The 230,686-nt window shown below is 33.5% G+C and carries 206 protein-coding genes, 1 tRNA gene and 2 pseudogenes (2 of these 209 only partly in view); 85 read left to right on the top strand and 124 right to left on the bottom strand.

The window, feature by feature from the left end; all coding sequences use genetic code 11:
- Positions 1-255: the 5' portion of a helix-turn-helix domain-containing protein gene (locus tag M0M57_RS01300; protein ID WP_248434656.1), read on the bottom strand. 147 nt of this gene lie to the left of the window's left edge; only the first 255 of its 402 coding nucleotides appear in the window; it begins with the start codon at positions 253-255; its stop codon lies off the left edge, out of view.
- Between the two features lie 283 nt (positions 256-538).
- Between M0M57_RS01300 and M0M57_RS01295 the strand changes: the two genes are divergently transcribed.
- The 4 genes from M0M57_RS01295 (at position 539) to M0M57_RS01280 (ending at position 5,466) form a co-directional block, all read left to right on the top strand.
- Positions 539-1,693, top strand: coding sequence for a M14 family metallopeptidase (locus M0M57_RS01295; protein WP_248434654.1), 1,155 nt, complete (start codon positions 539-541; stop codon positions 1,691-1,693).
- Positions 1,694-1,767: 74 nt separating this feature from the next.
- Positions 1,768-2,247, top strand: a complete 480-nt coding sequence (locus M0M57_RS01290; protein ID WP_091140893.1) for an Lrp/AsnC family transcriptional regulator — start codon at positions 1,768-1,770, stop codon at positions 2,245-2,247.
- Positions 2,248-2,364: 117 nt separating this feature from the next.
- The gene (locus M0M57_RS01285; protein ID WP_248434652.1) at positions 2,365-4,938 is read left to right on the top strand and encodes a phosphoenolpyruvate carboxylase; all 2,574 of its coding nucleotides are present in this window, start codon (positions 2,365-2,367) and stop codon (positions 4,936-4,938) included.
- Positions 4,939-4,950: 12 nt separating this feature from the next.
- Entirely contained in the window at positions 4,951-5,466 is a 516-nt protein-coding gene (locus M0M57_RS01280) for a DinB family protein (RefSeq protein WP_248434650.1), read from the top strand.
- A 3-nt stretch (positions 5,467-5,469) separates the two neighbouring features.
- Here M0M57_RS01280 and M0M57_RS01275 read toward each other — a convergent pair whose 3' ends face one another.
- Together M0M57_RS01275 and M0M57_RS01270 are read right to left on the bottom strand one after the other, a co-directional pair.
- The gene (locus M0M57_RS01275; RefSeq protein ID WP_248434648.1) at positions 5,470-5,907 is read right to left on the bottom strand and encodes a DUF1456 family protein; all 438 of its coding nucleotides are present in this window, start codon (positions 5,905-5,907) and stop codon (positions 5,470-5,472) included.
- A gap of 188 nt (positions 5,908-6,095) precedes the next feature.
- Positions 6,096-6,890 (bottom strand): alpha/beta hydrolase, encoded by a 795-nt coding sequence (locus M0M57_RS01270; RefSeq protein ID WP_248434646.1) that lies wholly within the window; start codon positions 6,888-6,890, stop codon positions 6,096-6,098.
- Positions 6,891-6,939: 49 nt separating this feature from the next.
- Between M0M57_RS01270 and M0M57_RS01265 the strand changes: the two genes are divergently transcribed.
- The gene (locus tag M0M57_RS01265; RefSeq protein ID WP_248434644.1) at positions 6,940-7,341 is read left to right on the top strand and encodes a TerB family tellurite resistance protein; all 402 of its coding nucleotides are present in this window, start codon (positions 6,940-6,942) and stop codon (positions 7,339-7,341) included.
- A 230-nt stretch (positions 7,342-7,571) separates the two neighbouring features.
- Here M0M57_RS01265 and M0M57_RS01260 read toward each other — a convergent pair whose 3' ends face one another.
- The 3 genes from M0M57_RS01260 to M0M57_RS01250 all read right to left on the bottom strand — a co-directional run bounded on the left by M0M57_RS01260 (position 7,572) and on the right by M0M57_RS01250 (position 9,961).
- Entirely contained in the window at positions 7,572-8,903 is a 1,332-nt protein-coding gene (locus M0M57_RS01260; protein ID WP_248434642.1) for an alpha-amylase family glycosyl hydrolase, read from the bottom strand.
- 75 nt (positions 8,904-8,978) lie between these two features.
- Complete coding sequence (locus M0M57_RS01255; protein WP_248434640.1) at positions 8,979-9,554, bottom strand: DUF417 family protein; 576 nt, start codon at positions 9,552-9,554, stop codon at positions 8,979-8,981.
- Positions 9,555-9,598: 44 nt separating this feature from the next.
- Positions 9,599-9,961 (bottom strand): DUF983 domain-containing protein, encoded by a 363-nt coding sequence (locus M0M57_RS01250; RefSeq protein WP_248434638.1) that lies wholly within the window; start codon positions 9,959-9,961, stop codon positions 9,599-9,601.
- A gap of 87 nt (positions 9,962-10,048) precedes the next feature.
- Between M0M57_RS01250 and M0M57_RS01245 the strand changes: the two genes are divergently transcribed.
- On the top strand, positions 10,049-10,918 hold the full coding sequence (locus M0M57_RS01245; protein ID WP_248434636.1) for an AraC family transcriptional regulator: 870 nt from the start codon (positions 10,049-10,051) through the stop codon (positions 10,916-10,918).
- Between the two features lie 122 nt (positions 10,919-11,040).
- On the opposite strand, the gene M0M57_RS01240 is transcribed toward M0M57_RS01245, so the two are convergent.
- The 8 genes from M0M57_RS01240 to M0M57_RS01205 all read right to left on the bottom strand — a co-directional run bounded on the left by M0M57_RS01240 (position 11,041) and on the right by M0M57_RS01205 (position 18,314).
- The gene (locus tag M0M57_RS01240; protein ID WP_248434634.1) at positions 11,041-11,922 is read right to left on the bottom strand and encodes an alpha/beta hydrolase family protein; all 882 of its coding nucleotides are present in this window, start codon (positions 11,920-11,922) and stop codon (positions 11,041-11,043) included.
- A gap of 87 nt (positions 11,923-12,009) precedes the next feature.
- On the bottom strand, positions 12,010-12,903 hold the full coding sequence (locus M0M57_RS01235; protein ID WP_248434632.1) for a toxin-antitoxin system YwqK family antitoxin: 894 nt from the start codon (positions 12,901-12,903) through the stop codon (positions 12,010-12,012).
- Positions 12,904-13,054: 151 nt separating this feature from the next.
- Positions 13,055-13,645 carry a hypothetical protein gene (locus M0M57_RS01230; protein WP_248434630.1) on the bottom strand — a complete coding sequence of 197 codons (591 nt, stop codon included), beginning with the start codon at positions 13,643-13,645 and terminating at the stop codon, positions 13,055-13,057.
- A gap of 168 nt (positions 13,646-13,813) precedes the next feature.
- A complete protein-coding gene (locus M0M57_RS01225; RefSeq protein ID WP_248434629.1) occupies positions 13,814-14,392 on the bottom strand; it encodes a YdeI/OmpD-associated family protein in 579 nt (192 codons plus the stop codon).
- A 31-nt stretch (positions 14,393-14,423) separates the two neighbouring features.
- Complete coding sequence (locus M0M57_RS01220) at positions 14,424-15,563, bottom strand: FAD-dependent monooxygenase (RefSeq protein ID WP_248434627.1); 1,140 nt, start codon at positions 15,561-15,563, stop codon at positions 14,424-14,426.
- Positions 15,564-15,677: 114 nt separating this feature from the next.
- Positions 15,678-16,295, bottom strand: a complete 618-nt coding sequence (locus M0M57_RS01215; protein ID WP_248434624.1) for a hypothetical protein — start codon at positions 16,293-16,295, stop codon at positions 15,678-15,680.
- A gap of 139 nt (positions 16,296-16,434) precedes the next feature.
- Positions 16,435-17,529 (bottom strand): hypothetical protein, encoded by a 1,095-nt coding sequence (locus tag M0M57_RS01210; protein ID WP_248434623.1) that lies wholly within the window; start codon positions 17,527-17,529, stop codon positions 16,435-16,437.
- Positions 17,530-17,597: 68 nt separating this feature from the next.
- Positions 17,598-18,314 carry a CPBP family intramembrane glutamic endopeptidase gene (locus M0M57_RS01205; RefSeq protein WP_248434621.1) on the bottom strand — a complete coding sequence of 239 codons (717 nt, stop codon included), beginning with the start codon at positions 18,312-18,314 and terminating at the stop codon, positions 17,598-17,600.
- Positions 18,315-18,797: 483 nt separating this feature from the next.
- On the opposite strand from M0M57_RS01205, the gene M0M57_RS01200 reads away from it, so the two are divergent.
- Entirely contained in the window at positions 18,798-19,232 is a 435-nt protein-coding gene (locus M0M57_RS01200) for an Hsp20/alpha crystallin family protein (RefSeq protein WP_248434619.1), read from the top strand.
- 68 nt (positions 19,233-19,300) lie between these two features.
- Here the strand turns inward: M0M57_RS01200 and M0M57_RS01195 are convergent, their stop codons facing one another.
- The 11 genes from M0M57_RS01195 to M0M57_RS01145 form a co-directional block, all read right to left on the bottom strand.
- Positions 19,301-19,795, bottom strand: a complete 495-nt coding sequence (locus tag M0M57_RS01195; RefSeq protein WP_248434617.1) for a hypothetical protein — start codon at positions 19,793-19,795, stop codon at positions 19,301-19,303.
- A gap of 27 nt (positions 19,796-19,822) precedes the next feature.
- Positions 19,823-21,649 (bottom strand): hypothetical protein, encoded by a 1,827-nt coding sequence (locus M0M57_RS01190; protein ID WP_248434615.1) that lies wholly within the window; start codon positions 21,647-21,649, stop codon positions 19,823-19,825.
- A 168-nt stretch (positions 21,650-21,817) separates the two neighbouring features.
- A complete protein-coding gene (locus M0M57_RS01185; RefSeq protein ID WP_248434613.1) occupies positions 21,818-22,327 on the bottom strand; it encodes a hypothetical protein in 510 nt (169 codons plus the stop codon).
- 2 nt (positions 22,328-22,329) lie between these two features.
- A complete protein-coding gene (locus M0M57_RS01180) occupies positions 22,330-23,103 on the bottom strand; it encodes a hypothetical protein (protein WP_248434611.1) in 774 nt (257 codons plus the stop codon).
- A 17-nt stretch (positions 23,104-23,120) separates the two neighbouring features.
- Positions 23,121-23,615, bottom strand: a complete 495-nt coding sequence (locus M0M57_RS01175; protein WP_248434609.1) for a hypothetical protein — start codon at positions 23,613-23,615, stop codon at positions 23,121-23,123.
- Positions 23,616-23,626: 11 nt separating this feature from the next.
- Positions 23,627-24,421, bottom strand: coding sequence for a hypothetical protein (locus M0M57_RS01170; RefSeq protein WP_248434608.1), 795 nt, complete (start codon positions 24,419-24,421; stop codon positions 23,627-23,629).
- A gap of 19 nt (positions 24,422-24,440) precedes the next feature.
- Positions 24,441-25,358 carry a hypothetical protein gene (locus M0M57_RS01165; protein ID WP_248434606.1) on the bottom strand — a complete coding sequence of 306 codons (918 nt, stop codon included), beginning with the start codon at positions 25,356-25,358 and terminating at the stop codon, positions 24,441-24,443.
- Between the two features lie 141 nt (positions 25,359-25,499).
- Entirely contained in the window at positions 25,500-28,385 is a 2,886-nt protein-coding gene (locus M0M57_RS01160) for a hybrid sensor histidine kinase/response regulator transcription factor (protein ID WP_248434604.1), read from the bottom strand.
- A 168-nt stretch (positions 28,386-28,553) separates the two neighbouring features.
- Positions 28,554-29,030 carry a DUF1572 domain-containing protein gene (locus M0M57_RS01155; RefSeq protein WP_248434602.1) on the bottom strand — a complete coding sequence of 159 codons (477 nt, stop codon included), beginning with the start codon at positions 29,028-29,030 and terminating at the stop codon, positions 28,554-28,556.
- A gap of 690 nt (positions 29,031-29,720) precedes the next feature.
- Complete coding sequence (locus M0M57_RS01150) at positions 29,721-30,482, bottom strand: hypothetical protein (protein ID WP_248434599.1); 762 nt, start codon at positions 30,480-30,482, stop codon at positions 29,721-29,723.
- 170 nt (positions 30,483-30,652) lie between these two features.
- Positions 30,653-31,294, bottom strand: a complete 642-nt coding sequence (locus M0M57_RS01145) for a hypothetical protein (RefSeq protein ID WP_248434597.1) — start codon at positions 31,292-31,294, stop codon at positions 30,653-30,655.
- 708 nt (positions 31,295-32,002) lie between these two features.
- On the opposite strand from M0M57_RS01145, the gene ltrA (M0M57_RS01140) reads away from it, so the two are divergent.
- Positions 32,003-33,298 carry a group II intron reverse transcriptase/maturase gene (gene ltrA / locus M0M57_RS01140; RefSeq protein ID WP_248433711.1) on the top strand — a complete coding sequence of 432 codons (1,296 nt, stop codon included), beginning with the start codon at positions 32,003-32,005 and terminating at the stop codon, positions 33,296-33,298.
- A 73-nt stretch (positions 33,299-33,371) separates the two neighbouring features.
- On the opposite strand, the gene M0M57_RS01135 is transcribed toward ltrA (M0M57_RS01140), so the two are convergent.
- The 3 genes from M0M57_RS01135 to rlmF all read right to left on the bottom strand — a co-directional run bounded on the left by M0M57_RS01135 (position 33,372) and on the right by rlmF (position 37,378).
- Positions 33,372-33,989: a hypothetical protein gene (locus M0M57_RS01135; protein WP_248434595.1), complete on the bottom strand. Its 618-nt coding sequence runs from the start codon at positions 33,987-33,989 to the stop codon at positions 33,372-33,374.
- A gap of 346 nt (positions 33,990-34,335) precedes the next feature.
- On the bottom strand, positions 34,336-36,324 hold the full coding sequence (uvrB, locus tag M0M57_RS01130; protein WP_248434593.1) for an excinuclease ABC subunit UvrB: 1,989 nt from the start codon (positions 36,322-36,324) through the stop codon (positions 34,336-34,338).
- Positions 36,325-36,427: 103 nt separating this feature from the next.
- On the bottom strand, positions 36,428-37,378 hold the full coding sequence (gene rlmF / locus M0M57_RS01125) for a 23S rRNA (adenine(1618)-N(6))-methyltransferase RlmF (RefSeq protein WP_248434591.1): 951 nt from the start codon (positions 37,376-37,378) through the stop codon (positions 36,428-36,430).
- Positions 37,379-37,574: 196 nt separating this feature from the next.
- Between rlmF and M0M57_RS01120 the strand changes: the two genes are divergently transcribed.
- Complete coding sequence (locus M0M57_RS01120) at positions 37,575-39,020, top strand: hypothetical protein (protein ID WP_248434589.1); 1,446 nt, start codon at positions 37,575-37,577, stop codon at positions 39,018-39,020.
- A 52-nt stretch (positions 39,021-39,072) separates the two neighbouring features.
- Here the strand turns inward: M0M57_RS01120 and M0M57_RS01115 are convergent, their stop codons facing one another.
- The 15 genes from M0M57_RS01115 to M0M57_RS01045 all read right to left on the bottom strand — a co-directional run bounded on the left by M0M57_RS01115 (position 39,073) and on the right by M0M57_RS01045 (position 54,769).
- Entirely contained in the window at positions 39,073-39,735 is a 663-nt protein-coding gene (locus M0M57_RS01115; RefSeq protein ID WP_248434587.1) for a thiamine diphosphokinase, read from the bottom strand.
- Between the two features lie 54 nt (positions 39,736-39,789).
- A complete protein-coding gene (locus M0M57_RS01110; RefSeq protein ID WP_248434585.1) occupies positions 39,790-40,167 on the bottom strand; it encodes a GxxExxY protein in 378 nt (125 codons plus the stop codon).
- A 156-nt stretch (positions 40,168-40,323) separates the two neighbouring features.
- Entirely contained in the window at positions 40,324-41,142 is an 819-nt protein-coding gene (locus M0M57_RS01105; protein ID WP_248434584.1) for a DUF4249 domain-containing protein, read from the bottom strand.
- Positions 41,143-41,145: 3 nt separating this feature from the next.
- Positions 41,146-43,524, bottom strand: coding sequence for a TonB-dependent receptor (locus M0M57_RS01100; protein WP_248434582.1), 2,379 nt, complete (start codon positions 43,522-43,524; stop codon positions 41,146-41,148).
- 126 nt (positions 43,525-43,650) lie between these two features.
- A complete protein-coding gene (locus M0M57_RS01095) occupies positions 43,651-46,401 on the bottom strand; it encodes a YfbK domain-containing protein (protein ID WP_326930592.1) in 2,751 nt (916 codons plus the stop codon).
- A gap of 2 nt (positions 46,402-46,403) precedes the next feature.
- Positions 46,404-46,904, bottom strand: coding sequence for an RNA polymerase sigma factor (locus M0M57_RS01090; protein ID WP_248436780.1), 501 nt, complete (start codon positions 46,902-46,904; stop codon positions 46,404-46,406).
- Positions 46,905-47,260: 356 nt separating this feature from the next.
- Positions 47,261-49,483: an NADP-dependent isocitrate dehydrogenase gene (locus tag M0M57_RS01085; RefSeq protein WP_248436779.1), complete on the bottom strand. Its 2,223-nt coding sequence runs from the start codon at positions 49,481-49,483 to the stop codon at positions 47,261-47,263.
- Between the two features lie 251 nt (positions 49,484-49,734).
- A complete protein-coding gene (gene rplS, locus M0M57_RS01080; RefSeq protein ID WP_188362613.1) occupies positions 49,735-50,085 on the bottom strand; it encodes a 50S ribosomal protein L19 in 351 nt (116 codons plus the stop codon).
- A 237-nt stretch (positions 50,086-50,322) separates the two neighbouring features.
- Positions 50,323-50,637, bottom strand: coding sequence for a hypothetical protein (locus M0M57_RS01075; RefSeq protein ID WP_248434580.1), 315 nt, complete (start codon positions 50,635-50,637; stop codon positions 50,323-50,325).
- The gene (locus tag M0M57_RS01070) at positions 50,612-51,139 is read right to left on the bottom strand and encodes an O-acetyl-ADP-ribose deacetylase (RefSeq protein WP_248434578.1); all 528 of its coding nucleotides are present in this window, start codon (positions 51,137-51,139) and stop codon (positions 50,612-50,614) included. The genes M0M57_RS01075 and M0M57_RS01070 overlap by 26 nt, the downstream gene beginning before the upstream one ends.
- A 17-nt stretch (positions 51,140-51,156) precedes the next feature.
- On the bottom strand, positions 51,157-52,176 hold the full coding sequence (locus tag M0M57_RS01065) for a Gfo/Idh/MocA family oxidoreductase (protein WP_248434576.1): 1,020 nt from the start codon (positions 52,174-52,176) through the stop codon (positions 51,157-51,159).
- 37 nt (positions 52,177-52,213) lie between these two features.
- Positions 52,214-52,612, bottom strand: coding sequence for a DUF3037 domain-containing protein (locus M0M57_RS01060; protein ID WP_248434574.1), 399 nt, complete (start codon positions 52,610-52,612; stop codon positions 52,214-52,216).
- Complete coding sequence (locus tag M0M57_RS01055; protein WP_248434572.1) at positions 52,575-53,378, bottom strand: HipA family kinase; 804 nt, start codon at positions 53,376-53,378, stop codon at positions 52,575-52,577. The genes M0M57_RS01060 and M0M57_RS01055 overlap by 38 nt, the downstream gene beginning before the upstream one ends.
- A 76-nt stretch (positions 53,379-53,454) precedes the next feature.
- The gene (gene trmD / locus M0M57_RS01050) at positions 53,455-54,132 is read right to left on the bottom strand and encodes a tRNA (guanosine(37)-N1)-methyltransferase TrmD (RefSeq protein WP_248434571.1); all 678 of its coding nucleotides are present in this window, start codon (positions 54,130-54,132) and stop codon (positions 53,455-53,457) included.
- A gap of 187 nt (positions 54,133-54,319) precedes the next feature.
- On the bottom strand, positions 54,320-54,769 hold the full coding sequence (locus tag M0M57_RS01045; protein WP_248434569.1) for a DUF1569 domain-containing protein: 450 nt from the start codon (positions 54,767-54,769) through the stop codon (positions 54,320-54,322).
- Between the two features lie 93 nt (positions 54,770-54,862).
- On the opposite strand from M0M57_RS01045, the gene M0M57_RS01040 reads away from it, so the two are divergent.
- Together M0M57_RS01040 and M0M57_RS01035 are read left to right on the top strand one after the other, a co-directional pair.
- Positions 54,863-55,795 carry a peptidylprolyl isomerase gene (locus M0M57_RS01040; protein WP_248434567.1) on the top strand — a complete coding sequence of 311 codons (933 nt, stop codon included), beginning with the start codon at positions 54,863-54,865 and terminating at the stop codon, positions 55,793-55,795.
- Positions 55,796-56,121: 326 nt separating this feature from the next.
- Positions 56,122-56,676 carry a hypothetical protein gene (locus tag M0M57_RS01035; protein WP_248434565.1) on the top strand — a complete coding sequence of 185 codons (555 nt, stop codon included), beginning with the start codon at positions 56,122-56,124 and terminating at the stop codon, positions 56,674-56,676.
- A 54-nt stretch (positions 56,677-56,730) separates the two neighbouring features.
- On the opposite strand, the gene M0M57_RS01030 is transcribed toward M0M57_RS01035, so the two are convergent.
- The 7 genes from M0M57_RS01030 to rsfS form a co-directional block, all read right to left on the bottom strand.
- A complete protein-coding gene (locus tag M0M57_RS01030) occupies positions 56,731-57,504 on the bottom strand; it encodes a superoxide dismutase (RefSeq protein WP_407647450.1) in 774 nt (257 codons plus the stop codon).
- Positions 57,505-57,508: 4 nt separating this feature from the next.
- Positions 57,509-57,781 carry an acyl-CoA-binding protein gene (locus M0M57_RS01025; RefSeq protein ID WP_248434563.1) on the bottom strand — a complete coding sequence of 91 codons (273 nt, stop codon included), beginning with the start codon at positions 57,779-57,781 and terminating at the stop codon, positions 57,509-57,511.
- Between the two features lies 1 nt (position 57,782).
- Positions 57,783-58,433 (bottom strand): phosphatidylserine decarboxylase family protein, encoded by a 651-nt coding sequence (locus M0M57_RS01020; protein WP_248434562.1) that lies wholly within the window; start codon positions 58,431-58,433, stop codon positions 57,783-57,785.
- On the bottom strand, positions 58,423-59,229 hold the full coding sequence (locus M0M57_RS01015) for a phosphatidate cytidylyltransferase (protein ID WP_248434561.1): 807 nt from the start codon (positions 59,227-59,229) through the stop codon (positions 58,423-58,425). The genes M0M57_RS01020 and M0M57_RS01015 overlap by 11 nt, the downstream gene beginning before the upstream one ends.
- Before the next feature lies 1 nt (position 59,230).
- A complete protein-coding gene (locus tag M0M57_RS01010; protein WP_248434560.1) occupies positions 59,231-59,833 on the bottom strand; it encodes an LUD domain-containing protein in 603 nt (200 codons plus the stop codon).
- Between the two features lie 115 nt (positions 59,834-59,948).
- Entirely contained in the window at positions 59,949-61,904 is a 1,956-nt protein-coding gene (ftsH, locus tag M0M57_RS01005) for an ATP-dependent zinc metalloprotease FtsH (protein WP_248434559.1), read from the bottom strand.
- Between the two features lie 25 nt (positions 61,905-61,929).
- The gene (rsfS, locus tag M0M57_RS01000; RefSeq protein ID WP_248434558.1) at positions 61,930-62,301 is read right to left on the bottom strand and encodes a ribosome silencing factor; all 372 of its coding nucleotides are present in this window, start codon (positions 62,299-62,301) and stop codon (positions 61,930-61,932) included.
- A gap of 94 nt (positions 62,302-62,395) precedes the next feature.
- Here rsfS and M0M57_RS00995 point away from each other — a divergent pair, with 94 nt between their 5' ends.
- Positions 62,396-63,124, top strand: a complete 729-nt coding sequence (locus tag M0M57_RS00995; protein ID WP_248434557.1) for a biotin--[acetyl-CoA-carboxylase] ligase — start codon at positions 62,396-62,398, stop codon at positions 63,122-63,124.
- A gap of 31 nt (positions 63,125-63,155) precedes the next feature.
- On the opposite strand, the gene M0M57_RS00990 is transcribed toward M0M57_RS00995, so the two are convergent.
- The 4 genes from M0M57_RS00990 to aroB form a co-directional block, all read right to left on the bottom strand.
- The gene (locus M0M57_RS00990) at positions 63,156-63,599 is read right to left on the bottom strand and encodes a DNA primase (protein ID WP_248434556.1); all 444 of its coding nucleotides are present in this window, start codon (positions 63,597-63,599) and stop codon (positions 63,156-63,158) included.
- 11 nt (positions 63,600-63,610) lie between these two features.
- The gene (locus tag M0M57_RS00985) at positions 63,611-64,585 is read right to left on the bottom strand and encodes a deoxyhypusine synthase family protein (RefSeq protein WP_112084501.1); all 975 of its coding nucleotides are present in this window, start codon (positions 64,583-64,585) and stop codon (positions 63,611-63,613) included.
- An 89-nt stretch (positions 64,586-64,674) separates the two neighbouring features.
- Positions 64,675-66,075 (bottom strand): arginine decarboxylase, encoded by a 1,401-nt coding sequence (locus M0M57_RS00980; protein ID WP_248434555.1) that lies wholly within the window; start codon positions 66,073-66,075, stop codon positions 64,675-64,677.
- A gap of 291 nt (positions 66,076-66,366) precedes the next feature.
- Positions 66,367-67,434, bottom strand: coding sequence for a 3-dehydroquinate synthase (gene aroB, locus M0M57_RS00975; RefSeq protein ID WP_248434554.1), 1,068 nt, complete (start codon positions 67,432-67,434; stop codon positions 66,367-66,369).
- A gap of 105 nt (positions 67,435-67,539) precedes the next feature.
- Between aroB and M0M57_RS00970 the strand changes: the two genes are divergently transcribed.
- Positions 67,540-68,706 (top strand): proline dehydrogenase family protein, encoded by a 1,167-nt coding sequence (locus M0M57_RS00970; RefSeq protein WP_248434553.1) that lies wholly within the window; start codon positions 67,540-67,542, stop codon positions 68,704-68,706.
- A 36-nt stretch (positions 68,707-68,742) separates the two neighbouring features.
- Here M0M57_RS00970 and M0M57_RS00965 read toward each other — a convergent pair whose 3' ends face one another.
- The 3 genes from M0M57_RS00965 to lysA all read right to left on the bottom strand — a co-directional run bounded on the left by M0M57_RS00965 (position 68,743) and on the right by lysA (position 72,766).
- Positions 68,743-69,849, bottom strand: a complete 1,107-nt coding sequence (locus M0M57_RS00965; protein WP_248434552.1) for an erythromycin esterase family protein — start codon at positions 69,847-69,849, stop codon at positions 68,743-68,745.
- Positions 69,850-69,932: 83 nt separating this feature from the next.
- Complete coding sequence (locus M0M57_RS00960; protein ID WP_248434550.1) at positions 69,933-71,351, bottom strand: alkaline phosphatase; 1,419 nt, start codon at positions 71,349-71,351, stop codon at positions 69,933-69,935.
- A gap of 209 nt (positions 71,352-71,560) precedes the next feature.
- Positions 71,561-72,766: a diaminopimelate decarboxylase gene (gene lysA, locus M0M57_RS00955; RefSeq protein WP_248434548.1), complete on the bottom strand. Its 1,206-nt coding sequence runs from the start codon at positions 72,764-72,766 to the stop codon at positions 71,561-71,563.
- 209 nt (positions 72,767-72,975) lie between these two features.
- Here lysA and M0M57_RS00950 point away from each other — a divergent pair, with 209 nt between their 5' ends.
- On the top strand, positions 72,976-73,332 hold the full coding sequence (locus tag M0M57_RS00950; protein WP_248434547.1) for a helix-turn-helix domain-containing protein: 357 nt from the start codon (positions 72,976-72,978) through the stop codon (positions 73,330-73,332).
- A 1-nt stretch (position 73,333) separates the two neighbouring features.
- Here the strand turns inward: M0M57_RS00950 and M0M57_RS00945 are convergent, their stop codons facing one another.
- From M0M57_RS00945 to M0M57_RS00930, 4 genes are all read right to left on the bottom strand, one after another.
- On the bottom strand, positions 73,334-73,978 hold the full coding sequence (locus tag M0M57_RS00945) for a DNA alkylation repair protein (RefSeq protein WP_248434545.1): 645 nt from the start codon (positions 73,976-73,978) through the stop codon (positions 73,334-73,336).
- A gap of 345 nt (positions 73,979-74,323) precedes the next feature.
- The gene (locus tag M0M57_RS00940; RefSeq protein WP_248434543.1) at positions 74,324-74,716 is read right to left on the bottom strand and encodes a hypothetical protein; all 393 of its coding nucleotides are present in this window, start codon (positions 74,714-74,716) and stop codon (positions 74,324-74,326) included.
- Between the two features lie 390 nt (positions 74,717-75,106).
- A complete protein-coding gene (locus M0M57_RS00935) occupies positions 75,107-75,907 on the bottom strand; it encodes a hypothetical protein (RefSeq protein ID WP_248434541.1) in 801 nt (266 codons plus the stop codon).
- Positions 75,908-76,071: 164 nt separating this feature from the next.
- The gene (locus tag M0M57_RS00930; protein ID WP_248434539.1) at positions 76,072-76,434 is read right to left on the bottom strand and encodes a hypothetical protein; all 363 of its coding nucleotides are present in this window, start codon (positions 76,432-76,434) and stop codon (positions 76,072-76,074) included.
- 379 nt (positions 76,435-76,813) lie between these two features.
- Here M0M57_RS00930 and sucC point away from each other — a divergent pair, with 379 nt between their 5' ends.
- A complete protein-coding gene (gene sucC / locus M0M57_RS00925; RefSeq protein ID WP_248434538.1) occupies positions 76,814-78,010 on the top strand; it encodes an ADP-forming succinate--CoA ligase subunit beta in 1,197 nt (398 codons plus the stop codon).
- A 313-nt stretch (positions 78,011-78,323) separates the two neighbouring features.
- Here the strand turns inward: sucC and M0M57_RS00920 are convergent, their stop codons facing one another.
- The 7 genes from M0M57_RS00920 to panB all read right to left on the bottom strand — a co-directional run bounded on the left by M0M57_RS00920 (position 78,324) and on the right by panB (position 84,565).
- Complete coding sequence (locus M0M57_RS00920; RefSeq protein ID WP_248434536.1) at positions 78,324-78,941, bottom strand: hypothetical protein; 618 nt, start codon at positions 78,939-78,941, stop codon at positions 78,324-78,326.
- Between the two features lie 42 nt (positions 78,942-78,983).
- Positions 78,984-79,337, bottom strand: a complete 354-nt coding sequence (locus M0M57_RS00915; RefSeq protein ID WP_248434534.1) for a hypothetical protein — start codon at positions 79,335-79,337, stop codon at positions 78,984-78,986.
- A 14-nt stretch (positions 79,338-79,351) separates the two neighbouring features.
- Positions 79,352-80,140 carry a DUF2189 domain-containing protein gene (locus M0M57_RS00910; protein ID WP_248434533.1) on the bottom strand — a complete coding sequence of 263 codons (789 nt, stop codon included), beginning with the start codon at positions 80,138-80,140 and terminating at the stop codon, positions 79,352-79,354.
- An 11-nt stretch (positions 80,141-80,151) separates the two neighbouring features.
- Complete coding sequence (locus M0M57_RS00905; RefSeq protein ID WP_248434531.1) at positions 80,152-81,480, bottom strand: aldehyde dehydrogenase; 1,329 nt, start codon at positions 81,478-81,480, stop codon at positions 80,152-80,154.
- Between the two features lie 42 nt (positions 81,481-81,522).
- Positions 81,523-82,869 (bottom strand): hypothetical protein, encoded by a 1,347-nt coding sequence (locus M0M57_RS00900; RefSeq protein ID WP_248434529.1) that lies wholly within the window; start codon positions 82,867-82,869, stop codon positions 81,523-81,525.
- Between the two features lie 128 nt (positions 82,870-82,997).
- The gene (locus M0M57_RS00895) at positions 82,998-83,699 is read right to left on the bottom strand and encodes an RluA family pseudouridine synthase (RefSeq protein WP_248434527.1); all 702 of its coding nucleotides are present in this window, start codon (positions 83,697-83,699) and stop codon (positions 82,998-83,000) included.
- A 47-nt stretch (positions 83,700-83,746) separates the two neighbouring features.
- Positions 83,747-84,565, bottom strand: coding sequence for a 3-methyl-2-oxobutanoate hydroxymethyltransferase (gene panB, locus M0M57_RS00890; RefSeq protein ID WP_248434525.1), 819 nt, complete (start codon positions 84,563-84,565; stop codon positions 83,747-83,749).
- A gap of 130 nt (positions 84,566-84,695) precedes the next feature.
- Here panB and nhaD point away from each other — a divergent pair, with 130 nt between their 5' ends.
- Complete coding sequence (gene nhaD / locus M0M57_RS00885; protein WP_248434523.1) at positions 84,696-85,982, top strand: sodium:proton antiporter NhaD; 1,287 nt, start codon at positions 84,696-84,698, stop codon at positions 85,980-85,982.
- 11 nt (positions 85,983-85,993) lie between these two features.
- Positions 85,994-86,431, top strand: a complete 438-nt coding sequence (locus M0M57_RS00880) for a nuclear transport factor 2 family protein (protein ID WP_248434521.1) — start codon at positions 85,994-85,996, stop codon at positions 86,429-86,431.
- Here the strand turns inward: M0M57_RS00880 and M0M57_RS00875 are convergent.
- Positions 86,428-87,852: an L-serine ammonia-lyase gene (locus tag M0M57_RS00875; RefSeq protein WP_248434519.1), complete on the bottom strand. Its 1,425-nt coding sequence runs from the start codon at positions 87,850-87,852 to the stop codon at positions 86,428-86,430. The genes M0M57_RS00880 and M0M57_RS00875 overlap by 4 nt on opposite strands.
- Before the next feature lie 169 nt (positions 87,853-88,021).
- Here M0M57_RS00875 and M0M57_RS00870 point away from each other — a divergent pair, with 169 nt between their 5' ends.
- Positions 88,022-90,520, top strand: coding sequence for a M14 family zinc carboxypeptidase (locus M0M57_RS00870; protein ID WP_248434517.1), 2,499 nt, complete (start codon positions 88,022-88,024; stop codon positions 90,518-90,520).
- 8 nt (positions 90,521-90,528) lie between these two features.
- Here M0M57_RS00870 and M0M57_RS00865 read toward each other — a convergent pair whose 3' ends face one another.
- Positions 90,529-90,930, bottom strand: coding sequence for a cupin domain-containing protein (locus M0M57_RS00865; protein WP_248434515.1), 402 nt, complete (start codon positions 90,928-90,930; stop codon positions 90,529-90,531).
- Positions 90,931-91,208: 278 nt separating this feature from the next.
- Between M0M57_RS00865 and dnaK the strand changes: the two genes are divergently transcribed.
- The 6 genes from dnaK to M0M57_RS00835 all read left to right on the top strand — a co-directional run bounded on the left by dnaK (position 91,209) and on the right by M0M57_RS00835 (position 99,659).
- Entirely contained in the window at positions 91,209-93,095 is a 1,887-nt protein-coding gene (dnaK, locus tag M0M57_RS00860) for a molecular chaperone DnaK (protein ID WP_248434513.1), read from the top strand.
- A 131-nt stretch (positions 93,096-93,226) separates the two neighbouring features.
- Positions 93,227-93,766 carry an NADPH-dependent FMN reductase gene (locus M0M57_RS00855; RefSeq protein ID WP_248434511.1) on the top strand — a complete coding sequence of 180 codons (540 nt, stop codon included), beginning with the start codon at positions 93,227-93,229 and terminating at the stop codon, positions 93,764-93,766.
- A gap of 13 nt (positions 93,767-93,779) precedes the next feature.
- The gene (locus M0M57_RS00850) at positions 93,780-95,069 is read left to right on the top strand and encodes an anthranilate synthase component I family protein (RefSeq protein WP_248434509.1); all 1,290 of its coding nucleotides are present in this window, start codon (positions 93,780-93,782) and stop codon (positions 95,067-95,069) included.
- 138 nt (positions 95,070-95,207) lie between these two features.
- Complete coding sequence (locus M0M57_RS00845) at positions 95,208-96,362, top strand: ATP-binding protein (RefSeq protein ID WP_248434507.1); 1,155 nt, start codon at positions 95,208-95,210, stop codon at positions 96,360-96,362.
- A 13-nt stretch (positions 96,363-96,375) separates the two neighbouring features.
- Positions 96,376-97,680, top strand: coding sequence for a tRNA lysidine(34) synthetase TilS (tilS, locus tag M0M57_RS00840; protein ID WP_248434505.1), 1,305 nt, complete (start codon positions 96,376-96,378; stop codon positions 97,678-97,680).
- On the top strand, positions 97,680-99,659 hold the full coding sequence (locus M0M57_RS00835) for a protein-disulfide reductase DsbD family protein (RefSeq protein ID WP_248434503.1): 1,980 nt from the start codon (positions 97,680-97,682) through the stop codon (positions 99,657-99,659). The genes tilS and M0M57_RS00835 overlap by 1 nt, the downstream gene beginning before the upstream one ends.
- A 28-nt stretch (positions 99,660-99,687) precedes the next feature.
- Here M0M57_RS00835 and M0M57_RS00830 read toward each other — a convergent pair whose 3' ends face one another.
- The 6 genes from M0M57_RS00830 to M0M57_RS00805 all read right to left on the bottom strand — a co-directional run bounded on the left by M0M57_RS00830 (position 99,688) and on the right by M0M57_RS00805 (position 105,800).
- Positions 99,688-100,761: an alanine/ornithine racemase family PLP-dependent enzyme gene (locus tag M0M57_RS00830; protein WP_248434501.1), complete on the bottom strand. Its 1,074-nt coding sequence runs from the start codon at positions 100,759-100,761 to the stop codon at positions 99,688-99,690.
- Positions 100,761-101,912: an alanine racemase gene (alr, locus tag M0M57_RS00825; RefSeq protein WP_248434499.1), complete on the bottom strand. Its 1,152-nt coding sequence runs from the start codon at positions 101,910-101,912 to the stop codon at positions 100,761-100,763. The genes M0M57_RS00830 and alr overlap by 1 nt, the downstream gene beginning before the upstream one ends.
- On the bottom strand, positions 101,902-103,056 hold the full coding sequence (locus M0M57_RS00820) for an amidohydrolase (protein WP_248434497.1): 1,155 nt from the start codon (positions 103,054-103,056) through the stop codon (positions 101,902-101,904). Before M0M57_RS00820 ends, alr begins: the two co-directional genes overlap by 11 nt.
- Positions 103,057-103,061: 5 nt before the next feature.
- Complete coding sequence (locus tag M0M57_RS00815; RefSeq protein WP_248434495.1) at positions 103,062-103,496, bottom strand: GNAT family N-acetyltransferase; 435 nt, start codon at positions 103,494-103,496, stop codon at positions 103,062-103,064.
- Positions 103,497-103,795: 299 nt separating this feature from the next.
- The gene (locus tag M0M57_RS00810) at positions 103,796-105,001 is read right to left on the bottom strand and encodes a sensor histidine kinase (RefSeq protein ID WP_248434493.1); all 1,206 of its coding nucleotides are present in this window, start codon (positions 104,999-105,001) and stop codon (positions 103,796-103,798) included.
- Between the two features lie 70 nt (positions 105,002-105,071).
- The gene (locus M0M57_RS00805; protein ID WP_248434491.1) at positions 105,072-105,800 is read right to left on the bottom strand and encodes a DUF2490 domain-containing protein; all 729 of its coding nucleotides are present in this window, start codon (positions 105,798-105,800) and stop codon (positions 105,072-105,074) included.
- An 81-nt stretch (positions 105,801-105,881) separates the two neighbouring features.
- Between M0M57_RS00805 and M0M57_RS00800 the strand changes: the two genes are divergently transcribed.
- A complete protein-coding gene (locus M0M57_RS00800; RefSeq protein ID WP_248434489.1) occupies positions 105,882-107,417 on the top strand; it encodes a YifB family Mg chelatase-like AAA ATPase in 1,536 nt (511 codons plus the stop codon).
- 120 nt (positions 107,418-107,537) lie between these two features.
- Entirely contained in the window at positions 107,538-107,996 is a 459-nt protein-coding gene (gene tnpA / locus M0M57_RS00795) for an IS200/IS605 family transposase (RefSeq protein WP_248434487.1), read from the top strand.
- Positions 107,997-108,078: 82 nt separating this feature from the next.
- Here the strand turns inward: tnpA and M0M57_RS00790 are convergent, their stop codons facing one another.
- From M0M57_RS00790 to M0M57_RS00780, 3 genes are all read right to left on the bottom strand, one after another.
- The gene (locus tag M0M57_RS00790) at positions 108,079-109,434 is read right to left on the bottom strand and encodes a hydroxymethylglutaryl-CoA synthase family protein (RefSeq protein ID WP_248434485.1); all 1,356 of its coding nucleotides are present in this window, start codon (positions 109,432-109,434) and stop codon (positions 108,079-108,081) included.
- 155 nt (positions 109,435-109,589) lie between these two features.
- Entirely contained in the window at positions 109,590-110,441 is an 852-nt protein-coding gene (ypfJ, locus tag M0M57_RS00785; protein WP_248434483.1) for a KPN_02809 family neutral zinc metallopeptidase, read from the bottom strand.
- 50 nt (positions 110,442-110,491) lie between these two features.
- Entirely contained in the window at positions 110,492-114,544 is a 4,053-nt protein-coding gene (locus M0M57_RS00780; protein ID WP_248434482.1) for a PAS domain S-box protein, read from the bottom strand.
- Between the two features lie 144 nt (positions 114,545-114,688).
- Here M0M57_RS00780 and M0M57_RS00775 point away from each other — a divergent pair, with 144 nt between their 5' ends.
- The 8 genes from M0M57_RS00775 (at position 114,689) to M0M57_RS00740 (ending at position 121,998) form a co-directional block, all read left to right on the top strand.
- Positions 114,689-115,936 carry a voltage-gated chloride channel family protein gene (locus tag M0M57_RS00775; protein ID WP_248434480.1) on the top strand — a complete coding sequence of 416 codons (1,248 nt, stop codon included), beginning with the start codon at positions 114,689-114,691 and terminating at the stop codon, positions 115,934-115,936.
- A 50-nt stretch (positions 115,937-115,986) separates the two neighbouring features.
- Entirely contained in the window at positions 115,987-117,000 is a 1,014-nt protein-coding gene (locus tag M0M57_RS00770) for a DHH family phosphoesterase (protein ID WP_248434478.1), read from the top strand.
- Positions 117,000-117,590 (top strand): gliding motility-associated peptidyl-prolyl isomerase GldI, encoded by a 591-nt coding sequence (gene gldI / locus M0M57_RS00765; protein ID WP_248434476.1) that lies wholly within the window; start codon positions 117,000-117,002, stop codon positions 117,588-117,590. Before M0M57_RS00770 ends, gldI begins: the two co-directional genes overlap by 1 nt.
- 17 nt (positions 117,591-117,607) lie before the next feature.
- Positions 117,608-118,738 (top strand): peptidylprolyl isomerase, encoded by a 1,131-nt coding sequence (locus M0M57_RS00760; protein ID WP_248434474.1) that lies wholly within the window; start codon positions 117,608-117,610, stop codon positions 118,736-118,738.
- A 9-nt stretch (positions 118,739-118,747) separates the two neighbouring features.
- Positions 118,748-119,758, top strand: coding sequence for a peptidylprolyl isomerase (locus M0M57_RS00755; protein ID WP_248434472.1), 1,011 nt, complete (start codon positions 118,748-118,750; stop codon positions 119,756-119,758).
- Positions 119,759-119,894: 136 nt separating this feature from the next.
- Positions 119,895-120,557: a lysoplasmalogenase family protein gene (locus M0M57_RS00750; RefSeq protein ID WP_248434470.1), complete on the top strand. Its 663-nt coding sequence runs from the start codon at positions 119,895-119,897 to the stop codon at positions 120,555-120,557.
- A 29-nt stretch (positions 120,558-120,586) separates the two neighbouring features.
- Entirely contained in the window at positions 120,587-121,270 is a 684-nt protein-coding gene (locus tag M0M57_RS00745) for a hypothetical protein (protein ID WP_248434468.1), read from the top strand.
- 11 nt (positions 121,271-121,281) lie between these two features.
- The gene (locus tag M0M57_RS00740) at positions 121,282-121,998 is read left to right on the top strand and encodes a hypothetical protein (protein ID WP_248434466.1); all 717 of its coding nucleotides are present in this window, start codon (positions 121,282-121,284) and stop codon (positions 121,996-121,998) included.
- Here M0M57_RS00740 and M0M57_RS00735 read toward each other — a convergent pair.
- Positions 121,944-122,858 carry a bifunctional metallophosphatase/5'-nucleotidase gene (locus M0M57_RS00735; protein ID WP_248434464.1) on the bottom strand — a complete coding sequence of 305 codons (915 nt, stop codon included), beginning with the start codon at positions 122,856-122,858 and terminating at the stop codon, positions 121,944-121,946. The genes M0M57_RS00740 and M0M57_RS00735 overlap by 55 nt on opposite strands.
- A 4-nt stretch (positions 122,859-122,862) precedes the next feature.
- Complete coding sequence (locus M0M57_RS00730; RefSeq protein ID WP_248434463.1) at positions 122,863-123,648, bottom strand: 5'-nucleotidase C-terminal domain-containing protein; 786 nt, start codon at positions 123,646-123,648, stop codon at positions 122,863-122,865.
- A 48-nt stretch (positions 123,649-123,696) separates the two neighbouring features.
- Here M0M57_RS00730 and M0M57_RS00725 point away from each other — a divergent pair, with 48 nt between their 5' ends.
- The 14 genes and pseudogenes from M0M57_RS00725 (at position 123,697) to M0M57_RS00660 (ending at position 138,063) form a co-directional block, all read left to right on the top strand.
- Entirely contained in the window at positions 123,697-124,215 is a 519-nt protein-coding gene (locus M0M57_RS00725; protein WP_248434462.1) for a DUF6913 domain-containing protein, read from the top strand.
- Positions 124,216-124,218: 3 nt separating this feature from the next.
- Complete coding sequence (dapA, locus tag M0M57_RS00720) at positions 124,219-125,100, top strand: 4-hydroxy-tetrahydrodipicolinate synthase (protein WP_248434461.1); 882 nt, start codon at positions 124,219-124,221, stop codon at positions 125,098-125,100.
- Positions 125,101-125,126: 26 nt separating this feature from the next.
- The gene (locus M0M57_RS00715; protein WP_248434460.1) at positions 125,127-125,636 is read left to right on the top strand and encodes a ferritin; all 510 of its coding nucleotides are present in this window, start codon (positions 125,127-125,129) and stop codon (positions 125,634-125,636) included.
- A gap of 171 nt (positions 125,637-125,807) precedes the next feature.
- Positions 125,808-126,614, top strand: a complete 807-nt coding sequence (locus tag M0M57_RS00710) for an outer membrane protein assembly factor BamD (RefSeq protein WP_248434459.1) — start codon at positions 125,808-125,810, stop codon at positions 126,612-126,614.
- A gap of 8 nt (positions 126,615-126,622) precedes the next feature.
- Entirely contained in the window at positions 126,623-126,940 is a 318-nt protein-coding gene (locus M0M57_RS00705) for a DNA-directed RNA polymerase subunit omega (protein WP_248434458.1), read from the top strand.
- A gap of 7 nt (positions 126,941-126,947) precedes the next feature.
- Positions 126,948-128,159 (top strand): bifunctional phosphopantothenoylcysteine decarboxylase/phosphopantothenate--cysteine ligase CoaBC, encoded by a 1,212-nt coding sequence (gene coaBC, locus M0M57_RS00700; RefSeq protein WP_248434457.1) that lies wholly within the window; start codon positions 126,948-126,950, stop codon positions 128,157-128,159.
- Positions 128,152-129,036 carry a type IX secretion system protein PorD gene (gene porD / locus M0M57_RS00695; RefSeq protein ID WP_248434456.1) on the top strand — a complete coding sequence of 295 codons (885 nt, stop codon included), beginning with the start codon at positions 128,152-128,154 and terminating at the stop codon, positions 129,034-129,036. The genes coaBC and porD overlap by 8 nt, the downstream gene beginning before the upstream one ends.
- Positions 129,037-129,125: 89 nt before the next feature.
- A complete protein-coding gene (gene recN, locus M0M57_RS00690; RefSeq protein ID WP_248434455.1) occupies positions 129,126-130,778 on the top strand; it encodes a DNA repair protein RecN in 1,653 nt (550 codons plus the stop codon).
- Positions 130,779-130,826: 48 nt separating this feature from the next.
- Positions 130,827-131,639, top strand: coding sequence for an enoyl-ACP reductase FabI (locus M0M57_RS00685; RefSeq protein ID WP_248434453.1), 813 nt, complete (start codon positions 130,827-130,829; stop codon positions 131,637-131,639).
- 98 nt (positions 131,640-131,737) lie between these two features.
- Positions 131,738-133,996 carry a T9SS-dependent choice-of-anchor J family protein gene (locus M0M57_RS00680; RefSeq protein WP_248434451.1) on the top strand — a complete coding sequence of 753 codons (2,259 nt, stop codon included), beginning with the start codon at positions 131,738-131,740 and terminating at the stop codon, positions 133,994-133,996.
- An 84-nt stretch (positions 133,997-134,080) separates the two neighbouring features.
- Positions 134,081-135,093 (top strand): annotated as a pseudogene (locus tag M0M57_RS00675) (glycosyltransferase).
- On the top strand, positions 135,086-135,670 hold the full coding sequence (gene coaE / locus M0M57_RS00670; RefSeq protein ID WP_248434449.1) for a dephospho-CoA kinase: 585 nt from the start codon (positions 135,086-135,088) through the stop codon (positions 135,668-135,670). The pseudogene M0M57_RS00675 and the gene coaE overlap by 8 nt, the downstream one beginning before the upstream one ends.
- Before the next feature lie 71 nt (positions 135,671-135,741).
- Positions 135,742-137,322 (top strand): sensor histidine kinase, encoded by a 1,581-nt coding sequence (locus tag M0M57_RS00665; protein ID WP_248434447.1) that lies wholly within the window; start codon positions 135,742-135,744, stop codon positions 137,320-137,322.
- 24 nt (positions 137,323-137,346) lie between these two features.
- The gene (locus M0M57_RS00660; protein ID WP_248434445.1) at positions 137,347-138,063 is read left to right on the top strand and encodes a response regulator transcription factor; all 717 of its coding nucleotides are present in this window, start codon (positions 137,347-137,349) and stop codon (positions 138,061-138,063) included.
- Positions 138,064-138,265: 202 nt separating this feature from the next.
- Here the strand turns inward: M0M57_RS00660 and M0M57_RS00655 are convergent, their stop codons facing one another.
- From M0M57_RS00655 to M0M57_RS00600, 12 genes are all read right to left on the bottom strand, one after another.
- Entirely contained in the window at positions 138,266-139,009 is a 744-nt protein-coding gene (locus tag M0M57_RS00655; protein WP_248434443.1) for an acyl-[acyl-carrier-protein] thioesterase, read from the bottom strand.
- Between the two features lie 10 nt (positions 139,010-139,019).
- Positions 139,020-139,616: a hypothetical protein gene (locus M0M57_RS00650; RefSeq protein WP_248434441.1), complete on the bottom strand. Its 597-nt coding sequence runs from the start codon at positions 139,614-139,616 to the stop codon at positions 139,020-139,022.
- 1 nt (position 139,617) lies between these two features.
- Positions 139,618-140,268, bottom strand: coding sequence for a hypothetical protein (locus M0M57_RS00645; RefSeq protein ID WP_248434439.1), 651 nt, complete (start codon positions 140,266-140,268; stop codon positions 139,618-139,620).
- Positions 140,269-140,298: 30 nt separating this feature from the next.
- Complete coding sequence (gene miaA, locus M0M57_RS00640) at positions 140,299-141,237, bottom strand: tRNA (adenosine(37)-N6)-dimethylallyltransferase MiaA (RefSeq protein WP_248434437.1); 939 nt, start codon at positions 141,235-141,237, stop codon at positions 140,299-140,301.
- Between the two features lie 10 nt (positions 141,238-141,247).
- A complete protein-coding gene (locus tag M0M57_RS00635; RefSeq protein WP_248434435.1) occupies positions 141,248-142,090 on the bottom strand; it encodes an ion transporter in 843 nt (280 codons plus the stop codon).
- A 31-nt stretch (positions 142,091-142,121) separates the two neighbouring features.
- Positions 142,122-143,483 (bottom strand): exonuclease domain-containing protein, encoded by a 1,362-nt coding sequence (locus tag M0M57_RS00630; protein WP_248434433.1) that lies wholly within the window; start codon positions 143,481-143,483, stop codon positions 142,122-142,124.
- 60 nt (positions 143,484-143,543) lie between these two features.
- Positions 143,544-144,203 (bottom strand): YggS family pyridoxal phosphate-dependent enzyme, encoded by a 660-nt coding sequence (locus M0M57_RS00625; protein WP_248434431.1) that lies wholly within the window; start codon positions 144,201-144,203, stop codon positions 143,544-143,546.
- A gap of 31 nt (positions 144,204-144,234) precedes the next feature.
- Entirely contained in the window at positions 144,235-145,461 is a 1,227-nt protein-coding gene (locus M0M57_RS00620; RefSeq protein WP_248434429.1) for a DUF1015 domain-containing protein, read from the bottom strand.
- Positions 145,462-145,522: 61 nt separating this feature from the next.
- The gene (locus M0M57_RS00615) at positions 145,523-146,410 is read right to left on the bottom strand and encodes a 3-hydroxyacyl-CoA dehydrogenase family protein (RefSeq protein ID WP_248434427.1); all 888 of its coding nucleotides are present in this window, start codon (positions 146,408-146,410) and stop codon (positions 145,523-145,525) included.
- A gap of 37 nt (positions 146,411-146,447) precedes the next feature.
- Positions 146,448-147,452 (bottom strand): PDDEXK nuclease domain-containing protein, encoded by a 1,005-nt coding sequence (locus tag M0M57_RS00610; protein WP_248434425.1) that lies wholly within the window; start codon positions 147,450-147,452, stop codon positions 146,448-146,450.
- 84 nt (positions 147,453-147,536) lie between these two features.
- The gene (locus M0M57_RS00605; protein WP_248434423.1) at positions 147,537-148,505 is read right to left on the bottom strand and encodes a Gfo/Idh/MocA family protein; all 969 of its coding nucleotides are present in this window, start codon (positions 148,503-148,505) and stop codon (positions 147,537-147,539) included.
- Positions 148,506-148,533: 28 nt separating this feature from the next.
- Positions 148,534-148,842, bottom strand: coding sequence for a hypothetical protein (locus M0M57_RS00600; protein ID WP_248434421.1), 309 nt, complete (start codon positions 148,840-148,842; stop codon positions 148,534-148,536).
- A 62-nt stretch (positions 148,843-148,904) separates the two neighbouring features.
- Between M0M57_RS00600 and M0M57_RS00595 the strand changes: the two genes are divergently transcribed.
- A complete protein-coding gene (locus M0M57_RS00595; RefSeq protein WP_248434419.1) occupies positions 148,905-149,546 on the top strand; it encodes a protein-L-isoaspartate(D-aspartate) O-methyltransferase in 642 nt (213 codons plus the stop codon).
- A gap of 27 nt (positions 149,547-149,573) precedes the next feature.
- On the opposite strand, the gene M0M57_RS00590 is transcribed toward M0M57_RS00595, so the two are convergent.
- Positions 149,574-150,626: a Fic family protein gene (locus M0M57_RS00590; protein WP_248434417.1), complete on the bottom strand. Its 1,053-nt coding sequence runs from the start codon at positions 150,624-150,626 to the stop codon at positions 149,574-149,576.
- Positions 150,627-150,883: 257 nt separating this feature from the next.
- On the opposite strand from M0M57_RS00590, the gene M0M57_RS00585 reads away from it, so the two are divergent.
- The 3 genes from M0M57_RS00585 to M0M57_RS00575 all read left to right on the top strand — a co-directional run bounded on the left by M0M57_RS00585 (position 150,884) and on the right by M0M57_RS00575 (position 151,885).
- The gene (locus tag M0M57_RS00585; protein WP_248434415.1) at positions 150,884-151,030 is read left to right on the top strand and encodes a hypothetical protein; all 147 of its coding nucleotides are present in this window, start codon (positions 150,884-150,886) and stop codon (positions 151,028-151,030) included.
- Positions 151,031-151,051: 21 nt separating this feature from the next.
- Positions 151,052-151,336: a hypothetical protein gene (locus M0M57_RS00580; protein ID WP_248434413.1), complete on the top strand. Its 285-nt coding sequence runs from the start codon at positions 151,052-151,054 to the stop codon at positions 151,334-151,336.
- A gap of 90 nt (positions 151,337-151,426) precedes the next feature.
- The gene (locus M0M57_RS00575) at positions 151,427-151,885 is read left to right on the top strand and encodes a hypothetical protein (RefSeq protein ID WP_248434411.1); all 459 of its coding nucleotides are present in this window, start codon (positions 151,427-151,429) and stop codon (positions 151,883-151,885) included.
- A 25-nt stretch (positions 151,886-151,910) separates the two neighbouring features.
- On the opposite strand, the gene M0M57_RS00570 is transcribed toward M0M57_RS00575, so the two are convergent.
- Complete coding sequence (locus M0M57_RS00570) at positions 151,911-152,885, bottom strand: IS110 family RNA-guided transposase (RefSeq protein ID WP_248434336.1); 975 nt, start codon at positions 152,883-152,885, stop codon at positions 151,911-151,913.
- A 275-nt stretch (positions 152,886-153,160) separates the two neighbouring features.
- A complete protein-coding gene (gene smpB, locus M0M57_RS00565) occupies positions 153,161-153,613 on the bottom strand; it encodes an SsrA-binding protein SmpB (RefSeq protein ID WP_248434409.1) in 453 nt (150 codons plus the stop codon).
- 139 nt (positions 153,614-153,752) lie between these two features.
- Here smpB and M0M57_RS00560 point away from each other — a divergent pair, with 139 nt between their 5' ends.
- Entirely contained in the window at positions 153,753-154,436 is a 684-nt protein-coding gene (locus tag M0M57_RS00560; RefSeq protein WP_248434407.1) for an OmpW/AlkL family protein, read from the top strand.
- Positions 154,437-154,573: 137 nt separating this feature from the next.
- On the top strand, positions 154,574-156,088 hold the full coding sequence (locus M0M57_RS00555) for a S8 family peptidase (RefSeq protein WP_248434405.1): 1,515 nt from the start codon (positions 154,574-154,576) through the stop codon (positions 156,086-156,088).
- A 106-nt stretch (positions 156,089-156,194) separates the two neighbouring features.
- Here M0M57_RS00555 and M0M57_RS00550 read toward each other — a convergent pair whose 3' ends face one another.
- The 3 genes from M0M57_RS00550 to M0M57_RS00540 are packed head-to-tail and all read right to left on the bottom strand — an operon-like array spanning position 156,195 to position 159,413.
- Complete coding sequence (locus M0M57_RS00550; protein ID WP_248434403.1) at positions 156,195-156,677, bottom strand: phosphoglycerate mutase family protein; 483 nt, start codon at positions 156,675-156,677, stop codon at positions 156,195-156,197.
- Between the two features lie 13 nt (positions 156,678-156,690).
- Positions 156,691-158,247, bottom strand: coding sequence for a hypothetical protein (locus tag M0M57_RS00545; protein WP_248434402.1), 1,557 nt, complete (start codon positions 158,245-158,247; stop codon positions 156,691-156,693).
- An 11-nt stretch (positions 158,248-158,258) separates the two neighbouring features.
- Positions 158,259-159,413 (bottom strand): ABC transporter ATP-binding protein, encoded by a 1,155-nt coding sequence (locus tag M0M57_RS00540; RefSeq protein ID WP_248434400.1) that lies wholly within the window; start codon positions 159,411-159,413, stop codon positions 158,259-158,261.
- 115 nt (positions 159,414-159,528) lie between these two features.
- Here M0M57_RS00540 and M0M57_RS00535 point away from each other — a divergent pair.
- Positions 159,529-159,602, top strand: a tRNA-Pro gene (locus M0M57_RS00535).
- A gap of 35 nt (positions 159,603-159,637) precedes the next feature.
- On the opposite strand, the gene M0M57_RS00530 is transcribed toward M0M57_RS00535, so the two are convergent.
- The 7 genes from M0M57_RS00530 to M0M57_RS00500 form a co-directional block, all read right to left on the bottom strand.
- Entirely contained in the window at positions 159,638-159,991 is a 354-nt protein-coding gene (locus tag M0M57_RS00530; RefSeq protein ID WP_248434398.1) for a hypothetical protein, read from the bottom strand.
- Positions 159,963-160,490, bottom strand: coding sequence for a hypothetical protein (locus M0M57_RS00525; protein WP_248434396.1), 528 nt, complete (start codon positions 160,488-160,490; stop codon positions 159,963-159,965). The genes M0M57_RS00530 and M0M57_RS00525 overlap by 29 nt, the downstream gene beginning before the upstream one ends.
- A gap of 199 nt (positions 160,491-160,689) precedes the next feature.
- Positions 160,690-161,151, bottom strand: coding sequence for a hypothetical protein (locus M0M57_RS00520; protein WP_248434394.1), 462 nt, complete (start codon positions 161,149-161,151; stop codon positions 160,690-160,692).
- A 21-nt stretch (positions 161,152-161,172) separates the two neighbouring features.
- On the bottom strand, positions 161,173-162,228 hold the full coding sequence (locus M0M57_RS00515; RefSeq protein WP_248434392.1) for a DUF4240 domain-containing protein: 1,056 nt from the start codon (positions 162,226-162,228) through the stop codon (positions 161,173-161,175).
- Positions 162,229-162,405: 177 nt separating this feature from the next.
- On the bottom strand, positions 162,406-162,933 hold the full coding sequence (locus tag M0M57_RS00510; protein ID WP_248434390.1) for a hypothetical protein: 528 nt from the start codon (positions 162,931-162,933) through the stop codon (positions 162,406-162,408).
- Positions 162,934-163,104: 171 nt separating this feature from the next.
- On the bottom strand, positions 163,105-163,257 hold the full coding sequence (locus M0M57_RS00505; protein ID WP_248434388.1) for a hypothetical protein: 153 nt from the start codon (positions 163,255-163,257) through the stop codon (positions 163,105-163,107).
- Between the two features lie 216 nt (positions 163,258-163,473).
- Entirely contained in the window at positions 163,474-164,286 is an 813-nt protein-coding gene (locus M0M57_RS00500) for a hypothetical protein (RefSeq protein WP_248434386.1), read from the bottom strand.
- Positions 164,287-165,061: 775 nt separating this feature from the next.
- Here M0M57_RS00500 and ltrA (M0M57_RS00495) point away from each other — a divergent pair.
- Complete coding sequence (gene ltrA, locus M0M57_RS00495) at positions 165,062-166,357, top strand: group II intron reverse transcriptase/maturase (protein WP_248433711.1); 1,296 nt, start codon at positions 165,062-165,064, stop codon at positions 166,355-166,357.
- An 84-nt stretch (positions 166,358-166,441) separates the two neighbouring features.
- Here ltrA (M0M57_RS00495) and M0M57_RS00490 read toward each other — a convergent pair whose 3' ends face one another.
- From M0M57_RS00490 to M0M57_RS00440, 11 genes are all read right to left on the bottom strand, one after another.
- Positions 166,442-166,732 carry a hypothetical protein gene (locus tag M0M57_RS00490; RefSeq protein ID WP_248434384.1) on the bottom strand — a complete coding sequence of 97 codons (291 nt, stop codon included), beginning with the start codon at positions 166,730-166,732 and terminating at the stop codon, positions 166,442-166,444.
- A 28-nt stretch (positions 166,733-166,760) separates the two neighbouring features.
- Positions 166,761-167,309, bottom strand: coding sequence for a hypothetical protein (locus M0M57_RS00485; RefSeq protein WP_248434382.1), 549 nt, complete (start codon positions 167,307-167,309; stop codon positions 166,761-166,763).
- Positions 167,310-167,325: 16 nt separating this feature from the next.
- Positions 167,326-168,621, bottom strand: coding sequence for a hypothetical protein (locus M0M57_RS00480; protein ID WP_248434380.1), 1,296 nt, complete (start codon positions 168,619-168,621; stop codon positions 167,326-167,328).
- 3 nt (positions 168,622-168,624) lie between these two features.
- Positions 168,625-170,349: an FtsK/SpoIIIE domain-containing protein gene (locus M0M57_RS00475; RefSeq protein WP_248434378.1), complete on the bottom strand. Its 1,725-nt coding sequence runs from the start codon at positions 170,347-170,349 to the stop codon at positions 168,625-168,627.
- 436 nt (positions 170,350-170,785) lie between these two features.
- Complete coding sequence (gene cphA, locus M0M57_RS00470) at positions 170,786-173,422, bottom strand: cyanophycin synthetase (protein ID WP_248434376.1); 2,637 nt, start codon at positions 173,420-173,422, stop codon at positions 170,786-170,788.
- 242 nt (positions 173,423-173,664) lie between these two features.
- Positions 173,665-174,108 (bottom strand): hypothetical protein, encoded by a 444-nt coding sequence (locus M0M57_RS00465; protein WP_248434374.1) that lies wholly within the window; start codon positions 174,106-174,108, stop codon positions 173,665-173,667.
- A gap of 170 nt (positions 174,109-174,278) precedes the next feature.
- On the bottom strand, positions 174,279-175,295 hold the full coding sequence (locus tag M0M57_RS00460) for a hypothetical protein (protein ID WP_248434372.1): 1,017 nt from the start codon (positions 175,293-175,295) through the stop codon (positions 174,279-174,281).
- Positions 175,296-175,327: 32 nt separating this feature from the next.
- The gene (locus M0M57_RS00455; RefSeq protein ID WP_248434370.1) at positions 175,328-175,789 is read right to left on the bottom strand and encodes a hypothetical protein; all 462 of its coding nucleotides are present in this window, start codon (positions 175,787-175,789) and stop codon (positions 175,328-175,330) included.
- A gap of 84 nt (positions 175,790-175,873) precedes the next feature.
- On the bottom strand, positions 175,874-176,656 hold the full coding sequence (locus M0M57_RS00450; protein ID WP_248434368.1) for an FRG domain-containing protein: 783 nt from the start codon (positions 176,654-176,656) through the stop codon (positions 175,874-175,876).
- A 247-nt stretch (positions 176,657-176,903) separates the two neighbouring features.
- Complete coding sequence (locus M0M57_RS00445; RefSeq protein ID WP_248434366.1) at positions 176,904-177,755, bottom strand: hypothetical protein; 852 nt, start codon at positions 177,753-177,755, stop codon at positions 176,904-176,906.
- A 126-nt stretch (positions 177,756-177,881) separates the two neighbouring features.
- Positions 177,882-178,394, bottom strand: a complete 513-nt coding sequence (locus M0M57_RS00440) for a hypothetical protein (RefSeq protein WP_248434364.1) — start codon at positions 178,392-178,394, stop codon at positions 177,882-177,884.
- Positions 178,395-178,706: 312 nt separating this feature from the next.
- Between M0M57_RS00440 and M0M57_RS00435 the strand changes: the two genes are divergently transcribed.
- From M0M57_RS00435 to M0M57_RS00410, 6 genes and pseudogenes are all read left to right on the top strand, one after another.
- Positions 178,707-179,630 (top strand): ABC transporter ATP-binding protein, encoded by a 924-nt coding sequence (locus M0M57_RS00435; RefSeq protein WP_248436777.1) that lies wholly within the window; start codon positions 178,707-178,709, stop codon positions 179,628-179,630.
- The gene (locus M0M57_RS00430) at positions 179,630-180,937 is read left to right on the top strand and encodes an ABC transporter permease (RefSeq protein ID WP_248434362.1); all 1,308 of its coding nucleotides are present in this window, start codon (positions 179,630-179,632) and stop codon (positions 180,935-180,937) included. Before M0M57_RS00435 ends, M0M57_RS00430 begins: the two co-directional genes overlap by 1 nt.
- A gap of 24 nt (positions 180,938-180,961) precedes the next feature.
- Positions 180,962-182,428, top strand: a pseudogene (locus M0M57_RS00425) (potassium/proton antiporter); the annotation flags it as partial.
- 871 nt (positions 182,429-183,299) lie between these two features.
- Positions 183,300-184,463, top strand: coding sequence for a sigma-54-dependent transcriptional regulator (locus tag M0M57_RS00420; protein ID WP_248434360.1), 1,164 nt, complete (start codon positions 183,300-183,302; stop codon positions 184,461-184,463).
- A 20-nt stretch (positions 184,464-184,483) separates the two neighbouring features.
- Entirely contained in the window at positions 184,484-185,095 is a 612-nt protein-coding gene (locus tag M0M57_RS00415) for a DEAD/DEAH box helicase (RefSeq protein ID WP_248434358.1), read from the top strand.
- 92 nt (positions 185,096-185,187) lie between these two features.
- Positions 185,188-185,406 (top strand): putative signal transducing protein, encoded by a 219-nt coding sequence (locus M0M57_RS00410; RefSeq protein ID WP_112086990.1) that lies wholly within the window; start codon positions 185,188-185,190, stop codon positions 185,404-185,406.
- A gap of 29 nt (positions 185,407-185,435) precedes the next feature.
- On the opposite strand, the gene M0M57_RS00405 is transcribed toward M0M57_RS00410, so the two are convergent.
- A complete protein-coding gene (locus M0M57_RS00405) occupies positions 185,436-186,659 on the bottom strand; it encodes an MFS transporter (protein WP_248434356.1) in 1,224 nt (407 codons plus the stop codon).
- A gap of 255 nt (positions 186,660-186,914) precedes the next feature.
- Between M0M57_RS00405 and M0M57_RS00400 the strand changes: the two genes are divergently transcribed.
- A complete protein-coding gene (locus tag M0M57_RS00400; RefSeq protein ID WP_248434354.1) occupies positions 186,915-188,549 on the top strand; it encodes an ABC-F family ATP-binding cassette domain-containing protein in 1,635 nt (544 codons plus the stop codon).
- A 283-nt stretch (positions 188,550-188,832) separates the two neighbouring features.
- Positions 188,833-189,105 (top strand): hypothetical protein, encoded by a 273-nt coding sequence (locus tag M0M57_RS00395; protein ID WP_248434352.1) that lies wholly within the window; start codon positions 188,833-188,835, stop codon positions 189,103-189,105.
- 86 nt (positions 189,106-189,191) lie between these two features.
- On the opposite strand, the gene M0M57_RS00390 is transcribed toward M0M57_RS00395, so the two are convergent.
- From M0M57_RS00390 to M0M57_RS00375, 4 genes are read right to left on the bottom strand one after another with little or no spacing between them, the layout of a single operon-like run.
- The gene (locus M0M57_RS00390; protein WP_248434350.1) at positions 189,192-191,132 is read right to left on the bottom strand and encodes an OmpA family protein; all 1,941 of its coding nucleotides are present in this window, start codon (positions 191,130-191,132) and stop codon (positions 189,192-189,194) included.
- A gap of 13 nt (positions 191,133-191,145) precedes the next feature.
- Positions 191,146-192,057, bottom strand: a complete 912-nt coding sequence (locus M0M57_RS00385; protein WP_248434348.1) for a PorP/SprF family type IX secretion system membrane protein — start codon at positions 192,055-192,057, stop codon at positions 191,146-191,148.
- Between the two features lie 52 nt (positions 192,058-192,109).
- A complete protein-coding gene (locus M0M57_RS00380; protein ID WP_248434346.1) occupies positions 192,110-202,930 on the bottom strand; it encodes a gliding motility-associated C-terminal domain-containing protein in 10,821 nt (3,606 codons plus the stop codon).
- Between the two features lie 49 nt (positions 202,931-202,979).
- The gene (locus tag M0M57_RS00375) at positions 202,980-203,525 is read right to left on the bottom strand and encodes a hypothetical protein (protein ID WP_248434344.1); all 546 of its coding nucleotides are present in this window, start codon (positions 203,523-203,525) and stop codon (positions 202,980-202,982) included.
- 612 nt (positions 203,526-204,137) lie between these two features.
- Between M0M57_RS00375 and M0M57_RS00370 the strand changes: the two genes are divergently transcribed.
- The 4 genes from M0M57_RS00370 to M0M57_RS00355 all read left to right on the top strand — a co-directional run bounded on the left by M0M57_RS00370 (position 204,138) and on the right by M0M57_RS00355 (position 208,982).
- A complete protein-coding gene (locus M0M57_RS00370; RefSeq protein WP_248434342.1) occupies positions 204,138-204,629 on the top strand; it encodes a SixA phosphatase family protein in 492 nt (163 codons plus the stop codon).
- Positions 204,622-206,745, top strand: a complete 2,124-nt coding sequence (gene ppk1, locus M0M57_RS00365; RefSeq protein WP_248434340.1) for a polyphosphate kinase 1 — start codon at positions 204,622-204,624, stop codon at positions 206,743-206,745. Before M0M57_RS00370 ends, ppk1 begins: the two co-directional genes overlap by 8 nt.
- A gap of 19 nt (positions 206,746-206,764) precedes the next feature.
- Positions 206,765-207,655 (top strand): Ppx/GppA phosphatase family protein, encoded by an 891-nt coding sequence (locus M0M57_RS00360; protein ID WP_248434338.1) that lies wholly within the window; start codon positions 206,765-206,767, stop codon positions 207,653-207,655.
- Between the two features lie 352 nt (positions 207,656-208,007).
- Positions 208,008-208,982, top strand: coding sequence for an IS110 family RNA-guided transposase (locus M0M57_RS00355; RefSeq protein ID WP_248434336.1), 975 nt, complete (start codon positions 208,008-208,010; stop codon positions 208,980-208,982).
- A gap of 194 nt (positions 208,983-209,176) precedes the next feature.
- Here M0M57_RS00355 and M0M57_RS00350 read toward each other — a convergent pair whose 3' ends face one another.
- Complete coding sequence (locus M0M57_RS00350) at positions 209,177-209,758, bottom strand: DNA polymerase III subunit gamma/tau (RefSeq protein WP_248434334.1); 582 nt, start codon at positions 209,756-209,758, stop codon at positions 209,177-209,179.
- Positions 209,759-209,814: 56 nt separating this feature from the next.
- Positions 209,815-210,900, bottom strand: coding sequence for a DNA polymerase III subunit gamma/tau (gene dnaX / locus M0M57_RS00345; RefSeq protein WP_248434332.1), 1,086 nt, complete (start codon positions 210,898-210,900; stop codon positions 209,815-209,817).
- Positions 210,901-211,506: 606 nt separating this feature from the next.
- Here dnaX and M0M57_RS00340 point away from each other — a divergent pair.
- The 17 genes from M0M57_RS00340 to M0M57_RS00260 form a co-directional block, all read left to right on the top strand.
- Positions 211,507-211,884 carry a GreA/GreB family elongation factor gene (locus tag M0M57_RS00340; protein ID WP_248434330.1) on the top strand — a complete coding sequence of 126 codons (378 nt, stop codon included), beginning with the start codon at positions 211,507-211,509 and terminating at the stop codon, positions 211,882-211,884.
- A 420-nt stretch (positions 211,885-212,304) separates the two neighbouring features.
- A complete protein-coding gene (gene typA / locus M0M57_RS00335; protein WP_248434328.1) occupies positions 212,305-214,101 on the top strand; it encodes a translational GTPase TypA in 1,797 nt (598 codons plus the stop codon).
- Positions 214,102-214,298: 197 nt separating this feature from the next.
- Complete coding sequence (gene recR, locus M0M57_RS00330) at positions 214,299-214,919, top strand: recombination mediator RecR (RefSeq protein ID WP_248434326.1); 621 nt, start codon at positions 214,299-214,301, stop codon at positions 214,917-214,919.
- 64 nt (positions 214,920-214,983) lie between these two features.
- A complete protein-coding gene (locus M0M57_RS00325) occupies positions 214,984-215,775 on the top strand; it encodes a polysaccharide biosynthesis/export family protein (RefSeq protein ID WP_248434324.1) in 792 nt (263 codons plus the stop codon).
- 10 nt (positions 215,776-215,785) lie between these two features.
- Positions 215,786-218,254, top strand: coding sequence for an exopolysaccharide transport family protein (locus M0M57_RS00320; protein WP_248434322.1), 2,469 nt, complete (start codon positions 215,786-215,788; stop codon positions 218,252-218,254).
- Complete coding sequence (locus tag M0M57_RS00315) at positions 218,254-219,240, top strand: SDR family oxidoreductase (RefSeq protein ID WP_248434320.1); 987 nt, start codon at positions 218,254-218,256, stop codon at positions 219,238-219,240. Before M0M57_RS00320 ends, M0M57_RS00315 begins: the two co-directional genes overlap by 1 nt.
- A 24-nt stretch (positions 219,241-219,264) precedes the next feature.
- A complete protein-coding gene (locus M0M57_RS00310) occupies positions 219,265-220,656 on the top strand; it encodes a UDP-glucose 6-dehydrogenase (protein ID WP_248434318.1) in 1,392 nt (463 codons plus the stop codon).
- A 13-nt stretch (positions 220,657-220,669) separates the two neighbouring features.
- Positions 220,670-221,947, top strand: a complete 1,278-nt coding sequence (locus M0M57_RS00305; protein ID WP_248434316.1) for a nucleotide sugar dehydrogenase — start codon at positions 220,670-220,672, stop codon at positions 221,945-221,947.
- Positions 221,948-221,950: 3 nt separating this feature from the next.
- On the top strand, positions 221,951-222,997 hold the full coding sequence (rfbB, locus tag M0M57_RS00300) for a dTDP-glucose 4,6-dehydratase (protein ID WP_248434314.1): 1,047 nt from the start codon (positions 221,951-221,953) through the stop codon (positions 222,995-222,997).
- A gap of 14 nt (positions 222,998-223,011) precedes the next feature.
- Positions 223,012-224,028, top strand: coding sequence for an NAD-dependent epimerase (locus M0M57_RS00295; RefSeq protein ID WP_248434312.1), 1,017 nt, complete (start codon positions 223,012-223,014; stop codon positions 224,026-224,028).
- A 139-nt stretch (positions 224,029-224,167) separates the two neighbouring features.
- The gene (locus M0M57_RS00290; RefSeq protein WP_248434310.1) at positions 224,168-225,592 is read left to right on the top strand and encodes a lipopolysaccharide biosynthesis protein; all 1,425 of its coding nucleotides are present in this window, start codon (positions 224,168-224,170) and stop codon (positions 225,590-225,592) included.
- Positions 225,593-226,366, top strand: a complete 774-nt coding sequence (locus M0M57_RS00285; protein WP_248434308.1) for a glycosyltransferase family protein — start codon at positions 225,593-225,595, stop codon at positions 226,364-226,366.
- A 175-nt stretch (positions 226,367-226,541) separates the two neighbouring features.
- Complete coding sequence (locus M0M57_RS00280) at positions 226,542-227,597, top strand: N-acetylneuraminate synthase family protein (RefSeq protein ID WP_248434306.1); 1,056 nt, start codon at positions 226,542-226,544, stop codon at positions 227,595-227,597.
- A gap of 1 nt (position 227,598) precedes the next feature.
- Complete coding sequence (locus M0M57_RS00275; protein WP_248434304.1) at positions 227,599-228,201, top strand: serine O-acetyltransferase; 603 nt, start codon at positions 227,599-227,601, stop codon at positions 228,199-228,201.
- Complete coding sequence (locus tag M0M57_RS00270) at positions 228,202-228,723, top strand: KdsC family phosphatase (RefSeq protein WP_248434302.1); 522 nt, start codon at positions 228,202-228,204, stop codon at positions 228,721-228,723. It abuts the gene before it with no gap.
- A 24-nt stretch (positions 228,724-228,747) separates the two neighbouring features.
- A complete protein-coding gene (locus tag M0M57_RS00265; RefSeq protein WP_248434300.1) occupies positions 228,748-230,112 on the top strand; it encodes a surface carbohydrate biosynthesis protein in 1,365 nt (454 codons plus the stop codon).
- Positions 230,105-230,686, top strand: partial view of a glycosyltransferase family 2 protein gene (locus M0M57_RS00260; RefSeq protein WP_248434298.1) — the 5' portion only. 324 nt of this gene lie beyond the right edge of the window; the window shows 582 of its 906 coding nt (coding positions 1-582); it begins with the start codon at positions 230,105-230,107; the stop codon falls past the right edge of the window. The genes M0M57_RS00265 and M0M57_RS00260 overlap by 8 nt, the downstream gene beginning before the upstream one ends.

Genomic DNA, 230,686 nt, shown 5'->3' with positions numbered 1-230,686 from the left:
AGAAACAAAATGGTTTTCCGTCGAATTTGATTTAGGAAAAGTTCCTTTATTAAACAAAAACCAATACAAATCTACTTCCGGAAAAGCTTCTGTAATTTTAATCACAAATTCTAAACTCGGTTTATTTCTGCCTGAGAGTAGGTGAGAAAGACTCGATCGTTGCACTCCAATTTTATCCGCAAAAGCAGAAGCACTGAGTTGAAAATAGTCTAGAATTTTTTCCAATTTTTGAACAAAATCCTTTGTGTCTTGCATGATGTAAAATGATTGAAGTTTTGATGTTACAAATGTAATCAATTTGATGTGATATGTAAATGTTACAAATGTAATTTAACTTTTCATGACTTACTATGATTAAATCATAAGTTTATTTAATGATATTTATAGTATTGATTATTAATGTTTTAAATTGTAAACATTCAGTATTATTGATTTTGACTGTTTTGATGTTTACAAAGTTAAATTATTACATCCTTTTTAACTGTTTACAAATGTTATCATAAAGATGTTTACCTTTGTATAGCTAAATTTTACCCCAATGGACTATCATTCTATCTACGAAAAAAATAAAGAAAACGAACTGTCGGGTCGATACATAACATTAAAAAATATCGAACCAATTTTAGGAAAACATTTCGCCAAAAATGAAATTCAAGTAATAGGAAATTCGGTGTTAGAAAAGTCAATTTACAGTTATCGAGTTGGTACCGGAAATTTTAAAATTCTACTTTGGTCACAAATGCACGGAAATGAAAGTACAACCACTAAAGCACTTTTTGATGTTTTTAATTTTCTGGATTCGGATGTTGAAGAGGTAAAAAAATGGAAAGAAAAATTTAGTTTCTATTTTATTCCAATGCTCAATCCGGATGGAGCAGAACTTTATACGAGAGAAAACGCCAATGAGGTTGATTTAAACCGCGATTTTATTAATTTGTCACAACCCGAAAGTCGATTATTAATGAGTGTTTTTAATGAGTTTAAACCTGATTTTTGTTTTAATCTACACGATCAACGCACTATTTTTGGTGTGGCAAAAACGGGTAAGCCGGCAACATTGTCATTTTTGTCGCCTTCGTATAATGAAGAAAGAGAAATCAACGACAATAGATTGCAAGCAATTAATCTAATTTCTTGTATTAATGAAGAGCTTCAAAAACATATTCCGGGGCAAATTGGTCGTTTTGATGATAGCTTCAATAGAAATTGCGTTGGTGATACTTTTCAGCAAATGGGTGTGCCAACCGTTCTTTTTGAAGCAGGTCATTTCTCTAATGATTATCAAAGAGAAGAAACTCGAAAATTTATATTTATTGCTCTGCTAAGAAGTTTTCAAGCACTTTACGAAAACGATATAGTTAATAACAAAATTGAAGATTATTTGAAAATTCCGCAAAATAATCCTTGTTTTTTCGATATTGTTTACAGAAATGTCAAAATAAATTATGATAATTCAATATTTATTACGAATTTTGCAGTGCAATTTAAGGAAGAAATTATCGAAAATCTACTCGTTTTTAATGCTTATATTTCAAGTGTTGGCGATTTAGAGGATTTTCTTGGTCATTTAGAATATGATGTACAAGGAGATTTATACGAAGACGAAAAAGGTAATTTTCCGAAAATCAGCGAAAAAGCTAATTTTACAATAGGAAAACATATCAAATTTGTTAATGGTTTGCTAAAAAATTAATGAATTCGTTTTTTTATTGAATAAATTGTATTTCATTTGCAGTAAAATAAACAAAATAAATAGACAAAAAACAGATGAGTAAGTTTCGTTTAGATGAAGTAGACCACCAAATTCTTGATATGTTAATCGATAACACAAGAGTTCCTTTTACGGATATTGCTAAAAAATTATTAATCTCAGCAGGTACCGTTCACGTTAGAGTAAAAAAGATGGAAGATGCCGGAATTATCATGGGATCATCCTTAACCTTAGACTATGAAAAATTAGGTTATTCATTTATCGCTTATGTTGGCGTTTTCTTGAATAATACTTCGCAAACTAAATTCGTTTTAGAGCGTATCAACGAAATTCCTTTCGTAACAGTTGCTCACGTTACCACTGGAAAATTTAATATTTTCTGTAAAATTAGAGCCAAAGATACTAAACATGCCAAAGATGTTATCTTTATGATTGATGATATTGAAGGTGTTTACCGTACGGAAACTATGATTTCGTTAGAGGAAAGTATCAACGACAAAAAACGTTTGATGCACACGATTTTCAAAAACATGTAAGATTTGAATATTCAAGTATACAAACCCTCTCCACTACCATCGAGAGGGTTTTTTTATGATAAATTTCAAGAATCTTTTTTAAAATAATTCACTAAATTAGTGAGCAAAATTCAAAGTATGTACACGCTCCCCAAAATTGAACGATTTCATCAAAACGTTTTATCTAAATATCAAATTTACAACAGTGTTTTTATCACGCTTCCTTTTGATGCGATCGATAACACGGGTGTTTTGTTGCCACTTTTTACAGAAGTTTGTGAAAGCGGATTCAAAAATCAACAAAATCCGGAGGAAATTTTTAATTCGTTTACTTCCAAATATTTAGATAACCCAACTGAAGAGCAGAAAGTAGAACTGATGTTTCGCTTCATTCAATACATTGAACGACAAATTGTTTTGTTTGATGCCATTGAAGATGCTGCTTTTCCGGTGGTAAACAATATGGAAGGAAGAGGTTCTCTTCGTGATATGAAAGAAAAAGCGGATCAACGTTCTAAACGAAAAGAATTGAAAAATTTTCTTGAAAACTTTCAAGTTCGCACGGTTTTAACGGCTCATCCAACACAATTTTACCCGGGTGCTGTATTGGGAATTATAACCGATTTAACCGAAGCTGTTCGAGTGAATAACTTTGTTCAGATAAAAGAATTACTCGCTCAATTAGGGAAGACACCTTTCATCAAAAAAGAAAAACCAACTCCGTTTGATGAAGCAGTAAGTTTGATTTGGTATTTGGAAAATGTGTTTTATCCAACTGCCGGAGAAATGATTCAATACCTTCAAAAGAATATTTTTGATGGCGAAGAAATACAAAATTCTATTTTTAATTTGGGATTTTGGCCCGGTGGAGATCGGGATGGAAATCCGTTTGTGACCACTGAAATTACTTTAAAAGTAGCCGAAAGACTTCGAACTTCTATCCTAAAATCATATTACACAGACATTCGAAAACTGAAAAGAAAACTCACATTCAAAGGAGTTGATACTTTGATTGCTGACGTGGAAAGCAAATTATACCGTTCTGTTTTTTATTCAAGAGGAGAAATTTATATTACGCATGATGAATTCAAATCGGTTTTACTCAACATCAAAAATATCATTATAGATGAACATCAATCGCTTTATTTAGATGAAATAAATTTATTGTTGAATAAACTAAATTTGTTTGGATTTCACTTTGCTACACTAGACATTCGTCAAAATAGCCGCATTCACAAAGAGGTTTTTCAGGAGATTGTTGATAAAGAAAAATCACTGTTTCCTGTTAATTACACTCAATTAAGTGAAAAAGAAAAAATTGAAATTTTATCCAAAGTAGCCAGTTCATTATCCGAAGCCGATTTTGAAAACGAAATCACCAAATCTACCGTAAGTTCCATTCATGCCATGAAAACCATTCAGGAAAAGAATGGCGAATTGGGTTGTAATCGGTACATCATCAGCAACAACGAAAGTGCATTAAATGTGATGGAAACGTTTGCTATGTTTAGCCTTTGCGGATGGAAAAATCCTTCGGTAGATATCATTCCTCTTTTTGAATCGGTCGATGATTTGCAGGCTGCTGATAAAATTATGGAGCAGTTGTACACCAATTCAGCATACAAAAAACATCTTAATAACAGAAACAATATTCAAACGGTTATGCTCGGTTTTTCAGACGGCACCAAAGACGGAGGCTATTTAATGGCGAACTGGAGCATCTATAAAGCAAAGCAAACACTAACAGCTATTTCTCGAAAATATGGCGTAAAAGTGCTCTTTTTTGACGGTAGAGGTGGTCCGCCGGCAAGAGGTGGAGGCAAAACCCATAAATTTTATGCTTCGATGGGGTCAACAATCGAAAATCAGCAGATTCAAGTGACGGTGCAAGGGCAAACCATTAGTTCTAATTTTGGGACATTAGATTCCTGTCGTTATAATTTAGAGAATTTATTGAGTGCAGGAGCAACCAATCAGCTTTTTAACAAAGATGAAAATGTGCTTTCTGAAGAAAATAATCAAATTTTTGATGAATTGTCTAAACTGAGTTACGACAAATATTTGAAGTTTAAGCAGCATCCGAAATTCATACCTTATTTGGAAAAAATGAGTACGTTGAATTATTATGCCAAAACCAATATTGGTAGTCGTCCGTCTAAACGAAATAAAGGCGATCAATTGAATTTCAACGATTTGAGAGCAATTCCGTTTGTGGGGTCATGGAGTCAATTAAAGCAAAATGTACCTGGTTTTTTCGGTGTAGGAACGGCTTTAAAACAATTTGAAGAAACCAATCAATGGGAAAAAGTAACACAATTATATCAAAATTCCTTGTTCTTTAAAACATTGATTGAGAACAGTATGATGTCGTTGTCAAAATCATTTTTTCCGTTAACGGCTTATATGCAGAAGGATGAAGAATTTGGCGAGTTTTGGCAGATTATTTATGATGAATATTTAGAAACCAAACGATTATTACTCAAGTTATCCGGTTTCACTGAATTGATGGAGAATTATCCAGACGGAAAAGCCTCCATTGAAATTCGTGAACAAATTGTATTGCCTTTGTTGACAATTCAGCAATATGCTTTGTTGAAAATAAGTGAATTAAAGAAACAGAAAAATCCGGACGAAAAGCAGATTGCCGTGTACGAAAAAATTGTTACCCGTTCGTTGTTTGGAAATATTAATGCGAGTAGAAATTCGGCTTAAAACATTAAAATAATGAACTCATACACTTTACAACCAACCGAATACGCACCGTATTATTCACCTTATATCATCGCCTTAGGCAATGTAAACTTGATAGAAGAATTAGAAAAATCAATGCAAAATTTTGAAGAATTTCTAACTCAAATTCCATCCGAAAAACATGAATTTCGTTATGCGGAAGGAAAATGGACCATCAAAGATATTGTGCAGCATTTGATTGATGCCGAACGTATTTTTGCTTATCGCTCTTTGCGGTTTGCCCGAAAAGATCAAACACCACTTTCCGGTTTTGATGAGAATGAGTATGTTGATGCTACAGATGCTAACAAAAGAACGTTATCCGATTTACTTCAAGAATACAAAGTAGTGCGATTATCAACGATGTATTTGTTTAAATCGTTTACTGATGAAGAATTGATGCACATGGGAATCGCTTTGAATAATTCTTTCACGGTTCGAGCGATTGGTTTTATCGCATTAGGACATCAAAAACATCACCAACACATTATTGAAGAAAGGTATTTGTAGAAATTATTTTTTCTTACCGTTGTTAAACTTTACTTTCTCTACGATTTCAGGTTTTGCATCCGGTTTCTTTTTAAAACCAGGCTTTCCTGTTGGTTTTCCTGCAGGTCTTTGAGCTGATTTTTGCACCGGTTTTTTATCACCAAAGGTTTTAGCTTTTGGTTTTTCTGTGGCTGGAGTAGTTGGTTTGTGACTTTTAATCACCTCCAACGGATTTTTCGGATTTTCCTTTGTTCCTCTTAAATGAATCACCAATCCGTTCAAAAAATTGCGGAGCACTTGATCACCACATTCCATATAATTAGGATGGTCAGCATTTCTAAAAAAAGCTCCTAATTCCGCTTTCGAAATACGAAAATTAACCAATTCCATGATTTCTACAATTTGATCATCACGAAGTTGAAGGGCTACACGGAGTTTTTTGAAGATATCGTTGTTGTTCATGTTTTTTTGAGTTGCTAAGGTTCTGAGTTACAGAGTTACAGAGTTACTGAGTTACAGAGTTACTGAGTTACTGAGTTACTGAGTTACTGAGTTACTGAGTTACTGAGTTTTTTTTATTTTAAGATGCAAAGATAAGAGTTAAACTAATGAAATGAATTTTTATTTTTTCACTAACAGACAACCGATAACTATTCAAACATCCAACTAACCGCATCACCAAAACTCTCCCGCCACAACTTTTCATTGTGTTTTCCATCTTTGATGATGACTTGTTTGAGGTTCGATTTTTTACAAATTCGTTTTTCAACCAATGTGGTCATTTTTGTAAAATCACTCACCATATCTTCACTTTCGCTGTCTCCGCAAAGAAAATAGAGTTTTGCGTTGATTTTTTCTGTCTTTTCTGTCAATGTGTAAATGTCCTCCGTGTACCAAAAAGAAGGTGAGAAGACACCTGCTTTTCCAAAGACTTCAGGATATTTTAATACTGCATAATATGAAACCAATCCTCCTAACGAACTCCCAAAAATAGTGGTATGTTTGGCTTTTGTTTTGGTTCGGTAGGCTTTATCAATGTGGGGTTTCAGCGAGTTTACAATAAAATCTAAATACGCGTCCGCATTTCCGCCGCCGTGTTTTTCGTGTTTATAGGGTGTTAATTCCTCCAACCGTTTTTCATTTCCGTGTTCGATGCCGATAACAATTACGTTCATTTTCAAGCTGTCTAAAGTTTCATCTACATTCCATTCGCCGGCATAGGAAGTTTTAGCATCAAATAGATTTTGTGCATCATGCATGTAAATCACAGGATAATTCCGAGTTTGCTTAGCGTAATCTTTTGGTAAATAAACCCATATTTTTTTGGTAGTTTTTAATTGTGGAGCTTCTATCTCAAAAGTAGAATAACGTTTTTGACTCCAAACGTTCTGACTAATGAAAACGAGTATACCGAAAAGAATAAGTAAAGAGAAAATTAACTTCATTTTTTGATAAATTAAATGGAAAAACTAAATTAGCCAAAAATATGGTTTTATGATCACGTATAAAGAAAAATTAAGTTTGTTGGGCGATATGATTGAACTTTCTAAAGTAGATGGTCAATTGCACGACCGCGAATATGAATTTATCAAAATGGTTGCAGAAGAATTAAACGTTCGCACAGCCGATTTCGAGGAATTATTTTCATTACCCAACGAACTCTTAGTTTTTAAATCGGAATTTAAACGTATTGAGCATTTTTACCGCTTGGCATTACTTTCGCATTGTGATAACCATCACCACGATCGTGAACATGAATTTATGTATCAGTTGGGATTAAAATTAGGTTTAAATCCTTTTTCCATAAAACGTGTACTAAAGGAAATGGATAATTCTCCTACTAGAATGATTGAAGCCGATTTGTTGTTAGGAATTTTTAAGGAGCAACATAATTGATTTGGGCAATAGGTGAATGGTAATTGGTAAAAGGTAATTTTGACATAATCTCCCACAATCTCGTCATGTCGACCAAAGGAGACATCTCAATCATTATGAACAAAGTTCAAAATAACTAAAATTTAGCACGAATAAATCCTCTTTTATCTATTGTCGCTTAGTGAACCAATTAAATCAGTGGAAATCTAATTAATCCTTTTAATCCGTGTGCTATTAATAATAAACCATTATTACTTCCTCAAAATCAAATATCCATGAGCGTTAAGTTGTAAACTTCCGTTTAAAGTTAAAGGCTCATTCAACAATGCATTTTCCCAATTTCCTTGTAAGCTGGCGGGCACGGTCAATGTTTTTTCCGAAGAACGACTATTAATAATTATAAGCAACTTATCATTCCCAAGTTTTTTTTCAAAAACAATAAAATCAGAGGTATTGAAATGGGCTAACGTTCCATTTTTTGCCACTTCAGAATTTTTATAAAACTGTAACATTTTGGTGTATGCCGAAAGCATATCCGAATTTGAACTCCAATTAATGGCTAAACCCGATGTATAAACAGATGGATTACTCACACCTACTTCCTGACCGGAATAAATCAAGGGTGTTCCGTTCATGAAGATAGTAGCAACGGAAGCTGCTAAAGCCGCATTTTTATTGCCAAATACACCAATTGGCGTGAGTTCGTTGGACAAATCGTGATTGGTGGTAAATCGAAGTTTCTTTTTTCCTGCGGGAACAACTTGATATTCATTTGTATTTGTTGTAGAAAGTTGCGAAGGATTTCCATTTGAAGTAAAAACATTTTTCACGGCGTTGTAATAATCCCAACTGAAATTCATTTGAAATCCGGCTGCAAAATGATCGTTTCGTGTGCCTTCTGCTAAAAAGATGAGGTCTCGTTCTGTGTTTGTTTCTAGGGTTGAAATCGCCTCTTGCCAAAAATCAAACGGAACCAAATCGGCGGCATCGTATCGAAACCCGTCGATACCTGCTTCGGTAATCCAGAATTCCATGGCGGCGATCATTTCTAAACGCATTTCGGTATTACTAAAGTTCAAATCGGCCACATCCATCCAATTGGTTCCTTGTGGATGAACGATGTTTCCTGAGCCGTCTTGTGTGTACCAATCCGGATGCTCTGTAATCCAAGCATGATCCCAAGCGGTGTGATTGGCGACCCAGTCTAAAATGACGGCAATTCCTCTTTCATGGGCTTCGTCAACTAGATATTTTAAATTTTCAAAACTACCAATTTCGGGATTTACTCCTCGATAATCTTTGATGCAATATGGAGAACCAAACGAATTGACAGAACCAATTGGATGAATTGGCATCAACCAAATAGTATTAATTCCCAATGCCTTGATATTATCTAATCGATTGGTAATACCGTTTAAATTTCCCACTTGACTAAACGATCCGATATTGATTTCATACATCACAATGTCTTTGGTTTCCGGAACGGTAAATGCTTCCGGTTCAGGTATATTTGGTGATGAATCATCGTTTTTACTGCAATTGAGAAATAGTAGTAGGAAAAGGAGGAAAAATAATTTATTCATGGTGGGGATTAAACGTTGTGGTTTAATTGTAAAGATACCATTTTAAAATTATATCCTAAAAAGTTCTTCAACTGCCTAATTAATTTTTCCTAAATACCGCTTTGCACAATCCGAAGCACAAATGAGTCCGGCAGACATCATAATTACATCTTTAATTACAAGTCGTCCTGCACCTGATAAATAAGGGAATCCAAAATGTGGAGTTGGAAAATCGCCACCTAAATTGGGGACATAAACTTCGGGCGTAGTTATTAAAAATGTTAAAGTAACTAATGACATTCCAAATGTTAGCAGTCCACCAATTAGACCAATTTTATGAAACCAAATTCCTAATAGTGTTAAGATTCCGATGATTACAATTACTAATCCTAAACCGTAGGCAAAAATATAGGTTCCGTTTTCGGTATGCCAATCAATGTTTTTTTGAACCGTTTTTCCCTCTGGGTTTTTGTATTGATTGTATTCAGGTGCGTCTTTGGCATATAAAAACGACATTAACGGACTATTGGCAACAAACGGAACAATGCCGTCTGCTTCATATTGAAAGGCTTTGAGTCCGCCAATCCAAACCATTACAATACAGATTGATATTCTTACCAGATTGATAAACTGTCTCTGGCTGTTTGCTAAAATTATAATTAGTTTGTTCATGGTGTATTTTTTTAGTGAATGGAAGCAAAGTAAGCTTATTCTTTTTAAACAGAATATCTTCTGAACATATAAATCCAAATCATTCTGGATAATCGAATGTTGAAAAAACAAAGCAATACTATAACACAACAAATGATCGGAATCATTCGTAAATCGATTGGTTTTTCAAAAAAATTAAGTAAAAACAGATAGGTTATGATTCCTTCTCCAACGGTTAGTGCATAGTTGACGAACATTGCTCCAAAAAAATAACCCGGTTCTTTTTCAAATTTATAATGACAAGAGCTGCAGTGTTCATTCATCTTAGGAAAACCAACACTAAAGAAAAAACTTTTGTCTTTAAATACTTTTCCGTTGTTACAATTCGGACATTCATTTTTCAGAATTTTACTTACTATGTTAGCCATTGTGTTCTTTTTGTTGCAAAATTACATCATTATTTTGCTGTGGATTATTCGTATATTCGCTAAAAATAGTAGTATAAAGACATTTATATGGAAAAGCTTCCGATTTATAAAATTAATAAATTCAATTGTGAGTCGAGTGAGAATGATTTGTATATCAACGATTTCAAAACTCATCTCATTAAAAATTTATTTATTGAAAAATTACACAGTCATAACTTTTACTTATTAGTTTTTTTTACAAAAGGAAGCGGACTACATTCTATAGATTTTAATCAGTATGAAATTAAACCCGGCAGTGTCTACTTGCTAAATCCGGGGCAAATTCACAGTTGGCAACTTTCTGAAGACATTGATGGATATATCGTTTTTTATTCGCAAGAAGTGTATAATTTATATTTTGGAAAAAAGAAAATTGAAGATTATCCCTTTTTTAGTTCACTCAGAAATTCTCCTGAAATTGTGCTCAACAATCAACAAATGAGTGAAATAATTCCCTATTTTGAACTTTTGATAAACGAAAATAACCAAAAAGATTTCAAAAAAACAGATAAATTACTCAATCTAATTGACATTATTCACATTGAATTAGCTAGAATTTATAGTTTCTCAGCAAATCATGATATTCATTCCTATCATCTAAAAATAAAAGAATTAGAAGAGTTGGTTGCCCAACATTATAAGCACCATAAATCACCATCTTTCTATGCAGATAAAATGAATATTACTCTAAAACACTTGAACAGAATTTGTAAAAATATATTGAACACAACAGTCACTGATTTTATTTACGGAAAAATAATTTTAGAAAGCAAACGTTTATTGGCAACTCAAAAACAAACAATTAGCGAAGTAGCCGATGTAATGGGTTTTGAAAATCATTCCTATTTTACAATTGTTTTTAAAAAATATACAGGTGTTACACCGCAACAATTTAAAAAAGGAATAAGTGTTTACTAGCTTGAAGTTCCTACTAATGATTTCAATACAAATTAATCTTACTAACAATACAATTCGGCAGGTAATTCCCCAATTGGAATAATCGTAGGCAAAAGCATTAAAATAGTTTGATTATCAAAATATCACTTCTTCTTTTTCCGAATGGTTTTTATCCATTCTATCGCTTTTTCAAACGTTTCAGGCAATTCTGAGGATGACGTATTGTGACCCAAAGCAGGAAACAAGCTGTACTCATATCTTTTTCCGGTAGCATTTAGCTTATCTAAATTCTCCATAGATAGTGCAACCGGTACCTGAATATCTTTTCCGCCAAAAATCCAAAGTCCGGGTATGGAGAGTTTACTAAGTGGCTCTTGCGGATTTGTTTCTACAAACTGATACTTGTCCGGGTCATTGTTAATATGTTCACGAGCATCTGATTCTGTATGACTATTCCAAAAATTTTCATCACCATTGGTGTAAAACTGAAACCGCAACTGTTCAAGCGTAGTGATAACCGGACCACTAAATATAACCATAAAATTTACCTCTTTATTTTTTTCTGCAGCCAACGGAATTATCCAACCAGCCTGACTAAAGCCAATTAATCCGATAGGTGTTTTTTTAGTTTTTATATACTTACGAAGAGTATGAATTGCTGCACTTGCATCGTGCGACAATAGATGGAGATTAGTAGAGTCAATATTATTAGTGCCAACCGAAGGGCCAACATATACACCGCCCGAATCTCCAACTCCTCGTTTATCATAGGTTAAAACAGCTATGCCTTTTTGGGCAAGACGTTTAGCGAAATCCATTTCTCTTTTTACAGGATCCGACCCATGCACTATTACAACTGCTGCAAATGGTTTTTTAGGTGTTAAAATGGAGCCGGCAAGCGTTTCGCCTTGACTTTTGAATTTTATATTGTGAATGGTGAAATCCAACGACTGAGAAAATAGTATATTCGGTAATAGTGCTAATAGTAAGCAAAGAAATAGGTTATAAAAAAACTTTAAGGACATGTTAGTTTGTTTTGAATAGTTAATCAAGCCTTTAAGAGCGTGACGCTCGCACAAGCGAGGTAAAAGCTGTTAGCAGTAGCATTAATTTTAGAAGTTTTCTTCTTTTACTTTTAAACCATTTTCAAATGTTATAACTAAATAGATTTTGCCTTGTTCTGTGTAATGAATTACGGTACCATTTCCATTTTTTAAAGTACCTTTATCTCTTAAGTTTCCATCTTTTGAGTAACTTCCTTTAACATTTAAAAGTAATCCGTTTTCAAATGTTTTTTCAATCCATAATTGTCCATTTTCATAGAAATATTGATAAACACCATCTTCTTTTCCCATTTTATAAGTAAATTTTTCTTGAATATTACCATTAGAATAGTTTAATTGGTAGGGGCCATCTTTTATTCCATTAATAAAATTGTGAACTAATTCAGTTTTGCCATTTGAATAGATATAAATGTGTTTACCATCCTTTAGTCCATTTTTATAAAATCTTGTTCCATATATTTTTCCATTTGGATGAAAGCTTTTTATTATTCCCTCAAGTTCATTGTTTTTATATTGACCTGTCATGGCAAGTTTTTCATTTGGAAAGAAATATTTAAATTCTCCTTCAAGAATTCCTTTATTGTAGTTTACTTCTTTTTGAAGAATCTTTTTAAAAGTTAAATCTTCAATTGTATAAAGCACCCACTTTCCATTTCTTTTTCCGTCTATATAATTTCCTTCTCCATATAACAGGAAGTTTCCAAAAACCTGTTTTGGTTTTAATCCGTCATTAATACAAGTAAAATCTTTTATTACTTCATAATCTTTCCAGATTCCTTGCCTTTGTTTTTGACTATCTGTCTCACCTTTTGGAATAAAATTTTTTGTAGAATAACCAGATTCCATATAGTTATTCATAATCTCATCTTTTATAAATCTCATCTCTTGTCCAAAAGAACTCATTGAAATAAAAAGAAATATGATTTTAATAGTTGTTTTCATAATGTTACTGCTAACAGTTTGGGACTTTGCGAGGTTGCTGACTAAATAAGCCCTAAATTTAGGTTAAACACTAAACTCAAAGATACAAAACCAACTTTAAATTAAGCCCAAAACCCGCAATCTTGCAAAACCTGTCTTACCAGTAGTTTTTTTATTCAGTTATATATTTTTCAAATTCGGTTTTAGATATTCTCATTTCTATTGTCGGTTTTTCATATTTCAAATTCCCTTTTTCTGTGACTGAATATATTTTATTATTCGGTTTTTCCAAAAAGTATTCAAATGTATTATTTTCAAAGTTGAAAACTGACCAAGCAAAAGTTCCAACTTGCCTTTTGTTTTGATAAAAGTCAGTTTCGGTTTTCGCTTTTAAAATTCCATATTCAATTACTTTTTTAAAGTGTCCATTTCTTGGTTCAGTTTTCCACCAATAGGTTTTAAATTGTCTGGATTCAGTTTTGCCTATTTTCCAATTTTCACCAATTTTAGGTATTCCAAGTTTTTCTCTTGTCGAATTAAATTCAATTCCGTTGTTTTTATTTAATGGAATCGTATGTTCGTAAATTTTAATTAAACTGAAATATATTATTAAAAACAATAAAGCTTTTAATGAACGTTTATTCAATAAAGATTTTAATGATAATTTGAATTCTTTTGGGTCGTTTTTGTAGTCAACATAATAACCAATTAATATCGGAAGTAATATTAAGAAACCTAAACTATAAAATATTAAATTGTCCATTTCAGGATTTTTCGGTTAAAATTACTGGTAACTTATTTATAACCGCAACTAAGTAGCGTATTATATTTTTCACTAAAATACAAAAAACTTCTACACCTCGATAAATTCTTCAAAAAGTAAATATGAAATAGTTTAAAGTTCTAAACTTATTCAAGCAATGTCTATCTTTTACAAATGTTTGGGTTTTAATTTTTGTTTGGCACGTTCAATGATTTCGGTGATGCGGTTTTGTCTTGTTTCTGATCTTTTGGCAAGTACGAGCCATTGGAGGATGCCTTTTTTAACAGATTTACTCAAACTATTAAAGAATTCTTTAGCTGCCGGATGAATAGCAAATTCAGCTTGTAAATCGCTGGGAACAATTAATTCTTCTACTTCGTCTAAGATTGTCCAAGAACCATTTTGTTTTGCAGTAGCGATGCTTTTATGTCCTTCTTCTGTCATGAGTCCGCTGGCAATGAGTTTTTCTACTTTTTGTTTATTTATTTTTGACCAAGTGCTCTTGGCTTTTCGTTTGCTAAAAAATTGATGCGAGGTTTCATCATCAATTTTAATCTTTTTGCTGTCTATCCAACCAAAGCACAAAGCTACATCAACCGCTTCACTCCATGTGATTGAATTTTTCTTTGAACTTTTTCTGTAAAATACAACCCATACGGCTTGTTTACTTTGGTGGTTTTTCTCTAACCACTCTCGCCACATGGAAAGCGTGCAAGGATAAAATATTTCGGTTTCGCTTTGGTTCATTTAACTATATGTTATTGAAAACTATCTATGTTTATATATTAAGTTTTGTTACTCTATACGAAAAGTATTTATCAATCATTTTCATGGCTACGTTTGAGGGCATAATTTTAAAAGCAAAATTCCGTAATCCAATTAGTACGGGGTTAGTGAGTTGCCCCATTTTGCCTAGTTTTAAACTTTCGTTGACTATATTTTCTGAGCGTGGAAATTGCAGTGTTTCATACCTTTCAAATGCAGTAGATGTGATGCCATATTTTTGAATTGATTTGGCTAGAATATATGCCCCTTCCATGGCCATACAACCGCCTTGTCCTAAGTTGGGCGTGGTAGGGTGGGCAGCATCCCCCAATAAGGTGGCATGACCACTAGTCCAACCTTTTTTTGGTTTTCTATCTACCAAACTGTTTTTCAGGATGTGTTCGGTATTGTTTATGAGATCAGGAACGGGATAATGCCAATCGCCAAACAAGCGGTTTAGTTTCTGTTTTGTACCTTCCGGACTGTCGTCTTGCATAAAGGCTTCGTTGTTGGTTGCCCACCAACCGTAGACTCCGTTTTTGATAGGAACAATTCCCACTCGTTGTCCTTTTCCGAAAGTTTCACTGGCATAGCCGATGTCAAAATCTGTTTTTACCACGCCACGCCAAATGCTATAACCTCTAAAAATTGGTTTGCCATCCTTGATAATGTGTTGTCTCACGACAGAATGAATGCCGTCTGCACCAATTACAGCATCAAAAAGGAGGGTTTCTTTGTTTTCAAATTCAAGTTCAATTTGACCGTTGTTTTGATGGGTAAGTTTATGTAGCGAATAATTGGTATAAAGTTTTGCGTCAATTTTAGATAAAAGAATCCGGTGTAAATCTGCTCTGTGAATGCAAATTACCGGATAATCGCTTTTGGGTTCTGTCTTGCTGAGAATTTTTCCTTTGTTGGTTTTGAGGTAAACTGTTTTAAATTGTCCACTATTGGCAAGGATTTCCGGAAGCAAACCAATGTCATCCATGACGCAAAGAGCATTTGGGAAAACACTTATTGCGGCTCCAATTTCTCCAAAATCTTCTTTTTTTTCAAAAATATGAATGTCATAGTCAGCTGTGGTCAAGCAACGAGCAAAGGTTAGTCCTGCTATGCCACCGCCAATTATGGCTATTTTTTTTCGGGTGCTCATTATGTTTTTTTGTTGGTTGGTTAGTATAGAATGAATTCCTGAGGTTTAGTGGAGTTAGTTTGGAAAATGACTTTACAAAAGAAAAATTCTAGATAGATGAAAAGACGATTTATTCTAATTTTTTTTAGCCAATGTGGTTTGTTGTTTAAAATTAGTTAAAACTGCTTTGTTTTCATCACTTGGATCGATTCTATATTGGTATTCTGCGATGATATAAATTAAAGGAATGTCTTGGTCTGAATACAATTTTTTGTCTAGAATTTCTTTCCAATTCTCACTGGTGTTAATTTGATTTTTTAATGCAATTGTAAATTTATTTCTAAGAAGTAATGCGGCACTCATACTCATATAGCTTGGGAGAGCATTAATTCCGACAACTTTTCCAAAAAACAATCGCTTCTCTTTTTCATCCTGATCCATTCTGTCAAAATTGAAAATTAATCCTAATGTCAAAGATAAAGATGTCACAATGATCAGCGTTTTTATGGAAATACTCCAGTGAAGAAATTCAGGTAAAATCATTAAAACAATGATGATAAAAGTTAAAATACCGGAATATATTTTGACTAAATGCTTCCAATTAATTCCAATTTCAAAACTTCTTTCCACTAAGTCGTCAATTATAAAATAACTGTTGATGGGGATTAGAGGAAATACTACGATTAAAAATTGAGTTCCAATAAATTGATGGTCAACTTGTTTATATGGTTTTACTGTTTTGATTCCTATCATTTTTTTATTAGTTAGTTTAGGTTTGTCTTTAGGCTTTTGTTCTAAATGCTACATTTTAAAAAGCAATCTTGATCGTGAACTTTACTAACATAAAAATAATAAAATTTTATTATAGAAAATCTATGATAGTCTAAGCTTTTTATTTTAATCGATTGATTTCTGTTGCATCGTGAATGGCATCAATAGCTTCAAAAACTTCATTTTGATTTTGTTCATCACTCCAACCTTTTAAAGATAATTCTTTTCTAACTTCGTCTTCGGTTTTGTCTTTAAAAAAATGATAATAAGCGAAGTCAACAACTTCAACCGGCACTCTTTCTAATTGATAAAAAGTTAGTATTGTAAATAATTTAGTAATAGCGACATAATATGTTAACACATATTGTATTATCCAACTAATTATTAATCCGATCCAACCAGTGTTTAATCCTTTTAATGTTAATCCTTGTTTTAATCTAAGTTTGATAAATTCAATAAAACCAATTCTATCATAATTATTCTCTCTTAAAATTATTTCATACTGCAAATATTGATTTAAAACATAAATTAAAATTATCATTCCAATTAACAAGTACTGTAGTTTTTTGAATTCAGAAAAATTTGAAAATTTAATTAGGAATTTTAATGAGAAGGCAATAGCTACTCCAACTAAAAATTCAAATAAAAAGATTATATAAATTCCATTAACGGATAATTTAGCAAGTGTAAAACTCAACAATATTGAAATAAGAATTCCTCCTGTTATCGGGATAGCAAAATTAGGTTTCTTCCATGTTAGAGGTTTTGGTAGATTTTCCGGAATTATATAATCATCCCAATTATTTTTTTTGTCAACTTCTACTTCTAATTGTTCAAGTGAATGTTTATCAAAACTTATTTCAGTTTCTTTAAAAGAATGTATGAATAATTTAACTCTTTTTGAGTTTCTTCCATTATCCCAAAACTCACCACCTAATGACTCGCTTTTAACTAAAATTTTACCATGATTAAAGGATATTGATATTATTTCAGTCCATTTTTCAAATCCAAAACCTGATTCTTTTCTTTTAGCTTCAATATTTTTTTCGTCTTTGTAAACAATATCCCAGCCCAATTTTTCGATTGCTTTTTCCGCTATTGGAACAAAAGTTTTTTCGCTTAAGTTTGTTCTAAATTCTTCATCAAATTTTGGTGTCCAGCCAAAACTATGTTTTTTTTGAATAGTTTTTTCGTAAGTTTTAAAACTTTCTTCCATTTAAATATTAGTGTAAATTATTATTATATAAATGCCACACGAAGGGATTCGGTAGTGTGTGGGGATTATTAACTACTGATATATTTATAATTTTTGTTGATTATTATTAGTGAAAAAATATAACAAAATATACTCGCTATCACAATCGATAAAATCGTTTTAATTTCCATTTGTAGCATTTTAATGATAAAATAGTCGCTATTAAATGCAACCAATAAGTTATGGAATAAGTGTAAAACTATTACTAAAATAAAACTACCAGTTTTTAAATAAAGCATCGAAAATATTATACCACCGAGAAATGTATAAAACAGCCCTGAATCTGTAAAAAAATGTAGTAAACTGAATACTAATGACGATACAAAAATTCCCATTATAAACGAGTATTTTTGGGAAACAGTTTGAGCAATAATTCTCCTCGTATATAATTCTTCAAGAGAGCTCCATAATAGTAAAGTTAATACAAAATGGAATTCAATAGTACCTTTAGATTGAATTTCTAAATCAAATAATTCGCTTTTAAGTGTTACAAATGATTGACCAAATACATAAAGCGACGCAATAGTAAAAAATCCAAGAAAAATAATTTTTAAATTAATATTTTTCTTAGGTTTTTCTGGTATTTTTTTTATTTGAAAATCGATTATAATACCAAGACCAATTATGAAGACAGCAACATATAAAACTCTCTCGATCCAATAAGTATATTCTTGTTCAATAATAAATTTATTTCCTAAAAGGATTAATATAAGACTAATAAATATTCTAAAATATAATCCTTTCATAGAGTTTTTTTGCAGGCAGCTAACTAGTTGGTATCAATCAATTATAATAATTAACACAAGTATGTGTAAATACTAGATAATATGAGCTTTTGTTCAAAAATAGGAAAATAATGTACATTATCAAAAGACTTTCAATCTGTTTGAATTTATTACTATTAAAATTCATATTTGCAAAAACCCCTAGCCCCGATTGTAGCGAAAAGCCTTTTGTGAAGAAAACCAATTTTTTCGTGGTTTGGCAGAGCGACCTTGGAAGCTCCTGCCGGACCTTAGAAAAAAAGGTTTTTGAGCAAAAGCTTGTAGCGGAAAGCGGGAATAGCTACTGAAAAAATGTCTGTTAAAACATTGTTAATCAGTATAAATAACTGAAATTTTGACGGTTTTTGGTGTGAAAAAATGTCAATTTGACTTAACGATTCAATTGGTATAAACTTTGTTTTTTGTGAGTCAAAATAAAATGTTTAACCATAAAAAAATAACGTTATGACACTAGTAAAAACAAACAACCGATTTCCTTTTCCAGCCGTTTTTGATGAATTTTTTAAACCCGACTGGATGGGTGGCATGGAACGAATGAACAACACAGTTCCGGCTGTGAACATTAAAGAAACTGAAACTACTTTTGTGGTAGAATTAGCCGCTCCGGGCAAAAGTAAAGCCGATTTTAACATCGAATTGGATGACAATGTGTTAACTATTTCTTCTGAATCGAAACACGAAAAAGAAGAAAAAGACAATGATGGAAAATATACTCGCAAAGAGTTTAGCTATTCTTCTTTTAAGCGTGCGTTTACTCTTCCTGAAATTGTGAACGAAGCAGATATTAATGCTACTTATGAAAATGGTGTGTTGCACATTACGCTTCCAAAACGCGAAGAAGCATTGCCAAAACCAAAACGAATGATTGAAATTGGTTAATCATAAAGTTAAATGACAAAAAGCACCTTTCGGGGTGCTTTTTTTTGTGAACTAATGAGTACTTAAAATTATGGAAGAATTGGGACTGAATTAAAATAGCCATTTACAGAAGTAACGCCTGTAAATCCAATTCCGTTACCTGTAATTTTAAAATTCCCTGAAATTAGATATGAATCATTCTGTGTTATTTTGACAGAACCTTGTATTCCATTCCAATTATTTATATTAGTAGGCAACATGTAGGTAAAATAATTACTACCAATATTGATGTGATAAGAACCGACAGCTAAAGAACTTAGCGGAATTTTTATGACATTAAACGACCCGTCCATTGCGTAAATGGCAGAAGAAGAGGAGCTTGCAAATGCATCTGGAACACTAGTATAGGGTGTTACACCATTATGGCGGTAATAAAATTCCGGTAATCCCGGTGGTGCTGGTTTTAAATGATTTGTATTATTACTATTTTCTTCATTATCAATAACAGAATCGCTACTGCAAGAAAATAGGCCAATATTCATAAATAGTACTATTGCAACTGATTTTAAAATTTTTGTTTTCATTGTTTTTGATTTAAAGATTATGATTTATTAATTTAATCGATAGGCAATAATGTTGTCTTCTGCCCAGTAAGTACTACCAAAACCGGTGATGTTTTGGTTGGTGTTGTACGTAACTACGTTGCCGGCTATATAATAATAGGTTTTGTTAGCTCCGGTTGCGTTGTTGATGATTACTGCTCCGGAAAGCATAGAATAGTAACTAGATCCGGGATGATTTCCACTGATTAAATCAGAGCCTACTATGTCGGGTGATGGCATTGGATTTATTCCTGCAGAATCTGAGAACGATGATCTTACCCAAAAAAAGGAATTATCAAATGAACGAGATAAAGAACTCCTTGCCATCAGCATATTTACATTTACAGCAAAGCGGCCGGGAGGAAGGGTGATATAGGAACCCGTTTGTAAATATTGAGCAGTAGTATAATTAATGGTAGTTCCTGAAGGACTAATATAGCCCACGATATTGTTAATTCCGATGGGTTGCCATGTTGCCACACCCGTTGCATTGGAAGTTAATACCCGTCCATTTGCTTGTGTTCCATCTACAATTCGAACCGCTCCCGAGGTAGCACTGTTTACATGTAATAAATTGCTTGGTGTTGGAGCACCAATCCCAACATTTCCGTTTCCGGCAATTGTCATTCGCACCGGAACTGAGGCAATTGCTGTTCCGGAAGCAGGATTCGCCACACTTGTAGTTTGAAAAACTAATCCGCCTACAGACTGATCTGTGTTGATTATAGAAGTGAATCCAGTTCCCGCCATCGAACGAATTGCACCATTGTAGTACGAATTAAAATAAACTCCCGGCCAATCGGCAACCATTGAAATACCTTGACTTGTGGCTGAACCTCTAAAGATGGCAGAGGTATTTCCTACCAAACCATCTACTTGAAGTCGAGCAAGGTTTGGAGTGATTGTTCCAATTCCAACATTTCCTCCACCGTTGGGCACGATGATTCCGTAGTTATTTAATGCTCCAGAAGCAGTAAAATAACCACCTATTCGTGTTCCACCAGTTGCGTTTGTTCCGGTAGCTTGTGCGAATAAACCATGAATTGTTCCTACACTTGCTTCGCCATTGCCATTGGCAAAAATAGCTTGGTTTGTAAATGGTAAAGAAGGTGTTGTAGTTCCTAAATGACCATAAACTCCGGTGGCGTAGTAGCTATTTGTTCTATCGGCAATTCCCATAACACCATTTGCAAAACCATAATTGGAAACACCATTCGCATATCCTTTTACACCAATATTTTGAAAATCTGCTACTGTTGATAATTGACTTGCAACGCCAAAAATTGTACTCTTGTTTGCATCAGAGTTTTGGAATACATGTAGTTTTTCTGTTGGTGTAGCAATGCCAATACCTACATTTCCGGTTGTGCTTTTCACCCGCATTCTTTCGATGTTATTGGTTCCAATAGTGAAATCATTGTTGTCGGTTGTTCCAACAAAATTTTCGGTGGCTCCAATTAGAGATGTTCCGTACGTTACCGGATTTGCAGGCGTTGTAATGGTAGCGTTTCCGTCTAATTCCCAACCGGCCGATGCCGCAATCGCAATCCATCTTGAGGTGGTGTTATTCCAATAATAAAAACCAGCCACCACATTGTTCGGAGCAGTGCCCGCTGCAGCTATATTGTAAACCAACGTTGAGGTTTCTAGCGGACCCAAATTTGGGTTTGTGATAGTTGTATTGTCTAAAATAGAAGTCAATTGAACTCTCGGAATCAATACTCCATTGTTAGTTGATTCTACATCCAAAGCTGCTTTTGGCGTTGTTGTGTTTACTCCAACTTGTGCGACAGCCAAGAATGGAAGTAGTAATAATAGGGTTAGAATTTTTTTCACGATTATTTTTTTTGAATGTTGTTTTTTTGATCAATTTATTCTGATTGATGATGTTGATTTCATAATCACCCTTTTCCATGTTATTTACATTGATATAAATTTTATTAGAAGGGAATTGATCAATTTTAGATTCATAATTATATTTTTTTTGAGCCATGATAATAGAAATTACATGCGGCTATAATACGTTGTTTGTTTGTTTTTAATAAAACAAGTTTTACTGCCTATTTTCATTTGAATTGTTGCTTTAATTTGAGCTTCATCGTCTGGTTCTATCGTATTGCTTTTGGTGTCAAAATCAAATTCATAAAGTGAGTATGAATTATCGGAGGCTGTTTCTACATTTTGATTTCGCATAGATGTCATCGGAACCAATTGATGACCAATAAAGTTTAAGCTAATAAATTTGATGTCGCATTTGTTTTTATTTCCAAAATCAATTAGTTGCAATCTGTATGTTCTTACATTTTTTACTTCGCTGAGTTTGATAATTCTTATTTTAAAATCAATTTTATCACAGTCGCAATTTGTTGTAGTTACTTTTGGAGCAACAGCAGCCCCTTTGTTTATAGTTGCTTTTTGGTTGTTTTTTTGCGAAAATGTAATTTGTGTTGCCATTAAAAATAACATGCAAAGAACCATTTTTAGTGCCGATTGTTGTTGATATATTGTTTTCATTGTTATTGTTTTTTAAGGTTTTTCATCATTTCTTCCACAGCTTTGTCCATGCCTTCCATTTCTTCTTTTTTGAATTCAGAAGCGTTAAGGGTGATGGTAACTTTTTCAATTTTAGACATGCTGATTATTGTTCCATTGTTTTCTAAAGACATGCTTAGTACTGTTTTTCCATCTACAAGAAAAAAGCCTAAACCAGCAAAACTCAATTGCTTGTTTTGTTGTGGTTTTGTTGAAACTGTTTTTTCGTTTAAATAAACAATCACTTTATCTTTTGCCGTGTTTTTAGAATTATTGTATGGATAACCAACTAAGTTAGAACTGGTAAATTTTTTGGAAGGAATATTTTCTTTTTTCAAGGAAACTTTTTCCATTTTAAAATTGTTTTGCGGATTTATAGGAATAGACATCACTGTTTTATTTCCTTTCCTATCATTAGAAAACACATAATTTTTTAATGAGTGTGAATAGACCATAAAGTTGAAGTTTTTGTCATCCGTATTAAATTTCTGTGTATCACTTTTTGAATTTAATATTCCAAAATAGCCATGTTTTGTATTAAAATAGGCACTCATTTCGGTGGTTTTTCCATTTTTTTCTTTCATTACGTAAGTCATTTTTAAATTGAAAGAAAGTTTTTGAGAAGTTGAAATTTCTTTGGGTTTAAACTTGCTAAAAAGTCCGTTTGCACCCAATAAAGTATCTAGTTTAACAGATTGGCTATAGGTTAAATTAGAAGTTAAACCAATGAACAATAGTATTTTTATTATTTTTTTCATGATTTATTTTTAAATGATTAATCAATTCCTTCGTTGATGCAACGAATTCCTTTGGTTGTAATTTTTTCAAAGCGAATGTCTTTTAACACAAATGCTTCTTTAATGATTTTTACTTGTCTTTTTGCACCTGAAAAAACCACAGCTATAATTTTTTCATCTAAACTGCCATTCTTTCTAGTGCAATCGGTAATTCTAACCTCATGATTTTTTGGATTAGAATTAATTTTTAACACATCAATTATTCTATACTTGTCCGAGTTTTTGTCTTTTTTTTTGCATACTAAAACAACAAATGAGTTTCCTTTTCTGTAAACTTCTAGAGTTGAAAAAAAAGTGCCGTTAACCGGTTCGCCCAAAACAATTCCTTGTTCATATCTAAATGTTTTTAATCCATCAATTCCTTTTTCTTGCGAGTAGGTTAGACCAATTAGCTTTTTAAATTCTCCCGATAAATTGCCCTGAGCGAATAGTGTTGTCTGGCAAAAAAGTAGTAATAGAACTATTTTTTTCATTTTTTATGTGCTTATTTGAATTCAACCGTTAGAGGAAAGAATTCAATTTTTTCGATTCTTGTATCATCATTACAATTGTCATCATTGCTAATATCATCGCCGCCGGTATCACCAACAATGTGAAAGAATTTTACCAATGCACCATCAAGTGAAGGAACTTTGTAAACCGTGTTTCCTTTAAAATAGGAGCTAACCAAATTATTTATTACTTCGCCTGTTAGTTTTAGTGGAGCACCATGAGCATCAATAACTTCTTTAGGAACTACACCATGAGCTTTCAAAACTTCAAAAGGGATGGCGTGACCTTCAAAGAACTTGTTCATTCCTGCTTGAACATCTGCACCCGGAACTAAAAATTGAAATCCGGCTGCTTGGCTAATAAATTCTGTTCGTGAGCCAGTGTTTGAAACGATTTTATTAATTGTTTTTCCGTAAGGAGCATCATAAACTTTTCTGGTCCATGTACCTTCTGTCGTACTCCAATCGTGAACTGTTTCTTGTGCCCACAATTTAATGTCTGCCCAAATTTCTCTTTGGTTAGAAGATAAGCGGATATTTACTTCGCATTTTACTCTTGGTCCATTTCCATCATACTCTCTGTCGCCACGTAATAATTCTTTTGGACACAACCACTCATTTATGTCTTCTAGTTTTATGTTTTCTTGTTTAGATGGAGGAGTTATTTTCACGACATTCGGCTTTATTTTTCTAGCCGAGTTAGAGCTCGATTTTATTACTTGTGCCGAAGTTGTAATGCTAAAAATTGCTACTAAAATTGTTGCTGTTGATTTTAAAATTGTTTTCATGATAATTAATATTAGGTTGTTAAAATTCTATTTTGATGTCGTTATTTTTTACTCTCAAGTACAAAAAGCCATCTAATCCAATGTAATAAAGTTGGCTTCCAAACACAGCAATAGCTTTTGCTTTGGCATTCATTGGAGTAGGAGTTGGTTCTTCGGTTGATAATTGATACACTAGGTTGTCAATTCCAACGTACCAGAGAGGAGTGCTTAAACCGGCATCGGTAGTAAGGTGTTTTGCTTTGATTGCACCCATTTTTTTCCATTCTTCAAAACCTGGTTTCCACATTAATAAGTTGTCGTCCATATCAATCATAAAAAATCTTCGGTTGTATGCCGTAAACATTTTGGCTGCATTTTCGGGAGGAATATTGGTAGATAGAGTGCTGTTCTTTGCCGATTTGATATATTTTTTCTCATTTAAATACCAGTATCTATCTGTACTTTCTGTATCACAATAAATATAGGTTGTGTTTGGCATAGGAAAATCTGGGAGTCCACCCACTTGAATTCTTCTCACGTGTTCCGGGTCTGCGTTGCCACCACGCATCATACCTAAACCATCTTTACTGTGAACCAAAACTGCACCGGCATCAACAGTAAGGTTTTCAACTTTACTATTGTTGGTTATGGTTGCTGTTCCTAAACTTTGGTAATGAAAATGTGTTCCTCTCAATCTATCATTTTCATCAATTATCCAAACGCCACCATTTCTTGTATTTATGGCAACTGACTTAAAACCTTTAGATGATGAATTTGGTAATTTTGGATTGTAGTTAATATTACCCGATTTAATAGCAGGTGTAACTACATTCGGACTCGATTGTGTGGGAGTAATGGGACGCAATCCATCCACTTTACTACTTTGGTTTACGGGAACTTGTCCGTGACTAACGAATTGTGTTGCTACTAAGAATAGCAGTAAGGTTACTTTTTTCATATTACTGATAAATGTTATGTTGAACAAAGCAAATGTCCAATTTAACTTTCATCAGTAATATGAATAATGTAACAACAATTATGACTATTGTAACAACGTGTTAAAAGTCAATAAAATCAACACTTTACAGAAGGTATTTATCTATTTTTCCATGTATTCAGTTGGAGTGCAATGATACATTTCTTTGAAGCATTTTGAAAAATAGGATACATCATTAAACCCGACAGAATAAGCAATTTCGGATATATTTGCTTTACCTTTTTTGAGTAATTCTGTGCTGGCTTTTAAGCGTTCATTTCGTAAAAATTCGGAAGTCGAAACACCTAAAAGTGATTTCAATTTACGATGTAACTGCATTCTACTCATTCCGATGGAAGCAGCAAAGTCGTCTGAACTAAATTCTGAGTTAGCTAATTCTTTGTTTAAAATGAGTTGCAATTTTTCAATAAATTTTTCTTCTACCGAATTTATGACAATATCCACCGGGCGTAAAACCAATTCTTGACTATAACGTATGTGTAGTTTTTTGCGTTCTTCGATTAATTGTAAGACAGTTGCTTTTACGATTTCGTTGTTAAATGGTTTGGTTAAAAATGCATCGGCAGTACTTTTTAATCCCTCCAAATGAGCTTCGTCTGATGTTTTTGCGGTTAACAGAATAACCGGAATGAACGAAGTTAATTCGTTGGTTTTAATTTGTTTGGTAAATTCAAATCCGTCCATTTTTGGCATCATAACATCGGAAATAATGCAATCCGGAATTTCTTTTTTGGCGATTTTTAAAGCTTGTTCGCCATCTGCCGCTTCTATAATTTGATAGTTTTCTTTGAAAATATCTTTTAAAATGGTTCTTACATCTTGATTGTCATCTACAAGTAAAAGAATAGGTAATTCTGATTCGTTGGTGTTTTGATCATTTAGTGAATGTGTAGTTTCTTTTGTAACAACAATAGCATTTTGATTAGATTTTTCTAATGGTAGTAGAACTGTAAAACTCAAGATGCCATTTTCAACATTTGTTTCAATTTTTCCTTTGTATAATTCTACTAATTCTTTCACTAACGCCAAGCCGATTCCTACACCTTGATGGTTTTCTTTTTTCTGATAAAATCGTTCAAAAAGTTTATTGATTTCTTCTTTTTTAATTTTAGAACCTGAATTAGAAACAACTAATTGCAATTGATTATTTTCTATTTTAGATTGAAAGCTAACTTTTTCATTTTCAGATGTATATTTAATAGCGTTGGAAAGTAAATTAGTTACTATTTTTTCAATCACATCTTTATCAAAATGATGATTTTCTGAATTTTTTTCGATAGTGGAAGTAAATGAAAGTTTATTTTCTTTGGCTTGAAAAGAAAAAGATTCTACTATCGAATTTAAAAACAAACCAATATTTCCTTCTTTTAAAATGAGTTGTAATTTACCACTATCGAGCTTTGAAAGTTCTAAAAGTTGATCGACTAAATCTAACATTCTATTGGAATTTTTGTCAATCAAATCCAATTTACTTTTTTGACTTTCATTTGAAATTTCAGCTTGTAAACTTTGCACTGGACTTTTAATCAATGTCAACGGTGTTCTAAATTCGTGCGAAATATTGGCAAAAAAACGAGATTTTAATTCGTTTAATTCATTGAGTTTTTGAGCAGTTTTTATTTTATTTCGATAGCCGTAGAATAAACTTGTTCCCAAAATGACTAACAAACCGAGTAATCCGATGTAAATGTATTTTTGTTTTTCTGCTAATTCATTTTGAGTAGATAGAAGTTTGATTTGTTGTTCTTTTTTTTCTGTTTCGTAAATGGTTTGTAATTCATTAAGATTAGTTAAGTCTGTTTTATTTTTCAAAATTGTATTTAATGAATCTCTACTATTTATAGATGTAATTGCTTCTTTCAAATTATTAGATTTCACTAAATAGTCAATTTCTGTAGTTAGAATTTCGATATAATTCCGAGACTGTTTGTTCTTCATTAAAGATTTAGACAATTCAATATCTTCTTTAGCTTCATCAAGCTTATTAAATTTTAAATCTATTCTCGCTCTATTGTTTAATGCTCTTGCATAATCGATGTTATTTTGCGAATTTTCATAGATTTTTATTGCTTCATTAGAATATTCAAGCGATTTGGTGTAGTTTTTTAATTCATAATAACATCTTCCTAAAAAATATGCTCCCATTCCTTTTAGGTTGATATTATTTGTTTCACTATGATATTCGTATGCTTCCAATAAGTATGGTAATGCAGCAGTATAATTTTTTGCTGTCGATTCAATAAAACCACGATTTCGAATAACATTCATTTTTATTGACATATCATTTAGCTTTTCGGCTATTTTGATAGCTTTGTTGTTGTATTCTCTTGCTTTATTATGATTTTCAATGTTAGAATAAATTACACCAATCATATTGATAATGTCGATTTGTGTTCTTAAATCTTCTGGTTTTGTTTTCAATAACGTTTTTTCTGCGAGAATATAATTTTCTAAGCCTAACTTGTAGTATGATCTATCAGCATTTAAAGTTCCTTTTAAATAATATAGAAAATAAAGGTTATCTTTTAAGTTGTGTTTTTTACTGAAATTTATAACATTATTCAAAACTAACTCTGCTTTTTCATGATTATGAAGTGCTATATAGTCTTGTGCAATTTGCATTTGAGCTAATTCATAATTTTGATAGTCGTTTATTTTTAAACAATTTTGAGAACATCTTTCAAAATATTGAATAGATTTTTCGTTTTCTGCGAGCATGTCATGATAGTAGCCATTGTTTAAATCAGCTATAATTTCACATTCAATACAATTGCTGTTTTTGTTTAAATCGTATAAACTTTGAATGTGTTTTTTTGCAATTTTTAAGTCAATGTCTAAATAGAGTTGAATTAAGACATCATATGCTTTTGATTTTTCTAAGTTATCTTTTTTTGATGAAATAATTTTAGTCAACGAATCAATTTCTTTCTCATATTGTCCATAAGAAAAACTGCAAATAAAAAACAGAAGTAGATAGGCTTTTTTCATAAAATGATGAATTATTAAGTAAATTTATACAATTTTACTTAATAAAAATCATTCTATATCGTAAATATGTAACATTTTTTTGTTACAAAAATCACAGGTGCTTTTTGCTTAGTTGCTCACCTACAACGCTTTATTTTACCTAACTGTTTTGTAGATTTTATAATAGATTTATTTTTTATTCGCTGAAATGAGCTTTTTGATTAACACAATTTGTCCCAAATGATAATAACTGTGTTCAATCATACCGTCTATATTTCGGTAGTAAGTGCCGTATTTTTCATCGGTAAAATAGTGTTGAAGTTGTTCTTCGGAAAGTTGTTCAACGTAGTTAGCAAAGATTTCTGAATCATTCCAAAAAGTGTCAAGAAAATTTTCCCATTGTTCTTGTGAGGTGATTGGCGGAAAATCGAAACTGTATTTGTCTTTAATGGCTAATGGTCCACCTTTGAATACTTGATTTATTCCGTTGATGTAATAACGAATATGTTGTGCTAACACCGCAATAGTGTTGAGGTCGCTTAATGCTGTGGTAACCGTTTTATAATCGGTGCCGGAAAGTTGTGCTTTAAAGTTGGTGTTGGCCACCCAAGTGCCGTTTAAAATGACTTCACGAAAACGGGAGGCGAGTTGGTGAGGGGTTTTCATATCTTTTTGTAAATAGCTCGCTATAAATTTACTAAATTTTTTTTCTCGCAAAGACGCAGAGACGCAAAGGGAAGATTTTAAAATTTGCGGCTTTGCGACTTTGCGAGATTATTTTCGAATTCTTTTCTTTTTGTAAATAGCTCGCAATAAATTTAAATAATTTTTTTTTTCTCGCAAAGACGCGGAGACGCAAAGGGAGAGGTTTAAAATTTGCGGCTTTGCGACTTTGCGAGATTATTTTTGAATTCTTTTCTTTTTGTAAATAGCTCGCTATAAATTTACTAAATTTTTTCTCGCAAAGACGCAGAGACGCAAAGGGAAGATTTTAAAATTTGCGGCTTTGCGACTTTGCGAGATTATTTTTGAATTCTTTTCTTTTTGTAAATAGCTCGCAATAAATTTAAATAAATTTTTTTTTCTCGCAAAGACGCGGAGACGCAAAGGGAGAGGTTTAAAATTTGCGGCTTTGCGACTTTGCGAGATTATTTTTGAATTCTTTTCTTTTTGTAAATAGCTCGCTATAAATTTACTAAATTTTTTCTCGCAAAGACGCAGAGACGCAAAGGGAAGATTTTAAAATTTGCGACTTTGCGACTTTGCGAGATTATTTTTTAAATTCTTTGCTTGATGATGTTGAATTTATAAATGAATTTGTGACGTTAATGAAGATTTTAAAGAGCTTGACCACCATTATTCTTTCAACTTTTCACTAACTTGATTTTTTACCCGAGTCAGTAAATCCATTAAAACGGAATGGTCAGTTTCGGGTAAATTATTAAAATCTTGTAGGCGGTGTTGTAATTCTTTGTTTGGATAAATATCAACAATCGTTTTTCTAATTCGTTGCATAATGGCACTTCTGTGATTGTATGCTCCTTCTACTTCCACAGATGCAGAATATAAAGCACAAAAAAGGCTGTAGATTTTATTTTCAATATCATCTTTACATCTTCTATCGTCATTTCTGTTCCAATGCTTTTCATCTTGAAGTAAAGTGATTGTTTTATTGATAACCATTAAATCAGTTGTTGTGATAGGAGGATCAGGGTCATTATCCATTTCAAAGGTAATACGATCTCTATAGATTTTAAGATTATCCATTGCAAACCATCCATCGCTTGTTTTGATAAGAATTTGAGGAAATCCTGCCCGAGTCGTTACATCATACTCTGCCTTGAGTTTGTAATCCACATTTTCCTTCGAATTGGGTACATAGGTAACATTAGCAATGCCACTTAACGGAAGCTGTTTAAACAAACTAACGCTATCCAATTCTTGATTCGTCAAATTAATCTCGAAGGCGGTAAAAAAACTTTTTTCACAGGTTCCAATCAGTTTTCCGTCTTTTAAAAATAGGGTGCAATAAGCGGTTCTGTTATCCAAAACAAATTGCTCTTGAGCAAAAAGCGTTGTGGAGAGGAATAGAAGGAATAATGTGATGTAGAGTTTCATTTTTTTTTGTTTTGTAATCAACTCATTCATATATGAAACAAACTTCGAATATATATCAATATTTAGCTAGATATACCAAAGCTTGTTTAAAATGATTACTCCAAATATAGTGATTTATTTAAGATGCCAGACGAAGGAATTCGTGCTGCAGCGGGGTAAATAATAAAAAATTATTTATCTTGAGATTCATTTAAAACTTTCAAGCTCCATTTAGTTCCGTATATTAAATATCTAACTATAAATAAGATAAAAAACGAAATCAACAAAACGAATAGTGAAATTCTAAATTGCTCGTTTATTTCAATGAAATTATTTTGTTTTTCAAGTTGTTCTGATTTTAAAAATTTTATTTCTTTTTTATTTTTTTCTATTAATTCTAAATCTGACGAATTAATAACATTGGATTTTATAAATTTTGTAAATTCTTCTGGAGATTTATAACCCATTTTTATATTAAAGTTGACAAGTGTTTTTTCCCATTTGTTTTTCCATTTATATTTTACGCTATCAGCTTTAACTATTCTTTCTAAAATATTCCATAGTTCTGTATTTGTTTCGCTGTCAGGAACTCCATCAAATTCTTTTACATAGCTGTTGGTAAAATGCTTTTGTATTTCAGTTTTTTTAATGTTGATATTTTGTAAGCTATCAATAAATGTATTTTTTTTATTTATTTCTTCAATGAGATTAGCTGATTGATTTTGCGTAATGTAATTGTAAGGAAAAATAAATAGAAAAGATAATATGAATATTACTAAACAAATAATAAAGAAAACGAATTCCCGTGCTAGTATTTTTTTGTTTATTTTCATTTTGCGTCATTTTTTTTTACGGTTTCCGCTAACGTATTGCGGCTTGTGATAGTGGCGTTATTTAATCACTTGCTATTCCAAATTTAGCTAAAATTTCAATAAGCGAATACATTTCTGATAAAGACAAAACCAGCCATTATCACAAACTGCTGTGTGTGCCCTGCATCCGCAGGACACACCCCGAAAGCTTTTCAAATAGTTCAAAAATACAAATTTGGATTACAAAAACTAATTCTCGGGGTGTTATTTTTCCAGAGGGTGTGAGTCCCTTAACCGCGAGAGTAACGTTTCGAAGGTATAGTAAGCTGCAAGGTGGTTTATCGTGAGGTATGCACTGAAGGAAGCAGGACTACAAAATCCGGTACTGACAAACAGAAACGTCATAAGAGGCAAGTTAAAGCGGATAAGCGTCCACAGCAACGCAACGTCCAAAGGTTACCAAAACTTTAATTTGTAGATGACGCAGGCATTGGAGGAAGGAAAAAGCGGTTACCAGGGGAGGTCTCTTAGATTACGAGTTAGTCACAAAGAGAAGTCAGCAGAGGTCATAGTACTTGAAAGCAACGAGGTGCGAATAGACACCGCATAGGACTCACAAACAAGGAAGGACTGAACGTAGAGAGGTTTTCAATGATTAAAGGAACACATAGTAGCCTTATTCAACGAAAACAGGTTAATCCCGAATTATTCGGGACAGATTAAACTAAAATGATTGAAAAAGTAGTACATCCTTACAATCTCCAAAAAGCGTTGGAACACGTCATTGCCAACAAAGGTAGTGCAGGTGTTGATGGTATTTCCACAAAAGAACTCCGCAAGGTATTCGCAGAAAAGAAAGACCAGCTAATAACGGAAATCAAACAAGGAAGCTATCAAATTCAACCCATTCTAGGAATCGAAATTCCAAAGGGAAACGGAAAAACCCGTTTACTGGGCGTTCCCACAACAAGCGAACGAGTACTGCAACAAGCGGTATCACAAAGCATCGCACCTTTATTTGAACCCGAATTCAAACCTAACAGTTTTGGATTTAGACCCAACAAAAATGCCCGACAAGCCGTTGGACAAGCACGGGACTACATTCATTCAGGATTGAACCACATTGTGGATATTGACCTGAAAAACTTCTTTGATGAAGTTGACCATTGTTTAGTATTGAATTTGGTATTTCAAAAAGTGAAATGCAAAACCATGATGCAACTCATTCGCAAATGGCTTCGAGCACCGATTAAAATCAATGGAAAGCTACGAAAACGTAGAAAAGGTGTACCACAAGGCTCTCCTTTAAGTCCGCTACTGTCGAACATTTTACTCCATCAATTGGATAAAGAAATGACCCGACGAGGACATAAATTCGTTCGATACGCTGATGATTTTAGTATCTACTGCAAGAGCCACAATCAAGCGAAAGCTACCAGAGTAGTGATTGAAAAGTTCCTCAAGAACAAGCTCAAACTAACCATTAACAAAGAAAAGAGTGGCATTAGAAAACCCTCTCACTTTACGTTACTTGGCTTTGGGTTTGTGCCCGTTTACAATAAAGGAAGTAAGAATCAATACCAACTCGTAGTAGCCGAAAAGGCATGGATAAACCTAAAGATACGACTCAAAAGCATCACCCGCAAAACTACCCCAGCCAAACTAGAAGAACGTATCACCAAGATAAAGGAAATCCAACGAGGATGGTTAAACTATTTTCGAGGAACCAATATCATGGGAAAAGTACGAGACATTGACGGTTGGCTACGCAACCGACTGCGGTATTGCATCTGGCACGATTGGAAGAAACCCGAAAGGAAAAGGAAAAACCTGATTCGATTGGGGGTTGACCAAGACCATGCCTACATGTGGAGCAGAACTCGAAAAGGTGGTTGGGCGATTGCTCAAAGTCCGATTTTAGGAACAACTATTACTTTGAAACGCTTGAAACAAAAGGGATACGAATCCTTAACGGAAGTCTACATTCAACTCAACCCATCTCTTTGCGAACCGCCGAGTACGTGACCCGTATGCTCGGTGGTGTGAGAGGCTCTCCCTGCTAGTTTCTAGTGGGGCAGTCTACTCGATTATGCAAAGGCTATTTCTTCAATTCAACACCGAGTAAACTTCTAAATTCAGTTTCTAATTCTTTTTCTATAATCATAACTCGGTCAATTAATTGGAGACTTTCTCTTTTCAGTTCTAAAAATCTTGAGTCATTATTATTTATAGCATCGATTTGTTCTGAAGCAAATTTAAATGCTGAAAGAAACGATCGAGTTCCTTCATTTATTTTATTCATTTCTTTATCAATCGTATTCATTAACTCAACTTGGGATAATGAAAAAAATATTTTATTCTTATGAAAAGTTGCATTGAAATCAACAGAATATTTAGTCCATTGGTCTAATTTATATTTTAAATGCTCTTGAGGCTTTTCTACATTAAGTTTACCGTCAAAAAAATCCATAATCGCAAGTTTATATTCGTGAAGATTATTGTATAAACTTTTTATTACTTCGGCTCTTTCGACGTGAAGAGAAGAAAATTGAATCTGATAAGAAATATTTAATCTTTCTAATTCGCTTTTATGTGTTTCAATTCTTTTTTGTAAATAGTTTTCAAATATGCTTTCTGAAAAATATTTTATTATTAAGTACGCGGTTGTAGATGAAACTACAGTTATTCCTAAATATTTATATATTTCATCAAACATATTTTCTTTGTTTTAGTTTTTCGTTCACAGCTAGTGCATAACTTGTATATAAGTCTAACAAAACCAGACTTGTATACCCGCAATTGGGTGTATATGTCTGACTGTCGTCAGATTTATTTCTCAAATTTAATAAATAAATCGTACAAATCATCAGAACTGTTTTTTTACTAATTTTTGTTATGAAGTACAATCTCACAGCCCCGATTGCAGCGGAAAGCCTTTTGTGAAGAAAACCTATTTTTTCTTGGTTTGGCAGAGCGACCAACGGAAGCTCCTGCCGGACCTTAGAAAAAAAGGTTTTTGAGCAAAAGCTTGTAGCGGAAAGCGGGAATAGCTTCTAAAAAAATTACATCTTCTCCTGCAAACTTTTTATTTCATCACGCAATTTGGCTGCATCGATAAAGTTGAGTTCTTTGGCGGCTTTTTCCATCATTTTTCGGAGGTCGCGGATTTTCTTTTCGATTTCGGGTTTGGTGAGGTACAAACTTTCGGGTTCGGCGGCTTTGAGGAGTTTGTCTTCGTAGTATTGCGTAGAAACGGAATTGTTGCTCAACGCATTGCCCAGACTTTTGTTCAGGGCTTTGGGCGACAATCCGTGAAGCGTGTTGTAGGCAATTTGTTTTTCGCGACGGTAATTGGTTTCGTCGATGGTTTTTTGCATCGAAGCCGTGATTTTATCGGCATACATAATGGCTTTTCCGTTCACGTTTCGAGCGGCTCGACCTACTGTTTGCGTAAGCGAACGATGACTGCGGAGGAAACCTTCTTTGTCGGCATCGAGAATGGCTACGAGCGAAACTTCGGGTAAATCCAGCCCTTCACGGAGTAAGTTTACACCGATTAACACATCAAACAAACCTTTTCGTAAATCTTGCATAATTTCCACTCGTTCGAGGGTATCGACATCGGAGTGAATATAGCGACAACGGATGGAGACTTTGGTTAAATATTTTGTCAGTTCTTCTGCCATTCGTTTGGTTAACGTGGTGACTAAAACGCGTTCGTCGGCTTCGCAACGGAGTTGAATTTCTTCGATTAAATCGTCGATTTGGTTTAAACTCGGACGGATTTCGATGATTGGATCTAATAATCCGGTGGGACGAATGACTTGTTCGACAAAGATTCCTTCGCTTTTTTGTAATTCGTAATCAGCCGGTGTGGCAGAAACGTAGATGACTTGGTTTTGCAAGGCTTCAAATTCTTCAAACTTTAACGGACGGTTGTCCATTGCAGCGGGAAGTCGGAACCCGAATTCAACGAGATTTTCTTTTCGACTTCGGTCGCCACCGTACATTGCGTGAACTTGCGAAATGGTGACGTGACTTTCATCGACAACCATTAAAAAATCTTGCGGAAAATAATCTAACAAACAAAACGGACGTGTGCCGGGCAAACGACCATCTAAGTAACGAGAATAATTTTCGATTCCGGAACAGTAGCCTAATTCGCGAATCATTTCTAAATCAAAGTTGGTTCGTTCTTCCAAACGCTTGGCTTCTAAATGTTTGCCTATTTCTTTGAAATAATCGACTTGTTTGACCAAATCTTGCTGGATTTCCCAAATCGCACCTTGCAACACATCGGGAGAAGTGACGAACATATTGGCGGGATAAATATTCAGTTTGGTGTAACGTTCGATTACTTTGGTTGTTTTGGTGTCAAAGGCTTCGATTTCTTCGATTTCATCGCCAAAGAAATGGACACGAAACGGATCATCGGCATAACTTGGGAAAATTTCCACGGTATCGCCTTTGATTCGGAAGGTTCCTGGAGTAAAATCGGCTTCGGTTCTCGAATATAAACTTTGCACTAAACGGTGCAATAATTTGGTTCGGGAAATGATTTCGCCACGGTCAATTGAAATGACATTTTTTTGAAATTCGACCGGATTCCCGATACCATACAAACACGAAACAGAAGCAACGACCAACACATCTCTTCGGCCGGAAAGTAGGGCAGAAGTGGTGCTGAGACGAAGTTTTTCCAATTCTTCGTTGATGGATAAATCTTTTTCTATGTATGTTCCCGTAACCGGAATATAGGCTTCGGGTTGATAATAATCGTAATACGAAACAAAATATTGTACTGAATTATTCGGGAAAAATTGCTTGAATTCAGAGTATAATTGAGCGGCAAGTGTTTTGTTGTGAGCAAGAACTAGGGTTGGTTTTTCAACTTTTTCAATCACGTTGGCAACAGTAAATGTCTTCCCGGAACCAGTGACACCTAATAATGTTTGGTATTTTTCGCCATTCAGGATTCCGTTGGCTAATTTGTCAATGGCTTGCGGTTGATCGCCGGTTGGTATGTAATCTGAGATGACTTGGAATTTCATTGGGGAGTTGCTGAGTTTCTGAGGGGCTGAGTTGCTGAGGTTTTAAAAGAGAGAGTTTAATTCAATGCTTTTTACAAAGTTACGAAAAAAACGTTTGGTTTTATTAGGATGTAAACTTCCAATCTTTCTGTTGATTTTCGCTTAAAAACGTCCAAGCAACTAAACGACTGATTTTTTGACCTTGGTTCATTTCGATGGTTTTGATGGTAGCAGCTTCCACTTTGTTGAGTGTTTTATAAATACTTTTCAGATGGTCTTTTTTAGATACTAAAGTGGTAAACCAGAAACATTGTTTAGGATATTTTACACTTTCAAAAATCATTTGGGTGATAAAAGCGAGTTCGCCTCCTTCACACCAAAGTTCGTTGTTTTGTCCACCAAAATTTAGTATCGGATTGACTGTTTTTTGATTGGTTAAATTAGAAACTTTTCGAGCGGCACTTTTGGCTGCTTCTTCTTTAGAATCGTGAAAAGGTGGATTGCAAATGGTAAACGCAAATTTATCTTCGGGTTGAATAATATCTTTAAAAATATAACGCGAATTGACTTGTTGTTGTAAACTGATTACTTCGTTTAAATGCGGATTTTTTTCAATAATGGAAACACAATTTTCAAGAGCATTGGCATCAATATCGGTAGCAACAAAACTCCAGTCATATTCAGCATTTCCTAAAATAGGGTAGATGCAATTGGCTCCCACACCAATATCCAGCCCCATAATGTTATTTCCGGTTGGGATGATGTTCTGATTTACTTCGGCCAGCAAATCAGCAATATGATGAATGTAATCGGCTCTTCCGGGAATGGGCGGACAAAGATAATCGCTTGGCAAATCCCAATCTAATATTCCGTAATACGTTTTGAGTAGGGCTTTGTTTAATGTTTTAACCGCTAACGGATTACTGAAATCGATGGTTTCAATTCCGTGTTCGCTAGTATAAATAAAAGGTTTTAATTCTGGAGTTTTAGTTAATAAAACTTCAAAATCATAACGCGAACGGTGTTTATTTCGAGGATGTAACGATGATTTTACTGGGGTGGTATTATTTTTCAAGGTAAATGGTTTCGATGATTCAATTTACACAAATTTACTTTTTTAAAATGATATTGTTGCATTTCTATCAGTTTTTGATAATTGAAAGATTAAATGCAATTATTTTATGAATAACTGACTGAAAATAAGGCGAAAATGATTTGTTTTCAAAGTAATTCTGTTTTAGAATTGTATATTTGCACTCTAAAAAAACAATATGAAAACAATTTTTTACTTATTTCTACTCATCCCAATTTTTTCTTTTGCTCAAAAGATTAAAACAAAAAAAGACAGAATTTTATTTGACGAAAAAGAAGTCGCCATCTTCAATGATAAAGTACGTGACCAATGTATCTTTCTTGATTTGAATAATGTAAAACAATTTACTACGGAATACAAAACATTAATGGAAGGTCAAACCATCATCAATCAATGGTTAGTGGTTACCAATGCAGATGGAACGAAGAAAACTGAAATTCCGTATGAAGTTTTGATTACTTCGTTTAATTCTTCGCGAATCATAATGCATTTACTGTCGGCAAAATATGAATTGTTTGATGCTAATGGTTTTAATCAAGCCAAAATTGATGCTTTTTTTGCTACCGAAAGAGAAAGTATTGGCGATAAATCATTGCAAACAAAAATTGATGTGATTGCTTCTAAAAAAGAAAAAGAAACAAAAATTGCAAGATATCGTCCATTCGTAAAAACAGACGGAACAGTTATGTTTGGCGGAACTGCCGGAACCAATATTGTTGGAAAGGTAATTGGAAGTCCGTACACAGCTTTTGGAAATAATAATTTTGCCGATGTGTATGATTTGGATAATATCAAAGTAGCTTCTGCAAAAATCACCGGAAACATGAACAATGAGGTGGAAGTAACGTTGTTTAACGACAGTAAGTTTACTTATCCTGCACAAAAAAGATACAGTGGACCGGATAATACCAGTTTTTTTGTTGAATTAATGGGAGAATTGGTTTATCGTGACATCACATTAGGTCGTCAAGCGAAACAATACAAGCAAGATTTATTGAACGAAAAAGTAAAATTAGCTAAAGAAAGAAGTGTAAATGTGTACAATGTTCGTGGTTATGCCATTGATGAAAATGGTGTTAAATATGATGGAACTTTAACTGCTCAATTTGAAAAATTAGATGTTCATCAAACCGGCAATACCGAAGTGGTTGATGCGATCGATAATTATGGTAAAAATGTAAGTATAAAATATTTGAATGAAAAAGGGAAAGAACGTTTTATTACACTTTCTGCAAAAGACAACGTTAGTTTTTTTGTAATAAACAGCGATGGTACTCAAACGGGTTACAAAGGAATGAAAGTGAAAGGCGATGCAGCTAAAAAATTATCAAATGCAATGTCTTTAGGCTTTAACAATGCTTATTTTTATAAAGAAGTGTTTACCGAAAAAGAAAATTCGGTTTATATTGATCCTGTAGATGAGGAAGTTTTTGTTATCAAATTAAAAAGTCAAACAGTTGGTCAAATGATTGATAAGCGAAACAATAAAAACCTTTCTAAAGAATTAGCAGAATATTTGAGTGCTTGTAAAGTTTTATCTGATGAGATTATAAGCGGAGCTTTTGATTTAAAAATTCAAGAAAATTTAATCAATATTGTGAAAGAATTTAATGAGTGTAAATAATTGATAGATAATTAGATATACTAAAAATGCTCGTTGTTTAACGGGCATTTTTTTAATCCCAACATTCCATTAAAATTAAATCGCCTTCTTCGTGTTCGATGGTCACTATGCCATCTTCGGCAACATGATTACTGCTTCCGGTTCTGTAGCCGATTGTTAATGAATCATTTTCTAACGGATAAAATAAATTTCGAGAATGAATGCCATGAACAGCTCCAATTGGAATCAACGAAATGACAGTGTTTTTAGGATACCATTTTTCATATTTTTTGGGAATAAGAAATATTTTAGAATGATCGTCAAATAAAACAATTTTCAATTTATTTCTGAACTTTACAATGGAAGTGATATTGGTTATAGTATGATCGGCTCTTTTACCGGTTGCCCAAACGACATTTACAGCAGGAAAATTTCGTTCAACCAAATAATCAAACGCTTTTTCTAAATCGGTTTTGTTTTGGTCGGGTGTGTGAACGATTTCAAGCGGATATTGAATTTCTTTGTAATAATCGGCATCAAAATCTCTGTCAAAATCACCTAGTAATACATCTACTTTAATACCTAATTCAATCACACGACTGATCGCAGAATCTAGGACAATTACAATAGGTGACCATTCTAACAACTGTCCTAGCAATTCTTCGCTACAAGCGGCACCATTAGCAATAATTAGTGCTGGTTCTTGATCGTCTCGAACTATGTGATGTGATGACATTTTTTTTCTCACAGAAAACACAGAAAACACAGAAAATTTTGTGTAATTCGTTTTCTAATTAATAATTCTAATTATACTTTCTTTATCTTTCAGATAATCAGCGTTAAAATTTACTAGAAGCCCCAGTTTCTTATTTGTTAATTTCAAATAGGTTAACAATTGTTTTTTATGAACATTTTTTACTTCTTCAACTGATTTTATTTCAATGATAATGCTATCATTTACTAATATATCTAATCGATATCCTAAACCTAAATCTTTACTTTTATAAATTACCGGCAAGTTAAGTTGACATTTAATGTCAAATCCTCTTTCTTCCAATTCATAACACAATGCGGCTTCGTAAACACTTTCTAACAGACCTGGCCCCAGTTCTTTAAATACTTCAAATATAGCACTTCTTATTTCATAAGTTAATTCATTATTTTCCATTCATCTTATATTTTATAATTTCAAAAATATAAAAATGTATGAATTAATCTTATTAAATTCAACATGGGCTAAAATATATTTTTAATAAACAATCAAAAGTCACAGAATCTATTTCAGTGTTTTCTGTGCTTTCTGTGAGAAATTTTTAGAAAGAAATCACTCAATAATATACTCATTAATTTCTGTTTGACTCAATCTAAAATAACCCAACGCAAAATTATCAAAATTTGTTTGATTAACTATGTTACCTCGAACGGTGGAAGTTGGTGTGCTAAAGGGACCTGCATTACTTCCCGTTTGAGCCAAAAGTATGTTGAGGTAATTGAAATAATTTTGCGAAACGCCATTCATTGTAAATGTCAATGTATCACCTGCTACTAAATCTTCGCTAAAATATAATCCGAACATTTCATTGTCTTCAAAAAAGCGATCTTCCAAAACACCGTATTCCGGTATAACTTTATAAGGATCAAAAATTCCTAAAAAGTAAAAATTAGTCTCATTCGGAATGTCATTAAAGAAGAATTTTACTTCCACATCCTCGCCTAAAACACCGCCATCATTACGTTGTTCAACACGAATAACTTCTGGAGTGGCCAATAATCTTTCGGTTGAAGTATAGGTTTCACCATCATAAACAACAACTAATGTATACGTTTCATTTACAACCGGAACAAAATCAGCACAAATATATAAACCGGGTTCATCTAATTGTGTGAAAGTAAAAATCGTACCTTCACTATTGGTAATGGTTACAATTGCATCTGTAACCGGCGGAACTTCATCTGCAAAATAATTTGTTGTGGTTGATAGTTTTACAGCCTGAATATTTCCAGGCGTATTTCTTACCCAATTAATGGAAGCTTCGATTACTAATTTTGGCGGAGCTGTATTCAAATCAACATCCACAACTTCTTCGCATCCAAATGTTAAGAGACTGATTAATAGTAGTAAACTATATTTGAAATGTTTCATTACTTAAAATTTAAAATTATACGTTACACTCGGAACAATTCCGAAAATAGATAATCGAACTGCCTCATTTTTAGCTGTTTCATCATTTTGACGAAAAGTTATCGAAGCCGCATTTTGACGATTGTAAATATTATAAAAACCAAAAACCCATTCGGCTTGCCATTTTCTATCTTTGTTTTTGCGAGGTGTTAATGTCGCAGAAACATCCAAACGATGATAGGTTGGCAAACGATCTTCATTTCGAAGACCATAATTCGGAACAGTGATACCTAAATATTCATATTGACCATTTGGGAAAGTGACAGGTTGACCTGTTTGAAGGGAAAAATTAGCTCCAAAACGCCATTTTTCATTCAATTTATAATTTCCAACAATTGAAATGTCGTTTAATTTGTCGAAGCCTGTTTTGTACCAATTTCCGTTGTTAATTCCGGTTTCTTCAGGTGTTCTTCCCAACACTTGTTGTTCGGTTCTGGCTAAAGTGTACGATAACCAACCGTTGAATCGACCTGCATTTTTTCTAAATAAAACTTCTAATCCGTAGGCTCTTCCGCGGCCGTTTAAAACGACTCTTTCAATGGCTTCGTTGGCAATTAAATTAGCACCATCAATATAATCTACGCGATCTTTGATGTCTTTGTAATACGTTTCCACTTCAACAGAATAAGCATCATCTTTAAAATTTTGAAAATAACCAATAGCATATTGATCTAATAATTGCGGTTTCAAAAAGTTGTCACTTGGAGCCCAAACATCCAATGGAGTAGGCGATTGTGTATTTGAAATCAAATGCAAATACTGACTCATTCGGTTATAACTTGCTTTTACAGATTGATTGTCATTTAACGCATACGAAACAGAAAAACGAGGCTCTAAATTGTTGAAACTGGCAATCGTTTCATTTTTTCCATAGGAAACTGTTCCAATCGGAGTGGCACTTTCATAAATTTGAAAATCTGAATTAAAATTGACTGCTTGATTGTTTTCATACACATTCAACGTTTGCTCGCCTAAACGTAAAAAGTTACTGTATCGAAATCCATAGGAAACCGTTAGTTTTTCGGTTAATTGATGTTCGGCATCTACATAAACAGCCGATTCTAATGCATATTTTCTATCTAATTGGTCTTCATTAATGCCTGAATCCGGACGGCTAGGTTCAATTTTACCGGGATTAAAATCATAATAAATCGTATTTAAACCATAGGTTAATTTCAATTTATCGCTTAAATAATGTTTGAAATCGTATTTGAAGTTGTAATTTTTGATACCACTATTCCATTCGAAACCAACAAAATCCAATTCTAAGCCATAATAATAATCCGAATAAATGAACGACATATTGCTGAATAATTTATCCGAAAACAAATGATTCCATCGTAAATTCAATACCGCATTTCCATACGTATTCACAAAAGCATTATTCAAACTAAAGACGTCACGACCAAAATAACCCGAAAAATACACGTTGTTGTTGTCATTTATTTTGTAACTCAATTTTGTATTCAAATCATAAAAATAAGCGGAATTGTCATTATCAGTTAGTTTTAAAAATAGATGAGCATACGAACCTCTTCCTGCAACCAAAAATGAGCCACGGTCTTTTACAATTGGACCTTCCGCCATTAATCGACTGGAAATGATACCAATTCCGCCATTCACATGATATTCTTTACTGTTTCCTTCTTTTTGATAAATATCTAAAACGGATGATAATCTTCCACCATAACGAGCTGGAATTCCACCTTTATACAATTTCAAATCTTTGATTGCATCGGGATTAAAAACCGAAAACAATCCAAATAAATGAGAGGAATTATAAATGGTAGCTTCGTCCAATAAAATCAAATTTTGATCGGCTCCACCACCACGCACGTTAAATCCGGATTGACCTTCGCCGGCACTTGTGACACCAGGCAACGTGAGCAACGATTTCACAATATCAACTTCTCCTAACAAAACCGGCATTTCTTTGATTTCTTGGATGGAAAGTTTGTTCACACTCATTTCTGGTTTACGAATTTCTGCTTTGGCTTTTCGTTCGGTTAAAACGACTTCGCTTAATTGCTGACTCGATTCGAATAATGAAAAGTTTTTTCGAATGTTTTTATCTAAAACAATTGTTTCTTCAATGGTTTGAAAACCAACATAACTAATTTGAATTAAATAAGTTCCTTTGGATAAGGAAATGGAGTAAAAACCATATTCGTTGGTCGTTGCTCCCGATTTTGTGTCGGTTACAATGATGTTAACTCCGTAGAGTGATTCATTGCTTTTTTGATCGGAAATAGTTCCGCTAATCGTGAATTTTTCTTGTGCTTGTAACATCGTAATCGACGATAGAAGAAAGAGGAATGTCAGACTAATTCTTTTGAAAAACATAGACTACTTTTTTTAACAAATTTGATGAAATTTTTTCAGAAATTTTATACATCAGTTGTTAAAGTACGGTTAATAAAAAACCTGACAATTTGAGTTAATTGTCAGGTTTTAAGAGTAACCAATTTTTTATTTTACGGTTTCAACCAATCGGATAAACTCGGATTTGTAACCATCTTCATCAATTGAAATTCCTTTTTTTGCCAAGGTTTTGATGGCTTCACTGTCTTTATTATGAACTAATTTTGAATCTCTTAATTTCAATCCAAACCAAGCAACAGCGGACGAAAATTTAAAATCTTCGGATGAATTTTCAATCGGAATTGATTTATTCTCAATAACCTGAACCATTTCAATACTTTTTTCGCCATCCGGTTTTTTGTATCTAAATTTGATAGTAGCCAATTCATTACCAAAAACGGTTGAAGAATTTTCTGTTTTAGAATATTTTAAGTCAATTGGTTCTTTGAAAAAGTCGCTTTTTACGTTGGTCGGAATAATTTCATACAATGCCGTAACGGTGTGACCGCTTCCTAATTCGCCGGCATCAATGGTATCATTCACAAAATCTTCGTCTTTCAGTTTTCGGTTTTCATACCCAATCAATCGATAGGCTTGCACGTGTTGCGGATTGAATTCGATTTGAATTTTCACATCTTTGGCGATGGCAAACATCGACCCTTTGAATTCTTTTCCTAAAAAGCGATTGGCTTCTTGAATATTGTCGATATAAGCATAATTTCCGTTTCCTTTGTTGGCAATGGTTTCCATTTTGCTGTCTTTGTAATTGCCCATTCCGTAGCCTAAACAAGTTAGGAAAACACCACTTTTTCTTTTTTCTTCAATTAACGTTTGCATGTCTGTATTAGATGAAGCTCCCACATTAAAGTCGCCGTCAGTAGCTAAAATCACTCGGTTGTTTCCGTTTTTGACAAAGTTTTCCTGAGCAATTTTATAGGCTAATTCAATTCCTGCACCACCAGCTGTGCTTCCGCCTGCTTGTAATTTTTCTAACGCATCGATAATGGTCTTTTTATCGTCGCCCGAAGTTGGTGGTAAGACCATTCCGGCAGCTCCGGCATACACCACAATCGAAACTTTATCTTTTTTACGAAGCTGCTCTACCAAAATTTTCATCGATTGTTTGAGCAATGGTAATTTATTTTGTTCGTTCATCGAACCCGAAACATCAACCAGAAAAACTAAATTGGAAGCCGGTAAATTATCTGTTGGAATATTTTTTCCTTGCAAACCAACTTTCAACACTTTGTGATTGCTGTTCCAAGCACAATCGCTGTATTCGGTGTGAATGGAAAACGGATGTTCATTGGTTGGTTCAGTATAATTGTATTTAAAGAAGTTAATCATTTCTTCCACACGAACCGCATCTTTTGGCACGGTTTGCCCGTTGTTGATAAAACGACGAATGTTGGTGTAAGAGGCATTGTCAACATCAATCGAAAACGTAGAAAGCGGTGCGGTACTCGGACTCTCGAAGGCATTTTCTTCAAATGATTCATACGATTCATTTTGGATTGGATCATTAACAGGCCATTGATTTGGTGCTTGTTTTTGAGCTTCTTCTAATTCTTTTAGTTTCTTTTTGAGTTGTCTTTTGGAGAGTTTTTCAACTTTTCCGCTTTTGGAGGTGATGACGATTACGCCACTTCTTCCGGTACTTCCATATAAAGATGTGGCTGATGCATCTTTTAAAACCGTAATATCTTTGATATCATTTGGATTAAGCACTTGCATCTCTTTTTGGGAAATTGGACGTCCGTCTAAAATGATTAGTGGTTCATTTTTCGAGTTTATTGAATTAGTTCCTCTTAAAGTTATATTATTATTTCCCTTAAATTTTTTATTAGCATCATTAATATAGACTCCTGCAACTTTTCCTTGTAAAGATTGACTATTTGATTGCAGAGCTTCAGCTTTGACTTGAAATTCACCTTTATCAGATTTAGAGTTCCAAACTAAAGCCTTTTCTGAATTATTTCTTTTTCTATCTTTTTTTATTTCGCTTGAACTAATTTTAGTTGCAGTGCCGGTATAGGCTTCTTTGGTAGTTGTTCCATAACCTACAACGACGACTTCTTCTAATGTACTATCATCTGCTAACGCAATATTCAAATTAGTAGAACTATCAATTTTAGCTGTTTGCGTTTGCATTCCAACATAGCTAAACTCCAACGTTTCTCCTTTTTTGGCTTTGATAGAAAATTTACCGTCAAAGTCAGTATTAGTTCCTTTCGAAGTTCCTTTGATGAGAACTGTTGCACCTGGAAGAGGAACATTATAATTATCCATTACAACTCCGGTAATCATTCGTTCTCCAGTTAATTTATTTATTTCTTCGCTGGAAATTTTTACAGTTGGAATTTCTTTGGAAACTAATTTACTTTTTTCTTCATCTAAAGCAATTAAATCATTCAATTTCATCAAACTGTCATTAAAAACCGAAACCACTTGTTGTTCTTTTTTAATAGAATTTTTTAGGATTGATTCTTGAGAAATTGTTTCAGCATTTGAATTCTTTTCAAATTCAACTTCAGCAGAAACAACCACTTTTTCTTCCGGTTTCTCAATTTTTAAAGGAGAAACATTTTGAATTGTATCTTTATTTTCAATCACAACTGGATTTTCAATTGTAATAATTTCTTTATCCGATTTTAAAAAATGATAACCAATGGATACAAACAATAGGAGAGAAGCGGCAATAGCCCATTTTTTCCAAAGAACGATTACTTTTTTATCTTCTTTTTTATCTAATTTTTCTTCCACACGTGCCCAGACTTTTTCCATTCCGGGAAATGAATTAGATTCGGCATTTTTTGCCGCTTGTTGAATTTTATCGTATAATTTATCTTGATTTTCCATAACTATTTTGCCTTTTGATAATAAAAATTGTTCACTAACTCTTTCAATTTGGTTTTTGAAGCGTTCAATTGTGATTTTGAAGTACCTTCTGAAATACCTAATTGCAGTGCAATTTCTTTGTGTGAATAGCCTTCAATTACAAACAAATTAAAGATGGCTTTGCATCCGTCGGGAATCAGTTGAAGCAGGTTGAGTAAATCTTCCTCTTCCAAATCAGTAATTTCGTCCGTTGTGGGTTGCGAGGATAATTTGACATCTTCTAAATACAAATTAAAATTCACATTTTTTCGCAACGTGAGTAAACACTGATTGACTGTGATTTTTCGAGCCCAAGCTTCAAACGCGTGGTCTTCTTTTAATTGATCAATTTTGGTGAAAATAGTAAAGAATGCATCGGCCAAAGCTTCTTCTATTTCTTCCTCTTTTTTGAGATACCGTTTGCATAACTGATACAATTTGGGTCCCATGTGCTCATACACCTTCCGCTGGGCGTCTCGGTGCATTTTTCTGCAGGCTTGAATGATATTTTTTTCCATCACAATTGGTTTGCTTTCTTATAAAGAGCACAATAGTTGGCAAAAGGTTGGGAAGAACCTAAAACTTTTTTCGATTTTATAAATTTAGGGTTTAAAATGAAACAAAAAAAGACAACCGGTTAAGATTGTCTTTTTTTGTATAAAAATTATTTGAAATTATCGTCCCTTAAATATTACTATGTTAGATTGTGTCATTTCGACCAGCGGGGAAATCACATATCGTCAAGCAAATATGATGCTATCTACTTTATGTGATTTGCTTCGCCTGTTCGCTATTGCTCGGGTCTCCTTCGTCGAAATGACAAAGCAGTACATTTGTGTTTTTAGTTCAACTTCGCCAAAACAGCATTTAATGTTGAACTCGGACGCATCGCTTTTTCTAACAATTTAAAATCAGGTTTATAATAACCACCGATTTCTTGTTTTTTGCCTTGCGAACCAATCAATTCATCATTGATTTTAGCTTCATTTTCAGTTAATTCTTTGGCAATAGGAGTGAAGAGGTTTTTTAATTCTTCATCTTTATTTTGTTCTGCTAAAGCCTGAGCCCAATAGAATGCCAAGTAAAAATGTGAACCTCTGTTGTCAATCTGACCTACTTTTCGGGCGGGAGATTTATCTGTTTCTAAGAATTTTTCTGTGGCCAAATCTAACGTTTCTGAAAGAACCAACGCTTTTGCATTATTCAACGACTGGCCTAAATGTTCTAACGAAACACCTAGAGCTAAGAATTCGCCTAATGAATCCCAACGTAAATAACCTTCCTCGATAAATTGTTCCACGTGTTTTGGAGCAGAACCACCGGCACCGGTTTCAAATAATCCACCGCCATTCATTAACGGAACGATGGATAACATTTTAGCCGAAGTTCCAACTTCTAAAATCGGAAATAAATCGGTTAAGTAGTCACGTAAAACGTTTCCGGTTACTGAAATAGTGTCTAATCCTTTGATTATTCTTTCTAATGTAAAAGTAGTTGCATCAATTGGATTTAATATTTGAATATCTAATCCGCTTGTATCGTGATTTTTTAAATATAAATTTACTCTTTCAATAATTTGTCTGTCGTGAGCTCTATTGTCATCCAACCAAAAAACAGCAGGCGTGTTGGATAATCTTGCACGGTTTACGGCTAATTTTACCCAATCTTGAATAGGAGCGTCTTTCACTTGACACATTCTGAAGATATCGCCTTTTTCAACTGCTTGTTGCATCAGCACAGCACCTTCACCATTAATCACTTTCACTGTTCCATACTCAGCCATTTGAAAGGTTTTGTCGTGCGAACCATATTCTTCCGCAGCTTGAGCCATCAAACCAACGTTAGGAACACTTCCCATTGTTTTTGGGTCAAAAGCCCCGTGTTTTTTACAAAAATTAATTGTAGCGGTATAAATTCCGGCATAACATCTGTCCGGAATAATCGCTTTAGTATCTTGAGGTTTTCCTTCCTTGTTCCACATTTGACCGGAAGTTCTAATCATCGCCGGCATCGAAGCATCTACAATTACATCTGAAGGAACGTGAAGATTAGTAATTCCTTTATCCGAATTCACCATCGCAATCGCTGGGCCTTTTGCCATTGCTTCCGTTAAAGCAGCTTCAACTTCCGTTTGTTTTGGATGTCCGGAAATTTTATCATACACATCACCTAAACCATTTTTAGTATTTACACCTAATTCTTTAAACAGCTCGGCATATTTTTCAAAAACATCTGCAAAGAAAACATCTACAATCGCTCCGAAAATAATTGGGTCGGAAACCTTCATCATTGTTGCTTTTAAATGGACTGAAAACAAAACATTCTTCGCCTTTGCATCTTCAATTTCATTGGCAATAAATTGTTTTAATGATTTCAAGTTCATTACAGAACTATCAATAATTTCACCTGCTTTTAAAGGCGTAGTATCTTTTAATATTTTAGTTGTTCCATCTTTTGCTTCAAAAACAATTTTGAAAGTAGTTGCTTCGGGTATCGAAACCGATTGCTCACTACCATAAAAATCGCCACCGGTCATATGAGCAACGTGCGTTTTAGAATCGGCACTCCAAGCACCCATACTGTGCGGATGTTTACGAGCGTAATTTTTAACTGCTTTCGGAGCACGACGATCTGAATTTCCTTCACGTAGAACCGGATTCACTGCAGAACCTAATACTTTAGCATATTTAGCTTTGATGGTTTTCTCCTCTTCGGTTTGTGGATTTTCAACAAAATCAGGAATGGCATACCCTAATTTTTGTACTTCTGCAATCGCTTCTTTTAATTGAGGAACAGAAGCGGATATGTTTGGGAGTTTGATAATATTAGCTTCAGGAGTTGTTGCTAGTTGACCTAATTCGGCTAAATCGTTGTTGATTCGTTGGTCTTCTTTCAGATATTCAGCAAAATTAGCAATAATTCTTCCGGCTAACGAAATATCTCGGGTTTCAACGGATATGGCTGCAGGAGCTGTGAAGGCTTTTACAATAGGTAAAAAAGAATGAGTAGCAAGCATAGGAGCTTCATCCGTAATTGTATAAATAATTTTGGATTTTGACATGATGGTATTATTTGTTTGTGTTTGTTTGTAACATTTCCTGAAAAATCAGGATTACAAAGATAAGAAAAAGGAAGTGGAATTCAGGTAGATTCTACAAACGAAAACGATTGAATTATGGATATGATAATCTGAACTTTAAAAATTAGTAATTTGACAAAAAATGAATTAAAAATTGAGTGAGTTGTTAAATTTGACGGAAATAAAAAATCCCGTTCTGAATATCAAAACGGGACTTTTTATGATTAGAAAGTTGATTATCTTCTTCTTTCTTTGATTTTTGCTTTTTTACCTGTAAGGTCTCTGAAGTAGAAAATACGAGCTCTTCTAACTTTACCTCTTTGGTTAACTTCTACTTTTTGAAGTGCAGGCATATTAACCGGGAAAATTCTTTCCACACCAACAGCTCCTGACATTTTACGGATAGTGAACGTTTCTGTTGCACCTGATCCTCTTCTTTGAATTACAACTCCTTTAAAGAACTGGGTTCTTGTTTTTTCACCCTCTTTAATTTCATAATAAACAGTGATAGTATCACCTGCTCCGAATTCCGGAAAGTCTTTTTTTGTAACAAACTCGTCTTGAACGAATTTCATTAAATCTGCCATAACAATTAAGTTAAAATAGTGATTATCAGAGCAACATACACGATTATCGTCAGAGGTTGATCCAAATGTGGGTGCAAATTTACAATTTATTTTGAAATTACAATTAAATTGGTTGATTTTTATTTGATAAGCGTTTTGGTTTCTAATAAAAATAAGTAATTTTTTGTTTTAAAACGATTAAGGAATTAAGAGACATTAAGGTTTGATGTTCTTGAAAGCTTTACCATTTAAAACAAATTACTTTCCAATATAAATCCCTTTCTCGTTAGTTGTTAAGTCTTTTATATGTAGAAATTTATCTCTTGTAAAAATTCTATTTTCAATTTTAATTAGTATTGCAACAGGCTTCTCGCTTTTATAAATGGTGTCATTTTGAATTTGGCAATTTCCGGTATCAAAATTTATTGCGTCTCCAATTCTAAAACCATCATAGTGTTTCCAAAATCCAACTTCATAAAGTTCATTCTTTTGATTATTACACGATGAAAATATTAGTAGAGTCAAAAATAATAAAAGTGATTTTGAATTAGTTTTCAATGCTTTCCAATTCATTTTTTAGAATATTAAAATTTTCATCATCAAAACTTACAAGGATTATTTTTTCAATAGTATTTTCAGTTTCTAAAAAGTCTTTTATTGTTTTAATTGCAATTTTTGCAGCTTTATCTTTTGGGAATTTATAAATTCCTGTACTAATACTGGGAAAAGCTATTGTTTTGCAATTATTTTCAATCGCTAATTTTAGAGAATTAAGGTAACAGTTTTCGAGTTTTTCATTTTCTTTTTTGTTTCCTCCGTTCCAAACCGGTCCCACAGTGTGAATTACAAATTTTGAAGGAAGTTTTCCGGCTGTTGTAATAACCGCTTCGCCAACTTTGCAACCTCCTTGTTTAGCTATAATTTTTCGACAATCTTCTAAAATATTACTTCCACCTGCTCTATGAATTGCACCATCAACACCACCGCCACCTAATAATGAAGTATTTGCTGCATTCACAATAGCATCAACTTCAATTTTAGTGATATCTCCTTTTTCTACAATAATTCTATTCATTTCAATTATGGATTCTTTTACAATTGTCTATCATTCAATATTCTAATCTGCTCCAAAATCTCCTCATTCCTAACAGAAAACGGTTTTCCATTCCGAATACAATCAAACACTTCATCAAATAAACCATTAAAATTTCCTTTTTGAGATGGAATTCGTTCTACAATTGTATTATTATTTTCATCAACATAAGTCAATTTTCCCACTTTGTTTTCCAATTCCAATCCAAAATCAGGATGATTCGGAGCCATTCCTGCCATCAATTGATTTTCTTGCTCGTCACAAAAATCTTTAATGAAACTTCCTTTTGTGCCGTGAATCACAATTCCTGGAAGAACATCAAGTACGTGCAAACTCACAGTTATAAAAGCATTCACCTGATTCTCAAACAAAAGATGCACAAACGCATAATCATCCACTATAGTGCCATTTCGATACATTCCTTTTTGTATATAATGCTTTTTCGGTTTGCCAAAAATTGAAATCGCTTGATCAATTAAATGCGAACCTAAATCATATAAAATTCCGCTTCCGGGCAATTCATTTTCTTTAAATCCTTTCGCACTAATAGTCGGGCGAAAACGATCAAAACGCAAATGAACTTCAACAATATTTCCTAATTTACCTGATTTTATAATTTCTTTTGCAGTACAAATATCACTGCTCCAACGTCGATTTTGATAAATTAAAAGTTGTTTGTTAATCGATTTTGAAATCGTCATCAATTCCAAAAATTCTTCAGGTGTTGCCGTTGCTGGTTTTTCTAATAGTACGTGCTTTTTTGCTTGCAAACATTGCTTAGCCAATTCAAAATGCGTGTTGTTGGGCGTATTCACAACTACCAATTCAATTGAATTATCAGCCAAAAGTTCTTCTAACGAAGCATAACTTTTCACATCCGGAAAATCATTTTTTGCTTTTTGGTTATTTCGTTCTAAAACGGCATACAATTCAAAACCTTTATTCGTTGCTAAAAAAGGAGCGTGAAAAATTTTGCCGGAAAGTCCGTAGGCTAGAAGGGCAGTTTTGATGGGGGTCATTATATTTTTAATTTTTTAAATTTGATTTAGAGAATTTTCATAACACCAACTCCGCATACAATCGTTCAAAAGTTTCATCCAAATCAAAACTCAAACCCGTATGAGGTCTTGATGTTTGAATACTCGAACTCTTCACTGCGGTTAACCATCTAAATCGTTCTGCCATATCAAAAGAGGCAATAGGACCACCGTCTTTTTTGCCGGAGCAGATTTTTGAAAAAGCTTCCAAATTTATTTTCAGTTGAGATAAATCAAATTCAGCATCCAAAAAACGAACTTTTTCATCCGGAATTTCATATTGAATCCGCAAATATTTTTGATGTTTGCAAAAAAGCATCAACCCAATATTAATGAATTCCTCACGTTCCACCCTCGGTACAACGCGAATTACGGTGTACTCATATAAGTGTGGTGCGGATAAGTGTGGTGCGGACATCTTGTGCTTGTTTTAAAAATACGGAGGCATTGGCCAATCGAATGGACAAAAATTGAAAATAAACTTCTTTTATTTCAGTCGGAGTTATACCTTCATCTTCCCAAAGTAACCAATCTTCAGGAATTTGATTTACAATTTCACGTAAAATAGTATCGTTTAATTTTGATGTAAATTCGTTGTTTACATCCTCTAAACGAGTCGCTTTCGGTAATAAAACGTGGTCTTTAATCAATGGAAAAGGAGTCAACGCATTGGCTTTCCAATTATCCCACGAATGATGAAAATAAAAAGCAGCACCGTGGTCAATCAACCAAAGTTCTTTTTTCCAAATCAACAAATTGGTGTTCTTAAAAGTGCGGTCAACATTCGTAATATACGCGTCTAGCCAAACAATTTTGGAAGCCAAAAGTGCATCACAATCATTCACCGCCGTATCATAAGTCAAAGCTCCCGAAAGAAAATGCAAACCTAAATTCAGACCTTGACTACCTTGCAATAAATCTTGAATTTCCTCATCGCCTTCGGTTCTTCCAAAAGCTTCATCAAGCGTAGCAAAAACTAATTCTGGAACAGGCAAACCCAAAAATCGTGCAATTTGACCACCCAAAAATTCAGCAATCAACGCTTTTACACCGTGACCGGCACCACGAAATTTTAAAACATACTTAAAATCATCATCGGCTTCGGCCAAAGCAGGCAAAGAACCACCTTCTCGCAAAGGACTAATATAGCGGGTAACATTTACCGTTCGTAAATTGGTGTGCATAAAATTGGAATTTCAATAACAAAGATAGTGAAAACAAAACCGCCTCAACGGATAACAGACAACTGACAACGGAAAACTATTCCTCCAACAAATCCGGCCTTCTATTCTTCGTATGTTCATACGCTTGATTTTCACGCCATTTATCAATTTCGGCAAAATTTCCACTCAATAAAACATCAGGCACTTTCCATCCTTTGTATTCTGCCGGACGCGTATAAATTGGTCCCGACAGTAAATTATCCTGAAAACTATCCGTTAAAGCCGACGTTTCATTACTCAAAACACCCGGAATTAACCGAATAATCGCATCACTCAAAACAGCCGCACCCAATTCGCCGCCTGAAAGCACATAATCACCAATCGAGATTTCTTTCGTAATAAAATGATCCCGAACCCGTTGGTCAACGCCTTTATAATGTCCACAAAGAATTATAATATTATGCAACATCGACATTGAATTCGCCATTTTCTGATTCAGCGTTTCACCATCTGGCGACATATAAATCACCTCGTCATAGTCACGTTCGCTCTTCAATTTCGCAATACAATCGTCAATCGGCTGAATCGACATTACCATTCCGGCACCACCGCCAAACTGATAATCGTCCACACTTTTCTGCTTGTTGGTCGTATAATCACGCAAATTATGCACGTGCACTTCCACCAAACCCTTATCAATAGCACGTTTCAAAATCGATGCCTCAAACGGACTTCGTAAAAGCTCAGGCAAAACCGTGATAATATCAATTCGCATATAACTAATTTTTGGCAAAAATACTTATTTTTCAGAAGCTATTCCGGCTTTTCACTACAAGTTTTTTTTCAAAACAAAAGTTTTGTAAGCCTCGGCAAGAGCTCCCAAGGTCGCTTTGCCAAGCCAACAAAACTAATTTGTTTTTTCAAAAAAAGCTTTCCGTTTCATTCCGGGCTAGGGGATTGTGCTAAACACCAAATTGTTTCAAATGATGATTTAAGTGCTTCCATTGCAAATTATCCCACTCTTCAAATGACATTTTTCCAAAAAAAGGATGCTTTTCAATTTTAATACAAGCCGTTCCTTCGTCAGCAAAACGTTTCACTTTTGTGATTAATTCCGCTTTGGTTTCCTCAAAATCATATTCACCGGTTCTAATAAAACTGGGTTCGGTCATCGAATTTTTCTTAAACATCGGTGCGGCTAATATTTTCTTTTTTAAAATTCGTCCCAACACTAAAAAAATAATATTCGATTTTAATTTCGCATCACCAAAAGCCACATCAATTGGAGCTTGGCAATGTGAAAGCATTTGACCCACATTCATTTTTCCCCACAAAGGTTGCGTTTCGGGAGTTAAAGCATTAATTCTGCTAATGAGTACAGCATTATCATTTTTATCAAAGATGGAAGCCATTTTTTTAAGTTTTTGAGTTATTCAAAAGTACAATTTTAAGGTTAATCAACAATAATATCTTAAATTTGCACCTCAATTAAAATAAAACATACGATGGAAAACGGAATATACGCTAAATTCAATACCACAAAAGGTACTATTTTAGTAAAACTTACACACGATAAAACACCTGGTACAGTTGGAAACTTTGTTGGCTTAGCCGAAGGACAATTAGAAAACGACGCCAAACCAATGGGAAAACCGTATTATGATGGATTAAAATTCCACAGAGTGATTTCCGATTTTATGATCCAAGGTGGATGCCCACAAGGACAAGGAACCGGCGGACCGGGTTATCAATTTGACGATGAATTTCACCCTGATTTACGTCACGATGCACCAGGCGTTTTGTCGATGGCAAATTCCGGACCGGGTTCAAACGGTTCACAATTTTTCATCACACACGTGGCAACACCGTGGTTAGATAAAAAACATTCTGTTTTTGGAAATGTTGTGGAAGGCCAAGATGTTGTTGATGCAATTGCTCAAGGTGATGTGTTAGAAACCCTTGAAATCGTTAGAGTAGGCGAGGAAGCTCAAAAATGGAATGCCATCGAAGCATTCAGAACATTTGAAGGCTCACGTGAAAAAAGAATTGCAGAAGAAAAACAAAAAGCAGAACAAGCATTAGAAAAATTAGCCGCCGGTTTCGAAAAAACAGAAAGTGGTTTACGTTATAAAATCATCCAAAAAGGAAATGGAAAACAAGCTGAAAAAGGAAAAACTGTTTCGGTTCATTATTCAGGCTCTTTAGAAAACGGAGTAGTTTTCGATTCATCATACAAAAGAAAACAACCAATCGATTTCCCACTCGGAAAAGGTCACGTAATCGAAGGCTGGGACGAAGGAATTCAATTATTACAAGTGGGAGATAAAGCTCGTTTTGTCATTCCTTCGTATTTAGGTTATGGTTCTCGTGGAGCCGGTGGCGTAATTCCACCTGATGCTACGTTGATTTTTGATGTGGAGTTGATGGAGGTGAAGTAGGGATGTTGCGGGTTAAGAGTTACGGGTTTTAAAGTTGGAGGCCTTTTCTTCAAAGAAATTTTCACCAAATTAATTCCTTCAAATCCATTATAGCAAAGCTATCAAAATTTGCGAAAATCCATTAAATCTTTAAAATCCGTGTTCAATTAAAATTATAGAAGCATTCTGAAAAGAGTGCTTCTTTTTTTGCACTGATTTTGTCATTTCGCAAGATGACGAAGTCGAAATAGAAATCTCCTGCAACGCAGGTAGCAAATGATTTAGTTTTTTAAATTGATTTTGGAATAACTTTTGCTTTCGTATCTTTACAACATCATTAAATTATTATGAGAATTCTATTTTTATTTTTTCTACTCCTTAACTTTTCTGCAAAAGCACAAGTCATCAACGCACAACATTGCGGGTATGATTTTACTTCGTACTTAGTTATTAATGTTCACGAAAAAGGAAAAACAGAAACCATAAAAGGATTGCGAATTACCATTGCTGATAGTTTAGGTAGAGAAGTCATCAACGTTAATAATTTATTGAGTTGGACAAACAGAAATGAACCGTTAGTTTTTAAACTGAATCATAAAATAGACAATAACGGTAATAAAGTATCAAACGACGCTGCGGATTCTAAATGGTTTTTTCCGTTTGCGAAAGAAAATTATTTACTTTCAGTTGCTACTACTTTTAAAGCAGAAAACTATTTTATAAAAATACAAGACATTGACGGGGAAGAAAACGGAGGTTCATTTGAAACACAACTCATTCAGCTTTATCCTTTTAATATGTACATTTTATGTTCCTCTGAAAATGAACGTCAAGCTCAGCAATTCGGACCTCGAACGAATCGTCCGGTAGAAGTGATTTTGGAAAGAAAAACGAATAAATAAAAAAGGTTTGCCGAATTTTACTTCAACAAACCTTTTCAATTTCGATTAAAAATATTATTTCACAGCAGTTGCTGCCGTATATTTTTCAGTTACTTTATCCCAGTTAATTACGTTGAAGAAACCTTCTAAGTAATCTTTTCTTTTGTTTTGGTGTTTTAGATAATAAGCATGTTCCCAAACATCAACAGCTAAAATTGGCGTTCCGGTATTTCCTAATTTTGTCATTAACGGATTGTCTTGATTCGCAGTTGTTGTAATAGCTAACTTACCTGTTTTATCAACAATTAACCAAGCCCAACCTGAACCGAATTGTTTCATAGCTGCATCAACAAATTGCGTTTTAAAATCAGCAAAACTTCCAAAATCTTTTGTGATAGCTTCGGCAACAGCACCGGTTGGCTCTCCACCTTTGTTGGATGCCATTATTTCCCAAAAGAAATTGTGGTTATAATATCCACCACCGTTATTTCTAACCGCTTTGTTTTCTAGGTCTAATTTTTTAAAGATATCTTCAATAGACATATTAGCCATTTCTGTTCCGGCAATGGCTTTGTTCAAATTGTTAGCATAAGCCAAATGATGCTTTGAAAAATGAATTTCCATGGTTTTTGCATCAATATGTGGCTCCAAAGCATTGTATGCATAAGGTAAAGCAATCATTTCAAACGCTCCACCTTCATCCACTTTTACATCGGCAGGGTTGCCCATTTCTGTTACTACTTCTTCTGTTTCCGGTAGTGGAACTTCAACTACTTCTTCTAATTTTTTGCTGTTGTTACAACTTAATAAGGTTGAGACAATTAAAGCAGATAAAATTAATTTTTTCATAATATTATTTTTTTTTATTTAGTAATGAATTTATTGTTTCGATGTACAGTTCTTTGGCTTCATCGGGTGTTATATGACTGATTTGCATCCAAGCATTCGTTTTAAAAGCATTTCTCAGATCGTTATTGCTCAATTGTTTATAGCCAACTGTGTCATGAGTTGCCTGTTTGTAATAAGCATAAATACGCAACATTACATCCTGAGGTAATTGCTCAGTCATGTTTGATGCTTTTTCAAAAGCTTCCTGAAAGCGTGTATCTAAATCTTTCTCAGCCATTTTATTTTTCGGCTACAACGGTTTCTCCGCCTTTTACGGTTTGGTTTAAACTAACGTTTATTTTAGTACCTAAAGGTAAGAATAAATCTACTCTTGAACCAAATTTTATAAAACCGGCATCAGTTCCTTGTTTTACCATCGTTCCTTCTTTGGCATAGTTTACGATTCTTCGAGCCAAAGCACCTGCAATTTGACGGTAAAGTATTTCACCAAAATTTTGGTTTTCAATCACAACTGTAGTTCGTTCGTTTTCTGTGCTTGCTTTTGGATGCCAAGCAACGAGGTATTTTCCAGGATGATATTTGCTGAAATTTATTTTTCCATTCACTGCATAACGCGTTACGTGAACGTTGATGGGCGACATGAAAATTGAAACTTGAAGTCGTTTATCATTAAAATACTCCGGTTCAAAAACTTCTTCAATCACAACTACTTTTCCATCAACCGGAGCAATTACGTGATTGTCATCATTCGGTGTAACTCTTTTTGGATTTCTGAAAAATTGCAAGATTAGAATTAAAAAAATCAAACCAATAATCTGAATTGTCATTCGTAACCAAGTTAATGCTATGAAATGATCTGCTACTAAAATCAAAGCCGCCACAAAAATGGTTGCTATTAAAATGATTTTTGCTCCTTCTTTATGAAACATAATTTAAAATTTGGTAAAACAAAAAAATGAATGGTGCCACGTAAATAATACTGTCTAATCGATCTAATATTCCTCCGTGACCGGGCATGATTTTTCCACTGTCTTTCACTCCGGCTAACCTTTTGAACTTAGACTGAATTAAATCACCCAGTGTTGCAAATATACTAACTAAAATCGCTATTCCAATCCAAATCCAGATATTGGACGTTCCGATAAAGAATTTTGCTATCACAATACTGCCTAAAACACTGAAGGTTAATCCTCCAAAAAATCCCTCAATTGTTTTTTTGGGAGAAATGCGTTCAAAAAGTTTGTGTTTGCCAATTGACTTTCCTACCACATAAGCAAACGTGTCATTTGTCCAAATCAAAATAAAAATTCCAATTAATATTCTGGGATTATATCCATTAACACCAATTGGAATTTTTGTTAAAATAATAAAAGGTAGTATGATATAGCCAATTAGATATAACCACTTTTCATGCTTTTTGAATGCTTTTTCTTTTTTGGAAAAAAGAAAAAATGCCAATTGTATTGAAACTAGTATACTAATAATAGTTATAGTTCCATCATATACTTGATTAAAAGGAGTATTATAAAAAATAACATAACTAAATATTGCTATAATTAGCGGAACAACATAATTTAGTCTGACTAATTTACAAAATTCAAGTACAGCTAGAGCCAAAAAGAGACCAAACAAAATGTAGAAAGTAATGTTTGAATAAAGTATGCAGCTTAAAAGTAAAAGAATATAAACTGCACCCGATAAAGCTCTTATAAGCGTTTCATTCATCTTATAGATCTTCTAAAAGCAAGAGGTACAGGTTTTTGGCTGCACTTCCATAATGAAGAAAATCTTCTTCTTTTGCTTTTTCAAAATATTTTATAGTGGTGATATTAGTTGGATAATCTTTGTCGTAGCGTTTTTTAATTTCTCTTAAACCGTCGCTTTTGCTTTCTAAAATCTGACTTGTCGTTGCAAAAACAACAATGTTTGCCGGTAATTCGTGGGGTTTATTTTGTTTAATCTGGTTGGATGTTAATAAAACCGAGCCTTCATCTGCAATTAAATTTTCGCAACTGGCTAAAAGGAATTTTGGACTGGCTGTGTTTTTGTAAGTCAATCTATTATCATCTAAAAAGTGATACAGTTTTGGCTCATAGCAAACTGCTTCGCATTCAAACCAATCATTTTCTTCAAGGATGTTAAGAAACTGTTCGTTTACTTCTTCTAAATTTTCACAATACAAAAATTTACCTCCATTTTTTTTAAAATTGAAAGTAAACATCTCGTCCACAGGAATTTTGGATTCGGGATTAAACGGACTCGCATCTTTCTCCTTATTTTCATCAGAAGAATCGTTTCCGGCACCAAATAATTTTTTAAAAAGACTCATACTTTTTTAAACAATTCTGCAATTCGTAATTGAAATCGTTCAAAGATAAAAAAAACTCAATTCAAAAGTGATATTGAATTGAGTTTTTTATGTTTTTTGATGAAAATAAAGAAATTTATTCCACTCCAACAGAAACGTGGCTATCATCACCATAAGGTCTTTTGCCGAAAATTGCTTCTAAATCGTCTTTAAAAATCACTTCTTTTTCAATTAAAATGTCGGCTAATTGAATTAATTTATCTTTGTTTTCCTCTAATAATTTGATTGCTCTTTGGTATTGGCTTTCAATTAATCCTGAAATTTCTTTGTCTATCGTAACTGCAGTTTCTTCAGAATAAGGTTTTGAGAAATTATATTCACTTTGACCTGATGAATCATAGTACGTAATATTTCCTAATTTATCATTCAAACCATAAATTGTAACCATCGCACGAGCTTGTTTAGTTACTTTTTCCAAATCGCTTAATGCTCCGGTAGAAATAGTATCAAAAATTACTTTTTCTGCGGCTCTTCCGCCCATGGTTGCACACATTTCGTCCAGCATTTGATCCGGGCGAACGATTAGTCGTTCTTCCGGTAAATACCAAGCCGCACCTAAACTTTGCCCTCTAGGAACAATGGTTACTTTTACTAAAGGAGCAGCATGTTCCAGCATCCAACTCACGGTTGCATGACCTGCTTCGTGGGTTGCAATAGCTCTCTTTTCTGCCGGTGTAACAATTTTATTTTTCTTTTCTAATCCGCCAACAATTCTGTCAACAGCATCCAAGAAGTCTTGTTTGTCCACTGCAGTTTTGTTGTTTCTGGCAGCAATCAAAGCGGCTTCATTACAAACATTCGCAATATCAGCACCGGAAAAACCAGGTGTTTGTTTCGCTAAAAATTCGGTATCTAAACCTTCAACTTTTTTCAACGGAGCTAAGTGAACTTCAAAAATTTCTTTACGCTCACGAATATCCGGTAAATCAACATAGATCTGACGGTCAAAACGACCTGCTCTCATTAATGCTTTATCTAATACATCGGCACGGTTGGTTGCTGCTAACACAATCACATTTGTGTTGGTTCCAAAACCATCCATTTCGGTAAGTAATTGATTTAATGTGTTTTCTCTTTCATCATTAGAACCAGACATGTTGTTTTTTCCACGAGCACGACCCACGGCATCAATTTCATCAATAAAAATGATTGCTGGCGACTTGTCTTTTGCTTGTTTGAATAAATCTCTTACTCTGGAAGCACCAACACCCACAAACATTTCTACGAAATCTGAACCGGATAACGAGAAAAATGGCACTTTTGCTTCACCGGCAACCGCCTTGGCTAACAAGGTTTTTCCTGTTCCTGGAGGTCCAACAAGTAAAGCTCCTTTTGGTATTTTTCCTCCTAAATTGGTATATTTTTCTGGGTTTTTAAGGAACTCTACAATTTCTTGCACTTCTTCTTTCGCTCCTTCTAATCCGGCAACGTCTTTGAAAGTAACCTTTACATCGGTTTTTTCGTCAAACAATTTTGCTCTCGATTTTCCAATGTTGAAGATTTGTCCACCACCTCCTCCGGCACCACCACCAGACATTCTTCGCATGATGATAATCCAAATGACAATGATTAAAATGATTGGTAAGAAATTAATTAATATTCCAGACCAATTGCTTTTTACCAAATAATTATAATCGGCTAATTTGTTTTCTTTTTTAGCTAATTCAAGTTTGTCTTGAAACAATTTTACATCACCAATATTTGGTAAAAGATAGTGTGCTCCTTTGTTTTCGCGACCTAAAACGTCATTTACAATGTCTTTGTGTTTTTTGTCTTTAAGAGCTTCTTTGGTAATATAAATTTCGGCTTCGCTCAGATTTTCACCTTTGCTGTAAACCAAAACTTTTTCAATTTCACCTTTTTCAAGGTATTCATTGAATTTAGAAATGGTTAATTTTCCTGGTTCTTGAAATGAACTTCCACCGGAAATAATACTGATAAAAATAAAAATACCGGCAACGATAAAATAAACCAGCCAAGGATTAAATTTAAATTTATTCGGGTTTGGTGTAGAATTATTTTCTTTTGACATTATGAGTTTTCTTCTTTAGCAATTTTTAAACTTTGTTTGGAATCGTGGTGATTTTAGCATCGCCCCACAATCCTTCGATATTATAAAATTCACGCACGTGCTTTTGAAAAACATGAACAACTATGTCCACATAATCCATCAAAACCCATTCGGCATTGTCTGAACCTTCCACATGCCAAGGTTTATCTTTTAATTCCTTAGAAACTGTTTTTTGAACTGAGTTAACGATAGCATTAACTTGTGTATTGGAGTTACCGTTGCAAATGATAAAGTAATCGCAAACAGTATTTTCGATTTCTCGTAAATCTAAAATGTCGATGTCATTTCCCTTAACTTCTTCTATTCCTTTGATGATGTTTATTAACAATTCATCTTTACTAACTTTCTTGTTCGCCATTTACTAATTTAATATTTTCGCAAAGTTATCAAAAATTGTGTTTATTTTTGAAGCTTAACACAACTTTAGAACGATTTTTATATAATTTATTTCTATGGATATCATCAAACTGAGTGCCATTAATTCTACAAACGACTATTTAAAGGAGTTGATAGCCAAACAAGTGGTGACAAATTTTACGGTTGTGATGTCAAAAAGTCAAACCAACGGAAAAGGTCAAATGGGTTCGGTTTGGGTTTCGGAATCGGGTAAGAACTTGACATTTAGTGTTTTAATACGTGATTTAATTGTAGATGTTAAACAACTTTATACGTTAAATATTGTTGTTTCTTTGGCAATTATTTCTGTTTTGGAAAAATATAAAATTCCTTCAGTCACAATCAAATGGCCAAACGACATTATGTCAGGTAATCACAAAATTGGAGGTATTTTGATTGAAAACAGTTTTAAATCAGACGGAGAAGTTTTTTCTATTGTTGGAATTGGGTTAAATATAAATCAAATGATGTTTGAAAATGTTCCAAATGCTTCCTCTTTAAAACTGAAAACAGGATTTGATTATGATTTAGATGAATTATTGCAAGAACTTTGTCAATCCATCAAACAATTTGTTTTAAAAATTACGACGCAGACCGATTTTATTTGGAATTTATATCATCAAAAATTATTCAAAATTGGAGTTCCAATAGCTTTTGAAAATACAAAAGAGGAGAAGTTTATGGGTATTATTCAAAATGTTTCCCATGAAGGTTTATTGAATGTTTTGTTGGAAGATGATTCAATCGTTTCCTTTGGAATTAAAGAAATTAAGATGTTGTATTAATAAAAAAGAGCCCCAAATGGAGCTCAAATTTTTAGTATTCTTCTTCTTCGTCGTCTTCATCAGAAGGTTCGTCTTCAAAATCATCGTCGTCATCGTCGTCGTCAGAACCACCGGAATCTTTTAAAGGATCAATTTCTACATCATCATCAGAAGGGGCGTCGTCATCTTCTTCGTCCACATCTACTTCATCAATGTCATCATCTAAATCAAGACCTTTAACCGGTGCGATAGTTTCAACTTCTACATCCAAATCTTCATCTTCTTCAAAATTCTCAATACGGGTGGCAAGTTTTTTACTGACTTTCACCAAATAGATGGTGTCTTCTGTACGAACTTCAACCGCTTCAATTAGTTCGTTTTGGGCATTTCTAAAGCGAATAATGTCGTTATCCTCGTAGCCATCAGGAAATTTTTCCACAAGCATCGAAAGAATATCATTCGTTAGTTTAGCATAGTCAACAATAATTCTTCTCATAAAAAAATCTGTTATAAATCAAGTAAGTAAGCAAATATTAATGGGGCAACAATGGTTGCATCGGATTCTATAATAAATTTGGGTGTGGCAATATCTAATTTTCCCCACGTAATTTTTTCATTCGGAACTGCTCCTGAATACGATCCGTAACTGGTGGTTGAATCAGAAATTTGGCAAAAATAACTCCAAAACGGAACATCATGCATTTCCATATCTTGGTATAACATTGGAACCACACAAATCGGGAAATCACCTGCAATTCCTCCACCAATTTGGAAGAAACCAACTCCTTTTCCGGTTGAATTTTTTGGATACCAATCGGCCAACCACATCATATATTCAATTCCACTTTTCATCGTGGTCGGTTTAAAAGTTCCTTTGATGCAATAGGAAGCGAAAATATTTCCCATCGTGCTGTCTTCCCATCCTGGAACGACAATTGGTAAATTTTTCTCCGCCGCAGCAACCATCCAAGAATCTTTTGGATCAATTTCGTAATATTGTTTTAAAACACCAGAATTAATCATTTGATACATAAATTCATGTGGAAAATAACGTTCTCCTTTTGAATCAGCATTGTTCCAAATGTCAAATAAATGCGATTGTAATCTACGGAACGCTTCTTCTTCAGGAATACACGTATCGGTAACTCTATTGTAGTGATTTTCAAGTAAATCCCATTCATCTTCAGGACTCAAATCACGGTAATTCGGAACTCTTTTGTATGAATTATGAGCGACCAAATTCATGATATCTTCTTCCAAATTTGCACCCGTACACGAAATGATATGCACTTTGTCTTGACGGATCATTTCAGCTAATGATTTTCCCAACTCAGCCGTACTCATTGCTCCGGCAAGTGTAATCATCATTTTTCCGTTTTCTAGCAAATGTTGTTCATATCCTTTGGCAGCATCAACAAGAGCAGCAGCATTGAAATGAAGGTAATTTTTTTCAATAAATTGACTGATAGGTCCTTTACTCATTTTATAATTCTTAAATTGTATTCGTAATATGATGGTTCAAAGAAAAACCTTTTTTTTGAAAAGAAAAACTCTTTTTAGAACAAAAAATGTTATTTTTTCTCGTAGCCCAAAATTGATAGTACTTGCTCTGCACTTTGTTGTTCAGAAAATACTTCGGTTGCCAGAATTCCGTTTTCATCACGGTCAATCAAAATGTGCTTTGGCTGCGGAATCAAACAGTGGTGTAAACCGCCAAAACCTCCAATGGTTTCTTGATAAGCTCCGGTATTGAAAAATCCAATGTACAATGGTTTTTCTTTGTTGTATTTAGGTAAATAAACGGCGTTCATATTTTGTTCGGAGTTGTAATAATCGTCGCTATCACAAGTTAATCCACCTAATAAAACCCGTTCGTAAGTGTCATTCCAACGGTTGATAGCCAACATCACAAAACGTTTGTTGATGGCCCACGTATCCGGTAAAGTGGTGATGAAAGACGAATCAATCATATTCCATTTTTCACGATCATTTTGTTGTTTTTGGTATAAAACTTGGTAAATCGCTCCTCCGCTTTCACCAACAGTAAACGAACCAAATTCAGTAAAAATGTTAGGAACATCCACTTCCGCTTCTTCACACGAAATTTTAATTTGATTGATAATTTCGTCAATCATATATTGGTAATCGTATTCAAATGCTAATGAATTTTTGATAGGAAAACCACCACCAATATTCAAACTATCTAATGTTGGACATTCTTTTTTTAATGCCACATACACTTTCATACACTTTAATAACTCATTCCAATAATAGGCTGTGTCGCGAATACCGGTATTAATAAAAAAGTGAAGCATTTTTAATTCCACATTTTTATTTTCCTCAATCTGTTTTCTGTAAAAAGGAACGATGTTTTTGTAACCAATTCCCAAACGAGAGGTATAAAACTCAAATTTTGGTTCTTCTTCGGCTGCAATTCTGATTCCGATTTTGAATTTACCATCAATTTTTTCCTGAAGTAAATCCAACTCTTCATAATTATCAATAACAGGAATTGTTTTGTTGTGGCCGTTGTTGATTAGGCGGGCAATGTTTTCAATGTATTGTTCGCGTTTAAAACCGTTGCAAACTACGTAGGTATTTTTGTTGATTTTTCCTTCCGCCATCAAATTTTCTACAATATCAATATCAAAAGCCGAAGACGTTTCAATGTGAATGTTGTTTTTAAACGCTTCATTCATAATAAAACTAAAGTGCGAACTTTTTGTACAATAACAATAATAGTATTTTGCATCGTACTTATTTTTCTCCATCGCTTTTCTAAACCAACCTTTTGCACGGTTGATGTTGTTAGAAATTTGCGGCAAATACGTAAACTTTAATGGTGTTCCGTATTGTTCCACAATTTTCATCAAATCGATTTGGTGAAATTGAAGATTATCTTTATTAAGTGTAAACTCTTCTTGTGGAAAGTAAAACGTTTGATTGATTAAGTCGAAATATTTAGTATTCATTTAGATTTCAGTAATTTAGATTAAAAGTAAAGTAAAAAATAATTAATCTAAATTTCAAACCCGAATATTTGCAAAAATTATTTGCAGTTTTTCATGAAACATTTTGGAATTTTCTGAATTGTCAAAATTTAAAGTATTTTTTGAACTTACGCTATTTTTAATAAAACATTGAAAAGACCAATGATTATTGAACGTCGTCAAATTTTCCCACTTTTTGTTTTGATTGTTTTTCATTGAGGCAAATGTAAAAAATAATCTAACCTAAATGCAAGCTCTATGTTAAAAAAAATGTTATGTTTTATAATCATCAAAAGCCGCAGTAATTAGTTTGTTATCAGCTTGTTGATTTAATTTAATTTTGCCAATTCCGTCTAAAAGAGCAAATTGAATGGTTCCGTATTCATTTTTTTTGTCGTGAATCAATAAATCGATGATGGGATCAAGGTCATTTTCATCAAAAACAACCCTTTCAAAAATGGAATTAATCGTGGTTTTGATTTCCAGATATTCATCCAAAGTAATTAACTCTTTTTTCATCGAAATAAAACTTTCCAAAATCATTCCAACTGCAATGGCTTCTCCATGCAAAAGAGTTGTTTTTAAAGGGTTTTCAAGAAAATAACTTTCAATTGCGTGGCCTAATGTATGTCCGAAATTCAATGCTTTTCGAATGCCGTTTTCTGTTGGATCTTGCATCACAATAGCATTTTTTATTTCAACGGATTGATAAATCAAATCATCCAAATCATCCGAAGATAAATTGCCCAAATCGTTGAATTTAGTCCAATATTCTTTGTCAAAAATGAGTCCGTGTTTCAACATTTCGGCTAAACCGGAACGCATTTCGTTTTGTGGTAAAGTTTCTAAATAAATGGTATCAATTAAAACCGCTTTTGGTGAATTAATCACACCAATTTGATTTTTCAAATTTCCTAAATCAACGCCGTTTTTTCCGCCAATTGACGCATCAACCATTCCTAATAATGTGGTTGGGACATTAATAAAATCGATTCCTCTTTTGAAAGTGGAAGCAACAAAACCCCCAATATCAGTGATAACTCCACCGCCAACATTGATAATCAAACTTTTTCGGTCGCCACCTAATTCGGTAAGTGATTCCCATAATTGAATGCAACTTTCGATGTTTTTGTGTGCTTCGCCCGATTCAATTTCGATGATTTCAATGACGATTTCGGTGGCAACTAAAGAAAGAAAATGAGGCAGACAATTTTCGTTTGTATTCGAATCAACCAAAATAAAAAGTTTGGAATAATTATTTTCTTCTAAAAAAGAATCCAAAAAAGTATAACAATCTTGATTGAAATAAACAGAATAATTAGTTGCTTGAATGGGTTGCATGAAAAAGGTTGATTTTATTTTTAATAATTCAGATACAAATTAAATCAAAAATTTGATAACATTCTCAAACACTCCTTATCTTTGCTACATTATTTTCAACAAAACATGGATAAAATCTTCGATAATACGCAAGTTGCTTTTTCTTTAAAAAGTGATACTGAATTAGATAGAGCTTATTTTTTATTTAAAATGATTGATAGCGAGCCACTTGTTCGCATCGGGACTGCCGTGACAAATTTTGCTCTCAAAGCACATTTGCCGGTGGAAGGATTAATCAGAGCTTCTGTTTTTGATCATTTTTGTGGCGGAATTAGTGAAGAAGACTGTTTGCCCGTGATGGAAAAAATGTTTACCAAAGGCGTTTGTTCTGTGTTGGATTATTCTGTGGAAGGTAAAGAAGAAGAAATTGAGTTTGATGCAGCGATGAAAAAAACGCTCAAAATCATTGAATTTGCTAAAGAGAAAGATGCCATTCCGTTTGCTGTTTTTAAGCCAACCGGTTTTGGACGTTTTGATTTATACACCAAAGTAGGCGAAAAACAAGCTCTTAATTTTGAAGAACATGCCGAATGGGATCGAGTAGTGGCTCGTTATGAAGCTGTTTGTAAGTTAGCTCAAGAACGAAATGTCCCGTTGCTTATTGATGCCGAAGAAAGTTGGATGCAAGATGCTGCCGATGAATTGGTCACGCAAATGATGCGGAAACATAACAAAGAAAAAGCCATTGTTTTTAATACATTGCAAATGTACCGTTGGGATCGTTTGGATTACCTGAAGAAATTGCACGAACAAGCCAAATCAGAAGGTTTTTATATTGGTATGAAACTCGTTCGCGGTGCCTACATGGAAAAAGAAAACAAACGAGCTGAAGAAAATGGATATAAAACACCTATTTGTGCCACCAAAGCCGCTTCCGATGAAAATTATGATGCTGCCGTAGCCTACATGGTTGAACACATTGACAAAATGGCCATTTTTGCAGGAACGCACAACGAATTGAGTTCGTATAAATTAATGGAGTTGATGAAATCGAAAGGATTGTCTTCCAATGATCAACGCATTTGGTTCGGACAATTGTATGGTATGAGCGACAACATCAGTTATAATTTAGCCGCCAATGGTTACAACGTTGCAAAATACTTGCCTTTTGGACCGGTTCGTGATGTGATGCCATACTTAATTCGCAGAGCAGAAGAAAATACTTCCGTGGCCGGACAAACGAGTCGGGAATTGATGTTGATTAAGAAGGAGAGGGAGAGGAGGAAGGTTTAGGGTTTTTTTGAATAATTTGAATTTTATGTGAATTTTTTAGTGAGCAAGAATACTTTTTTCTCCCTCAGCAATAAAAACTAAAGCATCAAAATGTTTAAAGTAATTAGTTTTCTTAATTCTCATTCCGAACATACCCTCATATAAAATATTGAGTTGATTTATGTCTTCTTCAATAATTTGTTTAGAATCTATAAAATAATTCTCAGTGGTATTGGGTAGGAAATACAACATGTTGAATTTATCTTTATGTTGCTTTTCTATATAACTCATTTTTCTGTAAGGCATTTTTATTGGACTAAAGGCAATATGATACGTATTTCGATTAGTTATTTTTAAATATTCATACCCCATTATTTTATAATTCATTTCAGGAATATTGATTTTTGAACTATGTACATTTGCAGCCCAAACAATAACTTTTTTGTTTTTAAGACTTGTTGTTAAAAAGTTTAAATTATCAGCCATTTGAAAGTCTCTAATTTTGTAGGCATCACTTTTACGGCTAACTGATTCTTGTTTAACCAAACTTTTAAAACTTTTCAACGCTTGAGTCCAAAATGTATTTTCTCCTTCCAATTGCAAAATGATATTTTCAATTTCTTGTAATAATTCATCTTTACTTTTTTTAGATTGTGAAGTCATAAAAACATTAATCAATACTTCGAAGTTATTGGTATAATTAATTTTTTTTGAATCCAAAAAATTAATTAGCAATGGAGTAAAATTTTGAAAAGAATAAGCAGAACTAAATTGATTGTCAAAGCCCCAAATGGTTACCTTGTGTTTATTTAAAAAGTCAAATAAATCCTGACATTGAATCGATTTTGACCAATGTGGGAAAATATTATTTTTAGAATTTGTTTGGTGTAAAGCAAAAAAATCAGCTTCAAAAGCAATTTCAGTAAAATTGTGTTCTAAGACTAAATATTTGACAAATTCAGTTTTTGCAATAAATTCAGAGCCCATATGATGTTCAGATTCACCTAAAAATATAACATCTTTATTTTTTATTTCTTCATTGAGTCTAGTTTTCAACTCGTTGGTTAATAAATTATCTAAATTATTTAACTTATAAATTCCTATCCTATTTTGAGCATCAACAAAGTGGATTGAAAAGAATAAGAAGATTAAAATGATTTTCATTGTTTGTTTATTGTAATACACCAAAATAATAATTAAATAAAAAAACACAGCGATGAACTGTGTTTTTTATGAATTAATTAACCTTAAAATTTATTTTCCACTTCTGCTGCTTCTAGCATAAAATAATGTAAATCGGTGTTTTTAATGAATGGTTTTAGTTTTTCACTTCCGGGTCCAAACATCGCCAATTCGGTGAAATCTGCCGAGTGATCCATACTAATCCATCCTACGGAAGTTCTGCTTTTTTGCATTTCAGCAAAGGTTTTGAAAGGTAGGTTTTTGTAGTTGTATAATCCGTCATCTTGTTTTTCTAAATTGGAATAATAACTCAAAATCGTTTTGGCTTCGTCATCGGTTAATGCAAAACCATTGGCAAATTCAATACGTTCCTTAATTTGAGCTAATGTTGATTCCGGTGTAAAACCATTTAAAATCCATTCATTTGTATGTTTATGATGTTGAACACTGTCAAAATGATCGTTGACGTTCTTTCCATAAATTAATCCCGGATTTGCGTTTCCGTGATCGGTGGTGATAATGACTAACGTTTCTTTGTCTTTTTCAGCAAAATCCATAGCAACTTTCACCGCTTCATCAAAAGCAACTTGGTCATACAGCAAACCGGCAATGTCATTGGCGTGAGCAGCCCAATCTACCTTTCCGGCTTCCACTTGTAATACAAAACCTTTTTTGTGGTCTTTCATTCGGTCAATGGCTTTTTGCGTCATTTCTGCCAAAGTCGGAATTGTGTTGCCTAAATCTTTGATGTTTTCACGGTCAATAGAGTAGGGAAGACCATCTTCAAAAAATAGTCCTAAAATAGGTTTGTCGTTGGAAGTGGAATGCATTTCACTTCGTGTTTTCGCCACTTGATATCCTTTGGATTGAAAAGCGGCATATAAATCTTTTTTATCTTTTCTGGAGTTGGCATCAAAATATTGTTGTCCGCCACCCATCATCACATCAAAATTCAAATTCAAGTAACTTTCGGCAATATCGGCTTGACTGTTTCTGCTTTTGCTGTTTACACAAAATCCGGCCGGAGTTGCGTGTGTAATCGGAACTGTGGTGACACAACCCGCCATTTTTCCTGCTTTTTTGAACTTTTGCCAAATTGGTAGATATTCTTCGCCGTTTGTTCCGACGTTTAACGCTCCGTTTTTTACGCGAAAACCACTTCCCCAAGAAGAACTTGCTGCAGCCGAATCAGTCACAACGGATGATGCCGAAGCCATATCCATCAAAGCACGTGTTACCTTGTTTTCTCGGTATAAATTCAACCAATTTGAACCATTTCCGTTTTTTCTATTTAGATGAATATCAGCCATGTTTAACGTTCCGGAACTCATTCCGTCACTAACTAATACAATGATGTTTTTAGCTTTTTTTCCTTTGAATTCAATGGAATTGTCTAAACTGTTTGCACTACTTTCAAACGGATTTATGATGGCGGTTCCCAACGTAAAAAGGGTTCCGTTTCTGAAAAATTTTCTTCTATTCATTGGGATTTTAAATTTTTCAAATATAAAAAATACTAATGAGGTTACCGTTAAATAAACATTAATTCCCATTCATAAAAAAAGCCGGAAAATGATTTCCGACTCTTTTTGGTTGTGTTTGTTTGATTAGGTAGTGATTTATGGCAATAAGGGTTATTTATTTTATTACACCTGACAGGTTTTTGAAACCTGTCAGGTGTTAAACCTTGAAATTAAAATGCGATTTCAATCTGATTTCGTAGAATATCTTCAAATGTTTCTCTTTCGCGAATTAAGTGACCTTTGCCTTCATACCAAAGTACTTCTGCTGGACGGAAGCGTGAATTATAGTTAGATGCCATCGAAAAACAATAAGCTCCGGCATTTCTGAAACATAAAATATCACCTTCTTTGATTTCGGAAATTCTTCGGTTGTTGGCGAAAGTATCGGTTTCGCAGATGTAACCTACCACCGAATAAAAACGTTCTTTTCCTTTTGGGTTGGAAATGTTTTCAATGTGATGATATGAACCATATAACATCGGACGAATTAAGTGATTAAATCCGCTATCAATTCCGGCAAAAACGGTGGATGTAGTTTGTTTTACTACATTTACTTTCGCTAAAAAATATCCTGATTCGCTTACTAAAAATTTACCGGGTTCGAATGCTAATGTCAACGGACGACCGTATTCAGTTTGAAATTGATTGAATCGTTTGGATAATTTTTTACCTAATTCTTCCACATTGGTTTCGATATCGTCTTTTTTGTATGGAACTTTGAATCCACTACCAAAGTCAATAAAATCTAGAGTTTTGAAGTTTTTTGCAGTTTCAAATAGAATTTCGGCAGCATACAAAAACACTTCGATATCCAAAATGTCGGAACCGGTGTGCATGTGAATTCCGTTGATGTGCATGTGCGTATTTTCGATGATTCTCAACAAATGTGGCAATTGATGAATGGAAATTCCGAATTTACTATCGATATGACCCACCGAAATATTTGTGTTTCCACCCGCCATCACGTGCGGATTGATTCGGATGCAAACCGGAACGGTAGGGTGTTTGGTTCCGAATTGTTCTAAAATTGAAAGATTATCAATGTTGATTTGAACGCCCAAAGTCGCCACTTCTTCAATTTCATCGATGGAAACTCCATTAGGAGTAAAAATGATGCGATTCGGTTCAAAACCGGCAGCTAAACCTAATTGTACTTCTTGAAGTGAAACCGTGTCTAAACCCGAACCTAATTTGTGAAAATATTTTAAAACAGAAATGTTAGATAATGCTTTGACAGCATAATTAATCTGCAATCGTTCCACTTTTGAAAAAGCGTTGACTAAACGATTGTATTGCGATTCAATTTTTTCGGCATTGTAAACATAAAGCGGTCCTCCGAATTGGTCTGCTAATTGTAGTAAATCTGATGAGTTCATTCGTGAATTTTCAACAAATGTAAGTCCACAAAGCGTTACTTTAAATTTTTTGTGTAGAAATAACAAAAAATCACAAATTGTTATATTTGTAACTTTATAAATTTTTTTAACTTTGAAGTTAGTAGGCTTAAAACTTTTAGTATATTTATTTTTAAAAATGTTTAATTATTTATTTGCAAAACAATTTTAACAAACAAAAAGAATTAATTATGAAATGGAAAGTATTGAAAACTGAGCAGGATTACAATAAAGCATCGATACGAATGATGGAGATATTTAATGCTGAACCAAACACTCCTGAAAGTGATGAATTAGAATTACTTATCGTTTTGGTAAAAGATTATGATGACAAACATTATCATTTGCCGGAATTAGATGCTTTAGAAGTAATTAAATATAAAATGCAGGAAATGGGAATAAAGGCCAAAGATTTAGAACCCATTATTGGAAGTAAAGGACACGTTTCTGCCATATTATCCGGTAAACGTGAAATAACTTTAAAGATGGCACAGAAACTAAAAGATTATTTTAGTATTCCGGCAGAAGTGTTTTTGCATAGTGCTTGAATCACTTTTTCAACTTCGAAACCTGCATAGAAATAAATTCCGGTAAATAGTTTGGTGTACAGCCTTTGTGTACAAATTCATCTTTGTATAAGCCGGTTCGTTCTCCAAGAGCGATGCATCTTTGGCGAAATTCAGGTTGAAAAATGCCGATTTGAGCAGCAGTAAAATTCATAGCCCATTGCACTTCCGGTTGTTCTTTTTCAATATTTTTTTCGATGGTGGAAAGAAGGTATTCGCTGTTTGGAGGAGGTGTTTGTCCGACCCATCGCAAGCGAGCTTGGTAATACCAAAAAATTCTACGTTGAAGTGGTGATTTGCTATTTTCCCAAGATTCGATGAGGGAAATGGTTTTTTTGTCTTTGGAAAGTTGGTTAGCCATTAACCAATCGATTAATTGAGTTCTTTCTTCTTCGGGATGTTGGCTGATGTCGTTATCCAGTTGATTGATGAGTTCTTGCGTGAGCAGTTTTTTATCCATAATCAGGATGGCTAACTGTCGGTGATGAAAACCGCCGATTGACCAAAGTTCCATTCCTAGTTCGTGATCTTTTTTGATTTCTTTGGCAATGACTCGCAAATCGCCTAATTTGGTTGTTTTTGGGTTAATTTGGGAGGAGATGGTTTGGGCTTTTTGGGAGAGGTTCATAGTATTACTATTATAAAATATTTCAAGAGATGATTCTTTATGCAGCGTGGGGCTGCAGCTCGTGACTATCAAAAATAATAAAACCACTTTAAAAGTAGCTTAATAATGCTTTTGAATATATGCGTGAAAATCTTTTTTATTAAAACAAAGATGTTTTAAAATTTGAGAAACTATAAACTCTGGAACAGGTGAAATGTGAGTTTGAATAGTAATAGGTCTTCTTAAGTCACTCCTTGTATATTTTGCGTGTCCTCCTTCGGTTTTGATATGCTTTAAGCCTTGATGCTCTAGAAACCATATCATTGTTGCTAATGGTATATTGCTTAACTTATAGCTATTCATTTATTACATTGGAATTGCGACTTCTCTTTGGATTGTTGTCACATTATGACTATTTAACAAGTCTTCTAAAGAAGTATTTTTCTTTAACAAATCACTCCAAGATGGAGCATTAACTTTTTTAGGGGATTTAGTAGTCCCTTTTTTAAGTTGCCATCCTAAATGAATTAATTCATTATGAAGTGTTTGTTTATTTACTGTGTAATCAAGAAAAACTGTCAAACAATGATTGAATGATTCCATAGCATCCTTTTCTGTTTTTCCATACCCAGACACATCTAAATGCGGAGAATATATGATAAAGTTATCATCTTCCTTAAAAGAAAAAAGTATAATTTTAGCTTTTACGCTTCCGCCTGAATTAGAAAAATCCACATCTAATAAGTGGTTCTTATTCATATGTTAAAGTATTATTAGTGATAAATATGAAACAAATATATACAAATATTAGTATAAAACAATTTTCTTTAACACCGCTTAAACATACGTATTAAGCTTAAAAAATGTTATGTTTTTTTTAAAATTTTCCTCAAGCCAACGTATGAAATCTTTTTAATGTTTTAAATTTTAAACTGCCACACGAAGGATTCGTGCGGCAGCGGGGGTAGTTTTGTTTAAATTTAATTATTTGAATTGCCGTGCTGCAGCATTGGGCTTTCTAAATTAACTTTTACAACAATTCTCCCAAGTTCATTGCATAAATTTTCTGGAGTACTTTGAATACTCACTTTCCTATTTCCTAGAGTATAAGAAACCTTTGTTTCAAAGGTTTGAACATCGTCAATTTTCTTATTGTTTTAAAAGAATAATTTCAGGGTCTTTCACAAAGATTTTGAAATCCAAAAAAGCTAAATCATTTAGGAAATCTTTTAAGTTTCCATTTAATCGATTGAAGAAATATCTAATAGATTCAATTTTTTTAACTGATTTTATATCTGTAATAACATTTGTGATATCTTGAGAATAGTTATTTGTCAATTCTAAAGTTACTATTTTGTATAAGCCTTTATTAATAATATCTTGATTATTTTCAGTATCGTAATTTAAGAATATTTGACCATCTTGCGGATTTCGGTGAATTAGCTTTTTCAATACATTTTTTTCAAATTCAACTAAATATTCGCTTTGCGAGTCTTTATATATCCAACTTCCAATAAAATTTCCGTTTGGATCCAGATTTCCTTTCAATTTGGGTAAAGATATTTCTTTAACTAACGTGTCATTTTTAAAATTGTATACTGTTGCAAATTCTTTTTTGTTTTTCCCTTCGGTTATTGTTTCATCAAATTTCCAAATTCCATTTTTTAAATTTGAAGAGTAGTTACCAATCATTTTTACATAACGACCTTGCCAGTTATAAATGTAAGTCCATTTCCCAACTTTGTTATTTTTTTCGTATGTTCCAAGAATTTCAGAATATCCATTTTTAAAATAGAAACTCCCATCAAGTATTCTTTCCAGTTTTTCATCTTCATAATAAGTGTAATCAGCAATGCCACTTTTATATTTGCCTTTATACTTTTTTATATTTTGAGAATAAAATGGATTACAGCAACAAACTACAATTATAAAAATTAGAATTTTTTCCATTTAATATCGTTTTTTTTACAATTTTAGACAACGTTCCGTCGTTTCGCATTAGTTGAGAACTTCGGAACCGATTATTTTCCGCTAAGATAATATTTCTTGTGAAACGTGAATATGAATTTACTACAAAATTCTCAATTGTGCGAAAGGGCTGTTATACAACGTTCTTAATTTAAAATTTGATTAATTGATTTTAAAACAGATATTACATCAGTTCCATCTTCCAGCATTGTACGAGCAAGTTGCGTCGCATAAATTTCTATTCCTAATACTTTTTCTTTACCATCAATAAATTTATGCATTTCGGTTTTATCAAAATGAAAACCAGTTAGCATTATTTGACTAAGTAGTCTTGCAGATATTAATTCTTTAGATTCTCCACCAGCAAAACCTGCAATAATTTCAAAAAGGAATGTATCGGCAAGTTCAATGTCTATTTCTTCAAAAGAACTTTCAAAGTCTTTATAATCAAATTTTCTTTTTGCACTATTTGTAATATTGTCCCAAATTAAGTCTTCTTTATGTTGCATAATTTTTTAATATATATTATTCGTTCGTTTCGCATTAATACTTTCAAATATAGTAATTTTTATTACAAATCATTGAATAGACTTTTCATTTATTAATTACTATTTTTCTGAATATATTACTTCTGAAAATCACTATAAGCACAATTTCCTAGCCCCGATTGCAGCGGAAAGCCTTTGGTGAAAAAAACCTATTTTTTCTTGGTTTGGCAGAGCGACCAACGGAAGCTCCTGCCGGACCTTAGAAAAAAAGGTTTTTGAGCAAAAGCTTGTAGCGGAAAGCGGGAATAGCTTCTGGAAAATAAAAAGGAAAATAGTTTCAGAAATTGGTTTGAATTTGCTATTTTTGTGGCACTTTTTAACAGACAAACGTTATACTACTATGAACATACACGAATATCAAGGTAAAGAAATTTTGGCCAGTTATGGCGTTAGAATTCAACGTGGAATTGTGGCTAACAATCCGGTTGAGGCCGTGGCTGCCGCTAAACAATTAACTGCTGAAACCGGTACGGGATGGCACGTTATTAAAGCTCAGGTTCACGCTGGTGGAAGAGGAAAAGGTGGCGGAGTGAAGTTGGCTAAAAACTTGCAACAAGTAGAGGAAATTGCAGAGCAAATTATTGGAATGCAATTGATTACGCCGCAAACTTCGGCTGAGGGAAAAAAAGTGCACAAGGTGTTGATTGCCGAGGATGTTTATTATCCGGGTGAGAGTGAAACATCGGAGTTTTATATGTCGGTTTTGTTGAATCGTGCGACGGGAAGAAACATGATTATGTATTCTACCGAAGGCGGAATGGATATTGAAGAAGTGGCGGAGCACACTCCACACTTAATTTTTACAGAAGAAATTGATCCGGCTGTTGGTTTACAGGGTTTTCAAGCGAGAAGAATTGCCTTTAATTTAGGTCTTTCTGGAAATGCGTTTAAGGAAATGGTGAAATTTGTAGATAGTTTATATAACGCGTACATTGGTTGTGATGCGTCGATGTTTGAAATCAATCCGGTTTTGAAAACGTCTGACAACAAAATTATGGCGGTGGATGCGAAAGTGAATATTGATGATAATGCGTTGTACAGACAAGCCAAAATTGCTGATATGCGTGACATTCGTGAAGAGAATCCGATTGAAGTTGAAGCAAAAGAAGTTGGTTTGAACTATGTTGACCTTGATGGAACCGTAGGTTGTATGGTGAACGGAGCCGGATTAGCAATGGCCACAATGGATTTGATTAAGTATGCCGGTTTTGAACCTGCTAACTTTTTGGACGTGGGTGGAACTGCGGATGCAAAACGTGTGGAAACTGCGTTTAGAATCATTTTGAAAGATCCGAATGTGGAAGCGATTTTGATTAATATCTTTGGTGGTATTGTTCGTTGTGACCGTGTGGCTCAAGGTGTTGTGGATGCTTATAAAAATATGGGTGACGCTATTAAAGTGCCAATCATCGTACGTTTACAAGGTACAAACGCTGAGATTGCAAAAGAATTGATTGATAATTCAGGTATGCCAATTTTATCGGCTGTACAGTTTCAAGAAGCAGCGGATCAAGTGAAAGCGGCTTTGACGAAATAATAAATTTTAGATATAATAGTGTGAAAAAGCTGCCGAGAGGTGGCTTTTTTTTGTTTGATAGTAAGTGAATTTATTTGATGTGAAGTTGGGAGAATACGTATAGTGAGATATGAGGTTTTTTGTGTCATTTCGAGGCACGAGAAATCACATTACGCTAAGCATTTTTGTTAGTTACTTTATGTGATTTCTCGTGCCTCGAAATGACACAACTTGAGGATGTGCAGTTAGGATTAGGATTTTAATTTAAAAGCTGCTAAGTTGAGAGAATACACAGAGCATCGTGATAACTAAGAAGATATAGGCTGTACTATTATCATAATCCAAAAGTATATTTTCTGTCCAAAAAATCATTCTTATTTTCATTCCTAAAAACCTCGAAGGTTGCTTTCATAAACTTTACGATTACCGGATTACTATTTTCGTCGGGCGAACTTAATTTAAAAAAGTCTTGATAATTTTTTGTTTTCATTATAAAAGTAATGAAGTGACCATTTAACACAATTCTACCTCTATTTTCTTTGTCTAAAATAGAAGTCGGAGTATTAAATATTTCATTAAATTCATTATAATATTCAGGAAATTTTTCTTTTTCTAAGACTATAAAATCAGATTTATGGTAAGTATGTTTGTCATAGATTTCTTCAATTTTTATTAAAATAGGTTTTACTAATTCCATATTAATTTTTTCACCACTTGCCGCTTTATTAAACTTTTTATTAAGTTTTTTATATTCTTTATCATTTTTTAAATTTTGTGAAATACTATCCATTAAAATTGCTTCAATAATTAATTTATCGTCAATTTCTCTAATTTTAATATGATAGCCTTTGGATTCAGCAAGAGAATATCTTTTAAGTGATATTTCATTATTTTGTGAATGTAGATTGACAAAAAATAAAAGAAATATTGTTAATAGTAAATGCTTTTTCATTTGTGTTTTGCGATAAATTAGGCAATTTTTGTTCTTTATAATCTATTTCCTCCACAATAAAAAATCTCTATTGTCAGTACAAGTCATTGATTCTATCACTTTTTCAAAGTCAAAATTTTCATATTTAGAAACAATTTCATAAACTTCATCATACCCTTTTGCTCCTTGAGGAATCACACAGCCAGAATTTTTTCCGATAAGTGTTAGCCAAATATCCGGAGCCCATGGTCCTTTATCAGTATTAATTAATTTTATGACTTCAATTTCAGACCAAGCAATTTGTTCTGTTTTTATTTTAGGATGCTCAACCCGAACAAATTCATCTGTTATAGTTACATTATAATAATCTTCCGGATGTTTTAATTTGGGTTTAAATAGGTTTGAAAAGAATTTCATAAAAATTTTGATTTTTACTCCTCCAATCTCCCAATCTCCTCAATCTCACTTGCATTTTCAATCGGGAAAATGGAGTTGTAGGTTGTGTAAAGAAAGGAATACCAAAACGGAAATGTAAACAGAATTCCGATACAAAATCCAATGATACCCAGACAAACAATAATGAAACTTACTATTGCTAGCCCTAATAAAATAAGCGGTTGTTTTAAAACTAATTTGATACTGATGGAAATGGCATCTACCCCCGTTTGATTATCAAAAATGATTAACGGAACGGTTAGCATGGTAAAAAAAGCAACAACATAAGATAGCATATTGCCCACAATTGGATAATCAATAAATTCAAAACCTGTAACAAAAGCAAAATTAATGATGGCAAGTAATGACGCGGCAATAAATAATTCTTTAAAGTGAACTGTTTTATAATAGTCAAAAATAACTCCCACAGAAAAAGGTTTGTTGGTTTCAGCCAAATGAGCCATTTTGAAAAATCCTGCTCCAATGGGAGCGGTTAATCCGGCAAAAACAATCATAACTAAAAAATAAATAAGTATGCCGACTACCGAAAAATCCATTGGATTAAATTCGGTTAGTGTACCCATCATGTCTGCTGTGCCAAAAGCAACGACTGCGATAGAACCAAAAAGGGCAAAAGAGGCAATTACTATAATTAAAAAACCTAAACCTCCTGTTAGGGCAATTTTTTTGTAATTTTCAAATGCTTTTTCAATTACTGTTCCAAAGTCAAGATAATAGCCTTGTTGAGTGGCTTGGTTGATTTTTTTTGTAGTGTTGTTTTCCATAATTTGTTAGTTTAAAGCCAAGATAGTAATTTTTTTATGTATTTCAATTTGTTTTTATACGGTGCATAGCGAACAGGATTATCGCCCCAAGTTGGTTTTTTTACAATTGATTTTTTATGTGAAAACGAATCGAAACCAAATTTTCCGTGATAAGCACCCAAGCCACTATGACCAACGCCGCCAAAAGGTAATCTTTTGTTGGAAAAATGAATGATAATATCGTTCACGCATCCACCACCGAAGGAGTACTTTGTAATTATTTTTTCGGCAAAATCTTTGTTTTCTGTGAAAACATACAATGACAAAGGTTTTTCATATTTCATAATGATTCGTTCTAAATCTTTTTCATCATGATAGGAAATGATGGGTAGAATAGGTCCAAAGATTTCATCTTTCATTACTTCGCTATTCAAATCGGGTTCATCAAGTAGGGTAGGACTAATGTATCGACTTTCTTCGTTTGTAATTCCGCCAAAAATAACTTTTTTAGGATCAATCATGTGATGTAATCGTTGCCAGTTTTTGGTATTGATGATACGTGCAAAATCGGTTGATTCTTCTGGATTTTCTCCGTACGCTCGGGTAATTTCTTGTTTGAGTAATTCAACGAAATTGTATTTTTCTTTTGCCTGAACCAAAATATAATCAGGAGCAATGCAGGTTTGTCCAGCGTTTATGAATTTCCCCCACACAATTCGTTTTACGGCAATTTCTAAATCGGCACCTTCGTCAATAATACACGGATTTTTTCCACCTAATTCTAAAGTAACCGGTGTGAGATGCTTTGCAGCGGCTTGAGCCACAATTTTTCCCACAGAAACACTTCCTGTAAAAAAGATAAAATCCCAACGTTTTTCCAGTAATGATTGAGTGAATTCTGCTCCGCCATGAACGACTACGGCTTCTTTTACATCAAATACTTCTTCTACTATTTTTGTGATGATTTGGGAGGTGTTGAACGTTAATTCCGATGGTTTTAAAACAACAGTGTTTCCTGCAGCAATGGCAGCAACAAGCGGACAAATCGCTAATTGAAACGGATAATTCCAAGGAGAAATAATTAGAACTCGACCATACGGTTCAGAATAAATAAAATCGGAGGATGGCAAATTTAAAATCGATGGCCAAACGCGTTTCGGTTTTGACCATCGATTTATGTTGGATATTGTATTTTTTAAATCGGAAATAACATAATTAATTTCAGTTAAATACGATTCAAATTCAGGTTTTTTAAAATCTTTGTGTAATGCTTCAATAATTTCTGATTCGTGCTTTTTGATAGCAATCAGTAGTTTTTTGAGCAAACTTTTTCGTTTGGCAACAGTTGAAATCGAACTCATTTCAAATTGGTTTGGGAATGAATTCAAATATAATGAGAAAAATTAACTTTTGCCAAATCCAAATCTAAATCCGAAATAAAAATCAGCTTGTTTGCTATCGTTAATCAAAGCGGTAAAGGCAGAACCTGATCCGATAAAGAATCCATAAGCTCTAAAACCAATTCCGGCATTAAAACCTGCGATTTCTGTTTGAGATAATGGTGCAAAAACTTCGAAATTTTTTAATGAAAAACGCGGCGTTAACGTTACCACATTTTGAGCTGTAATTTGGTCATTTTTAGCATCATCGGTTAATTTTTGTTGTAAAAATACCGAAACATATAAGGTTGGAATTACTTGTAAATCGGCATAAGCGTTTAAAACACTTGGCAATTTCACTCTAAAATCTTCTGAGGAAGAAGTTGAAGTTAGAAATCCGCTATCGATCAAAATTTGTTCCACTTCTTGCAAACTGTCCACACCATCAAATTGAGATAAATTTAAACTTTCGGTACCTTCAATCAGCAAATTATAATTGGTTGAGGAATTATTTTCATCTTTAAAAGTCATCCCACCAATATTTCTAATTGAAATTCCGGAATTGAATTTATACCCGTCATTGTCATCTTTAATCGTAAACGTTCCACCAAAATCAACAGCAAAACCATTTAAACTTCCAAAAACCGAATCAGAATAACTGTCAAAATCAGAAAAGCTACTGCCTAAACTTCCGGAATAAGCCACGTTGATTGATGCATTGGCATTGGTTAAAAAAGAATTTCCGCCAATGTAATTAACTGTTCCTTCAAATTGATCGGCACCAAAATTGGCATATGAACCTGGAAACAATAATTTGAAAGTAGCACCTCCGTTTAATTTGTATTTATCGGTTTCCCATAAATTTCTGGCAGCAGAAAGTCCGATTTCTCCGTAGGTTGTTCCCACTAAACGTTGATTGTAATTTCCGTTTAACGTAGTGAAATTTACCAAAGAATTCAATCCGTTGTTGGCAATAGCGTCACCAATATTGGCATCAATATCTACTAAATTTAATTTTCCATACGCTTTGGATGTGATGGCAAATCCCCATTTTTCATATCGAAAAGCAAATCCCGGACCGGCGACTTCCACATCAAACCTCAAATTAACAGGTTCATTTCCTTGAAAAATTAAATCTTCAAAATCTTCATCACCGGTAATATCACTCACACCTATTTTGTTGTTGGAAATATTTACGCTGGTGGCAAAAACATTCACCTCCATTTTGGAACTAAGATTAGCTAATTCTGCCGGATTAAAATTGGCGTTGAGTATGCCAATTCGCTTGGAAGTTCCAATCCCGGAAAAATGTTCTTGGGCAAATGAACAAATACTGAAAAGCATAAAAACTGAAACAATTAATTTTTTCATTTTGTTTATATTTAGTTGATTTCAAAGGTGGTACTTCTTTTTTGAATAGTAACTACCCATAAATAGGTATTTTTACTCCATACGAAACAATTGAAAAAGGATCATCCCTACTTTATAAACGAAAAAAATTATACTTTAGTTTCAATTGATTTCCAAATTACATCATGAGGAACAGGAGCGATAATAGTAATTTGTTCTTTAGAAACAGGATGAATAAAAGATAATTTTCGAGCATGAAGATGAATGCCACCATCCGGATTACTACGATCAAAACCATATTTCAAATCACCTTTGATCGAACATCCAATCGCTTGCAGTTGAGCACGAATTTGATGATGCCTTCCGGTATGCAATTCGATTTCTAAAGCAAAATAATTATCTAATTCGGCTATGATTTTGTAATGTAAACTCGCTTTTTTGCTATCCGGAACTTCTTTTGAATGAGCTTTGGAAGTATTATTTTGTTGATTTCTTTTGATAAAATGAACTAGCGTATCTTCTTCTTTTGGAGGTATGTTTTTTACAACTGCCCAATACGTTTTTTGCGTTTCCCGAGAACTAAACAAATCGTTCATTCGTGTCAATGCTTTACTGGTTTTGGCAAAAACAACGATTCCGGTTGTAGGCCGGTCAAGCCGATGAACCACGCCTAAAAAAACATCGCCGGGTTTATTGTATTTTTCTTTGAGGTATTCTTTTACGATGTCGGGTAGGGGTTTGTCGCCTGAATTGTCGCCTTGAGCGATATCGCCGACACGTTTATTCACAACTATCAAATGGTTGTCTTCGTGAAGAATTTGTAAATTATCTTTTGTAGTAACTATTTTCATCCGCAAATTAACTCATTGACTAATTGGCACATTGCCCAATTGCCACATTAATACTGTTCATTCGCATTCGGAAAATCCAACGATTTCACATCGGTAACATATTGTCCGATGGCTTTGGTCATATCTTCATATAAATTCATATATCTTCTAAGGAATCGTGGACTAAATTCGTGTGTCATTCCAATCATATCGTGGAGAACTAAAACTTGACCATCAACTCCATTTCCGGCACCAATTCCAATCACCGGAATCGAAATGCTTTCGGCTACTTTTTGAGCTAATTTGGCAGGAATTTTTTCTAAAACTAAGGCAAAACAACCAATTCGTTCTAACAATTTGGCATCTTCCACCAGTTTCTCAGCTTCGGCTTCTTCTTTGGCACGAACGGTGTAAGTTCCAAATTTATAGATAGATTGAGGCGTTAAACCCAAATGTCCCATGACAGGAATTCCGGCATTTAATATTTTTTTGATGGATTCTTTGATTTCGCTTCCACCTTCTAATTTAACAGCATGTCCACCACTTTCTTTCATAATTCGGATGGAAGAACGCAATGCTTCTTTTGGGTCTGATTGATACGTTCCAAACGGTAAATCAACTACAACCAAAGCTCTTTCACACGCACGAACCACGCTACTCGCATGATAAATCATTTGATCTAACGTGATTGGTAAAGTAGTTTCGTGTCCGGCCATTACGTTACTGGCAGAATCTCCCACTAAAATTACATCAATTCCTGCAGCATCTACAATTTTTGCCATTGTAAAATCGTAAGCAGTAAGCATTGATATTTTTTCGCCATTGGCTTTCATATCAAAAAGTGATTTGGTCGTGATGCGTTTGTAATCTTTTTTTGCTGTTGACATTTTTATAAATTTATTGGAACGAAATACAAATGTAAGCAATGTTTATTTGTGACTTAAAATATTTTGGATAAAGATGTTTTCGGTTACAAAAACTTACTACTTTAGCTAAGGATTTTTTAATCTTATAAAAATGACTTCAATCCTTCTGGCGATAGCAATTTTGGGCTATTTATCGATCATTTTCGAATCTTCATTACGTATAAACAAAACAATTACATCCATTCTAACGGGTTCTTTGTGTTGGATTGTATATGCTTTATTGTATAATGGAGACAAGCATGAAGTTTCAGACAAATTAATTCTTCATTTTGGTGAAATTTCAGGATTGTTGATTTTCCTTTTGGGAGCGATGACTATTGTGGAATTGATTGATATTCACAAAGGTTTTTCAGTTATTACGAATCGTATTCGAACAAAATCGGTTTTAAAATTGTTGTGGATTGTAGGCGGAATTACCTTTTTTATGTCGGCTTTATTAGACAATTTAGCCACAGCAATTATAATGATTACGCTCTTGCGAAAATTGATGCCCAAAAGTGAAACTCGAATGATTTTAGCCGGAATTGTTGTCATTTCTGCCAATGCCGGTGGAGCTTTTAGTCCCATTGGAGATATTACCACCACTTTACTTTGGATTGGCGGACAAGTCAGTGCTTTTGGAATTGTGAAAGTGCTTTTTCTTCCTTCTTTGATGTGTCTTTTAGTTCCATTAATAATTGCCAGTTATCGAATGAAAGGTTTTACGATGCTAAGAGTTCAACTTTCTATGGCGGAAGTGATTAAAGAAGAAAAAATGCAAGGTAGTTTAAGTGTATTTTTAGCAGGCGTTTTTGGATTGGTAATGGTTCCGGTCATTAAATCGATTACAGGATTGCCTCCTTTTATTGGGGTTTTAATGGCTCTAGCATTTGTTTCATTGGTTTCGATCATCTATCATCGCAATAAACCGCAAGAAGTGAAAGAAAAATATTCGGTTGCGTATGCGTTATCAAAAGTGGATGTGAGTTCTATTCTTTATTTTATGGGAATTTTGCTTTTGGTTTACGTTTTACAAGAAGTTCAAATTTTGAGTCAGTTATCTGTCTTTTTACAAGAAACGTTACCCAATAATAATGTGATGGTCATTGCGATTGGTGTTCTATCGTCCATTGTTGATAATGGAAGTTTAGTGGCAGCCACGCAAGGAATGTTTTCATTAACCGAATATCCGATGGATGATGCATTATGGGAATTCGTCGCTCTTTGTGCAGGAACAGGAGGAAGTATGTTGATAATTGGTTCAGCAGCCGGAATCGCCATTATGGAAAAAGAAAAAATGACCTTTTTGTGGTATTTGAAAAAAATCACACCGTTAGCCATTGCAGGATATGTTGCCGGAATTGTAACGTATTTGATTTTAAACCTACTAACTCATTAAACTATTGACTTATGAAAAAAATTCCAATTCTCATCTTATTATTGTTTTTTCAATTTTCTTTCGCTCAAGAAAGTGAAATTCAAATTACGATTGGAAAATTTTTTAATGCTTTTCACCAACGAGATTCAATCGCTTTAAAGAAAGTGTGTTCCGAAAATTTGGTTTTACATTCTATTTCTGAATCGGAAAAAGGATCTAAATTTTCAATTCAGAAAGCGTCGGATTTTTACAAATCCATTGCAACGATTCCATTATCAATGAAATTTGAAGAGAAAATTTTAAGTTTTAAAGTTCAAATTGATGGTTCAATGGCTCACGTTTGGACTCCATACGAATTTTATGTGAATGATAAATTGAGCCATTCCGGAGTGAATTCTTTTCAACTGTATAAAGAAAATGAAGTTTGGAAAGTGGTTTATATTTTGGATACGAGGCGGAAAAACAACTAACAATCTGCCAAATTCACTCCAACTGCCAAACCACCTTCACTGGTTTCTTTGTATTTGGAGTTCATATCTTTAGCGGTTTCCCACATCGTATTGATTACTTTATCTAACGGAACTTTCGCGTTGTTTGCATCGGTTTCAAGAGCTAATTCAGCCGCATTAATCGCTTTTATCGCACCCATCGTATTGCGTTCGATACACGGAATTTGAACCAATCCGCCAATCGGATCACAGGTCATTCCTAAATGATGTTCCATTGCAATTTCGGCGGCCATCGTCACTTGAGCAGGCGTTCCACCCATCAATTCACATAATGCTGCTGCTGCCATTGCACTTGATACGCCAATTTCAGCTTGACATCCGCCCATTGCGGCAGAAATTGTAGCTCCTTTTTTGAAAATACTGCCAATTTCTCCGGCAACGAGTAAAAATTGTTTGATTTCTTTTTCTCCGGCTTGATGATTTTCAATTACTAAATAATACATCAAAACAGACGGAATTACACCCGCACTTCCGTTGGTTGGTGCGGTTACAACACGACCTAATGCTGCATTCACTTCATTAACGGCCAATGCAAAGCAGCTTACCCACTTTAAAATTTGACGAAACTTAACTTCTGTTTTTCTGATGGTTTCCAGCCATTCTTGTGGATTTGAATACGGGATAGTTCCTTTCAAACCTTCGTGCATATCAAAAGCTCTTCGGCGAACGTTTAATCCGCCGGGCAAAATTCCTTCGGAGTGACAACCGATGTAAATGCATTCTAACATCGTGTCCCAAATTCGCATTAACTCGTGGTTAATTTCTTCTTCGGAACGCATCGATTTTTCATTTTCGTAGACAATTTCAGAAATCGATTTATTTTCTTTTTTACAAAATTCTAATAATTCATCTGCTTTTTGAATAGGATAGGGGAAAGCACATTTTATCTCTAATTTCTTTTTGGCATTGGTTCGTTCTTCTTTCACCACAAATCCGCCACCAATAGAATAATAGGTTTCACTAAATTCTTTATCATTAGTAAATAAAGTAAAAGTCAAACCATTGGCGTGAAAAGGAAGAAAATTTCGGTTGAAAACAATGTCTTTTTCTACTTCAAAGTCAACTTGGATTTCATTTCCTAAATTAATTTTTTTAGAAGTTTTTACCGATTGAACAATCCCATCAATGTCAGCAATCGGGATAGTTTCCGGATCTTGTCCGCTTAATCCCAAGATGACTGCTAAGTCGGTGGCATGCCCTTTTCCCGTTAAGGAAAGCGAACCATATAGATCGACTTTGACTCTAATGGCTTGATTCAGAATGCTTTCTTCTCTGCATTCGGCTAAAAAACGTTCGGCAGCTCTCCACGGTCCGAGCGTGTGTGAACTCGAGGGTCCAACACCAATTTTAAGCATATCAAAAACAGAAATACATTCTTCCATAACGCAAACGATTTAGTAAAGGCAAATATAGTGTTTTGTTTATTGCTTATTCAAACGAGTTTCTTAAAAATAGAATTGAAAAATTAACTTTTCTTTATTAGTTTGTGAATTCGCTTTTCAGTTCAACCGTTCAAAAAATAACCTATATTTGACTTCTAATTTTTTTAAAATGAATCGATTTTTCAACCTACTTCTGTTTTTTGTCTGTTTAATTGGCTTTTCTCAACCCAAATCACCTTCAGAATTTTTGCCTAATTATGGAAAGCAAGTAACCTATTATCATCAAGTGGAAGCTTATTTTGATCAATTAGTTAAAAATTCAGATTGGATTCAGCATCAGAAATATGGTGAAACAACGCAGGAAAGAAATTTGAATGCTTATTATATTTCAACCCCTGAAAATTTAAAAAATTTAGAAGAAATCCGAAAAAATCACTTGTATGAAATCGGGCTTTTTCCAACCAAAAATAATTCAAAATCAAAAACGATTGTTTGGTTGAGTTTTAATGTACACGGCAATGAAATTGGAGCGATAGAAAGTGCATTATCAGTCGCTTACGAACTGATAAACCCAAATAATAAAGAAACAAAAAAGTGGTTGGAAGACATAATTGTCATCTTAGATCCTTGTTTAAATCCGGATGGTTTTTCGCGTTATGCGAATTGGCTTCGCGATGTTTCCGGCAAGAAAACGCACCCTGGAGTTTCAGACCGAGAGCATATGGAACCTTGGCCGGGCGGAAGACAAAATCATTATGTGTATGATTTAAACCGCGATTGGGCTTGGCAAACACAATTGGAAACGCAGTTGCGAATGGATTTGTATCATCAATGGATGCCGATGGTACACGCCGATGTGCACGAAATGGGTTATAATGAACCGTACTTTTTCCCACCTGCTGCCGAACCGTATCACGAACAAATTGCTCCTTTTCAACGGGATTTTCATAAAAAAATAGGGGAGATTACTTCAAAAAAATTCGATAAAGAAGGTTGGATGTATTATTCCGGCGAACGATTTGATTTGTTCTATCCGAGTTATGGCGACACTTATCCTTGCTATAATGGAGCAGTTGGAATGACGTATGAGCAAGGCGGAATTGGAGCTGGAAGAGCCGTTTTATTAAAAAATGGAGAAGTATTGACTTTGCAAGACAGAATAAACCATCATACCAAAGCAATTCTAACTGTGGTTGAACTTTCTAACGTTCAAAAAGATGTTTTAACCAAAGAATTTAGAGCTTATTTTAAAGATAATCGAACCAAACCAAAAGGAAAATACCAAACGTACATCGTAAAAAATAGTCCGAAAAATTTAGAACTTTCTGTCTTACTTAATCGAAATAGAATTGAAACTGCGTTTGCCGATGAAACGAAAAAACTTTCAGGTTATCATTATCAATCCAACAAAGAGAAATCATTTACGATTGAACCGAATGATTTGATTATTAAAGTAGATCAACCCAGAGCGGTTTTAACGCAAGTTTTATTTGAACCACATCACAAATTAACTGATAGTTTGTCGTATGACATTACAGCTTGGTCGTTGCCACTGGCGTATGGTGTAGAAAGTTTTGCACTGAAAGGAAATTTACCCGTTAAAACAAAAACAAGGTTAGATGTCAGTCCACCAGCGAAAGTTGCGAATGCTTATGCGTATTATATTCCTTGGGATAGTAGAAGTTCAGCTCGTGTGTTGAGTTTGTTGCATCAAGGAAATATCAAAGTTCGTTCGGCGAGAAAAGAAGTTTATTTTGGAGATTTAAAAATCGAAAGAGGTGGCTTGATTGTTACTAAAGGCGATAATTCAAAAGTGCAGAATTTTGAAGAAACAATACAAAATTTGATAAAAGAGAAATATGATTATGTCGCGTTAGAAAGTGGTTTTGCAAGCAAAGGTGGTGATTTAGGAGGAGAAAGTTATCCGTTATTAAAAGCACCAAAAGTATTGGTTTTAGGTGGAAGCGGAGTGAACAATATTGATTTTGGACAAGTTTGGTTTTTTATGGATCAAGTGATTGAATATCCGATGAGTACAGTTGAAATGCAACATTTTAATCGCGTGAATTTAGCTGAATACAATACGTTAATTTTACCCGAAGGTTGGTATGGTTTTTCAGATACTCAAAAAAGTTCGATTGATAATTTTATTTCCAAAGGCGGAAAAGTCATTGCAATTGGTGGTGCTGTAGGTCAGTTTGAAGATCGTCCAGGCTATCATCTGACAAAATTTGCGACCGAAGATGAAAAAGCAGAAGCTCAGAAATTTATTGAAGAACAAGAATTATTAGATCGCTTTTTAGATTTTGAAGGAAGTGAAAGACGTTCGATTTCAGGATATATTCCAGGAGCGATTATTGAAAACAATATTGATAGTTCGCATCCGTTAACATTCGGATTAGGTGAAAAATACTTTAGTTTAAAAACAACCGATTCCAATTTTAAATTATTAAAAGGAGCTCAAAATGTCATTTACGTTCCTAAAAATTACCAAAGTTTTGGATTCATTGGCAACAAATTAAAAAAATCAATTCAAGAAACTGTTTCGTTCGCTGTTGATTATCACGGAAACGGAAAAGTGATTTATATGATTGATAATCCGCTTTTTAGAGGTTTTTGGGAGAATGGAAATTTATTGTTTAGTAATGCTTTATTTTTAGTTGAATAAGCATTACTTTACCATTTTTCCACATTCATTTCTTCATAACCACTTTTTATAATGGTAGAAATCATTTTAAACTTTTCATTGGCATTAAAACAATGATGCGAATGTGCCGGAATTACAATTCCGTAGCCAAGCTTTAAATTATGTTCTTTTTTATCAATGGTCACGCTTGCAACACCGTGAATTATTTGAACATAAGTGTCAAACGGAATCGTTTTTTCACATAATTCTTCTCCTTCATCAAAAGATTTGGCGGTTACATTTCCTGTTGACTTCTTGATGATTGTTTTACTCACAATAGAATGAGGAACATATTCAATTATTTCTACTATAATATGTGGGTCGCCTTTTTCTAATTCAGTACCTAATTTTTTATCAAATGAGCTTTTATCGATAACTTTATTTTCTTCCATAACATTTATTATTTCTTATTATGGTAAAGTTGGTGCTTTAATATGACAGATTGTTGCTTAATTCTTAGTATGAATTGTATATTTCACACATTTTTTATCTTACTATAACTCTTGATATTTCAAATAGATATAAAATAAATGTCATAATGTCATATTTTTTCTGAATCTTCAATCGATTTATGACATTTTTTTTTGATTTCCCTACTTGGCATAATCCTTGTCATTTGCAAAGCAAGTTTAAAAAACGAATTAAAAACAAGACATACAAATTAAAAATTATGAGTAAAATAATTGGAATCGATTTAGGAACTACCAACTCTTGTGTATCCGTAATGGAAGGTGGAGAGCCGGTAGTAATTGCAAATGCTGAAGGTAAAAGAACTACGCCATCTGTTATTGCATTTGTTGACGGTGGTGAAATCAAAGTAGGTGACCCTGCCAAGAGACAAGCAGTAACTAATCCAACCAAAACCATTGCGTCTATCAAACGTTTTATGGGTAATAAATATACTGAAAGTGCAAAAGAGGCTGGAAATGTAGCGTATAAAGTGGTAAAAGGTGACAACGATACGCCACGTGTGGATATCGACGGTCGTTTATATACACCACAAGAATTGTCAGCAATGACACTTCAAAAAATGAAAAAAACGGCTGAGGATTATTTAGGTCAAACAGTAACCGAAGCGGTTATCACTGTTCCTGCTTATTTTAACGATGCTCAACGTCAAGCAACAAAAGAAGCGGGTGAAATTGCAGGTTTAAAAGTAATGAGAATCATCAACGAACCAACTGCTGCTGCGTTAGCCTATGGTTTAGATAAAGCCGGAAAAGATCAAAAAATTGCCGTTTACGATTTAGGTGGAGGTACATTTGATATTTCTGTACTTGAATTAGGTGATGGTGTTTTTGAAGTTTTATCAACAAACGGAGATACTCATTTAGGTGGAGACGATTTTGACCAAGTAATCATCGATTGGTTGGCAAATGAATTCAACAGCGAAGAAGGTATCGATTTACGTAAAGACCCAATGGCTTTGCAACGTTTGAAAGAAGCAGCTGAAAAAGCGAAGATTGAATTATCATCTTCTACACAAACAGAAATCAACTTACCTTACGTTACGGCTACAGCTAGTGGTCCAAAACACTTGGTAAAATCATTAACGAGAGCTAAATTTGAGCAATTGGCAGAAAGTTTAGTAAAACGTTCAATGGAACCGGTTGTAAAAGCATTAAAAGACGCAGGTTTATCAACATCAGATATTGACGAAGTAATCTTAGTTGGAGGTTCAACAAGAATGCCAATCATTCAAGAACAAGTTGAAAAATATTTTGGTAAAAAACCATCAAAAGGTGTAAACCCTGATGAGGTTGTGGCAATTGGTGCTGCTATTCAAGGTGGTGTTTTAAGTGGTGATGTAAAAGATGTATTGTTATTAGACGTTACGCCTTTATCATTAGGAATTGAAACTATGGGAAGTGTTATGACAAAATTAATTGAGTCAAACACAACTATTCCAACCAAAAAATCACAAGTTTTCTCTACTGCTGCTGATAACCAACCATCGGTTGAAATTCACGTATTGCAAGGAGAAAGACCAATGGCAAATGACAACAAAACAATTGGTCGTTTCCATTTAGACGGAATTCCGCCAGCTCCAAGAGGGGTTCCACAAATTGAAGTAACGTTTGACATTGATGCCAATGGTATCATCAAAGTTTCTGCAACTGATAAAGGAACCGGAAAATCGCACGATATTCGTATCGAAGCTTCTTCAGGATTAACTCCGGAAGAAATCGAAAGAATGAAAAAAGAAGCGGAAATCAATGCTGAAGCTGATAAAATCGCAAAAGAAAAAGTTGATAAATTGAACGAAGCAGACGGAATGATTTTCCAAACTGAAAGTCAATTAAAAGAATACGGCGATAAATTGTCAGATGCGAACAAGCAACCTATTGAAGCTGCGTTAAACGAGTTGAAAGCGGCGTATGAAACAAAAGATATCGCAACAATTCAACCTGCTTTAGACAAAATCAATGAAGCGTGGAAAAATGCTTCAGAAGAAATGTATAAATCACAAGACAACCAAGGTGCTCAACAAGCTCAGCCGCAAGCCGATGCAAGTGGAGATCAAACACAAGATGTTGATTTTGAAGAAGTGAAGTAATTCATATTCAAATTTATATAGAAACCGAGTTAGCAATAGCTCGGTTTTTTTATTTTTTTACTCAAAATTATTATAGAAACTTTAATTTGAATGGAATTTATTTCTTTCTTACCTTTACAAAAACTAATATTATGTCAACCATTTTAGCCTTTGCAGGAAGTAATTCTTCCACTTCAATAAATCATCAATTAGTAACCTACTTAACCACTCAATTACAAGAAACTTCATTTGAATTGTTCAAATTATCCGATATGGATTTGATTGTTTACAGCGAAGATGAACAACGCGATAATGGTTTTCCATCTTCAATTAATCAAATTTATAAGCATATTCAGGCTTCTGAAGGTTTGTTGATTTCAGTGAATGAACACAACGGAAATCCATCCGCTTTTTTTAAAAACGTGATTGATTGGCTTTCGCGTTTAGATAGAAAATTTTTAGAAGGAAAGAAAATCTTTTTATTAAGTACTTCAAACGGTGCTCGCGGTGGAATTGGTTCATTAGAAGTAACGAAAAATATGCTTCCTCGTTTTGGTGCAGAAATAGTTGATACGTATTCTTTTCCATCATTCAAAGAAAATTTTTCTATTGAAGAAACAAAAATCATCAACGATAAAATTAAAAATGAAATTTTAGAGAAACTTCATCAATTTGAAATAGCATTAAAATAATTTTCATTAAAAAATGCTCAGAGCTACAAAAGTCTTTTCTATTGAAAATCCTGAAATCTTCAAACAAAAATTGTTGATTTGGGGTAATCAGTTTAGAGAGGTTGTTTTTTTGGACACCAATAATTATCATCAAAAGTATTCCAATTATGATTCGGTTTTGGCCGTGGATGCTTTTACTTCCATCAAAACCGACTATTTTAATGCTTTTGAGGATTTACATCAGTATCAAAACCATACCAAAGATTGGTTGTTTGGTTATTTGTCGTATGATTTAAAAAATGATACAGAAGCTTTAAAATCTAAAAATTTTGACGGATTAGAATTTCCGGATTTGTTTTTCTTTCAACCCAAAAAGTTATTTTTTTTGAAAGAGAATCACGTTGAAATGCAGTATTTGAATTTATGTGATGATGAAATGGATGATGATTTTTCAGAAATTTTGAAGGAGGGAAGAGGGAAGATGGGAGATGGAAGTGAAATCAAAATCCAACAACGAATTTCAAAAGAAGCCTATCTTCAAAAAGTTTCCAAAATGCTTGAAAAAATTCATCACGGCGACATTTATGAAGCCAATTTTTGTATGGAATTTTTTGCGAAAGATGCAACAATTAATCCGATTGAAATTTATCAAAAACTTAATGCTATTTCGCAACCACCTTTTGCTGTTTACTTCAAAAATAATCATCAGTTTTTACTTTCCGCTTCACCTGAAAGATATTTGAAAAAAGAAAGAACTAAAATTATTTCGCAACCTATAAAAGGAACAGCCCGACGTGTTTTTGATATTGAATTAGACGAACAATCCAAAGCTGAATTAGCACTTAATCCGAAGGAACGTGCCGAAAACATTATGATTGTCGATTTGGTTCGAAATGATTTATCTAAAACTGCTATAAAAGGTTCGGTTGAAGTAGAAGAATTATGCCAAATTTATACGTTTAAACAAGTTCATCAACTGATTTCTACGGTAGTTTCTCAAGTGGAAAATACAACTTCTCCCGTTGAAATTATCAAAACTACTTTCCCGATGGGAAGTATGACCGGTGCTCCCAAAATTTCTGCAATGAAAATCATCGAAGACTTAGAAGAAACCAAACGGGGTTTATACAGCGGAGCAATCGGCTATTTTTCTCCCGAAGGTGATTTCGATTTTAATGTAGTGATTCGAAGTATTTTATACAATTCCAAAAATCAATATTTGTCTTTTTCCGTGGGAAGTGCCATTACTTCCGAAGCAACTCCCGAAGGTGAATATGAAGAATGTTTGTTGAAAGCGAAAGCAATGTTTGAGGTGTTGAATTAGTTATGTAATTTCAAATTAAATTTTATGTATTTTCAAAATAAAATCTATGTAATTTAAAAATAATATTTATGTATATTCAAAATAAAATACTTGTATATTCAAAATAAGTTTATATATTTGTTTTATAATTAGAGTTTTATGCCTGTAAATAGAAAAATAATTGAACAATTAAAAATATATAAAACGAAGTATCCGATTCTAGCTTTAACCGGGCCTAGACAATCAGGAAAAACAACTTTATTGAAGGAACTTTTTCACGATTATACCTATTTAAGCTTAGAAAATCCGGATTTGAGAGCTTTTGCTGAAAATGATCCAAATGGTTTTTTTGAAAAGTATAGTCAATTTTGCATTTTTGATGAGGTACAACGAGTGCCACAATTATTTTCTTATTTACAAACGATTGTTGACGAGAAAAAAATTATGGGTCAATTCATTTTGTCGGGTTCGCAAAATTTTCATTTGATGAAGAATATAACACAAAGTTTAGCGGGTCGAGTTGCTCTTTTTAAGTTGTTACCTTTTGATTTTGGCGAACTCCATTCAGCGAATTTAATGGAAGATGATTACACCAAAGCGATGTTAAAAGGATTTTATCCTGCAATTTATGACCGTTCAATTCCGTCGCAAGTGTTTTATTCAAATTATATTCAAACCTATGTAGAACGAGATATTACTGAGTTAGTAAACATTCGTGATATGCGAACTTTTCGTGTTTTTTTGAGTTTGTGTGCTTCGCGTGCCGGCCAATTATTGAACTTAAGTTCATTGGCAAACGAATGTGGTATTACACAGCCTACAGCAAAGGCTTGGATTTCCTTATTAGAAAGTAGTTACATCATTTTTTTGTTGCAACCCTATTATAAAAATTTTGATAAACGCGTCATAAAAAGTCCGAAGATTTATTTTTATGATACCGGTTTACTCTGCCATTTGTTGAAAATAAAAGATACCAATCAAATAAAATTTAATTCATACAAAGGAAATTTATTTGAAAATATGATTGTTGGCGAATATGTTAAACAAAATTTTCATCAAAATAAAATGGAAGAACTGTGGTTTTGGAGAGATTCCAATGGTCACGAAGTAGATTTGATTCGTCAAGATGATGATTTGTTGAATGTAATTGAAATAAAATCAACCAAAACAGTTACAACCGATTTATTTAAGGAAATTAATTATTTTGAGAACTTAGCCAAAGATGAAATTAAGTCAAAAAGTTTGATTTATGCCGGGGATGACAATCAAAAACGAACAAATGTTAACGTACTTTCGTGGAATCAAATGAAATAAGTACTTTTGAAAAATGCTAACCAAATTCCAAAAAAACATCAACACTAATTTTCCTTTTCTTCAAAAGGCGAAAATTCTCATCGCGGTCAGTGGTGGTTTGGATAGTATGGTTTTGTTAGATTTAATTTCAAAAACGAAAATAGAATTTGCTGTTGCTCATTGCAATTTTCAACTTCGTAATGACGAAAGTGATGAAGATGAAGATTTTGTGAAATCCTTTTGCAAAGAAAATTCTATTAAAGGTTTTTTTCAAAAATTTGATACGAAGCAATTTGCCGAAGACGAAAAATTATCAATTCAAGTTGCCGCACGAAAGTTGCGATACGAATGGTTTTATGAATTGTTAGCAACTGAAAATTTCGATTTTGTTCTTACCGCTCATCATTTAGACGATCAATTGGAAACATTTTTAATCAATTTTTCTCGTGGAACAGGTTTGGATGGATTACTCGGAATTCCATCCCAAAATGATAAAATTATTCGACCATTATTGTTTTTTTCCAGAGCAGAAATTGAAACTTTTGCGAACGAAAATCAGTTGAAATGGAGAGAAGATTCCAGCAATACTTCTGATAAATATGTTCGAAATAAAATTCGTCATCACGTTGTTCCGATTTTAAAAGAATTGAATCCGAGTTTTTTAGAATCGTTTGAAAATACCATTCAAAACCTCAATCAAGCTCAATCGTTGGTAGATGATGCTTCGCGAATTGTGTATCGAAAAGTAGTTGAAGATGTTGATAAACAAAAAATAATTAATCTAAATGAATTGTTGCAACTTTCAAATTATCAAGCGTATTTGTATCAATGGTTGATGCCTTTCGGATTTTCAGCTTGGCAAGATATTTATGATTTGGTGGAAGCTCAATCCGGAAAACAAATTTTTTCGGAACATTTCAGATTAGTGAAAGATAGAGAAACACTGATTATTGAACCAAAATCTGACAAAATTTCTGATGAATATTTTATTAATAATAACCAATCGGAACTTAATTTTCCCTTAAAGTTGACGTTTTGTAACGTAAGTAACATAACTATATCCGATTCAAAAACTATCTTTGTTGATTCTGATGCGTTAAAGTTTCCTTTAAAACTTCGAAAATGGCAAGAAGGTGATTATTTTTACCCTTTTGGAATGAACGGAAAAAAGAAGTTGAGTAAATTTTTTAAAGATGAAAAATTTTCGATAATTGATAAAGAAAATGCCTGGCTTTTATGCTCTGAAAATCAAATTGTTTGGCTAATCGGAAAACGCTTAGACGATCGATTTAAAGTAACCGAAAACACACAAACTATCATAAAAATTCAATTAGTATAATGAAGAATTTATTTTTTACGCTACTTTCCTTTTTTGTAATTACCATTACGCAAGCACAAATTTTAGATCCGGTAAAATGGAAAACATCCATCGAACAAAAATCGGACACGGAATTTCTATTAAAATTTGACGCAACAATTGAAAAGGATTGGCACATTTTTTCGCAGTTCACGCCAGATGGTGGTTCATTACCTTCGGTTTTTATTTATGAAGATGTAAAAAATAATTATCAACTTATCGGAAAAACAACCGAAAGTAAATATAAAAAAGTTTACAGCGATGTTTTTGAAGTAGATGAATATATGTTTGAAAATTCAGCTCAATTTCAGCAATTGGTAAAAGTCATAAATCCAGCTTTAAAATCAATTAAAGTAGAAGTGGAATACCAAGCGTGTTTGGAACAATGTATTCAACAATTTAAAAATTTTGAATTTCAGTTACCTGTAAAAGAAGGTGTTGTTTCCGTAGTTGAAACAGTAGATTCAACTAAAATTAATGAAAAATTAGTCACAAAAGAATTAAAAGCAGAAAATAAAAAAGCAGAGAAAAAAGAAGAAAAGAAAGGTCTTTGGACAATATTCATCATCGCTTTCTTTTCCGGATTTGCGGCATTATTGACTCCTTGTGTGTTTCCAATGATTCCTATGACAGTGAGTTATTTTACTAAGCAAAGTAAAGACAGGTCGAAAGGTATTAAGAATGCAATATTCTACGGACTTTCCATTATCGTAATTTATGTAACGTTGGGTTCAGCCATAACAGCAATTTTTGGAGCTGATTCTTTGAATGAATTATCAACTAGCGTAGCTTTTAACGTCATTTTCTTTGCATTATTAGTATTTTTTGCTGCCTCATTTTTAGGTGCATTTGAAATCGTTTTACCAAATTCTTGGGCAAATAAAGTGGATCGTCAAGCGGATAGAGGAGGAATTATCGGTATCTTTTTTATGGCATTAGCGTTAGCAATCGTTTCATTTTCTTGTACTGGACCCATTGTGGGAACGTTGATTGTGGAAGCCGCTTCCAAAGGCGGAATTGCTCCAATTGTCGGAATGTTAGGCTTTTCATCAGCCATTGCTTTACCGTTTATGTTGTTCGCATTATTTCCTGGTTGGATGAATTCCTTGCCAAAATCAGGCGGATGGTTAAACACCGTAAAAGTTTCGTTAGGATTTTTAGAATTGGCTTTTGCGTTTAAATTTTTATCAAATGCCGATTTGGTTTTGCAATTACATTGGTTTGAAAGAGAAACCTTTTTAGCGATTTGGATTGCCGTTTTTGGAGCTTGGGCATTGTATTTATTTGGTAAATTAACGTTACCGCACGATAGTCCACTCACTCATATTTCCGTAGGAAGATTATTTATGGGATTGTTTGTGTTGAGTTTTACGATTTATATGATTCCCGGACTTTGGGGAGCACCATTAAAGATAATTTCCGGTTTTCCACCACCGTTGCATTACAGCGAAAGTCCGAATGGAGTTGGTGGAAGTGGAATTTCATCAGAATTAGGAGCTTTGCCAAAAGGAGCACATTCCGGACCGCACGGAATCATAGCTTTTCACGATTATGAAGATGGATTGGCGTATGCCAAACAAATAAACAAACCCATTTTACTTGACTTTACAGGATATGCTTGTGTGAATTGCCGTAAAATGGAAGATTATGTTTGGTCTGACACAAAGATTCTTTCAATTCTAAAAAATGAAGTGGTTTTAATTTCTTTATATGTAGATGATAAAAAAGAACTAGCCGAAAACGAAAAATATGTTTCCAAAGAAACTGGTAAAAAAATCAAAACCATTGGTAATAAATGGAGTGACTTTCAAATCACAAAATACAAAGCCAATGCTCAGCCGTATTATTTGATTTTGGATATCGATGGAAATACTATTTCAGATGAACCCGCAAGTTATGATCCGAACATCGATTTATATGAAAAATGGTTACGAAACGGAATTGACAAGTTTGTAAAATAACAATAAGGAGCCTAAAAAGCTCCTTTTTTTATTCAACTATTTTTTCAATATAATCAGAATTCAACAAATGCAAAGCTCCCATATATTTTAGTTTAAATGAAATTAAATCACCAATGTTGTAGTTGTTTTCAGAATTTGTAATATCAACCACCAACATATCTGAACTGGCATCAACAATAGTAATGTTTTCATCTTCAATCTCTAAATACTGCGGTTGCATATCCAACAAACCAATGTCTAAAATAGCCCGAAGTGATGTTCCACTTAAATCGTCAATATTTGCAATTGAAAATGAATTTCCTGCTACATTTTCACCTAATTCACCATCAGGAACATTCGGTTTTTGAGTGATTTCGATGATTTCGGCATATAATTTAAAAACATCGTTGTGCATATTTTCAATGGTATCTCCCGTAAATAAATCTTTACCAAAAAATAGAGCTTCACCAATTCTAAAATGATTCACGGCCATCGGTCTTGCATTCTTTAGTATCAAAGGAATCGCCACTGAAGTCCCGCCCGAAACCCACGGAATAGAAACGTTGAATTTGGCTTCAATCAATTGTTTGTATAAACTCAGCTGAATCAATTTGTCTTGCGTTGGCATCACACCACTCAAACAATTTAAATTCGTACCAATTCCGCGAACTTCTATGTTTGGCATTTGTAAAACTTCGCCATAAAATGCAATTAATTCTTCGCCCATCACACCTTCACGTAGATCGCCCATTTCAATCATAATGATAATTTTATGGATTTTATTTTGTCTAATCGCTTCTTCTGAAAGTAGTTTGATGGTAAAAATCTCAGTGTTAAAACTCACATCTGCAAATTCTACAATTCGTTTGATACTCAACTTTGCCGGCGGTTTGATGTAAACAGTTTGAATGGCCGGATTTAGTTTTTTTACTTTTTTTAAATTGCTGATTCTGGAATCGTGAATTTCAGTCGCACCAAGAGCAATTAACTCTTTCAAATAGATTACATTTCCGCATAATAATTTAGAAACAACACCCCATTCGATATTTCTGGATTTGAATAAATCGTCCAGAAAACTATAATTTTCTTGAAGTTTTGATCGATATAATTTGATAAATGCCATTAGATTAAAATTTTTCTGGGAATTGATTTTGAAATTCTCGTGAGTAATTCATAATTTAATTGATTACTGTTTTCGCTAAACGAAGCTACCGAAACATCAATTTTTTCTTGGCTTCCGATGAGAATTACTTCATCGCCAATTTGAATGGAAGGAATATCCGAAACATCCACCAACATCATATTCATATTCACCGTTCCCACCACCATACATCGCTGTTGATTGATAATCACTCGACCTTTGTTGCTCAGCGAACGACTGTAACCGTGAGCATAACCAATTGGAATAGTTGCAATTTTCATTTTTTCTTTCGCCATAAAACTCGTTCCGTAGCCAATGAATTCGCACGCATCAATTTTTTTGATACTCATCACTTGACTTTTCCACGAGATTACCCTTTTTAACGGATCAATTTTCTTCTTTTTGGAGGATATATAACTGGCAAAAACTTCAGGACTTGGCCATAATCCATATTGCATAATTCCGATGCGAACCATATCCATTCTGGTTTCCGGAAACATAATTGAAGCGGCTGAACAAGCGGAATGTTTTATCTTCGGGATTAAATTTTTCACACAGAAATAAGCATATATTTTTTCAAATCGCTCAATTTGTTGTTTGACTCTAAAGTAATTTGACATACTTTCTGCTCCTGCAAAATGAGTGCATAATCCTTTAAATACGATATGATTTTCTTCTTTTTTTAGTAAAGAAATTAGGCTGTTTAATTCATTTTGAACAAAACCGGTACGATTCATTCCGGTCTCCACTTCAATGTGAACGATGGCTTTTTTGTTTAACTTTTTACTGATTTTAATGGCTAATTCTAACCTTTTTTTATCAAATACAAAAAATTCAATGTCATTTTGAATAACCCATTCCATCAGTTCATCTGAAACAAATCCCATAATCAAAATGGTAACTTTTTTAGGAAGTTGTTTTTTAACGAGTTGAGCTTCGGCAACATCAAAAACAGAAAAATGTGAAACACCACTTTTATGAGCCATTGTGACAAATTCTTCAATGCCGTGACCATACGCATTTCCTTTTACAACAGAAGAAAGAATGACGTTTTTGCCATACATTTTCTTTAGAAAAAGTAGGTTATTTTGATATGAATCGGGATTAAGTTCGATAACCGAGTTAGTGTGCATTATTGATTTCTTTACTGATTTGATGAAACAATTTTACGCCAGTTGAGATAATTTCATCCGGAAAATCATAATCTGAATGATGCAAAGCCGGAGAATCTTTTCCAGCTCCAAGTCCAAACATTGCTCCATTGTAAAGTTGTGTGAACAATCCAAAATCTTCGCCCCAACTAAAAGGAGTATCTTTTTCAAATACATCCAATCCTAAAATCTTTGAGGTATTTTTGATGAAATTGTTCGCATCAGCATTGTTTTCATTGGCTTGGAAAGATTCTGTCCATTTAATTTTATATTCTAATTGATGATTTTTTGCAATTTTTTCGATCAAATTTTCCAATTCGTTTGAAAGTTTTTCCATTTCTTTATTAGTTTGACAACGAATGGTGAAATGAACTTCGCCTTTGCCAGCTGAAACTCCATACGCTTTTTCACCTAACGAAATGTAAATAGGAGTAAGGATTGAAAAGTTAGGTTTCGTTTTATCAACTTGATTTTTCTCATCAAATTTTTGAATGATTGATGCAATTGCCAAGGCTGGATTAATGGCATTTTCAGGTTCGGCAGCGTGAGCAATTTTTCCTTTTAATCGTATAATCATACTTTTTACAGCACACGAAAAAGTACCGTCTTTCACAACAATTTGATTTTTATCAAATCCGGGTAAGTTGTGCAAAGCAAAAACATAATCGGGTTTGTAGTTTTTAAAATTATCATCATTGGCTACTTTTTCTGCACCGGAACCATTTTCTTCGGCAGGTTGAAATAATAAAATTACGTTTCCTTTTTCCGGTCGTTGATGATGTAATTCGCTGGCCAATCCGCACAAAATAGCCGTATGACCATCATGTCCACATTTGTGTGAAACATTATTTTTTATTGATCTGTGTTCAAATGAATTTGTTTCTTTGATAGGTAAAGCATCCAATTCAGATCGAAATAAAATTGATTTTCCTTCTTCAACACCTTTGTAAACGGCAATAATTCCGGTTCCACCCACATTGGTTTGCATTTCATCCGGTGGATATTGTTCTAAAAAGGAAACAATTCTTTTTGCAGTTTCTATCTCTTTTCCTGACAATTCAGGGTTTTTATGCAATTCTTTTCGAAAACGAATGAGCGATTCCAGTCGTTGGTTTAAATTTTCCATAACGATTATTTGGTTAACCTCATTTCTAAATATTTGTTGGTAAAACCCAATTTTTTATACAAATGAAAAGCCGGATTATCGGGTTCAACGTGCAGTGCAATGGATCCTGTTGTAGAATCAATTGCTTTTTGCATTAGATTTTTTCCGTATCCTTTTCCGCGTTGCGAATTATCAACAGCGATGTAAACCAAAATATTTTCAGGAATATAATCTTTCATACCGGTGTTGTTCAAAATAACGACACCAACAATTCTATTTTCATCCAAACCAACAACGATAGTGCCGCCTTTGGACGGATTCATCACATAGTCTATGCATTTCAAAATATCTTCGGTTTTATCGCCATATTGTTCCAAATGAGTAAATAAAAATTCAGCAATAACTTTTGGAGAATAAGTTGGATGATTTCCTGTTTGAGCGGTAATGAGTATAAATTCCATAATTCATTTCTATTAAAAATTCAAAGACAAATTGCCTTTTTTATTTTTTTTAAATTTGATTATTTATGCCGTAATTGGGATTTTCCCAAGGCAGATGAACAGTTAAAACTGTTGCTTGATTTTAAGAAGATTTCCTTCGTTGGAAATCAAAAATTTGGATTAGTAGAATGAATGAAAATAGCAATACGTTAATCCAAACAAATCAATTTGACGGTTGCAAAGGTACGAAATAAAAAATAAAAGCCTTTTGCGAAAGATGGCAGAAGGCTTTTAAAACTAACTTTAACTAACTCACTAACTTATTTTTTGAAATATAATTTAAAGGTTGAACCTCTTCCAATTTCTGATTCTAATTCAATTCGACCATCTAATTTGTGAACCATTTTCTGAACGGTAGATAATCCGATTCCGGTTCCAATATTGTCAAAGCGGTCTTTTTTTCCTAAAGTTGTAAAGAATGAAAAGACTTTTTCAAAATCAGATTCAGCAATTCCGATACCATTATCTTTAATCGAAAGTAAAATTTCTGATGGTAATTCGGTCAACTCAATTTCAATTTTAACCTTTTCTTTATCATTGTATTTAATACTGTTGCTGATTAAATTTGAAATAATCTGTTCCATTGCCATTTTATTCGAATACAATTCAATTGAATTATGTGAAGGCAAAGTGATTTCGTATTCATTTTTAGAATCGAGCATCGAAATAATTTTGTTGAATAAACTATTCCAATCAATTTCTTCTTTTTCGGTTGTATTGATCGTATCACTTTTGTAATAAATCAAAATGGCATCCACAAAATTTTTCAGTTCCAAAGATGATTTTGAAATGTATTCCAAATATTCATTTCCGGCTTCATCAATCACATTTCCATATTCGTCCTGAAACAGATTAGTTAGGGAAATAATATTGTTTAAGGGCGATTTTATATCGTGCGAAACAACTCTGGCAAATTGTTCCAATTCATTGTATTTTGATAGTAAGCTAGCATTGTTCTCTTCCAATAAAGCATTCTTTTTTCGGAGTTCCAAAAGTTTTATGACTTGGTGTGCTAACTTTTGAAGAGCATTTAATTGAAAATCACTTAATCTTTTTGGTTCAAGGTCATACACACAAAGGCTTCCCAATGTATGACCATCCGGATCGATCAAAAGTACACCAGCATAAAAGGCAATATTTGGTTCTCCAATTACGTGTGGATTTGTTTGAAAATAAGGATGAATTTTCATATTTTCCACCTCAATTTCTTTCATATTGTTCATCATTAAGAAGGAACAAAATGAATTTTCTATCGAAACTTCAGTGTAATCAAATCCTACTTTGGATTTAAACCATTGTCTGTCTTTGTCCATCAACGTAATAGATGAAATAGGAACTTGGCAAATCTGCGAAGCTAATTCTGCAATATCATCAAAATCTTTTTCTGGCTTTGTATCTAATATATTGTAACTTTTCAAGGCGGCTAATCGCTCATTTTCTTGATTTATTTGGGTTAAATCATTCATGAATTCGTGTTTTAGTGTTTATTGGTATATAATTTACGTTAAAATACGACTATTGGATTTACGAAAGTTCTTATTTAACTGTTTTTTTTGTTAAATTAAAATTGTGAAAAATAAGCAGTTGAATATTGTGGTTCATTCTAAACGAATAATCATTGTTAGATTCAATTAGTTGATTCATATAAGCCAATTGAAAAGTCATAGTTTTGGTTTGATAACCCAACCCGAGCGAAATTCTATTTTGATCCAATCGAAAAGCATTTTTAATTTCGTGACCGGCGTTAAATAAAATTTCATCCGAAGCCATTACAAAAAACTGATTTTTTTGCGGATTTTTAAAATAATATCGTGTTTGAAAAAGGTAGCGGAATCGATAATTAAAATTGAATTCATTTTGAAGAAAATCATCAGTAATTACTCCTCTAAATCTAGCTTCATACCGAATCCGATGAAAAAATCGAAAACTTTCTTTTTGATGACTAAAAGTAGTTTGTCCCCAAACCCGATGTTCCGGTCTAAAGGTCTTATTTTGATTTGTCGGATAAAACCAAGCGTGAGCATAACCAACGGTTGAAGTTGTTTTTAGCGGATTTGAAAAATGATAAGTCAATCCTGTTCTCGCAATCACAAAACTTTCCGGAACCCAATGAAAATCATTCCAAATTGAAAAAGAATCAGAGAATTTTGATTGCGTAATGTATCCCACCCAAATCTGTCTCTTTTCATCTGTAATTTGTTGGGAATTAGACAGATTTGAAAAAAAAGAAAGAAGGAGTAAAACAGAAATCTTTAAAAATTTCATATTAGCAGAATAATTTTCATCAAAATTACTTCATTTTTGAGAATGAATTTGTGATATTTGTCATTCATAAATTTATACGCCATGTTAGTTAAAGTATTCGGAAGTGCCGTTTTCGGTGTAGAAGCCACCACAATTACAGTAGAAGTAAACATCGATAAAGGCGTGGGCTACCACTTGGTTGGATTGCCCGATAATGCCATCAAAGAAAGCAGTTACCGCATTGCTGCCGCTTTAAAAAATAACGGGTATTCTTTACCGGTTAAAAAAATTACCATCAACATGGCTCCGGCCGATTTGCGAAAAGAAGGTTCGGCGTATGATTTAACGCTAGCCATCGGAATTTTAGTGGCTACAAGTCAAATTAAAGCAGAAGAGTTAAGTCAATATGTCATTATGGGCGAGCTTTCACTTGATGGCGGTCTGCAGCCCATAAAAGGAGCTCTATCGATTGCTATTAAAGCGAAAGAAGAAGGTTTTAAAGGATTTATTCTTCCCATTCAAAATGTAAAAGAAGCCGCAATTGTAGAAGGCTTAGATGTGTATGGAGTTGAAAATGTACTTCAAGTCATCGATTTTTTTGAAGGAAGAGGTGATTTGCAACCCACTTTAATTGATACTCAAACCGAATTTTCTCGAACATTAGAATTTCCTGAATTTGATTTTTCAGATGTAAAAGGTCAGGAAGGAATCAAACGTTGTATGGAAATTGCCGCCGCCGGCGGTCATAATATCATTTTAATCGGTCCGCCAGGTTCAGGAAAAACGATGTTAGCCAAACGAATGCCTAGCATTTTACCACCAATGACGATGAAAGAAGCATTGGAAACCACTAAAATTCATTCGGTTGCTGGCAAAACGAAAGAAGCCGGATTAATGAGTCAGCGACCGTTTCGGAGTCCGCATCACACGGCTTCTTCGGTTTCGCTCGTTGGCGGCGGAAGTTATCCACAACCGGGCGAAATTTCATTAGCTCACAATGGTGTTTTATTTTTGGATGAATTGCCTGAATTCAAACGTGAAGTGTTGGAAGTGATGCGTCAACCGTTGGAAGATAGAGAAGTGACGATTTCGAGGGCAAAGTTTACAATTACTTATCCTTCGTCGTTTATGTTGGTTGCGAGTATGAACCCAAGTCCTGGAGGCTATTTTAATGATCCAAATGCTCCGGTAAGTTCTTCTCCGGCGGAAATGCAACGGTATTTGAGCAAAATTTCGGGACCGCTTTTGGATAGAATTGATATACACATTGAAGTAAATCCCGTTCCGTTTGAAAAACTAACTGAAACCCGAAAAGCAGAAAGTAGTGTGGAAATTAGAAAACGAGTGACTTCTGCCAGAGAAATTCAGTCTAATCGATTTGAAAATTTTGATTCGATTCATTACAATGCTCAAATGGGTAGTAAACATATCCGTGAATATTGTGTGTTGGATGAAGCTTCATTGAGTTTACTCAAAACTGCGATGGAACGTTTAAATTTATCCGCCCGAGCGTATGACCGAATTTTAAAAGTTGCCAGAACCATTGCTGATTTAGAGGCTGCAGAAAATATTAAACCTAATCATATTGCTGAGGCAATTCAATATCGAAGTTTGGATCGAGAGGGTTGGCTGGGGTAAACAATATCAAAAATCAAAAGCAAAAATCAATATCAATAGCACAATAAATATTCCCTGTGCTTCAGCACTAACTTGCCTCCGACTTCAGTCGGAGGATTAAAAAATCAAAATCATAATTATATGCCATATCTAAAAATATACATCCATTTTGTCTGGTGCACAAAAAACAGATATCCATTTTTAAACACAATTGAATCGAGACAGTTGGTTTGGAACCATATCAAAGAAAATGCAAAACAAAAAGGAATTCATGTTGATTTTGTTAATGGATATGAAGATCATTGTCATTGTTTGATTTCATTGGGAATCAATCAAAGTGTTGAAAAAGTAATGCAATTAATTAAAGGTGAATCTTCGTATTGGATTAATCAAAATCCTGATTTATTTCCGAATTTGAAAGGGAAAAGATTTGAATGGCAAAGTGAATTTTTTGCATTGTCAGTTTCTGAATCAATTTTGAAGCGAGTTCGTAATTATATCAAAAATCAAGAAAGTCATCATTCTAAAAAACCATTTTGTGAAGAATATGATAAGATTAAAAAGGTTTTTGAGAAAAAAGGAGATGCATCATCCGACTGAAGTCGGACGAAAGTGCTGTCGCACAGAGGTGAATCATCCGACTGAAGTCGGATGTAATTTAGTGCTGTCGCACTAGGATGATTTATATCACAAACTCATAATACCTCGCACCAACCAACACCGGATTTTCCTTTTCAATCGATGCCAAAATAAACTCATTTTTAGGTTCTAAAACCGAATTTTGTAATTCTTTTTTATGTAGTTTTTCGTATGTTTCAAAATCAATCGGATGATTATTTTCTAATGTTTCGAAGAGATGAATTTGAGAAATGACTGATTTCCAATTTTCACAAACAGTTGCTTCAAAAACTTTTGATTTGGAACCGCTTCCATACGCAATAAAACCAACTTTTTTGTTTTCTAAAGTTGTATTTTGCTTAGCGTGATAGCATAAAGTGGAAAGTAAACCAAGAAAAATAGAACCGGTATAAATGTTTCCAACTTGCCCGGAAGCAATTTCGGAGGGATAAATTTTTTGATTAATGAGTTCCAAATATTCTGAACTTTTGGTCAATGCTTTCAATTTGTCTTTTTCAGTTTCGCCGATTTGATTGTTGAGTAATTCCGGATTTTCATTGGCAAAGATTTCAATAAATGTTCTTCTTCCTTGAAAACAGTAAGGTAGGTGCATCATAATGGAAGTCCAATTTTCATAGACTTTTCCGGATTGCTGACTTTCTTTTTTAAAATGAGTGTAGGCTTCCGTAATTCGATTGATGTAGCATTGATTGGAATAGTGACCGTCAAAAACAGGTTGTTCTTTGTAGATGAAAATTTCATTTTCTAAAACACCAAACCATTCCGGATTATCCGATGAATTTGTTATGTCTGATTTGGAAAAAGTTTGTCTGGGTTTAAAAAAGTCAAAAACACCTTCTGTGGAAACGCCAACTTCATTAGAAAAACTAAGAATTCTTGGATTTGAAGTAATCAACATCGCAATTGCACCCGCACCTTGTGTATATTCTCCACTTGATTCCAAATCATATTTGGCATTATCGGAAGCAATGACCATCGCTTTTTTGGTCGGATTTAATCTAATATAATCTAAACAATTTTGCAACGCATCCACACCGCCAATACAGGCAAAAGTTAAATCAACCACATCACAATTTCGCAAAGAACCTTCACCTAATTTACTTTCCAACAAAGCTAAAACATAGGATGCGATGGGTTTTGAACTGTCCACACCACTTTCTGAACCAATGTAAATTCGAGCAATTTCGAATGGATTGATATTTTCCTGCTGAAATAATTTCAAACCCGCATTCGCAGCAAAAGTCACTACATCCTGATGCTTGTCAGGAAAACTCATTTTGTGTAAACCTAAACCTTTTATCAGTTTATCAGGTTCAATATTTCTCTTATTCGCAAGGGTTGAAATGGGTAAGTGTATTTTAGGAATATCAAAGGAAATGCTATCGATGCCAACGTTCATTTTATGAAGATTTATGAACAACAAATTTATAAAAGTGGCATTCAAAATGAATTGAACATTTCATAAAAATTCCCTTTTTTAAAACGAATTATGAATGTTTTAAAAAAGGGAACCACTATTTTAATTATTAAAGATTTTTGATTGTAAAACTGAATTTAATTCAATTCTGCGAATGTGTCACCTTGTTTTACATCTCCGGTTTTGAAACCTTTTCCGAACCATTTTACACGTTGCTCGGAAGTTCCGTGCGTAAATGAATCGGGAACAACGTGACCTTGCATTTTCTTTTGAATGGCATCATCACCAACTGCTTGAGCTGCACTCAATGCTTCCTCGATATCACCTTCTTCTAAATATTTGCTGTTGTAATGAGTCCAAAGTCCCGCATAAAAATCAGCTTGTAGTTCTAACGAAACCGATAATTTATTAGCTTCAGTTTTACTCATATTTTGTTGCAATTGTCGCACTTTTCCTGAAGTTCCAAGTAATGTTTGCACGTGATGACCCACTTCGTGAGCAATAACATAGGCAATAGCATAATCGCCACCTTTTGCACCAAATCGCGTTTGAAGTTCATCAAAAAAATCTAAATCCATATAAATTTTATGATCTCCGGGACAATAAAAAGGTCCGGATGCAGAAGTTGCTCCACCGCAAGCCGATTGCACAGAACCACGAAACAAAACCATTCCGGGTTCTTTATAAGTCAGTCCGTTATCTTTAAAAATTTTATGCCAAACATCTTCGGTATCTGCTAAAACGGTTGAAACAAATTGTCCCATTTTTTCATCCTCCGCACTAAGTGGTTGAGCAGGAGCTTCGGTAGATTGTTGCTGTTGGAATTGTTCTAGAATTGGAGCTAAGTTTTGGGCACCTTCGCCACCAAAAACGCTAATGAGAAGAATGACGATTCCGATTAAGCCACCGCCGGCAACTACTTTTCCGCCGGTTCCCATCCCTCTACGGTCTTCTACATTTTTACTTTGTCTTCTGCCTTCCCATTTCATATAAAAAAATTGTTTATTGGTTTATAGTATTATAAAAGTATAAAATATTTTTACTTTTTTAACCATTTCGAAACAATTTCTTCTAAACTTCCTTTTATGATTGGTTTGGAGATGTAATCGTTCATTCCGATTTCGAGGCACTTTTCTTTTTCGCCCACAACAGTTCCAGCAGTCAAAGCGATAATTGGCATTTTTTTGCCATGCTCTAATTTACGAATTTCGGTTGTGGCTTCATAGCCATTCATTACTGGCATTTGAATATCCATAAAAATGATGTCGACGGTTGTTTCCTGAACTTTTTCTAATGCTTCTAAACCATTTGAAACCGTTATTATTTTTGCATTTGGAAGAATCTTTTTTAATAATGTTTTGGCTAACAGCGAATTGATATTGTTGTCTTCTACCACTAAAACTGTTGCATTAGCTGGATTTTCATAAACAAATTCACCATTTACAACAATGTTTTTCGGGAATTCGATTGATTCTTTACTGGAAGTTTGCAAATCGATATCAAAATAGAATGTACTGCCTTTTTCAGGAATACTTTCTAATTCCAATTTGCTGTTCATTAATCCTAACAGTTTATTAGAAATACTCAAACCTAATCCTGTTCCGCCATATTGTCTGGTTGTTGAACTATCTTCTTGTGAAAAAGCTTCAAAAATTTTGGATTGATTTTCACGTCTAATTCCAATTCCGGTATCAATTACCGAAAATCGAATTCGTGTTTGATGCGTGGCGATTTTGTCAACTACAGCAATTTTTAATTTTACTTTTCCTTTGGAAGTAAATTTAACTGCATTACCCAATAAATTGATTAAAATTTGTTTCAGTCTGATTGGATCTAGCCAAACGGTGACAGGAACGTCGTTGTTAATATGTAAATCAATATCTAATTTTTTCTGAATGGCATCAAATTTTATGGTGTCGATAACTTCAGAAGCAATATCGACTATTTTTGTTTCTTCAATCGTTAACTCTAAATTACCTGATTCAATTTTAGAAAAATCTAAAATATCATTAATTACGCCCATCAGTGATTTTGCCGATTGATTGACGGTTTTCATATATTTTGCCTGAGCTTTTTCTAAGTTAGAATTCATTAACAAATCGGTAAAACCAATTATTCCGTTAAGTGGAGTTCTAATTTCGTGACTCATATTGGCCAAAAATTCTGACTTGGCTTTGTTAGCAGCAACAGCCATTTCCTTTTCTTTAATGGCGGCTTCTTGTAATTTTCTTTCGGTTATATCGATAAAAATTCCTTCAATAAATTCAATTTGACTGTCTTTTATAATGACATCGCCAAATTCTTCAACCCAAACAACTTGACCTTTTTTATGAATGATTCGATAAATAAAATGAATTTTTTGCTTGTTTTCTAACGCATATTTTTGATCGTTTATAACTCTTTGCTTGTCTTCAGGATGGAGAATGTCTGAATAATAAATTTCATTCGATAGAAATGCTTCTTTTGGGTAACCGGTTAATTTTTCAATTTCGTTATTGAGGTATATTTTTGTAAATTTTGAATCGTATTTTGAAAGATAAATTGTTCCTGGAATATTATCTGCTAAAAGTCTGAAACGTTCTTCACTATCATTAATAATACTTTCATTGACATTTCTTTCTAATGAGGAAGAAACATTATTGACTAACGTTTGAAGAATATTGATTTCATCTTCTGTCCAAATTCTTTCTGTTTTGCAATCATCAAATCCTAATGCACCAACCAATTTATTTTTTACAAAAATCGGAAAAATAAGTATTGAAAGTATATTTTGAGACTTCATGAGTTCTTTGTAATCACTCTCAAATATATTTTTGACTAATTTATTGTAAATTTTATTCGATTTTAAAGGGATAACAATATCCAGAAACATTTCATAAGGAGCATTTTGTAAGTCTGGATTGTTGATTTGAGGTTGAATATTTTCATTTACCCATTCAAACTTTTGCGAAATAAGACGGTCTTCTTCATTGGCTTCAAAAAAATAAATCCGATCAACTTTTGTTACGATTCCTACAGTTTTTAAAATATCATTAAAGATGGTGTAGATGTCTTTGTTAGAAAGAATTTTTTCTGAAATTTTACTGATTGCGGTAAGAATTTCGCTTTTATATTTAATGTTATCTTCAATGGTTCTTCGCTTTAATGTTTCGATCACCAGCGAAATAATTTCGGAAACAGACCGCGTAAAATTAATATCTTCATTATCCCAGTAACGAATGGAATCAGTGGCTTCAAAGCTTATAATTCCGTAAAGTTTTCCGTCTATAAAAACAGGATAATCGAGTAAGGATTTAACATTATTTTCTGCTAAATAATTGGTCACAAATTCTGAGGTTTCTCGATGCCTTGTAATGTCTGATGCTACAATTATTTGTTCTTTTTCTATTGATTCAAAATAAATAGGAAAATTTTTCTTTAGTAGAATGATCCCATTTGAATGTTGATGGTTTATCAGTTCATATAAATTTTTACATTCAATTCTATCATGAAAATAATTCCAAAAGCTTATTAGTTGAATTCCAGATGCTTTTGATACATTTTCAAAAATTACTTTTAAAATTGGCGTAAGATTTTCAAAATTTGCAAAACTTGTGGTAGATAACTTTGTTAATGCATTGTTGTATTTTTTAATTTTATCTTGACGTTGATTTCTTTCAATTTCAAGATTTCTTATTAAGGTAATATCTCTCGCAATTCCTGAATAACCGATGATTTCGTCTATATCATTCTTTTTAACGGTTACTTTTTGAGAAATCCAGATTTCTTCTCCATTTTTTTTCAAAATAGGAAATTCTAAAAGCCTTGGAATTCCGGTTTGTTTTAATTCTTCAGAATAATAAATCACCATTTCTTGTCGATAATCTTCTCGAATTAATTGACCAAAATTTAATTCCATTAATTCATTCAAATCATATTCCAATAGTTGGCAAGAAAATGAATTGATGTATGTGAATTTTCCATTATCATCTGTTTCAAAAATTAAATCGGTTGCCGACTCGACTAAGCTTTTATATCGATTTTCGATGTTAATTTGCTCTGTTACATCAATTCCGATTCCAACAAACAAATCTTCGCCAAATTCTTTATCAACCCATTGAATATATTTGTATTGACCGTCTTTACATTTGAGTTTTCTTTTGTAAACGCGATCGAGTTGATAATCTTCATGATAATCTTCGCCTACAAATTCTGAGTCTTCGGTTAATTTCCAGAAACCCATTCCTAAAACTTCATCCACAGTATAACCTAAAAACGTTGTTATATTTTCACTGCAATAAGTTAATTCGCCATTCTTTTTTGTGGCAATTACAAGTGAATTTCCTTTGTTTACTATTTCATTGGCAAACAAAAATTTATCTCTAGTATTTAGAATTGAGTTGTGACGAACATAGTTTAAAATTACTAATAATAGAAAGCTGATGATGCAAATGACACCAACTTCAAAAACAAGTTTGCCTGTGATAATTAAGGTTAGAAAGATTATAAAAATTGTACTTACAAAAATCCAATAATGTTTAATTTTTTTAAAAACGTTGTATGAAAAAAATAATAAAATTAACAATGCGGCAAAAGTGATTAGTTCCATTGGTTCGTAGACAACCAAGTTTTTAATTACAATTGACAAATAAATTAGATAGAAAAAAATGAAAATTTGTGGAAGATAATTCAACAATAAACTACTTTTTTTACTCAAAAAATAAATACCCAAAAAAATCAAACCAAATACAAAATTTGATTTTACCATGGGTTGATTACGTAAGTTAAAAGTTGAAAGCAGAATTTCGATGAAAGGAATAATAATAGAAAGTGCCAAAAAATATTTTTGATATTCTATCTTAGAAAATTCTGTTTCCGAAAAATCTTTGACAAAACTTTTGTTGTAGGCAGCATTTCTTCTAAAAACTAAATAGGATATGGTTAGTAAAAAAAGAACAAATACAATCACAAAAAACCAATCTCTATTTAAAGATGGAGAGGTAAAGTTTTGAAAATAAGGAACTTTTATAGTAAATCTGAAAGTTGCACTATCTATTAAAAACAATATGTAATTTAAAAATGGCAAAAACCATAATTTAATTAGTTGGGGCATTGTGTGGTATTTGGATAGGTTTTGAATTATTGGATAAAAATAACAATATTATTTAATTTTCAATACAAATTAAATTTTTTAATCATTTAATGTTTCAATAAGAATTGTTTTGAAAATGATTATTTTTGAAAATTATTAATATCGATGCATCTAAAGTCAGTTGTAAAATATCTTTTTAAGTGGATAACCATTGCCCTAGTTGTTGGAATTCTCTCCGGATTAGCATCAGGTTTGTTTTTGTTTAGTTTAGAATTTGTGACCAATTTCAGAGAATTAAACAAATGGATTATTTGGCTGTTGCCTTTTGGTGGATTTTTAATTGGTTATGGTTATTATATTTATGGAAAAGAGGTTGTTAAAGGAAATAATTTAATTTTAGAAGAATATTCTAAACCTCAAAAAACCATTCCTTTTAAAATGATGCCTTTGGTTTTAGTTGGAACGTTGATTACACATCTTTTTGGTGGTTCTGCCGGACGTGAAGGAACGGCGGTTCAAATGGGTGCAACTATTGCCGATCAGTTTACCAAATGGTTTTCTTTGGATAATGAAGACCGAAAAGTAATTTTAATTTGCGGAATCAGTGCCGGTTTTGCTTCTGTGTTTGGAACACCGTTAGCCGGAGCAATTTTTGCTATTGAAGTGCTTTTTTTTAGCAGAATTAATTACAAAAGCATTTTTCCATCTTTTTTGGTGGCTTATGTTGCCTATTTTACTGTGGAATTCTTACCTATTCATCACACACATTATTCAATTCCATTTGTTCCCAGCATAACGTTGGAAACATTTTTTTGGGCTCTTTTGGTTGGAATTCCTTTTGGATTAGCCGCGATGTTATTTTCAAGAAGTACGCATTGGTGGGGAAAAATATTTTCAAAATATATAAATTATCCACCGCTTCGCCCTTTTGTGGGAGGAATTATAATTACAGTAGCCGTTTTTTTGATGGGAACTACCAAATTCATCGGATTGGGAATTCCAACTATTGTAAATTCGTTTGAAACAGAACAATTGGCTTATGTTTTTTTATTGAAAATTTTATTTACTGGATTCACGTTAGGTGCCGGTTTTAAAGGCGGCGAAGTGACACCTCTGTTTTTTATCGGAGCAACCTTAGGCAGTTTTCTTTCACTTTATGTTCCATTACCAACAGCTCTTTTGGCCGGAATGGGATTTGTAGCCGTTTTTTCAGGTGCTACACACACGCCGATTGCTTGCACAGTGATGGGAATGGAATTATTTGGAATCGAGTGCGGATTGTTCATCGGCATTGCCTGTTTGGTTTCTTACCTTTTTTCTGGGATGACCGGAATTTATACAACCCAAATTATTGGAGGTGTAAAAGGAAATCTCTATAAAAAATTCAAAAAATCTACATTTGAAAACTTATAATTTTCTGCTATTTTTTCGTTATTAAAAGAAAAAAAGTAACTTCGCATCCTATGGAAGAAAATCAAATTATCGAAGCCAAAAAACTGCTTCAAGGATCTAAAAAAATTACCATTATTCCACATCGAAATCCGGATGGTGATGCCATGGGTTCAACGTTGGCTTTATATCATTTCTTAAAGAAATTGAATCATCAACCGGTTGTTATTTCACCCAATGAATTTCCGGATTTTTTAGCTTGGTTGCCCGGTTCTGCCGATGTTTTGATTTATGAAAGAGATAGAAACGCAACAAAAAATAGTCTTGAACAAGCAGAATTAATTTTTACATTAGATTTTAATGCTTTGCATCGAACCGGCGAAATGGAAAATGTGTTGAACACGTTACAAGCTCCTTTTGTAATGATTGACCACCACCAAGCACCTGATTCGTATGCTAAAGTAACATTTTCCAATACGAACTATGGTTCAACCTGCGAAATGGTGTATGATTTTATTGAAGCTGTAAGTGATGTGAATTTAATTGATAAAACAATTGCAACGTGCATTTACACTGGTATTGTAACGGATTCAGGTTCATTTAAATTCCCTAAAACAACAGGAAAAACCCATAGAATAGTGGCTAATTTAATCGATTTGGGTATAGAAAACACTGAAATCCACAATCTTCTGTTTAGTAATACTACGTATGAAAGTTTGCAATTGCTTGGAAAAGCTCTTCAAAACATGCGAGTTATTAAAGAGCACAAAACATCTTATATTACGTTAACGCAAGAAGAATTAGATCGTTTTCATTACAAAAAAGGTGATACTGAAGGAATTGTGAATTACGGATTATCCATCAAAGATGTTATCTTTACAGCCATTTTTATTGAAAATAAAGACGAAGGAATCATCAAAATTTCATTGCGTTCGTTGGGCGATTTTGATGTGAATCAATTGTCGAGAGATTATTTTAACGGCGGTGGACACAACAATGCTGCCGGAGGAAAATCGATGTTGTCAATGTCGGAAACAATCAAACAATTTGAAAATGTTGTAAAAAATCACCCCAATTTGAAATTCTAATGAAATTAAAATTTTTTAACATATTACTTTTTTTTGGCATGTTATTCGCTATCGGATGTCAAGATCCGGAAGCTAGAAGACCAAAACAACATTCTTCGGGTAGTTTTATGAAGGAATCGGTTGTTCGCAATAAAAAACTCATTGCCAGCGAAGAAAAACTAATCGATTCGATCATCAAAAGTAATCCTAACAAAGAGTATTTAGCTTCTCAAAAAGGATATTGGTACACGTATGAAATTAAAAATGAAATCGATACACTGAGACCAAAAAGGGGAGATGTTGCCTTTTTTGAGTATGAAATTAATGATTTGAAAGGAAATGTAATTTATACCGCTCTTGAACTTCGTCCGCAAGATTATTTAGTTGATAAAGAAGAGATTATGATTGGATTGAGAGACGGTATCAAATTGATGCGTAAAAATGAAAAAGTAACTTTTTTATTTCCATCGCATATTGCTTATGGTTATTTGGGTGATAAAAACAGAATAGGACCGAATGTTCCAATTATGTGCACCGTAACTTTAACCGATTTTGAAAAAGAAAGTGATTTAAAAAAGATTAAAAAAGAAAATAATTTAAACAATCAATAAACAAGTAAAATAAGAAAATGAAAAAATTAAAATTTCTGTTTTTAAGTATAACAACGTCATTACTTTTAGTATCATGCGGAAGTGATTACGATCATTTGGGTGATGGAATTTTTGCAGTGATTAAAACACCAAAAGGTGAAATTATTACACAATTAGAATATGATAAAACCCCGATTACGGTTGCTAATTTTATTTCGTTGGCGGAAGGAACTAACGAGCATGTTACTGATGAAGCCAAAAAAGGCAAACCATTTTATGATGGCTTAACGTTTCACAGAGTGGAAGCAAACTTCATGATTCAAGGTGGCGATCCTGCCGGAAATGGTAGTGGTGGACCAGGTTATAATTTTATGGATGAAATTACCGATTTATCTCATGATGGTCCTGGAATTTTATCAATGGCAAATGCCGGCCCCGGAACAAATGGTTCACAATTTTTTATCACGCATGTGGAAACCAAATTTTTAGATGGAAGACACACCGTTTTTGGAAAAGTGAAAGAAGGGCAAGAAGTAGTAAATGCAATCGTGGCTTCAGATTTAATTGAGTCAATCAAAATTGTTAGAAATGGTGAAGCTGCTAAAAAGTTTGATGCTGTAAAAGTTTTTAACGATAGATTGAGAGTAGAAGCTGAAAATAGAAAAAAAGCTGAAGAAAAAGCAGCAGCAGAAAAAGCTGAATTTTTAGCTCAATTTAAAGAAGTGATTGATACCAAATTAGCCTTTTTTGAAACACAGAAAAAAGCAGCACAAAAAACTTCAACAGGTTTAGAATATACCATTTATCAAAAAGGAAGCGGAAAGAAACCAACTGCTGGTTCAACGGTTTATGTTCATTATGCAGGATTTTTTGAAAGTGGCGAGTTATTCGATTCAAGCTACGAAGATGTTTCAAAAGCATTCGGAAAGTTTAACCAACAAAAAGCAGATGCTCAAGCCTATGTTCCTTTTCCTTTTCAATACGGAAATAAAACAGGTTTAATTCCCGGGTTTTTAGAAGGGTTGGAAAAAATGAATATTGGCGACAAAGCAGTCATTTTTATTCCTTCTCATTTAGGTTATGGAGAAGCAGGTGCAGGTGGTGTAATTCAACCAAACACCAATTTAATTTTTGAATTAGAACTTTTAGAGAATTTACCAAATCAATAATAGTAGAATATGAAAAAGATAGTTTCCATTTTATTACTAACCATTTCTATGAGCACATTTGCTCAAAAAGAAAACGGACTTTACGCTGAAATTCAGACCTTGAAAGGAAAAATTCTTTTAAAATTAGAATTTGAAAAAACGCCAATCACAGTGGCTAATTTTGTTTCGTTAGCCGAAGGAAAAAACAATGAAGTATCTGCCGATTTAAAGGGAAAACCTTATTTTGACGGATTGAAATTTCACCGTGTTATTGCGAATTTTATGATTCAAGGTGGCGATCCAACCGGAACAGGAACAAGCGGACCGGGTTATAAATTTGCTGATGAAATTACCGATTTAAAACACGATAAACCCGGAATTCTTTCAATGGCTAATGCCGGAAAAGGAACAAATGGTTCGCAGTTTTTTATTACACACGTTCCAACACCACATTTAGATGGAAAACATACTGTTTTTGGTAGTGTGATTGAAGGGCAAGATGTTGTGAATGCAATCGCTCAAAATGATGTAATGGATAAAGTAACCATTATTAGAGTAGGTGACGCAGCCAAGAAATTTGATGCTCCAAAAGTTTTTGCAGGAAGACTTGCTGCAGAAGAAGCCTTGAAAAAGAAAAGAGAAGAAGAATTAAAAGTGGAGAAAGTAAAATTTAATGACTATGTAAAAAAAACTTTCCCAAAAGCAACGATTCTTCCTTCCGGTTTGGCTTATGTTATGGAAAACGAAGGAGTTGGAGCTAAAGCTACTGCCGGAAACAATGTTTCTGTGCATTATATTGGCGAATTATCAGATGGGAAAAAATTTGACAGTTCTTATGACCGTAATCAACCTATCGATTTTAAATTAGGACAAAAAATGGTTATTCCGGGTTGGGAAGAAGGTATTGCCCTTTTAAACAAAGGAGGAAAAGCCAAATTAATTATTCCTTATTGGTTGGCTTACGGTGAAGACGGAAGACCTCCGGTGATTCCTGCAAAAGCCACATTAATTTTTACAACTGAATTAGTTGATATAAAATAAAAATGAATTAATAATCCATCTCAAAAAACCAAAGATTAATAAAATCTTTGGTTTTTTTATTTTATAAATTTTAATTTTTTTATAATTTGTTAAATTTTTAGTAACTTTATTCAGAATTTGATAATCAATTATCGGTATGAATAAAGTGAAAATATTGACTGGGGTTTTGCTTATTGTTGCTCTAACCGAAGTAATTGCTGAATACTTTAGATTCTTACCGCTGATTTATATTTTCAAACCATTGATTTCTATCGTTTTGATGCTATTGTATTGGCATAGTTCCCCCAAAAGAGATATACTTTTTTTTCTTACCATAATAACGTCTTTAATCACCAATGTACTTTTTATTCCAAATGATCTTAAATTAATTTTTATAGGTTTAATTGTTTTTGGTTTTCATCGCTTGATTAATATCTTTTATATTCTTAAAGTAATGAAAACTAAGGATTTTATTCCGGTTATTCTTGCTTCGGTTCCTTTTTTAATTATCTTTTTCTACATCTTTTTCGATACCGATTTGTTATCTAAAGAAGTGTATTACATTATGATAATTCACAACAGCTTGATTTCGTTGTTGGGCGGAATTGCCTTGTCACATTATATTATGAATGATAGCTCTAGAAGTTCATGGTTATTGATTTGTGTTTTGTCGTTTGTAACGTTACATTTCATCATTTTTATCGAAAAATTTTATATTCAATTACAAATTTTCAGACTTATTGCTATGAGTTTGAATGCTTTTGCTTATTATGCTTTTTATAGATTTATTTTAATCATTGAAAGATCAAATTCTAATTAGTTTCTTTGCGGTTTTTAATAAAATAATTTATGAGTGAATATCTATTAAACAGGTATTTTAAAGTTTTATCAGCTGTTTTTATATTGATAGTTTTTCTATTGATAATTGTTGCTTTTTTTGAATTTCATACAGTTGAATATATTTTAAAATCAATTAGCATTCCTGTTTTGATGATGCTTTATATTTTAACTTCTAAAAGTAAAAATAAATCGTATTTATTTGCTCTTTTATGTGCTGCTGTTTCTAATATTTTGTTTATTTCAACAGATGTAGATTTACTGAATTACGGTTTGATAGCTTTCTTAATTTATAGAGTTATTACAATAATTTTAGTTATAAAAGCTTCTCCAAAACTTTCATTTTTTACTGTAGCAATAGGGAGTGTCTTTTTTCTTTTTCCATTGCTTTATTTTATCGTACTTACACAGAATTCGCTCGGACAAAGTTTTTTAGCTGCTGTTGTAAACGTAATTTTAATTTCGATTTTAGGCGGATTGTCTTTATCAAACTATTTAATGGAAGAAGGTTTCAAACATACTTGGTTGTTAATCAGTACTTTTTTATATACAATTATTGTTTTTTTGTTCGTAATCCAGAAATATTACATATTCATTCCAATTTTTCAACCAATTCGTGTTTTAGTTTTGATGTCGGCTCATTATTTTTTTTATCTTTATATTTTAATGACTGAAAAGCAAATAGATAAACAGTAATACGATTTTTTTTGAAAACGGATAATAAATTAATTTTACCCTTAACAGCCTTATTTTTTTTAATTGTAGGTATATTGGCTTTTGGAGTTTATTTTGATAATGAAAGTATAATTCTTCCTGCTAGAATTGCTGGAGTATCGCTTATTTTTTTGATTTATTTTTTTAGTTCTTTTAGAAAAAATAAACTCTATTTATCTTCACTTTTATTTTCGTTGCTTTCCATTTTATTTTTATTCATAAAATCGGATTCAGGTGTGATTTCAGCAACACTTTTCTTTTTAATTTTTATTGTATTGACTACCAGAATCGTAATTAAAAATTCAAAGAAAGTTAGTTTTATTCCCGTAGCTTTAGGTTTTTTACCGTTTTTATCAACTTTGTTTTATTTGATATTTTTAACCTATTCTTCGTTAGGTATAAATTATGTTCCTTCGATTTTGAATGCTTTAATTATCTCTTTTCTCGGAGGATTGGCTGTCTCTAATTTTATTCTAGAAGAAGATAATATGAAGAACATTTGGCTTTTGATAAGCTCGTTGTTGTTTACTTTTTTGATTTTTGTTTTTATGATTGAAAGATATTATCTATCCGTTCAAGTGTTTAAACCAATCCGAACTATTTGCTTTTTTGGAGGACATTATCTTTTTATGCGGTATTTATTGCTTTCCGAACATCAAACAATAATCGATTTACCTTGCGAAATAACAGAAGAATCGGTGTCAAAATAAAAATCTATTCGTCCTAAATTAATTCCATGACAACCCACTTGATTTACCAAAACATCTTTATTGTCAAGGTTTTTTAGAATTGTTGGTTTATCTAAAAAGGTATGTGTATGACCGCCAATAATCAAATCAATATCTTTGGTTAAAGTAGCTAATTTTATATCGCTAATTTTGTCAGGATCATTTTTATAAGCATAACCCAGATGCGAAAGACAAACAATTAAATCACATCTTTCTTCCAACTTCAATTTTTTTACAATATCGGTTGTAATTTCTACAGGATCGTTATAAATAGTTTCTTTATACATTTTTTTATCAACCAAACCGGCCAATTCAACTCCTAATCCAAACACACCTACTTTGATTCCGTTTTTGTGAAATACTTTGTAGGGTTTCACAAAAGAATGCATCACCGTATTTTTAAAATCATAATTTGCCGAAAGAATTTCAAATTTCGCATGCGGCATTTGAGCAGCCAAACCTTCAATCCCATTATCAAATTCGTGATTGCCAATTGTGGTTGCATCATATCCCATTTTGGACATTAATTTAAATTCCAATTCGCCGCCATAATAATTAAAATAAGGAGTTCCCTGAAAACTATCACCTGCATCCAACAACAAAACATTAGGGTTTTCTTGTCTGATTTTATCAATAAGAACGGCTCGTTTTACAACTCCGCCCATATTCGGGTTTTTAGGATGGTCTGCCGGAAACGGATCAATATGACTGTGCACATCGTTTGTGTGTAAAATGGTTAAATGTTTTGTTTTTAATTGTCCAAAACCAGTCAAAGGTAATCCGCTCAATCCTACTAATGTTGAACCGGCAATTGTGTTTTTTATAAAATCTCTTCTTTTCATACCATTAGTTTTGGTCAACAATAATTCTTGGAGTTGAAGAAGCTTCCACTACATCAACCGCTTTAAAATAATCGATCAGCAAGTTTCTTATCTTGTAATCTAAATCAAAAAGGGTTGTGTTTTTTTGAAAGAAATTCATATTGTCGCCGCCATTTACCAGATAGTCTGAAGTAGCAACATAATAGATTTTATCTAATTCTAAAGGTTGATTATTTATAAAAACCGACTTAAAAAAATTATTTCTATCTAACGTTATTTGAATTCCGCTTAACGGATGTGGTTTCTTTTCAGCAATTAAATAATGAACCATTTCCATAATTTGACTTCCTTTTAATGCGGCAACAACCATATTATTTTCAAAAGGCATCACTTCAAAAGCAGTTCGTGTTGTTACATTTCCTTTTGGGATGATAGACCGGATTCCACCATGATTTAACAAACAAATATCAACGGTTTTTCCATATCGTTTATTGAAGATTTTGTTGCTTTCGCTCAAGCAAACATCGGCCATAAAATTACCAATATTGGTTTGCCATTCACCTTTGCTTTTATCTAATGTTTCCGGACAAAAAGCCAACACACTGTCTAAATCTTTGTTGATGTGATCGCGATAAGGTTTGATAAAGTTTTCAATTTCAAGGTTTTCTGAAGAAGTGTCTGAAATACCAATTAATTTTCCTTCCACTTTCACTACTTCGTAGTTGGATTTACATCCGGAAAACAACATCAAAAATGTTATAAATAACACAAAATGTGTCATTATAATGGTATAGTTTTTTAGTTTTAGCATCAAAAAACGACTTTATTTCTATAATTTTGTAATCCAAGCAAAGCTACAATGTTTTTAAAATATTTTAGAACTTTTTCTGCTAAAAGAGTATTAAAAAAAAGTTCACTTAATGTAAATTCTGCTGTTTCAAACAGGCCAATTCAAACCGTTGGTGTTTTGGTAGATGAAACAGTTTTTGATAAAAAAGAAAATTTAATTCAACTTTTGGTTGAAAAAGGATTAAAATCCGAAAACATTTCCGTTTTAGCTTATAAAACAAGCTATAAAAAGAAAGAAAATATAAATTATCCGCACTACAGTAAAAAAGATATTTCTTGGATAGGTTCTATAGAAAAAAATGAAGCAAAAGAATTCAAATCGAAGCCGTTTGATTTATTAATAAGTTATTACGACACAATGAAAACGCCGTTAGAAATTGTTACCCACAAATCGATGGCCGAATTTAAAGTCGGATTTGCTTCGTCTAACAAACAATTGAATCATTTTATGATTGATACCCAAGTTGAAAATTATACTGTTTTTGTAGATGAATTATTCAAATACCTAAGAATACTAAACAAACTATAAACTATGCAATCACTCATTGGAACTGGAGTAGCCTTAGTAACTCCGTTCAAAAAAGATTTATCCGTTGATACGGAAGCTTTATCAAAAATTGTTCATTATCAAATTGATAACGGAATTGATTATTTAGTGGTTTTGGGAACAACCGCAGAAACCGCAACGTTGACTCAAGAAGAAAAGGAATTGGTAATTAACACAGTTATCAAAGCAAATAATAAAAAATTACCACTTGTTTTAGGCGTTGGCGGAAACAACACGCAGCAAGTTGTAGAAGAATTAAAAACAAGAAATCTAGACGATTTTACAGCTATTCTCTCGGTTTCACCATATTACAACAAACCCACACAAGAAGGTATATATCAACATTTTAAAGCTATTGCTGAAGCTTCACCGATTCCGATAATTTTATATAATGTTCCAGGAAGGACAGCTAGCAACATGCTTCCATCAACTGTTTTACGATTAGCGAATGAATTCAAAAACATTGTAGCTATCAAAGAAGCGGCCGGTGATATTGTTCAGGCTATGAAATTAATTCAAAACAAACCGGACGGATTTTTAGTGATTTCAGGCGATGATATGGTTACTTTACCAATGGTTTTAGCCGGTGGAGCAGGAGTAATTTCGGTTATCGGCGAAGGATTTCCCAAACAATTTTCAACCATGGTTCGATTGGGATTGGATAAAAAAGTGGATGAAGCCTATCAAATTCATTATCAAGTAGCCGATGCAATTGATATGATTTTTGAACAAGGAAACCCTGCCGGAATTAAAGAAATTTTTCATGTTTTGGGATTGTGCGAAAATACATTAAGACTTCCTTTGGTTAATGTTAACGAAGACTTAGCAAACAGAATTCGTCAAAGTGTCAAAAAAATTGTAAATTAGCCGTTGATTAAAAAAATTAGAAAATTATGTTATCAGAAAACGTATTAGCAGCATTAAATAGTCAAATTAAAATGGAAGGTGACTCTTCGCAAGTATATTTAGCCATGGCTTCATGGGCAGAAGTGCAAGGTTTTGAAGGTATTTCTACTTTCATGTACAATCAATCTGATGAAGAAAGAATGCACATGCTAAAATTAATAAAATATGTAAACCAACGTGGTGGAGAAGCCAAAGTAGGAGCAACCCTAGAGCCAAATTTAGATTTATCGCATTACAAAGCTCTTTTCAAACAATTACTAGAACATGAAATTAAGGTTTCAGAAAGTATTAATAATTTAGTTGGAATAACGTTAGACGAAAGAGATTTTGCAACACACAATTTCTTGCAATGGTATGTGGCAGAGCAAATTGAAGAAGAGGCAACAGCTCGTTACATCTTAGATAAAATCAATTTAATTGGCGACGACAAAGGCGGTTTGTATCTTTTTGATAATGAAATGAAAAACTTTGTGAGCCCAATGGCTCCGGCAAAATAACAACTATGTTAATCTAAATATAAAAGATGCGATTTATACCGCATCTTTTTGTTTTTTTACAGAGTTTTAAGACTATAAAAAAAATGTTTTGTAGTCTGCAATTATTAACTAAATTTGCAGTCCGGTTTTCGTGATAAAATTTCTCGAAAATTTGCATATAAAATTCACATAATGAATAAATTATATTTTGTTTTTCTTGTTGCTGTTGTTTTCAGTTCTTGCAGTCCATATCAAAAAGCATTGAAAAGTGAAGATATCGCTGTAAAATACGCTGCAGCTGAAGAAAAATATAATGCAGGAAAATATCAAAAGGCTATTCGTTTGTTCGAACAAATAGCTCCATCATACAGAGGAAAACCTCAGGCAGAAAAAATGTTTTATATGTATGCACAGAGTTTATACAAAACAGAACAGTTTTATACAGCCGGTTATCAGTTTGAAAGCTTTGCTTCTGGATATCCTAAAAGTGAAAAAGTAGAAGAAGCCGCTTTTTTAGGAGCATTATGTTACTCTAAATTATCGCCAAGATACTCATTAGATCAAATTGATACTGACAAATCGATTGAAAAAATGCAGGGCTTTATTGATGCATATCCTGAATCACAGTATCTTCCGGAAGCAAATAAAATTGCTAAAGATTTAAGAGAAAAATTAGAATTTAAAGCATTTGAAATTGCAAAACAATACCACACAATTGCGGAAGCTATTAGAGATTTTAGAGCTCCAATCGTTGCTTTAGATAATTTTATTGCAGATTATCCCGGAACTCCATACAGAGAAGATGCTTTTTACTATAAAATAGAAGCAAGTTATAAATATGCCATCAATAGTGTAGATTCTAAAGTGAAAATGAGATTAGAAGAAACATTGGAAAATTATAATAAGTTTTTGAAGCAGTTTCCGGAATCTAAATACAAAGAAAAAGCAGACAAAATTAAACAAGACGTAAATAAACTTTTACCACAATATTCAAAATAAATATAGTCATGGATTTAAAAAAGACGAATGCTCCGGTTAACACGATTACTTATGATAAGAGAGCGATTGAGCAAACCACCGGTAACGTGTACGAAGCGATAACTATTATCGCTAAAAGAGCAAATCAAATTAATTCTGAAATTAAAAAAGAATTAATTGAAAAATTAGAAGAATTTGCTACTTACAATGATAGTTTAGAAGAGATTTTTGAAAACAAAGAACAAATTGAAGTTTCAAAATTCTACGAAAAATTACCTAAACCACACGCTTTAGCAGTACAAGAGTGGATGGAAGGAAAAATTTACCACAGAGATACTACCAAATAAGAACCACATGTCAGTTTTAAACGGGAAAAAAATACTACTGGGAGTTACCGGTGGAATTGCTGCCTATAAAACTGCTTCATTGGTTAGACTTTTTATAAAAGCAGGTGCAGAGGTGCAAGTTATCATGACACCTGCTTCTAGAGATTTTGTTACTCCTTTAACATTATCTACACTTTCTAAAAATCCCGTTTTTTCCGAATTTTATAACGAAGAAGATGAAAATGCGTTGTGGAATAATCATGTAGAATTAGGTCTTTGGGCAGATTTGATGATTATTGCTCCCGCAACGGCAAATACACTTGCTAAAATGGCAAATGGCAATTGCGATAACTTGCTCATGGCAACGTATTTATCTGCAAAATGTCCTGTCTACTTTGCACCGGCAATGGATTTGGATATGTATAAACATCCTACTTCGATTGATAATTTTCACAAACTTCAATTGTTTGGAAATATAATGATTCCAGCCGAATCAGGCGAATTGGCCAGCGGACTTTCCGGAGAGGGAAGAATGGCTGAACCTGAGAACATTATCAGCTTTTTGGAGAATGATATTTTACAAAAATTACCACTCAAAGGAAAAAAAATACTAATTACTGCCGGCCCCACATACGAAGCAATAGATCCTGTGCGTTTTATAGGAAATCATTCTTCAGGAAAAATGGGTTTTGATATTGCTAACGAAGCTGTTCAATTGGGTGCAGAAGTTATTTTAATCTCCGGTCCAACACATTTAAAAGTAGATAATTCCAGAATTAAATTAATCCGAGTGCAATCCGCAGAAGAAATGTATCAACAATGTCATTTGTTTTTTAATGAAGTTGATGTTGCTATTGCCGCAGCCGCTGTAGCAGATTACAGACCTAAAGTAGTTGCTAGTCAAAAGATTAAGAAGTCTGATAGTGATTTTTCAATTGAATTAGAAAAAACAAAAGATATTTTAGCCTCTTTAGGTGAAATAAAAAAAGAACAGTTTTTAGTTGGTTTTGCCTTAGAAACAGAAAATGAAATTGAACATGCTAGGTTGAAAATTCAGAAAAAAAACTTAGATTTGATTGTTTTAAATTCGCTCAATGATGAAGGAGCCGGTTTTGGAAAAGCAACTAACAAAGTAACATTTATTGATAAATCATTTCAAATTGAACCCATGCCACTCAAATCAAAAGAGGAAGTTGCAAAAGACATTTTGAATAAAATAATACAACAGAGTCATGCATAAATTAGTCATTTTTGTTTTTTTATTTGGATTGAGTTTCACTCAGGCACAAGAATTAAATTGCAGTGTAAAAGTTAATTCAGAACGAATTACATCTACCAATCAACAAATTTTTAAAACACTTGAAACGTCATTAAATGAATTTGTAAATAAAAATAAATGGAGCACTCGTGAATTTAAAAATAACGAACGGATCGATTGTTCAATGTTTATCAATGTATCTGAATTTAACAACAATGTTTTTACTGCTACCATTCAAGTTCAAGCTTCAAGACCGGTTTTTAACTCAACCTACAGTACTCCGATTTTGAATATCAACGACAAAGATTTCACTTTTAGATATATAGAATTTGAGAATTTGTTCTTCAATCCAAATAGTTTCGATTCTAATTTAGTGTCAGTTGTCTCATTTTATGCCTACATGATTTTGGCAATGGATGCTGATTCTTTTGAATACCAAGGTGGAAATGACTATTTAGAAATTGCACAAAATATAGTAAGTGTTTCCCAATCCGGCGGAAAAGGTTGGTCTCAATCAGATGGTTTACAAAATCGATTTTTCTTAGTGAATGATATGCTATCAAGTACATTTGATCCAATTCGTCTTGGGTTTTATGATTACCACAAGCTAGGATTAGATTTAATGGCAGATGATTTACCGGCAGGAAAAGAAGGTGTGAAAAATGCTGTTTTAACGTTATCTAAAATTAATTCAGTTCGACCAAATGCTTATTTAACACGTGTGTTTTTTGATACTAAAGCCGATGAAATTCTATCTGTATTTACGGGAGGACCAAAGATAGATATTACCGATTTAGTTGATAATTTGAACCGTGTTTCACCCTTAAATGCATCCAATTGGTCTAAGATAAAGTTTTAATAACTTTGTCGATATTATCTGAAACTTCCTCTCAAAAAGTTCCGATAAATTGAGTACATTGCCATTGTATTTTAGTTTAAAATCCGGAAATGCTAACTTCATTATCCATAAAGAATTACGCCCTAATCGAAAAATTATCTATTGATTTTTCCGATGGTTTTTCTATTATAACAGGTGAAACAGGTGCAGGAAAATCAATACTTTTAGGAGCTTTGGGTTTAGTTCTTGGAAAAAGAGCTGATTTATCTTCGCTAAAGAACAAAGAAGAAAAGTGTGTAATTGAAGGACATTTTTCTATTTCAAATTATAATTTAAAAGATTTTTTTGAAGCAAATGATTTGGATTATGAAGATCAAACTATCATTCGCAGAGAAATTTTACCATCCGGAAAATCAAGAGCTTTTATAAACGATAGTCCGGTTAACTTGAATGAGTTGGTAGAATTAGGCGAATTTTTGTTGGATATTCATTCGCAACATCAAACAAGAGAGTTAACTGAAGAATTGTATCAATTTCAAATTATTGATGCGATTTCTTCCAATCAATCACTTCTTGATGATTATTCTAAAAAATTAAAAATTCACAAAAAACTAAAAATTCAATTTGACGAAAAAAAGCAACTTTATGCCAATGCGTTGAAAGAGCAAGATTATAATTCGTTTTTATACAATGAATTAGCCGAAGCTAAATTGATTGAAAATGAACAAGAAGAATTAGAATCGCAACTCGAAAAATTAAGCAATGTTGAATTAATCAAAGAGCAACTAGAAAAAAGTTTAACCTTGGCAGACAGTGAGCAATTTGGATTGTTGGTTAATTTGAAAGAATTCAAAAGTTCCATTCAACGAATAAGTACATTTTCAGTTGATTATGCTCAACTTTTTGAACGTATTGAAAGCCTTTCCATTGAATTAAAAGACATTGTAAACGAATTGAATGCTTCGTCTGAATCAGTTATTAATGATCCCGAACAATTGGTTTTAGTCAATCAAAAACTACAAACCATATATGATTTACAGAAAAAGCACCAAGTTACTACTGTTGAAGAATTATTGCAAATTCAAAATGAATTAGAAGGAAAAGTAATTTCAGTCACTTCTTTGGAAAGTGAAATTACAGAAATTCAACTACATCTTGAAAAAAATGAAGCAGAATTGAATGATTTTGCTCAAAAAATCCATTCAAATAGAGAAGAAAGTATTCCAAAATTAAGTGAAATGCTGATTGATATTTTGAGTCAGCTCGGAATGCCAAACGTGCAATTTAAAATTGAAGTTGTTCTTTCAGAATCATTTTATTCCAACGGAAAAGATTCTATTCAATTTCTAATTTCAACTAATAAAGGTTCTGATTTTGGACTATTGAAAAAAGTTGCGTCTGGCGGAGAAATGTCTCGAATTATGTTGGCTGTAAAAGCAATTTTAGCCAATTATTCCAATTTACCAACACTCATTTTTGATGAAATTGATACGGGAGTTTCCGGAGAAATTGCTAACAAAATGGGCGATATTATGAAAGAAATGAGTTTAAAAATGCAAATTTTTGCTATAACTCATTTACCTCAAATTGCTGCCAAAGGAAAATCGCATTATAAAGTGTATAAAACCGATGCAGGTGCACAAACCAGCTCCGAAATAAAATTACTACACAAAGAAGATAGAGTAGTCGAGATAGCTCAAATGCTGTCTGGTTCAACTGTATCAGATTCAGCTTTAAATCACGCAAAAGCATTATTGAACTAAAATTTTAATTATATTTGAAACATCAATACAAACTAAAAGAAGACCACTATGTATAATTTATTAAAAGGAAAAAGAGGAATAATTTTTGGAGCTTTGGACGAGAATTCTATCGCTTGGAAAACAGCAGAACGTGTTCATGAAGAAGGCGGAACTTTTGTATTAACAAACGCTCCAATTGCTATGCGAATGGGAACAATCAATGAATTGGCAGAAAAAACCGGTTCGCAGATTATTCCTGCTGATGCAACTTCAATCGCTGATTTAGAGAATTTAGTAGAAAAAGCAACTGAAATTCTTGGTGGAAAATTAGATTTTGTACTTCATTCAATCGGAATGTCTGTTAACGTTAGAAAAGGAAATCATTATGCAAGTCAAAATTACGATTTCACACACAAAGGCTGGGATGTTTCGGCTGTTTCCTTTCATAAAGTAATGCAGGTTTTATATCAAAAAGATGCCATGAATGAGTGGGGTAGTGTTGTAGCTTTAACCTATATGGCTGCTCAACGCGTGTTTCCTGACTATAATGATATGGCAGATAATAAAGCTTATTTAGAATCTATCGCTAGAAGTTTTGGTTATTTCTTTGGTAAAGATAAAAAAGTGCGTGTAAACACCATTTCACAATCACCAACACCAACCACAGCAGGTCAAGGAGTAAAAGGTTTTGATGGATTTATAACGTATGCAGATAAAATGTCACCATTAGGAAATGCAACCGCTTTAGATTGTGCAAATTATACTGTAGCTATGTTTTCTGATTTAACAAAACGTGTAACATTACAAAATTTATATAACGACGGAGGATTCTCGAACATGGGTGTAAGCCAAGATGTGATGGAATATTTCACAAAAGAATAACAATTGTTTACATTTTAACTTAATAAAAGAGCACTTATAATTTTTTTATAAGTGTTTTTTTTATAATTTTATCATTCATAATCTTAAACAAACAAAATATGAAAAAAATTACATTATTATTTACGCTGTTTTTTGGAATTGTAGCTTCGGCACAATTTTCAGAAAATTTTGACGGTGCAACTACAGCCCCAGCAGGATGGACCGTTATTAACGGTGGTGGTGCAAATGGTTTTATTTTTGGTGTTGGTGCTCCAGGATCAGCCTTTTCTGCTCCTAATGCAGCACAAATTAACTATAACGCAACAGCACATGATGATTATTTGGTTACACCAGCTATAACCGTAACGGCAGGTTTGAATGATAGATTAACATATTATGTTAAAAATCAAGATCCAGCTTATGTAGAAAGCTATGCGGTGAGATTATCTTCTACAACCCCAACGGCAGCTGCGTTTACAGTTACAGTAACTCCTGAAGCTGAAGCACCAAATGTGTGGACTCAATTTACTATCGATTTAACTCCTTATTTAGGTCAAACTATTTACATCGGATTTCATGCAGTTTCTACAGATAAGTTTAGATTATTGTTTGATGATGTTGTAAATGATACTCCACCAGCGTTAGCACCAAATTGTGCTACTTTGACAGCTCCAGCAGACGAAGCAGTTGATGTGCCATATTTATCCTTAGACTTAGCATGGACTGCACCAACTACTGGAGGTCCTGTTTCTAGTTATGATGTGTATTTAGATACAAATATAGATCCTACAACTTTGTTAGGTAACCAAACTGCTTTAACAAGAACCATTACAGATTTAATGGCAGAAACAACTTATTACTGGAAAGTAATTGCAAAAAATAGTGCCGGAGAAGCTGTTGATTGCTCTATTTTTAGTTTTACAACGATGGCTATTCCTGGATATTGTCTTAATTCACCTTTTGGACAATGGCCAACAGGTACTTTTACAACAGCAAATTGTGATGGTGTTACAGTGAATACTGTTACAACTGCTGGATATGCTGGTGAATATTCTTCTGTTCAAGTGGTTTCAGGAACAACTTATGTCTTTAGTAGCGGAACTACAGATTTGATTACGATTAGTACTGATGGAGGTGCAACAGCAGCAGCATTTGGTACAACTCCGTTAACATGGGTATCTAACTATACTGGTGATATTAGATTTTACTCTCATTTAAGTGAGTTATGTGAAGGAGAAGATGTTAATAGAACCAGAAGTTTTGTTTGTGGTACACTTTCTAATGAAAGTCCTGATTATGCCAATCTTCAATTTCCATCTTCAGCTACAATTACTCAAGGTGATTCTGCTGTAATATATGCTCAAGTATATCACGCTGGTTTAACAGATGTTGAGCCAGGATTATCAGGTCAAGCCGATGGTATTCAAGCATGGATTGGAATTAGCCCTGTTGGAGCAAATACAGATCCAGCTACTTGGTCAAATTGGGTTTCAGCTACTTTTAATGCAGGTCATGTTTCTAACAATGATGAGTATCAAGCTTCTATCGGAGCTAATTTAGCACCGGGAACATACTATTATGCTTCTAGATTTAGATTAAATGATGGTGTTTTTGTTTATGGAGGAATCAATGCTTCTGATGAAGGTAACTTTTGGGATGGTACAACTTATTTAAGCGGTGTTTTAACAGTAACTCCACCACCAGTGCCTAATAATGATGAATGTGCAACTCCGACACCATTAACTGCAGGAGCTGTTTTCGCAACAAATCCTTTAAACACAACAAATTTTGGTGCTACTCTTAGTTCGCAAGCTACTCCATCCTGTGGTGCATTCAATTTTGATACTGTAGGAAAAGATGTTTGGTATAGTGTAACGGTACCAGCTTCTGGAAATATTACAATTGAAACTAAAGGTAATGGTGGTTTATCAGACACTGTTATGCAAGTATATACAGGAGAATGTGACTCATTAGTAACTGTTGAATGTGATGATGATGATGGTGATGATAATTTTTCTTTAATTTCATTAACAGGTAGAACAGAAGGCGAAGTTTTAATCATTAGAGTTTGGGGTTATAATGGTGCATCAGGAAATTTTGATATTTCTGCTTATGATGCATCTTTAAGTACCGGATCATTTGATAATGCGGGATTCAAATATTATCCAAACCCAGTTAAAGACGTGTTGAATTTATCGTATATAAGTAATATTTCGTCCGTTTCAGTTGTTAATCTTCTTGGTCAACAAGTACTTACTAAAAATGTAAATGCAAATGAAAGTCAACTTGATTTGTCAACGTTAACAGCAGGAACTTATTTAGTAAAAATTACAACCGAAGATAATCTTGAAAAAACAATCAAAATTGTAAAACAATAAAAAAGTAATCTATAGATTTTTCAAAAGCCATGCACCTCGCATGGCTTTTGTTTTTTAAAGCCGTATATTTGATAAAATTTTGATATGCATTTTTCAATCATTATTCCAGTATATAATCGCCCGGATGAAATTGACGAACTTCTCGAAAGTCTTGTCATTCAAGATTATAATACTGCTTTTGAAGTTGTAATTATTGAAGATGGTTCAACAATTGATTGTAAAAATATAGTTGAAAGGTATTCTGAAAAATTAATCATAAGCTATTTTTTTAAACCAAATTCAGGTCCCGGAGATTCCAGAAATTATGGGATGAAAAAAGCAAAAGGCGATTATTTTATCATTTTTGATTCCGATTGCATTATTCCTAAAAATTATCTTTCAGAAGTTGATTTGGCTCTAGCGAATAATTTCACCGATTGTTTTGGTGGTCCTGATAAAGCTTTAGACTCATTTTCAGATGTTCAAAAAGCAATCAATTTTAGTATGACATCTTTTTTAACGACAGGTGGAATTCGTGGAGGTTCCGAAAAAATTGATAAGTTTCAACCCAGAAGTTTCAACATGGGAATTTCTAAAAAAGCGTTTGAAGCTTCTAACGGGTTTGGTAATATTCATCCTGGTGAAGACCCGGATTTATCCATCCGATTATGGAAGATGAATTTTGAAACGCGATTAATTCCTTCTGCTTATGTTTATCACAAAAGAAGAATCGATTGGAAAAAATTCTACAATCAAGTCTCAAAATTTGGAAAGACCAGACCAATCCTCAACAGTTGGTATCCCGAATACAGCAAACCAACTTTTTCTTCCCAACATTATTTATGATTGGTTTGTTTTCAGCATTAGGTGTAGCCTTACTTTTTGGTTTTTATTTTCCATTGATGTTGTTTGGATTTTATTATCTTATTTTATTTTTTACAGCAACCTACTGTAACAAAAGTATTAAAATTGGGTCTTTATCAATAGTAGCTGCTTTTATTCAGTTTTACGGATATGGTTTCGGATTTCTAAAATCATTTGTTTTAATTCAATTATTAAACAAAAAACCTCAAGTTGAATTTCCCGAACTATTTTTTAAATCAGTTAAAAATGACTAAAATTATTGGTTTAACAGGCGGAATTGGTAGCGGAAAAACAACCGTTGCAAAAATGTTTATGGCTAATGGAATTCCGGTCTACATTGCCGATGAAGAAGCCAAAAAAATAATGGATTCCAAAGAAATAATTCTTCAAATTGAAAATGTTTTTGGAGCTGAAGTTGTTTCAAATAAAAAAATAGATCGAGTTAAATTGTCTAAAATTGTTTTCAATAATCCTGAAAAATTAGAACAACTCAATAAAATTGTACATCCGGCTGTTCAAAAACATTTTAAAGATTGGTTAAAAAACCATACTACTGTTCCATTCGTAATTAAAGAAGCAGCCATTTTATTTGAAACTGGTGGACATAAACATTGTGATAAAGTGATTACAGTGGTCGCTCCACAATTGTTAAGAATTGAAAGAGTAATTTTGAGAGATAAATCTGATAAAGACAGTGTTTTACACCGAATTAACAATCAATGGAGCGACGAAAAGAAGATTTTGTTGAGTGATTTTGTCATTGAAAACGTTGATTTAGAGAAAACTACTAAACAAGTTGACGATATTCTTAAAGTATTAAATAAAATTTAAAAAACAGGCATGATGTTAATATTTGGTTAATCTATTAACAATACAAATGTTAAAATCTTAATTTTGTAGAGATGAATAAAGTTTTGTTTAGAGTGCTTGTAGTTTTAATGAGTTTATCCCTCATTGGTATCATTTTTGTACAAGTATATTGGTTTAATTCTTCATTAGAAAATAATCAGGAACAGTTTAAATTTCATGTTAAACAAGTTCTGGGTAATGTTTCAGATAAATTAAAACAGCAGGAAATACTTGCTTTTGTTGAGAAAATTAATCAATTTAAAGACAGTACAGGCTCAGACAAGGTAGTTTCAGATTTTTTGGAGTTTGGTTATTACGAAAGAAATTCGCAAACAAACGAAACCATCATTTATTCAAATAGTATAAATTCACAAGATTTTACTATTTCACCCTCGTTCTTTGATAAAAAAAGAGACAGTTTGAAAATTAAAGGTTTTTCATCAAAAAGAAAAACAGAAATCTATCATAACGGAATTGATAAATCAAATTTGCAAAATTCTTCAACTCCGGATTACAAGATGGAAAAGTCCGGTAATCTTGAGATTTTAGATAAATTGCTTTATGATATGTCATTCAATGATATTGCTTTGACCTATCCAATTCAAAGAAGAATTTCAAAAGAAAAATTACAAGAACTTTTGCAAAGAGAACTCAAAGAATACGGAGTAAATACTCCTTTTGAATTTGGGATCTACAGTAATGGTTTAGCCACAAAAGTTAAATCAGATAATTTCAAGTTTAATAAAAATGATACTTATAGCATTCCTATTTTTACAGATAACGAAGGAATGAGTAAGTACCAATTGTTAGTAAGATTTCCCGAAAAAAAGAAGTTCATTTTTTCAGATTTAATTGCAATTGCAATGCTATCGTTAGTTTTTACGTTAATTATTATCATAGCCTATTCCAATGCGTTAAACCAATTATTCAAACAACGTCAGATTTCTGAAATAAAAACAGATTTCATCAACAATATGACGCATGAATTCAAAACGCCAATCGCCACTATTAATTTGGCTTTAGACGCAATAAAAAATCCTAAAGTTATCGAAGATAAAGAAAAAGTACATCGCTATCTTCAAATGATTCGGGACGAAAATAAACGAATGCATGCTCAAGTTGAAAATGTTTTACGAATTTCAAAACTCGAAAAACGAGAACTTGAAATTAATAAAGAACCTTTGGATGTTAACGAAATAATCAACGACGCCATTGATCACGTCAGTTTAATTGTAGAAGACAGAGAAGGAACAATTAATAAACATTTTCAAGCCAGCAGAACAACAGTATTGTTAAACGATGTACATTTTACAAACGTGTTTGTTAACATGTTAGACAATGCAGTAAAATATTCACCCGAAAAACCAGTCATTGACATTTATACAGAAAACATAAAAGATTTTCTAATCATAAAAATAAAAGATCACGGAGCCGGAATGAGTAAAGTAGCTCAAAAAAGAATTTTCGAAAAATTCTATCGCGAGCACACCGGAGATATTCACAACGTGAAAGGACACGGATTAGGCCTAGCCTATGTAAAAAGAATTGTAGAAGAACATAACGGACAAATTTCCGTTGAAAGCGAAAAAGGAAAAGGAAGTACATTCAGTATTAAATTGCCACTAATAAATTAAATACCACTAAATATAAATTAACCTATGGAAGCAGAAAACAAAAAGATTCTTTTAGTAGAAGATGATCCAAATTTTGGAGCCATACTAAAAGATTACCTGATGCTAAACGATTTTGAAGTCGTTTTAGCCAAAAACGGAATGGAAGGATTCGAGAAATTCAAAAAAGACACATACGATTTGTGTATTTTGGATGTCATGATGCCTTACAAAGATGGTTACACCCTGGCCAAAGAAATCCGTGAAAAAAACAAAGACGTGCCTTTAATTTTCTTGACTGCCAAGTCAATGAAAGAAGATGTGCTCAAAGGCTACAAAGTTGGTGCCGATGATTACCTTAACAAACCCTTCGATTCAGAAGTTTTGTTAATGAAAATCAAAGCCATCATGCAACGTAAACAGTCTGAAAGCAAAACAGATAACCTGAAATTTGAATTCCAAATCGGAGGATTCCATTTGAATTCAAAATTGCGTTTCTTGACATTCAAAAACGAGGAACCAATCAAATTATCTCCAAAAGAAAATGAATTGCTAAAAATGTTAGCCCTTCATGAAAACGACTTAATGCCACGTGAATTGGCGTTAACCAAAATTTGGAGAGATGATAACTATTTCACTTCCAGAAGTATGGACGTGTATATCGCCAAATTAAGAAAATATCTTAAACCCGACGAAGACGTAGAAATCCTCAACATTCATGGTGAAGGTTTCCGTTTAGTAATCAAAAATAAGGTTACGCAATAAAGTAAAAGCTCTCAATTTTGGGAGCTTTTTTTTTTGAACCTAATCCAGCTTCCTGCCTGCCGGTAGGCACGGTCCACTACAAGATTTTGGGCAAAAAAGAAGAATTCTACAAACCAAAAAGAGCTTCCTTTGGTCGCTTTTTTGCTTTAAGAATTCTAACTTTTTTGCCCAAAATGCTTTCCGTTACAATCTGGGGTAGAGGCTATGTGCTATATTCCAATTTCAAAGCAAAACTGGTTTTTCCATTTTTGGTCACACTTACTAACTCAGGATTTTCTTCCTTCGAAGCGGCAATTTCAACTTCATCATTCAAGTGTAATTCTCTCAAAAAATTCATATCAAACCCCTGAATTTTATTTTTCAAAATTAGTTTCGGATTAAGACAATCCAAACACCATTCTAAATATTTCACATTGTTTGCGTGATTTACTATATCCAAATCAGAAAGCAAAATCAATTTACTTTTCAAAAATTGAAAATCGACATTCAAATTTATTTTTTCAAAAGTTTGAGTAGTTGGTAATTTTTCCGGAAAAAATGTAAAATGTTCAAACGGTAAAGCCAAGGCTTGTGGTTTTCGCAATTCCGTATTCAACACAACCCAAAACGTGAGAGCACCAACTATTTTTTTGTCGCCAACATACAATTCCAACGCTCTCACCGAACGAGAATCTTGCATTTCTACAATCCAAGTTTTCACAGTGACAATATCTCGCCATTTTGGCAAATCGGTTACTTCCACTCGCATCCGACTCAAAACCCACGCTTGATGAAACTCTTGCATATCGCTAAAACTCAATCCACCTAACTCAGCGTGAAAACCGGCGGTTAACTGCAAAAGATTGCACAATTCCGTGTGTTTCAACTGACCATTTGGATAACATTGAACGAAATTAATTTCCCATTCTTTAGAAAATTCGGAGGTAAAATTGGGCGAAATTGGCATGAAAATGATTTTAGAAAAATTTTAAACCTAAAGATAATTGAATAGAATTTGATTTACCAAAATAATCTTCATAATCAGGATGAGTATTAATTGTAAAACGATTCGAAATATAATATAATCCCACAAACCCGGCAATATGAGGAGAAAATGTATAATCAGAATACAAACCAATTCTAAATTCATTTCCGTTTTGAGGATCAATCTTTCGTGTATTTGATCGCAGAGAAAGAGTAGAATTTCCATATCCAATTACAGGACTCAAATTAAAATTTTCTGTTATAATAATATCATAACTTAGTAATCCGTAAACAGAATAATAATAGCTTGAGCCTATTGTTCCAATCATATTTTCTTTTTCTACTTTATAAGGAACATAATCTCCACCAAACCCCAATCTAAAATTTTTATATTTTGGTAAAAAAAATTGTCCACCAAAACCTATCTTAGATGAATAGGCATCTGCCAAGGCATTATCTCCTTGTTGTATGGCATGAAGAATATAAATTCGCCCAAGCGGCTTAATTTTAAATCCGTCTTGAGCCTGGCTTGAAATTGAATAAAGTGTTGAAAGAAAAACACACAATTTTAAAATTATATTTCGTTTCATTTTAATAAATTAATTGATAGTTTATACTTTCATTTTCAACAGTTATCGGAACTGAAAAATATTCAACTGAAGCCGGATTTACACTAAAATCTGTTAATTTGTATGAAATGTTAAAAGTTTGATTCTTCAAAATTGAAATAGGATAGAAGTACCATGAGGGATCATCCTCATATTCGGGATTATAATCTATAACAAATTCAGGACGAATAGCATTAATGGCTAAATCGCTTAAAGCAATTTGTGAAGAAGTTTGAATAATTTCAATATTTAATTGAGTAATTCTATCTGTTTTAACCAAACCGGTTGAGACAGGAGAAATTTTATAATTTATAAAATCAGATTTTAGTATTCTAACAAATTCTTGCTTTTGATATGTCTCTTCAGGTATGATATTCAAACTAATTAAGTCAGAATCTGATTTTGGAGCTGGAAAAATAGCTAAAATTCTTCCTTCATTATCAGTCATTCCGGTAGAAATTGTTTCAGTATCATAACCATTTGTTACAATTACTTTAAAAGGAATATTTTTTAACGGAGTTCCGTCATCAATGTCTTTAACAACAGTGTCAATCACTAATCTGGTTTCGCCATCGTAATAAATTTCGCAACTATTGAAAGTGAAAAGAACTAATAAAAACAGCAATTTTTTCATACAAAATATTTTTATAAAGACGTATATAATTTAATTTGGTTGCTTTGTTTTCTGATTAATTTGAGTAATAATTTCATTCACATCAGTTTTAAAATCAAACCACATTACATTTTCAGTTCGCATAAACCACGTTAACTGTCGTTTGGCAAAACGTCTGGTATTTTTTTTTATTTCTTCAATAGCAAATTCTAAACTTGTTTTTCCTTCAAAATAATCAAATAATTCACGATAACCAACAGTTTGCAAGGCATTCAACTGTTTATTTGGAAATAAATTTTTAGCTTCATTCAGCAAACCATCTTCTAACATTAAATCAACTCTGCGATTAATTCGATTATACATAATTTCTCTTTCAGCTTCCAAACCAATAACAATCGGAATAAAATTTCGCTTATTTTTTTTCTGATTTAAAAACGAAGAATAAGGTTTTTCGGTTCCGAGACAAACTTCTACAAATCGCATCATTCGTTGCGGATTTTGTAATGTTTGCGGATTTTCGGCACTTATTTTTTCAAAATAAATTGGATCTAATTCTTTTAATTTATTGTGTAAATAATTCAATCCGTTTAAATCAAATTCCTTTTTAATTTCTTCTCTGATTGTTGGATCAATATCCGGAAAATCATCAAAACCTTTCAAAATCGCATCAACATACAAACCAGATCCACCAACCATAATTTGAATGTTATTTTTTTTAAACAATTCATCTAATTTCACAATGGCTTCTCGTTCAAAATCACCAACCGAATAATTTTCAAAAATGGATTTGTTTTGAATAAAATGATGTGGAGCTGCTTTCAATTCTTGTTCAGTTGGAACAGCTGTACCAATTTTCATTTCTTTATAAAACTGACGACTGTCGCACGAAATAATTTCGCAACCAAAATGTTGAGCCAAAGCAATACTTAAAGCTGTTTTTCCAATGGCCGTTGGCCCAATAATCGTGATAAGAAAATTTGAATTTGTCAAGTTTAACTATTTATGAATTTTCGTCTAATTCATTGCCACAGTGATGGCAAAATTTAGCATTTTCACTATGATCTTCTTTTCCGCAACTCATGCAATGATGCCGTTTAGATTCTCGTCCACGATTGTATTCTGATTTTGCAATTTCAGCAGTTACAATTCCGGTTGGAACCGCAATAATGCCGTAACCCATTATCATTACTAGTGACGCAATAAATTGACCTAACGGAGTTATTGGTGTAATATCACCAAATCCTACCGTAGTTAAGGTTACAATACACCAATAAATACTAATTGGAATACTTGTAAATCCTGATTCTTTACCTTCCACCACATACATTAAAGAGCCTATCAAAATACAACTAATTAAAACAAAATACATAAATGCTACTATTTTACCGCGACTAGCAATAAGCGATTTTCGTAATTGTTGTGATTGTCCTGAAAAATGTGGGTGATTTAAAATCTTAAACAGACGTAATAAACGTAAAGCTCGGATAATGACAAACAAATGACTGCTGGCAAAGAAATAAGACAAATACATAGGAAGAATGGCAATCAAATCGATGATTCCGTAAAAACTTAAAATATATCGTTTAGGTTTATCAATACAGATAATCCGAAGAATGTATTCTATACTAAAAAAAGCAGTGATAATCCATTCCAATAAAACGAGTTGGTTGTGGTATTTGATGTCAAAACCTTCAACTGTTTCTAACATTACAAGCAAAACACTCAACAGAATTAAACCGAGAAGAATAAGGTCAAAAAGTCTTCCGGCTACTGTGTTTGTACCATAAATAATGATGTGTGTTTTCTGCCTGAAAATTTCATATCTCGATTTAGCTTCTCTCATAGCAACAACTTATTATTCAAAGATAAAGAAATTAAAATTTAACAATCTTCATCACTTTATTTTTTCTTAGGTAGCCTTGTATAATATTTTTGGTATCTCGGTTGTTTTGCATCGGAATAATGATGTTTCGAAGTACTTCAATATTTGTAATTTGATAATTCAATTCATAAAAACAATAACCTTTATATATTCCGTTTTCAATCAGAATTGCCGATCGTTCTTCGAGGCTTCTACCACGATCAATAACCACCATGTTTTCATTGTCAAATTGACAAGCTTCAATAAATTCTTCCACACGAGAATTATATTCTTCCGGCGAAATTTCGCCAATACAAGCTCCATCGCATTCTTTTATTTTATATTGAAAGCATGCATTTTGTGTTTCATATAAGCCATTGATTTTTTGACATAAATTGTATTTTTCAGTGATTTTAAACAAAGCACTTTTACCTTCTTGGATGGAAGCAAATGAAGTTATTTCCTTTTTTCTCAAATCGGTTTTTTGAAGTGAAAGTTTCATATAACCATTTTCGTCTTTAATAGCATACAAAGCCCATTGAAAAATGGTTTTTCGTTGTGCTCGATTATAAATTGGTTTATTGATTTTGATTTCTTCGCTTTCTTTTAAAAGTGCAATTAAATCACTTCCGGTTTCTTCATACGTAACGGTATAAACTTCAAATTGAATTTTTTTGCATTTGCTACTGGTTCCTGTAAAGTGCTGGTTAACACGTTTTTTGATATTTTTGCTTTTTCCAATGTAAATCAAATCACCTTTTTCGTTATGAATGTAATAAATTCCTGTTTTGGAAGGAAGGCTTTCAACAATATCCAACAATTTTGGTGACATTCCGGATTTGATTTCCGTTTTTACCAAACTTTTTACGATTTCCTTTTCAACATCTTGAGCCAAAAGCATTTTGAACAACTTCACGGTAGCCATTGCGTCGCCACTTGCTCGATGACGGTCTGCCATCGGAATTCCGAGTGCTCGAACCAATTTTCCTAAACTATAGGAAGCATGTCCGGGCAATAATTTTTTCGATAATTCAACCGTGCAAAGTGTTTGTTTTTGAAATTTAAAACCCAATCGTCTGAATTCGGTTTGTAAAATTCGGTAGTCAAACGAAGCGTTATGTGCAACTATAATGCAACCTTCGGTCATTTCAATGATACGTTTGGCCACCTCATAAAATTTAGGAGCCGAACGAAGCATGGCATTGTTAATTCCGGTTAATTTTACCACAAACGGCTGAATTGGAATTTCAGGATTTACCAAACTAATAAATTGATCCACGACTTCGTGACCATCAAATTTATAGATGGCGATTTCGGTTATTCCTTCTTCGTTGTATTGACCTCCGGTGGTTTCTATGTCTAAAATTGCGTACAAATCAGTTGTCGGTTATCGGTTATCTGTTTTATCGAATTGGCAAATTTTTAAATTGGCACATTAGCGAACGCCAAATATACTACTTCCAATTCGAACCATCGTACTTCCGCATTCGATAGCGAGTTGATAATCTCCGCTCATTCCCATGGATAAAGTTGTCAGTTGGCAGTTGTCAGTTGTCAGTTGTTTCTGTTGATCAAAAATAGATTTTAAATGTAAAAATTCACGTTTAATTTGCTCTTGATTTTCGGTAAAAGTAGCCATTCCCATTAAACCGACAATACGAATATTTTCAAAGGTTTTAAATTCTTCGGAGGAAAGTAGTCCATTCAATTCTTTTTCATCCAAACCAAATTTAGTTTCTTCTTCGGCAATGTGAATTTGCAATAAACAATCCACTTTCTTACGCCATTTTACAGCCAAACGATTTATTTCTTTAAGCAATTTTAAACTATCCACACCGTGAATCAAACTCACATACGGAATCATGTATTTCACCTTATTCGACTGAACGTGACCAATCATGTGCCATTGAATGTCTTTTGGCATTTGTTCCCATTTTTCAGTCATTTCCTGAATTTTATTTTCACCAAAAATGCGTTGACCGGCGTTGTAAGCTTCCATTAAATCCGCAACTGGTTTTGTTTTGGAAACGGCAACTAGGGTTACGTGAGGTGGAAGGGAGGATTTTATTTTAGAAATATTTTCAGTTATATTCATTTTCAAATTTTCAAATTGGCACATTATCTCATTATAACTCATACACAATCAACCCACTTCTAAACTTAGGTTCAATATACGTGCTTTTTGGTGGCATAATCAAATTATTATCTGCCAAGGCTTTAATTTCAGAAATATCAGAAGGATAAAGCATAAAACCAACTTCAAATTCACCTTCGTCAATCAATTCTTTGATGGTTAAAATGGATTGCTTTCCGGGAATGTATTCGATTCGTTCGTCATTTCTTAAATCATCAATTCCGAGTAAAGGTTGCAAAACTTTATCATACAAAATTTGAGCATCTAAATTTGATAAAATTGAATTTTGATTTTTGCTATTGTTATTGATTTTGTAAAATAAAGCATAGAAATTTCCATCCAAATACATTCCGAATTCAAACTTACTTTGGGGTTTCCACAACTCTTGTTCTTTGTTTTTGATGATAAAATGTTCATCTAATTGGGTTAAAAAATCATTGACTTCATAACCGTTTAAATCACGAATAATTCGATTGAATTCATAAATTTTGACATTACTTTCAGCAATTAGAAAACTCATAAAATAATTTAGATTTTCATTTTGTTCGTTCTTTTTTTCATCAAAAAGTAATTCTGCTGAAGCCGATCGGTGATGACCATCGGCAATATATAATTCCGGAATTTTTTCAAATTGTTGTTGCAACCATGAAATTTCTTCCGCTAAGTCAATTTTCCACAACGTATGTTTTTCTTTATTGGAAGTAGAAAAATGATAAATTGGTTGTTCTTTTTTCTTATCGGATATCCAATTATTTAACGAATCATTATCAGGATAAGTAATCAAAACCGGTTCTGTATTAAAACCTGTTTGATGCAAGTAATCTTTGAATAATTCAACCCGATATTGCAGTGTATCTTCGTGTTTTTTGATGACATTTTTTTTATAATCTTCAATCGAAGTCCCGGCTACAATTCCGGTAAACGAATTGGTTTTGGTTTGAATTTCATAGACAAAGAAAACAGGTTTTTCTTCTTCTACAAAAATTTTATCGTCTTTAAAATCTTGGTATTTATGAGCCACACCTTTAAAACGCTTATCTAACGTAATTTTCTGCGAATGCACATAGGCAGGGTGAATCACGTGTAAAAACGAATACGGATTAAAACTCAACCAAGCAGCGAGCTCAGCTGAACTATAATCGTCGTAATTTCTACACGTAACCAAAGCGACTTTATCTGCGGTGGGGCGAACAGCTTTGAAAGGGATTATTTTACTCATTTCTGTTGTCGGTTATCAGTTTTCGGCTTTCGGCTAACTGACAACCTACAACCGATAACAATTAAATAAATTGCTTCGAAACTTTCTCAGCCTTCTTACTTTCTGAATAATCATAAAATCCTTCTCCCGATTTTACACCTAATTTTCCGGCCATCACCATATTCACTAAAAGTGGACATGGAGCATATTTTGGATTTTTGAAACCATCATACATCACATTTAAAATAGAGAGACAAACATCCAAACCAATAAAATCGGCTAGTTGTAATGGTCCCATCGGGTGAGCCATTCCGAGTTTCATAACGGTATCAATTTCTTGAACTCCGGCAACGCCGTTATACAAGGTTTCGATCGATTCGTTGATCATCGGCATTAAAATTCGGTTAGCAACAAAACCGGGATAGTCGTTCACTTCAGTTGGCGTTTTACCTAATTTTACTGATAAATCCATAATGATTTTAGTCACTTCATCCGAAGTATTGTAACCACGAATGATTTCAACCAATTTCATAATCGGCACCGGATTCATAAAATGCATTCCAATTACTCTTTCCGGATGAACTACTTGAGCCGCAATTTGTGTAATTGAAATAGACGAAGTATTCGTAGCCAAAATCACATTATGATCACAAATTTCACTCAGTTGTTTAAAAATATTCATCTTTAAACCAACATTTTCAGTGGCAGCTTCCACAACCAAATCAGTTCCAACCACACCATCTTTGATGTCGGTATAAGTAATAATATTAGAAATAGTTTTGTGTTTATCATCTTCCGAAATGGTTCCTTTTGTCACCATTCTATCTAAGTTGGAAGCAATAGTTGCCATTCCTTTTTCCAACGATTTTTCGGAAACATCAATTAATTTTACGGTAAATCCGCTTTGAGCAAACGTGTGGGCAATTCCGTTACCCATGGTTCCAGCTCCGATTACTGCTATTGTTTTCATTCTATTTGTTTAGTTTCAAGTTTTAAATTTCTTGACGTTAATTTTTATGTTCGATTATTTCAATTTCTTTTCTAATTTCTTTCAGTAATTGTTCTTCCGTCGGAAGATATAATTGATATTGACTGGCTAAAATGGAATTGTTGTTTTCCGGTAAAGAATATTTTACAACAGCATTGTTTTTATCAGCACAAAGTAAAATTCCGATGGTTGGTTTTTCGTGAGCTACTTTTTCCACTCGATCATAATAGTTTACGTACATTTGAAGTTGACCTAAATCTTCGTGAGTTAATTTATGTGTTTTAATTTCAAATAAAACAAAACATTGCAACAAACGATTATAAAAAACTAAATCAATAAAAAATTCATCACCATCTAAATGTATTCTTTTTTGACGAGCTACAAATGAAAATCCATTTCCTAACTCTAATAAAAAATCTTGAAGATTTGTGATTATAGCTTGTTCAAAATCTTTTTCATAATAAGCACTTTCACGTTTTAATCCTAAAAATTCTAAAATTAAAGGATCTTTGATGATTTCATTTGGATTGGTTGGGATGACTTCATTTCGAGCAACTGCTAAAACACTTTCTTTGTCATTACTCAATAATAATCTTTCATATAATTGACTGTTTATCTGTCGTTCCATTTGCCGAACAGACCAATTGTTTTTTGCTGTTTCCGCTATGTAATATTCTCTTTTATCTTCATTATCAATGCGTAATAGCAATCTGTAATGAGTCCAGCTCAATTGCGAACGCAGTGAGTTCGCAATTGGAAATGTTCTGTAGAATTGACGCATTAATTCTAATTGTCGATAAGAAAATGCACTACCAAATTCAGGTTGTAATTGTTCAGATAGATATTTTATCAAATAATTTCCATAATCTGCTCTGTCTTTTCCTTGCTGCTCTTCGTTAAAAATACGTTCGCCTATATGCCAATACATCACCGTTCGATGATGATCTACCGAACGAATCGCACCTTCTTTAGCCTGAGCTATTAAAGATTTTATTTCGACTATTAAATTTTGGGATAAAGACATTTTTAGTTTAAAAGTTTCAAGTTTGCTTCGCCTGTTCGCTGTCGCTCGGGTCAAGTTTCAAGTTAAACTGAAACCTGAAAGAAATTATTTTTCCTGCATCGAATCAATAATCATATACGCCACTCTCAACGCTTCCGTTCCATCTTCCAACGTTACAACCGGAGTAGAATTGTTATTAATCGCATCTGCAAAAGTCTCCAATTCATCCAAAATAGCATTGTTCAAAGAAACTTCGGGATTATCAAAATAAATTTGTTTTTTAACTCCTTCTGCATTTTGTAAAATCATATCAAAATCACCGGGAACTTCAGGTGCGTCTTTCATTTTAACTACTTCACACACTTTGTCCAAATAATCGACAGAGATGTAAGCATCTTTTTGAAAAAACCGTGATTTTCGCATATTTTTCATCGAAATTCTACTCGAAGTGATATTCGCAACACAACCATTTTCAAATTCAATTCTGGCATTCGCAATGTCCGGAGACTGACTCAAAACTGAAACACCACTCGCGTGAACGGCCTTTACTTTTGACTTTACAACACTCAAAATCGCATCAATATCATGAATCATTAAATCTAAAACAACCGGAACATCTGTTCCTCGTGGATTAAATTCCGCCAAACGATGCGTTTCAATAAACATCGGATTTTCAATCTGATTCTTCACAGCTATGAAAGCCGGATTAAATCTTTCTACATGGCCAACCTGACCTTTAACATTATATTCTTTTGCTAAAGCGATAATTTCTTCGGCTTCTTCAACAGTAGTTGAAATCGGTTTTTCAATAAAAACATGTTTGCCCGATTTAATCGAAACTTTAGCACATTTATAATGCGAAAGAGTAGGAGTTACAATATCAATCACATCAACAGCATGAATCAATTTTGCAATCGTGTCAAATTGTTTATAACCAAATTCGGCCGCAATTTTGGCTCCATTTTCCTGATTTTCATCATAAAAGCCTATTAATTCGTATTTTGAAGATTGATTGAGTAATCGCAAGTGTATTTTTCCAAGGTGACCGGCACCCAAAACGCCAACTTTAAGCATAAAAAGTAAATTTTATCAAAAATAGTAATTATGGAAGAATTGACAAGGAGGAAAGGTTTAAAATATTGTCAGGAAGAGGGAAGTTGGGAGATGGAAGTTTTATTTTGTGCCTTATCCCGCTTTCCACTGCAAGATTTTTTGTCAGCTTGGCATTTTCTAAGCCAAAAAATGAGCTCCCGTGGTCGCTATTTTTTGTCAAGAAAATGTCCAAGCTGCCTGCAAAATGCTTTCCGTTACAATCGGGGGCAGAAATCCTGCTAAAAAAGTAAATTTTCTCCCAACTCCCAACTCCCAACTCCCAACTCTCAACTCCCATCTCCCATCTCCCAACTTCCATCTCCCAACATTTGCAAGTTCATTATTTAAAGTTTAATTTTACCAAACTAACCCGAACCCCAAGTGAGAGATACCGAAAAACATCAAGGACTTAGAAATCAATTAGTTAAACTTTTAAGCGAAAAAGGAATTACAGACAAAAATGTGTTGGAAGCCATCAAAAAAATTCCACGACATTTGTTTTTAGATTCCGGTTTTGAGCAATACGCTTATCAAGATAAGGCGTTCCCGATTGGAGCCGGACAAACGATTTCGCAACCTTATACCGTGGCTTTTCAATCGCAATTATTAGAAGTAAAAAAGGAGGATAAAGTGTTGGAAATCGGAACAGGTTCCGGCTATCAAACCGCCGTTTTGTGCACCATGGGAGCAAAAGTTTATTCGGTTGAACGACAAAATGAATTGTTTAAAACCACTTCATTATTATTACCAAAATTAAATATCCGTCCAAAACTTTTAACGTTTGGCGATGGTTACAAAGGATTACCCAATTATGCTCCTTTTGATAGTATCATCGTGACGGCCGGTGCTCCAATTATCCCAAAACCATTGATGGCTCAGCTAAAAATAGGAGGAAGGTTAGTAATTCCGCTTGGCGAAAAAGAGCAAATTATGACGTTATTAATTCGTAAAAACGAAACACAATTTGAAAAACATGAATTTGGTGGATTTCGATTTGTTCCTTTGTTGGAGGATAAGAATTAAAACATAAAACCCGCCTAAGCGGGTTTTTTATTGACCAATAATACTTAAATAACGCTCCAAACTTTCCTTTTCAATTTGAGCAATAAAGAGCAAAAAATCTTCTTTATTGCTTTTGGTCTGAGCAGTTTCTAATGCATTATAATAGTTCATTCTATTGTCATAATCACCTTTAATATTGGCAATTACATAGCCGTGTTGTAGCAAAATCAAATTCATGACTAAACGCGAAGTTCTGCCGTTTCCATCAATAAATGGGTGAATAGTGACTAATCTTTCATGCATTTCTGCAGCCAAAATCACCGGATGCAATTTCTTTTTTTCAGTTTCATACCACAAAAAATAGTCTTCCATTTCTTTGGCAACCATGTAGGGTTGAGGTGGCATATGACTACTTCCTTTAATCATGACTTGAACTCTGCGGTATCGACCGGCATCTTCTGGAATTATCCCACGTAGAATCAAATTATGAATCGACAACAATTCTCGCTCATTAAAACTAAAACTTCTTTCCATCAATTGCTTGATATAGCCAATCGCTTCCTGATGATTAATGGCTTCCAAATGCTCTCGCATGCTTTTTCCGGAAACGGTTAAACCTTCGTTAATAACCAAATCGGTTTCTCGCAAGGTTAAAGTATTTCCTTCAATACGGTTGCTTTCAAAAGTATATTCTAACTCTAATGCTTGAGCAATTCTAAAACTGTCAAAAGCTCTTTTTTGATCCAAAATTTTCTTAAGCGAATCAATTTCATTCAAAATCTCCATCAACGAAGGTGAAAATTCTCTCTTCTTTGGTGTGAGTTCATACTTCATTTCACTTTCCGCAACCATCATCGCTTTGATACCAAAATGAGTGTCATCGCCAATTTCATAAAGAATTTTTTCCTTCAACCAAGCCACCATTAATGTTTCATAATCAATCTCCAAAACCGAAGCCAATTTTACCACTTGCTCTCGGGTGGGTTTTCGGTTTCCACTTTCAAACTTACTTACCAATGCCTGATCTATCCCAAGAAGTTGTGCAACTTCACGGGTTTTTAGGTTCTTTTTTTCTCTGGCTGTTCTAAGCAAATCTTTCATATCCTAAATAATGTCATGACAAATTTAGTCATTTATTTTTGATTTCAAAACTTTTTCTCAACTTTTTAGCGTTCCTCCGCAAGCTCCGGCCGGGCTTTTCGCTTCAATCCCTCACGAGGTTAAGTGCTAAGAAGGAGATTTGAGTTTTGTTTTTAAAATTGTGAGAGACAAAATAATAATTTGTCATAAATGAATTTTATTAGCTAAAAATTATAGTTCTGCGTCTTATTATCTCACAAAATCCATAAATTAACCCTATGATATATACTGTTGAAAAAGCAAATTTAATTACAAAACAACTTAATAAATTTAAAAACAGTTATGCTTTTATTATAGCAGGACATTTTGCTAACATCGACTTTTGGATTAATGAAGTTGTAAATTCATTGACAGTCATTGATTAACACAAATTTCGATTTGAAAAAATGTATGAGGCACAAGAAAAGTGGATAGAAGAAAAAAATGTAAAAATTTCCGAATATTGTTATATATGCAATGATATATGTGAGTTGAGCAAAGAACATTATAAAAAACCTGAACTTCCAAAACAAAGAGCAAAAAATGATAAGAATGATTCGAGAAAAGAATTGGTAAATGCTGCTTATTATTTTTTAGTTCGATGCTTTAAATTAGAACTTTTGAATGAAAATTTGTTAAGAGGATTTTGTGATCAAATAGGAACTAGCATTGATCCAAATGATTTGAAATAAGGCTCTCCGAAGTCTACCGACTTCGGAGCAAAAACAAAAAGACAAATAATCTAATCTCACAGAAATAACATTAATTAAAATAAACTTAAAATGTACTTTAGAAAAGTAACTATTCCAGAATTGAACTCTGATAAAATTGAGCGAAATATTAGATTATTTACGTTGAAGAGACACACATCCTTAGATTTAAAATCAGGTTCGACTTATATAGCAGAACCAAATAAGTTTTTTTTAGGTTTCGAAAACAATACTCAAATTGACTTGCTAAGAATTACAACACCTTTTGAAAGATTACTTCCAAAATTAATTGTGAGTTTTAATAAAAGTAATTTTAAAGAATATAAAGTACGATTGCAGTTATTATCTATGATTTTAATCGTTGTTCTTTCAGCAGGATTATTAATGACAATCTATCACTCGATAAAATCTAAAAATTTGGAAAGTGATTTCTTGTTTATATTATCACTTAATTTGATTTTTTATCTTCTTGCTTTTGTTGAGTATAAATTTGTAACAAAAAAAATTGAGAGAGTAATAAACTCTGCCTAGTCTCTTTACTGTGTCATTTCGATTTCTATGATAAAACCAAATTTTTTTGATAAGGAATTTGGTTTTTAATTACTGCAAAAACCCGATGTATTATTTTGTTTCTAACTGCATTTCTAACGCTCATTTTATTTTTACCTTCTTCTACTTTTCGAAGATAATAATTTCTTAAGTCATTATCATTCCTAATAGCACTCATCGCTCCTAGATGCAAGACACTTTTAACTGTTTTATCAGCAAGCCTTGACACTCCGGATCTTCGCTTTATTGATGTGCCTGACTGAAAATCAAAAGGAACAACTCCGCTATAACAGGCCATTTTCCTTGGATCTGTTATAGTTGTAAACCCTTCCGTTTTTGCCAAAATAATCCACGAGAGCACTTTACCTACACCAGGAACAGACTTCATCAATTGATAATTATTTTTTAAATCTGATTCACTAGAGATAACTTCTTCTATACTTTTTTCTATGTTTTTAATTTGAATATCAATACTCTTAACAAGTTGCAAATTTAATTTCAGCAATTCCTTGTCCATATTAATTCCTTTCATCAGTTTGTAGTCATCCTGCTGGCTCGTCAATTGTTTTCTCATTTTTATTCTTGCTGCTCTTTCTGTAAGCAGTACTTTAATTTTTCTGATTGTCAAGGATGAAGGTTTCCATTGTGTAATTTCTTGATGGTTCTTCTCGATAAAATTACAAATTCGAAGTGCATCAACCTTGTCATTTTTTCCTCTTGTAAGGCCCATACTCTTCTTTAAGTGTAAGGGTGATATGATATAAACTTTAAAGTTGTGAGATTCCAAGACCTGCAACAAATTCCAATTATATTTACCCGTATTTTCCATAGCTACAATAGGATAGCTAGTAGAATAAATTTTAAAAAAACGCTTAATACTCTGTACTTTGTTTTCAATAGTAAAATAGGAAACTTTTTCATCTTTGATACAAATGTCTAAAGTCTTCTTACTGATGTCAATGCCAATAATAATGTTTTTCATAACTTTGCTTTTAACGTTAAACAAGTGATTTGAGAAATTCATCATAAGCTCAACTCCTTAATAATGGGTCTGGTTCCCTAATTTCTATTTGAGTCTTTGATGAAAAGGGAAGCTAAAGTCTTAATCGAAATATGAGTAATTAACTCTGACGCAGGAATAGTGTACTTTTGCTTCCTTTCTCAATCATAAATTTATTGATTTTTTCTAAAAACAAATCTAAAGGACGAAGGAGAAATCACATAAAGTAGGTTGTACTAAAATTTAAAAAAAATAATTTAAAAGCTTTTCTTCACCCGATCAATGTCGCGTTTGGTGTCTCTGTCTTTAATGGTTTCGCGTTTGTCATAGTTTTTCTTTCCACGACAAAGAGCAATTTCCATTTTGGCATATCCTTTTTCGTTGATGTAAAGTCGCAATGGAACAATGGTTAAGCCTTTGTTTTGCATACTTTTTTCTAAGCTTTTCAATTCTTTTTTGTTCAATAAAAGTTTGCGTTCGCTTTTGGCTTTGTGGTTGTAGTGTGTACCATACAAATATTCTTCTACTTGTGAGTTAATCACAAATAGTTCACCATTATGAAATTCACAAAAGCTTTCTGTTATCGAAGCTTTTCCCAATCGAATCGATTTTATTTCGGTACCGGTTAAAACAATCCCGGCATCATATCGTTCCAAAATTTCATAATCAAATTTAGCTCTTTTATTTAGTATGTTAATCATTTTTTGCATAGGAATGCAAATGTATGAACAAAATTTACAAAAACTTTAATTTTATTACTTCAGAAATAATTTTTGATAAATGATTTTTATCAGTATTTGAATTTTTTGTTAAAATTATTTTTGAACTGTAATTTTAACAAACAAAAAAATGAAAAAAATAGTTTTTGCATTATTTGCAATGTCATTACTAATGACTACGGTTTCACAAGCTCAAGAAGAAAAAAGTAGTGATTTTAAAAAATGGCAAGTAAGGTTAAGAGGTATTGGTGTTATGCCAAATGAGAGTGCCAAAATTGGTATTATCGGTGGAGACGTATCTATTTCTAACGCTATTGTTCCGGAATTAGATTTTACTTATTTCTTTACAAAAAACTTTGCAGCCGAATTAATTTTAGGTACAACAAAACATGACGTTCACACAGTTGGCTCAGATATTTCAGCTATTGGCGGGCCAACAAGTTTTGATGTAGATTTAGGAAGTGTAATGCTTTTGCCCCCTACTTTAACTGCTCAGTATCACTTTTTTCCCTTAAAAGAGAAAAAATTTAAACCGTATGTGGGAGCCGGTATCAATTATACCTTGTTTTATAATGTAAAAGAAGGTGATGTTGTCAAAGATATTGAATATGATAATGCAATTGGTTTTGCGGCTCAAATTGGTTTTGATGTTATGTTTGACGATACATTTTTTGTAAACTTTGACGTAAAACGGTTATTCTTAAAAACAGATGTTACCGTTGATGCTACAAATTTAGCAGCGGGACTTGTTATTCCTGCAGAAGTAGAAATTAATCCTTGGATTGTTGGAATAGGTTTCGGGATGAAATTCTAATAAAATAATTGGTTTATTACACGTTTTTTAAAAATGAATCAGGTTGGTGTGCAAGCATCAACCTTTTTTATTAACTTTTTAAATTTTGAACTATTTTATTATTATATTCGTACTACACAAGCTAAAAAAGTAATAGTATGACAAAAAAATTATTCAGAATTTCAGTTTTCGCATTGTTGGTTTTTGCTTCTTGTTCAAAAGAAGAAGATTTTAAAGAAGAATTAATTACCATCGAAAATCAGCAAGAACCTTTAACAGCCCGTCAGATTAATGACAAAATCAACTCATTTAATCAGAACGGTAAAAAGTTTTATTGGAAAGAAGCAAGTACGCACATGTTGTGGAGTGCTGTGTTAAAAGGAAACAATTTAGTTACTATTGGTTTTGGTAGAAATGCAGATGATTTTGATCGTTCGCAATCTAATGCAGCTACTCAAATGCAAACGGAAATTATAAATTTGATTAAACGTTACGAAACCGAACAAACCGAAGATTTAGTAATGTATGAAGATCCGTTTTTAAATTTAATCGATGTCAGAATCACCAAACAAGAAACCTTAGAAGCTCTTCGTAGAAATCGCTACGTTCGTTATGTTGAGCCTGCTGATTATCGTTATTTTACTCACGAAGCTCCGCAAAGTGAAGAAGGTTATCAAACCATGTCCAGTTCAGGTTGTGGCTACAGTTCATCAACAATAAGTACAGCCGATTTCACTACGGTTACGCCAAACGCAAGAGTTCCTTGGGCTTTTTACAAACACAATATTCCGGCTGCGTGGAGTTTAACTTCAGGAAGCGGCGTAACAATCGGAGTGGTTGATACCGGTTTATCTCCACAACAATCATTAATGAACGGTAGTTTTAACACAGGGCAATCTTCTGGTCGTTTTGTGCAAAAATATGGAACGTATGTCGATTCTATTTGGCCTTGGTCAACTTCAACAGATGGTGTGAATGATTTATGTAGTCATGGTACAAGTATGGCATCTGTGGCAACTGCTCCTCGAAATAATTCAGGTTTGCCTGTTGGAGTTGCGTATAATGCTAATTTAGTTTCATATCGTGCTTCTTCCGATGTGGTGTTGAATGGTTATCATGAGCAAAACGGTGTAAAAAATGCATTTACAGCCTTAGGAAATCGTACGGATGTAAAAATTATTTCAATGTCAATGGGACACATTTTTTCGGTTGGAAAAATAGAAGACGGAGTTCGATATGCCAACAACAGAGGGAAATTAATTTTTTGTGCCGGCGGAACATCAACTTCGTTTACGAATTTTGTAGGTGTAATTTTTCCGGCTTGGATGTCTGAAACCGTTGCTGTTACCGGAATCAAAGAAGCATCAACTTATCAAAAATGTGATGTTTGCCACAGCGGAAGCGAAATTGATTTCACCATTATGATGGAACGTGCCGGAACCGGAAACAAAGTTCCGGTGTTGAGTTACTACAACAATCAAGCGGATTATGTGGGTGGTTCATCGGTGGCAACGGCAACAACAGCAGGAATTGCGGCTTTAGTTTGGGCAAAAAATCCAACGTGGACAAAAGCTCAAGTGTTGACAAAAATGAAACAATCCTCGCAATTTTATCCAACCAAAAATTCACAATTTGGTCATGGAATTATTAATGCGTTAACTGCCGTTCAATAAAAAATCAAACTTTATAGATAAAAAACAGCCACGAATTACAAGAATTTGCACGAGTTGTTTGTGTAAATTCGTGTAATTCGTGGCTAAATTACTTTAGCAGGTATCTTTAATTGTGATGAGTAAGTTTGTGTTCAATTCTATCACCTTTCACAGTTATTGTATAAAGATTACCGAATTCATTTTCATCAATTTGTTGGTAGATTTCTTCGCCTAAAAAATCATTGATTTGTTGCGAGATTGTATTACTGTGACCCACCACCAAAATTATTTTTCCGGAGTGTTTGGCGATGATTTCTTGAACAGTAAATTTCTTATGATCATAAAATAGTATGTCTTTTTGTTTGGATGTAGCAACTGTGCTGCACGTCATTTGTGTTCTGCGGGTTAACGTGGTGTAAAAAACATCAATGTGTATTTTTTCAAAAAGTTTTGTCCAACGAACGGATCTTTTAATGCCTTCTTCTGAAAGTTCAGGATTTGGCGAACTATCCGCTTTTTCGGCGTGGCGAATGAAGTAGATGGTAGTTTCGGATTGTGAATAGCCAATCGAAAAATTCATAAACACCAATATAAAAAACAATTTTTTCATTATTAATTAATTTTTATGATTCTGGAATTCCTTTCCATTTTCGTACGAATTTGGAAATGAAAAACATGTAAATTATTGTAATTATTAAGTTTAAACTGTGAAATGACATCGCAAATGACTCTAAATTTTCGATTAAAGGGAAGTTTTCATACGTTCTTTTTTCATATTCAACATCATAATAACCTTCGTTAATTTTTAAAATTTCAATCATTAAAAAGTAAATCATTACTAGTAGAATGGGTAAATACCAAACCAATAGATTTAAAACAATTGCCGAGGTTTTCTTTGTTTCATTCTTTTTTAAAATAAATGTGAAATAGGCAAGCAAGGCAATGATAATTGCTATCACAATTCCAAATCGTGTTGTAGTTGATATACGGAAAGAAAATAAAACCCCAAGTATAATACCTAAAGTGATCGTCGTAATAACGCTGATAAGCCAACTTCTACCGGACGTAAATTTAAATGTGAAAAATAGTAATGAGATTCCTAAAGAGATGTATAAATAAACAATAATAAATTGATAATCAACCGAAGGATCTATCCATGATCTCGAAATTTTGTCATAGGAATTTTCCAAAGATTTAGAATTAATATAGTGCTTATAGTATAGATATTTAATGCCGTTTTTAAATTTATGATCGAATGAAATTGTATCATAAATATTCTCATGTGAATTATAAACTACCGAACTATCAATGTATTTTGCCGTTTCAACTACTTCATCATCATAATAATCGTTTAAATAATAATCTTCAACAACTTGCCTTTTCCCTACAGTAATATAATTTGTAAACTCAGGGTAATCATAAACAAATTTAAACCATTGCTCAGTATTAATATTCGATTTTAACTCATGTTCATTAATAATTTTGAAGTAATCAGCCATCAATTTTTTGATAGAATCCTGCTGATTATTGACCATCCATTTTTTTACCTGATTGATATTTAAGGAATCCTTTTTATGATCATTTAAAGAAAAACTGGTATAACCTTTATTAATTAACGACTTTAATGAGTATTTTCGATTGTTGTAGTCAAATGAATCGCGGTAAATTTGTTTCCATTCTCCTTTTTCATCTTGTACATCAATATGATAACCCTCTAGAAAAGGGCCATCCAAAAAGATGCTTGCCTTACTGATGATATCACATCGTCCTTCTAATTCAGATTTTTCAAAATAATTTCGTGCCCGAAAATCTTTAGCGTAAAAATAGGTAGGAATGTAAGCTAAGTTCAATGAACAAATTACTAGAATCAATAACCATTCTTTAAAAATGGACAGACCACTTTTGGGGTAAAACGATTTGAAAGCATTATTTTTGAAGTAAAATATTGCCCAACTTATAAAAACCAATAATGATGTTAGTATACTGAAAATAACAACAATTGGCTCTAAAAAATTGTAATGATAATCTTGTTGGTTTTGAAAATCAATCATCCCGTGATTATAACCAACCAGAAAAAAAATTAAATTAAAAACTAATAGTAGAATAGTGAAAGGAATTATTCTTGTATTCCAAATCAAAGGATTTTTTATCAGTAAATCAGATTGAAATTTTTTAAACATCTGTATAAGAATTATGTTAGAAAGAATCTTCTAGTTGAGTGAGTTATATCACGATAATAGTTTAATTGAACTTGATTTTCATGAACTATTTTTAAAAAATCAAAAGAGGTAAAATCATCTGAAAACTCAGCAATGTACGCACTTCCATTAAACTGTAAAGAGGTTACCTTATGGTTATTGAATAACGTATTCAATTCATTTTGAGACCAACTTGATTCAAATTCTACTATAAAATTTAATTTCTTCGACTCAGTATTTTCCGTTTCATTATGTAAATTCTTCTGCTTTCCATTTTTAAGGAAAATCACTTGATCGGAAGTTTTTTCAACTTCATATAATTGTTGCGAACTTAAAACAATTCCAAGTGGTCTAAAAGGAGATTTTGCAATGGCTTTGAAATCCTCTAAAATTGTTTGTTGAGCAAGAATATCAAGGTTTGCCAACGGTTCATCAATTAAAAGAATTTTTGATTTTCTCAGCAATAATCTGGCTAATTCAAATCGCATTTTGTAACCCGAAGATAAATCTTTCCATTTATGATTTCTGAATTTTCTTAGTCCTAATCGAGCAATAACGAGTTCTACCACCAACTCGTTTTCTTGCGGTTTGTAGCCATAGTGTGTAGCCGTAAATTGAAGATTTTCAAACATCGAACCATACCAAGTTTCGGTCCGTTGCGGAATGTAGACTAATTTTGTTCGTAAATCATATAAATCAGTATGAGGAAAATGATAAACTAAATTTCCGGATGTATTTTTTAATTCGCCGCAAAGCGTTCTGAGTAGGGTTGTTTTTCCGTTTCCGTTTTCGCCTACCAGTCCGATTATTTCTCCTTGGTGAATTTTAAGTGATATTGGTCCCAAAGCAAACCCGTTTGAATCGTAGCTTTTGACGACTTCATCACAAGAAACCAACAGTTCTTTAGTATGTACAGGTTTACTTTTTAATTTTTCATAGAGTTGAGTAAGAATTGTTTTAAATCTAATTTTTAGCTCTTCTGAAGGAGGATTTTGATCTAAATAATCCAAGAAATTCAATGTTGACGTATAAAATTCAACATCTTCTGTGTCTAATGTTAAATCGATTATTCGTTTCGTTACTAAAGGATAGTCCTCAAAATTTAAATAATCGAGTATTGTTTGATATTGTTTTTCAAATTCAGACATAAAAGGAAATGTTTTTATCAAATATAGACAAATTATTAAGCGAAAGAAAAAAGACACATTTTTTTTGAATGTATTGTGATATTTATTTCAAACCATTACTTTTGCCATCACTTTTCGGGATGTAGAGCAGCCTGGTAGCTTACTAGCATGGGGTGCTAGGGGTCGCTGGTTCGAATCCAGTCATCCCGACAGTAAAATCTCTTGAGCTTTGCTCAAGGGATTTTTTAATGCTTATGATTTTCCAAGCTCGCTTGAGAAAATTTTAGACATAAAAAAATCCCAAAACTTTTGAAAAAAGTTTTTAGGATTTTACTAGCATCAACCCACTTTTCTGGATCATGAAATAATCCAGTCATTTGGAAATAATATAAAAATATTTTTGAAAAGTTTTGGAATTTTACTAATATCAAATCCTCTTTTGGATTATAACGTTTCGCAGCTACCCGAAGGTGGCGATTTAGAAGCACTTCACTGTCAACCAAGCAGAAACTTTGATAAAAGCACAAAGCTTGATTTAACCAATGAACCGCCACTTTTGGGTAGGTGCTGTTATAGGCTCCCGTATTCTGTCTTTCCATTTTCAAAGCTAATAACAACATTTCTTGTCTTTATTTTCTTGTCAGCCAATATTTTTTTATTTGCGAAATATGATTGGTCGTCAAGTCTAACGATTATTGTTGTCGTCAAGTTTTGACCTAAGTCTGCTACTATAAAACCAATTGGTGTTTTTTCAATGTCTAAAGTATCAGTAGCTGTTAGAATAGGAAAGTCTAATTGAACGAAATTAAACTCTCGTGTTTTTTTATCTGAGCTTAAAATCACTTTTAAATAATAGTACAAGTGAGCACCACTCGTCCCGACAAAATATAATTCGTCTTTTATTCCGTCTTTGTCAAAATCCCAATTATTTGAATAGTTATGAGTTTGTGAATTATTATCGTAGCTGTATGTCAAGGTCGGGTTTGATTTATGGTATTCCTTGTCAAATGAGTTTGAAGGAATGTAAAGACTGTCTGTTTGTTGAGAAAAAACAGTTAAGGTTAATGTGGTCAAAATGATTGTAATAATAATTTTCATTTTTCTATCGTATTTTCTTAATTGTCAAATTGCGATGTCGTGTTGTCAAACGGTTGCCTGTAAAGGTTAGCAGCTACCCGAAGGTGGCGATTTCGAAACACTTCATTGTCAGCCAAGTACAAACTTTGGTAGAAGTACAAAGCTTGATTTAACAACTTAAACGTCACTTTTGGGTATATGCTACTCTAAGCCGTTTTTATTACTCAATATTCCTTTCAATATCTATTTCATTCTTTGGTCTTTGTGTATTTTCCCAAATAAAATTGTATCCAGTCTTTTTAATTTCTACATCAAAATCTCGTTTCATTTTAAAAACATTTTCTGGCATAGTTACAATGAAAATAAAACAGCACAAAATCATTACATTAAATATCATTAATACAGCAGTTAAAATTTTCGGCATTTTTATTTTGGCAAATCTATTAATAAATAATATTAACAAAAACCAAAACATAAAATGTACTAATATATCAATAATCATTTCCATCAAAAAAAATTGATTAGACATTGACGTAAACCAACCATCACAAACGTATGGAAACGGAAATCCAGACATCATAGATTCTGGTCCATCAACAGGAAAGACATACCACCATTTTCTAAATATGATAAATGATATTAATGATAAAGGTAAAATTAATTTCCAAATTAACTGTTTCATTTTCAGCAGTTTTTTCTTTTGTTAGTCATAATTAAATAGTTTGCATAGTTTCGGAAAAGTTTGATAAATTTTATCTTCGTCCCAACGTTTTCCAGTCAATTCACTTACTTTTACTCTTACAGGTGCCATTAGGTCAGTAGTCTTGTCTTCATAAACTTGCTCTGCTAAATAATACAATTCTTCAAGTTGTGGGTCTTCGTCAAAAATTGTAAAGAGTTGATTTTCGTCTATTTCTTTAATCGATTCAAATGCATCTTTCCCTTTGGAAACAGCCCAAACTTTGAAATAGTCAAACTCATCATCTCCACAACCACGTCTAACAATATAAGCTAATGCCCAATGTTCCCAAGTATTTAGCTCGTTTACTTTTGTATTTAATAACTTGTCAAAGTTTCTCATTTCTTTTGGGTTAAATGCTTCTAAGGTAGATTTTAAGTTGTCAATGAAATTATATTGGTCAGTAGATATTTTTCTTGTATCGTTAATTAATTGCCAAAACAAATTCTCATCAATTTTTCTTTTGTCAGTTGTGGGTTTGTGTTTGGGCTTCTCAAGATTTGAAACTATTCTAAGCAAAGTAGTTTGCCTGTCAATTTCTTCGTTGTCATTAAGAATTTTAAGCCCTTCAATAAATTCATTGATGCCATCAACTATATATAATTGTCTCCAAGCTACTGTTCTTTCAATGCTTTCATCTGCTGAAAATTGATTATAACCGCTAATGTCAACATTTTTTATCTTTTCAATTGTTAACATTGGAAGTTCTTGTTTCAGATAATCATAATCAGGCCAAAGTTTGTCAAGACGATTTCTAATTATTCCTTTCCAAAGTCTTTTGTAATAGTTAAGTTCCTTGTTATTTATAAGGTGTTTGCTAAATGGTCTGCTAAAGTCATCGCAATTTCCAGAGTCCCAATTTTCAACAATGAAAGTTATTAGCTCCTTATAGCGTTTGTTAATAATCCAATTGTCCCTAATTACTGCCCACTGTTCTTCAGTTGTCTGCTCAGTAAAGTTTATGTCAGTATTTCGTAAATACTTTTTTGACCAATCGTCTAAAAATTTTCTGTAACTCATATGATTGTCGTGTCGGTTTTTTAAAATGACTTATGACGTTTTGCTTGTAGACGGTCGTTGCGGAATTTGAACCTGAAACAGCTCCGTCAACGAAAACAAAGTTATGGAAAATACTCGTGATTATACACTAAAACAGCAATGGCGTTTACTAGCTGTTAGCTGTAGTACTTTTACTTGTCACTTATATATTTTGTCTTGTCCCACGTAGTTACTTTCGATAAAAAGTTTACTTAATTTGATATAATCTATGCTTTCTACCTTTAAAAATTCTTTTGTATCCTTTGCTATTTTTATGTTACTAAGATTTTCATCATTCAGATCAAATAGGAAATCACCGGTTTTAAAATCCAACCTGTCGAAATAATATGAAGGATGTGATTCGTCAAAAGGGAAGAAAAGAGTCATAATTTCATCTTTATAATATAGAGCAATTGAAAATCTTGAACCAATTGAACTTATATGAGCATAATATATAGCGTTTACAGGGTCATAAGATAATCCAAATTCGCTATTATTTTTACACAACTTGAACTTGTGTCCATATACATTTGCAAATGTAAATTCATTACAAAATTTACTTACATCTACAATTTCATCATTATTGTATAGCTTAAAAGCAAAAGAATAACTGTAGCTATATTGCGAAAATGCAAAATTTACTTTTAGAAATAATATGAGTAGTATCAGTATTTTAATTTTCCACATATCTAATTGTTTAAAGTGTTCTTTATATTACAGATAAACGTTTGTCAAACCAAAGGTGGCGATTTCGAAGCACTTCATTGTCTAGCCAAGCAGAAACTTTGATAGAAGCACAAAGCTTGATTTAACCACTGAACCGCCACTTTTGGGTAGGTGATGTTATGCCTAGTTATTTTATTCGTCATAGTTGTTTACAGTTATAAATTCTTTTTCGTGTTGAAACTTTCCATTTGTATAGTTGAAAGTTCCTTGTCGGATAGTATCAACATTAATTCCTTGACTGTACGCATAATTATTTCCGAACAAGTAATACAGTTTTTTCTCCATTTCATTGTATTTAATATACGGTTCTTGTTCATTGTCAAGAAACACACCATTCTCTTGGCAGAATGAAAATACGTCTTGAATTTTAATTGATTGGTCATTTAAGTCTATTAAATAAGCACCGTTACAATACACTGTTAATACTGACGCAGGTCTTCCGGATGATACACCGATTATTAAATATTTTCCATTTTCAATCTTAAAGATGTTTTTAGGATGTCAGATACCAACTCTTCTTACTACAATTCTGTCTTTATTTGTTTTGTAATGAATCCAAGTCGTCTGGTCGTCATTGCAATATGCTCCGCAACCTTCTTCTGTAATAGTAAAAAATTTTAGAACTGAATCTGGTGAATGGTTAATATCTTCTCCAAATACAGTAATTGATAATCCATTTTGTTCATACATAATACTATCAATTTCCTTATCACTTAGACCACTTATGTTTTGGGCTTTAATGTAAAGTTCTTTTGTAAATCGGACATACTGGGAAAGTATATTGTCATCAGTTTTGTTATGATTAATTTTACCTTCAATGTTGTTTTCAAATTTATCGTAATCAGGGGAAATGTTTATGTTTATAGATTGTAATCTCCCTTTAATAAAATTAAATTGATAAAGCGTTTCTAAATCACCTTCTGACAAGTAGAATGGATTACAGTTTGTCAATTCAGATTTAACTAATTTATGAAAAGGCTTTGTTTTAATTCCAATTTCACAACCATTTTTTGGTTTAAATAAATCTTGCTTTATCTCTGCTTTTATTAAATAGAAATATTCACTTTCATCTTTAACTAAGAAGGATATATATGAGTCATTTAATTTGTACTTGAAAATTTTGTATGCTATTTCTCCTTCATATTCTTTTGCTTCGAATAATATGCTATCAACTTCAATACCTTGTTTGAAATGCTTTAATAAACTTACTGTAGAGTAATTTTTAAATTCAAATGGGAAATAAGCTTTTTTAAATTCTTCTACTTCGTTTTTCTTTGTACATTCATCAATATTGAAATTGAATTTTGTTGTCAATTTTGTACTAAATGAGACTAACAGAAATAGTATTAATCCAATCGATATTATTGTCAGTAATTTTCTATTCATCATTGTCTTTTATAATTAGGCATAACGTTCCTCGGCTATAGCTCGCTGCGTTGGTTAAGTAATAAAGTTAATAAATAATCACCAACCATTCACGGATGCGTAGTTTTTCCGAAAGTAAAACTACGTAGCAGTGAACTATAGCCGATGTGTGTGCCCTGCATCCGCAGGACACACCCCGAAAGCTTTTCAAATAGTTCAAAAATACAAATTTGGATTACAAAAACTAATTCTCGGGGTGTTATTTTTCCAGAGGGTGTGAGTCCCTTAACCGCGAGAGTAACGTTTCGAAGGTATAGTAAGCTGCAAGGTGGTTTATCGTGAGGTATGCACTGAAGGAAGCAGGACTACAAAATCCGGTACTGACAAACAGAAACGTCATAAGAGGCAAGTTAAAGCGGATAAGCGTCCACAGCAACGCAACGTCCAAAGGTTACCAAAACTTTAATTTGTAGATGACGCAGGCATTGGAGGAAGGAAAAAGCGGTTACCAGGGGAGGTCTCTTAGATTACGAGTTAGTCACAAAGAGAAGTCAGCAGAGGTCATAGTACTTGAAAGCAACGAGGTGCGAATAGACACCGCATAGGACTCACAAACAAGGAAGGACTGAACGTAGAGAGGTTTTCAATGATTAAAGGAACACATAGTAGCCTTATTCAACGAAAACAGGTTAATCCCGAATTATTCGGGACAGATTAAACTAAAATGATTGAAAAAGTAGTACATCCTTACAATCTCCAAAAAGCGTTGGAACACGTCATTGCCAACAAAGGTAGTGCAGGTGTTGATGGTATTTCCACAAAAGAACTCCGCAAGGTATTCGCAGAAAAGAAAGACCAGCTAATAACGGAAATCAAACAAGGAAGCTATCAAATTCAACCCATTCTAGGAATCGAAATTCCAAAGGGAAACGGAAAAACCCGTTTACTGGGCGTTCCCACAACAAGCGAACGAGTACTGCAACAAGCGGTATCACAAAGCATCGCACCTTTATTTGAACCCGAATTCAAACCTAACAGTTTTGGATTTAGACCCAACAAAAATGCCCGACAAGCCGTTGGACAAGCACGGGACTACATTCATTCAGGATTGAACCACATTGTGGATATTGACCTGAAAAACTTCTTTGATGAAGTTGACCATTGTTTAGTATTGAATTTGGTATTTCAAAAAGTGAAATGCAAAACCATGATGCAACTCATTCGCAAATGGCTTCGAGCACCGATTAAAATCAATGGAAAGCTACGAAAACGTAGAAAAGGTGTACCACAAGGCTCTCCTTTAAGTCCGCTACTGTCGAACATTTTACTCCATCAATTGGATAAAGAAATGACCCGACGAGGACATAAATTCGTTCGATACGCTGATGATTTTAGTATCTACTGCAAGAGCCACAATCAAGCGAAAGCTACCAGAGTAGTGATTGAAAAGTTCCTCAAGAACAAGCTCAAACTAACCATTAACAAAGAAAAGAGTGGCATTAGAAAACCCTCTCACTTTACGTTACTTGGCTTTGGGTTTGTGCCCGTTTACAATAAAGGAAGTAAGAATCAATACCAACTCGTAGTAGCCGAAAAGGCATGGATAAACCTAAAGATACGACTCAAAAGCATCACCCGCAAAACTACCCCAGCCAAACTAGAAGAACGTATCACCAAGATAAAGGAAATCCAACGAGGATGGTTAAACTATTTTCGAGGAACCAATATCATGGGAAAAGTACGAGACATTGACGGTTGGCTACGCAACCGACTGCGGTATTGCATCTGGCACGATTGGAAGAAACCCGAAAGGAAAAGGAAAAACCTGATTCGATTGGGGGTTGACCAAGACCATGCCTACATGTGGAGCAGAACTCGAAAAGGTGGTTGGGCGATTGCTCAAAGTCCGATTTTAGGAACAACTATTACTTTGAAACGCTTGAAACAAAAGGGATACGAATCCTTAACGGAAGTCTACATTCAACTCAACCCATCTCTTTGCGAACCGCCGAGTACGTGACCCGTATGCTCGGTGGTGTGAGAGGCTCTCCCTGCTAGTTTCTAGTGGGGCAGTCTACTCGATTGGCCGTAGTCATTTACTTGATTATGAGTTCATTATATCTATTAATTCGTCAATTTTCTTTATTTGTTCGTCAATAAGGACGATGTCTGTTTCGGCTATTTTTTTGTTAAGATTTTCAATATCACTCAAAAATGGGTCGATACTTTTTCTCTTAAATTGGTCTAATGAGTCTTGAATTAAGCATTTTTCTTTGGAAGCCTCAATTATATCTTCAGTATATTTATTGGCTCTTTGGTTCAAATATTCATTAAACTCTTCTAAATAGTCTTTTATGTTGACTAAAAGCTCTCTTTGTTGTTCTAGTGGAAGCATAATATATTCGTTTAAGATTTGTAATAGTTTATTTTCCAAGTGTTTTATTGATGGCATCAATTTGAACTTTTAGTAATTTAATATCTCTATTTCTGATATTATCAATTACTTCATCTATCATTCTTCTTGTTGGTTCTAAACCGTTCTCTAAATATTCTTCATAAAATTCTCCAATCATTCCTTGCTCAGCAAAGTTGTTTATTCTGTTACGATAATCGTGACTATCTTCTTCAAGCTGATTGATGAAGTTTTTTAAGCTGTCAATGTTTTCTTCCAAAACTTTGATTTGATGTTTAAATTCACTTGGATTCATAGATGTGTTATTATTTTGTGGTACACTTTCTTGTGGATTTATTATTTCTACTTTTTGAGGGAACTCCGTTCTTTTGAGTTCTTCATCGTAGCCTTCGTAAAAACCTTTGGCAAAAGCATCTATCTCACTCTCAGACCAAAGGGCTCTTTTAATAGCATCCCAAAAAGACATATGGTCTCGTATATCTTTTCTTTGGTAGGCTCGCTGTCCTTTTCTTAAACCCTCTAAATATCTTTTACTTTTTTTGGGAATTAATATGCTCATACTGATTTATGTTTAATTAAGAACCTCTAAATTTTCTAAATAATGGAGCGTAATTCGCTTCTACAGGAGGAGCTGCACCGTGTTTTATGCTTTCATCAAGTAATTCATATTTGTTTCCATTTTTCAAAATAAAAATAATTTTCCCCTCATTTTTACAATATTTTAAATCGTAGAGGTCATATTTGTTAAATTTGAATGGTAAGTAACTATCGGTAATTTCATAGTCTTTGATAAGATTTGGTTTTTCACCTAAAATGGATTTCCTAAAATAGTTAAGTTTCTCAAAATATACGCGAAAGATAAATCTATTTGTTTTTACTTGAATTTTATTTCCAGCAATTTCTAATTCTGATTTATATATTATGTGATTTCCAATTCTATTTTGATAATCATAATATACTGTGTGTGGAATTTCATTTAATTCAGATTTGCCCCTCAGGTCGAAACCTAAACCACCAAAATTTAATCTTAAATTTTCAAATATATCATCAATAAATTTTGGACTATTGAAATAATCTCGCTCCCATTCCAAATGTTTTCTTTTTTCTTCTTCTATCTTTTGTCGTTCTTTTTCCTGTTGAGTTCTTTTTGTCTCTAATTCTGCTATACGTTGCCTTTCCTGCTCTGCTTGTTGTCTTTGCTGCTCTTCAATTCTTTTCTTATTTTCTTCCTCAATCTTTCTTCTTTCGTTTTCTTGTTCAATTCTTTGCCTTTCTTTCTCAACTCTTATTTTTTCATTTTCCTGTTGAATACGCTGTCTTTCTTTTTCTGCCAAACTTTGTTTTAACGCTTCTTGTTGTTGGCGTTGTTGTTTTTCCTCCTCTTCTCTTCTTTTATTATTTTCCTTTTCAATTTTTTGTCTTTCTATTTCGGCTAGTTGTTGTCGTTCAATTTCAAGATTTCTTAAATAATTGGGTAATTGTTGTTTATTTTCCTCTAATAACTGTAAAATCTTATTTCTTGAAGTTTCTGTTTCTGCCAATGTCATATCACGCATTATAAATGTATAATGCTTGTCAATTAACTTTTGATATTCTGGCACAAAAGTATATTCTGGAAAAAAACTTAAATCGGCTTTTATGTTTTTAAGATGTACAAAAAAACTTGGGAAAAGTTTGTGGTAATACTCCGCTTCGTCCACAGAAATGGGATTGTTCAAAATATTGTCTATTTCAGCTTTTACTCCTGCAAAAGTATTGTAAACACTATTATTGAGTTTCAAAAATGCTTTGAACTCGTTTATTATCTTTGAGTTTTTAACTTCTCTGTCTTGAGAGTTTAATCCGTTTATTAAGTCTTCGTAATTATCCATAAATTATAATCTGTCTTTTTTTGGAGGTTTCATTCCTGAATTATTAGAACTACTTGAAGTATTTGCAGACACTGAACTGGGTTCAATAATTTTAATTTTAAATTTATTATTAACTTTAAATTTGCCTATAGTTGCTTTAATTCTCGGTTCAATACTTGTTTTTGAAATTTCATCTAAATTTGGAACATAAGTAATGCCCAAAGGTGAACGATGATAAATTTGATAATATGGCAGATTTATAAAATCTTTATCAATTCCCAAAGCATTTGCATCTAATGTTTCCTCGTGTCTAAAGCCTATACGAACATTGAACTGCCCTCTAAAGTCAGAAATCTTATCAATATTTCTAAATGTTTGTGAGCAAATAATAAGATGTAAACCATAACTTCTACCTTGAGTAGCAACTTGTTCTAAAAGTTCTTTTACTTCTTTTACCTTGCTATAGTCAGTTTTAAAAATTCTTTGAATTTCATCTATTATTAAAATTTTTCTATCTAATTTTATTTTGTATTTACTTGTATAGTCTTCTATATTATCAACTTTGCTCTTTACAAATAAGTCGCTTCTTACCGCTATTTCATTAATAAATGTCTTTAAAGTTTCAATAGCAACATCATAATTATTATTATCCAAATGTAAAAGTTCTACATTCGGATGATTTCTAAATTTGTTAAACTCTACTGCTTGTTTATAGTCAAACAAAAATAAACGAATTTCATCAGATGAATAATTTTCTGCAATTTGGGTTAAAATATTGTTCAGAAGTGTTGATTTACCCGAACCTGTTACTCCCGAAATTAAAGCGTGATAAGATTTAGAAGTAGAACCAAAATTGAAAAAATGCCTATTCCCACTATCATCATAACCAATAGGAATATTTAAAAAATCTTTGTTTTCAAAAGTTTTTTCATCTTTTGCATATTTGGAATTTGTAAGATTTATTGCTTCAGTTATTGTATTTTCAGAAATTTGTAAATGATTATATCCTCTGTTTGCGATTAATTCTATAATATTAGGGCTGATATTGTAGAGTGCATTTTTATTTTCTACAACAATATTTATTCGTTGCATATTTTGTAGAAAAACACTAAAATCAAATGAATTATAAGATTTTTCTGTTAACTTTTTAACTTCTGAATGTAAAAAACCTAAAACAAAAATATATCCACATTTATTCGCAAACAATATCAAATCTTTTATTTTCTCAATTTGTTGATTGTTTATGCCAATTGGGAAATTTGGTATTAAAATTAAATTATAAGGTTTAGGAACTTTTGAATAAACATTAAATTCGGAAATGTGTGTTAAAACTTGCTGTGAAATTATATTACTTTCAATTTCTTTTGCTGTATTTGTTATTTGAATTAAGAATTTATCAAGTTGATTTTGTTCAGTAATAAATTCAATTGGGACATTGTTTTTGTTTAACTTCTTTAGATTTTGAAATGTTGCCCCAAATCCAATATCTATTACAGCAACTTTCAACAAATTGTTATTTAAACTCAATAAAGTTTTTAATGCCAAAAATTCCATCGCTTGATGAATTTTTACTAGATTATCAACATTAACTCCAATGTCATAAATAAAACCTTTTGAATTTTTGAATGGCAATAAGATTGGAATTTTACCGTCAATAGTATTTCCTACCCAAAAATATTCAGGAATATCTTTAGAACTTTCAATTTTAGAAATTTCGCAAGCGTATCTTGTTAATATATTGTTTGTCATCACGTTCTGGTTTTCTATGATTACGCCCAACTTGTTTATACCCGCTACTCTGTAACGGTTATACATCTAAAATTAGTTGTATAACCGATAAAAAAATAGCGTATTTTATTCAAAAATACAATTTATTTATATTCTTACAAATCGTCAAATGGACTTTTTATTTGTTGAATGTTTTTGGTGCTAACGTGGTTATAGATTTCCTTTGTTTTACTAGTGTTATGTCGTAAAATTTTTTTTAAATAAAATAAATCAATACCATTTTCTAATAAAAACAAACTCTCTTCCTAGCACTGAACCCGCATGAGGGATAGTAGCGGAAAGCCCGGAATGTAGCCGGAGCTTGCGGAGGCGAAATGAGGACTTGCAGCGAATAGCCCGACCCGTAGCTTGCGGAGGGGCATGCCCAAATAAAAAAGGAAGTTTTAATTTTACAGTTTTAAATAACCGCTCCTAAATCGATCGGGGCGTTTTCAAAATCCAGTTGTTGTTGCACGTAGGCTAGCGTATTTGGAATATCATCGGCACACACAAAAATGAATTCGCCTGGTTTTGCACTATCAATGGCATATTGAATGGCTTCGGTTTCATCGGAAACGATGGTGACTTCTACGTTGAGGTTCACTTCTCGGATGCCTTCCATCAGTAAAGTAGTGAGTTGTTCTTTGGTTCGTCCGCGGTTATCACGATCGTGTTTGAGAATGATTTTATCGAACATTAAACCGGCATAACGACCGATGCTTCTAACGTCTTCATCACGACGGTCGCCCGTGGCTGAAACAACGCCTGTTTTTTGGGTTGCCTGAACTTGATTCATATATTTCTCCAAATGCTCATATCCACTGGTATTGTGTGCGTAATCGACCATCAAAATAAAATCTTTGAATTTAAAATGGTTCATTCTGCCCGGTGTCATTTCGGGAGAAGGAATGAACGATTGGAGTCCGGCTGAAATAGCTTCCAAAGAAAAATTACTTATTGAAGCTGTTAACAAAGCCGGAAGAATATTTTTTATCATAAACTCGCAAGTACCGGAAAAGGTCAGCGGAACTTGTGAAACTTCTGCGATGGTGGTTTTCCATTCGCCTTTGCTGATAACAAAACGATTGTTTTCGATAAAAGCGGCTAATCCACCTTCGCGGCAATGGTTAATGATGCGTGGATTATTGGCATCCATACTAAACAAAGCGATATTGCAATCGAGGGTTCGTTTGATGCGGAAAACTAAATCATCATCGGCATTTAGAATCGCATAACCGTGATCAAACGTGCTTTGCGGAACAACGGCTTTCACTCTTGCGAGTTGATGAATGGTGTCAATATCGTTTAAACCTAAATGGTCGTCGGTGATATTGGTTACGATACTAATGTTGCAATTATCAAACCCTAAACCGGAACGAAGAATGCCACCTCTGGCACATTCGAGTACGGCGAAATCTACTAATGGATCACGCAAAACTACTGCTGCACTGGCCGGGCCGCTGCAATCGCCTTTCAGAATTGGGTTTCCATCGATGTAAATTCCGTCGGTGGAAGTATAACCGGTATGATGTCCTGCGGTTTGTGCCAAATGGGCGATTAAACGGGTAACGGTTGTTTTACCATTCGTGCCTGTAACGGCCACGAGCGGAATACGCGATTCTGCGTTATTTGGGAAAAGCATTTCTACTAAAGGTTCTGCGACATTTCTGGCTGTTCCTTCGGTAGGAGAAAGATGCATTCGGAGACCGGGACCTGCATTGACTTCAATGATTGCTCCGTTTTGGTTGGTGATTGGTTCTGCAACGTCTTCAGCCATAATATCAATGCCACAGATGTCTAAATTCATTAACCGTGCAATGCGTTCTGCCATAAAAATATTGGAAGGATGCACTAAATCGGTGACATCTTCCGCTGTTCCGCCGGAGCTGATGTTGGCGGTATCTTTTAAATATAGAACATCACCAAAGGGAAGAACTGTATTTATCGTAAGGTTTTTTTCTGCTAAAATAGCTTCTGTTCCTGCGTCAATTTTTATTTTGGTGAGTTCTTTTTCGTGACCATTTCCTCTGCGTTCGTCTTTATTGGTGGCATCAATCAGTTCTGAAATGGTAGAAAAACCATTGCCAACTACCATTGCCGGAGTGCGTTTGGCAACCGCAACGAGTTTGTAATTGATAACTAGAAAACGATAATCATTTCCTTTGATAAACTTTTCGACAATGACACTTCGGGAAACTTTTTTAGCTTCATAAAAACCATTGATGGCTTGTTCGATGGTGTTGATTCGGGTTGTAATTCCTCGTCCATGATTGCCATTAATTGGTTTGGTTACGATGGGAAAACCGATTTCGTTGATAGCTTCTTCGAGTTCAGTAATGTCATAAACGAGTGTGCCTTTTGGAACCGGAATATAGTTTTTGGCTAATAAGTTTCGTGTATCTTCTTTATCGGAAGCCATATTAACAGCGATACTGCTTGACGTAGATGCAACTGAGGAACAGATAATTTTCTGATTACAACCTTGTCCCAACATAATCAACGAATTGCTGTTGAGTCTCGTGTACGGAATGTTTCTGCGTTCAGCTTCTGCGACGATGGAGTAGGTGCTTGGACCTAATTTATCTCTGTTATATAGACGTTTTAATTCTTGAATATCTTCTACAACAGAATAGGGTTCGTTGTTGATTAGTTTTTCCACTAAATTAACGGCAGCTTTGGCGGCGTAGATTCCTGCTCTTTCGCTAGTATACGAAAAAACAACGTGATAAACTCCGGATGTGTTGGTAGAACGTGTTCGTCCGTAGCCACATTCCATTCCGGCTAATGTTTGCAGTTCGAGAGCAATGTGTTCGATGACGTGACCCAACCAAGTGCCTTGTTTGACGCGTTCAAAGAAACCACCTTCTTCACCAATGGAACAGCGATGACTTTGCAAAGACGGTAAAACCCGTTTCAATGCTTTGCCAAAACCATCAATGATGTCGGTGGGTCGTTGTTCCCATTCGCCAATGTCAAGTTTCATAACAATTAGTTTCTTTCTGTATCCGGACCAGTAATTGGGTCCACGCATTACTTTGATGTTTACTATTTCCATTGTTTTCTGCTGTTTATTTTGGTTGATTGTGTTGTAGGTTTGCACGCAGGTTGACTGTTTGCATCTACTAATAGAGGACAACGTTTGGTTGACGGTTGTAACTATCTAACTACTATAGTGTAAAGGTCTGATGTTACTGCAGAAATTTGTTATAGAATTTTGGGGAAGGGTTACATAGTTCACATATATTTGGTTGTGGACTAAGTTATTGCTACAAAGTTGGAGATTACGTAGAGCGGATTTTAATAAAACCTAAATATCGTATTTAAATAATTTGTCAAAAGCAAACATATACCAATTATTGATAGGTTTACAAAAGCCCTAAAAATCCATTTCTTGTTTGATAGGTCATAGTGGATGTATTTTGAAAAGGCTACCACTGTTCCCATTAAAAGAAACCATAGAGAGAAAAATAACGAAAGTTTTCCTCTTAGTAAAGTGGTCACTAAATCATGAATAAATCCACAAAAAATAAATGTAAAAACCACGGCAAATCCAATTGGAATTACCTTTTTTAATGGTTTAAATATTTTTGAACCTAAATAATACCCGAAAATCGGATTCCAAAAATTCCAAAACGTAGAAAAGTTTTTGGCTCCCAGCGAACGATGCAAATTATTTCGAAGTGAATAGGAATGCCAAATCGGAACGCCATTTCTTTTTTTTACATAGTAGGATAAGTTCATTTCTTTTTTTTATGCTCTCTGTCGTTTGTTGATTTTGGAGACAATTTATTAAGTCAAATATATAAAATAAAGATTATAACTTGTAGTTAGTTTTTGCTAAGAAGTCGGTGACTTCGTAGAACGGTTATTTTTGCCGCGAAGGAGGGAAGGCACGAAGTTTTAAAAATATTTTATTTTCCATATTTTGATTTAAGTACACGATTTATTATCCACATTATAATTCCATATAAAAGTATTAAAATCGGTAATGTGAATAGATAAAGAAATACATACCCGTGTTTTGATTTTTCTTGCCCTAGTGAAAAATCAATTAAATCAAAAGAGAGGAAATATATTACATAATGAAGTATAGGAATTATTATTACTCCGGATAACAAAATTATGGTTTTAAAATTCTTTTGTTTATGCTTTTTTATTAGCACTATTAAATGATAGACAAACATTAAAAATAAGCTTATAACTGCAATTCCAAAAGGTTCAATAAATAGCAATATATCAGAAATTAGGCTCGTTTTCTTAGTAATTTCTAATTCAATTGTATCTTTTTTGATGGTTTTTATAACCCAATTTGCGATATTCTTTTCAATTTTTGGTTCTCCAATATTTGATGATTTAATTTTTAAATTATCACCCAAAAATAATTCGATAGTAATATCTCCAAACGATTCCCAAAATTGAGATGGATATAATGAATATTTTAGATTATAAGTTCTGATAAAGCCAACAGTATTATATTCTAAATTAGCATCATATTCTACAATAATTATGTTTTCTCCTTTGGATAAATTAGCTTCAAAATAAATCAAGTCATCTTCATTTACGGATAAATTGTCATTTTTAGAATAGCTAATTTCTGAATTATTGTTAACGCTGTATTTTTTAAGTGACGTTTCTTTATTATTAACCAAGACAAGCTTTTGTTCACTTAGTCCAATACCAATAAACAGTAAGGGAATCGTCTGATTTACATTTGAATGAATAACATATTTAATTTTATATTTTGCAATATAGATGTCATTTTGATTAATGAGTTGTATGAAAATATTTTCGTTAATCACTTGACAGTTTTTTGCTCCATAAAGTGTAGAATGTTCAGAACCATCAACCCATGGTTGTGCCATATTTCCAAAAATTAATATTGGAAAAAGTAAAAAAACTGTCAAAATCGTGTTCAATTTAATTTTCATATTTTTAGATAGCTAAGATTGGAGAGCGGTTTTTATTCTCTTGTGTTTATTATTCTGTCAATTTTTTTAGTTACAAATTTATACTCAACAAAAGCAAGAAGGTAAAAAATCAAATTAAGTGAAAAGATATAAAAAAAATCACTTTCCAAATTTTTAGATTTTATCGAGTGATAGATGGTCATTAGTAATCCTGCTGAAAGAACAACAATTAAAATCATTGATAATAACTGAAAACGTAATCTGTATTCATTAAAATTATTTTTATTAAAACTCACAATTAATTTTGGAAGTAATCTCTCAAAAGGGGTTGTAATTCTTAGCAAGTCAATTCGAGTATTGTTTTCGTAGCCTAAAAAAAACTTATTTGGTTCTGCTATATAAGTCGAAGCTGATTTTAAATCTAAGGATGTGTGTCTCTTCAACGTAAATAATCTAATATTTCGCTCAATTTTTTCAGAGTTCAATTCCGGAATAATTACTTTTCTAAAGTACATTTTGAGTTTATTTTAATTAAGGTTATTTCTGCTGGAGTATTTTTGCTTTTGCTCCGAAGTCGTGGAATTCGGAAAACTGATGTATTAATTGTTAGCTTTATACTGAAGTCCTTTAACTAATAATGGAATTTCAGAAAAATCTTGTCTTATTTTTTGAGCTAAACCATCCAAATCAGGATAAATAGAAAAGCAATTAATATTTAGTTTATGCAAATCTTTTTTTATTGATTCTTTAAATTTGTTTGGAATAACAATTCTTCTGAGTTCATCACTATTTGAGCCTTCAGAAATTAGAGTATCTAATGGTTTGATTTCAACCTTTTTTAATAAGGGATGTAAAGTAAAATATCCACCCTGAGCTTTTACACGTTCATTAATATGTCTTGGAGAAATAAAATTATATTGACTATCATTTTTAAAGCATTTTTCTTTAGCTACTCCTTCATATGAACCAAAAATAGTGGGTAAATATTCATATACACAAGCGTCTGCTTTAATATTTAAATCTTCTACCGCAAAAAATAAAGCAAAAAGAGGTGATTCAGTCCAATCAAGTAATCGAGTAGGTAGTCCATGATGCTGAGCAATAACCATCAAATCCAATTGATTTTTAATTTTATATTTTTTTAATAGAGAAATTCCTTTTTGATAAAACATATCTAGCATTGTTTCTTCTACTAAAGCATAGTTTGGAATTATATTATCATTTGTATTATCATAAACTTCTAGTTCCTGTCTGTAAAAAGAGGGTATAAGTTTCCAATCTTTATCTGCTTGTCCACGATATACGGGTTGAAAAAGTATAGAAGTCCTATTTGGAATGCATTCAAGAAATTGGTGTACAGATGTAATTTTTGTTTGAATCATTTATATTTGTTTAATTACAGTTGAAAAATTTAATTTTAATTAAAATATTAAAATTTTATTATTTGAAAATTAATATAGACTAATCAAATATATTCTTTGGTTAACTCCAAGTGTAAATCTCATGAATTTTTTTATAAGATGTTTATTGAATTATTTATTTTCAAAGAAAAAAATGATTTTGATATTGGGAATTATTATGACGCTTGCATTACTGGTGGATAACTTCTTAAAATACTTAGTTTTTGATTTATAGATTATAATTATCATTAAACAGAGATTTACCAAGGTCAGATTTCCAAAATGCTTGGGGATCTTTTAGGATTTCTTGTTCTATTTTTTTTTGTTGCTCTTCACTAGGTAAAATCATTTCATCGACTGTTTTAATTCGATTACTGATTAATGATATTAGTGGAAAATATTCTAATTTTTGAGGGATGTTAAACTTTCCTCCTTTTGGATTAATTTCTACATCATTTAAATTTTCTTCTCCACCATATTTTTTTAAAACTGCCCAAAAAACAAACTTACTAAACTTGCCGTAAAGTAAAAGGCAAGTTTGTGGCTCATTATCTGCAATAGTTGCGTCTAAAATTCTAGTAAAATAGAAATCAACGCCTTTTAATTTAGAATTATTTACGTTAACCCTATCTGTGAAAAATAAACAAAATTGATTATGCTTTTGCGGTAAAACACCAGTTTTTAAATATTCCTTCCACTCTTTTTCTGCTTCAAGTATGGTTTCATAATACCATTTGCTTTTCAGATCCTGATCAGTTTTTAGTTCTAAAATTAAAACTCTCCACAAAAAAGATACTGCAAAATAATATAGATTTTCATTATAATCAAGTTGGAATTTTCGTCCCAAATAAGGGACAAAAATATTTTCAGCAAACCATTTTTCCCTCAAGGAAAATTCTTGTTCTGCTTTTAAACTCAATAGATGCAATTTTATTCCATCTTGCATCCTAATATTAGGTTCGGAAAATTTTCTCAAATATTTTGAACCTGTCTTTTTTGTATAATTGATAACGAATTTTGGAAAAATGTGACTTTCTAATAATTCTGTTTCGTTATCGTACAAAGCACAAAATCCTTTCATAATTTTTTTTTAATTTATATAAATTTCATTTAGATTAATTTTATAGACCACAAACATCATAAATTATTTTAAGTATAAATAACAAGTGAAAAAGACATGTGTCGCTTAATATTCATCAATGGTACTTTATTCTTTATGACTACACATACATGGAGTTTCATGGCATGCCTCACAAAACTCATTATCATTTATATTGTCGAAGTAAATTTGATCTTCAAATAATGTAATTAATTTATCACTCTCTCTATTAATATCATTTTCTATTTTACTGTCTACGAAATCAAAACCTCTCTTTAAGTAAATTCTTAAGATAGCTTCATTTGTTACTTCTTTGCCTTCTAATTTAAGTTTTTCTTCAATGTAATTTTTCTCATAATACTCATTTTCAAGATATTCTTTCCAATAATAAACTTCTCCTTTTATATAGCCACCATAAGAAGTATAACTTTTATCTGGAATGTCAGAAATAGTTTCGTCACTTATTAAATTTAACTTGCCTAACAAATAGAAAATCCATCTTTCTCTAAATGGTAGTAAGTTATCATACAAGAAATCACACAAATCTTGATAAGAATTACAAATATCACTATTTATAAATGCAAATACTTTTTGATCATCTTTGAATTCAATATTTCTCATTTTCAAATAAAATTTCTAAGCTAATTTAATAAAAATATATTACGTTGTGTTTTGAAACTTCTTTTATAATCAAATTCTCTCCCTAGCACCCAACCCGCGTGAGGGATTGCAGCGGAAAGCCCACAGAGAGGAGGCACGACGAACGAGGACTTGCAGCGGAAAGCCCGACCCCGTTGCCGATGAGTACTTTCTTATGAACTTGGATTTCCTGCAATGGGGGCACGCCCACCTAAAAAAAATGTACTTTATTTACGGGGTTCTATTTCGGCTTTGGCTGTTATTTCTTATATTTACCAAAACTCGAAAATTAGTATGAGCAACATCTTAGAAGTTAGGAATGTAGTGAAAAAATATGGCGATTATACTGCGTTGAACAGTGTTTCGCTGGCGGTTCCGAAAGGGAGCATTTATGGACTTTTGGGTCCGAATGGTGCCGGGAAAACGTCGCTTATCAGAATCATTAATCAGATTACAATGCCGGATAGTGGCGAGATTTTGTTGGATGGCGAAAGGCTTGAGCCTAAGCATATTCAGCACATTGGTTATTTGCCCGAAGAACGCGGTTTGTATAAATCGATGAAGGTGGGCGAGCAGTGTTTGTATTTGGCTCAATTGAAGGGTTTATCGAAGCAAGAGGCCAAAAAACAGCTGGATTATTGGTTTGAAAAATTTGGTATTGAGGGCTGGTGGAACAAGAAGATTGAGGAGCTTTCGAAAGGGATGGCTCAAAAGGTGCAGTTTGTGGTGACGGTTTTGCATAAGCCTAAATTGCTGATTTTTGACGAACCTTTTTCGGGGTTTGATCCGGTGAATGCGAACATCATTAAAGACGAAATTCTGGAATTGAAAAAGCAGGGTGCGACGATTATTTTTTCGACGCATCGAATGGAAAGTGTGGAGGAATTGTGTGATGATATTGCGTTGATTCACAAGTCGAATAAGCTGATTGAAGGCAAATTGACGGATGTGAAACGCGAGTTTAGAACGAATCATTTTGAGGTGGGCATTGTGACTGCCAATGTGGAAGGGTTGATGTATGATTTGACGCAGAAATTCACGGTGGATCAGGCGAGTTTTAAATCGTTGAACGATGATTTGAAGTTAGAAATCGGACTGGGAACGGCAACGCCAAACGAGTTGCTTCAATTGCTGACACAACGCGGACAAGTGACGCATTTTGTGGAGAAAATTCCAACTGCTAATGATATTTTTATTAAAACTGTAAGTCAAAACTAATGAGTATTCTGAGCTTAATTATCAAAAGAGAATTTATTGCCAAGGTTCGCAACAAATCGTTTATCGTGATGACTTTTTTGAGTCCGCTATTGTTTGTTGGAATTGCCGTTTTTGTTGGGTTTTTGGCTTCGATGAAGGCTGATTTGAAACGTATTGCGATTCACGACGAAGGCGGCAATTTTGTGAACGAATTTGTGAATGACGAAGAGTATTCGTATCACGATTTGTCGAAAATTGATTTGCAATTTGTGAAAGACAGTGTGCTGAAAGAGAGTTATGAAGGGTTGATTTATATTCCGAAAACGGATAGTTTATCGACGGTTCAAAATCAGGTGCAGTTTATTTCGAATGATAGTCCGTCGATGGATTATATTTCGGATTTGGAAGATGTGATTGAGAAGAAAATTACACAATTTAATTATGAGAAATTAGCGATTGATACGGCTCGAATTAGCTTGGCGAAATCTAAGGTTGATATTGTTTTGAAGAAAGCTTCGGGCGAAGATACGGTGAAAGGTTTGAATGAAATTAAACTCGTGATTGGCGGCATTTTCGGCTATTTAATTATGATGTTCATCATTATTTACGGCAATTTTGTGATGCGAAGTGTGATTGAAGAAAAGACAAATCGAATTATTGAAATTATTATTTCGTCGGTAAAACCGTTTCAGTTGATGATGGGTAAAATCATTGGAAACTCGTTGGCGGGAATTCTACAGTTCTTAATTTGGACGGTTTTGGGATTATTACTTTTCTTTATTTTTTCAACTTTTTTTGGGATGCAAATGGGTGGTTCGTCAGATGCTTCGGGAGAAGCTGTTGCGGCAGCCAGCCAAAATGGTTTGATGGAGAAATTGCCTTTGTATTATGAAGAATTGAAGAGCTTGCCGTTGGTGACTTTATTGATTTCTTTCGTTATTTATTTTATAGGCGGATTCTTTTTGTATAGTTCGTTTTATGCCGCCATTGGTGCTGCGGTGGATAACGAAACTGACTCGCAACAGTTTTTGTTACCAATTATTTTGCCTTTAATTTTGGGGGTTTATATTGGATTCTTTACAGTATTGAATGATCCGCACGGAACGGTGGCAACGGTGTTTTCGATAATTCCGTTAACTTCGCCGATTGTGATGTTGATGCGGATTCCGTTTGGCGTGCCGTGGGAACAACTTTTACTCTCGATATTGTTGTTGTATGCTACATTTTTAGGCGTGGTTTGGTTTGCCGCGAAAATTTACCGTGTCGGAATTTTGATGTACGGAAAGAAACCAACGTGGAAAGAATTGTATAAATGGATGAAATATTAAAGAATTTTAAAATAAATTTAGTGTATGAATTTAAGTATTGAAAATATATTATTAATAGGCTCAATTTTATTACTAATCAGTATTGTTGCCGGAAAAACATCTTATAAATTTGGTGTTCCTACCTTGATTTTGTTTTTAGGAATTGGTATGTTAGCTGGTTCTGAAGGTCCGGGTGGAATTAATTTTAGCGATCCACAACTAGCCCAATTTATCGGAATTGTGTCGTTGAATTTCATTCTATTTTCAGGTGGTTTAGATACGACTTGGAGTTCCATCAAACCCATTTTATGGCAAGGAATTGCTTTGTCAACAATAGGTGTTTTGGTTACCGCCGTTTCGGTGGGTGTTTTTGTTTTTTATATTACCGACTTTACAATTTATGAATCGTTATTACTTGGTTCTATTGTTTCTTCTACAGATGCAGCAGCAGTTTTTTCTATTTTACGATCGAAAAGTTTAGCTTTAAAGTCGAATATTCGTCCTACGCTGGAACTAGAGAGTGGTAGCAACGACCCGATGGCATATGTTTTAACTATTGCTTTTTTAGGTTTAGTAGTCAATCAAGATCAGGAGCAAAGTCAAAGTGTTTTATCAGTCATTCCACTGTTTTTTCAGCAAATGATTATTGGTGCTATTGCTGGATTCTTATTTGGGAAACTCAGTAAATATATAATTAATAGAATTAAATTAGATTTTGAAGGATTATATCCGGTTTTGGTAATTGCCTTAATGTTCATTACTTTTTCAGCAACTGATTTTGTAGGTGGAAACGGATTTTTAGCCATTTATTTATGTGCTGTTTATTTAGGAAATCAGGATATTATTCACAAAAAAACAATCCTGAAAATGTTTGATGGTTTGGCGTGGTTAATGCAAATCGTCTTGTTCTTAACGCTCGGTTTATTAGTTTTTCCCTCCAATATTGTTCCTGTAATTGGTGTAGGATTATTAATTTCAGCATTTATGATTGTGGTAGCCAGACCAGTTGGCGTTTTTCTGAGTTTAATTCCTTTTAAACTAAAAAATAGAAAAAAAGCTTATATTTCTTGGGTAGGATTACGTGGAGCGGTTCCGATTGTGTTTGCTACTTATCCGCTTTTGGCAGGAATTGAAAACGCCGAAATGATTTTTAATATTGTGTTTTTAATCACGTTAACCTCCATCTTAATTCAAGGAACAACCTTGTCGGTTTTTGCTCATTGGCTACACGTTTCGTTGCCGGAAAAAGTAAAGTTAAAAGGACCTTTGGAAATATTTTTTGATGAAAATCCGAAATCACAAATCGGTGAAATTAATTTGGTTGAAAATGATTTTGCCGTTGGAAAGAAAGTCGTAAACCTTGGTTTTCCAAAGAATGCTTTGATTACGATGATTAAACGGAATGATAAGTATATGACGCCAAGTGGTTCGACTATTTTAGAATCGGGTGATAAACTCATCGTTCTTTCTGATAAAAAAGAAAGCATTGATTTTATCGAAGAAAGTTTAAAACGGAACGAAATTATACTTAAAAAACGTTTTATCATTTTTGTTGAAACTACAGAATTGAGTCATTCGCTGATTCAAAATGCATTGATAATTGCCAATAATCAAGATATTAAATTTTGTTTGGTGCATCAATCCAACAGTTTTCTTCCTAAGATGATGGATGCATCCGAGCGACTAATAGCTGTTAGAAAGGATAAAAATGAGGCTTTAGCAAAATTAAGAGCAATTGCCAAAGAAGATTTTCCGGTTGAAAACGTGGAGTTTTTAGTGTCAGAAGAAAAAATTAATCAGTTATATGATCAACTTAAAAATCCAAAATATGAAGATTTTATTTATGTAGGATTAAAAGGAACGGGTTACATCAAAAAGCATTTAATAGGAAGTATTGCTACGCAGATTACGGATAATATTAATGCTACGATTTTTGCGTTACCTTTTAGAAATTCTAAGTTTGAAATTGAAGAATTTTTTGTTGGAATCAGTAACACTGAAAACTTTAACTTTGATGCTCTGAATAAAACGATTGCATTTTTTCCTAATTTAGAAAAAGTAAATTTGTTTACCATTTCAAATAATAAAGACAATCAACTGCTTTCAAGGGATATTTTGGATAAAGTGCATCATCCAAATAATATGGAATTTGAAGTGACTTACAGAGTAATTTCCGATAAGGAAAAATTAAAAGAAACGATTGAATGTTCCGAAGATCATACCAACAAACTATTAGTTATTCAAAAAGGAGCAAGAAATTTTTCGGATAAAATGTTCAGAAATTTTTTCACGAATGAATTTGTTTACGAAGGAAAATTTCCAATGATTATTCTTCCGCACAACGAAGTGACATTGGTGGATTAAAAAATATAAAAATAGAATTATGCCAAAAATATTAATTATTGAAGACGAAGCAGCCATCCGAAGAGTGTTAACCAAAATTCTTTCGGAAGAAAACGATACCTATCAAGTGGAAGAAGCCGAAGACGGACTTTCCGGTGTTGAAAAAATTAAAAATGAAGACTACGATTTAGTGCTATGCGACATCAAAATGCCCAAAATGGATGGAGTAGAAGTGCTCGAAGCCGTTAAAAAAATAAAACCTGAAATTCCGATGGTGATGATTTCCGGTCACGGCGATTTGGAAACGGCTCTCAACACAATGCGATTGGGTGCGTTTGATTATATCTCAAAACCACCGGATTTGAATCGATTATTAAACACGGTTCGAAATGCATTAGACCGAAAACAATTGGTAGTTGAAAACAAAATTCTAAAGAAAAAAGTCAGCAAAAATTATGAGATGATTGGTCAATCCGAACCGATTAATCACATCAAAGAAATGATTGAAAAAGTGGCTCCAACCGATGCTCGTGTGCTCATTACCGGTCCAAACGGAACAGGAAAAGAGTTGGTTGCTCATCAATTGCACGAAAAAAGCGAACGGTCGGCTTATCCAATTGTGGAAGTGAATTGTGCCGCTATTCCGTCTGAATTAATCGAAAGTGAATTATTCGGACACGTGAAAGGAGCCTTTACTTCTGCCGTGAAAGACCGTGCCGGAAAATTTGAAGCAGCTGATGGCGGAACGATTTTTTTGGATGAAATTGGTGATATGAGTTTAGCCGCTCAAGCTAAAGTTCTACGTGCTTTGCAAGAAAATTTGGTGCAACGCGTTGGTGCTGATAAAGACATAAAAGTCAATGTTCGTGTGATTGCGGCAACAAACAAAGATTTGCAAAAAGAAATTACTGCAGGACGTTTTCGGGAAGATTTGTATCATCGTTTGGCGGTTATTTTAATTAAAGTTCCGGCTTTAAACCAAAGAAGAGATGACATTCCGTTATTGATAGAACATTTTGCAAGTAAAATTTCGGAAGAACAAGGAAATACGGCCAAACAATTTTCAGACAATGCAATTAAATTATTGCAAGAGTACGATTGGACCGGAAATATTCGCGAACTTCGCAACGTGGTAGAACGTTTGATTATTCTTGGCGGAAGTGAAATTTCGGAGAATGATGTGAAGATGTTTGCGAGTAAATAATATTGCCTACAGCTTAAAATATGCAACTAAAAAAAATAAACCCAAAACTTCAACAAGCCCTTATCGAATTGGGTTTGACTGAAGCGAATGAAATTCAACAAGAAACGTTTTCTACTTTAAAAAGTGGGGCAGATGCAGTTATTCAATCTCCTGGCGGAAGTGGAAAAACAACAACGTTGGTGCTTAATGTTATTCAACGATTGGAAAAAGCTGTCGGTGAAAGCACACGAGCCTTAATCGTAGTAGAAAACAGAGATAAAGTAACCGAAATGGTTGATTTATTTGAGAAGTTTGGTGATTTCCTTGATTTAAGAGTCATTGGTGTTCACGAAAAAGGCGATATTGACTATGATAAAAACCAAATCTCGTTAGGAATGGATGTGTTGATTGGAACACCAACGAAGATTAATGATATGTTTTCATCCGCCGGATTCAATATGAATACCATCAAAATGTTTGTGGTGGATGATGCCGAAGTCATGTTCAGAAACCGAATGGATGCCATCATTCTCCGACTTTCATTAAGCGTAGAAAAAACACAACGGGTTTTCTTCTGTTCAACCATCACGGAAAGAGTAGAAGTATTAGCCGATAAAATAATGATAGAACCCGTCTTCTTCGAAGCGGATTAGGTTCTGTTGTCGGTTGTCCGTCGTCTGTTATTTGTTAAAGACAATACACTAAAAAACTAATTACTATTCACTAACCACTAATTACTGAAAAAATGGGAATGATGAAAATATTTTCCGGAAGTCAAATTTTAGCTTCCGCATTAAAAGAAAAAATAGAAGAAATAGGAGTGGAAGTACTTCAAAAAGATAATATTCAATCCGCTCGTTTGGGTGGTTTTGGCAACTTGGATTTAGCCGTAGAATTATTTATCGACGAAAAATATTATGGTAAAGTCACGGAAGTTGTTGAGAAATTTAGAATGAGTATTTAGTTTTTTAGGCCTGACAGGTCTAAAAAACATCACCTAAAAATCTTCAAATAATAAGCCAAAACCGAAATAAACACGCCAAAAATTCCAATAAAACCAAACGAATACCGCAAGCTGGTGAGTTCAGCAATGTGACCAATAACTGGCGGTCCAATCAAAAATCCTAAGAAACTAATTCCGGTTACAATTGTCAACGCTTCTCCGGTTGGAATGGTTGTGTTTCTCCCTGCGGCACTATAAATGATTGGGATAACATTAGAAACACCGAATCCAACCATCATAAATGCAATCGTACTCGGAATCAAAAACGGAAAGACAACAGCTGTATATAATCCCAACGAAATAGTAATACCACTCACAATTAGAATCTTTTTTGCACCGTATTTTCGAACTAAAATATCACTCAAAAATCGTCCAGAAGCCATCGTAATCATAAACGAAGTATAACCTAAAATCACCAAAGCTCCCGGTGCTTTTACAATATCTTTAAAATAAACACCACTCCAATCAAACATAATTCCTTCGCTTGCCATACAGCAAAAACCAATTACGCCAAGCCAAATTAACGACTTGTCCGGCATTCTGAATTTTGGTTTAGCAATATCAATTTCTTGTTTAACCGCTTTCACTTTAATCAAAAAACGATAATTGATAAAAATAAGTAAACCCACAATTGCAAACACGATGATAAAATGTTGATAGGGAGAAAGTTTAAATGCCAACATCACCAAACCAACCAAAGCTCCGCAAAATCCGGCTAAACTCCACGAACCGTGAAACGAACCCATGATTGGTTTCCCAAAAATTTGTTCTGTGTAAACACCTTGTGTATTGATGGAAATGTTGCTAAAATTTCCGCAAATTCCAAACAAATATAAACCCAAAGCCAACTGCCACGTTTTTTCGGCTAATCCAATATTTGTTAAACAGAATGCATATAAAATTAAGGAAAGCAACAACACTTTTCTGCTGCCAAAACGGGTAACTAATTTTCCTGAAAAAGGCATTGCCGTTAATTGCCCAATCGGAAGGGCAAATAAAATCGTACCCAATTCTCCTTCGCTCAAATTCAAAAATGATTTAATATCCGGAATTCTACTCGCCCACGAAGCAAAGCAAAATCCCATCCCAAAATAAAAAAAAGACATCGCCAAACGAATTCTGTTCAAATAGGTTTGTTTCGCTTTCCGATAGCTTTTTTTATGCTTTTGTTGCGGAATAATCTTCCCGAGAAAACTGTAGTCAAATAAAGGCATAAGCTGAATTGGCTGATTGAGTTTGCAAAATTAATTAAAAAAATAAGGTTTACGTTTGATTTTGATTTCATTGGCTAACTAATTATCTATTTTTCAAGAATTGTATGAGCATTTTATCAATTCCAAAAATAATTGTCTTACTAATTATCATTTTCAAACTTCAAGATTCCACAAATCGATTATCTTTGCACCTTAAAAATTTTGAAGAGCGAACTGACTTCCAGCTTCCATCTTCTAACTTCCAACTTAAAAAAAATGATTACAGTAAACGATATCTCCGTTCACTTTGGCGGAACCACTTTGTTCAGCGATGTTTCTTTTGCCATCAACGAAAACGACAAAATCGCCTTGATGGGAAAAAACGGTGCCGGAAAATCCACACTTTTAAAGATAATTGCTGGCGAAAGTAAGCCGTCAACCGGAAATGTTTCTGCACCAAAAGATGCCGTAGTTGCCTATTTGCCACAGCATTTGTTAACGCAAGATGGTTCAACTGTGATGGAAGAAGCGTCAAAAGCATTTGGAGAAATTTTCAAAATGAAGTCTGAAATCGACGAAATCAATGAGCAATTAACGATTAGAACCGATTATGAAAGCGATGAGTATATGAAATTAATCGAAAAAGTTTCCGACTTAAGCGAGAAATTTTATGCCATTGAAGAAATCAATTACGAAGCCGAAGTCGAAAAAATATTAACAGGTTTAGGATTCGAAAGAACCGATTTCACACGTCAAACTTCAGAATTTTCAGGAGGTTGGCGAATGCGAATTGAGTTAGCCAAAATCCTTCTTCGCAAACCCGACTTGATTCTTCTCGATGAGCCAACCAATCACATGGATATCGAAAGTATTCAGTGGTTAGAAGATTTTTTAATCAATTCCGCTAAAGCAGTTGTTGTCATTTCGCACGATAGAGCGTTTGTGGATAACATCACCAATCGAACCATCGAAGTGACGATGGGACGCATTTATGATTACAAAGCCAAATACACCCATTATTTAGAGCTTAGAAAAGACCGAAGAATTCACCAGCAAAAAGCGTACGACGAACAACAAAAAATGATTGCCGATAATCAAACGTTTATCGATCGTTTCAAAGGTACTTTTTCTAAAACAGATGCCGTTCAATCACGTGTAAAAATGCTTGAAAAACTCGTTTTGGTGCAAGTAGATGAGGTCGATACATCGGCCTTAAAATTAAAGTTTCCACCTGCCATTCGTTCCGGTCAATATCCTGTAATCGTGAAAGATTTAGAAAAATCGTATGGCGATAAACTGATTTTTAAAGATGCCAACATTGTTATCGAAAGAGGTGACAAAGTCGCTTTCGTCGGTAAAAATGGCGAAGGAAAATCAACGATGATTAAAGCCATTATGAAAGAAATCGAAATAAATGGCGGAAGCGTAGAAATCGGTCACAACGCACAAATTGGCTACTTTGCACAAAACCAAGCCTCGCTTTTAGACGAAAATGCAACTATTTTTGAAACCATCGACGACATTGCAGTGGGAGACGTTCGAACGCAAATCAAAAATATTTTAGGTGCTTTTATGTTCCACGGCGACGACATCACCAAAAAAGTAAAAGTCCTTTCCGGTGGCGAAAAAACCCGTTTGGCCATGATAAAATTATTGCTTGAACCGGTGAATTTGCTCATTCTCGATGAGCCTTCCAACCACTTAGATATGAAGACCAAAGACATCATCAAAGATGCCTTGCGGGATTTCGACGGCACGTTGATCCTCGTTTCCCACGACCGTGATTTCCTCGACGGCTTGGCGACCAAAGTCTTTGAATTTGGTAACAAACGCGTCAAAGAACATTTTGAAGACATCAAAGGATTCTTGGCTATGAAAAAAATGGAAAACCTTCGCGAAATCGAAAAATAATCTATAAAAATAATTTGGGCGTGCCCCTCCGTAAACTACGGGTCGGGCTTTTCGTTGCAAGTCCTCGTCCAAAAGTTGGTTTTTGTCGGGTTGTGTTTGGCTTCCTTTGGTCGCCACCACAACCCGCAAAAACTCAACCTTTGTCCTGCGGGCTTTCCACTTCAATCCCTCACGCAACTCCGTGCACAAAAAAGCGATTTTGATTATAATCATTCTAAATTTCATTGCACAATCATAAGTTATTGATTTTAAATTATATTTGAAAAATTTTAAAATTACAGCTATGGATCAACGATTGAAATTTTGTAAACTTTGCGAAAACCAAAAATATTCCGCAGAAGGCTTAGTGTGTGGATTAACAATGCAAAAACCAACATTTGTTGATTCTTGCCCTGAATTCAATCCGTCCGAAAAAGAAATGGACAGATCACTTCGTCAACAAGAAAGTTTTTCAAATGAAGTAGCCGAAGAGTCCGGTTCAGGATGGAAAAATATACTTTGGATAATTATTCTAATTTTCGCTGTGATTCGAATTATAATGCGAATGAGTTCTTAAAAAAATAAATCGCAAATAAATCTGTATAAAAAAACATCCCGCTAACTAACGGGATGTTTTCGTAATGTAATTAAATTAACAAGTATTTATAAAGCAGTAATAATGAATTGGCTTCTTCTGTTCAATTGGTGTTCGGCTTCGGTACATTCTACACCATCAGCACATTTGTTTACCAATTGTGTTTCTCCGTATCCTTTAGCAGTTAAACGATCTGCAGCAATACCGTTTTTAATTAACCAATCACGGGTAGATTTTGCTCTTCTGTCAGACAACACTTCATTGTAACGGTGCGTTTGACGACTATCGGTGTGCGAACGAATATCGATTTTCATATTTGGATATTGATTCAAAACATCTAGGATTTTAGCAATATCAATGGCAGCATCCGGTCTGATGTTCCATTTATCTAAATCAAAATAGATGAGGTTGATTCCGAATACATCGGCTAAATCGCCACCAATCGGAATGCTTTTCACAGCTTTTTCCAATTCAATTGGAAGCTCAGTTGTGCCACTTTCTTTACCAATAATCACAGGTACTTCTTTAGTTGTGTATTCCGGTTGTTCAGCACGAACGTAGTATTTTTTCTCACATTCCACTTCACCAAAATCATAACGACCATCAGGACCGGAAATAGTTTCTTTTAACTTGTTGAAATTCTCATCAAACAAAGTCAGTTTTGTATTTGGTAAAATAGCTCCGGTTTCTTCATCGGTTACAATTCCTGCCAACAATTGTTCACAATCAAATTGCAATTCTTTTGTTTCAAGGAATTTATAAATATCATCATTACCAACTCCATTTGGACGGTTAGAAGATAAAAATCCTCTTTTGTTGGCTTTGTTGATAATCAATGCAAAATCATCATGTGGACTATTTGCAGGTTCTCCAATGTTGTGTACTTGTTTGAATGTTCCGTCAGTTTCTAATTTAGACACAAAAATATCCAAACCACCTAAACCTGGATGTCCGTCTGAGGCAAAGTACAATTCATTATCTGAAGTGATAAAAGGAAATGTTTCGCGACCTTCGGTATTAATATCAGCTAAATTCACAGGAGTTCCATAGGAATCTTCCGCTAAAATATCAACTTTAAAAATATCAGATAAACCTTTTGTTCCAGGCATATCAGAAGCAAAGTACAATGTTTTTTCATCCGCACTCAAAGAAGGGTGAGCCACTTGATAACTGTCGCTGTTAAACGGAAGTTCTTTGATGTCTGTCCATTTTTCGTCTACCAAAGTCGCTTTATAAATTTTTAATAAAGTGATTTTATTGGCATCTTTTCCTTTTTTACCATTCAAATAATTATTTCGGGTAAAATAAACTGTTTTTCCATCTTTTGTAAAAGCCGGAGTTGATTCATGGAATTTAGAATTCAATTTTTTTCCGTAGCGGTCTGTGTTCGAAAGAGCACCTTCTGCACTCAAATCGGCACCATACAAATTTGAAAAATATTGATCTGTCCAAGTATGTTTTCTTTTCGAGAAATTTCCGGTATCACGGGTTGAAGTAAAAACCACTTTATCCATATAAAAAGCTGGGCCATAATCGGAATATTCAGAGTTAATTCCTGCATCTTCAATATCATAACGACCTGAATTCTTTTTGATGGCTTCGCGGTAATCTTTTTGTTCTTTGGCTAAAAGTCCACGTTTATCATTTCCACTTTTTACGTTAAATTTTGCCATCATTTCATCTGCTTTGGCATAATTTCCAACCGCTTTTAATGATTGTGCATAGCGGAAATAATATTCTGCTTCCACATCTTGAGACATTGCAAAAAGTTCTCCATACCATTTCTCTGCGTTCACTAAGTCGGCATTAAAATAATAAGCATTTGCAATTTTTTGCAACATATCAGGGGTTTTATATCCTTTTTCTGCAATTCGTTCATAGGTTTTAATAGCATCTATGTAGGCGAATTTGTCGTAGTTTTTATCTGCTTTGCGTTCACCTGCTTTTTGCGAGTAAACATTCACAGCAATAAAACTAAACAAGGCGATGTATATAAATTTAATTTTCATGACTGTTGCTTTATTAGAAGAATCTAGGTGATACAATTTTATTATGTTTTGTGAATAATTCAAAGCGTAAGAAAATCTCATGCGAACCTGAATTAAATCGTCTTAATCGGGTAGTTTCATGGTCATATCCATAACCGATGAAAAGTCCGTCGGTAATTTGAAAACCAGCCATGGCACTCACAGCAGCATCCCAACGCCAAGCAGCTCCTAACATAAATTTATCATTTATAAGGAAATTGGCTGAAACGTCTACTTGTAATGGAGCACCTTCAACTGCTTTGGTTAATAAAGCAGGTTTGAACTTTAGGTTATAACTCAAATCAAAAACATAACCGGCAATAAGATAGAAATTCATTCGCTCAGCATTGATAGCTACATCATTGTCGCTATAACGTTTTGTTTCAAAAAAGTTTGGTACAGAAAGACCAACATACATTTTGTCTGAGTGAAAATAAACTCCAGCTCCAATATTAGGTGTAAACTTATTATCTAAATTTTGAAATTGCGGATCTCCTGCATCTTGCGGATTTAATTTGTTTACATCTAAATTAAACAAGTTCGCAGTTCCTTTTACTCCAAATGAAAGTTTAAAAGTTTCGGATGTTTGAACCGTGTAGGATACATCTGCAGATATTGCATTTTCATTAGTAGGACCGATTTTGTCGTTCACAAATGAAAGACCAACGCCGATATTACTATTGTTGATAGGTGTGTTAATCGAGGCAGCATTAGTAACCGGAGCACCATCTAAACCAACCCATTGGGTACGGTGTAATCCAAAAATGCTCATTACTCCTCTTGATCCTGCGTAGGCCGGATTCACATTGATTGTGTTATACATATATTGCGTATACTGTGCGTCTTGTTGAGCAAGTGCAGCAAAACCTGTAAACATCAAAGCGATAAATAAAAATTTTGTTCTCATTTTGTTTCTTTTTTAGAAACCTGAGGGTGGGGTAACCCTCAGGAGTTTAATTTTATCTTGTTAGGTATAAATATCCGGATTTGTTAACAACATTTCCATCTGGAGTAGTATAATTAATGATATAGAAATAAGTTCCTGTTGGTAGCTCTGCATTTTTGTTTAGAGTGGCTCTACCTTCTGAAATTCCTTCAAATCTTCTATCATTGTTATTATAGTTTTGTACTTCATATACTAACACGCCCCAACGGTTATAGATTTCAACAGTGTTACTTGTATAACACTCAGTATTTTCAATGTTTTCAATAGAGAAATACTGATTCAATGCATCTCCATTTGGTGAAAAAGCGTTGTGAATAACAATCGCATCACATGGGAATACAAGACAGTCATCGTTTACATTCATTGTAACTTCATATACTCTTGGACAATCACCTTCAGTAATTTGATACTGCAAGATATAATTTCCAATTGAAGAAACTTCACTTGGGCTGAAAATATTTTCATTTAATGCTCCGGTGTTGTTTACATCTACCCAAACACCTCCGGTAGTTCCGGCAGGAAGTAAGTTGTTCAAGTCCACAGTTGTAATATCACCAATACATGATTCTGCATCAATTCTTGTTAAACTGTTTTGAATGCTTACAATAATTGTTTGTGTAAATTCTGAATTATTTCCACAATTGTCCATTACATCCCAAGTTCTAACTATAGTGTACGATGTACTTGTCTCATTAGTTATTTCTTCATTAAATAGGATGTTGTCTTCATCAACCCCTGAACAAGTATCTGTAAATTGTAATTCAGGAACCTCAGGAATTGCATCACAGTTAACAGAAATTTGTACTTCAAATTCCGAAGAAGCAGGACCGGTTGTATCAATAACAGTGATCGTTTGCTCATGAGTTGTTGTAATTCCACATTCATCTGTCGCAACCCAAGTTCTAGTTATTACATAGCTTCCAGCACATTCACCTGATACGATAGATTGAGAAGGTACAACAGTTGCTTCTCCGCAATTATCAATTGCTGTTAAGGTAATTTGAGCAGGAACAGCATCACACTCTACAGTTATATCACCAGGAAGCTCTTCTACGAAAGTAGGAGCAATAGTGTCATTCACAGTAATTGTTTGAGAGATTGGAGTTTCATTACCACACGCATCAACAAACAGCCAAGTTCTAGTAATAACGAACGAATTCGGACAATCACCGGCTACAATTGAATCAACACCTTCTACAATGATCTCACCCGTACAATTATCTGTAGCGGTTAAGGAAATAGTAGCAGGAACCTCTGATTCACACGTTAATACCAAATTAGCAGGAGGTGCAGGAGCTACAGGATTTGTGTTATCTTGAACTGTTAAAGTAGCAGTTGTTGTTTCAGCGTTACCACATGCATCAGTTGCTGTGAAAGTAACTGTTATAGCAGTTGAACAATCGTTTGATAAATTACTGAAGTCGTTAGACCAAGTTACATCAGAACAATTGTCGGTAGCAGAAGCACCACCATTGGATGCTAACCATGCTTGAATAACATCTTCGTTTCCTGAACCGTCACATTCTACAACAAGATTTGTTGCTTCGGTGGTAATTTCAGGTTGAACAGTATCATCCACAGTAATTGTTTGAGAAATTGGTGTTTCATTACCACATTCATCAACAAATGTCCATGTTCTAGTGATTACGAAAGAATTCGGACAATCACCGGCTACAATTGAATCAACACCTTCTACAGTGATTTCACCTGAACAAGCATCTGTGGCGGTTAAAGAAATAGTTGCAGGCACTTCTGAGTCACAAGTTAATACTAAGTCAGTAGGAACTTGAGGAGCTACAGGTCCAGTAGAATCTTGTACTGTGAAAGTAGCTGAAGTTGTTGCGAAATTTCCACATGCATCAGTAGCGGTGAAAATAACTGTTATCATACTCGAACAATCGTTAGATAGCGTAGTGAAATCGTTAGACCAAGTTACATCAGAACAATTATCAGTAGCTGTAGCACCACCATTAGAAGCTAACCAAGCTTGTACATCACTTACGTTTCCTGAACCATCACATTCTACAACAATGCTTGCTGCTTGTGTGGTGATTTCAGGGTTAATGTTATCATTCACCGTAATTGTTTGAGAGATTGCAACATCATTGTTACAAGCATCTACAAATGTCCAAGTTCTAGTGATTACGAACGAGTTCGGACAATCACCGGCTACAGTTGTATCCACACCTTCTACAGTGATTTCACCGGCACAATTATCAGTAGCGGTTAAAGAAATCGTAGTTGGGACTTCAGAAGCACAAGCCACAGTTACATCATCAGGAGCCTCAGGAGCCACCGGAGCAGTATTGTCTTGTACAGCAAAAGTTGCTGAAGTTGTTGCTGTATTTCCACATGCATCAGTAGCCGTGAAAATAACAGTTATAGCAGTAGAACAGTCATTTGATAAAGCATTGAAATCGTTTGTCCATGTTACATCAGAACATGAGTCAGTAGCTGTAGCACCACCATTGGATGCTAACCAAGCTTCTACAGCACCTTCGTTACCGGAACCATCACATTCAACAACAATACTTGTTGCTTCAGTTGTGATTACCGGGTTGGTTGTATCTTGAACAGTGATTGTTTGTGTATGTGTTGTTACATTTCCGCATTCATCTGTTGCCGTCCAAGTTCTAGTAATTACATAATTATTAGGACAATTGCCAGGTTCAGTCGTTACATTTTCGGTAACAGAAGCAGTTCCACAATTATCAATAGCAGTTAACGTAATCATTGCAGGAATGGCATCACACTCTACTGTTAAACTAGCAGCAGGAAGTTGTTCTACGAAAGTAGGAGCAATTGTATCTTGAACCGTAATTGTTTGAGAGATTGGAGTTTCATTACCACACGCATCAACAAACAGCCAAGTTCTAGTAATAACGAACGAATTCGGACAATCACCGGCTACAGTTGTATCCACACCTTCTACAGTGATTTCACCTGAACAACTATCAGTAGCGGTTAACGAAATAGTAGCAGGTACTTCAGAAGCACAAGCCACGGTTATAGCAGCAGGAGCTTCAGGAGCCTCCGGAGCAGTACTATCTTGTACAGCAAAAGTAGCTGAAGTTGTAGCTGTATTTCCACATGCATCCGTTGCAGTGAAAATAACAGTTATAGAAGTTGAACAATCGTTTGATAAACCATTAAAATCGTTTGTCCACGTTACATCCGAACAGTTGTCTGTAGCTGTAGCACCACCATTGGATGCTAACCACGCTTGTACAGCATCTGTGTTTCCAGAACCATCACATTCTACAACAATACTTGCTGCTTCAGTTGTGATTTCAGGAGCAGTTGTATCTTGAACCGTGATAATTTGAGTATGCGTTGTTTCATTTCCACACTCATCTGCCGCTGTCCAAGTTCTAGTGATTACATAATTATTAGGACAATCGCCAAGTTCACTCGTTACATTTTCGGTAACAGTTGCCACACCACAGTTGTCAATAGCAGTTAACGTAATCATTGCTGGAATAGTATCACATTCTACTGTTAAACTAGCGGCAGGAAGTTGTTCTAAGAATGTAGGAGCAACAGTATCGTTCACCGAAATTGTTTGTGAGATTGGAGTTTCATTACCACACGCATCAACAAACGTCCAAGTTCTAGTGATTACGAATGAATTCGGACAATCACCGGCTACAGTTGTATCCACACCTTCTACAGTGATTTCACCGGCACAATTATCAGTAGCGGTTAATGAAATGGTTGCAGGCACTTCAGAAGCACAAGTTACAGTTACAGCAGCAGGAGCTTCAGGAGCAACCGGAGCAGTACTATCTTGTACAGCAAAAGTAGCTGAAGTTGTTGCGGTATTTCCACACGCATCAGTAGCAGTAAAAATAACGGTTATAGCAGTTGAACAGTCGTTTGATAAAGCATTGAAATCGTTTGTCCATGTTACATCAGAACAAGAGTCAGTAGCGGTAGCACCACCATTGGATGCTAACCAAGCTTCTACAGCACCTTCGTTACCGGAACCATCACATTCTACAACAATGCTTGCTGCTTCAGTTGTGATTACCGGGTTGGTTGTATCTTGAACCGTGATTGTTTGTGTATGAGGAGTAGCGTTTCCACACTCATCTGTAGCAATCCAAGTTCTAGTGATTACATAATTATTAGGACAATCACCTTGTTGTGTAGATGTAGATGGTACAACAGTTGCGTCACCACAGTTGTCAATAGCTGTTAGAGTAGCAGCAACCGGAATGTTATCACATTCCACAGTTAAATCAGTTGGTAACTCTTCTACGAAAGTAGGAGCAACCGTATCTTGAACAGTGAAAGTAGCGGCTGTAGTTGCGGTATTTCCACATGCATCAGTTGCGGTGAAAATAACAGTTATAGCCGTTGAACAATCGTTTGATAATGTATTGAAATCATTTGTCCATGTTACATCAGAACAAGCGTCTGTAGCGGTTGCACCACCATTGGATGCTAACCAAGCTTGTACAGCATCTTGGTTTGCGACACCATCACATTCTACAACAATACTTGCTGCTTCAGTTGTGATTTCAGGAGCGGTTGTATCTTGAATCGTGATTGTTTGTGTATGAGGAGTAGCGTTTCCACACTCGTCTGTAGCAATCCAAGTTCTGGTGATAACATACGTACCAGGACATTGACCTTGTTGAGTAGATTCAGATGGTACAACAGTTGCCTCTCCACAGTTGTCTATAGCTGTTAAAGTAGCAATAGCAGGAATAGCATCACATTCCACAGTAATATTACTTGGAAGTTCTTCTACGAAAGTAGGAGCAATTGTATCTTGAACGGTAATAGTTTGAGAAATTGCAACATCATTGTTACACGCATCAACAAACGTCCAAGTTCTAGTGATTACGAATGAATTCGGACAATCACCGGCTACAGTTGTATCCACACCTTCTACAGTGATTTCACCGGCACAATTATCAGTAGCGGTTAATGAAATGGTTGCAGGCACTTCAGAAGCACAAGTTACAGTTACAGCAGCAGGACCTTCAGGAGCTACCGGAGCAGTACTATCTTGTACAGCAAAAGTAGCTGAAGTTGTTGCGGTATTTCCACACGCATCAGTAGCAGTAAAAATAACGGTTATAGCAGTTGAACAGTCGTTTGATAAAGCATTGAAATCGTTTGTCCATGTTACATCAGAACAAGAGTCAGTAGCGGTAGCACCACCATTGGATGCTAACCAAGCTTCTACAGCACCTTCGTTACCGGAACCATCACATTCTACAACAATGCTTGCTGCTTCAGTTGTGATTACCGGGTTGGTTGTATCTTGAACCGTGATTGTTTGTGTATGAGGAGTAGCGTTTCCACACTCATCTGTAGCAATCCAAGTTCTAGTGATTACATAATTATTAGGACAATCACCTTGTTGTGTAGATGTAGATGGTACAACAGTTGCGTCACCACAGTTGTCAATAGCTGTTAGAGTAGCAGCAACCGGAATGTTATCACATTCCACAGTTAAATCAGCTGGTAACTCTTCTACGAAAGTAGGAGCAACCGTATCTTGAACAGTGAAAGTAGCGGCTGTAGTTGCGGTATTTCCACATGCATCAGTTGCGGTGAAAATAACAGTTATAGCCGTTGAACAATCGTTTGATAATGTATCGAAATCATTTGTCCATGTTACATCAGAACAAGCGTCTGTAGCGGTTGCACCACCATTGGATGCTAACCAAGCTTGTACAGCATCTTGGTTTCCGGCACCATCACATTCTACAACAATACTTGCTGCTTCAGTTGTGATTTCAGGAGCGGTTGTATCTTGAACCGTGATTGTTTGTGTATGAGGAGTAGCGTTTCCACACTCGTCTGTAGCAATCCAAGTTCTGGTGATAACATACGTACCAGGACATTGACCTTGTTGAGTAGATTCAGATGGTACAACAGTTGCCTCTCCACAGTTGTCTATAGCTGTTAAAGTAGCAATAGCAGGAATAGCATCACATTCCACAGTAATATTACTTGGAAGTTCTTCTACGAAAGTAGGAGCAATTGTATCTTGAACGGTAATGGTTTGAGAAATTGCAACATCATTGTTACACGCATCCACAAACGTCCAAGTTCTAGTGATTACGAATGAATTCGGACAATCACCGGCTACAATAGTATCAACACCTTCTACAGTGATTTCACCGGCACAATTATCAGTAGCGGTTAATGAAATGGTTGCAGGCACTTCAGAAGCACAAGTTACAGTTACAGCAGCAGGAGCTTCAGGAGCTACCGGAGCAGTACTATCTTGTACAGCAAAAGTAGCTGAAGTTGTTGCGGTATTTCCACACGCATCAGTAGCAGTGAAAATAACGGTTATAGCAGTTGAACAGTCGTTTGATAAAGCATTGAAATCGTTTGTCCATGTTACATCAGAACATGAGTCAGTAGCTGTAGCACCACCATTGGATGCTAACCAAGCTTCTACCGCACCTTCGTTACCGGAACCATCACATTCAACAACAATACTTGTTGCTTCAGTTGTGATTTCCGGATTAGTTGTATCTTGAACAGTAATTGTTTGACTAACTGGAGCAGATTGATTTCCACAAGCATCTAAAGCAGTCCAAGTTCTGGTAACTGTTAATGTTCCCGGACAAGAACCCTGAATAGTTTCATCCGTAAAGGAAATAACAGGAGCTACATCGCAAGTGTCAGTTGCTGTTGGAGCACTAAATTCAGGAGTTGCCGGACAGTTTATTGTTGAATCAGCACCTTGACCAGATAAGACTGGAGCTGTATTGTCTTCAATTGTAATTGTTTGACTAACAGGAGTAGATTGATTTCCGCAAGCGTCCACAGCAGTCCAAGTTCTGGTAACTACTGAAGTTCCTGCACATGCACCTGGAACAGTTGTATCCGTAAAGGAAACAACAGGAGCTACGTCACAAGTGTCAGTTGCTGTTGGAGCAGTAAATGCTGCTGTTTCAGTACAGTTGATTGTTACATCGGCACCTTGACCAGCTAAAACCGGAGCAGTATTGTCTTGTATTGTTATAGATTGACTAACAGGAGCAGATTGATTTCCGCAAGCATCAGTAGCAATCCAAGTTCTAGTTACAACGGAAGTTCCTGCACATGCACCTGGAACAGTTTCATCCGTAAAGGAAATAATAGGAGCATTATCACAAGTATCGGTTGCTGTTGGAGCAGTAAATGTTGCTGTTTCAGTACAGCTGATTGTTACATCGGCACCTTGACCAACTAAAACAGGAGCAGTATTGTCTTGAACATTTATAGTTTGACTTGCTGTTGAAGTATTTCCACATTCGTCAGTAGCTGTCCACGTTCTTGTTACAGAATAGGAACCGGCACAACTTCCATTTGTAGTAACATCTTCAAAAGTTAATGTAAATGCAGATTCACACTCATCAATAGCAGTAGCTTGTGTAAATTGTGGAACATCAGGACAATTTATTGTAGTGACAGATGGTAAAGCATCAATTATTGGAGCTGTTGTATCTATTACATTGATAGTTTGAGAAGCTGTGGATATATTTCCACAAGTATCAGTAGCTGTCCAAGTTCTTGTTACAGAATAGGTACCTTCACAATTACCTTCCACTGTTGTGTCAACAAATGTAAGTGTAAAATCTGAACCACATTCATCAATTGCAACTGCTTGATCAAAGCTCAAATTAATTCTACTGATTGGAGATGCAACACAACTAATGGTTGTTTCACCCGGAAGAGGATTAATAATAGGAGCAGAATCATCAATCACATTAATTGTTTGAGAAGCTGTTGAACTGTTTCCACATGCATCAGTTGCTGTCCAAGTTCTAGTTACAGAGTAAGAACCTGCACACTGACCATTGGTAGTTGCATCTACATACGTTAATGTAAAATCTGAACCACAAACGTCTGTAGCTGTAGCTTGAGTAAATTGAGGTGTAGCAGGGCAGCTAATGGTTGATTCAGCAGGTAAAGCATCGATTACAGGAGCAGAATCATCAACTACATTGATTGTTTGTGTTGCAGTAGTAATGTTTCCTGAAGCATCTGTAGCTGTCCAAGTTCTTGTTATGGAATATGATCCTGCACAAGAACCAGTTGTTGTAACATCTTCAAAAGTTAATGTTACAGTTCCACAAGAATCTGTAGCAATTGCTTGTTCAAAAGCAGGTGTAGCAGGACAGTTTATTGTTGTTTGACCTGGTAATGAAGCAATTACTGGTGGAGTAGAATCTATTATATTGATAGTTATAGTAGCCGAGTCACAATTTGTTAAATTTGATGTTTCACAAATTGAATATTCAAATATATATTGACCAGCAGGAATTCCTGCAACTACGGTAATGTTTCCTTGAGCATCAAATGAAATGTTAGGATGATTTCCCGATGTAATTTGAAAAGTTACAATGCTTGGTGTTGCTTGATTTCCATCAACAGTATCATTTGATAAGGCATTTCCAACAATTCCGGTAGTTGCACAACTAACAGTGTTTAGAACATCATCTTGAGCAATAATTTCTCCACAAAATGAAACTGTAAATTGAAAGTAGCATCCATTTCCATTAAAAGGAACTGCAAAATAAGGTACAGTATCTCCGGCAGAAATTGGAAAAGATGTTATTTCGGGAGTTGTAACCGGGTATGTTGTATAAAATTTAGTTCCCGGAGGGAAAGCAGAAGCTAATTGCGAAGCCGGTATAGGACCAGTAACATCACAAAAAGTAAAGTTTCTGATTAGAGGAACATCTTCACAATTATCGGTTACATAATTATCAGCATTAATATTAACAGATAATGGCTGAGGAATAGGTTGTCCTAAACAACCAGCATTTGAATTATCATATCCTAAAATAAAGCCTTTATCTTTAAATGAAGTAGAAGTAATTGCACCTTGTCCACTAGAAAATCCGTTTAAAACTATATTATTCAAACATTCCGGATTAGATAAAATTGCACAATTTTCTGTGGCTTTTAATCTAAAACGTAATGAAGCCAATAACGTTTGTGGATCAGCAGGAAGGGGAAGCGTTCCAAAATCCCATACAATAGAACCTGTAGCACCTAAAGCAGGATCGAAGTATAAATTGTTTGGTGTAGGATTTGGTGTAAAGAAAATAGAACTTGATAAACTTCCAGGAACATAAGTTGCTGTAAAAGGTATCGGTAAAACTATTTTATAATTGTTTACGGCTTCTGTGCCAAGATTTTTTATGTTTAAACCATATTCAATTTCCTGACCTGGTTGGATTGTGTAAGGACCAACTGGAGCAGCAGGAACGTTGTTTAAACTTATAGTTGATAAAATTCCTTCCGTTTCAGGAATGTAGGCATCTACAGACATGGTGATGTTGAAGATTACAAACGTATCTTGCGTTGTTCCATATCTAAAGCGAGTAGATGTTTGATTATTTGTGATTACACTATTGTTTGCATTAGGTATATCAAACATGCTAATGTCTAAACCTGTATTATTCAACAAGTTTGGATTGCGTGTGTTTCCACCTGTGTAAATCGATGAATTAAAGAAGTTATTTGTTGCGTTCGCCCCATGATTCAAAGTTACCCAGCTTGAATTTGTATGATTTCTGATTTGAAAATAATCACCAGCAATAGCACGATCACCCTCTCCTGCCATCATACCTAATTTCATATTAACAGGACCTGCTTGAACTGTATTGAATCCTGAAACTGGAATTTCAAAATCAGCAGTAACACTTCCGGCAACATAAGAGTGACCATCAAAAATAGTAACATCTCTCCATTTCATGTTGTCATTTTCATATACAACTACCATTCCCCAACCACCGTAGTATCCGGTTCCGCCACCATTACCTTCAATTAAGGCAACATCAGCAACTGTGTAGGCTCCAAGACCATTATTTCTTACATAATCTGTTACTTCAATGTAACCCGAATACATAAAACCATCAGTTGATACTGGATAATAAATATCATCATCATCCGCTGTTAATTGAGTATAAGCAGCTGAGCTAGGACCTTTGATAGAAATTTTTCTTTTATCAAAAGTTTTAGATTCGGTGATTGTTCCTATAATTGTACCAGCTACATTTACATTTGCAAAAGATGTAGTCTGTGTGTCACCTGTACTTAGGTTTGTAGCAGTACTTCTCACTAAACTGTTTATAGTTAAGTTAACAGTTCCGTTTGCAATTACATAAGGAGTGGTTAAAGTAGCAGTTCCAGTTGAACCGGAAGTAGTATAACTTACAGGAACATTAACAGCAGTTCCACCATTTACAGATAGAGTTACTCTATTTGCTCCGGTATTATTTGTAAACCTAAACACATAACTGTTACCACCACTTGAAAAAGTATAGATAGGACTTCTGTTATTGTTTGATGGATTATCTCTACTAATATTTAAGGTATAAGTTGTATTAGCAATTGCTTGACTATGACCTACAGTAGAATTTTGATTAATTGTTTGAGTGCCGCCAGGAACATTTCTAGTAACAGTAAAAATATTCGGGCTAGTAGAAGCGTCCGATGCTCTACCTGTCCAATATAAACCAGCATAAACAATTGTTGAACATTCCGGATTAGCTCCATTCTCTGTAGATAAAGTTAAGTTGGATGATGAGGAGTTCCATGTATTAGAATCTCCATCAATGTCAATATAACGCATGTTATTCGCATTAGATCCATCATCTGCATAATCTACAAGTGTAAGGTTGGAATTACCAATCATGGTAAAATCACCTTTCACATTGTAAACAGTCTTTTGAGGTGTGTAAATCGATGTTCTTTGTGTAAAAGGAACTCTCACCTGAGCATTTACGTAAAATGAATTACCTAACAATACTATTAAAATTGTTATTAGATAATTTGATTTTAGGTTTAGTTTGAAATTTGAGTACATATTCTTCATGTTATTTCTTTAACAAATTAAGTTCTGAACAGAAATACTGTTAAGATGGTTTTTCAACTGAATATAAAATGGTATATCCAGTTTTATCGGTTTTAATCAAATTATTGAGCATATCTACCGTACAGTCGAAACTTACTGTTAGATAAATTACTTTGATCGTTGGATAGTTTGAAAATATTGATAAATCAATCGGGGTAGAAAGTTCTTCTTTCTTATTGATTTTTATAGTTACTAATTCAACTTGGCTCATGTCTAAATTCAAGTCTCTTACCTTTGAAATTGACTTTGCATCAACAAACAATACTTTAGCAGGTTTGCCGTATGTGTTTACCGAACCATTGTTTACATAAATTGACGGATGAAGATCCTTTATCAATGATTTCACAGAAATTGTTTTGGCAATGCTTCTTGATTCAGACATTGATTCTCTTTTCAAATATTCGTTAACTTCAATAATTTTGAAATCTTGCGAAAAACCTAAAAAGGGAAGAAGTAATGAAATCATTACAATCAATACCAAAGAGCTTTTGCTTTTTTTGGTTTTAGCTTGATTTCCCATAATTTTAATTTTAAATTTTGAATTCATGATTTTTGACATTTTGGGTTAAGTTTTTTTATTTTACTATTTGGTTGATTTGGGAGATAAAATTTGAGAGACTTTTACAGTTTACTCATTTATCGGACGGCTAATCTATATACTATATGAAATTTTTGTTCATTTCGTCTGTAACTAACCTAAAAAATCGATAAGTAACACTCAAAATGTAGTTTGTGGAGTTTTTTATCGACGAGTAACCTCTCTTTTTTCTTATGTTTTTCATAAATTTGGACACCTTTATGCGTTAATTTATTCTTAAATTCTCGTCGAATGTATAAAGTTGTTTTCATAAAAAAAAATATTTTATCGATAAAATGCGTTTTTTTATCGATAAAAGGAGTTAAAATATAATTATAGTAAGAAATTAATTATAAATCATATTATTAACAATCGTTGTTGATAACTCATTTCAAACAAATGTGTTACTCAAACACTTAATTTTAGATTTATAACAAATAAATAATCAAATGTTATTTATAAAACAATTATCATGTCTTATAGTATATTGTGAAATAATGTTTCGAATATGTTGTATTTTATAAAAAAAATAGTCTTAAATTGTAATGAAATTTTCAATGAAGTCTCATTAAATTTAGTATAATGAAAAATTTAATTTTAATCAGGCATGCAAAATCCAGTTGGGATGCACCTGTTCACGATAAAGAAAGAGTTTTGGCACAACGAGGTGTTCGTGATGCACATTTGGTAGCTCAAAATATTACCAATTTTCTCCCAAAAGCAAATTTAATTTGGAGTAGCACTGCTAAAAGAGCCTCTGAAACAGCAATTATCTTTGCTCAAATTCAATCATGGCCAATAGAAAGTATACTTTTTAAAGACGATTTATACACTTTTGATGCTTCCAAACTCGAAAAAGCAATTAAATCATGTGATAATAGTTATGAAAATGTTATTCTTTTCGGTCATAATGAGGCAATCACAGAATTTGTTAATAAATTTGGAGATATTTTTATAGACAATGTACCCACTGCCGGATTTGTATCCATCTCTTTTGATGTAACAAGTTGGTCGGATTTAGGCAAAGGGAAAACCAATAAAATTCTTTTTCCAAGAGATTTAAAATATGATTAAAGCAATAGAATACCGTTATGTTGATAGAGAAAAAAGTTGGTTATGTTTTAATGCAAGAGTGCTTCAAGAAGCCGCAGATCCAACTGTTCCATTACTAGATAGATTACGCTTTTTAGGAATTTTTTCGAATAATTTAGATGAATTTTTCCGTGTTCGCTTTGCGGCAATCAGACGATTATCGCTTTCCGGACAAACCGGAGAGAAATATTTTGGTGGAATTTCGTCTCAACAATTGCTAAAAGATATTACCGACGTTGTGATTAAACAACAATCGGAAAGTTTACGCATTCTGAATATTATCGAAAAAGAACTCGAAAAAGAAGGCGTTTTTATCATCAACGAAAAAGAAATTTCCAAAGAACAAGAAAACTATATCCGCGATTTTTTTATCCAAAAAGTAAGTCCGGCTTTAGTAACAATTATCTTAAATGACTTGGCAGAATTTCCGTTGTTGCGAGACACTTCGGGTTATTTAGCCGTTAAACTAGTCATGAAAAACGAATCTGAAGAAAAATCATCTTTCTTAGGATTCAAAAAAGCTAAAAAAGACATTCGCTATGCGGTTGTAGAAATTCCAAAAACAGTTAACCGATTTGTTGTACTGCCTTCCAATGGCGAAAAACAATATATCATTTTGTTGGATGATGTGATTCGTTATAACTTAAAAAGCATTTTTAATATTTTTGAGTACGAAAGTGTTTCGGCTCACATGATAAAAATTACCCGTGATGCTCAGCTGGAAATTGACAGCGACATTAGTAAAAGTTTTGCCGAAAAAATTTCCGAGAGTGTTCGCGACAGAAGAATTGGTGAACCGGTTCGATTTGTCTATGATCAATCGATAGATAAAGATACGCTGAAGTTTTTCTTAGAAAAAATGAACATCGATTCAACCGATAGCATCATTCCCGGAGGAAGATACCACAACCGTCGTGACTACATGGATTTTCCAAACTTGGGTCGTTACGATTTATTATACCAACCAAAAACTCCACTTCCTGTTGATGGATTAGGTTTGGAAGGAAGCATCATCAAAAAAATCAGCGAAAAAGATTATTTGGTCAACGCACCGTATCAATCATTTTCCTATTTAATTAAGTTTCTTCGTGAAGCGGCTCTTGATCCAAAAGTGGTTAGTATAAAAATTACATTATACCGATTGGCTAAAAATTCTCAAATTATTAGTTCATTGATTAATGCTGCCAAAAACGGAAAAAAAGTAACCGTTCAAATTGAATTGCAAGCTCGTTTTGACGAAGCCAGCAATATTTCGTATGCAGAACAAATGCAAACCGAAGGAATTAACTTAATTTTTGGTGTAAAAGGATTGAAAGTTCACAGTAAAATTTGTGTTATTGATCGATTTGAAGATAAAAAAATAAAACGTTACGGATTCATTTCAACCGGAAATTTCAACGAATCAACTGCAAAAGTCTACACCGATGTTACTTTGTTTACAAGCCATCAGCAGATTTTAAAAGATGCCGATAAAGTATTTGATTTCTTTGAAGTCAATTACCGTGTACATCGCTACAAACATTTGGTTGTTTCGCCGCATTATACCCGAAATAAAATGTATAAACTCATTGATCGAGAAATTATGCATGCTCTTTCAGGAAAAGAAACATATATTAAGTTGAAGATGAATAGTTTATCAGATACACGAATGATTGATAAATTATATGATGCAAGTAGAGCAGGAGTGAAGATTCAATTAATTATCCGTGGAATTTGTTGCTTGATTCCGGGTGTGAAGGGAATGAGCGAAAACATCGAAGCCATTAGTATTGTTGATAATTTTCTGGAACATTCCCGAATTTTTATCTTTGGAAATCACGGCAAACCGGAAGTTTTTATTTCTTCTGCCGATTTCATGACCCGAAATATTGATGCCAGAGTAGAAGTAACCTGTCCGATTTATGATGAAAATATCAAATTAGAACTCATCGAAAGTTTTGATGTGGGTTGGAATGGAAATGTAAAAGCACGTTATCATTCTGAAAAATTAGACAATAAATACCGTGTTCGAAAAGAAAACGACCGTGTTTTCAGAGCACAAATTGAAACCTATAATTACTACCGAAATCAATTGGAAGTAATTACAGAAAAATTATAACCCCAAATTTAAATAAGTAATGATTAACATAAAAAGATACGCTGCAATCGATATTGGTTCCAATGCCATGCGATTATTGGTGTCTAATATCGTAGAGCAAGACGGAAAAGATACGCAGTTTAACAAAAGTTCGTTGGTTCGTGTGCCCATTCGTTTGGGACAAGATGTTTTTACGGTTGGCGAAATATCCGATGAAAATATCGAACGAATGATTGATGCGATGAAAGCCTTCAAACTATTAATGAAAGTGCACAAAGTGGAACGTTACAAAGCCTGTGCAACGTCAGCCATGCGTGAAGCCGACAATAATAGTGATGTGGTTGAAATTATTCTGAAAGAAGCCGATATTCAAATTGATATTATTGATGGGAAAAAAGAAGCAGCCATTATCGCTTCTTCCGATTTAAAAGAATACATCGCTACCGATAAAACTTATTTATATGTTGATGTGGGTGGTGGTAGCACCGAATTCTCCTTATTTTCCAACGGAAAAATCATTGCTTCCAAATCATTCAAAAACGGAACCGTTCGTATGTTGAATAATATGGTCAACGAAATTGTTTGGGTGGAAATTGAAAAATGGATCCGCCTCAATACCGCTCCTTTTGAAGATGTCACGATGATTGGATCAGGTGGAAACATCAACAAGCTTTTCAAAATGACCGGAAAACAACAAGACAAACCGCTAACCTATTTAAGTCTGAATGCTCAATATGCGATGTTGAACAAAATGACCTACGACCAACGCATCTCTGAATTAGCCTTAAACCCCGATCGTGCCGACGTAATCATTCCCGCCACAAAAATCTACTTAAACGCAATGAAGTGGAGTGGAGCCCGGCATCTTTACGTTCCCAAAATCGGACTTTCAGACGGAATTGTGAAGGCGATGTATTATGGGAGGATTTAATTAAAATAGAATTTTTAAAGTTTAAGATTTCTCATCATACTTCCTTATAGAATTGAAAAATATACTGTGTCATTTCGACGATAGGAGAAATCACATATCGTGAGCATATTATGTGATTTCTCCTATCGTCCTTTAGATTTGTTTTTAGAAAAAATCAATAAATTTATGATTGAGAAAGGAAGCAAAAGTACACTATTCCTGCGTCAGAGTTAATTACTCATATTTCGATTAAGACTTTAGCTTCCCTTTTCATCAAAGACTCAAATAGAAATTAGGGAACCAGACCCATTATTAAGGAGTTGAGCTTATGATGAATTTCTCAAATCACTTGTTTAACGTTAAAAGCAAAGTTATGAAAAACATTATTATTGGCATTGACATCAGTAAGAAGACTTTAGACATTTGTATCAAAGATGAAAAAGTTTCCTATTTTACTATTGAAAACAAAGTACAGAGTATTAAGCGTTTTTTTAAAATTTATTCTACTAGCTATCCTATTGTAGCTATGGAAAATACGGGTAAATATAATTGGAATTTGTTGCAGGTCTTGGAATCTCACAACTTTAAAGTTTATATCATATCACCCTTACACTTAAAGAAGAGTATGGGCCTTACAAGAGGAAAAAATGACAAGGTTGATGCACTTCGAATTTGTAATTTTATCGAGAAGAACCATCAAGAAATTACACAATGGAAACCTTCATCCTTGACAATCAGAAAAATTAAAGTACTGCTTACAGAAAGAGCAGCAAGAATAAAAATGAGAAAACAATTGACGAGCCAGCAGGATGACTACAAACTGATGAAAGGAATTAATATGGACAAGGAATTGCTGAAATTAAATTTGCAACTTGTTAAGAGTATTGATATTCAAATTAAAAACATAGAAAAAAGTATAGAAGAAGTTATCTCTAGTGAATCAGATTTAAAAAATAATTATCAATTGATGAAGTCTGTTCCTGGTGTAGGTAAAGTGCTCTCGTGGATTATTTTGGCAAAAACGGAAGGGTTTACAACTATAACAGATCCAAGGAAAATGGCCTGTTATAGCGGAGTTGTTCCTTTTGATTTTCAGTCAGGCACATCAATAAAGCGAAGATCCGGAGTGTCAAGGCTTGCTGATAAAACAGTTAAAAGTGTCTTGCATCTAGGAGCGATGAGTGCTATTAGGAATGATAATGACTTAAGAAATTATTATCTTCGAAAAGTAGAAGAAGGTAAAAATAAAATGAGCGTTAGAAATGCAGTTAGAAACAAAATAATACATAGGGTTTTTGCAGTAATTAAAAACCAAATTCCTTATCAAAAAAATTTGGTTTTATCATAGAAATCGAAATGACACAATCAAGAAATCTAATTAATTAAAACCACCAATCTACCACTCATAAATCCGTTCAAATCCGCTTTTGCAAAGCAAATCAAAAAAAATCCGTGCCAATCTGTTCAATCCGTCTGATCCGTGTTCCATTAAAAGTGTATTTAGTTCACTCTAATTGCCACATTGACAAATCGCCACATTAACTAAACATCCAAATCAAACGTCTTCCTCAATAACTCCAAATTCGGATTAATTTCATTCAACCGATTAAATTTATCCTGCGGAGTAAAAGCCCGTTTGTTCTCCATCTTTTCATTCACAACCAACTCAATTTCAATGTCGTGGTTATGAAGCATTCCACGCAAATATCCTAAAACCTCGTTCTTAGTTCGTTCAAATTCCAATCGCGTTCCTTCGTTGGGTAGTTCGTGTGTGATTTTATATCCGTTTAATTTTGGGTCGTTGATTAACATCAGCGAATGCATAATCATTTGCCCTTTTTCCTCTAATTTCAACGCAAATTTGTTCCATTGCAACAACATATCCGTTTCGTTAAAAGGCTCGGTTGGGTATTGAATTGCTTCTTTAGTAACCAATTTTTGAGCTTCCGCTAACTCTTTTTTCTGTTTAATACTCGCCAACGAAAAAGCAGAAACCTTTGGTTCGCCATTAGAAATAATTGGAATATCAATTTTGGGTTTTATAGTTTCTTCCACAACAGGTTCGTTGGAAGAAGGAGTTTCCACTTTCGGAGTTTCTTTCGGCACATTCGGAACCACTTCCACAGAAGCAGTCGATACTTCAATAGAGCCTAATTTTCCAAGAAAATGAAAGGGTGGAATTATATAGCCGTTAACTTTTTTTTTTCTCCATCAAAAGTGATAGAGCCCAATTGCATCAAACAAAGTTCAATGAGTAAACGTTGGTTCTGACTGACTTTGAACTTCAAATCGGTATCATTTGCCAATTCAATTGCTTTCAACAAAAACTCCTGACTGCATTTTTGAGCCTGAATGCCATACAACTTCTGAGCTTGTTCACCGGCTTCCAATAAAACTAAAGTCGCAGGATTTTTACAAACCAATAAATCCCTAAAGTGCGAAGCCAAGCCTTGAATAAAATGATGAGCATCAAAACCACGAGCCAAAATATCGTTAAATGCCATCAATAATTCCGGTAATTTATTTTCCAGAATTAAATCGGTTACATTAATATAGGATTCATAATCCAACACATTTAAATTTTCTGTAACCGCCTGACGAGTCAAATTATTTCCGCAATAGGAAACCACTCTGTCAAAAATCGATAACGCATCACGCATCGCACCATCTGCTTTTTGAGCAATAATGTGCAACGCATCGTCTTCAAATTGAATACCTTGACTTTCGGCAACATACGCCAAATGCTCTTTGGCATCTTTCACCGTAATCCGTTTAAAATCAAAAATCTGACAACGCGACAAGATGGTCGGAATAATTTTGTGCTTTTCGGTCGTAGCCAAAATAAATATGGCGTGTTTTGGTGGTTCTTCCAACGTTTTCAAAAATGCATTGAAAGCCGCAGACGAAAGCATGTGCACCTCGTCAATAATATACACCTTATATTGTCCGGTTTGTGGCGGTATGCGAACTTGGTCAATCAAATTCCGAATATCATCCACCGAATTGTTGGAAGCCGCATCCAATTCAAACACATTAAACGCAAAATCCTCATTCGGATCATCATAACCGGGTTGGTTAATCTTTCGTGCCAAAATTCTCGCACAAGTTGTTTTTCCCACCCCACGAGGTCCGGTAAAAAGCAAAGCCTGAGCTAAATGATTGTTTTCGATGGCATTAAGCAATGTGTTCGTAATAGCCTGCTGACCCACCACGTCAATAAACGTCTGGGGTCTGTATTTTCGGGCTGATACAACAAATTGTTCCATGAAAAAAGTTTGGATGACAAATATAAAATATAATTGTTGATTGGCAAGGGGAGGAGGGAAATTTGTCGGTTGTTTGTTGTTGGTTGTCTGTTGTTGGTTGTGTGTTGTCGGGTTTCCGCAATTTTGTCATTCCGAAGAATGAGGGCACGAGCGATAGCGAACTGGCAAAGCAATCTCTATAATCTGCTGTAGTGTACTGAAATAATTATACAGATGACACGTCATAAAATAACTATAGTATAAGCCCATATACCACTGCAAATTTGTTAATCCATTAATAATCCCTATCTTTGCAACCTACAAAAACAAATAAATAATGACCATTTCAAACTTTTATTTATCTAATAACAGATTGATACGACTAGTTGGTTCGTTATTCTATTTGCATGATGACGCGTTTCTACAAAGTTCCAAAGAATTTATTACTTCTGCCCTGTAAGGACTCCATACAGGGACACCTCTATGCAAAGTAATTATATTTTTTAAATTTTCAATTTTCATATAGCAATCAGGATAGCATTAAATCATGACGATATAATTTTATGTCGCACGATTTAATGGGAGTCTTTTACTCTGACTTTATGTAATTGAGCATTATAGTCTATTATGTCACAAAGAATAATTTTAACAACAGGAATTTACGATTTAATTAAAGATCACGTACGAAGAAAAAGAGTAACACTTCAAGAAGAAGAAATACTTTTAAGAGAATTGAAAACCGCTTCACAAGTTTTAAGAAGAGATTTGCCTAAAGATGTCGTTACCGTTAATAAACTCGTTACCTACAAAGACCATCAAACAAACCAAGACAAAACCGTAACGTTTGTCGGACCAACCAGAGCCAAGCAAAGTAAGAACAAAATTTCAATTCTATCCGATGAAGGAATAGCCATTGTTGGACACAAAGAAGGAGACATCATTGAATGGCCAGCTCGAAAAGGAGATTTGAAATTAGAAATTGTAAAGGTTGAAGATCTTGCTTAAATAATAAAGCCTCTGAATAGGGGCTTTTTTTGTTTTTTTCGGGAGAAGTGTTTTGGTTCTTAGAATGGTTGCTTCCCACAAACTTGTCATTCTGAAGAAGGAAGAATCTCTATAATCCTCACCCCAACCCATCTCCAAAGAAGAGGGGAGACAGGGCGTTGAATTGACTGCTAATTTAGTGGTTATGAATCTGTTTCCATCCCTTTTCGCTCAGCGAACCAAAGAAATCTGCGTAAATCCGTTCCATCCGTGTTCCATTAAGCAATGTGTCAATGAGCCAATGTGTCGATGAATCAACCAACAACAGACAACAGACAACAGACAACCCTCCGTTACCCTAACGTTAAATCTCTCAATGTTTTAACTAAAAATTTTTTATGTTGAAATAATGTGTACCTTTGCACCCTGAAAAAATAACAGATGGAATCAATTAGAAACATTGCAATTATTGCCCACGTTGACCACGGTAAAACTACTTTGGTTGACAAAATTATGTATCACTGTCAGCTTTTTCGTGAAAACGAAAACACCGGTGATTTAATCTTAGACAACAACGATTTAGAACGTGAACGTGGAATCACCATCACTTCTAAAAATGTTTCTGTAGTATATAAAGGTACAAAAATCAACATTATAGACACTCCTGGTCACGCCGATTTTGGTGGTGAAGTAGAGCGTGTATTGAATATGGCAGACGGTGTTTGCTTGTTAGTAGATGCTTTTGAAGGACCAATGCCACAAACGCGTTTTGTATTGCAAAAAGCAATCGATTTAGGTCTAAAGCCGTGTGTGGTTATCAATAAAGTAGATAAAGAAAACTGTACTCCGGAAGAAGTGCACGAAAAAGTATTCGACTTAATGTTCGAATTAGGAGCGACCGAAGAGCAGTTGGATTTTCCAACCGTTTATGGTTCTGCTAAAAACAACTGGATGAGTGATGATTTCAGAAATCAAACGGAAAACATCGAGCCGTTGTTGGATATGGTAATTGAGCACGTTCCAGCTCCTAAAGTATCAGAAGGAACACCACAAATGCTAATTACTTCTTTAGATTTCTCTTCATTTACCGGTCGTATTGCGATTGGTCGTTTAGAAAGAGGTGTTTTAAAAGAAGGAATGCCAATATCTTTAGTAAAAAGAGATGGAAAAGTAATTAAATCCAGAATTAAAGAAATACACACTTTTGAAGGTCTTGGACGTAAAAAAGTAACCGAAGTTATTGCCGGAGATATTTGTGCCATCATCGGAATTGAAGGATTTGAAATTGGTGATACTATTGCCGATTTTGAAAATCCGGAAGCGTTGCAAACTATCGCAATCGATGAGCCTACCATGAGTATGTTGTTTACAATTAATGACTCTCCTTTCTTTGGAAAAGAAGGTAAGTTTGTAACTTCTCGTCATATTAGAGATCGTTTAACAAAAGAATTAGAGAAAAACTTAGCGATGAAGTTAGGTGAAACTGATTCAGCTGATAAATTTATGGTTTTTGGTCGTGGCGTACTTCACTTATCTGTTCTCATTGAAACCATGAGAAGAGAAGGGTATGAGTTGCAAATTGGTCAACCACAAGTTATCATCAAAGAAATTGATGGTCAAAAATGTGAGCCGATTGAAGAATTAACCATCGATTTACCGGAAAGTCTTTCAGGTAGAGCGGTTGAGTTTGTTACTTTGCGTAAAGGTGAAATGCTTTCTATGGAGACCAAAGGTGAACGTATGATTGTAAAATTCAATATTCCATCACGTGGAATTATTGGATTGCGTAACCAATTGTTAACCGCTACAGCAGGAGAAGCCATTATGGCTCACCGTTTCATTGGCTATGAACCATACAAAGGAGAAATTGCCGGACGTAACAAAGGTTCGTTAATTTCTATGGAAAAAGGAAAAGCGATTCCTTACTCAATTGATAAATTGCAAGATCGTGGTAAGTTTTTTGTTGAACCAAATACCGAAATTTACGAAGGTCAGGTAATTGGAGAAAATTCTCGTGGTGATGATATGAGTATAAACGTAACCAAAGAGAAAAAACTATCTAACGTTCGTTCATCAGGAAATGATGATAAAGCAAGAATTATTCCACCGATTATTTTCTCATTAGAAGAGGCGTTAGAATACATTCAAAAAGATGAATATGTTGAGGTTACACCAAAATCTATTCGTTTAAGAAAAATTTATTTGACAGAAAACGATAGAAAACGTTTTAAAATATAATTAATTTGAATCCCGATGAAAATCGGGATTTTTTTATGTTTATTTTAGCCACGAATTGCACGAATTTACACGAATTAATTAGTGTAAATTCGTGTAATTTGTGGCTTTAAATGAATTTTTATAGCAATCCTACGTTATTTAAAAACTTTCGGCTGAATTGTTAAAGCAATACGATTGAAAAATGTATTTTTGTTGCAATGGAATTTTCTTCAAAATTATTGGAAAAAGCAGTGAACGAAATGGCACAATTACCCGGAATAGGTAAGCGTACAGCACTTCGTTTAGTATTGCATTTATTGAAACAACCCAAAGAGCAAACTCAATTTTTGACAGAATCGTTACAAATGATGCGAAATGATGTGAAGTATTGCAAAAGTTGCCATAATATTTCCGATGTTGAACTCTGTGAGATTTGTGCCAACGAGAAACGAAATCACCAAATTATTTGTGTCGTAGAAGATATTCGGGATGTAATGGCGATTGAAAACACAGGTCAATTTAAAGGTGTTTATCATGTTTTGGGAGGAAAGATTTCTCCGATTGATGGAGTAGGGCCAAGCCAATTGAACATATCAACTTTGGTTGAAAAAGTGAGTTCAGGAAAAGTGGCTGAAGTTATCTTTGCGTTAAGTTCTACAATGGAAGGTGATACGACAAACTTCTACATTTACAGACAAGTTCAACAGTATGAAATCAAGACTTCTACCATTGCGAGAGGAATTTCGGTGGGTGATGAATTAGAGTATGCAGATGAAATTACGTTAGGAAGAAGTATTTTAAATCGAATTCCATTTGAGAACACCATGAAAAGCAATTAATTATGGGGCAACTTATTTTTATATTCTAATGGAAAAACTATATTTGTTGGCTAAAAATTTTAAAATGAATAAAAACCATATATTTCTCTTACTTTTACTTGTCATTTTCACTGCATCATGCGTGCCTAACAAAGAATTGAAATATCTGCAGGATAACAAAAACAGCAATGATACTTTAATCATGAGCGAAATTGTTAAAAAACCTTATAGAATTCAGAGTAATGATGTTCTGGTAATTAATATTAAAACAATAGATGCAGAACTAACTGAAATGTTCAGAGTTTCTGAAGGAAACAGAAATATTGTAAATGAACAAATTTTGTTTTTTGAAGGTTTTAATGTCGATGATCATGGTAACATCCGTATTCCTATTTTAGGTGAAGTAAAAGTTTTAGGTAACACTACAGAAGAAGTAAGGATAAATATTGAGAAACGATTATTAGAAGAATATTTTAATGCAGAAGCGAGTTTATTTGTAACAGTAAAATTAGCCGGAATTCGCTATACCATAAACGGTGAAGTTAGAAGTCCGGGTACAAATATAATTTATAATGACCGAGCAACTATCATGGATGCCATCTCTAATTCGGGTGATATAACGATGACCGGTGATCGAAAAAACGTAGTTATTGTTCGTCAATATCCACATGGTGTTGAAATGCATACTATAAATTTGCTTGATAAAAAGGCTTTAGAATCGCCTTATTATTATATACAACCGAATGATTTTATTTTAATAAACCCTTTAAAACAAAAATCTTGGGGAACGGGAACAACCGGTATTCAATCGTTGTCTACTATCATTTCTGCTTTATCACTTGTTACGTCAATTATAATTTTATCATCTCGATTATAATTTTAAGTTTATGCTTGAATCTAAAGATTTTACACTTTTTGAAAATCAAATAAAATTTGATTTAAAAGGTTTTATTATAAAAACAGCCGGGTATTGGAAATGGTTTCTTGTGAGTTGGATAGTTGCCTTTGTAATTGCTTATAATGTAAATATAAGAAAAGAGAAAATTTATGAATTACAGACAACAATTGCAGTAAAGGAGGAAAGAAATCCTTTTTTTACTACCAACACTAGTTTAGTATTCAATTGGGGAGGATCATCAGACCAAGTTCAAAGTTTATCATCAACGCTAAAGTCTAGATCGCATAATGAATTGGTTGTTAGCAAGTTGGATTTCTTTATTGATTACTTAAAAGAAGATAAATACTATTTAAAGGACATGTATGGTTTAGTTCCTTTTAAAGTTGTTCTAGATAAATCTAAACCTCAATTACTAAAGTCATTAATTAGTATAAAATTTGTTTCGGAAAATGAATATGATTTGTCGGTGAATTTTGAAGAAGACTATTCAGAAACATTCATTTATGATACTAATTCATTATCAAAAAAGGGAGTAAATACAGGAGTTTTTACAAAGAGGTTTAAAATTGATCAAGCTACAAACTTACCTTTTTTAAATTTTCAATTAGAAAAAGTAGAGTATTTTGGAAATTATATTGGTCAAGAGTTTTTTATAAAGTTTAATACATTTGATGCAACCGTTTCAAAATATAGAAACATAAAAACAGGAATAGATAAAGACGCTTCATCATTAATAAACTTAAGCTTACAAGGAACAAATAAAAATAGATTAGTAACCTATTTAAATGAAACAGTAAAAACCATTATAAAAGTTCAACTTGAAAAGAAAAATCAATTTGCTACAAACACAATTGCCTTTATAGACAGTACTTTAATGGCAATGGAGAGTAAGTTAAAAGAAAATGAAAGCGAATTAAAAACCTTTAGTAAGAATAAAAATTATTATCAAATTAATACGGGTGGCAGTCAAATTTCTAACAAGATTTTAAACTTTGAAGTTGAAAAAGACGGTATAGTTAGAAAAATAGCCTACTACAATTCATTAAAAAACTATCTTGTAAGTAGTGTAGATTTTTCAAAATTACCAGCTCCGTCTGTAGCAGGAATTGATGATCCGAACATAGCTCAAAATGTTTCTAAAATTATTACTTTATCAACAGAAAGAGCTCAAAAACCATACTTGGTTAAAAATCCAAAATTGTTTAAAGATTTTGATGTTCAAATAGATGCATTAAAAAGTGTTTTATTAGAAAATATCAGTACTGCAAAAACTTCTGCAGAATATGACTTGTCTGTAATTAATTCAAAATTAAATCAGGCAGAATCGGAAATAAGCAAATTGCCCGAAGATGAACAAGAAATTTTAAAGATTACTAGAAAATATGATTTAAATAATGCCATCTTTACAAACTTCCTAAGTAAAAGAAACGAAGCAAACATTGTAAAGGCTGCCAATTTAGCTGATGTTCACTTTATAGACCCTGCAAAGGATATTGGTGATGGACAAATCGGACCAAATACAAAAGTGAATTATGTACTAGCCTTTTTCTTAGGGTTATTTATACCCTTGCTAGCTGTTTTCATTATTTTCTTTTTAGAAAATACAATTTTGAATGCCGAAGATATCAGTAAATTAACAACTATTCCAATTATAGGAATCATCGGAATTAAGCATACCAAGTCAAATTTGGCAGTATTTGAAAAACAAAAATCATCTCTTTCAGAATCATTTAGAGCTATTCGTTCTTCACTTCAATTTATGTATAAAAAAAATAAAATTGAGGGAGCAAAAACATTAATGCTCACTTCTTCAATTAGTGGTGAAGGGAAGACTTTTTGTTCGATTAATATTGCAACTGTTTTTGCTTTAAGTGAGAAAAAAACAATAATTGTTGGTTTAGATTTAAGAAAGCCTAAAATTTTTGATGACTTTAAAATTAAAAATGACATTGGAGTTGTTAACCATTTAATCGGTCAAAAATCATTAGATGAAGTGATTCAAAATACACATATTCCTTTTCTAGATGTAATTACTTCAGGACCAATTCCCCCAAATCCTTCAGAGTTGTTGATTGGAGAAACAATGGACAAGTTTATTAGCGATCTAAAAGAGCGTTATGATTATATTATATTAGACACACCTCCTGTTGGCTTGGTTGCCGACGCAATTGAATTAGCTGTTTATGCAGATTTGACTTTGTACATTGTTCGTCAAAATTATACCAAAAAGGAGATGATTAACCTCTTAAACAATAGAATTCAACGAGAGGAATTAAAAAATGTTAGTATCGTTTTTAATGGATTTGAAAATAGAGCAAAATATGGAACGGGTTATGGTCAAGGATATGGTTATGGCTATGGCTATGGTTACGTATATGGTAATTATTCAAATGGATACGGAGAAGAAGAAAAACCCACAAGTTTAAAAGAAAAAATACAAAAAAAATTCAAACGATAATGACAAGTTCTCAAGACAAGTTTACTATTTTAATTACAGGCGGAGCAGGCTTTATTGGCTCTAATTTATGTGAACATTTTTTAACCAAAGGTCATAACGTTGTTTGCCTTGATAATTTTGCTACAGGCCATCGTTCTAACATTGAACCATTTTTTAAAAACTCTAATTTTACATTGTTTGAAGGAGATATTCGCAATTTGGAGACTTGTCAACAAGCCGTGAAAAATGTTGATTATGTGTTGCATCAAGCTGCACTTGGTTCAGTACCCCGTTCAATCAAAGATCCAATAACTTCCAATGATGTTAACGTTTCAGGTTTTTTAAACATGTTAGTTGCATCAAGAGATGCAGGTGTGAAGAGATTTATATATGCCGCCAGTTCATCAACATACGGAGATTCGGAGTCTTTGCCAAAAGTTGAAGAAATAATTGGCAAGCCATTATCTCCCTATGCCATTACCAAATATGTAAACGAGCTGTATGCTGAAATATTTGGTAGAACATATGGAATGGAAACGATCGGATTACGTTATTTTAACGTTTTTGGTAGAAGACAAGACCCAAATGGTGCTTATGCCGCTGTAATTCCAAAATTTGTCTTGCAATTAATGAAGCATGAAAGTCCAGTTATTAATGGAGATGGACTTTATTCCAGAGATTTTACGTATATTGACAACGTGGTTCAAATGAATGAATTGGCCATTATGACTACTAATAAAGAGTCGGTTAACACTGTTTTTAACACAGCCTACGGCGATAGAACCACTTTGAATCAAATGGTAAATTTGTTGAAAGGATATTTATCAAGTTATGATAAAGCCATTGCAGACGTACCGATAATCTATGGTCCTAAAAGAGTAGGCGATATACCTCATTCATTAGCAAGCGTTGAAAAAGCAAAGCGATTATTAGACTATCAACCAAAATTTTCTTTTGATCAAGGTTTAAAAGAAGCAGTAGATTGGTATTGGAATAATTTAAAGTAAAAAAACATAAATAATATTATAAGCATGAAAATTACAAAAATATGTTGTATCGGAGCAGGGTATGTTGGAGGCCCAACCATGGCAGTAATTGCACAAAAATGTCCTCATATTCAAGTTACAGTTGTAGATTTAAACGAAGAGCGAATAGCAAAATGGAATGACCCTAACGTTGACAATATTCCTATTTATGAACCTGGTTTAAGTGAAGTTGTTAAAGAAGCTAGAGGAAGAAATTTGTTTTTTTCTACCGAAGTTGATAAAGCCATTGAAGAAGCAGAAATGATTTTTATTTCCGTGAATACACCAACCAAAACCTATGGTTCAGGAAAAGGATTAGCGGCCGATTTAAAATATATAGAACTATGTGCCAGACAAATTGCAAGAGTTGCAAAAACCGATAAAATTGTAGTAGAGAAATCTACACTTCCGGTAAGAACAGCAGAAGCAATCAAAAGCATTTTACAAAACACAGGCAATGGTGTAAAATATCAAATACTTTCAAACCCGGAATTTTTAGCAGAAGGAACAGCCGTTGAAGATTTGTTTGAACCAGACAGAGTTTTGATAGGAGGAGAGTCTACACCGGAAGGAGATACTGCCATACAAGCCCTAGTTGAAATTTATTCCAATTGGGTTCCTAAAGAACGAATCTTAACTACAAATGTTTGGTCATCAGAATTATCTAAACTAGTTGCAAATGCTTTCTTGGCACAACGCGTTTCTTCCATTAATGCCATCTCAGAATTATGCGAAAAAACAGGAGCAGATGTAAATGAAGTTTCAAGAGCAATCGGAATGGATAGCCGTATAGGGCCAAAATTCCTAAAATCATCAGTAGGTTTTGGAGGTTCGTGTTTCCAAAAAGATATTTTAAATTTAGTTTACATTGCCAAATCATACGGATTAAATGAAGTGGCTGATTATTGGGAACAAGTAATCATCATGAACGATCATCAAAAATCAAGATTTGCTAAGAAAATTGTAGCTACTCTTTATAATACCGTAGCCGATAAAAAAATAGCTTTCTTGGGGTGGGCTTTCAAAAAAGACACGAATGATACAAGAGAATCAGCTGCAATCTATGTGGCAAATGATTTGCTATTTGAACAAGCAAAACTGGCAGTATATGATCCAAAAGTAAACAATGAGCAAGTGATGTCAGATTTAAACTATTTAAACTCGCGTTCAAAAGAAGAAAATGAAAAAGGAATTACCTCATTTGAAGATCCTTATCAAGCTTGCAAAGGAGCACATGCGATAGCTGTTTTAACAGAATGGGATGAGTTTAAAACATATGATTGGGAAAAAATTTATACTCAAATGAACAAACCAGCTTTTGTTTTTGACGGACGAAATTTATTAAACAAAGAAATGTTAACCAAAATAGGATTCAAATACCAAGCAATTGGATCATAATCAGAATTTAAAAATGGAAATTAAAATTGGAGTTATAGGATTGGGCTATGTAGGTTTGCCATTGGCAAGATTATTCGCTACCAAATTTCCGGTGGTAGGTTTTGATATTAACCAAAAAAGAGTAGATGAACTAAATTCTGCTAAAGATAACACATTAGAAGTAGAAGAAGATTTGTTAAAAACTGTCCTAACCAAACAGCCATTAAAAGAAATTGGTTTGTACTGTTCAACAGACATTAACGATATTGCCGAATGTAATTATTACATTGTAACAGTACCAACTCCTGTTGACAAAAACAATAGACCTGATTTAACTCCCTTGTACAAGTCGAGCGAAACAGTAGGTAAAGTGTTGAAAAAAGGTGATATTGTTGTTTATGAATCCACTGTTTATCCCGGTGTTACAGAAGATGAATGTGTTCCTGTTTTAGAAAAAATAAGCGGATTAAAATACAATGTCGATTTTTATGCCGGCTATTCACCCGAAAGAATAAATCCAGGTGATAAAGAGCATACCGTAGATAAAATTTTGAAGGTAACTGCTGGTTCTACTCCGGAAATAGGTATTAAGGTAAATGAATTATACAAATCAATCATCTCTGCCGGAACTCATTTAGCTCCAACTATCAAAGTAGCCGAAGCAGCTAAAGTAATCGAAAATTCGCAACGTGATATTAATATTGCTTTTGTAAATGAATTAGCCAAGATTTTTAATATACTCAATATTGATACACAAGCAGTTTTGGAAGCAGCCGGAACTAAATGGAACTTTCTTCCTTTTAAGCCAGGGTTAGTGGGCGGACATTGTATTGGGGTTGACCCCTATTATTTGGCTCAAAAAGCCCAAGAAGCAGGATACCATCCTGAGATTATTTTAGCTGGAAGGCGAATGAATGATAGCATGGGCGATTATGTAGCTTCTCAAATTATAAAGCTCATGATTAAAAAGAATATTACGATAAATAAGGCAAAATTATTGATGTTAGGAATTACTTTTAAAGAGAATTGTCCTGATGTTCGTAATACTAAAATTGTTGATTTGATAAAAGCTTTAAGCGATTACGGAATCGAAATTACCGTTTATGATCCTTGGGCAAACCCCGCAGAAGTAAAGCACGAATATAATTTGTTAACCACTACAGCTATGCCCGAAGCTAAATTTGATGCTATTGTGTTAGGTGTTGCACACAAAGAATTTTTAAACATCGATTTACAACTTTTTAAATCTGAAAATGCTGTGATTTATGATGTAAAAGGAGTATTGAAAGAAAATGTTGATGCAAAATTATAATTTATGAAAAAAATTCTAATTACCGGAGGTGCCGGTTTTATTGGTTCGCACGTAGTAAGACGTTTTGTAACAAACTATCCGGATTATGAAATCTATAATTTAGATGCACTAACTTATGCCGGAAATTTAGAAAATATTGCCGATATAGAACATTATCCAAATTATACTTTCGTAAAAGGAGATATTACAGACAGTGATTTTATAAACGAACTTTTTCAAAAGCATCAATTTGATGGAGTTTTACATTTGGCTGCAGAGTCACACGTAGATCGTTCAATCACAGATCCGCTTTCGTTTGTGAAAACAAATGTTTTTGGTACGATGAATCTGCTGAATGCAGCCAAAACAATTTGGAAAGACAACATGCAAGGGAAGCGATTTTATCACATCTCTACCGATGAAGTTTATGGTTCATTAGGAGCAACCGGTTTGTTTACAGAAACTACGCCTTATGATCCAAATTCTCCTTACTCGGCTTCCAAAGCAAGTTCAGATCATTTTGTTCGTGCTTACGGAGAAACGTATGGTTTACCTTATGTTATTACAAATTGTTCTAATAATTACGGACCAAATCATTTTCCTGAAAAACTTATTCCGTTATTCATTCATAACATCATCAACAACAAGCCTTTGCCTGTATATGGCGATGGAAAATATACCAGAGATTGGTTGTATGTAATTGATCATGCTATTGCAATTGATTTGGTTTTTCATGAAGGTAAAAATCATGAAACGTATAATATTGGTGGTTTTAATGAATGGCAAAACATCGATTTAGTCAAATTACTTTGTCAAAAAATGGATGAAAAGTTAGGTCGCTCTACCGCAACTTCTTTGCAATTGATTTCTTATGTAAAAGACAGACCGGGACACGATTTACGCTATGCTATTGATGCATCCAAAATAAATAAAGAATTGGGCTGGAAACCTTCTGTTACTTTTGAAGAAGGATTAGCAAAAACCATTGATTGGTATTTGAGCAACGAAGAATGGTTGAAAAACGTAACGTCAGGAGAATATCAAAACTATTACGATAAGCAATATTCATAATTAAAAGCCATTAAATGAAAATATTAGTCACAGGTGCAGCCGGATTTATAGGGTATCATTTATGCGAAAAATTAATCGCAGAAGGATATGAAATAGTTGGATTGGATAACATTAATGACTATTATGATGTGAACCTGAAATACGGAAGACTCAACGAATTGGGTATTCAAAAAGATCAAGTTGAGTGGGATAAAGTAACTGAAAGTAAAAAACATAAAAATTTTAAATTCATTCAATTAAATTTAGAAGATAAATCTGAAGTTGATACATTATTTAAAAGCCAACAATTTGATTTAGTTTGCAATTTGGCCGCACAAGCCGGTGTTCGCTACAGTTTAGAAAAACCGTTTAAATATGTTGACAGTAATGTTACCGGATTTTTATCTATTTTAGAAGGTTGCAGAAATTATGGTGTAAAAAAATTAATTTATGCCAGTAGCTCCAGTGTTTATGGATTAAATGAAAAAATACCATTTTCTGTACAAGATAATGTAGATCATCCCATAAGTTTGTATGCCGCAACAAAAAAAGCAAATGAATTAATGGCTCATACTTATAGCCACTTATTTGATATTAAAACCATAGGTTTGCGTTTTTTTACAGTTTATGGCTCTTGGGGACGACCGGACATGGCTATGTTTTTGTTTACCGATGCAATTTTGAACAATAAACCCATTCAAGTATTCAATCAAGGAAATCTCTCTAGAGATTTCACCTATGTTGACGATATTGCAGGAGGAATGTTAAGTATTGTGGACGCTTTTAATAAAGATTCCATTCAAACAAAGTATAAACTGTATAACATTGGAAACAGTAAACCTGTGAAATTGCTCGATTTTATTGAGTCATTAGAGAGAGCTACCGGAATCACCGCAACAAAAGAAATGCTCCCTATGCAACCAGGCGATGTTGACAAAACATGGGCCGACACACAAGAATTAGCCCGCGATTTTAATTATAAACCGCATTCTGATATTGATTTCGGTGTGGCAGAATTTGTAAAGTGGTATAAAGATTATTATCAAAAATAATTTTAAATATTTTTAATTTTTGATTTAGTACTGTAAACATTCAAAGCAAAGAAATATTAGCCGCAAAATCATTATTAGTTAAGACCTGTTTATAATCTAAACTCTCCTTGGATAACAATCAAAAAACTCAAATTTTATTTTGAATCTAAATAATGCTACTCGAAAAAATGTAAAATGGTCTTTCATCGAAAGTATCAGTTTGAAAATAGTTGGGTTTGTACTCAGCATTATTCTAGCTCGATTACTTCTGCCTAGTGATTTTGGAGTGTTAGCTATCGTGAATGTGTTTTACTTAATGACTACTCTTTTTATTGATGGTGGTTTGCGTGAAGCGATTATTCAAAAAAAAGATGCCGATGAAAAGGATTTTTCAACCGTTTTTTGGTTAAATATTAGTATCTCGGTATTTCTATATTTACTACTATTTATTTCTTCTCCTTTTATAGAAGATTTCTATAAATTTAAAGATTTAAGTTTTTTTATTCGCCTTCAATCATTAACTTTAATTATTGAAGCCTTTGGTTTAATTCAAATTGTAAAAGCTACCAAAGAATTAAATCTCAAAAAAATTACATTAGCCAGAATTCCTGCCACTATTATCAGCTTTTTTGTTGGTATTGGTTTAGCCTATTATGGGTATGGCATTTTGTCTTTAATCATTCAACAGTTGGTTAGTGTTGGACTATATACTTTATTGCTTATTTACAATATTCGTTATAAGCCTAGTTTAATAATTAGTAAAGCCTCTATAAAAACACTTTATGGTTTTGGTTTAAAATTATTTGCCGTTAGTTTTATCAACCGAATGTATGTTCAATCTTTAAACTTGATTTATGCTTTTTTCTTCAATGTAAAAGAACTTGGGTTTTATACAAAATCAAAAAGTTTACAGGGCGTTCCAATTGAAATTATCAATAATACCTTTGCCAGAGGATTATATCCTACAATGGTAAAAGTACAACAACATAACCGATTGCTTAGGAAAATTTTTCTTCTCAACATTCGAAGGTTGACTTTTATTATGCTAATTATAAATTGTGTTTTCTATTTTAATGCTAAAGAAATAGTACAATTTTTGTTGGGGGAAAATTGGATAGAAATGACAGACTTTTTGAAAATTGCAGCTGTTGGTAGTATATTTTATCCTTTGGTTAGCAAAGTGGTTAATGTTTTTAAAGTAAAGGGTAAAGCAAATTTTCTTTTAAAAATAGAATTAATTTGGAAAATCACTTCAGTTATTTTGATTGTTATACTTTCAATGTTTACTAATTTCATCTTTGTTTTATGGACAATAGTTATCTTGAACTTTATTATGGGATTTGTTTATTTATATTTTTGTTCAAGAGAAATTGTTTTTGATTTTAAAAAAGAAACCATTTTAGTTTTAAAGATGTTAATTATGTTTTTCTTTTTTGGGTTTATTTTAAATTATGGTTTATCCATGTTATTCAAAAACAGCTTTTATTTGATTAAACCGATTGTGTTTTCAATCCCGTATTTAATTTTTATCTATATTGTTAATCAACGTTTTGGCTACTTCAATTTAAAGAAAAAACTACTATAAATGAACAATTTATCTCCTATAACTATAATTATTCAAGCACGAATGGGATCCACCAGATTACCCAAAAAAATGCTTTTGCCATTTGAGGAACAAAAAGGTGTTTTGGAAATTTTAATAGATAAAATTCTCCATTTGAAATCCGAAATTTCAATTGTTTTGGCAACCACAACAAATCCTGCAGATGACAAATTAGCCTTGTTGGCAAAACAAAAAAATATTCTCGTTTTTAGAGGTGATGAAGAAGATGTTTTAAAACGGTTTATTGATGCAGCAGAAAAATTTAGTGCTCAACGAATTATTAGAGTTTGTGCCGATAATCCTTTTCTAGACATAAACTCCTTACTAGAGCTAATTGAGTTTTGTAAACAATCCAATCATATTTTTGATTATGTAGGTTTTAGAGTTAATCAGCTTCCTAGTATAAAAACACATTTTGGATTTTGGACAGAGTTCGTTACTCTTGAGGCTTTAAAAAAAGTATACCAATCAACTGATTTAAACCTTTATCACGAACATGTAACTAATTTCATTTACGAAAATCCGAATGATTTTAAAATTCATTGGTTGTTGGTTGATGAAAGTGTGGAGGGTCGAACTGATATTAGAATGACTTTAGATACTTTAGAAGATTTTGAAAATTTAAAAAATCTTTATTCAGAATTAAAAAGCGAATACAAACAAATTCCCAACATTAAAACAATTGTAGCTTTCTTAGATAAAAAACACCATTTCTTAGATTGTATGATTAAAGAAATAAATAGTAATATAAAATAAGTTTTGAATAATTAAGCCTTTTGATATTCATTATATTATTATTAACAATTTTTTTAAATTTTGGATAACCATAAAATATCAATACTTTTGCTCGCTTGCATAGTTTGAATTGATATTTAATGAGTTGAATTTTAAAAAAACAAGTAAATTTTAAAATTAAAAAAAATAGATTATTATGAATGGTATAAATAAAAATGGCGTCTATGTTATTGGAGAAATAGGCCAAAATCACAATGGTTCTGTAGATATAGCAAAATTAATTGTAGAGTTAGTTTCAAGACCAATCATTGAAAAAGAGTTTGGACTTACTATGCAACCCATGAATGCGGTGAAGTTGACTAAGAGAGATTTAAAGGAAGAATTGACCGATTCGCAAATGAATAGAATTTATGATTCCCCTCATTCTTTTGGAAAAACGTATGGTGAACATCGTGAATTTCTTGAACTTAATGATGAAGAACATTTTGAAGTATATAAGTATGCCAAGTCAAGAGGTTTAGAGTTTGTAGAGACCTTGTGTTCCAAAGGATGTTTGTCTTTGTTAAAATTGTTTACTCCGGATTACTTAAAAGTAGCTAGTAGAGATTTAACCAATTTACCACTATTATCGGCTATGGCAGAAACAAAAATTCCAATAATTTTATCTACAGGAATGGCCGGAAAAAAAGAATTAGATGATGCGTTAAATGCCATTTCTTCCTATCATAATAATATTGGAATTTTGCATTGCGTTTCACAATATCCCACACATCCCGATAATGTGAATCTCAATACAATTACCTATTTAAAGAAGAATTACGGACAATATGTCATTGGATTTTCAGACCATACAATTGGAATTTCAGCTCCCGTTGTTGCTGTTGGAATGGGTGCAATGATTATTGAAAAACATATTACAATAGATCGTAATATGAAAGGAACAGACCAGGCAGGTTCATTAGGTCCGGATGGGGTTTATAGAATGTTAAGAGATATTCGAGTAACAGAACGTTCATTGGGAGTTGAAGATATATATATTGAAGAAGGTGTTATGTCTGCAAAAAATAAATTAGAGCGTTCAATAGCAACCAATGTAAATCTGAAAAAAGGCGATGTAATCAAAGAAGAACACCTACATTTACTAAGCCCGGGCGATGGGTATAAATGGAGTCAGAAAAATGATATAATTGGAAAAAAAGTAAACAAAGATATCCCACAAAACGAATTATTTTATCCTGATTTTATAGAATAATATGCATTTGAATGAAAATAATACGGGTGAAGTTATTGAAAAATTATTCAAAAAGAGTTACTTCATTTCCGATTTAAAAATTGATTTTGACGATACAGAAGTATATAAAAATAGTTTAGAAATTTTTAAATATGATTATCAGCGATATTATGAAAGTAACCAAATACTCTTAGAAAATGTTTTTTTAAAACTTGAACTCGTTGGTATTTTGTTATATCGTATCGCTAATCAATATTTTAAAAAGGGAGACGAATTTGTTGCTACTCATTATAGTAATTTAGGTAGGCTTCTCTCGGGATTTGAGATTTATTATTCAGCCGAAATAGGAAAAGGATTAAAAATAAATCATGGTTTAGGAACTGTTATTGGTGCCCGAGTACAAATAGGAAAAAATGCTTTGATACATCAAAATGTAACCTTTGGTGATAAAGAAGGAGAAAGACCAATTCTAAAGGATCATGTAACTGTTTATGCAGGAGCAAAAGTAATTGGAGGTATTGTGTGCGGAAACCATTCAATTATTGCAGCCAATTGTGTTTGTTTTATGGATTTACCAGATTACGCAGTAATAGCCGGAGTTCCGGGAAAAATTATTAAAAAATAAATGAAGTTACCAAAATTAATCATTACTGATATAGATGGCGTTTGGACAGATGGCGGGATGTATTATGACCAAAGCGGAAATGAGTTGAAAAAATTCAACACCTATGACAGTGCCGGTGTTTTGTATGCAAAAATTCTCAAAATCCCCGTGGTCATTATAACCGGAGAAGACACTCAAATTGTAAAACGAAGAGCAGAAAAGTTAAAAATCGACTATCTGTTTCAAGGTGTAAAAGATAAAGTAGCCATAGTTCAACAGCTCACAGAGGATCTACAAATTTCCTTTTCCGAGTGTGCTTATATTGGAGATGACATAAACGATATAAACTTACTTGAAAAAGTTGGCTTTAGTGCTTCGCCCAAAAATGCAGCTCCTTATGTAAAAAGTAGAGTTGATTATGTAACCAAATTAAAAGGTGGAAAAGGAGCTTTTCGTGATTTTGTAGAACATATTTTAACAGAAAATAATATGTTGGAAGATGTAGTAAGCCAAGCGGTAAAAGGTTTCCAAAAACCAATTTAAAAAAAAAACAATTAAGTCAAGAAAATGAATATATTACTGCCTATAGAAACGATTAATAGAGAATTAGATTTTAAAATTATTCTCGCTACTTTATTAGCCAAAAACAATCATAAGATTTACATAGGACAGCATGATTTTCTAATGAGTTTACTGCCCACACTGCAAGGGGGTGTTTATATTGGAAAAAACATTTTTTCTAAAAGGGCAGAGCTAGAAAAGGGTGAAAAATATAAGCTTTTGAAAAAAAATAATTTTGATATAATTTACATTCATGAGGAGGGGGCTGTTTTTCCTGGTAGAGAACAAGACTGGATCAGAATAATGAAACAACAATATTCATTAGATCACTTTGACCAAAACGATTTGATATTACAATGGGGCGATTTTCAAAAAAGAGTAGATCAAGAGCGAAGCAATAATCTTTCTATTTTAACCACTGGTCATCCTCGTTTTGATTTATATAAACCCAAATGGTCAGGTTTTTTTAAACCTGAAACAGACAAAATTAAGTCCGAATACAAAGATTTTATTCTAATAAACGGTAATTACCTTTCTAATCATGGATTAGGTGAAAGTTATCTTTTTTCAGACAAAGGCGGATATAAAGTCGATGATTTAAAAAGTAGAATGGGTAGGGTAAATTATTATGCCTACAATTCCAAGCAATTCGTTTCTATGGTAGAACTTACACACGAATTGGCAATTAAATTCCCTGAATTAAATTTTGTTTATAGACCGCATCCGTCTGAAAATCATGATTATTATAAAATTGTTTTCAATGGAGTGTCAAACATTTTTGTTAAGCATGATGGTCCTGTTGCTCCATGGATTTTGGCTTCAAAAGCAGTTATTCATGATGGCTGCACCACCGCTTTAGAAGCAACGTTGGCTTCTAAACCAGTCATCAATTTTAAAGTAGAATTAAATGAAGAATTTGATATCTGGTTGCCTAACCAAATGGGAATTAGAGCGGTGAATTTAGAACAAGTGGTAGCTTATATCAATGACATTAAAGAAAATAAAATACAGAATGAACCCAATCTTGCTTCAGAAGAAGTGAAAGATTTAATGTATAATTTCAAAGCAGATAGTTTTGAATCATTTGTTAATGTAGTTGAAGAAAAGCTCGAACAAATTAAAACAGTAAAATCAACTTCTCCTTCTTCAATTCAAATTGTCTTAAAGAATTTAAAAAAGAATATAAAAGTAGTATTGTATTCTGTTTTATCACCCTCTAAACGAAAAGAAGCCAACTACCATAAAATAAAATTTTATGGCTTTAATAAAGAATTAGTTTTAACCAAATTTGAAAGAGCAGAAAAGTTAACCGAAAAAAAAGTAAACGTTATTTTTCATAATACACACCTTATACAGATTGAAAATGAGTAATCCATTAGTCTCCGTAATTATTCCTACATATAAAAGATCAGATTACCTTATTAGAGCTATTGAATCTGTATTAAAACAGACTTATAGCCCTATAGAAATTATTGTTGTAGATGATAACGATGGTAATAATGAATTTAGAAAAGACACAAAAAAAAGTCTGGAAAAATATATTTCTAAAGATGTAGTTCGTTATGTTGAACACGAAAAAAATAAAGGAATAGCTGCTGCTAGAAATTCGGGCATCAAAGTTGCCAAAGGCGAATATATAGCTTTTTTAGATGATGATGATGAGTTTTTACCCCAAAAAACAGCACTTCAAATGAGTTGTTTTCAAAAGAATGAATCTACTTTAGGGTTGGTTTATGGAAGCTATATCCGATTTGAAGTAGACACAAATTCTGAAAGAATCATAAAGCCAAAATTTAAAGGTGATCTAAAAGATATTTTAGGAGTTAATCATATCGGTCCTCCCTCTATGGTGATGTGTAAAATAGAAGCTGTTTCTAAAGTTGTTGGGTTTGATGAATCACTGGTAGCAAGAGAAGATTTTGACTTTTATTATCGTTTAGCCAAA

It is taken from the genome of Flavobacterium azooxidireducens, from assembly GCF_023195775.1.
GTDB lineage: Bacteria > Bacteroidota > Bacteroidia > Flavobacteriales > Flavobacteriaceae > Flavobacterium > Flavobacterium azooxidireducens.
The sequence above is the reverse complement of the archived record's forward strand: the minus strand, read 5'-3'. Positions and strand labels throughout refer to the sequence as shown.

What these genes read in the sequence shown, in the direction of transcription:
- M0M57_RS01065 (WP_248434576.1), bottom strand. Translation starts at nt 52,176, where the DNA reads ATGACCCCCATCAAAACTGCCCTTCTAGCCTACGGACTTTCCGGCAAA.
- smpB (WP_248434409.1), bottom strand. Translation starts at nt 153,613, where the DNA reads ATGCAAAAAATGATTAACATACTAAATAAAAGAGCTAAATTTGATTAT.
- M0M57_RS01240 (WP_248434634.1), bottom strand. Translation starts at nt 11,922, where the DNA reads ATGTCCTTAAAGTTTTTTTATAACCTATTTCTTTGCTTACTATTAGCA.
- M0M57_RS00770 (WP_248434478.1), top strand. Translation starts at nt 115,987, where the DNA reads ATGGAAGAAAATCAAATTATCGAAGCCAAAAAACTGCTTCAAGGATCT.
- M0M57_RS00610 (WP_248434425.1), bottom strand. Translation starts at nt 147,452, where the DNA reads ATGTCTTTATCCCAAAATTTAATAGTCGAAATAAAATCTTTAATAGCT.
- M0M57_RS01295 (WP_248434654.1), top strand. Translation starts at nt 539, where the DNA reads ATGGACTATCATTCTATCTACGAAAAAAATAAAGAAAACGAACTGTCG.
- M0M57_RS00735 (WP_248434464.1), bottom strand. Translation starts at nt 122,858, where the DNA reads ATGAAAAGAAGAGATTTTATAAAAAACACAATTGCCGGTTCAACATTA.
- M0M57_RS00585 (WP_248434415.1), top strand. Translation starts at nt 150,884, where the DNA reads ATGATATATACTGTTGAAAAAGCAAATTTAATTACAAAACAACTTAAT.
- M0M57_RS00880 (WP_248434521.1), top strand. Translation starts at nt 85,994, where the DNA reads ATGAAAAAAATTCCAATTCTCATCTTATTATTGTTTTTTCAATTTTCT.
- M0M57_RS00775 (WP_248434480.1), top strand. Translation starts at nt 114,689, where the DNA reads ATGCATCTAAAGTCAGTTGTAAAATATCTTTTTAAGTGGATAACCATT.
- uvrB (WP_248434593.1), bottom strand. Translation starts at nt 36,324, where the DNA reads ATGAAATTCCAAGTCATCTCAGATTACATACCAACCGGCGATCAACCG.
- M0M57_RS00355 (WP_248434336.1), top strand. Translation starts at nt 208,008, where the DNA reads ATGAAAAACATTATTATTGGCATTGACATCAGTAAGAAGACTTTAGAC.
- M0M57_RS00845 (WP_248434507.1), top strand. Translation starts at nt 95,208, where the DNA reads ATGCCTGTAAATAGAAAAATAATTGAACAATTAAAAATATATAAAACG.
- cphA (WP_248434376.1), bottom strand. Translation starts at nt 173,422, where the DNA reads ATGGAAATAGTAAACATCAAAGTAATGCGTGGACCCAATTACTGGTCC.
- M0M57_RS00455 (WP_248434370.1), bottom strand. Translation starts at nt 175,789, where the DNA reads ATGTACTTTAGAAAAGTAATTATTCCGGAATTGAACTCTGAAAAAATT.
- M0M57_RS01135 (WP_248434595.1), bottom strand. Translation starts at nt 33,989, where the DNA reads ATGTTTGATGAAATATATAAATATTTAGGAATAACTGTAGTTTCATCT.
- M0M57_RS00285 (WP_248434308.1), top strand. Translation starts at nt 225,593, where the DNA reads ATGAACAATTTATCTCCTATAACTATAATTATTCAAGCACGAATGGGA.
- tnpA (WP_248434487.1), top strand. Translation starts at nt 107,538, where the DNA reads ATGCCATATCTAAAAATATACATCCATTTTGTCTGGTGCACAAAAAAC.
- M0M57_RS00915 (WP_248434534.1), bottom strand. Translation starts at nt 79,337, where the DNA reads ATGAAATTCTTTTCAAACCTATTTAAACCCAAATTAAAACATCCGGAA.
- M0M57_RS01060 (WP_248434574.1), bottom strand. Translation starts at nt 52,612, where the DNA reads ATGTCCGCACCACACTTATCCGCACCACACTTATATGAGTACACCGTA.
- M0M57_RS00325 (WP_248434324.1), top strand. Translation starts at nt 214,984, where the DNA reads ATGAATAAAAACCATATATTTCTCTTACTTTTACTTGTCATTTTCACT.
- M0M57_RS00410 (WP_112086990.1), top strand. Translation starts at nt 185,188, where the DNA reads ATGGGAATGATGAAAATATTTTCCGGAAGTCAAATTTTAGCTTCCGCA.
- coaBC (WP_248434457.1), top strand. Translation starts at nt 126,948, where the DNA reads ATGTCAGTTTTAAACGGGAAAAAAATACTACTGGGAGTTACCGGTGGA.
- M0M57_RS00900 (WP_248434529.1), bottom strand. Translation starts at nt 82,869, where the DNA reads ATGAAAAAATTAATTGTTTCAGTTTTTATGCTTTTCAGTATTTGTTCA.
- M0M57_RS00370 (WP_248434342.1), top strand. Translation starts at nt 204,138, where the DNA reads ATGAAAAATTTAATTTTAATCAGGCATGCAAAATCCAGTTGGGATGCA.
- M0M57_RS01075 (WP_248434580.1), bottom strand. Translation starts at nt 50,637, where the DNA reads ATGAATTGGAAAGCATTGAAAACTAATTCAAAATCACTTTTATTATTT.
- M0M57_RS00480 (WP_248434380.1), bottom strand. Translation starts at nt 168,621, where the DNA reads ATGGATAATTACGAAGACTTAATAAACGGATTAAACTCTCAAGACAGA.
- M0M57_RS01185 (WP_248434613.1), bottom strand. Translation starts at nt 22,327, where the DNA reads ATGAAAACAATATATCAACAACAATCGGCACTAAAAATGGTTCTTTGC.
- M0M57_RS00315 (WP_248434320.1), top strand. Translation starts at nt 218,254, where the DNA reads ATGACAAGTTCTCAAGACAAGTTTACTATTTTAATTACAGGCGGAGCA.
- M0M57_RS00930 (WP_248434539.1), bottom strand. Translation starts at nt 76,434, where the DNA reads ATGCAACATAAAGAAGACTTAATTTGGGACAATATTACAAATAGTGCA.
- M0M57_RS00525 (WP_248434396.1), bottom strand. Translation starts at nt 160,490, where the DNA reads ATGAAAATTATTATTACAATCATTTTGACCACATTAACCTTAACTGTT.
- M0M57_RS00790 (WP_248434485.1), bottom strand. Translation starts at nt 109,434, where the DNA reads ATGAACGTTGGCATCGATAGCATTTCCTTTGATATTCCTAAAATACAC.
- M0M57_RS00430 (WP_248434362.1), top strand. Translation starts at nt 179,630, where the DNA reads ATGAGTATTCTGAGCTTAATTATCAAAAGAGAATTTATTGCCAAGGTT.
- M0M57_RS00450 (WP_248434368.1), bottom strand. Translation starts at nt 176,656, where the DNA reads ATGATTCAAACAAAAATTACATCTGTACACCAATTTCTTGAATGCATT.
- M0M57_RS00380 (WP_248434346.1), bottom strand. Translation starts at nt 202,930, where the DNA reads ATGTACTCAAATTTCAAACTAAACCTAAAATCAAATTATCTAATAACA.
- M0M57_RS00800 (WP_248434489.1), top strand. Translation starts at nt 105,882, where the DNA reads ATGTTAGTTAAAGTATTCGGAAGTGCCGTTTTCGGTGTAGAAGCCACC.
- M0M57_RS01275 (WP_248434648.1), bottom strand. Translation starts at nt 5,907, where the DNA reads ATGAACAACAACGATATCTTCAAAAAACTCCGTGTAGCCCTTCAACTT.
- M0M57_RS00730 (WP_248434463.1), bottom strand. Translation starts at nt 123,648, where the DNA reads ATGCTAAAACTAAAAAACTATACCATTATAATGACACATTTTGTGTTA.
- M0M57_RS01205 (WP_248434621.1), bottom strand. Translation starts at nt 18,314, where the DNA reads ATGAAAGGATTATATTTTAGAATATTTATTAGTCTTATATTAATCCTT.
- M0M57_RS00570 (WP_248434336.1), bottom strand. Translation starts at nt 152,885, where the DNA reads ATGAAAAACATTATTATTGGCATTGACATCAGTAAGAAGACTTTAGAC.
- trmD (WP_248434571.1), bottom strand. Translation starts at nt 54,132, where the DNA reads ATGCGAATTGATATTATCACGGTTTTGCCTGAGCTTTTACGAAGTCCG.
- M0M57_RS00685 (WP_248434453.1), top strand. Translation starts at nt 130,827, where the DNA reads ATGTATAATTTATTAAAAGGAAAAAGAGGAATAATTTTTGGAGCTTTG.
- M0M57_RS01040 (WP_248434567.1), top strand. Translation starts at nt 54,863, where the DNA reads ATGGAAAACGGAATATACGCTAAATTCAATACCACAAAAGGTACTATT.
- M0M57_RS00515 (WP_248434392.1), bottom strand. Translation starts at nt 162,228, where the DNA reads ATGAGTTACAGAAAATTTTTAGACGATTGGTCAAAAAAGTATTTACGA.
- M0M57_RS01195 (WP_248434617.1), bottom strand. Translation starts at nt 19,795, where the DNA reads ATGAAAACAAAAATTTTAAAATCAGTTGCAATAGTACTATTTATGAAT.
- M0M57_RS01090 (WP_248436780.1), bottom strand. Translation starts at nt 46,904, where the DNA reads ATGCACCGAGACGCCCAGCGGAAGGTGTATGAGCACATGGGACCCAAA.
- M0M57_RS01230 (WP_248434630.1), bottom strand. Translation starts at nt 13,645, where the DNA reads ATGGACAATTTAATATTTTATAGTTTAGGTTTCTTAATATTACTTCCG.
- M0M57_RS00905 (WP_248434531.1), bottom strand. Translation starts at nt 81,480, where the DNA reads ATGAGTTCGATTTCAACTGTTGCCAAACGAAAAAGTTTGCTCAAAAAA.
- ypfJ (WP_248434483.1), bottom strand. Translation starts at nt 110,441, where the DNA reads ATGAAATGGGAAGGCAGAAGACAAAGTAAAAATGTAGAAGACCGTAGA.
- M0M57_RS00280 (WP_248434306.1), top strand. Translation starts at nt 226,542, where the DNA reads ATGAATGGTATAAATAAAAATGGCGTCTATGTTATTGGAGAAATAGGC.
- M0M57_RS00750 (WP_248434470.1), top strand. Translation starts at nt 119,895, where the DNA reads ATGAATAAAGTGAAAATATTGACTGGGGTTTTGCTTATTGTTGCTCTA.
- M0M57_RS00625 (WP_248434431.1), bottom strand. Translation starts at nt 144,203, where the DNA reads ATGAATATAACTGAAAATATTTCTAAAATAAAATCCTCCCTTCCACCT.
- typA (WP_248434328.1), top strand. Translation starts at nt 212,305, where the DNA reads ATGGAATCAATTAGAAACATTGCAATTATTGCCCACGTTGACCACGGT.
- M0M57_RS00360 (WP_248434338.1), top strand. Translation starts at nt 206,765, where the DNA reads ATGATTAACATAAAAAGATACGCTGCAATCGATATTGGTTCCAATGCC.
- M0M57_RS01255 (WP_248434640.1), bottom strand. Translation starts at nt 9,554, where the DNA reads ATGAACAAACTAATTATAATTTTAGCAAACAGCCAGAGACAGTTTATC.
- M0M57_RS00550 (WP_248434403.1), bottom strand. Translation starts at nt 156,677, where the DNA reads ATGAAAAAATTGTTTTTTATATTGGTGTTTATGAATTTTTCGATTGGC.
- M0M57_RS01110 (WP_248434585.1), bottom strand. Translation starts at nt 40,167, where the DNA reads ATGGAAAATAATGAATTAACTTATGAAATAAGAAGTGCTATATTTGAA.
- porD (WP_248434456.1), top strand. Translation starts at nt 128,152, where the DNA reads ATGCATAAATTAGTCATTTTTGTTTTTTTATTTGGATTGAGTTTCACT.
- recR (WP_248434326.1), top strand. Translation starts at nt 214,299, where the DNA reads ATGGAATTTTCTTCAAAATTATTGGAAAAAGCAGTGAACGAAATGGCA.
- ltrA (WP_248433711.1), top strand. Translation starts at nt 165,062, where the DNA reads ATGATTGAAAAAGTAGTACATCCTTACAATCTCCAAAAAGCGTTGGAA.
- aroB (WP_248434554.1), bottom strand. Translation starts at nt 67,434, where the DNA reads ATGCAACCCATTCAAGCAACTAATTATTCTGTTTATTTCAATCAAGAT.
- M0M57_RS01070 (WP_248434578.1), bottom strand. Translation starts at nt 51,139, where the DNA reads ATGAATAGAATTATTGTAGAAAAAGGAGATATCACTAAAATTGAAGTT.
- rfbB (WP_248434314.1), top strand. Translation starts at nt 221,951, where the DNA reads ATGAAAAAAATTCTAATTACCGGAGGTGCCGGTTTTATTGGTTCGCAC.
- M0M57_RS00545 (WP_248434402.1), bottom strand. Translation starts at nt 158,247, where the DNA reads ATGTTTAAAAAATTTCAATCTGATTTACTGATAAAAAATCCTTTGATT.
- M0M57_RS00655 (WP_248434443.1), bottom strand. Translation starts at nt 139,009, where the DNA reads ATGCCAATTTCGCCCAATTTTACCTCCGAATTTTCTAAAGAATGGGAA.
- M0M57_RS00395 (WP_248434352.1), top strand. Translation starts at nt 188,833, where the DNA reads ATGGATCAACGATTGAAATTTTGTAAACTTTGCGAAAACCAAAAATAT.
- M0M57_RS01030 (WP_407647450.1), bottom strand. Translation starts at nt 57,504, where the DNA reads ATGAAAAAATTAATTTTATCTGCTTTAATTGTCTCAACCTTATTAAGT.
- M0M57_RS00645 (WP_248434439.1), bottom strand. Translation starts at nt 140,268, where the DNA reads ATGAAAAAATTGCTGTTTTTATTAGTTCTTTTCACTTTCAATAGTTGC.
- M0M57_RS00760 (WP_248434474.1), top strand. Translation starts at nt 117,608, where the DNA reads ATGAAAAAATTAAAATTTCTGTTTTTAAGTATAACAACGTCATTACTT.
- M0M57_RS00590 (WP_248434417.1), bottom strand. Translation starts at nt 150,626, where the DNA reads ATGAAAGATTTGCTTAGAACAGCCAGAGAAAAAAAGAACCTAAAAACC.
- dnaK (WP_248434513.1), top strand. Translation starts at nt 91,209, where the DNA reads ATGAGTAAAATAATTGGAATCGATTTAGGAACTACCAACTCTTGTGTA.
- ppk1 (WP_248434340.1), top strand. Translation starts at nt 204,622, where the DNA reads ATGATTAAAGCAATAGAATACCGTTATGTTGATAGAGAAAAAAGTTGG.
- M0M57_RS00540 (WP_248434400.1), bottom strand. Translation starts at nt 159,413, where the DNA reads ATGTCTGAATTTGAAAAACAATATCAAACAATACTCGATTATTTAAAT.
- M0M57_RS00850 (WP_248434509.1), top strand. Translation starts at nt 93,780, where the DNA reads ATGCTCAGAGCTACAAAAGTCTTTTCTATTGAAAATCCTGAAATCTTC.
- M0M57_RS00510 (WP_248434390.1), bottom strand. Translation starts at nt 162,933, where the DNA reads ATGTGGAAAATTAAAATACTGATACTACTCATATTATTTCTAAAAGTA.
- M0M57_RS00960 (WP_248434550.1), bottom strand. Translation starts at nt 71,351, where the DNA reads ATGAATAGAAGAAAATTTTTCAGAAACGGAACCCTTTTTACGTTGGGA.
- M0M57_RS01045 (WP_248434569.1), bottom strand. Translation starts at nt 54,769, where the DNA reads ATGGCTTCCATCTTTGATAAAAATGATAATGCTGTACTCATTAGCAGA.
- M0M57_RS00715 (WP_248434460.1), top strand. Translation starts at nt 125,127, where the DNA reads ATGTTATCAGAAAACGTATTAGCAGCATTAAATAGTCAAATTAAAATG.
- M0M57_RS00420 (WP_248434360.1), top strand. Translation starts at nt 183,300, where the DNA reads ATGCCAAAAATATTAATTATTGAAGACGAAGCAGCCATCCGAAGAGTG.
- M0M57_RS00340 (WP_248434330.1), top strand. Translation starts at nt 211,507, where the DNA reads ATGTCACAAAGAATAATTTTAACAACAGGAATTTACGATTTAATTAAA.
- M0M57_RS00985 (WP_112084501.1), bottom strand. Translation starts at nt 64,585, where the DNA reads ATGAGTAAAGGACCTATCAGTCAATTTATTGAAAAAAATTACCTTCAT.
- M0M57_RS01220 (WP_248434627.1), bottom strand. Translation starts at nt 15,563, where the DNA reads ATGAGCACCCGAAAAAAAATAGCCATAATTGGCGGTGGCATAGCAGGA.
- M0M57_RS00270 (WP_248434302.1), top strand. Translation starts at nt 228,202, where the DNA reads ATGAAGTTACCAAAATTAATCATTACTGATATAGATGGCGTTTGGACA.
- M0M57_RS00995 (WP_248434557.1), top strand. Translation starts at nt 62,396, where the DNA reads ATGGATATCATCAAACTGAGTGCCATTAATTCTACAAACGACTATTTA.
- M0M57_RS01280 (WP_248434650.1), top strand. Translation starts at nt 4,951, where the DNA reads ATGAACTCATACACTTTACAACCAACCGAATACGCACCGTATTATTCA.
- M0M57_RS00710 (WP_248434459.1), top strand. Translation starts at nt 125,808, where the DNA reads ATGAATAAATTATATTTTGTTTTTCTTGTTGCTGTTGTTTTCAGTTCT.
- M0M57_RS00780 (WP_248434482.1), bottom strand. Translation starts at nt 114,544, where the DNA reads ATGCCCCAACTAATTAAATTATGGTTTTTGCCATTTTTAAATTACATA.
- M0M57_RS01270 (WP_248434646.1), bottom strand. Translation starts at nt 6,890, where the DNA reads ATGAAGTTAATTTTCTCTTTACTTATTCTTTTCGGTATACTCGTTTTC.
- M0M57_RS01250 (WP_248434638.1), bottom strand. Translation starts at nt 9,961, where the DNA reads ATGGCTAACATAGTAAGTAAAATTCTGAAAAATGAATGTCCGAATTGT.
- M0M57_RS00940 (WP_248434543.1), bottom strand. Translation starts at nt 74,716, where the DNA reads ATGAATAAGAACCACTTATTAGATGTGGATTTTTCTAATTCAGGCGGA.
- M0M57_RS00445 (WP_248434366.1), bottom strand. Translation starts at nt 177,755, where the DNA reads ATGAAAGGATTTTGTGCTTTGTACGATAACGAAACAGAATTATTAGAA.
- M0M57_RS01115 (WP_248434587.1), bottom strand. Translation starts at nt 39,735, where the DNA reads ATGTCATCACATCACATAGTTCGAGACGATCAAGAACCAGCACTAATT.
- M0M57_RS01180 (WP_248434611.1), bottom strand. Translation starts at nt 23,103, where the DNA reads ATGAAAAAAATAATAAAAATACTATTGTTCATTGGTTTAACTTCTAAT.
- M0M57_RS01150 (WP_248434599.1), bottom strand. Translation starts at nt 30,482, where the DNA reads ATGAAACTCTACATCACATTATTCCTTCTATTCCTCTCCACAACGCTT.
- M0M57_RS00970 (WP_248434553.1), top strand. Translation starts at nt 67,540, where the DNA reads ATGGATAAAATCTTCGATAATACGCAAGTTGCTTTTTCTTTAAAAAGT.
- dapA (WP_248434461.1), top strand. Translation starts at nt 124,219, where the DNA reads ATGCAATCACTCATTGGAACTGGAGTAGCCTTAGTAACTCCGTTCAAA.
- ftsH (WP_248434559.1), bottom strand. Translation starts at nt 61,904, where the DNA reads ATGTCAAAAGAAAATAATTCTACACCAAACCCGAATAAATTTAAATTT.
- M0M57_RS00440 (WP_248434364.1), bottom strand. Translation starts at nt 178,394, where the DNA reads ATGAGAAATATTGAATTCAAAGATGATCAAAAAGTATTTGCATTTATA.
- M0M57_RS00665 (WP_248434447.1), top strand. Translation starts at nt 135,742, where the DNA reads ATGAATAAAGTTTTGTTTAGAGTGCTTGTAGTTTTAATGAGTTTATCC.
- M0M57_RS00725 (WP_248434462.1), top strand. Translation starts at nt 123,697, where the DNA reads ATGTTTTTAAAATATTTTAGAACTTTTTCTGCTAAAAGAGTATTAAAA.
- M0M57_RS00475 (WP_248434378.1), bottom strand. Translation starts at nt 170,349, where the DNA reads ATGACAAACAATATATTAACAAGATACGCTTGCGAAATTTCTAAAATT.
- M0M57_RS00305 (WP_248434316.1), top strand. Translation starts at nt 220,670, where the DNA reads ATGGAAATTAAAATTGGAGTTATAGGATTGGGCTATGTAGGTTTGCCA.
- gldI (WP_248434476.1), top strand. Translation starts at nt 117,000, where the DNA reads ATGAAATTAAAATTTTTTAACATATTACTTTTTTTTGGCATGTTATTC.
- M0M57_RS01105 (WP_248434584.1), bottom strand. Translation starts at nt 41,142, where the DNA reads ATGAAACATTTCAAATATAGTTTACTACTATTAATCAGTCTCTTAACA.
- M0M57_RS00755 (WP_248434472.1), top strand. Translation starts at nt 118,748, where the DNA reads ATGAAAAAGATAGTTTCCATTTTATTACTAACCATTTCTATGAGCACA.
- M0M57_RS00895 (WP_248434527.1), bottom strand. Translation starts at nt 83,699, where the DNA reads ATGAAAATAGTTACTACAAAAGATAATTTACAAATTCTTCACGAAGAC.
- rsfS (WP_248434558.1), bottom strand. Translation starts at nt 62,301, where the DNA reads ATGGCGAACAAGAAAGTTAGTAAAGATGAATTGTTAATAAACATCATC.
- M0M57_RS00870 (WP_248434517.1), top strand. Translation starts at nt 88,022, where the DNA reads ATGAATCGATTTTTCAACCTACTTCTGTTTTTTGTCTGTTTAATTGGC.
- M0M57_RS00945 (WP_248434545.1), bottom strand. Translation starts at nt 73,978, where the DNA reads ATGAACCTCTCCCAAAAAGCCCAAACCATCTCCTCCCAAATTAACCCA.
- ltrA (WP_248433711.1), top strand. Translation starts at nt 32,003, where the DNA reads ATGATTGAAAAAGTAGTACATCCTTACAATCTCCAAAAAGCGTTGGAA.
- M0M57_RS00530 (WP_248434398.1), bottom strand. Translation starts at nt 159,991, where the DNA reads ATGGAAAGACAGAATACGGGAGCCTATAACAGCACCTACCCAAAAGTG.
- alr (WP_248434499.1), bottom strand. Translation starts at nt 101,912, where the DNA reads ATGCACACTAACTCGGTTATCGAACTTAATCCCGATTCATATCAAAAT.
- M0M57_RS00275 (WP_248434304.1), top strand. Translation starts at nt 227,599, where the DNA reads ATGCATTTGAATGAAAATAATACGGGTGAAGTTATTGAAAAATTATTC.
- M0M57_RS00580 (WP_248434413.1), top strand. Translation starts at nt 151,052, where the DNA reads ATGTATGAGGCACAAGAAAAGTGGATAGAAGAAAAAAATGTAAAAATT.
- M0M57_RS00635 (WP_248434435.1), bottom strand. Translation starts at nt 142,090, where the DNA reads ATGAGAGAAGCTAAATCGAGATATGAAATTTTCAGGCAGAAAACACAC.
- tilS (WP_248434505.1), top strand. Translation starts at nt 96,376, where the DNA reads ATGCTAACCAAATTCCAAAAAAACATCAACACTAATTTTCCTTTTCTT.
- M0M57_RS00865 (WP_248434515.1), bottom strand. Translation starts at nt 90,930, where the DNA reads ATGGAAGAAAATAAAGTTATCGATAAAAGCTCATTTGATAAAAAATTA.
- M0M57_RS00310 (WP_248434318.1), top strand. Translation starts at nt 219,265, where the DNA reads ATGAAAATTACAAAAATATGTTGTATCGGAGCAGGGTATGTTGGAGGC.
- M0M57_RS00265 (WP_248434300.1), top strand. Translation starts at nt 228,748, where the DNA reads ATGAATATATTACTGCCTATAGAAACGATTAATAGAGAATTAGATTTT.
- M0M57_RS00520 (WP_248434394.1), bottom strand. Translation starts at nt 161,151, where the DNA reads ATGAAACAGTTAATTTGGAAATTAATTTTACCTTTATCATTAATATCA.
- M0M57_RS00560 (WP_248434407.1), top strand. Translation starts at nt 153,753, where the DNA reads ATGAAAAAAATAGTTTTTGCATTATTTGCAATGTCATTACTAATGACT.
- M0M57_RS00405 (WP_248434356.1), bottom strand. Translation starts at nt 186,659, where the DNA reads ATGCCTTTATTTGACTACAGTTTTCTCGGGAAGATTATTCCGCAACAA.
- M0M57_RS00490 (WP_248434384.1), bottom strand. Translation starts at nt 166,732, where the DNA reads ATGCTTCCACTAGAACAACAAAGAGAGCTTTTAGTCAACATAAAAGAC.
- M0M57_RS01095 (WP_326930592.1), bottom strand. Translation starts at nt 46,401, where the DNA reads ATGGAAAATCAAGATAAATTATACGATAAAATTCAACAAGCGGCAAAA.
- M0M57_RS00375 (WP_248434344.1), bottom strand. Translation starts at nt 203,525, where the DNA reads ATGAATTCAAAATTTAAAATTAAAATTATGGGAAATCAAGCTAAAACC.
- M0M57_RS01175 (WP_248434609.1), bottom strand. Translation starts at nt 23,615, where the DNA reads ATGAAAAAAATAGTTCTATTACTACTTTTTTGCCAGACAACACTATTC.
- M0M57_RS01160 (WP_248434604.1), bottom strand. Translation starts at nt 28,385, where the DNA reads ATGAAAAAAGCCTATCTACTTCTGTTTTTTATTTGCAGTTTTTCTTAT.
- M0M57_RS00385 (WP_248434348.1), bottom strand. Translation starts at nt 192,057, where the DNA reads ATGAGAACAAAATTTTTATTTATCGCTTTGATGTTTACAGGTTTTGCT.
- M0M57_RS00295 (WP_248434312.1), top strand. Translation starts at nt 223,012, where the DNA reads ATGAAAATATTAGTCACAGGTGCAGCCGGATTTATAGGGTATCATTTA.
- M0M57_RS01020 (WP_248434562.1), bottom strand. Translation starts at nt 58,433, where the DNA reads ATGTTTCATAAAGAAGGAGCAAAAATCATTTTAATAGCAACCATTTTT.
- M0M57_RS01165 (WP_248434606.1), bottom strand. Translation starts at nt 25,358, where the DNA reads ATGAAAAAAGTAACCTTACTGCTATTCTTAGTAGCAACACAATTCGTT.
- sucC (WP_248434538.1), top strand. Translation starts at nt 76,814, where the DNA reads ATGAACATACACGAATATCAAGGTAAAGAAATTTTGGCCAGTTATGGC.
- M0M57_RS00805 (WP_248434491.1), bottom strand. Translation starts at nt 105,800, where the DNA reads ATGAAATTTTTAAAGATTTCTGTTTTACTCCTTCTTTCTTTTTTTTCA.
- M0M57_RS00990 (WP_248434556.1), bottom strand. Translation starts at nt 63,599, where the DNA reads ATGAGAAGAATTATTGTTGACTATGCTAAACTAACGAATGATATTCTT.
- M0M57_RS00505 (WP_248434388.1), bottom strand. Translation starts at nt 163,257, where the DNA reads ATGGAGAAAAAACTGTATTACTTGTTCGGAAATAATTATGCGTACAGT.
- M0M57_RS01210 (WP_248434623.1), bottom strand. Translation starts at nt 17,529, where the DNA reads ATGGAAGAAAGTTTTAAAACTTACGAAAAAACTATTCAAAAAAAACAT.
- M0M57_RS01260 (WP_248434642.1), bottom strand. Translation starts at nt 8,903, where the DNA reads ATGAATAAATTATTTTTCCTCCTTTTCCTACTACTATTTCTCAATTGC.
- M0M57_RS01010 (WP_248434560.1), bottom strand. Translation starts at nt 59,833, where the DNA reads ATGAGTCTTTTTAAAAAATTATTTGGTGCCGGAAACGATTCTTCTGAT.
- M0M57_RS00615 (WP_248434427.1), bottom strand. Translation starts at nt 146,410, where the DNA reads ATGAAAACAATAGCAGTAATCGGAGCTGGAACCATGGGTAACGGAATT.
- rplS (WP_188362613.1), bottom strand. Translation starts at nt 50,085, where the DNA reads ATGGCAGATTTAATGAAATTCGTTCAAGACGAGTTTGTTACAAAAAAA.
- M0M57_RS01290 (WP_091140893.1), top strand. Translation starts at nt 1,768, where the DNA reads ATGAGTAAGTTTCGTTTAGATGAAGTAGACCACCAAATTCTTGATATG.
- M0M57_RS01235 (WP_248434632.1), bottom strand. Translation starts at nt 12,903, where the DNA reads ATGAAAACAACTATTAAAATCATATTTCTTTTTATTTCAATGAGTTCT.
- M0M57_RS00965 (WP_248434552.1), bottom strand. Translation starts at nt 69,849, where the DNA reads ATGAAAATCATTTTAATCTTCTTATTCTTTTCAATCCACTTTGTTGAT.
- M0M57_RS00745 (WP_248434468.1), top strand. Translation starts at nt 120,587, where the DNA reads ATGAGTGAATATCTATTAAACAGGTATTTTAAAGTTTTATCAGCTGTT.
- M0M57_RS00390 (WP_248434350.1), bottom strand. Translation starts at nt 191,132, where the DNA reads ATGAAAATTAAATTTATATACATCGCCTTGTTTAGTTTTATTGCTGTG.
- M0M57_RS00650 (WP_248434441.1), bottom strand. Translation starts at nt 139,616, where the DNA reads ATGAAACGAAATATAATTTTAAAATTGTGTGTTTTTCTTTCAACACTT.
- M0M57_RS00320 (WP_248434322.1), top strand. Translation starts at nt 215,786, where the DNA reads ATGCTTGAATCTAAAGATTTTACACTTTTTGAAAATCAAATAAAATTT.
- M0M57_RS00815 (WP_248434495.1), bottom strand. Translation starts at nt 103,496, where the DNA reads ATGGAATTTATACTCATTACCGCTCAAACAGGAAATCATCCAACTTAT.
- M0M57_RS01155 (WP_248434602.1), bottom strand. Translation starts at nt 29,030, where the DNA reads ATGAAAACCCCTCACCAACTCGCCTCCCGTTTTCGTGAAGTCATTTTA.
- M0M57_RS01015 (WP_248434561.1), bottom strand. Translation starts at nt 59,229, where the DNA reads ATGAATGAAACGCTTATAAGAGCTTTATCGGGTGCAGTTTATATTCTT.
- M0M57_RS01245 (WP_248434636.1), top strand. Translation starts at nt 10,049, where the DNA reads ATGGAAAAGCTTCCGATTTATAAAATTAATAAATTCAATTGTGAGTCG.
- M0M57_RS01265 (WP_248434644.1), top strand. Translation starts at nt 6,940, where the DNA reads ATGATCACGTATAAAGAAAAATTAAGTTTGTTGGGCGATATGATTGAA.
- M0M57_RS01215 (WP_248434624.1), bottom strand. Translation starts at nt 16,295, where the DNA reads ATGATAGGAATCAAAACAGTAAAACCATATAAACAAGTTGACCATCAA.
- M0M57_RS00400 (WP_248434354.1), top strand. Translation starts at nt 186,915, where the DNA reads ATGATTACAGTAAACGATATCTCCGTTCACTTTGGCGGAACCACTTTG.
- M0M57_RS01145 (WP_248434597.1), bottom strand. Translation starts at nt 31,294, where the DNA reads ATGAAAATAAACAAAAAAATACTAGCACGGGAATTCGTTTTCTTTATT.
- M0M57_RS01170 (WP_248434608.1), bottom strand. Translation starts at nt 24,421, where the DNA reads ATGAAAACAATTTTAAAATCAACAGCAACAATTTTAGTAGCAATTTTT.
- M0M57_RS01025 (WP_248434563.1), bottom strand. Translation starts at nt 57,781, where the DNA reads ATGGCTGAGAAAGATTTAGATACACGCTTTCAGGAAGCTTTTGAAAAA.
- M0M57_RS00920 (WP_248434536.1), bottom strand. Translation starts at nt 78,941, where the DNA reads ATGAAAAAGCATTTACTATTAACAATATTTCTTTTATTTTTTGTCAAT.
- M0M57_RS00910 (WP_248434533.1), bottom strand. Translation starts at nt 80,140, where the DNA reads ATGGAAAACAACACTACAAAAAAAATCAACCAAGCCACTCAACAAGGC.
- lysA (WP_248434548.1), bottom strand. Translation starts at nt 72,766, where the DNA reads ATGAACTCATCAGATTTACTACAATTAGCAGACCAATTCGGAGGACCG.
- M0M57_RS00950 (WP_248434547.1), top strand. Translation starts at nt 72,976, where the DNA reads ATGAAATGGAAAGTATTGAAAACTGAGCAGGATTACAATAAAGCATCG.
- M0M57_RS00620 (WP_248434429.1), bottom strand. Translation starts at nt 145,461, where the DNA reads ATGAGTAAAATAATCCCTTTCAAAGCTGTTCGCCCCACCGCAGATAAA.
- M0M57_RS01055 (WP_248434572.1), bottom strand. Translation starts at nt 53,378, where the DNA reads ATGCACACCAATTTACGAACGGTAAATGTTACCCGCTATATTAGTCCT.
- M0M57_RS00875 (WP_248434519.1), bottom strand. Translation starts at nt 87,852, where the DNA reads ATGGAAGAATGTATTTCTGTTTTTGATATGCTTAAAATTGGTGTTGGA.
- M0M57_RS00820 (WP_248434497.1), bottom strand. Translation starts at nt 103,056, where the DNA reads ATGGAAAATTTAAACCAACGACTGGAATCGCTCATTCGTTTTCGAAAA.
- M0M57_RS00435 (WP_248436777.1), top strand. Translation starts at nt 178,707, where the DNA reads ATGAGCAACATCTTAGAAGTTAGGAATGTAGTGAAAAAATATGGCGAT.
- M0M57_RS01100 (WP_248434582.1), bottom strand. Translation starts at nt 43,524, where the DNA reads ATGTTTTTCAAAAGAATTAGTCTGACATTCCTCTTTCTTCTATCGTCG.
- M0M57_RS00555 (WP_248434405.1), top strand. Translation starts at nt 154,574, where the DNA reads ATGACAAAAAAATTATTCAGAATTTCAGTTTTCGCATTGTTGGTTTTT.
- M0M57_RS00855 (WP_248434511.1), top strand. Translation starts at nt 93,227, where the DNA reads ATGTCAACCATTTTAGCCTTTGCAGGAAGTAATTCTTCCACTTCAATA.
- M0M57_RS01035 (WP_248434565.1), top strand. Translation starts at nt 56,122, where the DNA reads ATGAGAATTCTATTTTTATTTTTTCTACTCCTTAACTTTTCTGCAAAA.
- M0M57_RS00605 (WP_248434423.1), bottom strand. Translation starts at nt 148,505, where the DNA reads ATGCTTAAAGTTGGCGTTTTGGGTGCCGGTCACCTTGGAAAAATACAC.
- nhaD (WP_248434523.1), top strand. Translation starts at nt 84,696, where the DNA reads ATGACTTCAATCCTTCTGGCGATAGCAATTTTGGGCTATTTATCGATC.
- M0M57_RS00835 (WP_248434503.1), top strand. Translation starts at nt 97,680, where the DNA reads ATGAAGAATTTATTTTTTACGCTACTTTCCTTTTTTGTAATTACCATT.
- M0M57_RS00660 (WP_248434445.1), top strand. Translation starts at nt 137,347, where the DNA reads ATGGAAGCAGAAAACAAAAAGATTCTTTTAGTAGAAGATGATCCAAAT.
- M0M57_RS00460 (WP_248434372.1), bottom strand. Translation starts at nt 175,295, where the DNA reads ATGAAAATTAAATTGAACACGATTTTGACAGTTTTTTTACTTTTTCCA.
- M0M57_RS00980 (WP_248434555.1), bottom strand. Translation starts at nt 66,075, where the DNA reads ATGAATACTAAATATTTCGACTTAATCAATCAAACGTTTTACTTTCCA.
- M0M57_RS00680 (WP_248434451.1), top strand. Translation starts at nt 131,738, where the DNA reads ATGAAAAAAATTACATTATTATTTACGCTGTTTTTTGGAATTGTAGCT.
- M0M57_RS00935 (WP_248434541.1), bottom strand. Translation starts at nt 75,907, where the DNA reads ATGGAAAAAATTCTAATTTTTATAATTGTAGTTTGTTGCTGTAATCCA.
- M0M57_RS00600 (WP_248434421.1), bottom strand. Translation starts at nt 148,842, where the DNA reads ATGGAAGTTGGGAGATGGGAGATGGGAGTTGAGAGTTGGGAGTTGGGA.
- recN (WP_248434455.1), top strand. Translation starts at nt 129,126, where the DNA reads ATGCTAACTTCATTATCCATAAAGAATTACGCCCTAATCGAAAAATTA.
- M0M57_RS00485 (WP_248434382.1), bottom strand. Translation starts at nt 167,309, where the DNA reads ATGAGCATATTAATTCCCAAAAAAAGTAAAAGATATTTAGAGGGTTTA.
- M0M57_RS00810 (WP_248434493.1), bottom strand. Translation starts at nt 105,001, where the DNA reads ATGAATGATTTAACCCAAATAAATCAAGAAAATGAGCGATTAGCCGCC.
- M0M57_RS00830 (WP_248434501.1), bottom strand. Translation starts at nt 100,761, where the DNA reads ATGGCATTTATCAAATTATATCGATCAAAACTTCAAGAAAATTATAGT.
- M0M57_RS01120 (WP_248434589.1), top strand. Translation starts at nt 37,575, where the DNA reads ATGAAAACAATTTTTTACTTATTTCTACTCATCCCAATTTTTTCTTTT.
- M0M57_RS01285 (WP_248434652.1), top strand. Translation starts at nt 2,365, where the DNA reads ATGTACACGCTCCCCAAAATTGAACGATTTCATCAAAACGTTTTATCT.
- M0M57_RS01200 (WP_248434619.1), top strand. Translation starts at nt 18,798, where the DNA reads ATGACACTAGTAAAAACAAACAACCGATTTCCTTTTCCAGCCGTTTTT.
- M0M57_RS00705 (WP_248434458.1), top strand. Translation starts at nt 126,623, where the DNA reads ATGGATTTAAAAAAGACGAATGCTCCGGTTAACACGATTACTTATGAT.
- M0M57_RS00465 (WP_248434374.1), bottom strand. Translation starts at nt 174,108, where the DNA reads ATGAACTTATCCTACTATGTAAAAAAAAGAAATGGCGTTCCGATTTGG.
- M0M57_RS00415 (WP_248434358.1), top strand. Translation starts at nt 184,484, where the DNA reads ATGCAACTAAAAAAAATAAACCCAAAACTTCAACAAGCCCTTATCGAA.
- M0M57_RS00575 (WP_248434411.1), top strand. Translation starts at nt 151,427, where the DNA reads ATGTACTTTAGAAAAGTAACTATTCCAGAATTGAACTCTGATAAAATT.
- dnaX (WP_248434332.1), bottom strand. Translation starts at nt 210,900, where the DNA reads ATGGAACAATTTGTTGTATCAGCCCGAAAATACAGACCCCAGACGTTT.
- panB (WP_248434525.1), bottom strand. Translation starts at nt 84,565, where the DNA reads ATGTCAACAGCAAAAAAAGATTACAAACGCATCACGACCAAATCACTT.
- M0M57_RS01225 (WP_248434629.1), bottom strand. Translation starts at nt 14,392, where the DNA reads ATGAACCAAAGCGAAACCGAAATATTTTATCCTTGCACGCTTTCCATG.
- coaE (WP_248434449.1), top strand. Translation starts at nt 135,086, where the DNA reads ATGACTAAAATTATTGGTTTAACAGGCGGAATTGGTAGCGGAAAAACA.